The 230686-nt window shown below is 42.1% G+C and carries 204 protein-coding genes, 4 tRNA genes and 5 pseudogenes (1 of these 213 running past the window's edge); 132 read left to right on the top strand and 81 right to left on the bottom strand.

Annotated features, from left to right (window positions below):
- The 14 genes from mutL to rplI form a co-directional block, all read left to right on the top strand.
- Nucleotides 1-1086 carry the 3' portion of a DNA mismatch repair endonuclease MutL gene (gene mutL / locus PROVRUST_RS09425; protein ID WP_006814564.1) on the top strand. Its footprint begins 870 nt before the window's first position, so the window shows 1086 of its 1956 coding nt (coding positions 871-1956); its start codon lies off the left edge, out of view; the stop codon is at nucleotides 1084-1086.
- Entirely contained in the window at nucleotides 1079-2020 is a 942-nt protein-coding gene (miaA, locus tag PROVRUST_RS09420) for a tRNA (adenosine(37)-N6)-dimethylallyltransferase MiaA (protein ID WP_006814563.1), read from the top strand. Before mutL ends, miaA begins: the two co-directional genes overlap by 8 nt.
- A gap of 105 nt (nucleotides 2021-2125) precedes the next feature.
- Nucleotides 2126-2422, top strand: a complete 297-nt coding sequence (hfq, locus tag PROVRUST_RS09415; RefSeq protein WP_006814562.1) for an RNA chaperone Hfq — start codon at nucleotides 2126-2128, stop codon at nucleotides 2420-2422.
- A gap of 91 nt (nucleotides 2423-2513) precedes the next feature.
- Nucleotides 2514-3794: a ribosome rescue GTPase HflX gene (gene hflX / locus PROVRUST_RS09410; RefSeq protein WP_006814561.1), complete on the top strand. Its 1281-nt coding sequence runs from the start codon at nucleotides 2514-2516 to the stop codon at nucleotides 3792-3794.
- A gap of 171 nt (nucleotides 3795-3965) precedes the next feature.
- On the top strand, nucleotides 3966-5174 hold the full coding sequence (gene hflK, locus PROVRUST_RS09405) for an FtsH protease activity modulator HflK (protein WP_006814559.1): 1209 nt from the start codon (nucleotides 3966-3968) through the stop codon (nucleotides 5172-5174).
- A 2-nt stretch (nucleotides 5175-5176) separates the two neighbouring features.
- On the top strand, nucleotides 5177-6178 hold the full coding sequence (gene hflC / locus PROVRUST_RS09400) for a protease modulator HflC (RefSeq protein ID WP_006814558.1): 1002 nt from the start codon (nucleotides 5177-5179) through the stop codon (nucleotides 6176-6178).
- Nucleotides 6179-6463: 285 nt separating this feature from the next.
- Nucleotides 6464-7765: an adenylosuccinate synthase gene (locus PROVRUST_RS09395; RefSeq protein ID WP_006814556.1), complete on the top strand. Its 1302-nt coding sequence runs from the start codon at nucleotides 6464-6466 to the stop codon at nucleotides 7763-7765.
- A gap of 299 nt (nucleotides 7766-8064) precedes the next feature.
- Nucleotides 8065-8487, top strand: a complete 423-nt coding sequence (nsrR, locus tag PROVRUST_RS09390) for a nitric oxide-sensing transcriptional repressor NsrR (RefSeq protein ID WP_039854879.1) — start codon at nucleotides 8065-8067, stop codon at nucleotides 8485-8487.
- A 41-nt stretch (nucleotides 8488-8528) separates the two neighbouring features.
- Nucleotides 8529-11006 carry a ribonuclease R gene (gene rnr / locus PROVRUST_RS09385; RefSeq protein WP_039854878.1) on the top strand — a complete coding sequence of 826 codons (2478 nt, stop codon included), beginning with the start codon at nucleotides 8529-8531 and terminating at the stop codon, nucleotides 11004-11006.
- A 65-nt stretch (nucleotides 11007-11071) separates the two neighbouring features.
- Nucleotides 11072-11809, top strand: a complete 738-nt coding sequence (gene rlmB / locus PROVRUST_RS09380; RefSeq protein WP_006814553.1) for a 23S rRNA (guanosine(2251)-2'-O)-methyltransferase RlmB — start codon at nucleotides 11072-11074, stop codon at nucleotides 11807-11809.
- Between the two features lie 165 nt (nucleotides 11810-11974).
- On the top strand, nucleotides 11975-12370 hold the full coding sequence (gene rpsF, locus PROVRUST_RS09375; protein ID WP_006814552.1) for a 30S ribosomal protein S6: 396 nt from the start codon (nucleotides 11975-11977) through the stop codon (nucleotides 12368-12370).
- An 8-nt stretch (nucleotides 12371-12378) separates the two neighbouring features.
- Nucleotides 12379-12696: a primosomal replication protein N gene (gene priB, locus PROVRUST_RS09370; RefSeq protein ID WP_039854876.1), complete on the top strand. Its 318-nt coding sequence runs from the start codon at nucleotides 12379-12381 to the stop codon at nucleotides 12694-12696.
- 4 nt (nucleotides 12697-12700) lie between these two features.
- Nucleotides 12701-12928 (top strand): 30S ribosomal protein S18, encoded by a 228-nt coding sequence (rpsR, locus tag PROVRUST_RS09365; RefSeq protein WP_000135199.1) that lies wholly within the window; start codon nucleotides 12701-12703, stop codon nucleotides 12926-12928.
- A 38-nt stretch (nucleotides 12929-12966) separates the two neighbouring features.
- On the top strand, nucleotides 12967-13416 hold the full coding sequence (gene rplI, locus PROVRUST_RS09360; protein WP_006814550.1) for a 50S ribosomal protein L9: 450 nt from the start codon (nucleotides 12967-12969) through the stop codon (nucleotides 13414-13416).
- Nucleotides 13417-13510: 94 nt separating this feature from the next.
- On the opposite strand, the gene PROVRUST_RS09355 is transcribed toward rplI, so the two are convergent.
- Nucleotides 13511-14287, bottom strand: coding sequence for a CDP-diacylglycerol diphosphatase (locus PROVRUST_RS09355; RefSeq protein ID WP_006814549.1), 777 nt, complete (start codon nucleotides 14285-14287; stop codon nucleotides 13511-13513).
- A gap of 156 nt (nucleotides 14288-14443) precedes the next feature.
- Nucleotides 14444-15055 carry a LysM-like peptidoglycan-binding domain-containing protein gene (locus PROVRUST_RS09350; protein WP_039854870.1) on the bottom strand — a complete coding sequence of 204 codons (612 nt, stop codon included), beginning with the start codon at nucleotides 15053-15055 and terminating at the stop codon, nucleotides 14444-14446.
- Between the two features lie 206 nt (nucleotides 15056-15261).
- Between PROVRUST_RS09350 and PROVRUST_RS09345 the strand changes: the two genes are divergently transcribed.
- On the top strand, nucleotides 15262-15882 hold the full coding sequence (locus PROVRUST_RS09345) for a BamJ family beta-barrel-assembly machinery protein (protein WP_039854993.1): 621 nt from the start codon (nucleotides 15262-15264) through the stop codon (nucleotides 15880-15882).
- Between the two features lie 124 nt (nucleotides 15883-16006).
- Nucleotides 16007-16759, top strand: coding sequence for a 3'(2'),5'-bisphosphate nucleotidase CysQ (cysQ, locus tag PROVRUST_RS09340; protein ID WP_039854867.1), 753 nt, complete (start codon nucleotides 16007-16009; stop codon nucleotides 16757-16759).
- A 29-nt stretch (nucleotides 16760-16788) separates the two neighbouring features.
- Here the strand turns inward: cysQ and mqo are convergent, their stop codons facing one another.
- The 4 genes from mqo to PROVRUST_RS09320 all read right to left on the bottom strand — a co-directional run bounded on the left by mqo (nucleotide 16789) and on the right by PROVRUST_RS09320 (nucleotide 20288).
- Nucleotides 16789-18282 (bottom strand): malate dehydrogenase (quinone), encoded by a 1494-nt coding sequence (gene mqo, locus PROVRUST_RS09335; protein ID WP_006814545.1) that lies wholly within the window; start codon nucleotides 18280-18282, stop codon nucleotides 16789-16791.
- A gap of 9 nt (nucleotides 18283-18291) precedes the next feature.
- Nucleotides 18292-18681: a cupin domain-containing protein gene (locus PROVRUST_RS09330; RefSeq protein ID WP_172459973.1), complete on the bottom strand. Its 390-nt coding sequence runs from the start codon at nucleotides 18679-18681 to the stop codon at nucleotides 18292-18294.
- Nucleotides 18682-19149: 468 nt separating this feature from the next.
- On the bottom strand, nucleotides 19150-19740 hold the full coding sequence (locus tag PROVRUST_RS09325) for an NUDIX hydrolase (RefSeq protein WP_006814543.1): 591 nt from the start codon (nucleotides 19738-19740) through the stop codon (nucleotides 19150-19152).
- Between the two features lie 137 nt (nucleotides 19741-19877).
- Nucleotides 19878-20288, bottom strand: a complete 411-nt coding sequence (locus tag PROVRUST_RS09320; RefSeq protein ID WP_006814542.1) for a YgiW/YdeI family stress tolerance OB fold protein — start codon at nucleotides 20286-20288, stop codon at nucleotides 19878-19880.
- Nucleotides 20289-20465: 177 nt separating this feature from the next.
- Here PROVRUST_RS09320 and qseB point away from each other — a divergent pair, with 177 nt between their 5' ends.
- Together qseB and qseC are read left to right on the top strand one after the other, a co-directional pair.
- A complete protein-coding gene (gene qseB, locus PROVRUST_RS09315; protein WP_006814541.1) occupies nucleotides 20466-21125 on the top strand; it encodes a quorum sensing response regulator transcription factor QseB in 660 nt (219 codons plus the stop codon).
- Nucleotides 21125-22477, top strand: coding sequence for a quorum sensing histidine kinase QseC (gene qseC / locus PROVRUST_RS09310; protein WP_006814540.1), 1353 nt, complete (start codon nucleotides 21125-21127; stop codon nucleotides 22475-22477). Before qseB ends, qseC begins: the two co-directional genes overlap by 1 nt.
- 193 nt (nucleotides 22478-22670) lie before the next feature.
- Here qseC and PROVRUST_RS09305 read toward each other — a convergent pair whose 3' ends face one another.
- Nucleotides 22671-23234, bottom strand: a complete 564-nt coding sequence (locus tag PROVRUST_RS09305; RefSeq protein WP_006814539.1) for a YtfJ family protein — start codon at nucleotides 23232-23234, stop codon at nucleotides 22671-22673.
- A gap of 290 nt (nucleotides 23235-23524) precedes the next feature.
- On the opposite strand from PROVRUST_RS09305, the gene PROVRUST_RS09300 reads away from it, so the two are divergent.
- Complete coding sequence (locus PROVRUST_RS09300) at nucleotides 23525-23731, top strand: DUF1107 domain-containing protein (RefSeq protein WP_039854865.1); 207 nt, start codon at nucleotides 23525-23527, stop codon at nucleotides 23729-23731.
- A 90-nt stretch (nucleotides 23732-23821) separates the two neighbouring features.
- Here PROVRUST_RS09300 and paeA read toward each other — a convergent pair whose 3' ends face one another.
- The gene (gene paeA / locus PROVRUST_RS09295) at nucleotides 23822-25180 is read right to left on the bottom strand and encodes a polyamine export protein PaeA (RefSeq protein ID WP_039854864.1); all 1359 of its coding nucleotides are present in this window, start codon (nucleotides 25178-25180) and stop codon (nucleotides 23822-23824) included.
- A gap of 199 nt (nucleotides 25181-25379) precedes the next feature.
- Nucleotides 25380-26012 carry a peptide-methionine (S)-S-oxide reductase MsrA gene (gene msrA, locus PROVRUST_RS09290; RefSeq protein WP_006814535.1) on the bottom strand — a complete coding sequence of 211 codons (633 nt, stop codon included), beginning with the start codon at nucleotides 26010-26012 and terminating at the stop codon, nucleotides 25380-25382.
- Nucleotides 26013-26145: 133 nt separating this feature from the next.
- Between msrA and tamA the strand changes: the two genes are divergently transcribed.
- Genes tamA through PROVRUST_RS09275 form a run of 3 tightly spaced genes read left to right on the top strand, consistent with a single transcriptional unit; the run spans nucleotide 26146 to nucleotide 32015 of the window.
- Entirely contained in the window at nucleotides 26146-27888 is a 1743-nt protein-coding gene (tamA, locus tag PROVRUST_RS09285; RefSeq protein WP_039854862.1) for an autotransporter assembly complex protein TamA, read from the top strand.
- Nucleotides 27885-31664 carry an autotransporter assembly complex protein TamB gene (tamB, locus tag PROVRUST_RS09280; RefSeq protein WP_006814533.1) on the top strand — a complete coding sequence of 1260 codons (3780 nt, stop codon included), beginning with the start codon at nucleotides 27885-27887 and terminating at the stop codon, nucleotides 31662-31664. The genes tamA and tamB overlap by 4 nt, the downstream gene beginning before the upstream one ends.
- Nucleotides 31665-31667: 3 nt before the next feature.
- Entirely contained in the window at nucleotides 31668-32015 is a 348-nt protein-coding gene (locus tag PROVRUST_RS09275) for a gamma-glutamylcyclotransferase family protein (protein ID WP_006814532.1), read from the top strand.
- A gap of 62 nt (nucleotides 32016-32077) precedes the next feature.
- Here PROVRUST_RS09275 and PROVRUST_RS09270 read toward each other — a convergent pair whose 3' ends face one another.
- From PROVRUST_RS09270 to fbp, 3 genes are all read right to left on the bottom strand, one after another.
- Nucleotides 32078-33787 (bottom strand): pyridoxal phosphate-dependent decarboxylase family protein, encoded by a 1710-nt coding sequence (locus tag PROVRUST_RS09270; protein ID WP_039854861.1) that lies wholly within the window; start codon nucleotides 33785-33787, stop codon nucleotides 32078-32080.
- Between the two features lie 455 nt (nucleotides 33788-34242).
- On the bottom strand, nucleotides 34243-34773 hold the full coding sequence (gene ppa, locus PROVRUST_RS09265) for an inorganic diphosphatase (protein WP_006814529.1): 531 nt from the start codon (nucleotides 34771-34773) through the stop codon (nucleotides 34243-34245).
- 138 nt (nucleotides 34774-34911) lie between these two features.
- Nucleotides 34912-35919 carry a class 1 fructose-bisphosphatase gene (fbp, locus tag PROVRUST_RS09260; protein ID WP_006814528.1) on the bottom strand — a complete coding sequence of 336 codons (1008 nt, stop codon included), beginning with the start codon at nucleotides 35917-35919 and terminating at the stop codon, nucleotides 34912-34914.
- Nucleotides 35920-36081: 162 nt separating this feature from the next.
- Between fbp and mpl the strand changes: the two genes are divergently transcribed.
- Nucleotides 36082-37461: a UDP-N-acetylmuramate:L-alanyl-gamma-D-glutamyl-meso-diaminopimelate ligase gene (mpl, locus tag PROVRUST_RS09255; RefSeq protein ID WP_039854859.1), complete on the top strand. Its 1380-nt coding sequence runs from the start codon at nucleotides 36082-36084 to the stop codon at nucleotides 37459-37461.
- A 40-nt stretch (nucleotides 37462-37501) separates the two neighbouring features.
- Here mpl and PROVRUST_RS09250 read toward each other — a convergent pair whose 3' ends face one another.
- Together PROVRUST_RS09250 and argR are read right to left on the bottom strand one after the other, a co-directional pair.
- Nucleotides 37502-37912, bottom strand: coding sequence for a DUF6122 family protein (locus PROVRUST_RS09250; RefSeq protein ID WP_006814526.1), 411 nt, complete (start codon nucleotides 37910-37912; stop codon nucleotides 37502-37504).
- 41 nt (nucleotides 37913-37953) lie between these two features.
- Nucleotides 37954-38424: a transcriptional regulator ArgR gene (gene argR / locus PROVRUST_RS09245; RefSeq protein WP_039854857.1), complete on the bottom strand. Its 471-nt coding sequence runs from the start codon at nucleotides 38422-38424 to the stop codon at nucleotides 37954-37956.
- Between the two features lie 468 nt (nucleotides 38425-38892).
- On the opposite strand from argR, the gene mdh reads away from it, so the two are divergent.
- Nucleotides 38893-39831 (top strand): malate dehydrogenase, encoded by a 939-nt coding sequence (gene mdh / locus PROVRUST_RS09240; RefSeq protein WP_006814524.1) that lies wholly within the window; start codon nucleotides 38893-38895, stop codon nucleotides 39829-39831.
- A 216-nt stretch (nucleotides 39832-40047) separates the two neighbouring features.
- Here the strand turns inward: mdh and PROVRUST_RS09235 are convergent, their stop codons facing one another.
- Nucleotides 40048-40329 carry a helix-turn-helix domain-containing protein gene (locus PROVRUST_RS09235; RefSeq protein WP_006814523.1) on the bottom strand — a complete coding sequence of 94 codons (282 nt, stop codon included), beginning with the start codon at nucleotides 40327-40329 and terminating at the stop codon, nucleotides 40048-40050.
- Nucleotides 40330-40821: 492 nt separating this feature from the next.
- Between PROVRUST_RS09235 and PROVRUST_RS09230 the strand changes: the two genes are divergently transcribed.
- Nucleotides 40822-41169 (top strand): DNA-binding protein, encoded by a 348-nt coding sequence (locus PROVRUST_RS09230; RefSeq protein WP_039854992.1) that lies wholly within the window; start codon nucleotides 40822-40824, stop codon nucleotides 41167-41169.
- A gap of 111 nt (nucleotides 41170-41280) precedes the next feature.
- Nucleotides 41281-41646 carry a DNA-binding protein gene (locus PROVRUST_RS09225; RefSeq protein WP_006814521.1) on the top strand — a complete coding sequence of 122 codons (366 nt, stop codon included), beginning with the start codon at nucleotides 41281-41283 and terminating at the stop codon, nucleotides 41644-41646.
- 62 nt (nucleotides 41647-41708) lie between these two features.
- Here PROVRUST_RS09225 and ispB read toward each other — a convergent pair whose 3' ends face one another.
- Complete coding sequence (gene ispB, locus PROVRUST_RS09220; RefSeq protein ID WP_006814520.1) at nucleotides 41709-42680, bottom strand: octaprenyl diphosphate synthase; 972 nt, start codon at nucleotides 42678-42680, stop codon at nucleotides 41709-41711.
- Nucleotides 42681-43012: 332 nt separating this feature from the next.
- On the opposite strand from ispB, the gene rplU reads away from it, so the two are divergent.
- From rplU to cgtA, 3 genes are all read left to right on the top strand, one after another.
- Nucleotides 43013-43321, top strand: a complete 309-nt coding sequence (gene rplU / locus PROVRUST_RS09215; RefSeq protein WP_008913976.1) for a 50S ribosomal protein L21 — start codon at nucleotides 43013-43015, stop codon at nucleotides 43319-43321.
- Nucleotides 43322-43340: 19 nt separating this feature from the next.
- Nucleotides 43341-43598 (top strand): 50S ribosomal protein L27, encoded by a 258-nt coding sequence (rpmA, locus tag PROVRUST_RS09210; protein WP_004905922.1) that lies wholly within the window; start codon nucleotides 43341-43343, stop codon nucleotides 43596-43598.
- A 132-nt stretch (nucleotides 43599-43730) separates the two neighbouring features.
- On the top strand, nucleotides 43731-44906 hold the full coding sequence (gene cgtA, locus PROVRUST_RS09205) for an Obg family GTPase CgtA (RefSeq protein ID WP_006814518.1): 1176 nt from the start codon (nucleotides 43731-43733) through the stop codon (nucleotides 44904-44906).
- An 87-nt stretch (nucleotides 44907-44993) separates the two neighbouring features.
- Here the strand turns inward: cgtA and dacB are convergent, their stop codons facing one another.
- Nucleotides 44994-46442 (bottom strand): serine-type D-Ala-D-Ala carboxypeptidase, encoded by a 1449-nt coding sequence (dacB, locus tag PROVRUST_RS09200; protein WP_006814517.1) that lies wholly within the window; start codon nucleotides 46440-46442, stop codon nucleotides 44994-44996.
- 259 nt (nucleotides 46443-46701) lie between these two features.
- On the opposite strand from dacB, the gene greA reads away from it, so the two are divergent.
- On the top strand, nucleotides 46702-47178 hold the full coding sequence (gene greA, locus PROVRUST_RS09195; protein WP_006814516.1) for a transcription elongation factor GreA: 477 nt from the start codon (nucleotides 46702-46704) through the stop codon (nucleotides 47176-47178).
- A gap of 118 nt (nucleotides 47179-47296) precedes the next feature.
- Here the strand turns inward: greA and yhbY are convergent, their stop codons facing one another.
- Complete coding sequence (gene yhbY / locus PROVRUST_RS09190) at nucleotides 47297-47590, bottom strand: ribosome assembly RNA-binding protein YhbY (RefSeq protein WP_006814515.1); 294 nt, start codon at nucleotides 47588-47590, stop codon at nucleotides 47297-47299.
- A gap of 256 nt (nucleotides 47591-47846) precedes the next feature.
- Between yhbY and rlmE the strand changes: the two genes are divergently transcribed.
- The 16 genes from rlmE to PROVRUST_RS09110 all read left to right on the top strand — a co-directional run bounded on the left by rlmE (nucleotide 47847) and on the right by PROVRUST_RS09110 (nucleotide 66013).
- Nucleotides 47847-48476 (top strand): 23S rRNA (uridine(2552)-2'-O)-methyltransferase RlmE, encoded by a 630-nt coding sequence (rlmE, locus tag PROVRUST_RS09185; RefSeq protein WP_006814514.1) that lies wholly within the window; start codon nucleotides 47847-47849, stop codon nucleotides 48474-48476.
- A gap of 57 nt (nucleotides 48477-48533) precedes the next feature.
- The gene (gene ftsH / locus PROVRUST_RS09180; protein ID WP_006814513.1) at nucleotides 48534-50501 is read left to right on the top strand and encodes an ATP-dependent zinc metalloprotease FtsH; all 1968 of its coding nucleotides are present in this window, start codon (nucleotides 48534-48536) and stop codon (nucleotides 50499-50501) included.
- Between the two features lie 70 nt (nucleotides 50502-50571).
- Nucleotides 50572-51420, top strand: coding sequence for a dihydropteroate synthase (gene folP, locus PROVRUST_RS09175; protein WP_006814512.1), 849 nt, complete (start codon nucleotides 50572-50574; stop codon nucleotides 51418-51420).
- Nucleotides 51413-52750, top strand: coding sequence for a phosphoglucosamine mutase (glmM, locus tag PROVRUST_RS09170; protein ID WP_006814510.1), 1338 nt, complete (start codon nucleotides 51413-51415; stop codon nucleotides 52748-52750). Before folP ends, glmM begins: the two co-directional genes overlap by 8 nt.
- A 268-nt stretch (nucleotides 52751-53018) precedes the next feature.
- Nucleotides 53019-53363: a preprotein translocase subunit SecG gene (gene secG / locus PROVRUST_RS09165; RefSeq protein ID WP_006814508.1), complete on the top strand. Its 345-nt coding sequence runs from the start codon at nucleotides 53019-53021 to the stop codon at nucleotides 53361-53363.
- A 105-nt stretch (nucleotides 53364-53468) separates the two neighbouring features.
- Nucleotides 53469-53558 (top strand) — tRNA-Leu (locus PROVRUST_RS09160).
- Nucleotides 53559-53615: 57 nt separating this feature from the next.
- Nucleotides 53616-53692, top strand: a tRNA-Met gene (locus tag PROVRUST_RS09155).
- Nucleotides 53693-53900: 208 nt separating this feature from the next.
- On the top strand, nucleotides 53901-54353 hold the full coding sequence (gene rimP, locus PROVRUST_RS09150; protein ID WP_039854991.1) for a ribosome maturation factor RimP: 453 nt from the start codon (nucleotides 53901-53903) through the stop codon (nucleotides 54351-54353).
- 23 nt (nucleotides 54354-54376) lie between these two features.
- Nucleotides 54377-55885 carry a transcription termination factor NusA gene (nusA, locus tag PROVRUST_RS09145; RefSeq protein WP_006814506.1) on the top strand — a complete coding sequence of 503 codons (1509 nt, stop codon included), beginning with the start codon at nucleotides 54377-54379 and terminating at the stop codon, nucleotides 55883-55885.
- A 23-nt stretch (nucleotides 55886-55908) separates the two neighbouring features.
- The gene (infB, locus tag PROVRUST_RS09140) at nucleotides 55909-58629 is read left to right on the top strand and encodes a translation initiation factor IF-2 (protein ID WP_006814505.1); all 2721 of its coding nucleotides are present in this window, start codon (nucleotides 55909-55911) and stop codon (nucleotides 58627-58629) included.
- A gap of 86 nt (nucleotides 58630-58715) precedes the next feature.
- Nucleotides 58716-59129 (top strand): 30S ribosome-binding factor RbfA, encoded by a 414-nt coding sequence (rbfA, locus tag PROVRUST_RS09135; protein WP_006814504.1) that lies wholly within the window; start codon nucleotides 58716-58718, stop codon nucleotides 59127-59129.
- Nucleotides 59129-60082 carry a tRNA pseudouridine(55) synthase TruB gene (gene truB, locus PROVRUST_RS09130; RefSeq protein WP_006814503.1) on the top strand — a complete coding sequence of 318 codons (954 nt, stop codon included), beginning with the start codon at nucleotides 59129-59131 and terminating at the stop codon, nucleotides 60080-60082. Before rbfA ends, truB begins: the two co-directional genes overlap by 1 nt.
- A gap of 112 nt (nucleotides 60083-60194) precedes the next feature.
- Nucleotides 60195-60464, top strand: coding sequence for a 30S ribosomal protein S15 (gene rpsO / locus PROVRUST_RS09125; protein ID WP_006814502.1), 270 nt, complete (start codon nucleotides 60195-60197; stop codon nucleotides 60462-60464).
- Between the two features lie 278 nt (nucleotides 60465-60742).
- The gene (gene pnp / locus PROVRUST_RS09120) at nucleotides 60743-62863 is read left to right on the top strand and encodes a polyribonucleotide nucleotidyltransferase (protein ID WP_039854852.1); all 2121 of its coding nucleotides are present in this window, start codon (nucleotides 60743-60745) and stop codon (nucleotides 62861-62863) included.
- An 81-nt stretch (nucleotides 62864-62944) separates the two neighbouring features.
- Complete coding sequence (gene nlpI / locus PROVRUST_RS09115; RefSeq protein ID WP_006814500.1) at nucleotides 62945-63862, top strand: lipoprotein NlpI; 918 nt, start codon at nucleotides 62945-62947, stop codon at nucleotides 63860-63862.
- 168 nt (nucleotides 63863-64030) lie between these two features.
- Nucleotides 64031-66013: a DEAD/DEAH family ATP-dependent RNA helicase gene (locus PROVRUST_RS09110; protein ID WP_006814498.1), complete on the top strand. Its 1983-nt coding sequence runs from the start codon at nucleotides 64031-64033 to the stop codon at nucleotides 66011-66013.
- Between the two features lie 73 nt (nucleotides 66014-66086).
- Here PROVRUST_RS09110 and btsR read toward each other — a convergent pair whose 3' ends face one another.
- Nucleotides 66087-66803, bottom strand: coding sequence for a two-component system response regulator BtsR (gene btsR / locus PROVRUST_RS09105; protein ID WP_006814497.1), 717 nt, complete (start codon nucleotides 66801-66803; stop codon nucleotides 66087-66089).
- 14 nt (nucleotides 66804-66817) lie between these two features.
- Nucleotides 66818-68503, bottom strand: coding sequence for a sensor histidine kinase (locus PROVRUST_RS09100; RefSeq protein ID WP_039854850.1), 1686 nt, complete (start codon nucleotides 68501-68503; stop codon nucleotides 66818-66820).
- Nucleotides 68504-69189: 686 nt separating this feature from the next.
- Here PROVRUST_RS09100 and PROVRUST_RS09095 point away from each other — a divergent pair.
- The 3 genes from PROVRUST_RS09095 to PROVRUST_RS09085 are packed head-to-tail and all read left to right on the top strand — an operon-like array spanning nucleotide 69190 to nucleotide 72478.
- Entirely contained in the window at nucleotides 69190-70161 is a 972-nt protein-coding gene (locus PROVRUST_RS09095) for an HlyD family secretion protein (protein ID WP_006814495.1), read from the top strand.
- An 11-nt stretch (nucleotides 70162-70172) separates the two neighbouring features.
- The gene (locus PROVRUST_RS09090) at nucleotides 70173-71318 is read left to right on the top strand and encodes an ABC transporter permease (protein ID WP_006814494.1); all 1146 of its coding nucleotides are present in this window, start codon (nucleotides 70173-70175) and stop codon (nucleotides 71316-71318) included.
- A complete protein-coding gene (locus tag PROVRUST_RS09085) occupies nucleotides 71318-72478 on the top strand; it encodes an ABC transporter permease (RefSeq protein ID WP_039854988.1) in 1161 nt (386 codons plus the stop codon). The genes PROVRUST_RS09090 and PROVRUST_RS09085 overlap by 1 nt, the downstream gene beginning before the upstream one ends.
- A gap of 66 nt (nucleotides 72479-72544) precedes the next feature.
- Here PROVRUST_RS09085 and PROVRUST_RS09080 read toward each other — a convergent pair whose 3' ends face one another.
- The 8 genes from PROVRUST_RS09080 to ubiU all read right to left on the bottom strand — a co-directional run bounded on the left by PROVRUST_RS09080 (nucleotide 72545) and on the right by ubiU (nucleotide 78144).
- The gene (locus tag PROVRUST_RS09080; RefSeq protein ID WP_119246392.1) at nucleotides 72545-73024 is read right to left on the bottom strand and encodes a hypothetical protein; all 480 of its coding nucleotides are present in this window, start codon (nucleotides 73022-73024) and stop codon (nucleotides 72545-72547) included.
- Nucleotides 73025-73307: 283 nt separating this feature from the next.
- Complete coding sequence (locus PROVRUST_RS09075) at nucleotides 73308-73982, bottom strand: Imm52 family immunity protein (RefSeq protein WP_006814491.1); 675 nt, start codon at nucleotides 73980-73982, stop codon at nucleotides 73308-73310.
- A gap of 16 nt (nucleotides 73983-73998) precedes the next feature.
- On the bottom strand, nucleotides 73999-74760 hold the full coding sequence (locus tag PROVRUST_RS09070) for a Tox-REase-5 domain-containing protein (RefSeq protein WP_006814490.1): 762 nt from the start codon (nucleotides 74758-74760) through the stop codon (nucleotides 73999-74001).
- Between the two features lies 1 nt (nucleotide 74761).
- Nucleotides 74762-75100 carry a hypothetical protein gene (locus PROVRUST_RS09065; protein ID WP_006814489.1) on the bottom strand — a complete coding sequence of 113 codons (339 nt, stop codon included), beginning with the start codon at nucleotides 75098-75100 and terminating at the stop codon, nucleotides 74762-74764.
- Nucleotides 75090-75590 (bottom strand): DUF4123 domain-containing protein, encoded by a 501-nt coding sequence (locus PROVRUST_RS09060; protein ID WP_006814488.1) that lies wholly within the window; start codon nucleotides 75588-75590, stop codon nucleotides 75090-75092. The genes PROVRUST_RS09065 and PROVRUST_RS09060 overlap by 11 nt, the downstream gene beginning before the upstream one ends.
- 6 nt (nucleotides 75591-75596) lie before the next feature.
- Nucleotides 75597-75995: a PAAR domain-containing protein gene (locus PROVRUST_RS09055; protein ID WP_039854846.1), complete on the bottom strand. Its 399-nt coding sequence runs from the start codon at nucleotides 75993-75995 to the stop codon at nucleotides 75597-75599.
- A gap of 261 nt (nucleotides 75996-76256) precedes the next feature.
- Nucleotides 76257-77132 carry a U32 family peptidase gene (locus PROVRUST_RS09050; RefSeq protein WP_006814486.1) on the bottom strand — a complete coding sequence of 292 codons (876 nt, stop codon included), beginning with the start codon at nucleotides 77130-77132 and terminating at the stop codon, nucleotides 76257-76259.
- A gap of 16 nt (nucleotides 77133-77148) precedes the next feature.
- A complete protein-coding gene (ubiU, locus tag PROVRUST_RS09045; protein WP_006814485.1) occupies nucleotides 77149-78144 on the bottom strand; it encodes a ubiquinone anaerobic biosynthesis protein UbiU in 996 nt (331 codons plus the stop codon).
- Between the two features lie 379 nt (nucleotides 78145-78523).
- Between ubiU and ubiT the strand changes: the two genes are divergently transcribed.
- Together ubiT and PROVRUST_RS09035 are read left to right on the top strand one after the other, a co-directional pair.
- Nucleotides 78524-79048, top strand: coding sequence for a ubiquinone anaerobic biosynthesis accessory factor UbiT (ubiT, locus tag PROVRUST_RS09040; RefSeq protein WP_006814484.1), 525 nt, complete (start codon nucleotides 78524-78526; stop codon nucleotides 79046-79048).
- Nucleotides 79042-79545, top strand: coding sequence for a GNAT family N-acetyltransferase (locus PROVRUST_RS09035; protein ID WP_006814483.1), 504 nt, complete (start codon nucleotides 79042-79044; stop codon nucleotides 79543-79545). Before ubiT ends, PROVRUST_RS09035 begins: the two co-directional genes overlap by 7 nt.
- Here PROVRUST_RS09035 and PROVRUST_RS09030 read toward each other — a convergent pair.
- Entirely contained in the window at nucleotides 79518-79826 is a 309-nt protein-coding gene (locus tag PROVRUST_RS09030) for a GIY-YIG nuclease family protein (RefSeq protein WP_006814482.1), read from the bottom strand. The two genes, PROVRUST_RS09035 and PROVRUST_RS09030, sit on opposite strands and share 28 nt — an antisense overlap.
- A 297-nt stretch (nucleotides 79827-80123) precedes the next feature.
- Between PROVRUST_RS09030 and PROVRUST_RS09025 the strand changes: the two genes are divergently transcribed.
- Both PROVRUST_RS09025 and PROVRUST_RS09020 read left to right on the top strand, forming a co-directional pair.
- Complete coding sequence (locus PROVRUST_RS09025) at nucleotides 80124-80375, top strand: YdgH/BhsA/McbA family protein (RefSeq protein WP_039854843.1); 252 nt, start codon at nucleotides 80124-80126, stop codon at nucleotides 80373-80375.
- A gap of 311 nt (nucleotides 80376-80686) precedes the next feature.
- Nucleotides 80687-81124 carry a YhbP family protein gene (locus tag PROVRUST_RS09020; RefSeq protein WP_039854841.1) on the top strand — a complete coding sequence of 146 codons (438 nt, stop codon included), beginning with the start codon at nucleotides 80687-80689 and terminating at the stop codon, nucleotides 81122-81124.
- Here the strand turns inward: PROVRUST_RS09020 and nrdG are convergent.
- The 8 genes from nrdG to argF all read right to left on the bottom strand — a co-directional run bounded on the left by nrdG (nucleotide 81121) and on the right by argF (nucleotide 91175).
- Complete coding sequence (nrdG, locus tag PROVRUST_RS09015; RefSeq protein ID WP_006814478.1) at nucleotides 81121-81585, bottom strand: anaerobic ribonucleoside-triphosphate reductase-activating protein; 465 nt, start codon at nucleotides 81583-81585, stop codon at nucleotides 81121-81123. The genes PROVRUST_RS09020 and nrdG overlap by 4 nt on opposite strands.
- Before the next feature lie 4 nt (nucleotides 81586-81589).
- Nucleotides 81590-83728 (bottom strand): anaerobic ribonucleoside-triphosphate reductase, encoded by a 2139-nt coding sequence (gene nrdD / locus PROVRUST_RS09010; RefSeq protein WP_039854840.1) that lies wholly within the window; start codon nucleotides 83726-83728, stop codon nucleotides 81590-81592.
- Between the two features lie 327 nt (nucleotides 83729-84055).
- Nucleotides 84056-84442 carry a 2-iminobutanoate/2-iminopropanoate deaminase gene (gene ridA / locus PROVRUST_RS09005; RefSeq protein ID WP_006814476.1) on the bottom strand — a complete coding sequence of 129 codons (387 nt, stop codon included), beginning with the start codon at nucleotides 84440-84442 and terminating at the stop codon, nucleotides 84056-84058.
- Nucleotides 84443-84536: 94 nt separating this feature from the next.
- Nucleotides 84537-85001, bottom strand: coding sequence for an aspartate carbamoyltransferase regulatory subunit (gene pyrI, locus PROVRUST_RS09000; protein WP_006814475.1), 465 nt, complete (start codon nucleotides 84999-85001; stop codon nucleotides 84537-84539).
- A gap of 10 nt (nucleotides 85002-85011) precedes the next feature.
- Nucleotides 85012-85947 (bottom strand): aspartate carbamoyltransferase, encoded by a 936-nt coding sequence (gene pyrB / locus PROVRUST_RS08995; RefSeq protein WP_006814474.1) that lies wholly within the window; start codon nucleotides 85945-85947, stop codon nucleotides 85012-85014.
- 251 nt (nucleotides 85948-86198) lie between these two features.
- Entirely contained in the window at nucleotides 86199-87227 is a 1029-nt protein-coding gene (locus PROVRUST_RS19000; protein WP_006814472.1) for a DUF6708 domain-containing protein, read from the bottom strand.
- Nucleotides 87227-89854: a T6SS effector BTH_I2691 family protein gene (locus PROVRUST_RS08980; RefSeq protein WP_039854837.1), complete on the bottom strand. Its 2628-nt coding sequence runs from the start codon at nucleotides 89852-89854 to the stop codon at nucleotides 87227-87229. Before PROVRUST_RS08980 ends, PROVRUST_RS19000 begins: the two co-directional genes overlap by 1 nt.
- Nucleotides 89855-90149: 295 nt before the next feature.
- The gene (argF, locus tag PROVRUST_RS08975) at nucleotides 90150-91175 is read right to left on the bottom strand and encodes an ornithine carbamoyltransferase (RefSeq protein ID WP_006814469.1); all 1026 of its coding nucleotides are present in this window, start codon (nucleotides 91173-91175) and stop codon (nucleotides 90150-90152) included.
- Between the two features lie 163 nt (nucleotides 91176-91338).
- Between argF and rraB the strand changes: the two genes are divergently transcribed.
- Nucleotides 91339-91773: a ribonuclease E inhibitor RraB gene (gene rraB / locus PROVRUST_RS08970; protein WP_039854835.1), complete on the top strand. Its 435-nt coding sequence runs from the start codon at nucleotides 91339-91341 to the stop codon at nucleotides 91771-91773.
- 62 nt (nucleotides 91774-91835) lie between these two features.
- Here the strand turns inward: rraB and PROVRUST_RS08965 are convergent, their stop codons facing one another.
- The 4 genes from PROVRUST_RS08965 to pepA all read right to left on the bottom strand — a co-directional run bounded on the left by PROVRUST_RS08965 (nucleotide 91836) and on the right by pepA (nucleotide 97733).
- Nucleotides 91836-92339 carry a GNAT family N-acetyltransferase gene (locus tag PROVRUST_RS08965; protein WP_006814467.1) on the bottom strand — a complete coding sequence of 168 codons (504 nt, stop codon included), beginning with the start codon at nucleotides 92337-92339 and terminating at the stop codon, nucleotides 91836-91838.
- 164 nt (nucleotides 92340-92503) lie between these two features.
- On the bottom strand, nucleotides 92504-95374 hold the full coding sequence (locus tag PROVRUST_RS08960) for a valine--tRNA ligase (protein ID WP_172459995.1): 2871 nt from the start codon (nucleotides 95372-95374) through the stop codon (nucleotides 92504-92506).
- 37 nt (nucleotides 95375-95411) lie between these two features.
- Nucleotides 95412-95861, bottom strand: coding sequence for a DNA polymerase III subunit chi (locus PROVRUST_RS08955; RefSeq protein WP_039854984.1), 450 nt, complete (start codon nucleotides 95859-95861; stop codon nucleotides 95412-95414).
- A gap of 360 nt (nucleotides 95862-96221) precedes the next feature.
- Nucleotides 96222-97733: a leucyl aminopeptidase gene (gene pepA, locus PROVRUST_RS08950; protein WP_006814462.1), complete on the bottom strand. Its 1512-nt coding sequence runs from the start codon at nucleotides 97731-97733 to the stop codon at nucleotides 96222-96224.
- A 275-nt stretch (nucleotides 97734-98008) separates the two neighbouring features.
- Between pepA and lptF the strand changes: the two genes are divergently transcribed.
- Nucleotides 98009-99106: an LPS export ABC transporter permease LptF gene (gene lptF, locus PROVRUST_RS08945; RefSeq protein WP_006814461.1), complete on the top strand. Its 1098-nt coding sequence runs from the start codon at nucleotides 98009-98011 to the stop codon at nucleotides 99104-99106.
- A complete protein-coding gene (lptG, locus tag PROVRUST_RS08940) occupies nucleotides 99106-100182 on the top strand; it encodes an LPS export ABC transporter permease LptG (protein ID WP_006814459.1) in 1077 nt (358 codons plus the stop codon). Before lptF ends, lptG begins: the two co-directional genes overlap by 1 nt.
- Before the next feature lie 174 nt (nucleotides 100183-100356).
- On the opposite strand, the gene ampH is transcribed toward lptG, so the two are convergent.
- Nucleotides 100357-101583, bottom strand: coding sequence for a D-alanyl-D-alanine-carboxypeptidase/endopeptidase AmpH (ampH, locus tag PROVRUST_RS08935; RefSeq protein WP_039854982.1), 1227 nt, complete (start codon nucleotides 101581-101583; stop codon nucleotides 100357-100359).
- 432 nt (nucleotides 101584-102015) lie between these two features.
- On the opposite strand from ampH, the gene PROVRUST_RS08930 reads away from it, so the two are divergent.
- From PROVRUST_RS08930 to PROVRUST_RS08920, 3 genes are all read left to right on the top strand, one after another.
- Nucleotides 102016-102100 (top strand) — tRNA-Leu (locus PROVRUST_RS08930).
- Nucleotides 102101-102416: 316 nt separating this feature from the next.
- Nucleotides 102417-103664, top strand: a complete 1248-nt coding sequence (locus PROVRUST_RS08925) for a tyrosine-type recombinase/integrase (RefSeq protein ID WP_006814456.1) — start codon at nucleotides 102417-102419, stop codon at nucleotides 103662-103664.
- A 223-nt stretch (nucleotides 103665-103887) separates the two neighbouring features.
- Nucleotides 103888-104793 (top strand): DNA cytosine methyltransferase, encoded by a 906-nt coding sequence (locus PROVRUST_RS08920; protein WP_004246176.1) that lies wholly within the window; start codon nucleotides 103888-103890, stop codon nucleotides 104791-104793.
- Here the strand turns inward: PROVRUST_RS08920 and PROVRUST_RS08915 are convergent.
- Entirely contained in the window at nucleotides 104774-105745 is a 972-nt protein-coding gene (locus PROVRUST_RS08915; RefSeq protein ID WP_004246175.1) for a NotI family restriction endonuclease, read from the bottom strand. The genes PROVRUST_RS08920 and PROVRUST_RS08915 overlap by 20 nt on opposite strands.
- 782 nt (nucleotides 105746-106527) lie before the next feature.
- Between PROVRUST_RS08915 and PROVRUST_RS08910 the strand changes: the two genes are divergently transcribed.
- On the top strand, nucleotides 106528-108381 hold the full coding sequence (locus PROVRUST_RS08910; RefSeq protein ID WP_237612782.1) for an AIPR family protein: 1854 nt from the start codon (nucleotides 106528-106530) through the stop codon (nucleotides 108379-108381).
- Between the two features lie 612 nt (nucleotides 108382-108993).
- Here PROVRUST_RS08910 and PROVRUST_RS08905 read toward each other — a convergent pair.
- The 3 genes and pseudogenes from PROVRUST_RS08905 to PROVRUST_RS08895 all read right to left on the bottom strand — a co-directional run.
- Nucleotides 108994-109284: pseudogene (locus tag PROVRUST_RS08905) on the bottom strand (restriction endonuclease); the annotation flags it as partial.
- A 185-nt stretch (nucleotides 109285-109469) separates the two neighbouring features.
- Nucleotides 109470-109679, bottom strand: a complete 210-nt coding sequence (locus PROVRUST_RS08900; protein WP_006814453.1) for a helix-turn-helix transcriptional regulator — start codon at nucleotides 109677-109679, stop codon at nucleotides 109470-109472.
- Between the two features lie 105 nt (nucleotides 109680-109784).
- Complete coding sequence (locus PROVRUST_RS08895) at nucleotides 109785-110372, bottom strand: inovirus Gp2 family protein (protein ID WP_006814452.1); 588 nt, start codon at nucleotides 110370-110372, stop codon at nucleotides 109785-109787.
- A 435-nt stretch (nucleotides 110373-110807) separates the two neighbouring features.
- Here PROVRUST_RS08895 and PROVRUST_RS08890 point away from each other — a divergent pair, with 435 nt between their 5' ends.
- The 8 genes from PROVRUST_RS08890 (at nucleotide 110808) to PROVRUST_RS08855 (ending at nucleotide 116393) form a co-directional block, all read left to right on the top strand.
- Nucleotides 110808-111740 (top strand): hypothetical protein, encoded by a 933-nt coding sequence (locus tag PROVRUST_RS08890; RefSeq protein WP_006814450.1) that lies wholly within the window; start codon nucleotides 110808-110810, stop codon nucleotides 111738-111740.
- A 60-nt stretch (nucleotides 111741-111800) separates the two neighbouring features.
- Nucleotides 111801-112673, top strand: a complete 873-nt coding sequence (locus PROVRUST_RS08885) for a GTPase family protein (RefSeq protein ID WP_039854833.1) — start codon at nucleotides 111801-111803, stop codon at nucleotides 112671-112673.
- A gap of 91 nt (nucleotides 112674-112764) precedes the next feature.
- Nucleotides 112765-113190, top strand: a complete 426-nt coding sequence (locus PROVRUST_RS08880) for an antirestriction protein (protein ID WP_006814448.1) — start codon at nucleotides 112765-112767, stop codon at nucleotides 113188-113190.
- Nucleotides 113191-113203: 13 nt separating this feature from the next.
- A complete protein-coding gene (locus PROVRUST_RS08875; RefSeq protein WP_039854832.1) occupies nucleotides 113204-114040 on the top strand; it encodes a DUF932 domain-containing protein in 837 nt (278 codons plus the stop codon).
- A 211-nt stretch (nucleotides 114041-114251) separates the two neighbouring features.
- Nucleotides 114252-114959: a helix-turn-helix transcriptional regulator gene (locus PROVRUST_RS08870; RefSeq protein WP_006814446.1), complete on the top strand. Its 708-nt coding sequence runs from the start codon at nucleotides 114252-114254 to the stop codon at nucleotides 114957-114959.
- Nucleotides 114956-115162, top strand: a complete 207-nt coding sequence (locus PROVRUST_RS20520; RefSeq protein ID WP_006814445.1) for a hypothetical protein — start codon at nucleotides 114956-114958, stop codon at nucleotides 115160-115162. The genes PROVRUST_RS08870 and PROVRUST_RS20520 overlap by 4 nt, the downstream gene beginning before the upstream one ends.
- A gap of 104 nt (nucleotides 115163-115266) precedes the next feature.
- Entirely contained in the window at nucleotides 115267-115833 is a 567-nt protein-coding gene (locus PROVRUST_RS08860) for a hypothetical protein (RefSeq protein WP_006814444.1), read from the top strand.
- Nucleotides 115834-115943: 110 nt separating this feature from the next.
- Nucleotides 115944-116393 (top strand): IrmA family protein, encoded by a 450-nt coding sequence (locus PROVRUST_RS08855; RefSeq protein ID WP_039854830.1) that lies wholly within the window; start codon nucleotides 115944-115946, stop codon nucleotides 116391-116393.
- Nucleotides 116394-116733: 340 nt separating this feature from the next.
- On the opposite strand, the gene PROVRUST_RS08850 is transcribed toward PROVRUST_RS08855, so the two are convergent.
- Both PROVRUST_RS08850 and PROVRUST_RS18995 read right to left on the bottom strand, forming a co-directional pair.
- A complete protein-coding gene (locus PROVRUST_RS08850) occupies nucleotides 116734-117078 on the bottom strand; it encodes a cell envelope integrity TolA family protein (protein ID WP_112837397.1) in 345 nt (114 codons plus the stop codon).
- A gap of 669 nt (nucleotides 117079-117747) precedes the next feature.
- Nucleotides 117748-119022, bottom strand: coding sequence for a DUF4225 domain-containing protein (locus PROVRUST_RS18995; protein ID WP_006814440.1), 1275 nt, complete (start codon nucleotides 119020-119022; stop codon nucleotides 117748-117750).
- Between the two features lie 866 nt (nucleotides 119023-119888).
- On the opposite strand from PROVRUST_RS18995, the pseudogene PROVRUST_RS08835 reads away from it, so the two are divergent.
- Both PROVRUST_RS08835 and PROVRUST_RS08830 read left to right on the top strand, forming a co-directional pair.
- Nucleotides 119889-120812: pseudogene (locus tag PROVRUST_RS08835) on the top strand (YeeE/YedE family protein); the annotation flags it as partial.
- An 8-nt stretch (nucleotides 120813-120820) separates the two neighbouring features.
- Nucleotides 120821-122197 carry a rhodanese-like domain-containing protein gene (locus tag PROVRUST_RS08830; protein WP_039854828.1) on the top strand — a complete coding sequence of 459 codons (1377 nt, stop codon included), beginning with the start codon at nucleotides 120821-120823 and terminating at the stop codon, nucleotides 122195-122197.
- A gap of 442 nt (nucleotides 122198-122639) precedes the next feature.
- On the opposite strand, the gene PROVRUST_RS08825 is transcribed toward PROVRUST_RS08830, so the two are convergent.
- Nucleotides 122640-123161, bottom strand: coding sequence for a DUF6998 domain-containing protein (locus PROVRUST_RS08825; RefSeq protein ID WP_006814434.1), 522 nt, complete (start codon nucleotides 123159-123161; stop codon nucleotides 122640-122642).
- Between the two features lie 83 nt (nucleotides 123162-123244).
- Between PROVRUST_RS08825 and PROVRUST_RS08820 the strand changes: the two genes are divergently transcribed.
- From PROVRUST_RS08820 to can, 13 genes and pseudogenes are all read left to right on the top strand, one after another.
- The gene (locus PROVRUST_RS08820; protein WP_006814433.1) at nucleotides 123245-124276 is read left to right on the top strand and encodes an HNH endonuclease; all 1032 of its coding nucleotides are present in this window, start codon (nucleotides 123245-123247) and stop codon (nucleotides 124274-124276) included.
- A 249-nt stretch (nucleotides 124277-124525) separates the two neighbouring features.
- A complete protein-coding gene (locus PROVRUST_RS08815) occupies nucleotides 124526-125143 on the top strand; it encodes a 4Fe-4S dicluster domain-containing protein (RefSeq protein ID WP_039854826.1) in 618 nt (205 codons plus the stop codon).
- A 1-nt stretch (nucleotide 125144) separates the two neighbouring features.
- Complete coding sequence (gene hyfB, locus PROVRUST_RS08810) at nucleotides 125145-127160, top strand: hydrogenase 4 subunit B (RefSeq protein WP_006814431.1); 2016 nt, start codon at nucleotides 125145-125147, stop codon at nucleotides 127158-127160.
- Nucleotides 127161-127171: 11 nt separating this feature from the next.
- Nucleotides 127172-128122 (top strand): respiratory chain complex I subunit 1 family protein, encoded by a 951-nt coding sequence (locus tag PROVRUST_RS08805; RefSeq protein WP_006814430.1) that lies wholly within the window; start codon nucleotides 127172-127174, stop codon nucleotides 128120-128122.
- A gap of 13 nt (nucleotides 128123-128135) precedes the next feature.
- Nucleotides 128136-129578 (top strand): hydrogenase 4 subunit D, encoded by a 1443-nt coding sequence (locus PROVRUST_RS08800; protein WP_006814429.1) that lies wholly within the window; start codon nucleotides 128136-128138, stop codon nucleotides 129576-129578.
- Between the two features lie 12 nt (nucleotides 129579-129590).
- Nucleotides 129591-130241, top strand: coding sequence for a hydrogenase 4 membrane subunit (gene hyfE / locus PROVRUST_RS08795; protein ID WP_006814428.1), 651 nt, complete (start codon nucleotides 129591-129593; stop codon nucleotides 130239-130241).
- A 4-nt stretch (nucleotides 130242-130245) separates the two neighbouring features.
- The gene (locus tag PROVRUST_RS08790; RefSeq protein ID WP_006814427.1) at nucleotides 130246-131826 is read left to right on the top strand and encodes a hydrogenase 4 subunit F; all 1581 of its coding nucleotides are present in this window, start codon (nucleotides 130246-130248) and stop codon (nucleotides 131824-131826) included.
- 1 nt (nucleotide 131827) lies between these two features.
- Nucleotides 131828-133561, top strand: coding sequence for a hydrogenase large subunit (locus PROVRUST_RS08785; RefSeq protein ID WP_006814426.1), 1734 nt, complete (start codon nucleotides 131828-131830; stop codon nucleotides 133559-133561).
- Nucleotides 133562-133571: 10 nt separating this feature from the next.
- Entirely contained in the window at nucleotides 133572-134123 is a 552-nt protein-coding gene (gene hyfH, locus PROVRUST_RS08780; protein ID WP_006814425.1) for a hydrogenase 4 subunit H, read from the top strand.
- A complete protein-coding gene (locus PROVRUST_RS08775) occupies nucleotides 134120-134902 on the top strand; it encodes an NADH-quinone oxidoreductase subunit B family protein (protein WP_006814424.1) in 783 nt (260 codons plus the stop codon). Before hyfH ends, PROVRUST_RS08775 begins: the two co-directional genes overlap by 4 nt.
- Nucleotides 134895-135299: pseudogene (locus PROVRUST_RS20165) on the top strand (formate hydrogenlyase maturation HycH family protein); the annotation flags it as partial. The gene PROVRUST_RS08775 and the pseudogene PROVRUST_RS20165, both read left to right, overlap by 8 nt.
- A gap of 135 nt (nucleotides 135300-135434) precedes the next feature.
- On the top strand, nucleotides 135435-135887 hold the full coding sequence (gene hycI, locus PROVRUST_RS20160; protein WP_230083556.1) for a hydrogenase maturation peptidase HycI: 453 nt from the start codon (nucleotides 135435-135437) through the stop codon (nucleotides 135885-135887).
- 191 nt (nucleotides 135888-136078) lie between these two features.
- Entirely contained in the window at nucleotides 136079-136762 is a 684-nt protein-coding gene (gene can / locus PROVRUST_RS08765; RefSeq protein WP_006814422.1) for a carbonate dehydratase, read from the top strand.
- Between the two features lie 128 nt (nucleotides 136763-136890).
- Here the strand turns inward: can and hybG are convergent, their stop codons facing one another.
- From hybG to hydN, 3 genes are read right to left on the bottom strand one after another with little or no spacing between them, the layout of a single operon-like run.
- On the bottom strand, nucleotides 136891-137163 hold the full coding sequence (hybG, locus tag PROVRUST_RS08760) for a hydrogenase maturation factor HybG (protein WP_006814421.1): 273 nt from the start codon (nucleotides 137161-137163) through the stop codon (nucleotides 136891-136893).
- 18 nt (nucleotides 137164-137181) lie between these two features.
- The gene (gene hypA, locus PROVRUST_RS08755; protein ID WP_006814420.1) at nucleotides 137182-137523 is read right to left on the bottom strand and encodes a hydrogenase maturation nickel metallochaperone HypA; all 342 of its coding nucleotides are present in this window, start codon (nucleotides 137521-137523) and stop codon (nucleotides 137182-137184) included.
- A gap of 10 nt (nucleotides 137524-137533) precedes the next feature.
- Nucleotides 137534-138082, bottom strand: a complete 549-nt coding sequence (gene hydN / locus PROVRUST_RS08750) for an electron transport protein HydN (protein WP_039854822.1) — start codon at nucleotides 138080-138082, stop codon at nucleotides 137534-137536.
- A gap of 499 nt (nucleotides 138083-138581) precedes the next feature.
- Between hydN and PROVRUST_RS08745 the strand changes: the two genes are divergently transcribed.
- The gene (locus tag PROVRUST_RS08745; RefSeq protein ID WP_006814418.1) at nucleotides 138582-140177 is read left to right on the top strand and encodes a sigma 54-interacting transcriptional regulator; all 1596 of its coding nucleotides are present in this window, start codon (nucleotides 138582-138584) and stop codon (nucleotides 140175-140177) included.
- A gap of 352 nt (nucleotides 140178-140529) precedes the next feature.
- On the opposite strand, the gene fdhF is transcribed toward PROVRUST_RS08745, so the two are convergent.
- Nucleotides 140530-142677 (bottom strand): formate dehydrogenase subunit alpha, encoded by a 2148-nt coding sequence (gene fdhF, locus PROVRUST_RS08740; protein ID WP_084789700.1) that lies wholly within the window; start codon nucleotides 142675-142677, stop codon nucleotides 140530-140532.
- A 307-nt stretch (nucleotides 142678-142984) separates the two neighbouring features.
- Here fdhF and olsF point away from each other — a divergent pair, with 307 nt between their 5' ends.
- The 5 genes from olsF to PROVRUST_RS08710 all read left to right on the top strand — a co-directional run bounded on the left by olsF (nucleotide 142985) and on the right by PROVRUST_RS08710 (nucleotide 147093).
- On the top strand, nucleotides 142985-144709 hold the full coding sequence (gene olsF / locus PROVRUST_RS08730; RefSeq protein WP_006814416.1) for a bifunctional ornithine lipid synthase OlsF: 1725 nt from the start codon (nucleotides 142985-142987) through the stop codon (nucleotides 144707-144709).
- Between the two features lie 262 nt (nucleotides 144710-144971).
- Nucleotides 144972-145355, top strand: coding sequence for a VOC family protein (locus PROVRUST_RS08725; protein ID WP_006814415.1), 384 nt, complete (start codon nucleotides 144972-144974; stop codon nucleotides 145353-145355).
- Between the two features lie 94 nt (nucleotides 145356-145449).
- Nucleotides 145450-146013 (top strand): DUF6630 family protein, encoded by a 564-nt coding sequence (locus PROVRUST_RS08720; RefSeq protein WP_006814414.1) that lies wholly within the window; start codon nucleotides 145450-145452, stop codon nucleotides 146011-146013.
- 151 nt (nucleotides 146014-146164) lie between these two features.
- Entirely contained in the window at nucleotides 146165-146347 is a 183-nt protein-coding gene (locus tag PROVRUST_RS08715; protein WP_039854821.1) for a hypothetical protein, read from the top strand.
- A gap of 32 nt (nucleotides 146348-146379) precedes the next feature.
- Complete coding sequence (locus tag PROVRUST_RS08710) at nucleotides 146380-147093, top strand: hypothetical protein (protein ID WP_126437393.1); 714 nt, start codon at nucleotides 146380-146382, stop codon at nucleotides 147091-147093.
- 72 nt (nucleotides 147094-147165) lie between these two features.
- Here PROVRUST_RS08710 and glgP read toward each other — a convergent pair.
- The 6 genes and pseudogenes from glgP to PROVRUST_RS08680 all read right to left on the bottom strand — a co-directional run bounded on the left by glgP (nucleotide 147166) and on the right by PROVRUST_RS08680 (nucleotide 158297).
- A pseudogene (gene glgP, locus PROVRUST_RS08705) lies at nucleotides 147166-149598 on the bottom strand (glycogen/starch/alpha-glucan family phosphorylase).
- Between the two features lie 21 nt (nucleotides 149599-149619).
- Nucleotides 149620-151077, bottom strand: coding sequence for a glycogen synthase GlgA (gene glgA, locus PROVRUST_RS08700; protein ID WP_039854820.1), 1458 nt, complete (start codon nucleotides 151075-151077; stop codon nucleotides 149620-149622).
- Entirely contained in the window at nucleotides 151077-152399 is a 1323-nt protein-coding gene (gene glgC / locus PROVRUST_RS08695) for a glucose-1-phosphate adenylyltransferase (protein ID WP_006814409.1), read from the bottom strand. The genes glgA and glgC overlap by 1 nt, the downstream gene beginning before the upstream one ends.
- Nucleotides 152399-154354, bottom strand: a complete 1956-nt coding sequence (gene glgX / locus PROVRUST_RS08690; protein ID WP_006814408.1) for a glycogen debranching protein GlgX — start codon at nucleotides 154352-154354, stop codon at nucleotides 152399-152401. Before glgX ends, glgC begins: the two co-directional genes overlap by 1 nt.
- A pseudogene (gene glgB / locus PROVRUST_RS08685) lies at nucleotides 154354-156276 on the bottom strand (1,4-alpha-glucan branching protein GlgB); the annotation flags it as partial. The gene glgX and the pseudogene glgB, both read right to left, overlap by 1 nt.
- 359 nt (nucleotides 156277-156635) lie before the next feature.
- Nucleotides 156636-158297 carry an alpha-glucosidase gene (locus PROVRUST_RS08680; protein ID WP_006814406.1) on the bottom strand — a complete coding sequence of 554 codons (1662 nt, stop codon included), beginning with the start codon at nucleotides 158295-158297 and terminating at the stop codon, nucleotides 156636-156638.
- 202 nt (nucleotides 158298-158499) lie between these two features.
- On the opposite strand from PROVRUST_RS08680, the gene PROVRUST_RS08675 reads away from it, so the two are divergent.
- The 4 genes from PROVRUST_RS08675 to PROVRUST_RS08660 are packed head-to-tail and all read left to right on the top strand — an operon-like array spanning nucleotide 158500 to nucleotide 162191.
- Nucleotides 158500-159498: a siderophore ABC transporter substrate-binding protein gene (locus tag PROVRUST_RS08675; RefSeq protein WP_006814405.1), complete on the top strand. Its 999-nt coding sequence runs from the start codon at nucleotides 158500-158502 to the stop codon at nucleotides 159496-159498.
- Between the two features lie 3 nt (nucleotides 159499-159501).
- Nucleotides 159502-160464, top strand: a complete 963-nt coding sequence (locus PROVRUST_RS08670) for an ABC transporter permease (protein WP_006814404.1) — start codon at nucleotides 159502-159504, stop codon at nucleotides 160462-160464.
- Entirely contained in the window at nucleotides 160451-161434 is a 984-nt protein-coding gene (locus PROVRUST_RS08665) for an iron chelate uptake ABC transporter family permease subunit (RefSeq protein WP_006814403.1), read from the top strand. Before PROVRUST_RS08670 ends, PROVRUST_RS08665 begins: the two co-directional genes overlap by 14 nt.
- Nucleotide 161435: 1 nt before the next feature.
- The gene (locus tag PROVRUST_RS08660; protein ID WP_006814402.1) at nucleotides 161436-162191 is read left to right on the top strand and encodes an iron ABC transporter ATP-binding protein; all 756 of its coding nucleotides are present in this window, start codon (nucleotides 161436-161438) and stop codon (nucleotides 162189-162191) included.
- A gap of 24 nt (nucleotides 162192-162215) precedes the next feature.
- Here PROVRUST_RS08660 and PROVRUST_RS08655 read toward each other — a convergent pair whose 3' ends face one another.
- The 10 genes from PROVRUST_RS08655 to PROVRUST_RS08610 all read right to left on the bottom strand — a co-directional run bounded on the left by PROVRUST_RS08655 (nucleotide 162216) and on the right by PROVRUST_RS08610 (nucleotide 175058).
- Nucleotides 162216-163682, bottom strand: coding sequence for a hypothetical protein (locus PROVRUST_RS08655; RefSeq protein WP_006814401.1), 1467 nt, complete (start codon nucleotides 163680-163682; stop codon nucleotides 162216-162218).
- A gap of 239 nt (nucleotides 163683-163921) precedes the next feature.
- On the bottom strand, nucleotides 163922-164422 hold the full coding sequence (locus tag PROVRUST_RS08650; RefSeq protein WP_039854819.1) for a RidA family protein: 501 nt from the start codon (nucleotides 164420-164422) through the stop codon (nucleotides 163922-163924).
- Nucleotides 164423-164511: 89 nt separating this feature from the next.
- Nucleotides 164512-165930 carry an NAD(P)/FAD-dependent oxidoreductase gene (locus PROVRUST_RS08645; protein ID WP_006814399.1) on the bottom strand — a complete coding sequence of 473 codons (1419 nt, stop codon included), beginning with the start codon at nucleotides 165928-165930 and terminating at the stop codon, nucleotides 164512-164514.
- 996 nt (nucleotides 165931-166926) lie between these two features.
- Nucleotides 166927-168396 carry an FGGY-family carbohydrate kinase gene (locus PROVRUST_RS08640; RefSeq protein WP_039854817.1) on the bottom strand — a complete coding sequence of 490 codons (1470 nt, stop codon included), beginning with the start codon at nucleotides 168394-168396 and terminating at the stop codon, nucleotides 166927-166929.
- A gap of 10 nt (nucleotides 168397-168406) precedes the next feature.
- Nucleotides 168407-169279 carry an L-ribulose-5-phosphate 3-epimerase gene (locus PROVRUST_RS08635; protein ID WP_006814396.1) on the bottom strand — a complete coding sequence of 291 codons (873 nt, stop codon included), beginning with the start codon at nucleotides 169277-169279 and terminating at the stop codon, nucleotides 168407-168409.
- Nucleotides 169280-169297: 18 nt separating this feature from the next.
- Nucleotides 169298-170332 carry an ABC transporter permease gene (locus PROVRUST_RS08630; protein WP_006814395.1) on the bottom strand — a complete coding sequence of 345 codons (1035 nt, stop codon included), beginning with the start codon at nucleotides 170330-170332 and terminating at the stop codon, nucleotides 169298-169300.
- A 13-nt stretch (nucleotides 170333-170345) separates the two neighbouring features.
- Entirely contained in the window at nucleotides 170346-171335 is a 990-nt protein-coding gene (locus PROVRUST_RS08625) for an ABC transporter permease (protein WP_006814394.1), read from the bottom strand.
- Nucleotides 171328-172833: a sugar ABC transporter ATP-binding protein gene (locus PROVRUST_RS08620; protein WP_006814393.1), complete on the bottom strand. Its 1506-nt coding sequence runs from the start codon at nucleotides 172831-172833 to the stop codon at nucleotides 171328-171330. The genes PROVRUST_RS08625 and PROVRUST_RS08620 overlap by 8 nt, the downstream gene beginning before the upstream one ends.
- 187 nt (nucleotides 172834-173020) lie before the next feature.
- Nucleotides 173021-174013 carry a substrate-binding domain-containing protein gene (locus PROVRUST_RS08615; protein ID WP_039854971.1) on the bottom strand — a complete coding sequence of 331 codons (993 nt, stop codon included), beginning with the start codon at nucleotides 174011-174013 and terminating at the stop codon, nucleotides 173021-173023.
- Between the two features lie 232 nt (nucleotides 174014-174245).
- Entirely contained in the window at nucleotides 174246-175058 is an 813-nt protein-coding gene (locus tag PROVRUST_RS08610; protein WP_039854815.1) for a DeoR/GlpR family DNA-binding transcription regulator, read from the bottom strand.
- A 458-nt stretch (nucleotides 175059-175516) separates the two neighbouring features.
- Between PROVRUST_RS08610 and araD the strand changes: the two genes are divergently transcribed.
- Nucleotides 175517-176215: an L-ribulose-5-phosphate 4-epimerase gene (araD, locus tag PROVRUST_RS08605; RefSeq protein ID WP_006814390.1), complete on the top strand. Its 699-nt coding sequence runs from the start codon at nucleotides 175517-175519 to the stop codon at nucleotides 176213-176215.
- 233 nt (nucleotides 176216-176448) lie between these two features.
- Nucleotides 176449-177801 carry a polysaccharide deacetylase family protein gene (locus PROVRUST_RS08600; RefSeq protein ID WP_006814388.1) on the top strand — a complete coding sequence of 451 codons (1353 nt, stop codon included), beginning with the start codon at nucleotides 176449-176451 and terminating at the stop codon, nucleotides 177799-177801.
- A 69-nt stretch (nucleotides 177802-177870) separates the two neighbouring features.
- On the opposite strand, the gene PROVRUST_RS08595 is transcribed toward PROVRUST_RS08600, so the two are convergent.
- Nucleotides 177871-179517, bottom strand: a complete 1647-nt coding sequence (locus PROVRUST_RS08595; RefSeq protein WP_006814387.1) for a fumarate hydratase — start codon at nucleotides 179515-179517, stop codon at nucleotides 177871-177873.
- A gap of 801 nt (nucleotides 179518-180318) precedes the next feature.
- Here PROVRUST_RS08595 and potA point away from each other — a divergent pair.
- From potA to potD, 4 genes are all read left to right on the top strand, one after another.
- Nucleotides 180319-181428, top strand: coding sequence for a spermidine/putrescine ABC transporter ATP-binding protein PotA (gene potA / locus PROVRUST_RS08590; RefSeq protein WP_006814386.1), 1110 nt, complete (start codon nucleotides 180319-180321; stop codon nucleotides 181426-181428).
- Nucleotides 181415-182278 carry a spermidine/putrescine ABC transporter permease PotB gene (gene potB / locus PROVRUST_RS08585; protein ID WP_006814385.1) on the top strand — a complete coding sequence of 288 codons (864 nt, stop codon included), beginning with the start codon at nucleotides 181415-181417 and terminating at the stop codon, nucleotides 182276-182278. The genes potA and potB overlap by 14 nt, the downstream gene beginning before the upstream one ends.
- Complete coding sequence (gene potC, locus PROVRUST_RS08580) at nucleotides 182275-183078, top strand: spermidine/putrescine ABC transporter permease PotC (protein ID WP_006814384.1); 804 nt, start codon at nucleotides 182275-182277, stop codon at nucleotides 183076-183078. The genes potB and potC overlap by 4 nt, the downstream gene beginning before the upstream one ends.
- 117 nt (nucleotides 183079-183195) lie before the next feature.
- Nucleotides 183196-184245, top strand: a complete 1050-nt coding sequence (gene potD, locus PROVRUST_RS08575; protein ID WP_006814383.1) for a spermidine/putrescine ABC transporter substrate-binding protein PotD — start codon at nucleotides 183196-183198, stop codon at nucleotides 184243-184245.
- A 67-nt stretch (nucleotides 184246-184312) separates the two neighbouring features.
- On the opposite strand, the gene PROVRUST_RS08570 is transcribed toward potD, so the two are convergent.
- Nucleotides 184313-184870, bottom strand: coding sequence for an NADPH-dependent FMN reductase (locus PROVRUST_RS08570; RefSeq protein WP_006814382.1), 558 nt, complete (start codon nucleotides 184868-184870; stop codon nucleotides 184313-184315).
- Nucleotides 184871-185186: 316 nt separating this feature from the next.
- On the opposite strand from PROVRUST_RS08570, the gene PROVRUST_RS08565 reads away from it, so the two are divergent.
- From PROVRUST_RS08565 to PROVRUST_RS08480, 18 genes are all read left to right on the top strand, one after another.
- Nucleotides 185187-185771: a TetR/AcrR family transcriptional regulator gene (locus tag PROVRUST_RS08565; protein ID WP_006814381.1), complete on the top strand. Its 585-nt coding sequence runs from the start codon at nucleotides 185187-185189 to the stop codon at nucleotides 185769-185771.
- Between the two features lie 33 nt (nucleotides 185772-185804).
- Nucleotides 185805-186638, top strand: coding sequence for a transcriptional regulator (locus tag PROVRUST_RS08560; RefSeq protein WP_006814380.1), 834 nt, complete (start codon nucleotides 185805-185807; stop codon nucleotides 186636-186638).
- Nucleotides 186638-187156 carry a FidL-like protein gene (locus PROVRUST_RS08555; RefSeq protein ID WP_039854812.1) on the top strand — a complete coding sequence of 173 codons (519 nt, stop codon included), beginning with the start codon at nucleotides 186638-186640 and terminating at the stop codon, nucleotides 187154-187156. Before PROVRUST_RS08560 ends, PROVRUST_RS08555 begins: the two co-directional genes overlap by 1 nt.
- Before the next feature lie 614 nt (nucleotides 187157-187770).
- The gene (locus PROVRUST_RS08550) at nucleotides 187771-188049 is read left to right on the top strand and encodes a BMC domain-containing protein (protein ID WP_004249182.1); all 279 of its coding nucleotides are present in this window, start codon (nucleotides 187771-187773) and stop codon (nucleotides 188047-188049) included.
- 17 nt (nucleotides 188050-188066) lie between these two features.
- Nucleotides 188067-188351 carry a BMC domain-containing protein gene (locus tag PROVRUST_RS08545; RefSeq protein WP_006814377.1) on the top strand — a complete coding sequence of 95 codons (285 nt, stop codon included), beginning with the start codon at nucleotides 188067-188069 and terminating at the stop codon, nucleotides 188349-188351.
- Nucleotides 188352-188366: 15 nt separating this feature from the next.
- Complete coding sequence (locus PROVRUST_RS08540; protein WP_006658501.1) at nucleotides 188367-188645, top strand: BMC domain-containing protein; 279 nt, start codon at nucleotides 188367-188369, stop codon at nucleotides 188643-188645.
- A gap of 70 nt (nucleotides 188646-188715) precedes the next feature.
- Nucleotides 188716-190362: an acetaldehyde dehydrogenase (acetylating) gene (locus PROVRUST_RS08535; RefSeq protein ID WP_006814376.1), complete on the top strand. Its 1647-nt coding sequence runs from the start codon at nucleotides 188716-188718 to the stop codon at nucleotides 190360-190362.
- A 26-nt stretch (nucleotides 190363-190388) separates the two neighbouring features.
- Nucleotides 190389-190652: a EutN/CcmL family microcompartment protein gene (locus PROVRUST_RS08530; protein WP_006814375.1), complete on the top strand. Its 264-nt coding sequence runs from the start codon at nucleotides 190389-190391 to the stop codon at nucleotides 190650-190652.
- 7 nt (nucleotides 190653-190659) lie between these two features.
- Nucleotides 190660-191790: a 1-propanol dehydrogenase PduQ gene (locus PROVRUST_RS08525; RefSeq protein WP_006814374.1), complete on the top strand. Its 1131-nt coding sequence runs from the start codon at nucleotides 190660-190662 to the stop codon at nucleotides 191788-191790.
- Between the two features lie 59 nt (nucleotides 191791-191849).
- Complete coding sequence (cutC, locus tag PROVRUST_RS08520; protein WP_039854803.1) at nucleotides 191850-195281, top strand: choline trimethylamine-lyase; 3432 nt, start codon at nucleotides 191850-191852, stop codon at nucleotides 195279-195281.
- A gap of 82 nt (nucleotides 195282-195363) precedes the next feature.
- On the top strand, nucleotides 195364-196314 hold the full coding sequence (cutD, locus tag PROVRUST_RS08515; RefSeq protein ID WP_039854968.1) for a choline TMA-lyase-activating enzyme: 951 nt from the start codon (nucleotides 195364-195366) through the stop codon (nucleotides 196312-196314).
- A 13-nt stretch (nucleotides 196315-196327) separates the two neighbouring features.
- A complete protein-coding gene (locus PROVRUST_RS08510) occupies nucleotides 196328-196720 on the top strand; it encodes a BMC domain-containing protein (protein WP_006814371.1) in 393 nt (130 codons plus the stop codon).
- Nucleotides 196717-197361 (top strand): phosphate propanoyltransferase, encoded by a 645-nt coding sequence (locus PROVRUST_RS08505; protein ID WP_006814370.1) that lies wholly within the window; start codon nucleotides 196717-196719, stop codon nucleotides 197359-197361. The genes PROVRUST_RS08510 and PROVRUST_RS08505 overlap by 4 nt, the downstream gene beginning before the upstream one ends.
- A gap of 22 nt (nucleotides 197362-197383) precedes the next feature.
- The gene (locus PROVRUST_RS08500; protein ID WP_006814369.1) at nucleotides 197384-198067 is read left to right on the top strand and encodes a hypothetical protein; all 684 of its coding nucleotides are present in this window, start codon (nucleotides 197384-197386) and stop codon (nucleotides 198065-198067) included.
- Between the two features lie 52 nt (nucleotides 198068-198119).
- Entirely contained in the window at nucleotides 198120-198533 is a 414-nt protein-coding gene (locus PROVRUST_RS08495) for a DMT family transporter (RefSeq protein ID WP_006814368.1), read from the top strand.
- 20 nt (nucleotides 198534-198553) lie between these two features.
- Nucleotides 198554-198880, top strand: a complete 327-nt coding sequence (locus PROVRUST_RS08490; protein ID WP_006814367.1) for a DMT family transporter — start codon at nucleotides 198554-198556, stop codon at nucleotides 198878-198880.
- A 161-nt stretch (nucleotides 198881-199041) separates the two neighbouring features.
- The gene (locus PROVRUST_RS08485) at nucleotides 199042-199377 is read left to right on the top strand and encodes a tRNA-binding protein (protein ID WP_006814366.1); all 336 of its coding nucleotides are present in this window, start codon (nucleotides 199042-199044) and stop codon (nucleotides 199375-199377) included.
- A 70-nt stretch (nucleotides 199378-199447) separates the two neighbouring features.
- Nucleotides 199448-200149, top strand: coding sequence for an AraC family transcriptional regulator (locus PROVRUST_RS08480; protein WP_039854800.1), 702 nt, complete (start codon nucleotides 199448-199450; stop codon nucleotides 200147-200149).
- 2 nt (nucleotides 200150-200151) lie between these two features.
- On the opposite strand, the gene PROVRUST_RS08475 is transcribed toward PROVRUST_RS08480, so the two are convergent.
- Nucleotides 200152-200520, bottom strand: coding sequence for a DnaJ family domain-containing protein (locus PROVRUST_RS08475; protein WP_006814364.1), 369 nt, complete (start codon nucleotides 200518-200520; stop codon nucleotides 200152-200154).
- Between the two features lie 459 nt (nucleotides 200521-200979).
- Between PROVRUST_RS08475 and PROVRUST_RS08470 the strand changes: the two genes are divergently transcribed.
- From PROVRUST_RS08470 to PROVRUST_RS08440, 7 genes are all read left to right on the top strand, one after another.
- Nucleotides 200980-202551, top strand: a complete 1572-nt coding sequence (locus PROVRUST_RS08470; protein WP_006814363.1) for an AbgT family transporter — start codon at nucleotides 200980-200982, stop codon at nucleotides 202549-202551.
- A gap of 651 nt (nucleotides 202552-203202) precedes the next feature.
- Nucleotides 203203-204519 (top strand): sn-glycerol-3-phosphate ABC transporter substrate-binding protein UgpB, encoded by a 1317-nt coding sequence (gene ugpB / locus PROVRUST_RS08465; protein WP_006814362.1) that lies wholly within the window; start codon nucleotides 203203-203205, stop codon nucleotides 204517-204519.
- Between the two features lie 67 nt (nucleotides 204520-204586).
- Nucleotides 204587-205474 carry a sn-glycerol-3-phosphate ABC transporter permease UgpA gene (gene ugpA / locus PROVRUST_RS08460; protein ID WP_039854797.1) on the top strand — a complete coding sequence of 296 codons (888 nt, stop codon included), beginning with the start codon at nucleotides 204587-204589 and terminating at the stop codon, nucleotides 205472-205474.
- Nucleotides 205471-206316 carry a sn-glycerol-3-phosphate ABC transporter permease UgpE gene (gene ugpE, locus PROVRUST_RS08455; protein WP_006814360.1) on the top strand — a complete coding sequence of 282 codons (846 nt, stop codon included), beginning with the start codon at nucleotides 205471-205473 and terminating at the stop codon, nucleotides 206314-206316. Before ugpA ends, ugpE begins: the two co-directional genes overlap by 4 nt.
- Nucleotides 206317-206318: 2 nt before the next feature.
- Nucleotides 206319-207389, top strand: a complete 1071-nt coding sequence (locus tag PROVRUST_RS08450; RefSeq protein ID WP_006814359.1) for a sn-glycerol-3-phosphate import ATP-binding protein UgpC — start codon at nucleotides 206319-206321, stop codon at nucleotides 207387-207389.
- Nucleotides 207386-208129, top strand: a complete 744-nt coding sequence (gene ugpQ / locus PROVRUST_RS08445) for a glycerophosphodiester phosphodiesterase (protein ID WP_006814358.1) — start codon at nucleotides 207386-207388, stop codon at nucleotides 208127-208129. Before PROVRUST_RS08450 ends, ugpQ begins: the two co-directional genes overlap by 4 nt.
- A gap of 208 nt (nucleotides 208130-208337) precedes the next feature.
- The gene (locus PROVRUST_RS08440) at nucleotides 208338-209306 is read left to right on the top strand and encodes an Rpn family recombination-promoting nuclease/putative transposase (RefSeq protein WP_006814357.1); all 969 of its coding nucleotides are present in this window, start codon (nucleotides 208338-208340) and stop codon (nucleotides 209304-209306) included.
- Between the two features lie 71 nt (nucleotides 209307-209377).
- On the opposite strand, the gene pta is transcribed toward PROVRUST_RS08440, so the two are convergent.
- The 7 genes from pta to PROVRUST_RS08405 all read right to left on the bottom strand — a co-directional run bounded on the left by pta (nucleotide 209378) and on the right by PROVRUST_RS08405 (nucleotide 218573).
- Entirely contained in the window at nucleotides 209378-212611 is a 3234-nt protein-coding gene (gene pta, locus PROVRUST_RS08435; RefSeq protein ID WP_006814356.1) for an autotransporter Pta, read from the bottom strand.
- A 490-nt stretch (nucleotides 212612-213101) separates the two neighbouring features.
- The gene (locus tag PROVRUST_RS08430) at nucleotides 213102-214472 is read right to left on the bottom strand and encodes a class-II fumarase/aspartase family protein (RefSeq protein WP_039854793.1); all 1371 of its coding nucleotides are present in this window, start codon (nucleotides 214470-214472) and stop codon (nucleotides 213102-213104) included.
- A gap of 12 nt (nucleotides 214473-214484) precedes the next feature.
- The gene (locus PROVRUST_RS08425; protein ID WP_006814354.1) at nucleotides 214485-216041 is read right to left on the bottom strand and encodes a PTS transporter subunit EIIC; all 1557 of its coding nucleotides are present in this window, start codon (nucleotides 216039-216041) and stop codon (nucleotides 214485-214487) included.
- Between the two features lie 216 nt (nucleotides 216042-216257).
- On the bottom strand, nucleotides 216258-217010 hold the full coding sequence (locus PROVRUST_RS08420; RefSeq protein WP_006814353.1) for a MurR/RpiR family transcriptional regulator: 753 nt from the start codon (nucleotides 217008-217010) through the stop codon (nucleotides 216258-216260).
- A 277-nt stretch (nucleotides 217011-217287) separates the two neighbouring features.
- A tRNA-Phe gene (locus PROVRUST_RS08415) sits at nucleotides 217288-217363 on the bottom strand.
- 125 nt (nucleotides 217364-217488) lie between these two features.
- Nucleotides 217489-218061 carry a division control transcriptional repressor DicD gene (gene dicD / locus PROVRUST_RS08410; RefSeq protein WP_409264020.1) on the bottom strand — a complete coding sequence of 191 codons (573 nt, stop codon included), beginning with the start codon at nucleotides 218059-218061 and terminating at the stop codon, nucleotides 217489-217491.
- Nucleotides 218062-218279: 218 nt separating this feature from the next.
- Complete coding sequence (locus PROVRUST_RS08405) at nucleotides 218280-218573, bottom strand: helix-turn-helix domain-containing protein (protein ID WP_006814351.1); 294 nt, start codon at nucleotides 218571-218573, stop codon at nucleotides 218280-218282.
- Nucleotides 218574-219098: 525 nt separating this feature from the next.
- Here PROVRUST_RS08405 and PROVRUST_RS08400 point away from each other — a divergent pair.
- The 8 genes from PROVRUST_RS08400 to PROVRUST_RS08365 all read left to right on the top strand — a co-directional run bounded on the left by PROVRUST_RS08400 (nucleotide 219099) and on the right by PROVRUST_RS08365 (nucleotide 227318).
- The gene (locus PROVRUST_RS08400) at nucleotides 219099-220253 is read left to right on the top strand and encodes a glycerate kinase (RefSeq protein ID WP_006814350.1); all 1155 of its coding nucleotides are present in this window, start codon (nucleotides 219099-219101) and stop codon (nucleotides 220251-220253) included.
- A 160-nt stretch (nucleotides 220254-220413) separates the two neighbouring features.
- Nucleotides 220414-221412, top strand: a complete 999-nt coding sequence (locus PROVRUST_RS08395) for a 3-oxoacyl-[acyl-carrier-protein] synthase III C-terminal domain-containing protein (protein ID WP_006814349.1) — start codon at nucleotides 220414-220416, stop codon at nucleotides 221410-221412.
- Nucleotides 221409-222416, top strand: coding sequence for an NAD-dependent epimerase/dehydratase family protein (locus tag PROVRUST_RS08390; RefSeq protein ID WP_006814348.1), 1008 nt, complete (start codon nucleotides 221409-221411; stop codon nucleotides 222414-222416). Before PROVRUST_RS08395 ends, PROVRUST_RS08390 begins: the two co-directional genes overlap by 4 nt.
- Nucleotides 222413-223213, top strand: a complete 801-nt coding sequence (locus PROVRUST_RS08385; protein ID WP_006814347.1) for an MBL fold metallo-hydrolase — start codon at nucleotides 222413-222415, stop codon at nucleotides 223211-223213. The genes PROVRUST_RS08390 and PROVRUST_RS08385 overlap by 4 nt, the downstream gene beginning before the upstream one ends.
- Nucleotides 223210-224487, top strand: coding sequence for a F390 synthetase-related protein (locus PROVRUST_RS08380; RefSeq protein WP_006814346.1), 1278 nt, complete (start codon nucleotides 223210-223212; stop codon nucleotides 224485-224487). The genes PROVRUST_RS08385 and PROVRUST_RS08380 overlap by 4 nt, the downstream gene beginning before the upstream one ends.
- Nucleotides 224487-225101: a phosphatase PAP2 family protein gene (locus PROVRUST_RS08375; RefSeq protein WP_006814345.1), complete on the top strand. Its 615-nt coding sequence runs from the start codon at nucleotides 224487-224489 to the stop codon at nucleotides 225099-225101. The genes PROVRUST_RS08380 and PROVRUST_RS08375 overlap by 1 nt, the downstream gene beginning before the upstream one ends.
- A complete protein-coding gene (locus tag PROVRUST_RS08370; protein WP_006814344.1) occupies nucleotides 225098-226225 on the top strand; it encodes a sterol desaturase family protein in 1128 nt (375 codons plus the stop codon). Before PROVRUST_RS08375 ends, PROVRUST_RS08370 begins: the two co-directional genes overlap by 4 nt.
- Nucleotides 226209-227318, top strand: a complete 1110-nt coding sequence (locus tag PROVRUST_RS08365) for an acyl-CoA desaturase (RefSeq protein ID WP_006814343.1) — start codon at nucleotides 226209-226211, stop codon at nucleotides 227316-227318. The genes PROVRUST_RS08370 and PROVRUST_RS08365 overlap by 17 nt, the downstream gene beginning before the upstream one ends.
- Nucleotides 227319-227396: 78 nt before the next feature.
- Here the strand turns inward: PROVRUST_RS08365 and PROVRUST_RS08360 are convergent, their stop codons facing one another.
- Complete coding sequence (locus PROVRUST_RS08360; protein ID WP_006814342.1) at nucleotides 227397-228719, bottom strand: anaerobic C4-dicarboxylate transporter; 1323 nt, start codon at nucleotides 228717-228719, stop codon at nucleotides 227397-227399.
- A 139-nt stretch (nucleotides 228720-228858) separates the two neighbouring features.
- Nucleotides 228859-230283: an aspartate ammonia-lyase gene (gene aspA, locus PROVRUST_RS08355; protein ID WP_006814341.1), complete on the bottom strand. Its 1425-nt coding sequence runs from the start codon at nucleotides 230281-230283 to the stop codon at nucleotides 228859-228861.
- Nucleotides 230284-230686 lie beyond the last annotated feature (403 nt).

Raw genomic sequence — 230686 nt, 5'->3', positions numbered from 1 at the left:
TATTTGACGATCGACCCAAAGCAAGTGGATGTTAATGTTCATCCAGCGAAGCATGAAGTACGCTTTCATCAAGCTCGTTTAGTACATGATTTTATTTATCAAGCTGTTCGTACGGTACTGCTTAATACTACCGCTGTTGATCAGTTACCAGGAATTGAACCAATATCTTCAGAAATTGAAAATCGAGCTTCCGCTGGGGAAAACTATTTTGCCTCTCCGGTATCTGTGGGAAGCGTGGTAAAAAATCATGAACGCCATGATCATCAACCAGTGTATGCCCGAGAATCTCAGGCCTCATATAGCGAACCGAAAACAGCCTCTTCAGCCTCTAAAAGCCCCTATGTTCCGGTAGAAAATAATACAAACAAATACTCTGCACCGGATTATGACCGTAAAGCTGGGGAACTCTATCAAAGCTTGATGTCTATCCCTGTTGCTCCTGAGGACAAAAAAACATTATTTCCAGAAAGAAAACCATTAGGAACTCATTCAATATCGAGCCAATCTGTGGCAGAAAATGCGGATGGCTACCAATTTGGCAAAGTATTGACAATTTACGCAAAAAACTTTGCATTAATTGAGTCTTCATTGGGCATAATCCTGTTATCCTTAAATGAAGCGAATTATTTGTTGAAGTTAGCTCAGCTCTCTCCAGCAGAAGAATCTTTAAAGCCTCAGCCGTTGTTAATCCCGTTAAAATTGTCATTAAAAAATGACGAGGTAGAGGTTTTACAACGATATAAGGCACAATTAACATTATTTGGTATCGAAGCCACTATATTTCATGGAAAAGTGACTATTCATACGGTATCGTTACCATTAAGAACACAAAATTTATCTCAACTTTTTTCCGATTTAATTGCGTTTTTGTCGACAAAAGAAAGTGTTACTAATGAAAATATCGCGCAATGGTTAGCAAAAGCGATTTCACAGACAAAAATTGAGGAAAGTTGGAGTTTGGCACAGGCTGTTCAGTTACTCGCAGATGTTGAGCGGATCTGTCCGCAGTGGGTGAAAAATCCACCGCCAACATTATTACAATTAATTAATTTACAATCCGTGGTAGCTACACTAACAAATGAGTGATTTAGTAACTCAAAAAAAACCGGATGCAATATTCCTTATGGGCCCAACGGCCTCGGGTAAAACTGCTTTAGCGATTGAACTGCGCAAGCACTTACCAGTAGAAATAATCAGCGTTGATTCAGCGCTGATTTATCGAGGAATGGATATTGGTACCGCAAAGCCAAATGAAGAAGAACTCAGCCAAGCCCCCCATCGTTTGATTGATATTCTCGATCCGTCACAACCTTATTCAGCGGCTGATTTTCGTCGTGACGCATTAAATGCAATGGATGAAATTACATCTCAAGGTAAAATTCCATTGTTGGTTGGCGGGACTATGCTTTATTTTAAAGCCTTGTTGGAAGGGTTGTCTCCTTTGCCTTCCGCGTCACCAGAAATTCGCGAGACAATTGAGCAAATCGCTCATGAACAAGGTTGGGGTGAAATCCATCGTCGTTTAGCTGAAGTAGACCCTGTTGCAGCAGCGCGAATTCATCCTAATGATCCACAAAGATTATCCCGAGCTTTAGAGGTATATCTCATTTCGGGACAAACTTTGACTGAAATGACTCAAACAGCGGGCACAGAATTGCCTTATAATGTGTTTCAGTTTGCTATTGAGCCACAAGATCGTAAAATTTTACATGAGCGTATCGAGCGACGTTTTCATTTAATGCTAGAGGCAGGATTTGAGAATGAAGTTAGAGCGCTATACCAACGAGGAGATCTCCATGTCGACTTGCCGTCTATCCGTTGTGTAGGGTATCGACAAATGTGGTCATATCTCGATGGTGAAATAGATTATGATGAAATGGTTTATCGAGGGATCTGTGCGACACGTCAATTGGCGAAACGGCAGGTCACTTGGTTGAGAGGCTGGGATAATGTTCACCGGTTAGATAGTGAACAACCTCAGCTGGCGCTTGACACAGTTATACAGGTTGTTAGTGCATAGGGCTATTGTTTGTGTACAATTAAAACGTTAAGCGTAATTTTTGAGTAGTAATTTTTGGAATCGACAGATTCTCATTTAAAAACAACAAAATAAGGAAAACATAGAATGGCTAAGGGGCAATCTTTGCAAGATCCGTTCCTGAACGCATTACGTCGTGAAAGGGTTCCGGTCTCTATTTATCTCGTTAATGGTATTAAATTACAGGGTCAAATCGAATCTTTTGACCAATTTGTTATTTTGCTGAAAAACACAGTTAGCCAGATGGTTTATAAACACGCTATCTCTACTGTTGTTCCGGCACGCCCTGTTTCTCATCATAGCGGTACAGGTACTGCTGGCGCAGGCAATAGCAACTACCATTCAGGTGGTGCTGCTGGGCAAGATGGCGAATCAGCTGAATAAGACTGTACGCTAAAAACAAGGAAAGCATGGGTAGGGAGACTATACCTGTGTTTTTCCTTTGCAATTATTATTGAGCCTAAGAGGTTACACCTTGTTTGATAGGTATGAAGGCGGTGAACTGGCTGTACTTGTTCATGTTTTTTTTGACCAAGAAAAAGACGTTGATAATTTAGCAGAATTTGAGTCCCTAGTGACTTCTGCTGGGGTTAAACCCGTACAAATAGTAACTGGCAGCCGCAAGGCACCTCACCCAAAGTTTTTTGTTGGGGAAGGAAAAGCTGAAGAAATCGCTGAAGCAGTCGAGGCGAGTGGTGCAGATGTGGTGCTATTTAATCATACTCTTAGCCCTGCTCAAGAACGTAATCTTGAAAGGCTTTGCCAATGTAGGGTTATTGACCGTACAGGGGTGATTTTAGATATTTTTGCTCAACGTGCGCGTACGCATGAAGGTAAACTTCAAGTTGAATTAGCTCAACTACGGCATCTATCAACTCGCTTAGTGAGGGGATGGACGCACCTTGAGCGACAAAAAGGCGGGATTGGTTTACGCGGTCCCGGTGAAACTCAGCTTGAAACAGACCGTCGATTACTACGAGATAAAATCAAACAGATATTATCCCGCCTTGGACGAGTCGAAAAACAGCGTGAGCAGGGACGTCAATCAAGAAATAAAGCGGATATTCCGACAGTTTCTTTGGTTGGCTATACCAACGCCGGTAAATCCAGTTTATTTAACAGGATGACGTCGGCAGATGTTTATGCTGCGGATCAACTGTTTGCCACACTGGACCCGACATTACGTCGTATTGATGTTAATGATGTCGGCACTGTAGTTCTGGCAGATACGGTAGGTTTTATTCGCCATCTCCCCCACGACTTGGTTGCAGCATTTAAAGCAACCCTGCAAGAAACTCGTGAAGCAACTTTATTGCTCCATGTGATTGATGCAGCAGATAATCGTTTGGATGAAAATATTCAGGCGGTTGAAAGTGTGTTGGAAGAGATTGAAGCGAATGAAATACCGACACTTTTAGTGATGAACAAAGTTGATATGCTGGAAGATTTTGTCCCGCGTATCGACAGAGATGAGGATAACAAGCCTGCTCGTGTCTGGGTTTCAGCGCAAACAGGTGAAGGTATCCCTTTGTTGCTTCAAGCATTGACGGAACGCCTTTCAGGTGAAATCGCACATTTTGAATTGCGTTTACCACCCAATGAAGGCCGTTTGCGGAGCCGTTTTTATCAACTTCAATCCATAGAACGTGAGTGGCAAGAAGAGGACGGTACCATCGGTCTTGAGGTGCGTATGCCAATGGTGGATTGGCGACGTTTATGTAAGCAAGAGCAACAATTACCTGATTATGTTGTTTAAAGACGATGTTACTTCAGTTTTTATACTGGCGTAATCGCAACATAGTTAGGCAATGGAATTGATATTAAGAGCCAATATGCTCGACTTAATTCACGATCCCAAGTGGTTGACTGAAGAAAGCGAATTTTGCTCTTAGCCCTAAAAATCAATCATAAAGAATGGAGCTAAAACATGGCGTGGAATCAGCCCGGTAATGACGGACAAGACCGCGATCCGTGGGGAAGCGGCAATAAAGGCGGCAACTCTGGCGGGAATAAAGGCAGTCGGAAACCTGGGTCTTATGATCTCGACGATCTCTTTCGTAAAATAGGCAGCAAGCTCGGCGGTGGCGGTAAAAAGGGCGGTGGTGAAGGCGATACTAAACAACCATCTCAATTTAGCGGTCGCCTAGGAATGTTAGCCGTTGCTGCAATCGTTGTTGTATGGGCCGGATCTGGCTTCTATACCATTAAAGAAAGTGACCGTGGCGTAGTGTTACGTTTTGGTGAGTACAATGGTATTGTCGGACCTGGTTTGAACTGGAAGCCAACTTTTATTGATAACGTGGTTCCAGTCAACGTTGAAACAGTTCGCGAACAAGCAACTAATGGCATGATGTTAACGTCAGATGAAAACGTGATCCGCGTTGAAATGAACGTACAATATCGTGTTACAGACCCTGCTCAATATCTATTTAGCGTGACGAATCCGGATAATAGTTTACGTCAAGCTCTGGATAGCGCAGTGCGTGGTGTTATTGGTCAATCAGCCATGGAGCAAGTATTGACTACGAATCGAGCCTTTATCCGTGATGTTACACAGAAAGAGCTAGAAGCGACGATTGCACCATACAAAATGGGTATCACATTACTCGATGTCAACTTCCAAGCGGCTCGTCCGCCTGAAGATGTAAAAGCGGCATTTGATGACGTAATTTCGGCAAGGGAAGAAGAACAGAAAACTATTCGTCAAGCGCATGCTTATCGAAATGAAGTTCTGCCATTGGCGAAAGGTAATGCTCAGAAGATGATCGAAGAAGCTGAGGCTTATAAAGCGAGTGTGGTCTTCAAAGCAGAGGGTGAGGTCGCAAGTTTTGCGAAAATGTTACCTGAATACCGTGCTGCACCAGAGATTACTCGTGAGCGTCTGTACATTGAAACGATGGAGCGCGTGTTAGCAAATACACGTAAAGTTATTGCGAATGATAAGAGCAACAGCATGTTAGTGCTGCCACTTGATCAAATCATGCGTGGAACGAATGGCAACACAGCCACTGCTCCAAAAACAAATCAGTCAGCAAGAATGACGAACCCAACGGAAAGTACATCTTCTACGGGTACAGCACCCGCTCAGCCAGATAATGCTGTGCGCGGTGATGCAGTTAGAGTAGGGAGACAATAATCATGCGTAAGTCTTTAATCTTTATTGTTATTGCTGTTTTGGCAGTTGCCTACGCATCTATCTTTATTGTTCCTCAAACTGATCGCGGTATTGTTTTACGTTTTGGTAAGGTTTTGCGTGATTCTGAAAATAAACCGATCATTTATGAGCCGGGTCTACATTTTAAAGTTCCATTTATTGAAACAGTAAAAATGCTAGATGCACGTATTCAGACATTAGAAATTCAAGCTGACCGTTACCTGACTAGCGAAAACAAAGACTTAATGGTGGATTCATACCTGAAATGGCGTGTTACGGACTTCAGCCGCTACTATGTAGCGACAGGCGGCGGTAACCCATTCCAAGCAGAAACACTATTAAAGCGTAAGTTTAGTGACCGTTTACGTTCTGAGTTTGGTCGTTTAAGCGTGAAAGACATCATTACCGATTCTCGTGGTCGTTTAACGGTAGATGTTCGTGATGCACTGAACAAAGGTACGGCAACCGACGAAGCAACAAAAGATGCAGATGCTGCAATTGCAGATGCTGCGGCTCGGGTTGAGCAAGAAACAAACTTGAAGCCACTGGTTGTCAATGCGAACAGTATGGCGGCATTAGGTATCGAAGTGGTCGACGTACGTATTAAACGTATTGAATTACCAAACGAAGTTTCTGAGGCAATTTATGCGCGTATGCGTGCAGAGCGTGAAGCAGTTGCTCGTCAGCATCGTTCTCAAGGCCAAGAAGAAGCAACGAAAATTCGTGCGGTTGCAGATAAAACAGTAACGGAAACTTTAGCAGAATCTGAGCGTACTGCGCTGACTCTGCGAGGTGAAGGCGATGCAATGGCAACTAAATTGTTTGCTGATGCATTTAACCAAGATCCTGAGTTCTATGCCTTTATCCGTAGCTTACGTGCTTATGAGCAGAGCTTCAAAAGTGGTGACGACGTAATGGTACTTAGCCCAGACACTGACTTCTTCCGCTTTATGAAGGCACCAACTAAGTTGCGTGCACCAGATTAATCAACAGCCAACTTAAGTTACGTGCAACGAGCTTAAATTACTGTTAATCTAATAAAGAAAAGCCCGCTTCGGTGGGCTTTTTTTCGCCTGTCGTTTCAAGTGTCGGATTTTTCAGGGAAAATTGCAGCTGCTCAGGTTGATGAAATTCATTTTGAGTTTACGACAGAAATAAAACTACCATTTTACTTGCTTTCTAGAAAAAAATTTTTGCAATGCCAAAATATCACTGGAACAGTTCATTTTTGATGGTAGAATTCATTTTTAAGCAACCGAGTGTATTTCGAAATGGGTAAGAACGTTGTCGTACTGGGCACCCAATGGGGTGACGAAGGGAAGGGCAAGATCGTTGACTTGCTGACAGAACGAGCTAAATATGTAGTTCGTTATCAGGGCGGCCATAATGCTGGCCATACTCTTGTTGTAAACGGTGAAAAAACCGTTCTCCACTTAATTCCATCCGGTATTCTTCGTGAAAATGTCATCAGCATTATCGCTAATGGTGTAGTTCTTGCGCCTGATGCTTTAATGAAAGAGATGAAAGAATTGGAAGACCGTGGTGTTCCTGTTCGTGAACGCTTACGTATTTCTGAAGCATGCCCACTGATCCTGCCTTATCACATCGCATTAGATAATGCGCGTGAGAAAGCGCGTGGTGCGAAAGCTATCGGAACAACCGGTCGTGGTATTGGTCCTGCTTATGAAGATAAAGTTGCTCGTCGCGGTCTGCGTGTTGGTGACTTATTCGATAAAGCGACTTTTGCTGAAAAATTAAAAGAAATCATCGAATACCATAACTTCCAACTGGTTAACTATTACAAAGAACCTGCGGTTGATTACCAAAAAACCTTAGATTACGTGATGTCAGTTGCAGACCTTCTGACTAGCATGGTAATTGATGTTTCTGATTTGCTCTATAAAGCGCATCAGAAGAATGAATTAGTCATGTTTGAAGGTGCACAAGGCACATTATTAGATATCGACCACGGTACCTATCCGTATGTGACGTCTTCAAATACCACTGCGGGTGGCGTGGCAACAGGTTCTGGCTTAGGTCCTCGCTATGTAAATTACGTTCTGGGCATTATCAAAGCGTATTCTACACGTGTTGGCGCGGGTCCATTCCCAACTGAACTGTTTGACGAAATCGGCGAATTCCTGCGTGAGAAAGGTCAAGAGTTTGGCGCAACCACCGGTCGTAAACGTCGTACTGGCTGGTTAGATATTGTTGCGATTAATCGTGCAGTACAAATCAACTCCTTGTCAGGTTTTTGCTTAACTAAACTGGATGTTTTAGATGGTTTAGAAGAAGTTAAAATCTGTGTAGGTTACCGTCGCCCAGATGGCAAAGTATTAGAAACTACGCCATTAGCTGCTGATGAGTGGGTTGGTTTAGAGCCTGTTTACGAAAGCATGCCTGGTTGGAGTGAAACAACTTTCGGCGTTAAAGAAAGAGCACTGTTACCGCAAGCGGCTTTAGATTATATCCAACGTATCGAAGAGCTGACAGGTATTCCAGTTGATATTATTTCAACCGGTCCAGACCGTTCAGAAACCATGATCCTGCGTGATCCGTTTGACGTTGAGTAATCGCATTGACAGCGCTCATTAGGGCGCTGTTTTTTTATCACCCCTTTTTTCCTTCCATTGAATTCGTTTTTGATAAAAAGTCAAAACTTCCACATAATATCTTTAGTACACTGAACATTCCGTGCCATAGGATACATCTTTATAGGTAGGTATAGGCTAGACTGCAACTAAGGTTATATACTGTGAAAGTTATTCAAAATAATAGCTTTGTTGTTAGATACTCAAAACAAGAAAGATAACTAAGATGGTTAATAGGCATTTAACAACATACTGTAACGCCAAAAATATTTGAGGTGACTGTGCAGCTGACAAGTTTTACTGATTATGGGTTACGCGCCCTAATTTATCTCGCAGCCCTTGAAAAAGGGAAAATGACGAGTATCACAGAAGTTACTGACGTGTATGGTGTTTCTCGTAATCACATGGTTAAGATAATTAATCAGCTTAGTCACCTTGGCTATATTAAAGCCGTTCGCGGCAAAAATGGCGGCATATCGCTAGGTCAACCAGCAGAATCAATTCGGATAGGGGATGTCGTGAGAGCGTTAGAACCCTTGACCCTTGTTAATTGTAGTGGTGAATTTTGTCATATTACACCCGCTTGCCGCCTGAAAGGTGCGCTGAATAAAGCAATACAGCAGTTTTTACAAGAACTTGATCAATATACGCTGGCGGACATGGTAAAAGATAATAGCCCGCTGTATCAATTACTGCTCGATTAATGTCTCAGTAATTTATCACTCTGACGACAATGGAGGTAACAATGTCAAACGATCCTTTTCAGGAAAGAGAAGCAGAAAAATACGAGTCGCCAATCCCTAGTAGAGAATTTATTTTAGATCTCTTATCTAAACGCAGCGCTCCTGCTAATCGTGAAGAAATTGCTCAGTTATTAAATCTCTCTACTGAAGATGAATTAGAAGCATTGCGCCGTCGCTTACGTGCGATGGAACGTGATGGTCAATTAGTATTCACTCGCCGCAAATGTTATGCATTACCAGAGCGCCTTGATCTCCTCAAGGGTAAAGTAATCGGCCACCGTGATGGTTATGGTTTCTTACGCGTTGAAGGTAAAAAAGAAGATTATTACTTATCTCAAGATGAGATGAAGCGTGCTTTACACGGCGATATTATTCTCGCTCAGCCATACGGACAAGACCGCAAAGGCCGCACTGAAGTGCGTGTTGTTCGTGTATTAGAGCCTCGTAATAACCAAATTGTTGGTCGCTATTTTATCGAAGCCGGTATGGGATTTGTTGTCCCTGACGATAGTCGCCTGAGCTTTGATATTTTGATACCAAAAGACCAAACGTGTGGTGCCCGTATGGGTAACGTGGTGGTGGTTGAATTAGTGACTAGACCACAGCGTCGATCTCAAGCAGTCGGTAACGTTATTGAAGTGTTGGGCGAAACTATGGGCACGGGCATGGCGGTTGAAATCGCGCTACGCACCCATGAAATTCCTCACTCTTGGCCGCCACAAGTGACAAAGCAAGTTGCAGATTTAAGCGAACAAGTTCCAGAGTCAGCGAAAAAAGGACGAGTAGATTTACGTGACTTACCTTTAGTGACTATCGATGGCGAAGATGCTCGTGACTTTGATGATGCAGTATACTGCTCACCTAAAAAAGGTGGCGGTTGGCGTTTATGGGTTGCGATTGCGGACGTCAGCTACTATGTTCGTCCACAAACTGCGTTGGATACTGAAGCGCGTAGCCGTGGTAACTCCGTATACTTCCCATCCCAAGTGGTACCGATGCTACCGGAAGTGCTGTCTAACGGATTGTGTTCATTGAACCCAGGTGTTGACCGTCTGTGTATGGTTTGTGAAATGACGGTATCTGCAACAGGTAAGCTTTCATCGTATAAATTCTACGAAGCGGTGATGAGCTCCCATGCACGTCTGACTTACACCAAAGTGTGGAAAATCATCCAAGGTGATGAAGAGCTACGTGAACATTATAAAGAGCTTGTTCCGCACATCGAGCACTTGCACCAATTATACAAAGCATTAGATTCAGCCCGTATTGAACGCGGCGCGATTTCCTTTGAATCGGAAGAAGCTAAGTTTATTTTTAATGCGGAGCGTCGAATTGAACGTATTGAGCCCGTTGAGCGTAATGATGCACATAAATTGATTGAAGAGTGCATGATTTTAGCTAATATTGCGGCGGCTCGATTTGTGGAAAAAAATGAAGAGCCTGCGTTATATCGTGTGCATGATCGCCCTAAAGAAGAGAGCGTGATGAATTTGCGCTCGGTATTCAGCGAGTTAGGTTTAACTCTGCCGGGTGGTATGAAACCAGAGCCGAAAGATTATGCGCAAGTAATGAACGAAGTTGCTGAACGCCCAGATCATGAGTTACTCCAAACCATGATTTTACGTTCAATGAAGCAGGCAATTTACGATCCTGAAAACCGAGGTCACTTTGGTTTAGGACTGAAATCCTATGCACACTTTACGTCGCCAATTCGTCGTTACCCAGACTTATCCTTGCACCGCGGTATTAAGTACTTGTTAGCCAAAGAACATGGTCATGGGGATAAACGCTGGACGGAAACGGGTGGTTGGCATTCCGACATAGAGAGCATGCTTCAGTTAGGTGAACATTGTTCATTGACAGAGCGCCGTGCAGATGAAGCTACCCGTGACGTAGCAGATTGGTTAAAATGCGACTTTATGCAAGACCAAGTGGGGCAAGTGTTCACAGGCTTGATTACCAGCGTCACTGGATTTGGTTTCTTTGTCCGTCTGAATGATCTATTTATTGATGGTTTAGTGCATATCTCCACCCTTGATAATGACTATTATCGCTATGATGCTGTAGGCCAGCGCTTGATTGGTGAGTCATCTAGCACCACGTATCGCCTTGGTGACGAAGTGGAAATCCGTGTGGAAGCTGTACATATGGATGAACGCACCATTGATTTCGCGTTAATTTCGACAACACGTAAAGCGAAAAATCCGGGTAAAACTTCTCGCGACAAGATGAAGTCAGAAGTTAAAAATGCAACACGTCCAGCCCGTCGAAAAGGGGATGTGCGCAAAGAGAAAAACTTTGAGCCTGATTCTGCGTTCCGTCGTTCAGAGAAAAAAGGCAAAAAAGAGGCCCAATCTGATGCTAAGCCTGATGCAAAAGGGAAGAGCAAAAGTAAAAAGCCTTCAGACAAGACTCGAAAAATCAGTGCCAAATTAAAGGCAAAACGTGTTGCCAAAAAATCCCAAAATCAAGAGGGATAACCACGTTTTAATGAAATAAGGTGGTGAGTTATCACCACCTCTACACTCCAACATAAAAGATATTTATGAGCGAAATTATTTACGGCATTCACGCAGTGAAAGCCCTGCTTGAGAATTCACCTCAACGAATTAAAGAAGTTTACATTTTAAAAGGTCGTGAAGATCGTCGCCTAATGCCAATCGTTCATGAAATTGAAGCGCAGGGTATTGTGGTACAAGTGGCGAATCGCCAGTGGATGGATGCACAGACTGAAGGTGCAGTACACCAAGGTATTATTGCGAACGTCTTACCGGGCAAGCAATACCAAGAAGGTGACTTACCTGATTTATTGGAAAGTACCGAATCTCCGTTCTTACTCGTTTTGGATGGCGTCACCGACCCTCACAACTTAGGGGCATGTTTACGTAGCGCAGATGCTGCTGGCGTGCATGCGGTGATTGTACCGAAAGATAAATCTGCACAGTTAAATGCAACAGTGAAGAAAGTTGCTTGCGGGGCAGCGGAAAATATTCCTTTAATTCGCGTGACTAACTTGGCAAGAACATTACGCTTGCTGCAAGAATACAATGTGTGGATCGTGGGAACAGCAGGCGAAGCAGATCATACTCTGTATCAAAGCAAACTTTCCGGATCTATTGCGTTAGTGATGGGCGCTGAAGGGGAAGGTATGCGCCGTTTGACTCGTGAACACTGCGATGAACTGATCAGCATTCCAATGGCTGGCTCAGTTTCCTCCTTGAATGTCTCTGTTGCGACAGGTGTTTGCCTGTTCGAAGCCGTGCGCCAGCGTACCGCAAAATAAGCCCCAAAATAATTTTTGCTTAATTTGTCCCCATCCCTTGAGTTTTTTCTCTGGGATGGGTATAGTTACGCGTCAATTTTTTAGCCGCACTCAATAAGTTCCTTGCCTCCGCGGGCCGCGGTTAACCCAGACAGGAGGCTAATAATCCGTAAGGAGCAACTACTAATGCGTCATTACGAAATCGTTTTTATGGTCCATCCTGACCAAAGCGAACAGGTTCCGGGCATGATCGAGCGTTACAGTGCAGTTATCACTAATGCACAAGGTCAGATCCACCGTCTGGAAGACTGGGGCCGTCGTCAACTGGCTTACCCAATCAACAAACTGCACAAAGCTCACTATGTTCTGTTGAACGTAGAAGCTCCACAGGAAGCGATTGATGAGCTGGAAACTAACTTCCGCTTCAACGATGCCGTTATCCGCAGCATGGTTATGCGCTTAAAACACGCAGTAACAGAAGCTTCTCCAATGGTTAAAGCTAAAGACGAACGTCGCGGCCGTGACCTTTCTGATGATTATCAGGATGAAGAAGTAGAAGAAGCTGGGGATTCTGAAGAGTAATTACTCAGGTGACCGCTAATCGTTTGGTGCTGACAGGCACAGTCTGTAAAGCATTGACTCGAAAAGTGAGTCCGTCCGGCATTCCTCATTGCCAGTTTGTTTTGGAACATCGTTCCCAGCAACAGGAAGCAGGATTGTCAAGGCAAGCATGGTGCAGAATGCCCGTAATTGCTAGTGGACAAGCCTTAGAAACCCATACTCACAGTATAACGGTCGGCAGTCTGATTACTGTTACAGGCTTCATCAGTACCCATCAAGGGCGCAATGGAGTCAGTAAATTAGTCTTACATGCCGAGCAGATTGATTTGATAGATTCTGGAGACTAGCCATATGGCACGTTATTTCCGTCGTCGCAAGTTCTGCCGTTTCACAGCGGAAGGCGTTCAAGAGATCGACTATAAAGATATCGCAACGCTGAAAAACTATATCACTGAAAGTGGTAAAATTGTACCAAGCCGTATCACCGGTACTCGTGCAAAATATCAACGCCAGCTCGCTCGTGCTATCAAGCGCGCTCGCTACCTGTCTCTGTTACCATACACTGATCGTCATCAGTAATTGGTACAGTCCATTAACGACTAATAGAGGATAAGGTAATGCAAGTTATTCTGCTTGATAAAGTAGCTAACCTAGGTAGCCTGGGTGATCAGGTTAACGTTAAATCGGGCTACGCTCGTAACTTCTTAGTTCCACAGGGTAAAGCTGTTCCTGCAACTAAGAAAAACATCGAATTCTTTGAAGCTCGCCGCGCTGAATTGGAAGCTAAATTAGCTGACGTTCTGGCAGCAGCACAGGCTCGTGCAGCAGCTGTTACTGCTCTGGGTTCTGTTACTCTGGCTTCTAAAGCTGGTGACGAAGGTAAACTGTTCGGTTCAATCGGTACTCGTGACATCGCTGATGCAATTACTGCAGCTGGCGTTAAAGTTGCGAAAAGCGAAGTTCGCCTGCCAAATGGCGTTCTGCGTACTACTGGTGATCACGAAGTTCACTTCCAGTTACACAGTGATGTTTTCGCAGAGCTGAACGTTATCATCGTTGCTGAGTAATCAATAATGATGGTAGTTGCCACTGTTAATTCGGTGGCACAATAAAAAAACACCGACATGTTCGGTGTTTTTTTATATCTAACAATGTCCGAACTTAATGATTAGCCTGACATTGATAATCCAATAATTCCCCCGCACTGCCTAAATTGAATTGCCAGATATTGATCCGATTGGCGAGCAGAACCATGGAGCCATCCTGTAACTTGGCAACTGCGAGTCCATAATTTCCCATTTCATCGTCATGTTCTTTGACATACAAATTCAATTGCTTAAATGGATTTTCTTGTTGGAGATTTGATGTCCCCAATTTTTTAACCCAATATTCGTGCCCTTCCAACGGAGTAGGGAAAGCCGACCACTCTGAAGTAATAGCATTCATATGCTGATTGAGCTGTTGAATTACCTGTGGCTTCAAACACGAAATATGGATATGCAGCTGATCTTGAGAACGACCATATTGAGAATTGATTGCGAGTGCTAATTTATCATCACTTATTGGGGATTGACCCGTTGGGCTGACACTTTCTCTTTCATTCCATGCCAGTGCGAAATAGTCTGGGCTAGTTTCAGTGAGTAACAGTGGTGATTCAATGCCAGAAACTTTATCTGTGGGGATCACTAAATTATGTACTGGACCTTGTTTATCTTTAAAAAGTACATAGCGATTTTCTAAGTCGACTTTGGTGCAGGATGGATTTTGTTGTTCAGTTCCTTTTAGTGGAACACACTGCTGGCTAACAATATTCCAAAGTGTATCTGAATGGTATTTTATCCAAGATATATAGCCAATTGCGCCGAGTATGATGAGTAATAGACCGATTAAAATCAGTTTTACTATTTTGTTTTTGCAGGTTTTTTTATTGTTTTCCATAAGCTCTATGATTTCTCTTTATAGTGAATAACAGAATAATTATAGAGTTTTATTGTTTATTGCGAGGTATTAAATAGCGATTCGGACAAACTTTTGTCTGGAGATTAACGTTAAGGTGGTAGATGACCGCTCATAAACCACCTTAAATAGATAAAACTATGGGGTTCGATAGTAGGTTCCGTCACTTAATCGCGCAAAACTGTAGGTTTTACCGTTTTGTGTGGTGATTTCTAAGAGTTGTACTTCACCTTTTCCATTGGCTTTTAATCGAAGTTTTTGTCCTTGCTGCAAATTACTGAGTGGTTTTTCAGTACCTTCAACTCGCGCCATGATAAAAGCATCATTGGCTTGCAAATTATTATCACGAAATAGCTGTGCCAGCGTTTTACCTTTTTGTATCTGATAATTTTGCCATTCATTGGCTGATGGGCGAGCAGGTTTAGGTTCCGTTGGCTGTGCAGTTGGTGGTGGCGTCACTGAAGGTTGAACAACCGGCTGAGTTGGCTCTGCGGGTTGTTGAATAATATCTGGCACCACGGGCTGTGTTGGTGGCTGACCTTCAGGGATAGCTGGGATGGGTTGCTCCGGAGGCGTGATGATCGGCTCTGGAATGACTTGAGGTTCCATAGGCGGTGGAATAACAATTGGCTTGCTTTGCCCATTATTATTCGCAGGAGGTTTATCGCCTTCAGGCCAAAAGGCTGCGGCAATAATGATGAGCGCTAAAATAGCAATCCCATAGCGATGAAATGCGGATAGTCTAAACATTACTCCTCCTTGATGAGGAACGATTAAATGTACAGTCTTTGTACGCATACTAGCATTATTTATCACAATATTAATAAGCAGATAGCGATTTTCGGAGAACACTGAACAATTTAAGCGGTTTTATCTCAATGTTCTATGGTTTAGGTTTACCCATCTAAAAGGGGCTGCTATCCTTATTTTTTCTCAAAAATGATATGGGTATCCTCATGGCAAACCAAAACTTTGATTCAGTAGAAGCTCAAGCGAGCTATGGCATTGGTCTACAAATTGGGCAGCAGTTATTAGAATCAGGACTGGAAGGTTTAGTACCAGAAGCGATCTTAGCAGGTCTGACTGATTCTTTAGAAGGCAATATGCCATCTGTACCTGTTGAAGCGCTGCATAAAGCACTGCGTGAAATGCATGAGCGTGCAGACGTTGTACGCCAAGAAAACCAAAAAGTAATGGCTGCTGAAGGTCAAAAGTTCTTAGATGAAAACCAAAAGAAAGACGGTGTTTCTACCACTGAATCTGGTTTGCAATTCTCTGTAATTAACCAAGGTGAAGGCGCGATCCCAACTCGTTCTGATCGTGTTCGCGTTCATTATACTGGCCGCCTAATCGACGGTACTGTATTTGATAGCTCAGTACAGCGTGGACAACCCGCTGAGTTCCCTGTAAGTGGTGTGATCCCAGGTTGGATCGAAGCATTAACTCTGATGCCAGTTGGCTCTAAATGGGAATTATATATTCCTCATGAGCTAGCTTATGGTGAGCGCGGTGCAGGAGCATCAATTCCACCATTCAGCACCTTAGTTTTTGAAGTTGAGTTACTGGAAATTTTATAATTTCTCACTCGCTTGATCGCTGATTGACATGCCTCATTGGGAAAACGCCTAATGAGGCATTTTTTATGGCGTAAATATTCCGCCCTTGTTACTCTGGGTTAACTTGATAAAAAAGGGAAATGAGATGCTACAGAAGGTATGTAAGTTAGCCCGAGAAGCGGGCGACGCAATTATGGCTATCTACAATGGGCACGCACCATTACAGGTTGAACATAAATCGGATGATTCCCCCGTCACTGCAGCAGACATTGCAGCCCATAAGATCATCACAGCAGGTTTAAATCTTATCTCCCCTGATATCCCTCAACTTTCAGAAGAAGACCCGCCAGAATGGACGACAAGACAAAATTGGCAGCGTTATTGGTTGATTGACCCACTGGATGGCACCAAAGAATTTATTAATCGTAATGGGGATTTTACGGTCAATATTGCGTTGATCGAAAATGGTGTTCCGGTGATGGGCGTGGTTTATGCTCCCGCCAAGGGGCTTCTGTATTACGCACAAGGGGATCAAGCGTGGAAAGAAGAGAATGGACATCATCATGCTATTCATGTGAAATCAAAAAATCCACCGGTGGTCGTGATCAGCCGTTCACACCAAGATCCTGAACTGATGGCGTATTTATCGCAGATTAAACAACATAAAACTGCAGAAATTGGCTCATCGCTAAAATTCTGTTTAGTGGCTGAAGGAATGGCGCAGCTTTACCCTCGGTTTGGGCCAACTAACATTTGGGATACGGCGGCTGGGCATGCGGTAGCATTAGGCGCAGGAGCTAAAGTCGTAGATTGGAACGGAAAAACGTTGGATTACACTCCCCGTGAATCCTTCTTGAATCCCGGTTTTGTGTGCTCATTATGTGAAAATGTCGGGTAAATAAGATTACCCGACAAACAAATAGCTGATTAATTATCCAGCTGTAACACTTTTGCTGTTGCGGTACGAATATCTAAACAGGCTTTTGCGTCTTGTTTTAAATCGATTCCATAGGTTGGAATGATCTCTTTCAAGCGGGCTTTCCAACCATCAGATTCGAGTTGATCATCGAAGCAGGTTTTCAAGATATTCAACGCGATAAAGGCAGCTGTTGATGCACCAGGAGATGCGCCCATCAAGACAGTAAAGGATTTATCTGCACTGGTGATTAGCTCAGTACCAAATTCCAGAACGCCTTTCTTCACAGGGTCAGGTTTGATGATTTGTACTCGTTGACCTGCGACCACTTCTTTCCAATCTTCACGCTGGGCATCTGGGTAGAATTTTTGCAGCATAGAGAATTGATGAGCAGAAGTTTGCAGCACTTGCCCAACTAAATATTCCGCCAGAGACCAGTCATCTTTAGCGATTTCTAACATCGGCTCAATATTGTTCAGTCTGATGGAGTCAAACAGATCCAGATAAGAACCGTGTTTTAGAAACTTACTGGAAAAACCGGCATATGGGCCAAACAATAAGGAACGTTTTCCACCAATAATGCGGGTATCTAAGTGAGGGACAGACATGGGTGGAGAACCTTTATCTGCTTTGCCGTACACTTTTGCATGATGGCGTGCAGCAATTTGTTCATCATCGCAGCGCAACCAAATTCCACTGACTGGGAATCCACCGTAGCCTTTACCTTCAGGAATTTCGGATTTTTGCAGTAATTCAATCGCTCGACCACCAGCCCCGACAAACACAAATTTTGCGGATGTGATGGTTTTTTCGTGAGTCACGAGATTTTTAATTTCGATATTCCAACGCCCATCAGGAGTCTGCGTCACATCAATAACTTCATGTTTATAGTGAATTGAGAACCCACTTTGCTCACTGAGTTGCGCCATTAACAAGTGAGTTAATGCACCATAATCCACATCAGCACCTGTAACAACACGGGTTACTGCGATTTTTTCATCAGGATCACGACCTTCAACAACTAATGGTGCCCATTCATCAATCTGCTTCAGATCATCACTGTATTCCATATTGTGGTAGCAGTGATGGGCTGACATTTGACGGAAACGTTGCTGCAAAAATTTAATATTATCGGCACCAGAAACAAAACTCATGTGCGGGCAAGGGTGGATAAAATCCCGTGGATTTTTAATTTTTCCCTTAGTGACTAAGTATGACCATAATTGGCGAGATAGGTCGAACTCGGTATTAACTTCCAGCGCTTTACTAATATCTACCGTGCCATCTGGGTTTGGTGGGGTATAGTTCATTTCGCAGTTGGCAGCATGCCCTGTTCCTGCGTTATTCCACGGATGAGAGCTTTCTTGTGCGCAATCGTTAAGTCTTTCAAATACAGCAATATTTAAATTAGGTTCAAGTTCTTTTAGAAAGGTACCGAGTGTTGCACTCATGATCCCTGCCCCAATTAGGGCAACATCAATATTTTCTGCAATGGGTTTAGTCATGGAAAATACCTATTTTTTAGTCGGAGTGAAGCACAAGTCTGTGCCTTCTTGATACACCACATATGCACGGCGCCATGGATCATCACCAATCAATCGCCATTTATGTCCTGTGCCCGTGTTATCTTGTGCAAGTAAAATGTCGCCTGGATTAATAATAAATTTAGAACCGTCTTTGGTTTCAAATTCTAAAGTGCCGCTGAGGGTGATGACATAGCGAGGAACGGGATCTTTATGCCAATCCCAAGATCCACCCGAAACTGTTTCACGAAAGGTAAGTTCTTTAACACCAATGATAGGGCTTTGATCATCACCGCGAGCAACGCTATTGAGCTCGACGGTACCTTCTTCAAACAGAGAATTACCGTCTTCACCTGTCCACATACGAATACAACGTATCATCTTATTAACTCCTCAATTAAGAATAATATGGCTTAATCATTAAGATAATTTTCAATGCTTCGATTTCTGAAATACATAATTGAAATTATTAAAATCAGAGATAGAAAGATGCCTTTAAATCTAAAGTTTTTTATTCGGTAGGTCAAAATTATTATTTAAATTCGTCGCCAACAATTATTTATAAATAATTTATTTTGATAAATTATTCTTTACCGATGGCTTTATTTTGATGATGGATTACGCTTCATTCGCGTTGTAAATCAGTATATTGATAGATAGTACTTTATTTTTAGTTTAATCTTTATTTCATACTTTTGTTTATCTAGTTATGATGCTCGTTAATTGATAATGTAATAAATTGTAATTTGATAAAAATAAATTTTATAGGATATGAATAACAGTCCGAAAATTTCTTTTTATGATGATTTAATGTGGGCGAAATAAGATAATTTCACCCACTAAATGCAATTAGGGATTTATGTTTAAAATTCCACTAATAGCGAGATGTTGGATGAGCATAATGGTTTTTCCATCCACAATATCTCCGCTTTTTATGGCGTTGAAAGCATCAGGAAACGACCATTCCATGACTTCGATATCTTCACCTTCATCAGCGAGTCCACCACCTTCACTGTGACGGTCTTTATCACTGTATTCGGCGATATAAAAATGGAGTTTTTCAGTCACCGAACCGGGGCTCATAAACGCTTCGAATACCTTTTCAATATTATTAATTTGGTATCCAGTTTCCTCTTCGGCTTCAGCAATAATTCTGGCTTCGGGTGATGCTCCTTCCAATAAACCTGCAGCGGCTTCAACCAACAATTGTTGGTACCCAGCGACATACATTGGCATTCTAAATTGGCGAATAAGAATAATGCTATTTTTCACTTTGTTATATAACAAGATAACGGCACCATCGCCTCGGTCGTAAACCTCTCGAGATTGTTGCTGCCAGCTACCATCATGCCTTTGTAGCTCATAGGTATATTTTTTGAGAATGTACCAATTATCGGAAAGTAATTTCTCACTGATATTTCGAACTTGGGGCTGTTTCATGAATAAGTGTTATAGAAAGAGGAAAGGTGAAGCTAATTTAACACTATAAATGGAAAGGGAAAATAGTCAGAAAATGCGCAAAAAATAATAAAAGCCAGCAGGCTTTGAATTCTGCTGGCTTTTTGAGGTGACGATGATTATTTAATAATATTGATTTGTTTTACTTCAACTTTTTTAGAGTTCCAGTCTTTATCAATTTCACCACGAATTTCGACTTTATCTTTTGGCGTTACGTTCAAACCATTCCAACGTTTGTCACTGATTTCAATGGTCATAGTGCCAGTGCCATCGGTAAATTCATAATGCTTACGGTCTAATTGCTTAACAATATTACCGCGTAAGATTACCCAGCTGTCATCAGCCATATCAAGGGCTTTTGCGACGGTTGTTTCACTGACATTTGGACCTGAAAAACCACCCGCTTGAGTTTGTGTGGTTTGCGCTGTGTTATTTTTAATGTCACTTGGGCCTGAGAAACCACCAGTAGCAGCAAAAACAGGGGCGGTAGCGAGGGCAGCAACTAAAGTAATCAAAGGTAGCTTTTTCATATTTTATTTCTCCGTTAGGAACCTGATATTTGGTTTACGGGATGTATTTAACCAAGAAAATCTTAACAGAATCTTAAGAACTCAAATAAAAAATATATATTTTGTATTTACACGATCGTAGCTGGTCATGGCTCATTTTATAGGATAAATATAACAATATTCGAGGTGGAGGTAACAATGCGCATTCTTTTAGTGGAAGATGACCGATTAATTGGTGATGGTTTAAAGGTGGGATTAACACAACTTGGTTTCACGATGGATTGGTTTATGGATGGCAAGCAAGGGCAGCAAGCCTTATTTGATGCGCCTTATGATGCCGTTATTCTCGACCTTTCTCTCCCGAATATCGATGGAATGGATATTTTAAAATATTGGCGTAAAGAAGGTCGTGATGAGCCAGTATTGATTTTAACTGCTCGAGATGCACTGGATCAGCGAGTTCAAGGATTACAGCAAGGTGCGGATGATTATCTGTGTAAACCCTTTGCCTTAATGGAAGTTGCTGCTCGTTTGCAGGCGCTCATTCGTCGGCGCAGTGGGCAGTTATCTCCAACCTTAATTCATGGGGATGTGGAAATGGATCCACAGGCAATGACAGTGACTTGTCAAGGAAAGCCGGTACAACTCAAAGGGAAAGAGCTAGCTTTATTGTCACTGTTTTTACACAACCCTAAAAAGGTTTTATCCCGTAGTTTAATTGAAGAAAAGCTTTATAACTGGGATGAGGAAGTATCGAGTAACTCGGTTGAAGTTCATATCCATCATCTTAGACGTAAATTGGGCGCTAAATTTATTCAAACTGTTCATGGTGTTGGCTATAGGTTAGGGGATGCGTGATGAAAACATTTAGCTTGAGATTAAAACTCACGTTGATGTTGCTTCTTTTATCGTTAATGACATGGGGAATTGCCAGTTCCCTTGCGTGGTATCAAACCTATAAAACAATTAATGAATTGTTTGATACTCAGCAAATGGTGTTTGCAAAGCGTTTATCAGTTTTGCATTCAGATTTGGACTCCCCAGAAACTTCATTGAGTAAAACTAAAAAATTGCTACGCAAAAATCGCGGTAGCCAAGATGATGATGCATTAGCATTTGCGATTTTTAATCCTAGCGGAGAAATGCTGCTCAATGATGGGGACAATGGGCGAAAAATTGCTTTCCAATTTGAGCGAGAAGGTTTTGCTGAAGGCAATCTCAAGGGAAGTAATGACCGTTGGCGCTTTGTCTGGTTAAAGTCCGTTGATGGACAGCATATTATTGCAGTGGGACAAGAGTGGGAATATCGACAAGATATGGCAACCAGCATTATGGTGGCGCAGTTCGTACCTTGGATGATTGCTTTACCGATTATGTTGATTGTTTTTTTATGGCTATTAACCCGCGCATTGAAACCATTAAAAGATGTTGCCCGACAATTACGCTTACGTAAGCCGAATGAATTAGGTGCGGTGATGGTACCCGCTATACCCAATGAAGCGAAACCGATCCTTGACTCCTTAAATGGTTTATTCGAAAAAATAAACCAGATGTTTTTACGTGAGAGGCAATTTACATCCGATGCGGCACATGAATTACGTAGCCCTTTAGCGGCATTGAAAGTTCAAGCTGAAGTGGTACAAATCGCGGGTAATGATCCTGCCATTCGAGAGCATGCTGTGGCGAATCTTTCAGAAGGGATTGATCGTGCAACACGGCTGGTAGATCAATTACTCACACTGTCACGCTTAGAATCGTCCAATCAGTTAGAGGATCTCAGTGATGTTTCTTGGGGAGAGCTAATTGAAATTGCTGTGAGGGATATCGCTTCAGAGGCGCAAGCCAATCAGGTCACCATTGATATTACAATTACTGATGAGCCCCCCGTATTTAAAGGGCAGCAATTACTGTTATGCGTGCTTTTGAGGAATTTACTCCATAATGCGATTCGATATGGTAAACAACCCGGTCGAATTGAACTCAACTTACATCGCGATTATTTAGAAGTGAAGGATGATGGTTTTGGCGTGACTCCCGAGGTGTTAAGTCGTTTAGGGGAGCGCTTCTATCGCCCTCCAGGGCAAGAAAAAACAGGCAGCGGTTTAGGGTTATCGATCGCGAAACGAATTGCTCAATTGCATCATTTATCGTTGGCTTTTGAAAATGTTCAAGAGGGTGGCTTTAGGGTGTTAATTAGTTGGAGTGCATAAAAAAACCTGATTTATGCAAAATCTTGATTAAGGCGCTGGCAGCATAATTAGCTTAAATGTAATCGTAATAGGATATTATTTCTCTAAAGCATTCTCGATACTTACCGGTATATCTTAAGAAGCTTCTGTGCACCGACTCATTTTGTGCACAGAAGCATTTCAATATTAACGGAATGACTTCCCTCAAGCTTACCTATTGTTTTTCTAATTCAGCTACTAATACACTAATCGCTTTATTAATTTCTTGAGGTGTTAGAGCACCATCCTTATAAAACAGTACATTACCCTGTTTATTTAAAATAATAATTGCTGAGCTTTCTGGCGCTAAACCCCATGCATTTTTTACTAAGCCATCGGCATCGACAATAAACTGTGAGTATGGGAACTCTTTTTTACTGTCTTCAACGCTATTTTTGACAAATACACCGGTACCGAAAATGGCGTCGTCTGTGTTGATGATGCTGGTGGTTTGATATCTATCGTGGGGAAGTTTTGCTTGCTTAATGGCTTCAATGAGCGGGGCATTCAGCTCCTTAGCGGAAGAACGACCTGCAATATGTTGAATAGTACGAACTTTGCCTATCAACTGTTGGCTACGCCACGGTTGGTAGGCAAATTTTCCTGCATTATTGATAACTAATTCCCCTTTATCTGAGACAGAAACGGCGGGGACGGGTTGATTTAATTGAATATTAATTGCAAGTGCGGTTGAAGATAACCCAAGTAAACAGGCTAATAGAATAAATTTTCTTATCATAGGGATGCCTTTAGAGGTCGTTTTGTCATTATTGGTGTATGAGTGTTTTTTGCACGGATAGTTATAGCATAGCTCATCGGATGAGTTGCAAGCTAAAAATTAACATTTCTGTAAAATTCAGCATAAATATAATGTCTATTAATGATTATGCAGCGAGTTTACAGTGTCATCTTATGTCAGTCTTTTGAATAAATTTGCAATGTTAGAACCAAAACGAAATTTTCTAGTCTATGATTACTGAGCGATATGTCGCACTCAATATCGTCGGAACAAAATGGAGAGAAGTTCTAATGAAAATTTTTAAGCATTACAACCCATCGAAAATTGCTCTTTATGTGAAAACACTATTCAGCGGTAGGCTCTATATTAAGGATTTTGGCGCTTTCGAATTTAATAATGGGAAGATTTTGCCACCGAAAATCGGTGATAAGACTCACTATAGCGTAATGAATGAAGTCAATAAGCAAGTGGTATTATTGAGGACTGAGTTGGGATAAAAGGCAATTAGCGTGTTTTAGATATCGCTAATTACCTTAAAGAATAACAACGCCACACAAGGTGGCGTGTTCATAGAAACGGCTTCGCGATTAATGAGAGTTTTTAGTCTGTGATTTAGCGTCCGCCGTTTCATTACTTCCGGCTTGAACAACAACTGGCGATGGCGTTGCGGTAATTCGAGTGACTAACAGCTGGTCAATTTTGTAGTTATCAATATCGACCACTTCAAATTTATAACCTGCATATTTCACATAATCGGTGCGTTTTGGCATCTTTCGCAAGCGATACATCATAAAGCCAGCAATGGTTTCATAGTTACTAAAATCAGGAAACTCATCGATATCCAAAGTCCGTTGAACATCTTCAATAGGGGTTCCTCCATCAACCAGCCAAGAGTTTTCATCACGGGCAACAATTTGCTCTTCTTGCCCTGGGCCAATCAAGTCACCCATTAACGTTATCATGACGTCATTAATGGTAATAATCCCCATAACGAGCGCATATTCATTAAGAACTACGGCGAAATCTACCCCATTATTTTTAAAGGCTTCTAAGGTATCCGATAACGAAAGTGTATCTGGAACCATTAAGGTATTCTGAATATGTACACCTTCACGCAAGCTTAGGCTTTGCCCATTCAGTACGCGATTCAGGAGCTCTTTAGAATCGACATAGCCGATAATGTGGTCAATATCACCTGAGCAGACTAAGAATTTAGAATGTGGTTGGGTTGAAATTTTATGCTTAATGCTCTCTTCAGACTCGTCCCTATCAAAATAGATGATACTTTCACGTGCCGTCATTGCTGAGGGGACTGTACGTGATTCGAGTTCAAAGACATTTTCAATTAATTCGTGTTCTTGTTTACGTAAAACACCCGCGACAGCACCGGCTTCAACGACCGCAAAAATATCGTCAGACGTAATGTCTTCATTACGTGCGATAGGCAGCTTAAATATTTTAAAAATTAAGGTGGATAAGCCATTAAAGAACCAAACTAACGGGCTGAGGACGGCTAAGCAAAAACGCATTGGGTTCACAATACGAATGGCGATAGCTTCTGGCTTAACCATGCCAATACGTTTGGGTGTGAGGTCTGCGACTAAGATAAATAAGCTGGTCACAATGATAAATGACAAAATAGAGGCAAACTGCTGAGCCCAATAAGGGGATAAAAACTGGATGAAAAATTGTTGCAGTGCAGGAGAAAAAGCAGACTCACCCACAATACCCGCTAAAATAGCAACTGCGTTTAAGCCAATTTGTACCACAGTAAAGAACCTGCCCGGCATTTCTTGTAATTTTAGAACGCGAGCGGCGTTAATATTGCCTTCGTCGGCCATCAGTTTCAGTTTGATGCGACGAGATGCTGCCAATGAAATTTCTGACAACGAAAAAAATGCGCTAATTGCACATAATAAAAGTACGATTAATAAACTGTTTAGCATAAATTATCCAATCCTCTAGGGGGCGAATGTTGTATTCAGAATTTCCTAAAGGCAACGTAATGAATATTCCAATTTGATAAGTTTTGGTAGGTATCTTGTTTAGTATAGCACCAGCTTTGTTCATTCGTCACCATTCGAGCTATCGGTGCTTAGGGATAGCTCGAATTTATGAGAGATTGTATTTAGGGCGAAAACAGTGTCAAGCTGGGGGTAGACAAATACCAATACCACCTAACCCACAGTAACCATTGGGGTTTTTGTAGAGGTATTGTTGGTGATAGTCTTCAGCAAAATAAAACGTCTCGATAGGCTGAATTTCAGTAGTAATCAAACGATGATCGCCCTGTGCTGCCATCGCACGTTGATAAGCATCACGAGTTTCAACAGCAAGTTGGAACTGTTCGTCAGTCGTTGTGTAAATCCCCGAACGGTATTGTGTTCCCATATCGTTACCTTGACGCATGCCTTGGGCGGGGTCATGATTTTCCCAAAATAGCGCCAATAACTGGGATAAACTGATAACCGCCGGGTCGAATACCACTCGAACGGCTTCAGTATGGCCCGTTAACCCCGAACACACTTCTTCATACGTTGGGTTTGGCGTACTTCCAGCGCAATAGCCTGCTGAAGTGGAATATACCCCTGATTGCTGCCAGAATAGTCGCTCCACTCCCCAGAAACAGCCCATCGCAAAATAGAGGATTTCCATATTCTTAGGAGTAATCTCAATCGAATGATGGTTCACTGCATGGTAAGGTGACACCGCCATAGTCGATTGTCGACCGGGTAGGGTCTGTGGCGTATTAACGGACTGAAATTGATTAAAAGACATAGCGATTCCTAAATACAGTGAATATAGAAATAAAGTAAAAATTGGGATAAAAACTTGTATCAGTGATTCATTTTACTCAAAATAAGCCGTTATTCAGTAATAAGTCAAATTATCTATCACCCTAGGAGCAGGCGTGTCGAAATATCTAACCCTTTGTATGTTGTGCCTAACAGCGGCGGTACCTGCGGCATTTGCTGCAAATCTACGCCTTAATATTGAAGGGCTTGAAGGGCAGCTCAATCAGAACGTCCGTATTCAACTTTCTAATATTTCACAAGATGAAGTGGTTGCAAATGGGCGTTTTCGTGCTCGAGTAGAAAAAGCGATTCGCGAAGGATTAAAACCGCTGGGTTATTATGACCCGACGGTTGAATTTAGTTATGAAGAAAAGAAACCGCCTGCCCGCTCCATTTTGACTGCAAAAGTCATTCCCGGTGAGCCTATTCTTGTGCAGGGTGTCAACGTAGAGTTACAGGGCGGAGCCAAAACTGACCCTGACTACGCCAAAATGATCAAGAACAATACCCCTAAATATGGCACGGTCCAAAATGATGGTGAATACGAGGATTTTAAAGGTAAGTTCAGTAGCTTAGCTATTCGTAAAGGCTATTTTGATGCCGTGATGGAAAAAAGCCAATTAGGTATTTCCGTTGACCATCACGCCGCTTATTGGGATTTTGATTTTGATAGTGGGGAGCGTTACCGTTTTGGCAAACTGACTTTTGAGGGATCGCAGATTCGTGAGGATTACCTTGAAAACATGTCACCATTTAAAGAGGGCGAATACTACACTTCCGAACAGCTAGCTGAATATAACCAAAGATTAGCATCAACTGGCTGGTTTAACTCTTCGCTAGTCACACCCGATATTCGCAAAGCGCGTGCAGAGCATACTGATTTATTGCCAATGGTTGGGGTCATGAGCCCAAGAGCGCAAAACTTTATTGAGCTGGGTGGTGGTTATGCTACCGATGTGGGACCTAGACTGAAGACGACGTGGAATAAGCCGTGGATTAACTCTCGGGGGCAGAGTTTAACCTCTAGTATCAGTCTATCCCAGCCAGAACAATTAATCGATGCCAGCTATAAAATCCCACTGAAAGCTAATCCACTTGAACAATATTATGCGATTCAAGGGGGCTTTAAACGCACAGACTTAAACGATACTCAGTCGAATACCACGACATTGAACGTTTCTCGTAACTGGGATTACTCCAAGGGATGGCAATACGGCGTGAATATGCGCTGGATGCTGAGTAACTTTACCCAAGCCGACGTGACGAATACCACGATGCTGCTATATCCGGGGGCTAACGTGAGTCGGATCCGCCAAAAGGGCGGGGTTATGCCAACATGGGGTGATAGCCAGCGTTATTCGATTGATTACTCCAATAAGATTTGGGGCTCGAACGTTGATTTCATGGTATTGCAAGCCAAAAACGTGTGGATCCGTACCCCATGGGAAGGGCATCGCTTCGTTGTGCGTGGCAATATAGGTTGGATAGAAACCAATAATTTTGACAAAATTCCTCCAGACTTACGTTTCTTCGCGGGTGGGGATGGCAGTGTTCGTGGATATGGTTATCAGAAAATTTCTCCTGAAGATAATAAAGGTCAGTTAACTGGGGCATCCAAGCTCGCAGTAGGATCCGTGGAATACCAATATAACTTCACCGGTAACTGGTGGGGAGCGACGTTTATTGATAGTGGTGAAGCGGTTGATGACTTTAAAAATAGCGATTTTAAAACCGGTGCTGGTGTAGGGATCCGTTGGGTCTCTCCTGTTGGACCGATTAAGTTTGATTTAGCTAAGCCAATTGGTGATCCAGATAATAATAAAATTCAGTTTTACATCGGATTGGGGACAGAACTATGAAGTGGATGAAATGGTTAAAATGGATAGCAATAACCATTTTATTGCTATTAGTTCTGGTTGTTGGTGCGTTGTATTGGGTACTGGGTACCAAATCAGGTCTACATTTTGCCTTAAATACAGCAACTCGCTTAGTTCCTGAATTAACCATCGAGTCCATTGATGGGGGGATTGAGGATTTAACCCTGTCTGGCGTGAAATACCAAATGCCGGGTATCGATGTAGATGCGAAGAAAATTCATTTAGCATGGCGTTTAAAATGCCTGACCAGCCGTGAAGTATGTATTGATGATCTTTCGACAGATACGGTGACAGTCAATGTAGATACTAGCCAGTTTCCACCATCGGAAGAGGCTCCGCCGTCTGAGCCATTAACGGAACTGAACGCGCCTCTTACCATTCGCCTAAACCAATTAGCGTTAGTGAATACTCACGTCAATGTAGATGGTACTGTCATCGACCTCGATAAGTTTGCCACCGGGATCACTTGGCAGCAGAAAGCTATCAATATTATTCCAACCGACATTATCAATTTGGCGATAAGCTTACCGGTTAGCGAAGAACCTACAGTGGAAACTCCTGTACAGCCTGTGGTACCTCAAGCGCCGATTGAAGAACAAAAACCACTGGGTGAAGAACTCAAAGCGCTGTTTTCAAAACCCTTATTAGCCGAACTTCCCGAGATTATTCTTCCTGTCGATTTGAATGTCGAAGGAATTCATGCGTCTAATTTCCAATTAAAAGGTGCAACTGATCTCACGATTAATAGCCTGAATTTGAAATTAGAGAATAGTGGTCAAAGCGTATTATTAAAACAACTTAATGTCGATGCGCCTCAAGGAAAAGTCGCTATTTCAGGATCGATTTCCCTCGCAGAAAAATGGCCTGTTGCATTATCCGTTATTGGTGAAAGTCGGTTAGAAGATCTTAGTGGGCAAAAACTCGATTTATCCCTGAAGGGTGGCTTACTCGAAGAGCTTAAGCTGGCTTTAAACCTTAATGGCCCTGTGAATGCTAAATTAGATGCTCAAACGGATCTTTCTCAGGCTGACTTTCCTATTGAACTGACTCTTGAAAGCCAAAAATTAACGTGGCCATTGGTGGGGGAAAGCCAATATAAACTCGATGGAACACGTTTACGACTGAATGGTCGACCATCCAGTTATGATCTTTCATTACGTTCGGCTATTACAGGGCAAGACCTTCCACCCTCAAAATTATTACTAGATGCCAAAGGAAATGAAGAACATATCAATCTGACTCGCTTACGTTTATCGGCCCTACAGGGTAATGCCGATATTTCTGGTATTGCGGATTGGAGTAAAGCGATCAGCTGGAATATGGTTCTGACTTTGTCAGGCATTAATACAGCGAAACAGTATCCGGAATGGCCAGCCAAGGTCGATGGTAAAATTGCAACCCGAGGTAGTTTGTACGGGGGAAGCTGGCAGCTAGAGATTCCTGAAATTACCTTAAACGGTAATGTTAAACAGCACATATTGAAGGCTCGTGGGCAAGCTAAAGGTAACGCTGCGGGTCAATGGGACATTCCAAGCTTTAACTTAGCACTGGGTAAAAATACCGTTGATTTAAAAGGCTCCTTAGCTGAAAAATGGAATTTGGATGCAAAAATTAATGCGCCAGCACTGAATGGTTTAGTGCCTGGATTGGGCGGCATGATTATTGGGGATTTAAAACTACGTGGGGATTTGAAAGCCCCTCAAGCGCTTGCCGATATCACGGCTCGCGGTGTGAGATGGCAAGATTTGACGGTAGAAAATGCAACTATCAAAGGAAACGTTGCGACAGGTGACCAAATTAAAGGTGATTTGTCGGTGGTGGTTCGCCAATTACGTCAAGCCGATTTAGTGATAAGCAACCTAACCCTCGATGCAAAAGGCAGTGAAAAACAACATACCCTCAAGCTGAATGTCACAGGGCAGCCCGTTTCTGGTCAGCTAGCGCTAGCAGGGAGTTTTGATCGTCAAACTGAGATTTGGAAAGGTAACTTAAATAATACGTTATTTGATACCGAAGTGGGTGAATGGCGACTGAATCAAGCCATGTCCCTCAATTACAATAATCATACACAAGAAGTTGTGATTGGCTCCCATTGCTGGGTTAACCCGAATGCTCGGGTGTGTGTACCAAAACCGGTTAAAGCGGGTAAAAGCGGTAGTGCCGATATTGTGTTAGAGCGTTTTGACCTTGCGATGATTAAACCGTTTATGCCGAGTGATACTCGCGTTCATGGCGTTTTCACGGGTAAAGCGAATGCGGTTTGGAAAGCAGATGGTAGCCTGCCGCAAGTGAAAGTTGACCTAAACGGCAATGGCGTTAAAGTCGTGCAGTTTGTGGATGGAGCCCGCTTACCTATTGCTTTTGACACTCTAACGCTGAGTGCCGCATTAAAAAATGGCAAGGCAGATCTGCAATGGTTGTTGGGAATTGAAAAGAATGGACAATTCAAAGGTCATGTTCAGGTCACGGATATCGAAAAACGACGTATATTAGGCGGTAATATTGAAATTAATAATATTACTCTGGGCTTACTTAAGCCGTTGTTAGGGGAAAAAGAAGTCGCTAATGGCAACTTGAATGCAAATTTACGACTAGGTGGTTCAGCTCATAATCCATTGATGAACGGCAATGTCTCCTTATCCGGTTTAGAACTTAAATCTGCGATGATCCCGTTCGATATTCAAAATAGCCAGTTAGGTATTGATTTTAACGGAACCAGTTCGGTGATGACTGGGCAAATCAAGACGCCAGACGGCTTCCTGAATATTGATGGAAATGCAGATTGGCGCAATATCGATGCATGGCGTGCGACAGTGATGGCGAAGGGCACTAACTTGCGCGTCGCAATGCCACCGATGATTCAAATTGATGTTCAACCTGATTTGGTGTTAGAAGCCTCTCCGAATTTATTGACTCTCAATGGTAGCGTGACAATTCCATGGGCTCGAATTACGGTACAAGAATTACCAGAGTCTGCGGTCAGTGCATCGTCAGATGTGGTGATGCTGGATAAAGATTTAAAACCTATTAATCCGAAAGAGGCGTCAATTCCTATACAAACCAATTTAAATATCAAGATTGGTGATGATGTTCGCTTGGATGCTTTTGGGTTAAAAGCGCGTTTGACCGGTTTGCTGAAAGTTATTCAAGACAAGCAAGGGTTGAGTCTTAACGGGCAAGTGGATATTCCATCAGGACGTTTCCGCGCTTACGGGCAAGACTTGATCGTTCGTAAAGGTCAAATTCTGTTCTCCGGGCCTGCGGACCAGCCATTCTTAAATTTAGAAGCGATTCGTAATCCAGAAAATACGGCAGATGATGTAATTGCTGGTGTAAAAGTGACGGGATTAGCCGATAAACCTAAGGTGGAGATTTTCTCCGAGCCATCAAAAACCCAGCAAGAAGCTCTTTCCTATTTGTTAAGAGGGGAAGGATTGGATAGTGGTGACGCTAATGGTTCACAAATGACCTCTATGTTGATTGGCTTAGGGGTTGCCCAAAGTGGTCAGTTGGTCGGTAAGATTGGCGAAACATTTGGTGTGTCTGAGCTGGCGGTAGATACCCAAGGTGTTGGAGATAGTTCCCAAGTGGTTGTTAGTGGGAAAATTACGAACGACTTGCAAGTTAAGTATGGAGTTGGCATATTTGATTCACTAGCGACGCTCACTTTACGTTATAGGGTAATGCCAAAATTGTATTTGGAAGCAATTTCTGGCGTTAATCAGGCTTTAGATCTCCTTTACCAATTTGAGTTTTAATATATGCGTGTAATCGTTTATGGCAGTTTAAGGCAAAAGCAAGGCAATCATCACTGGATGACTTATGCTCAGCTGCTAGGTGAGCATAAGCTAGAAGGTTATGAGTTGTATGATCTCGGATATTATCCTGCGGTTGTTAAAGGCGGAGGGGCAATCGAGTGTGAAGTTTATCGAATCAACCCTTCAATCTTAACGGAGTTAGATGAACTAAAGAAAAACTCACAGGATTATGAACGTGAGTTAGTTCCTACACCTTATGGTAATGCGTGGATTTATCTCTACAAACACTCAGTGGAAGGTTTACGCCACATTAAAAGTGGCGATTGGCTTAAACGACATGAAGAAAATTAATTAAGTCATTAGCAATGTGAACGAACGCCGGCAGAGGGAAACCTTACCGGCGTTTTCTTTTGTTAAGCTTGGCTCATTTCCTTGAGCATCTGAATAAATGCATCAATGTGATGACGCTCTGTCGTCGGGTTCATAAATACGGCTTTTTCCCCAGGAATATAGGCAAATCGGTTATGTTCAGCGTAGGTTGAGCAAGCGATAGAATCTACCCAGTTAGTAAACAAGCCTGATTTCCCCCGAGTTAAGAACATATTACGGTGCCATTTACTGTTACGGATCATGGTTTCATATGCGGCTTTATCGCTAGCACAGCTTAGCTCATAGTCAAAAATAGCTTGGGGATCAGCCTGTAATTTAGGCGAATATAGCCGGAATCCTACACTCGGTCCCTGATTTTGAGGAACCATAACAGCTGCATTTTCCATTTCAATTAACTGGTTACGCATATAATTTGCGTTTTGTAGACAATGGGCAATGATTGTTTGGTAACCTTCGATACCGAGATAGTGTAGTCCTGCATAAGCTCCAAAGATTCCCACCCCACTTCGGCTACATTCGATTGTCGATTGTAAGTGAGTTTGGCCTTCAAGATCATGTTCAAAATAAGTGAAGTTTTCCGGTGAGTTCTCAAGCGCTTTAAAATCATCGCCATTACGTACCATGACTAGGCTAGAGGTATAAGGAACATAACCCCATTTGTGGAAATCGATAGTTATCGAGTCGGCATATTTTAGCTGCTTAAATTTTTCTACCGTATGGCGTAAACCAAATAAAGTGGCTTCGTTAATCGCTAATGGATTGTTATTAAAATCATAGTTAATAAAGAAAATAATTGGCCAGCCAACTGCGGCATCGACGTGAATATGGGGCTTATCGTTAATTTCAAATTCGTCGCATAAGCGATTTCTTAAGTCATAAACCTGCTTGATTTCATCGACACCAAAGGTGTCAGTGGTTCCCGCGGTCAATAAAATGACTGGGATTTTACAGTGAACGGTATAACAGGCGCGGATCTGTTGCTCTAAATCGTGTAGGTCGATAGTGTTGTCTGAGGCGACTTTAATCCGAATGGTTTTATTTTGAATATCTACGCCTAGCAAGGAAAGGTTGGTCATATTGGAATAGTGACCGCCTTGGGAGTTGATGATCCGATAATCTTGATCAACAGACATGCCCAGCTGTTTTGAATCTTTTAGCGTTTTGCGGATCCCAAATAGGTAGCCATATAAGTTACACATGGTACCGCCTTGGGTGAACAGACCCGAGGCTTGATTTTCATCATAGCCAATTAAGTTGGCCATTTTTTTGATGACGGTTTTTTCCATGGTATCTGCTACGCCAGAATATTCACAGTAAACCATGTTTGGGTTGCCTAAAAGTCCTAGCATAGAGCCATATAAAGCGGGATCAGATGGCATGGCGATGACATTTTCAACGGCGAGTGGGTTCTCCCAGTTTTTACACAGTGCAGAAGCAAAAGTTAACAAGTTATCTTGTTGAGCTCCTGGAAAATTCATATGTTGCTGAACGTGGGTTTGACTATTTAACTGACTCAGTAGATCAGCGCCATTAGGATAGTGATGGATCAGTTGGTTATCCGCTAAAACCGTTTTACGGAATTGGGTAATAGCCTGAACTTGGGGATCATTAAAAAGTGGCCATTTTTTAGGATCACGGCTAAAGAAATTCGCCACGATATTTTGATATTGGTGCTCAAACTCAGAGGTTAATTGATTCGCACTATGGCGAGCGATGAGTTCAGATTGGTCCATCATTGACTCCCATTTACATTTATGAATTTAATGATTTATGGGAATACTCTACACCTGATTATATTTATTTAAATGATCAACTAAGTAATCATTTTATAAAATTAATTGCTTAGTTGATTGATATTTATATAAATATATAAAATAAAAGATTGTTTTTTAAAATAAAATATATTTATATATTGCTAGGATTGTCACAGATTTTTAATCTATTAAAATTGTTTTTTTATTTGCTTATATTTTGCATTTTTAATTAAATATAATATATAAATTCAGTATTTAAATATCATTTGGCGTTTAGTTTCATTTGTCCGCGTTGCGTTCTGTTTTGAACGATATATATCACTAAAAGTAATGTTTTTGTGAACAGGAGCGCTTTAATAGGGTCATAAGCAAAAAAAAGTTCCGGCATTTGCCAGAACTTTTTATCATTCATCTATCTCGATGAAGAGAACTTATTATTTTTTAGCAGCGCGTTCGAAAGAAGCGATAATTTCAGCTTTAGCAGCTTCTGCATTCTCCCAACCATCAACTTTAACCCACTTACCTTTTTCTAAATCTTTGTAGTGTTCAAAGAAGTGAGTGATCTGTGCACGCAGCAGCTCAGGAATATCATTCACATCTTTGATGTGATCGTATTCTTTGCTTAATTTAGTGTGTGGGACAGCCACTAATTTCGCATCTTCACCAGACTCATCAGTCATTTTCAGAACGCCAACTGGACGGCAGCGAATGACAGAACCTGGCTGTAATGGGTATGGAGTTGGGACTAATACGTCAACTGGGTCACCATCTAAAGACAATGTGTTGTTGATGTAACCATAGTTGCATGGATAGAACATTGCAGTAGACATGAAACGGTCTACAAACAGTGCGCCAGAGTCTTTATCAACTTCATATTTGATAGGATCAGCGTTAGCAGGAATTTCGATAATAACGTAGATATCTTCTGGCAGTTCTTTACCTGCCGGTACATTGTTCAGGCCCATTAAAATGTATCCTTATGAGTGCTTAAAATAACGTGGAGGCTATTATAGCCGCAAAGAGAGGCAAAACTCACTAGTTGGAAAGAAATTACATCAAAAAAGGCGAGATAATCTCGCCTTCAGCTCAAACAGTCAGTTTGGTTATTCTGCGTCTGGGTACTCACTCATGAATGATTCTGCTTTTTCAACCATGGATTTTGTTCCGACAAAGAACGGTACACGTTGATGCAGTTTGCTTGGAATAATATCCAATATACGGTTAGTACCATCACTTGCTTTACCGCCAGCTTGCTCTGCTAAGAATGCAATTGGATTACATTCGTAAAGTAGGCGCAATTTCCCCGTTGGGTGGCTTGCAGTGCTAGGGTAAATATAGATACCGCCTTTCAATAAGTTGCGGTGGAAGTCTGCAACTAAAGAACCAATATAACGCGTAGTGTATGGGCGGTTTGTGGCTTCGTCTTGTTCTTGGCAGTATTTTATGTATTTTTTAACGCCCATAGGGAACTTGATATAGTTACCTTCGTTAATGGAATACATTTTTCCTTCTGCTGGGTACATTACTTTCTCGTGAGAAAGACAAAATACACCTAAGGATGGGTCGTAAGTAAACGCATGAACACCGCAACCTGTTGTATATACCAGCATGGTTGATGAGCCATAAACTACATAGCCAGCAGCAACTTGGCGGTGGCCAGGCTGTAGGAAATCTTCTTCAGTTACCGATTGACCAATTGGCGTAATACGGTGATAAATTGAGAAGATTGTACCAACGGAAACGTTTACATCGATATTCGAAGAACCATCTAATGGATCCATTAAAACGACATATTTCGCGTTTTCTGCACGGTCACCTTCGAAAATGACAATGTCATCTTCTTCTTCAGAGGCGATACCGGCGACTTCTCCGCGAGCTTTCAAAGCCGCTTTCAGTTTTTCGTTTGCATACAGGTCAAGCTTCATCTGAACTTCACCTTGTACATTCGAAACACCACTAGCGCCGAGAATGTCAACGAGTCCAGCTTTGTTAATATCGCGATGGATAATTTTAGCGCCCAGTTTGATCGCTGACAGTAATGCCGTCAGTTCACCTGTTGCATGAGAAAAATCTTGTTGCTTTTCGACGATGAATTCGCCTAATGTTTTCATGACGAAGGTCCTGAATAAAATTGACAGAGGTTTGCGGGGCGTATTGTACCCTTGGGCGAGGAGTTTATCTAAATAAAAAAAAGATTAATAGGCTAATACATTTATAAACCTGTGATTGATGAGTAGAATAGTGATAAACCTCATGCTATTGGATGAAAAATAATGCACATACATATTTTAGGCATATGCGGTACCTTTATGGGTAGTTTGGCAATTTTGGCTCGTTCTTTAGGACACAAAGTGACAGGCTCCGATGCGAACGTATACCCGCCAATGAGTACATTGCTTGAAAAGCAAGGCATTGAACTGATTCAAGGTTACGACCCTGCTCAGCTAGATCCTGCTCCGGATATGGTGGTGATTGGTAATGCAATGACGCGTGGCAATCCTTGTGTAGAAGCCGTCTTAGAAAGAGGTTTACCGTATACATCAGGACCACAATGGCTCCATGACCATGTGCTTCCAGAGCGTTGGGTATTAGCCGTTGCGGGAACTCATGGAAAAACAACGACTGCGGGAATGCTGGCTTGGATCCTCGAAGATTGTGGTTACGAACCAGGCTTTTTGATTGGTGGTGTTCCGGGTAATTTTGATGTTTCCTCAAAGATTGGTAATAGCCCATTCTTTGTTATTGAAGCCGATGAATATGATTGTGCATTCTTTGATAAGCGCTCAAAATTCGTTCATTACAGCCCGAAAACGTTGATCCTCAATAACCTTGAATTCGATCATGCGGATATCTTTGAAAATCTTGAGGCAATTCAAAAACAGTTCCATCATCTCGTTCGTCTTGTTCCTGCTAGCGGGAAAATTTTAATGCCTGACAGTGATAATAATCTCAAACAAGTCATGAATATGGGTTGTTGGAGTGAACAAGAACTGGTGGGTGAACACGGTGAATGGCAGGCCGTGAAACTGAACCACGATGGCAGCCGCTTTGAAGTACATTATCAGCAGCAAAAAGTCGGGGAAGTGAATTGGTCTCAAGTGGGTAATCACAATATTCAAAATGGTTTGATGGCAATTGCAGCGGCGCATCATGTGGGTGTGCCTGCAAAAGAAGCGTGTTTGGCATTGGATAAATTTATCAATGCTCGTCGCCGTCTTGAACTACGTGGTGTTGAAAATGATGTCAGTGTGTATGATGACTTTGCTCATCATCCAACTGCTATTTTAGCGACGTTAGAAGCATTACGTAGCAAGGTCGGCGGAACAGCACGGATTATCGCAGTACTTGAGCCACGTTCGAATACCATGAAAATGGGCATCAATAAGAATGATATCGCACCGGCATTAGGTCGTGCGGATGAAGTCTTCTTATTCCAACCAACGAATATTCCTTGGATGGTGACTGAGATTGCTGAGCATTGTGTGCAACCTGCGCATTGGCATGCCGATGTGGATACTCTGGCAAATATGGTGATCGAAACGGCTCAGCCGGGTGACCATATTTTAGTGATGAGTAATGGTGGTTTTGGTGGTATTCACGAAAAATTACTGGATGGTTTGAAAAAGAAAGCGCAAGCTGAACCTGAAGAGTAATCAGAATAAAAGCCCTAACACTCTGTTAGGGCTTCAATTTTTATCGCTGTGGTGGTAAATCAATATCTGCCAGATCGGGTAATCCTGAACAGCTTAGCACCGTTGTTTGCATCTCTTTCTTTATACTTCCCATATAGCAATCTACTGAATCGGTAAATAAGTGGAATAAACAGCCCACGGCAATCGCTTTTAATTTCCATGATGGGAAGAAAAATAACACCACATAGGCAATTGCAGCCCAAATAGTGTGCATTGGGTGGTAGCCAACACCACAGCGATCTGGATCAAAGATAGGGTCAGCTAGAAGATGATCTAAATCGATCGCCATAGTTGCGATCATCAATAATGCCGCTAACTGCCAATTTTTTCGCCAGAATAGATAACCAAACAGAAAAGGAACTAAAAAGTGAAAACCGTAATGAATTATATTTCTTAAAATTTCAAATAACACGGTTTTCCCTCTTTAGGTTTCGAGATAATCCCTCAAAAGGGCTAAAGTTCTTGTTCAAACAAGACTAGTATGGATTCGTACAGCTCACGAGTTGTGAAGTCATTGGTTGGTGTGGAGAAAATCGTATCATCTCCAGCAATGCTGCCTAAGATCCCTTCAGCTTTACCTAGAGAATCTAGCAGGCGTGCGATCAACTGTGCGGCACCAGGGCTTGTACGGATCACAACAACTGAGTGGTTGTAATCAACGTCCAGTACCAGATTTTTGAGTGGACTCGTCGCAGTTGGTACCCCAGGTTCGCTTGGTAAGCAATACACCATTTCCATTTTTGCGTTACGGGTTCGAACCGCACCAAACTTGGTTAGCATTCTGGAAATTTTAGATTGATTAATATTTTCGAAGCCTTGTTCTTGAAGAGCAACCACAATCTCAGCTTGTGAACTAAATTTCTCTTCTTTCAGGAGAGCTTTAAAAGCTTTTACCAAGTCTTCTTGTTTCGACACAGTGCGCATAATTAACCCATCTTTTGGTATTAAATTGAGTTGCATTATGCGTAAAACTGCATTTTTATGCAAGATAATTGGTTTTTGATGATTTAATGGCCGATTTAAAAGAGGAATTTACAGTCAGGTTTTTATCTCTATCTTAAATTAATGGCTCAAAATTTAACTTAAAAGCGCCTTAAGTTTCATCTTAAAATATGTTTCATTTTTGTTAAATCATATGATTAAGATGGAAAAAACAACACATAAAGTTGTGCTTAGGGTTAAAGACAATAGCAATAAAAACTATTTGTTAAAAAAGTGTCCGTTATCTCATTAACAGATAAGGAATTTGTTTAGAATGGTGTCATTCAGTCGGTAATTTATCTCGCGTTAACACTTCTCTCTAACTGTTAAAGAATTGTTTTTTATAAGTAATGTGTTTAGTGCGTAGTCAGATGAATTCATATTTTTAAAGTACAATTAAGGAGTTTTAGAATGAAAGTTGCAGTCCTAGGTGCAGCAGGTGGTATCGGTCAGGCTCTAGCCCTTCTTCTCAAAAACCAGCTCCCAGCAGGTTCAGAACTCTCCCTCTACGACATCGCACCAGTAACTCCAGGTGTTGCCGCAGATTTAAGCCACATCCCTACAGACGTTAAAGTTGTTGGTTTCGCAGGTGAAGATGCCACTCCAGCACTGAAAGGTGCGGATGTAGTATTAATTTCTGCGGGCGTTGCACGTAAACCGGGTATGGACCGTTCTGACCTATTCAACGTGAACGCAGGCATTGTACGTAATCTTATTCAACAAATCGCAGTAACTTGCCCGAAAGCGCTGATCGGTATTATCACTAACCCAGTGAATACGACAGTGGCTATCGCGGCTGAAGTTCTGAAAAAAGCAGGTGTTTACGATAAAAATCGTCTGTTCGGTGTAACAACACTTGATATCATTCGTTCAAATACTTTTGTTGCTGAACTGAAAGGCAAGAAAACAAGCGAAATCGAAGTGCCAGTTATTGGTGGGCACTCTGGCGTTACTATTCTGCCATTATTATCTCAAATTCCTGGTGTTAGCTTCACTGATGAAGAAGTTGCAGCTCTGACTAAGCGTATTCAAAACGCGGGTACTGAAGTTGTTGAAGCAAAAGCGGGTGGCGGATCAGCAACTCTGTCTATGGGCCAAGCAGCTGCACGTTTGGGCTTATCTCTTATCCGTGGTTTACAAGGCGAAAGCAACGTTGTTGAATGTGTTTACACTGAAGGTGACGGTGAACACGCTCGTTTCTTCGCTCAACCTGTATTATTAGGCAAAAATGGCATCGAAAAACATTTACCAATCGGTAAATTAAGTGCATTCGAAGAGAAAGCACTGAAAGAGATGTTAGAGGTATTGAAAGCGGATATCGAGCTTGGTGAAAAATTCATTAATGGCTAATGCTGTTTTAATGATTCATTCATAAATAAGGGTTGGGTTGCCTTGATGCAACTCAACCCTTTTATTTTATGCTAAGTGTATCCGTTTCAATATAATGAAAATTTCTTCTTAAAGTGATTTCATAACTAAAGATATATTAATAATGGTTTGGGTGAATTATTTAGTTTAATTAATTATTCGTACCAATGGATTTTTTTATAGAAACTTATGTTTCTGCTATATCGCGTTTTCTTCGTGCTCTATTTTCTCTCTCGCCTTTCTTTCTAATAAATCCCCAGTCATTGAGTCGTAATAGCGGCTAGGCCAAATTTCTGATGGGTGTATGCCTAAAAAATTTGCAATAATCCATTCTCCTTTAGGCCAAGGTCTGGACAGCGCATTTGCAAGAGTCGATGAACTAAGCCCTGCCTTCCTAGAAATAGCAGCAAGTGTTGTTCCCCGTTTTCGTAGGGCTGCGATGATATCTGCTGGGTGCCAATCCGATTTCCGTAACATCATTTTTTAATCCTTTTTTTACTCAGATTCATGAGAGTTAATGGTACATCTAACAGAGTATTGTGATACATTCAGTACAATTGCTCTGTTATTGGAAATAAAATAACAGAAATTTCCAATAATAATTTCTAATTTTTTCTAAATATTCATTTTTATGAAACTGTCGTTATTTTTCTGAAAATAATAGAAAGATGAGAATGATTATTGTGAATTAAGATAAGACTTTGAAAATAAAAATAACTAAATTTGGTTATTAAGAAAATCTCTGTGTTTATATGTATTTATTCTGTTTATCGTGAAGATTTATATTTCTCAATAATTGATAAAAACCATTTTCAATGTGTTGTTAATGCATTTTATATAAGAAACAAAATGTGAATAACATCTATCATTTATTTATGATTTCTTAATATTCACAATGATGGTGAAAGGCTATATAGAAATAGTTTTCGGTAACGATAAAGAGAGATACTCGTACGACAAGGAGAGTCGATGATGAATAAGGAATGGCTAACAGCTAAGGAGTTAGTGGGAATTCAGGGGTTACCTATGAGCACTCAAGGTATTAATGCGATGGCTAGACGAGAAAATTGGCTTAGTCGCAAACGGAGAGGAATTCAAGGTAAAGCATTGGAATACCATATTAGTTCCATCCCTTCCGATATTGCTGAACACGTTTTTATGTATGAAACTCCGGTGGTTTATCAGGCTAAACATGAGGAGCAATCGCATATCTGGCAGGCAGCATATAACCAGCTTTCTTATGATGAACGCGTAAAGGTTTTAGCGTTTATTGTACGAGAGGGAGCGTTGGCGTTGGTCAGTTTAATTAATAAAAAATAACTAAGCTATAAATTTATACTGTATTGAATCGAATGAATTTTTTAACAAAACAACTTTGGTATAGCGACAAAAGCAGATTACAAAATATAAGCTAAGCGTAAAAGTGAGAATATGAAAAAATTGTGGTTCACTGCGAAAGAATTAGCAGGCATAGATGGTCTTCCTACTTCACCTCAAGGTATCAATCTGATGGCTCGAAGAGAAGGCTGGAAAAATCGACGTAAAAGAGGTGTTCAGGGGAAGGCGGTAGAATATTACTTTGAAAGCTTACCTACAGACATTCAAGGGCAATTAAATGTCTACGAGCCATCAGTGCCTTATCAAGCACAGAGAATGGATGCATTCCAGATTTGGACTGAGGCATATTATCAGTTAACAGAAACTGAACGTAAAACAATCGTTAAGTATATTTTACGCTATGGCCTCTCGTCATTATTAGCCAAAATAGAACAAGAATCGCAGCAAGAGCAGGAATAAAATAATAAGGGGCGAAATTTCTTTCACCCCTGAGTTTAGCTATCGATATAACACCTGAAAAATTAGGAATGGCGTTGGATTGCTATGTGTGCCAAGCCAATTAATGCTTGCTTATAAGCACTGTCTTCAAGGATATCTAAAGCATCAATTGCTTTTTGAGCTTCTTCTTGGGCACGTTGGTAAGTGTAATCGAGTGAACCACAACGTTTCATAGTTGCTAGAACTGTGTCTAGTAAATGGCGTCCATTACCTTGCTCAATCGCTTGCCTAATCAGTGCGGACTCTTCTTCGTTACCATGGTTCATTGCATGTAACAGTGGTAGCGTCGGTTTTCCTTCATCCAGATCATCACCGGTATTTTTACCCAGTTGGGTATTATCAGCATCGTAATCCAGAAGATCATCTACTAACTGGAATGCGGTGCCAATATAACGGCCATAATCCTGTAATGCTTTTTCTTGAGCAGGTGTTGCATTCGCTAAAATGGCAGAGGCGTGAGACGCCGCTTCAAATAAGCGAGCTGTTTTGCTATAGATGACCTGCATGTAATTTTCTTCGGTAATGTTAGGATCGTTGCAGTTCATTAACTGCAAAACTTCACCTTCAGCAATGACATTAGTCGCTTCTGACATGAGCTTTAATACACGCATAGAATCAAGATCCGTCATCATTTGGAAGGATCGAGTGTAGATAAAGTCACCGACTAAAACGCTAGCAGCATTTCCAAAAACCGCATTTGCTGTCTGTTTTCCACGACGCATATCCGATTCATCAACAACGTCATCATGTAATAAAGTGGCCGTGTGGATGAACTCTATCAGTGCGGCGACTTGGGTATGTTTATGCCCAGAATAGCCGAGGGATCGTCCGGCAAGGATCGCGATCATTGGTCGGATCCTTTTACCGCCGCCACTGATAATGTAGTAACCTAATTGATTGATTAACGCTACATCCGAATTTAATTGACTGAGGATCACTTTGTTTACCGCTGACATGTCCTCATTTGTCAGTTCAATAATAGATTCTAAATTCATTGTAATTTATTCATATTATTAGTTTTTGGGTCCTCCCGAGAGTCAAAAGGGGGGGCCGAGATCACAGTAATTCTGTAAGCATAACATTATTAATAATAAGATTATCGGGTGAAGTGCAAAAAATGTTTAAATAAGTAACAATTCAATATATTCCAAAAAAATCAGCCGGAAAAAGCCACACAAGATAAAAAAGTCGTATTTTTTGTAATCTAACTGCATTATTGGCTTGTGTTCTGATGCTTTTTTGCGTAGAATTCGCGCCCTATTGTGAATATTTTATAGCGTGCTCAGGAATTGAAATATTTAGCGAGTACGCGGAAAGCGGAGTTAATATGTACGCGGTTTTCCAAAGTGGTGGTAAACAACACCGAGTTAGCGAAGGTCAAACTGTCCGCCTAGAAAAGCTGGACATCGCAACAGGTGAAACTGTTGAATTTGATCAAGTTCTGATGGTTGCTAATGGCGATGAGATCCAAATCGGCGCTCCTGTCGTTGAAGGCGTTAAAGTGAAAGCGGAAGTGGTTGCACACGGTCGTGGCGATAAAGTTAAAATCGTTAAGTTCCGTCGTCGTAAACATAGCCGTAAACAGCAAGGTCATCGTCAGTGGTTCACTGATGTTAAGATCACTGGCATCGCTTAAGATTTAGGAGAGCAGATTAATGGCACATAAAAAGGCTGGCGGTTCAACTCGTAACGGTCGCGACTCAGAAGCAAAACGTCTGGGTGTAAAACGTTTCGGTGGCGAAGCTGTATTAGCAGGTAGCATCATCGTACGTCAACGTGGTACTAAATTCCACGCAGGTAACAACGTAGGTTGTGGCCGTGACCACACTCTATTCGCCCTAGCGGACGGTAAAGTTAAATTTGAAGTTAAAGGTCCAAACAATCGTAAATTTATCAGCATCGAAGCTGAATAAGTTTTCTGACTTTTAATTTTAGAATTAAAGCCCTGCAAAAACCTTTTGCGGGGCTTTTTATATTCAAAATACGCCATCTCTGGGTAATACAGCCATCCAGCACTATAATGGCTAGCAGACGGAGAAAGAATTATGAAATTTGTAGATGAAGCCAAAATATTGGTCGTGGCGGGAGATGGTGGCAATGGTTGTGTCAGCTTCCGTCGTGAAAAATATATCCCGAAAGGGGGACCTGACGGTGGTGATGGTGGTGATGGTGGTGATGTCTATTTACAGGCAGATGAAAACCTCAACACCCTGATCGACTATCGTTTTGAAAAATCATTCCGGGCTGAACGTGGCCAAAATGGTCAAAGTCGTGAATGTACTGGTAAACGTGGTCAAGATATCACGGTTAAAGTTCCTGTAGGGACCCGTGTACGCGATTTAGGTACTAATGAAGTACTTTGTGACATGACTCGTCATGAACAACGCCACATGGTTGCTAAGGGCGGTTTCCATGGGCTGGGTAACACCCGTTTTAAATCTTCAGTTAACCGTGCTCCGCGTCAGCGTACCATGGGAACGAAAGGTGAAACTCGTGAGATCCTTTTAGAACTAATGCTGCTTGCTGATGTGGGTATGTTAGGTATGCCGAATGCCGGTAAATCAACATTTATTCGCTCAGTCTCTGCGGCTAAGCCAAAAGTCGCTGATTATCCATTTACGACCTTAGTACCAAGCCTTGGTGTGGTACGTATGGATAACGAGCAGAGCTTTGTGGTTGCTGACATTCCAGGGTTGATCGAAGGTGCTGCGGAAGGTGCGGGTTTAGGGATCCAATTCCTTAAACACTTAGAACGTTGCCGCGTATTGTTACATTTGATCGACATCTGTCCAGTTGACGAATCTGATCCTGTAGAAAATGCAAAGATCATTGTTGGTGAACTGGAGAAATACAGCGAGAAATTAGCACAAAAACCGCGCTGGTTAGTCTTCAACAAAGTCGATATTTTAGGTGCAGAAGAGTCAGCTAAACGTGCAGCTGAAATTGCCAAAGGTATGGGCTGGGAAGATAAATACTATATGATTTCCGCAGTGAATCACGAAGGCGTGAAAGCACTGTGCTGGGATATCATGGAGTTTATGAATACCCAACCACGCAATATGTCCGTTGAAGATGAAACTAAACAGCCAGAGAAAGTTGAATTTATGTGGGATGATTACCATAAAGAGCAACTGTCTGAAGCTGAAGAACTTGATGACGATTGGGATGATGATTGGGATGAAGATGACGACGAAGGTGTCGAATTCATTTACCAAAAATAATTAATCGTTAGGTATATAAAAAGGCGCAAATTTTGATAATTGCGCCTTTTTTATACCTTAAGATCCTGAAAAGGATCTCTGTGAGGATCAGTTTTTCTGGTACAGATCTTTATATAAACGGCTCTCAAAACGCACTAATGGTACGCGACGACTACGCTGTTGGCTTTGAGGAACGGCATAGGCTGAAATAAATTGGACGAATGCAACTCGCTGCCCACTTGCTGTGGTAATAAAGCCGGCGAGGTTATAAACTCCTTGCAATGCGCCTGTTTTAGCTGAAACCTTACCGTTTACACCCGCTTCATCTAAACCGCCACGGTAGCGCAGTGTTCCATCATGGCCTGCTAGCGGGAGCATTGAGATATAATCAAGCTGCTGATCGTTTTTAGCGATAAACTGCAAAACTTCCATCATAGTTGCTGGTGTAATCAGGTTATGTCGTGATAACCCAGAGCCATCCACCATCACAGTATTACCTAAATCGATACCTGCTTTTTGCTTCAATACTTGTCTTACTGCATCAGAGCCTGAACGCCATGTACCTGGTACCCCATAGTAATCACGCCCAATGGTTCTAAATACCGTATCAGCGATCATATTATCTGATTTTTTCAACATAACTTTCAGCAGGTCATGCAAAGGTTTCGATTCTGTTTTGACGAGAACTTGGGATTGAGGAACGGGAAGTGTTCTTTTCTTTATGCTTCCTGTCAGTTCAATACCCGCATTGATCAACTCATTCTTAACAATTGCACCCGAATAGCTTGCGCCATTTTGTACTGCGAAAGCTAGAGGTAGGGGCTCACTGCGTTGAGTTAAGCAGCCTGTTAAGGTATATCGATTGAGCTCTCCTGGAACCACATCCAATTCACAGTAACGGGATTCTGGCGAACCTTTTGCAAGGGTTTTAACCTCACTAAACATATTCACCGGATAAAAATTAGCTGTTTTGATAAATGCCATATCGCCCGGTTTATCTGCGGGATAGAGGGAAACTGAGAAGCAGTTTCTATCAATAATCGCGGCGGCAGGTGGTGCACTAAAGCATTGGGTCATATCGTTCCATACCCAGCCCGGTGCTTTGTCATGGCTTGCAAATGCTGAAATATCGACAATAAGATCGCCATCAACTTTATGAATACCGATTTGCTTTAATGCGTTGACCATATTACGAATTTGTTGGCGAGTCAGTGTTGGATCGCCACTGAAGCGGATGACTAAATCACCCGTCAGCGTGTTGTTATTTAATTTTGCATCGGTTTCAAAATTGGTTACGAAACGATAGTCTGGGCCTAATTGCAATAAAGCAGCCAATGCAGTGACGACTTTTTGGGTACTGGCCGGTAGCGCCATTTGTTGAGCGTTATAATCAATGAGCGGAGTATTACTTCCTACTTTCTGCGCAACCAGAGCAAGGTTAGTGCCGTCGGGGAGATACTGTTTAAAATCATCAACAGGAATGGATAAAGCTTGTGAACTTACGAAGGTAAGTCCTAAAGTGATGATTAATTTTCTGGTTGAAGTTAATAACGACATATATTTCACATATCAGGGTAGACATACTGCACATACTAAAGTGTAATGCCCAATAAAGTAAACGATGATCCGCTATTAACTCTCAGTTAAAATAGCGAACAGTATGATAAGATAAGTGGCTAAATTAGTCTGATTGAGTTATTTACACCCCAAGTAATTTGAACACCCCCCTACACACAGTGGTGTTCGGTGTACTGCTGTTACAAAATCAGGAAGATACTTATTTTTTATATAGGATTGAATCAGAGGTATTTATCAAATGAAACAGATTCCAATGACAGTATTTGGTGCAAACAAGCTCAGAGAAGAGCTCGAGTACTTGAAATCTGTCCGTCGCCCTGAAATTATTGCGGCAATTGCAGATGCTCGTGAGCATGGTGATTTAAAAGAAAATGCTGAATATCATGCTGCGCGTGAACAACAGGGGTTTTGTGAAGGTCGTATTCAAGAAATTGAATCTAAACTTTCCCACTCTCAAGTGATTGATATAACGAAAATGGTTAACAATGGACGTGTTATTTTCGGAGCAACAGTCACTGTACTTAACCTAGATACAGATGAAGAGCTAACTTACCGTATTGTCGGTGATGATGAAGCAGATATTAAAGTGAATTTAATCTCTGTCAATTCGCCAATTGCTCGTGGATTAGTGGGCAAAGAAGTTGATGATGTCGTCACAATTAAGACGCCGGGCGGGGATGTTGAGTTCGAAATTCTTAAAGTTGAGTATATCTGATTCCTATTTCCCTGAATTGGTTATATTATTTCACTGATTTAGAGAGAAAGGCCGCAGGCGGCCTTTTTCGTCATATAAAACATGCTTTCGATGGCATTTTTATATAAATGAAGAGTTATTATTTAGGTAAAATGATTTTGCGCTCAGCTGAAGGACGGTAGAGAACAAGAATTTTACCGATAACTTGGACATTTGCTGCACCAGTTTCGCGAACAATCGCATCAGCGATCAAATTTTTAGTATCACGATCTTCGCCTGCGATTTTGACTTTGATAAGCTCGTGATGTGTTAATGAGAGTTCTATCTCAGCCAAAACACCTTCGGTTAAGCCATTGTTGCCAATCATAACAACAGGGTTTAAGTGGTGAGCGAGACTTTTTAGGTGCTGGATTTGTTTTTTATTAAGATTCATCGATTTTTTGCTTGGTTAGTATTGAAAATGGCATATTCTACCGCCATCTGATCACTATCACCATCAATTATATCTTATTTGATGGTAAAGAAGCAGCTAATGATTACCCGAAGTCCATCGGGTTACTAGTAGGCGGCAACGTAAACTATCCTGAAATACATAGTAAATTATGTAGCTTGGGGAAAAATGAAGCTAATCCCTTGTAACTTGAAGAATGTCGGGAAATGTATTTCTATTAGTATAGTTGGAAAGTGCAATGGCCAATAAAAAACGTTCGGCAAGCTCCAGTCGTTGGTTGCAAGAACATTTTAGTGATAAATATGTTCAGCAAGCACAAAAAAAAGGGCTCCGCTCACGTGCATGGTTTAAACTGGATGAAATCCAGCAAGGTGATAAGATTTTTAAACCAGGTATGACCGTTGTTGATTTAGGGGCCGCCCCAGGTGGTTGGTCGCAGTATGTTGTCAGCCAAATAGGTCATCATGGTCGTGTTATTGCTTGTGACCTGTTACCAATGGATCCCATCGTCGGTGTTGATTTCCTCCAAGGAGATTTTCGCGATGAAGCCGTACTTGCTGCTTTGTTAGAGCGAGTAGGGGATAAAAAAGTACAAGTGGTTATGTCTGACATGGCTCCAAATATGAGCGGAACACCTGAAGTAGATATTCCTCGCTCTATGTATCTGGTTGAATTAGCATTGGATATGTGCCGTGCGGTATTGGCTCCTGGGGGAAGTTTTATTGTTAAAGTATTTCAGGGAGAAGGCTTTGATGAATACCTCAGGGATATCCGCTCCCTATTTACGAAAGTTAAAGTTCGTAAACCCGAATCTTCGCGGGCACGATCGCGTGAAGTATACATTGTAGCGACAGGACTAAAACTATAGTACCCTGAGCGTTATTTGTTAACACAGTTGTAAGGTGAGGTTAATCCCTTGAGTGACATGGCGAAAAACCTAATTCTCTGGTTAGTCATCGCAGTTGTTCTGATGTCCTTGTTCCAGAGTTTTGGCCCAAGCGATTCGAATAGTCGCAGAGTTGATTATTCAACGTTTATCAATGAGTTAGCCCAGGATCAGGTACGTGAAGTTCGTATCACAGGTCGTGAATTGAACGTCAGAAAAGCGGATAATAGCCGCTATACAACTTATCTTCCTATGCAGGATGAGAAGTTGTTAGACACCTTGTTAAACAAGAATGTAACTGTCGTCGGTGAACCACCAGAAGAACCTAGCTTACTGACATCTATTTTCATTTCCTGGTTCCCAATGCTTCTGTTGATTGGTGTCTGGATTTTCTTTATGCGCCAAATGCAAGGTGGCGGCGGCAAAGGGGCTATGTCATTCGGCAAAAGTAAAGCCCGTATGCTGACAGAAGATCAGATCAAAACAACATTTGCAGACGTTGCTGGTTGTGATGAAGCTAAAGAAGAAGTGGGTGAAATCGTAGAATTCTTACGTGAACCAGCTCGTTTCCAAAAACTCGGTGGTAAGATTCCTAAAGGCGTCCTGATGGTAGGACCTCCGGGTACAGGTAAAACATTACTGGCAAAAGCGATTGCTGGTGAAGCTAAAGTTCCTTTCTTTACTATTTCCGGTTCTGATTTCGTGGAAATGTTTGTCGGGGTTGGTGCTTCGCGTGTTCGTGACATGTTCGAACAAGCAAAGAAAGCTGCGCCTTGTATCATTTTTATTGATGAAATCGATGCTGTTGGTCGCCAACGTGGCGCTGGTTTAGGTGGTGGTCACGATGAACGTGAACAGACACTGAACCAAATGCTGGTTGAGATGGATGGTTTCGAAGGTAATGAAGGCATCATTGTTATTGCTGCAACTAACCGTGCTGACGTACTTGACCCAGCATTATTACGTCCAGGTCGTTTTGACCGTCAGGTTGTTGTTGGTCTACCGGATGTCCGTGGCCGTGAACAGATTCTGAAAGTTCATATGCGTCGTGTTCCAATTGACCCAGGTGTTGATACCTCTATCCTTGCTCGTGCAACCCCAGGTTTTTCTGGTGCGGAGTTAGCAAACTTAGTTAACGAAGCAGCATTGTTTGCGGCACGTGAAAATAAGCGTGTTGTCTCCATGGCTGAATTCGAAAGAGCGCGAGATAAAGTTTGGCTGGGTGCTGAACACCGTTCTTTAATGATGACGGAAGAGCAGAAAGAATCGACTGCTTATCATGAAGCTGGACATGCGATTGTGGGCTACTTGATGCCAGAGCATGACCCTGTTCATAAAGTGACTATTATTCCTCGTGGTCGTGCATTGGGTGTGACGTTCTACTTACCTGAAGGTGACCAAATTAGTGCGAGCCGTCAGAAGTTAGAAGGTAATATTGCAAGCACCTATGGTGGTCGTATTGCTGAAGAACTGATTTACGGTTATGACAAAATTTCTACCGGTGCATCAGGCGATATCCAGCAAGCCACCAACACAGCTAGAAAAATGGTGACTCAGTGGGGCTTCTCTGACAAGTTAGGTCCAGTGTTATATTCTGAAGAAGAAGGCCCAGCATTCTTAGGTCGTTCAGGACATAGCTCGACTTATTCAGATGAAACTGCACGCATTATTGATGAAGAGATCAAAGCAATTATCGACCGTGGTTATAAGGTTGCACATAAAACCTTAACCGACAATATGGATATTCTGCATGCAATGAAAGATGCATTATTGAAATATGAAACGATAGATATGCCAATGATTGATGACCTGATGAACCGCCGTCCAGTACGTGCGCCAGCAGGTTGGGATGAGGATAAAAAAGTTAACAATGTGACCGGCTCATTTGGTGCAGCAACAAGCGCATCAAAACCTGAAACAGCGGCGACAGAACCTCAGCCTGAACAACCAACTGATAAGTCAGATGAAAATAATTCATCCGATAATAACGATAGCAAGCCACAATAAGCTATCGTCACAAGTTGATTAATTGAAAACCCCAGATTACTGGGGTTTTTTACGTTAAGGAAAAATAATCATGCACATTAAAGCTCGAGGTCATCTCCTTGACTTATCTACTCCTCAGGTGATGGGGATTCTGAATGTTACTCCTGATTCATTTTCAGATGGTGGCACCCATAATCGTTATCACGATGCACTCGATCATGTTGCTAAAATGGTTCAAGAAGGCGCAACGATTATTGATATCGGCGGTGAATCGACACGTCCAGGTGCGGCTGAAGTTTCTGTAAGCGAAGAATTAGACCGAGTTATTCCAATTGTAGAGGCCATTGCTAAACGTTTTGATGTGTGGATTTCTGTTGATACCTCAAAAGCTCAAGTCATGAATGAAGCCGCTAAAGCAGGAATGCACATTATCAATGATATTCGTTCATTGCATGAAGATGGTGCGCTTGAGGTTGCAGCCAATACAGGGTTACCCGTATGTATTATGCACATGAAAGGCCAGCCAAGAACGATGCAGAATGCACCTGACTATGCGAATGTCGTCAAGGAAGTCAAAGACTACTTAGCCATTGAAATTAAACGCTGTGTAGATGCTGGAATTGATAAACAGCAAATAATTATCGATCCAGGCTTTGGTTTTGGTAAGAACCTGTCGCATAATTACCAATTATTAGCATATTTAGATCAGTTTCATGATTTCGGACTACCGCTATTGGCAGGTCTGTCACGCAAATCTATGATTGGACAATTATTGAATGTTCCACCTCAAGAACGTCTTGCGGGCAGTTTAGCTTGTGCAACTATTGCTGCAATGCAGGGAGCACAGATTATTCGTGTTCATGATGTGAAAGAAACTGTGCAGGCAATGCAAGTGGTTCAGATGACTCTGTCAGAAAAGGAAAAGTTAGCGTATGAGTAACCGTAAATATTTTGGTACTGATGGTATTCGTGGCAAAGTGGGCGACAGTCCGATCACGCCTGATTTCGTTTTAAAATTAGGCTGGGCTGCGGGTAAAGTCCTCGCACGTCATGGCTCACGAAAAATTATTATCGGCAAAGATACGCGTATTTCTGGCTATATGTTGGAGTCTTCTTTAGAAGCTGGCTTAGCGGCTGCTGGATTATCTGCATCGTTTACTGGTCCAATGCCAACGCCTGCGGTTGCATATCTCACTCGTACTTTCCGTGCCGAAGCGGGGATCGTTATTTCTGCCTCTCATAACCCATATTATGATAATGGGATCAAATTCTTCTCTATTGATGGAACTAAGTTGCCAGATGAAGTTGAAGAAGCTATCGAAGCTGAGATGGAAAAACCGATTACTTGTGTTGAATCTGCTGAATTAGGTCGTGCAAACCGTATCGTCGACGCGGCAGGACGTTATATCGAATTCTGTAAAGGCACATTTCCAAATGAGCAGAGCCTGAACAGTCTTAAAGTTGTTCTAGACTGTGCAAATGGCGCAACGTACCACATTGCTCCCAATGTATTTAGCGAATTAGGTGCAGAAGTTATCGCCATTGGTTGCGATCCTAATGGTATCAATATTAATGAAGAGTGTGGCGCAACAGATGTTCGTATGCTGCAAGAGCGCGTCATTGCAGAGAAAGCGGATGTAGGCTTAGCTTTTGATGGTGATGGCGACAGAATCATCATGGTTGACCACGAAGGTAACAAAGTCGACGGTGACCAAATCCTATATATCATTGCACGTGAAGCATTACGCCAAGGCCAGTTAAAAGGTGGCGTTATTGGCACCTTGATGAGTAACATGGGTTTGGAGATTGCACTGAAACAACTGGGTATTCCTTTTGAGCGAGCTAAAGTCGGTGACCGGTATGTACTGGAAAAACTGCAAGAAAAAGGCTGGCGCATGGGAGCGGAAAACTCAGGGCACGTTATTTTATTAGATAAAACCACTACGGGTGACGGCATTGTAGCTGGGCTGCAAGTACTTAGTGCAATGGTTCGTAACCAAATGAGTTTACATGACCTCTGCAGTGGGATGAAATTATTGCCACAAGTGTTGGTTAACGTACGTTTCAAAGGCAAGCATGATCCTCTACAAAGTGATGCGGTCATTGCAGCAAATGAACAAGTAGAAAAAGAGTTAGCTGGGAAAGGTCGCGTATTACTCAGAAAATCGGGTACCGAACCACTTATCCGTGTGATGGTCGAAGGTGAAGATGAAGAGACTGTGACTAAAATGGCTAACCATATTGCTGATGCAGTAAAAGCAGCGGGTTAATTAAGTTTATTCATTGAAATGGGTTTTCTTAATGCTTATAAAAATAAACGTTAAGACGACATAATTAGATGGCTGAGTATTATTTCGATAATTTGTTGATTTTTTCTTCAAATGGTCGCGTGAAAGCAAAATAGACTTGCTTGTCAGCTCAGCTTTGGTTAGTATTCGCACCTGCTCAATCCTGCAATTATATTTTTCAGTATTGGGTAGGTGTGCAGTATAAGGGTCATAGCATAGGCTATGCGCCGTAACTGAATAGGTAACTCAAATGTATATAGCTCTCTTAATTATCTTTTTGCTAGTGGCTATCAGCCTGATTGGTCTGGTGATGTTACAGCAAGGTAAAGGTGCTGACATGGGTGCATCATTCGGTGCGGGCGCTTCTGCAACACTGTTTGGTTCATCGGGCTCAGGTAACTTCATGACCCGTATGACTGGAATCTTGGCTGCTGTGTTTTTCATTATCAGTTTAGTGCTTGGCAATATGACTGCCAACAAATATGGCACTGGTACAGGTAGTAAGTGGGAAAACATTAGTGAACCGGCAAAAGTCGAGCAACCAACAGACGTTCCGGCAGCACCAGCAACACCAACGAGCGATATCCCTCGTTAAGTGTTTAAGATTCCGGATGAAGGCATTTAGTCCTCATCAGTAGTAAAGCAGTAGAAGTTAAAAATTTGAGGTTATTGATGAGTAAATTAGTAACCTCACCTCAGTGCCGAGGTGGTGAAATTGGTATACACGCTACCTTGAGGTGGTAGTGCCTACAAAACGGGCGTACGGGTTCAAGTCCCGTCCTCGGCACCATTATTTTAGACGACTTGTATACAACAAATAGTCAGTGTAAAATAGTCACGTTTCGAACGCGGGATGGAGCAGCTTGGTAGCTCGTCGGGCTCATAACCCGAAGGTCGTTGGTTCAAATCCAGCTCCCGCAACCATTTCCTTATTCACATATCTTGCAGTCCATTATTAGATATCGTTAACGTAATTTCTCATCGATTTATCTAGATTTTCAAGGTATACTAGGATTATGGTAAACCCATGCGTTATGGGTCCAGTTACAAAAGCCCCGATATCGGGGTTTTTTGTTATTTGATAATCGAATTAACTGGGCTATATGCCCTTTTTTTATGTCTGGGGGTGGGCTTGTCCACATTAGAGCAAAAATTAACAGAGATGGTTTCGGCACCAGTAGAAGCGCTAGGCTTTGAGTTTGTTGGCTTAGAATTCGTTCGTGGGCGCACGTCGACACTACGTATTTTCATTGATAGTGAAGAAGGCATCACTGTTGATGATTGTGCTGATGTCAGCCATCAGGTAAGTGCAGTATTGGATGTCGAAGATCCGATTTCTGTAATCTATAACCTTGAAGTTTCGTCACCGGGAATGGAGCGTCCATTATTCACGATCGCTCATTACGAGCGTTTTATGGGTGAAGAGGTGGCTCTGACATTACGTATAGCTATGCAGAACCGCCGTAGATGGCAAGGTATTATTAAAGCCGTTGATGGTGAAATGATTACGGTTACTGTAGATGGTAAGGATGAGGTGTTCGCCCTCGGCAACATCCAAAAAGCTAACTTGGTACCCCACTTTTAATAAAGTTCAATGAGGCAACTAGGATGAACAAAGAAATTCTGGCTGTTGTTGAAGCGGTTTCTAACGAAAAATCCCTCCCTCGTGAAAAAATCTTCGAGGCTCTGGAAACTGCACTAGCGACAGCAACCAAAAAGAAATACGAGCAAGAAATTGAGGTACGTGTTGAGATCGACCGTAAATCAGGTGATTTTGACACTTTCCGCCGTTGGTTAATTGTTGATGAAGTGACAATGCCAACACGTGAAATCACTCTTGATGCAGCTCAGTTCGAAGATCCTGAACTGCAATTGGGTGGATATGTTGAAGACCAGATTGAGTCTGTTGTTTTTGACCGTATTACAACGCAAACTGCTAAACAAGTTATCGTACAGAAAGTTCGTGAAGCCGAACGTGCGATGGTAGTTGATCAATTCCGTGAGCAACAAGGTGAAATCATCACTGCTCAAGTGAAGAAAGTTAACCGTGAAAATATCACCTTAGATTTAGGTAATAATGCAGAAGCGGTTATCTTGCGTGAAGATATGTTACCTCGCGAAAATTTCCGTCCAGGTGACCGAATTCGCGGAGTACTGTATGATGTTCGACCTGAAGCTCGCGGTGCACAGCTTTTTGTCACTCGTTCTCGCCCAGAGATGCTGATTGAATTATTCCGCATTGAAGTGCCAGAAATTGGTGAAGAAATCATTGAGATCAAAGCTGCAGCTCGTGATCCAGGCTCGCGCGCTAAAATCGCAGTAAAAACTAACGACAAACGTATCGACCCAGTTGGTGCTTGCGTTGGTATGCGTGGTGCAAGGGTTCAAGCCGTTTCTAGTGAACTAGGCGGTGAAAGAATTGACATCGTGTTATGGGATGATAACCCTGCTCAATTCGTTATTAATGCTATGGCTCCGGCTGATGTGGCATCTATCGTTGTTGATGAAGACAACTGTACAATGGATGTTGCCGTTGAAAGCAGCAACTTAGCCCAAGCGATTGGTCGTAATGGTCAAAACGTTCGCTTAGCAGCTCAGTTACTGAAAATACATCGTGGTGATGACAAGTGGGAACTGAATGTCATGACTGCGGAAGAGCTGAATGCAAAACATCAGGCAGAAGCACATGCTTCTATTGAAACATTCACCAAGCATCTTGATATTGACGAAGAGTTTGCCACAACATTGGTTGAAGAAGGCTTCTCTACGTTAGAAGAACTGGCTTACGTGCCAATTAAAGAGCTTCTGGAAATTGACGGTCTTGATGAAGAAACCGTTGAAGTTCTACGTGAAAGAGCAAAAGCGGCCCTCACCACAATCGAATTGGCTCAAAAAGAGAGCCTAGGTGATAATCAGCCAGCAGAAGATTTGTTGAATCTTGACGGTATGGATCGTACTCTTGCCTATAATTTGGCTACTCGTGGAATCTGTACACTGGAAGATCTTGCTGAGCAGGGCATCGACGACCTCATTGATATTGAAGGTCTGAATAATGAGAAAGCAGGCGAACTCATTATGGCCGCACGTAATATTTGCTGGTTCGGTAACGATGCGTAAACACTGTAGCAGGAAGGAACGGCATGACAGAAACTGTAAAATCATTGGCAACGGAAATTCAAACCACAGTTGATCGCCTGGTACAGCAATTTGCTGAAGCAGGGATCACTAAAGGTGAGAATGACTCTGTTAACCAGTCTGAAAAAGAAGCTTTACTGAACCACTTAAACCGTGAACAAGGCGGAGTAGCGGGTCAGCCAAGTAAATTAACATTGCAGCGTAAAACTCGTAGTACGCTGAGTGTTCCAGTCACCGGTGGCAAAAGCAAATCGGTAAATGTTGAAGTCCGCAAAAAACGCACTTATGTGAACCGTGACGCTGAAGAAGCGAAATCGGAAGAGCAGGCGCAGCGTGAAGCGGAAGAGCAGGCACAGCGCGAAGCTGAGGAACTGGCAAAACGTGCAGCAGAAGACGCTGCCAAACGTGAAGCGGAAGCAAACGCTAAACGTGAAGCCGAAGAGAAAGCAAAACGTGAAGCAGCTGATAAAGCTACGCGCGAAGCAGCGGAAAGAGAAAAAGTGAAACAAAGCGAAAATCATCAAAAACCAGGCAAGACTAACGAAAGTAATGCCGAAAAACAGCGTCGTGAAGCTGAAGCAGCTGAGCTGAAACGTAAAGCCGAAGAAGAAACTCAACGTAAAGTTGAAGCGGAAGCTCGCCGTGTTGCTGAAGAAGCCCGTAAAATGGCTGAAGAGAACGGTGAGAAATGGACGGCTGAAACTAAAACTGAAGAAGACAGCGACTATCACACTACAACGTCTACTCATGCTCGTGCAGCAGAAGACGAAAGTGATGAGAAAGAAGAAGGCCGTCGTTCACGTAACCGTACAGCGAAAGCTCCACGTCAGAAAAAAGGCAATAAACTGTCTGAGAAAGCTGATCGTGAAGAAGAGCGTGCTGCGGGTCGTTCAGGTCGTTCTAAAGGTAAGCAGCGTAAAGGTAGTTCTTTACAGCAAAGCTTCACCAAACCTGCTGTTGCGGTAAACCGTGACGTAGTGATTGGCGAAACCATTACCGTTGGCGAACTGGCTAACAAAATGGCGGTTAAAGGCTCACAAGTCATCAAAACGATGATGAAAATGGGTGCGATGGCAACCATTAACCAAGTGATTGACCAAGAAACTGCACAGTTAGTAGCAGAAGAAATGGGACACAAAGTTATTCTGCGTCGCGAAAACGAGTTAGAAGAAGCGGTGATGAATGACCGTGACACTGGCTCAGCGGTGAAAGAACCTCGTGCTCCTGTTGTAACCATCATGGGTCACGTTGACCACGGTAAAACCTCTTTACTGGACTACATTCGTTCAACGAAAGTAGCATCAGGCGAAGCAGGTGGTATTACTCAGCACATCGGTGCATACCACGTCCAAACTGACAAGGGTATGATCACCTTCTTAGACACCCCAGGTCACGCCGCGTTTACTTCGATGCGTGCACGTGGTGCTCAGGCAACGGATATCGTTGTTCTGGTTGTTGCTGCTGATGATGGTGTAATGCCACAAACAATTGAAGCGATCCAACATGCGAAAGCTGCGGGTGTACCAGTTGTTGTTGCTGTGAACAAAATGGATAAACCAGAAGCTGACCCAGATCGCGTTAGAAATGAGCTGTCTCAGTACGGTATTATTTCTGAAGAGTGGGGCGGTGAAACGCAGTTTATCGGTGTATCTGCAAAAGTGGGTACCGGTATCGATGAACTGTTAGATGCTATCTTGCTGCAAGCTGAAGTTTTAGAACTGAAAGCGGTATATGCAGGTATGGCAAGCGGTGTTGTTGTTGAATCTTATCTGGACAAAGGTCGTGGCCCAGTTGCGACAATCTTAGTTCAAGAAGGTACCTTGAATAAAGGCGACATCGTTCTGTGTGGATTTGAATATGGCCGTATTCGTGCAATGCGTAACGAATTAGGTAAAGAAGTTCAATCTGCAGGTCCTTCAATTCCAGTTGAAATTTTAGGGCTTTCAAGCGTTCCTTCTGCCGGTGATGAAGCGACAGTTGTTCGTGACGAGAAAAAAGCACGTGAAGTTGCTCTCTATCGTCAAGGCAAATTCCGTGATGTGAAATTAGCTCGTCAGCAGAAATCTAAACTGGAAAACATGTTTGCTAACATGGAAGAAGGTAAAGTTTCTGAACTGAATATCGTTCTGAAAACTGACGTTCAGGGTACTTGTGAAGCTATCACTGAGTCTCTGATGAAACTGTCAACTGATGAAGTTAAAGTTAAAATCATCGGTTCAGGCGTGGGTGGTATCACTGAAACTGATGCAACTCTGGCTGCGGCATCGAATGCTATCATTCTTGGCTTTAACGTTCGTGCTGATGCATCTGCACGTCGCGTTATTGAAAGTGAAAGCGTCGATTTACGTTACTACTCAGTAATCTATAGCCTGATTGATGAAATCAAACAAGCAATGAGTGGTATGTTGGCACCTGAATACAAACAGCAAATCATTGGTCTTGCAGAAGTTCGTGATGTATTTAAATCACCGAAATTTGGTGCTGTTGCTGGTTGTATGGTTACTGAAGGTACCATTAAACGTAATAACCCAATCCGCGTCTTACGTGATAACGTGGTTATTTACGAAGGTGAGTTGGAGTCACTGCGTCGCTTCAAAGATGACGTGAGCGAAGTTCGTAACGGTATGGAATGTGGTATCGGTGTTAAGAACTACAACGATGTCCGTGTCGGCGATATGATCGAAGTCTTTGAAATCATCGAAGTTAAGCGTTCAATCGACGGTTAATTTTGTGAGTACCCACGAGACATCGTGGTTATAAAAAAGTATTTGTGAGGGGGCAATAGCCCCCTTTATTGTCAGGAGATATAACGATGGCAAAAGAATTCAGTCGTTCTCAACGCGTAGCTCAAGAAATGCAAAAAGAAATTGCGATTATTTTGCAGCGTGAGATTAAAGATCCTCGTATTGGCATGGCAACCGTGTCTGGTGTCGAGCTTTCACGGGATCTGGCATACGGTAAAGTTTTCGTCACCTTTTTCAACATCGCCAATGATGATAAGAGCGAAGCTGAAATGGTAGCTGAAGGTATTAAAGCATTAAACGAAGCATCTGGTTTTATTCGTTCATTACTCGGAAAAGCAATGCGTTTACGCATTATTCCTGAGCTGACTTTTGAATATGATAGCTCGCTAGTTGATGGTATGCGTATGTCTAACCTAGTATCGAATGTGATTCGTAATGACGAAGAACGTCGTTCTGGTACAGATGATAAAGAGGAAAAATAATGGGTCGTCGTCGTAGCGGGCGTGATATAGATGGCGTATTGCTGCTGGATAAACCTACTGATATTTCTTCAAATGATGCGCTGCAAAAAGTGCGGCGCTTCTTTAACGCGAACAAAGCAGGGCATACTGGTGCATTAGACCCGTTAGCGACGGGGATGCTGCCAATCTGTCTTGGTGAAGCAACAAAGTTTTCACAGTTTTTACTCGACTCAGATAAACGTTATCGAGTGATTGCACGCCTTGGGCAGCGTACGGATACTTCCGACTCCCATGGTGAAATTATCTGTGAGCGTGAAGTTAAGTTTACAGCAAAGCAACTTGATGGTGCTTTAGAGCATTTTCGTGGTGATACTCTACAAATTCCTTCCATGTATTCGGCACTCAAACACCAAGGGCGGCCACTTTATGAATACGCAAGAAAAGGGATCACAATAGAGCGAGAAGCCCGTCCTATCACTGTGTATGAGCTTCAGTTTATTCGTTGGGATAACAACGAATTAGAGCTGGAAATTCATTGTTCGAAAGGTACGTATATTCGAACCATCATTGATGATTTAGGTGAAATGTTAGGATGTGGTGCTCACGTCACTTATCTGCGTCGTGTACAAGTGGCTAATTATCCTTATGACCGAATGGTCTCTTTGGAACAATTAGCGGCTTTACGGGCAAAAGTGGATGCCGGTGAAGGGTCTTTTGAAGCACTCTTGGATTCACTGTTATTGCCAATGGATACCGCAGTTGTTCATTTTCCTGCTGTGAATATCACAGAAGACACTGCCGCATATTTTAAACAGGGTCAACCTGTATGTGGTAATGTACAAGGCCTTGCGCAAGGCGAAATGATCCGAGTCACTAGTGGTACAGAGCAGCGGTTTATTGGTATTGCTCTGGTGAGTGAAGATGGACGTATCGCACCAAAGCGTTTGGTTGTAGAAAATGAGCAGCCCGCATAATGGCGCTTATTGCTTTGCTGCTTTAAGCAGCGTAGAATAGCGGCGCTTAATCTTGAGATGCTAAATTAGAGATTGGCTCTCATCACTTATATTAATTCATTTGGAGTTTACTATGTCTCTAAGTACTGAAGCGAAAGCGAAGATCGTTGCTGAATTCGGCCGCGGTGAAAATGACACGGGTTCAAGCGAAGTTCAAATCGCTCTGCTGACAGCTCAAATCAACCACCTGCAAGGTCACTTCTCAGAGCACAAAAAAGATCACCACAGCCGTCGTGGTCTGCTGCGTATGGTTGCTCAGCGTCGTCGTTTACAGGCTTACTTGAAAGGTAAAGATATCGCACGTTACACAGCGCTGATCGAGCGTCTGGGTCTGCGTCGTTAATCTTGTCAGTTTCAGTGGAAAGGGGCCTAATGGCCCCTTTTCTGCTAAAAGTTATTTCGAAAGTTGAAGTAATACTCGAATTATACTTAACTTAAATGTTAAGCTATTATCGATAATTGATTGTTTTAGCTAAAACCTCTTAAAACTACATCCGATTCGCGCGACTAATGAGAACATTGATGACAAGAATATCAATTTTCTCATTAGTCGCGAGGCTGTAGTAGAAAATAACCATGCTACTCGAGAATCTCTGGTAGCCTTACAAAAAGGGTAATATTTTGTTGAATCCTATTGTTCGTAAATTCCAGTATGGCCAGCATACCGTGACATTAGAAACCGGCATGATCGCACGTCAAGCAACTGCGGCTGTGATGGTTAATATGGATGACACTGCAGTATTCGTTACTGCTGTAGCACAGAAAAAAGTGAAAGAAGGTCAAGATTTCTTTCCTTTAACTGTTAACTATCAAGAGCGTACTTACGCAGCGGGTCGTATCCCAGGCAGTTTCTTCCGTCGTGAAGGCCGTCCTGGTGAAGGCGAAACTTTAGTTGCACGCTTAATTGACCGTCCTCTACGTCCGCTGTTCCCAGAAGGTTTCCTGAACGAAATCCAAATCATTGCAACCGTTGTTTCAGTTAACCCACAAGTTAACCCTGATATCGTTGCGATGATCGGTGCTTCAGCTGCACTGGCTCTGTCAGGCGTTCCATTCAATGGTCCTATCGGTGCTGCACGTGTTGGTTATATCAATGACCAATATGTTCTGAACCCAACTGCAGACGAATTAAAATCAAGCCGTCTGGATTTAGTAGTTGCAGGTACCGACAGCGCAGTTTTAATGGTTGAATCTGAAGCTGAATTATTAAGTGAAGAGCAAATGCTGGGTGCGGTAGTGTTTGGTCACGACCAACAGCAAGTTGTTATTCAAAACATTAATGATTTAGTGAAAGAAGCCGGTAAAGAAAAATGGGATTGGCAGCCAGAGCCAGTTAACCAAGCACTGAAAGATCGTATTGCTGCATTGGCTGAAAGCCGTATGGGCGACGCTTACCGCATCACTGAAAAACAAGAGCGTTATGCTCAAGTTAACCTGATCAAAGAAGAAGTGACAGCAGCTCTGCTTGCTGAAGATGAAAACGTTGATCTGTCAGAAGTTTCAGACATTCTTGCTCACTTAGAAAAACAAGTTGTTCGTAGCCGTGTTATCCGTGGTGAGCCACGTATCGATGGTCGTGAGAAAGACATGGTTCGTGCGTTAGACGTGCGTACTGGTGTTCTGCCACGCACCCACGGTTCTGCGTTGTTCACTCGTGGTGAAACACAGGCGCTGGTAACAGCAACGTTAGGTACTGAGCGTGATGCACAAGTTATCGACCAATTAATGGGCGAATATACTGACCGCTTCTTATTCCACTACAACTTCCCTCCATACTCTGTTGGTGAAACTGGCATGGTGGGTTCACCTAAACGTCGTGAAATCGGTCACGGTCGCTTAGCTAAGCGTGGCGTATTAGCAGTAATGCCTTCACACGCAGATTTCCCATACACTATTCGTGTAGTGTCTGAGATCACTGAATCTAATGGTTCATCATCAATGGCGTCTGTCTGTGGTGCGTCACTAGCTCTAATGGATGCTGGTGTACCTATCAAAGCGGCTGTTGCTGGTATCGCGATGGGTCTGGTGAAAGAAGGTAACGATTTCGTTGTTCTGTCTGATATCTTAGGTGATGAAGATCACTTAGGTGACATGGACTTTAAAGTTGCTGGTAGCCGTGAAGGTATCAGTGCTTTACAAATGGATATCAAAATCGAAGGTATCACTCGTGAAATCATGCAGGTTGCTCTGAACCAAGCTAAAGGTGCGCGTCTGCACATCCTAGGCACAATGGAACAAGCAATTAATGGTCCACGTGAAGAAATCTCTGAATTTGCTCCACGTATCTATACCATCCGCATTAGCCCAGACAAAATCAAAGATGTCATTGGTAAAGGCGGCTCGGTTATCCGTGCATTAACGGAAGAAACGGGTACAACTATCGAAATCGAAGATGACGGTACCGTGAAGATTGCTGCAACAGATGGTCTGAAAGCGAAAGAAGCGATTCGTCGCATTGAAGATATCACAGCAGAAGTCGAAGTTGGTCGTATCTACCCAGGTAAAGTCACTCGTATCGTTGACTTCGGCGCATTTGTTGCCATCGGTGGTGGTAAAGAAGGTCTGGTTCATATTTCTCAAATCGCTGATAAGCGTGTAGAGAAAGTGACAGATTATCTGCAAATGGGTCAAGAAGTTCCTGTTAAGGTGTTAGAAATCGACCGTCAAGGCCGTATTCGCCTAAGCATGAAAGAAGCAGTTGTGAGCGAAGAAGCTCCAGCTCAGCAAGACTCAGCGGAATAAGCTGACCTAAAGTGTAGCGCCTGATAATATTAGGCGCTATCAGCCTAAATTTGCTGAACAGTGGTAATGTAAGGGCGTTGTATGCAGAACTGTATAAGTTTTCGTTTTTTCGATAGTCGCACCTTAGTTCGTGTGCTATCTGCGCTTATCTTTTTTATTATTATTGGATGTAGTAATAAAGATTGGCGTAAAAACGAGGTTTTTGCAGTACCTTTGCAGCCTTCATTACAACAAGAAGTGATATTGGCTCGTATGGAACAAATCCTTGCGAGCCGATCTTTAACCGATGATGAGTACGCGCAGCTTTTATATGAGCGCGGAGTACTGTATGATAGTCTCGGTTTAAGGGCGTTGGCGCGGAATGATTTTTCAACTGCGTTGTCCATACGTCCTGATATTCCTGAAATTTTTAACTTTTTAGGGATATACTTTACGCAGGCTGGCAACTATGATGCCGCCTATGAAGCGTTTGATTCTGTTTTAGAGCTTGATCCAACTTACAATTTCGCGCGGATGAATCGTGGCATCTCTTTATATTACGGTGGACGATACAAACTAGCGCAGGATGATCTGCTGGCGTATTATCAGATAGATCCAAATGATCCCTTTCGAACTCTGTGGCTTTATCTCGTCGAGAAAGACATAGACCCGCGTATGGCGCAAGATAATCTTGCAGCCCGTTACGACCAAGCGGAGAAAGGGCAATGGGGCTGGAATATCGTAGAATTCTATCTTGGCAACATCAATGAAACGACATTGATGGAGCGCTTGAAAGAGACATCTACGGATAACACTTCGCTCGCTGAGCATCTCAGTGAAACTAACTTCTATTTAGGTAAACATTACCTAAGTCTGGGGGATAAGGATAGCGCAACAGCGTTATTCAAACTGACGGTGGCAAACAACGCCCACAGCTTTGTTGAACACCGCTATGCATTGTTGGAATTGGCGCTGTTAGGCCAAGAACAAGACGACCTATTAGAATCGGGCCAGCAATAGCTGACGAACATTTCTCTATTAATTCTTGAGCCTTCATCCTGATGGATGACGGCCTATTTGTTCGTTTAATAACACAATTTGAGCCAGTTCACATTTTAATGAAAATGACGGAAATGATTTTCTCACCGTTATGTAAACTGGCCGCCATTAAGTATGAGGCACCTTTACATGACGACTGAGACTGAAATGTCTTTTGCTGATCTAGGTTTATCAGCATCTATTTTGAACGCACTAAGCGACCTGGGATATGAAAAACCATCACCAATTCAGCAACAATGTATCCCATTGTTACTGAATGGTAATGATGTATTAGGTATGGCACAAACTGGTAGTGGTAAAACCGCTGCATTTGGTTTGCCATTACTGCATAACATCGATCCAGATTTAAAAGCGCCACAAATTTTAGTACTGGCACCGACACGCGAGTTAGCGGTGCAAGTTGCTGAAGCATTGAGCGATTTCTCTAAACACATGAACCGTGTCAACGTGGTTGCCTTATACGGCGGTCAGCGTTATGACGTTCAACTTCGTGCATTACGCCAAGGTCCACAAGTTGTTGTGGGTACACCGGGTCGTCTTCTTGACCACCTGAAGCGCGGTACTTTAGATCTTTCTAAATTGAAAGGCTTAGTATTAGACGAAGCTGATGAAATGCTGCGTATGGGCTTCATTGATGATGTTGAAAACATCATGAGCCAGATTCCAGCACAACACCAAACTGCTCTGTTCTCGGCAACAATGCCAGAACCAATCCGCCGTATTACTCGTCGCTTTATGAAAGATCCTAAAGAGATCCGCATTCAGTCGAGCATTACTACACGTCCAGATATCGCTCAAAGCTACTGGACTGTTAGCGGAATGCGCAAAAATGAAGCGTTAGTTCGTTTCTTAGAGTCAGAAGATTTTGATGCGGCGATTATTTTCGTACGTACTAAAAACGCAACTTTAGAAGTTGCTGAAGCACTTGAGCGTAGTGGCTATAACAGTGCTGCATTAAACGGTGATATGAACCAAGCACTGCGTGAGCAAACATTAGAGCGCTTAAAAAATGGTCGTTTAGACATTTTAATCGCTACTGACGTTGCTGCTCGTGGTTTGGACGTTGAGCGTATTAGCTTAGTTGTTAACTACGATATCCCAATGGATGCAGAATCTTATGTTCACCGTATCGGTCGTACTGGTCGTGCGGGTCGTGCGGGTCGTGCTTTACTGTTCGTTGAGAACCGTGAGCGTCGTTTACTGCGCAACGTTGAACGTACGATGAAACTGACTATCCCTGAAGTTGACCTGCCAAATGCGGAGCTGTTAAGCCAGCGTCGTCAGGCTCAATTTGCTGCGAAAGTTCAGCAACAATTAGAAAGTAGCGATTTAGATCTATACCGTTCACTGTTGGCGAAAGTATCTCCATCTGAAGATGTTGATATGGAAACTTTAGCAGCGGCACTGTTGAAAATGGCACAGGGTGAACGCGCTCTGATCCTGCCACCAGATGCACCTCGCCGTCCTCGTCGTGAATTCAACGACCGTGATGACCGTCGTGACGATCGTCGTGGTGATGACCGTCGCCGTGACCGTAATAGCAGCAATGGTTTTGACCGCGCTGAGCGTGGTGAAAGCTCTGCTCGCCGTGAACGTCGTGATGTTGGTGATATGGAAACATACCGTATCGAAGTGGGTCGCGATGATGGTGTTGAAGTTCGTCACATCGTTGGTGCGATTGCTAACGAAGCGGATATCAGCAGCCGTTATATTGGTAATATCAAGTTGTTTGGTTCTCACTCAACGATTGAATTACCAAAAGGCATGCCAAGCGAAGTGTTAACTCACTTAAGCCGTGCGCGTGTACTGAACAAACCAATGCAAATGCAACTGATCGGTGATGCTCAACCATTTGAGCGTCGTGGCGGTGGCGAACGTCGTGGTGGCCCACGTCGTGAAGGCGGTAGCGAAGGTGGTTTCGGTGCAGGTCGTCGTAATGATCGTGGCGGTGAGCGTGATGGTCGTCGTGGCGGTGGAGACCGTCGTGGTTCTTCAAACCGTGATGGTGGCGCTAACCGTGATGGTGCAAATCGTGACCGTACTGGTTCAGCACCTCGTCAAGATGGCAACAACGCAGCACCTCGTCGTCGTAGCAGCAGCCACAACGCATAATTACTTTTAATTAAGTATTAAATCTAATAAAAACCACCGCTTAGGTGGTTTTTTTATATCTATGGATTGAACATTAAATCAAGCCTAGCTCTTCTTTCAATGGCTTCAAATAGCGACGGCTGACTGGAATATGGTCCCCTGAACCCAGCACAAGCTCTGCTTGCCCACTATCACCAAATAAAATCTCACTGAGCTGGGTCATATTCACTAGGTATTGTCGGTGGCAGCGAACTAACGGCGTGCGCATTTCTAATGTGCGTAATGTTAATTCCGTGAAGCTCTCTTGCCCTTGGATGCTCTTTACATAGACGCCGCTCATTCGCGAAGTCACATACTGAACCTCATCCAATTTCATGAGATAAATGCGGCTGTGTCCGGTGCAAGGAATAAATTTCAATGGCTCGTGATTATCGAGCAGCTCAAGATTTTGTTTCTGTGCGCCTTGGCGTAGACGGTTTAACGTTTTATTGAAACGTTCTGATTCTAATGGTTTGAGTAAATAGTCAAAAGCGTGTTCTTCGAAAGCTTGAACTGCAAATTCATTAAATGCGGTCAGAAAAACAATATGCGGGCGTATTTCAGGATCTAACATACGCACCATTTCTAGCCCAGTAAGTCGTGGCATTTGAATATCCAGAAATACCACATCAGGCTTTTTTTTGTGGATAAGCCCGATCGCCTCGATAGCATTGGCGCATTCGCCAATAATTTCGATATCGTCATGTTCCTCAAGTAAGCAGCGCACATTTTCACGCGCTAGGGGTTCATCATCAACGATTAATACATTCATAGAATTAAAGCCATTTATTCTGCCGTGGTGTAAGGTAAACGTAATTTCACTCGGGTGAACTTCTCTGGTTCACACTCCACACTGATACCATATTTTTCGCCATATTTAAGACGTAAACGTCTATCAACTAGCCCCATGCCTAAGCCATCAGATTGTGCTCTGGGCTGATAGAGACCGGCATTATCTTCGATTTCAATATAGACATGCTCGCAGCGTATATAGCTACGGATTGTAATATATCCGGTACTTAATAACTGTGAGGTACCGTGTTTTATTGCGTTTTCGACTATCGGTTGTAGACTGAATGCGGGTAATTCCACATGCCTGACTTCATCTGGAATATCCAAATGAATTTGTAAATTCTCTTGGAAACGGGCTTTCTCAATTTGCAAATAGGCATTGATGTGCTCAATTTCTTCTCCCAGTGTGGCATTTTGCTCTGGCCGTTTTAGGTTATTGCGGAAGAAAGTTGAAATATATTGCACCAATTGTCCCGCCTGTTGGCTATCTTTGCGGATTACGGCTTGGAGAGTATTGAGCACATTAAACAGAAAGTGAGGATTCACTTGTGCATGAAGTAATTTTACTTCCGATTGTAGTAAGGATTGCTTATTACGTTCATATTGCCCAGCAAGGATCTGCGCTGAAAATAAGCTAGCAATTCCTTCTCCAAGAGTGCGGTTTATCGAGCTAAATAAGCTGTTTTTGGCTTGATAAAGTTTGATGGTACCGATCACTTGTTGGTTTTCGCCTTGGAGCGGGATCACCAGAGCAGAACCGAGTTTACAAGACGCACTGAGGGTACATTTGTACGGGGTTTCATTACCATCAGCATACACGACTTCATTATTATCAATCGCCCGCCGTGATTGTTCGGAGGATATAGGTGTGCCCGGTATATGGTGATCCGCACCTAAGCCAATAAAGGCGAGTATTTTCTCTCTATCAGTGATTGCTACAGCTCCAATTTCCAACTCTTGGTAGATAATTTTTGCCACTTTCATACTGTTATCTACATTGAAACCTTTACGTAGAATTCCGTCAGTACAAAGGGCAATCTTTAAGGCTTGAGCAGAGAAAGCCGTAGTGTATTTCTCAACGATGGCGCGTCTATCCAGCAATATTCGAATAAACATCGCGGCCCCAATGGTATTGGCGATAATCATTGGAGCAGCAATATTTTTGACTAATTCATAAGCTTCGTCGAAAGGGCGGGCGATTAATAGAATAATCAGCATCTGAATAATTTCAGCGACAAAGGTGACGCAGCTAGCGGTCACGGGGTTAAAAATTTTATTAATTTCCCCACGTTTCATATAGTAACGATGAACTAATCCACCAATGAGTCCCTCGGCAATCGTTGAAACCATGCAACTGGTGGCAGTCATTCCGCCCAATGAATAACGATGCAATCCCCCAGTAAATCCAACAGCAACCCCGACAGCAGGTCCACCTAATAAGCCCCCAAGTACAGAGCCAATGGCACGAGTATTGGCAATAGAATCATTGATATGCAGACCAAAGTACGTCCCCATAATGCAGAATACGGAGAAAATCAGATAACACATGACTTTATGGGGAAGGCGGATCGTCACTTTTAGTAAGGGGATGACCAGCGGGGTTTTACTCAGTGCCCATGCGATCACGAGGTATACGCACATTTGTTGTAGGAGTAATAAGATTAAATCAAATTCGTACATCTTAATGTCCGTCATACTTCGAGTTGTAGGGGTGTTGACTGCGCTCAGCTGCTCTAGTCACATACTTTTGTATGCTCCTAGAGACATCTTCTCTTGCCGCCTACCTACAATTCGAATTATTTAGGACATTGGTGCAATGAATGCACAATGTTGCAAGTTTCGAGTTGTAGGGGTGTTGGCTGCGCTCAACTGCTTTAGTCACATACTTTTGTATGCTCCTAGAGATATCTTCTCTTGTCGCTTACCCATAATGCGAACTATTTAGAGCATGGCTCATGATATTTTGCATTATGGGAGTGTTGGCTGCGCTCAGCTGCTCTAGTCACATACTTTTGTATGCTCCTAGAGACATCTTCTCTTGCCGCCTACCTACAATTCGAATTATTTAGGACATTGGTGCGATGAATGCACAATGTTGCAAGTTTCGAGTTGTAGGGGTGTTGGCTACGTTCAGTGGATTTAGCCATATACTTTTGGGGGATATTGTATCTTATTGGGCTGGTTAAGTAATCGTCATTTAATAATAAGCAAATCATCATTATTTGACATGAAACATAAATAGACGCAGTATAAAAAAATGACCTCAGCTCCGTGATCTTACGCACGAATTTCTTAACGCTCGTTTCTATTTATTGTCATAATAAAAAAGTAGTTTCCCCCGTTATTACTCAAGGCTCACATATATAATGAAAAAAAGAACCATAATATTGATCTTGCTGATGCTGATCTTAATCGCTGCTGCGGCACTTTTTCATTCCCATAACCAATTTTTATTATTGCAAGGGGAAGTGGATGCACCAGAAGTGATTGTGACATCAAAAGCGAAAGGGCGCGTGATTGAACGTCATATTGAACGGGGCGATGACGTTAAAAAAGGGCAGTTGCTGTTAACGTTGGAAAGCCCAGAATTACAAGCGCAATATGCGGCATTAAAAGCCGCCAAAGACCAAGCGCAAGCGCAACTGGACCAATCCTTACATGGAACGCGTGAAGAAACCCTGCGTGACTTACAAGCTTCCCTCGCTCAAGCCAATTCACAATATCAAAATGCCTCCCGGGAGTTTACCCGTCTAAACAATTTATTGGGCAAAGGCTATGTTTCAATAAATGAACTCGATAATGCCCGTAAAGCCAAAGAGGTCGCATTCCAGCAAGTACAAAGTGCAAAAGCGCGTTTGGAAGAGGGAAAAAATGGGGATCGTATCGAGCTGCGCCAACAATATGAAGCGGCGGTGAATCAAGCTCAACAAAAATTAGCTGAGATTCAAGTACAGATTGATGACCTACAGGTTAAAGCTCCTGTGGATGGTGAAGTCGGCCCAATCCCCGCCGAAATTGGTGAACTATTTAATGCTGGTAGTCCATTACTTTCATTGATTAGCCTTCCTCAATCTTACTTTGTTTATAACTTGCGTGAAGACATTCTTGTTGGTGTGAAAAAAGGGAATAAAGTCCAGCTAGTTATCCCTGCATTAGGGGATAAAACGGTTGAAGCAGAGGTGCGCTATATTGCCCCTAAAGGGGATTATGCAACTAAACGTGCCACGCGAGCGACTGGAGATTTTGACTTAAAAACCTTTGAAGTACGTTTGTACCCACTTGAACCTATCGATGGATTACGACCGGGAATGAGTGTTTTATGGCGTTGGGATAAATAACAGGGGCTGCCATGAAACTTAAATTCGCTTGGCACGGCTTTGAACATGCCTTTAGCCGCGAAACCCAAATGGCAATTCGTAGCCCAGTATTTCACTGGCTGAGTTGGTTATTCCCTTTGATGCTATTCACGTTAGTCAGTGCTAACTTTTCAGAGGGAACGTTGATGGATGTGCCAGTTTCCGTGGTAGATAACAACCATAGCCCCATCTCTCGGCAAATTATTCGTGATCTTGATGCGGGTCCTCATGCGGAAGTTAAAGCCATAGATGGGAACTTGGCAACATCAATTAAGCAGCTGGGTAGTGCTAAGGATTATGCATTGCTGTATATCCCTCATAATTTTGAAGAGGATATATTACGTGGGCGTCAGCCAGAATTACGGATGTACTATAATGCGCTGTTTTATGCATCAGGCAGCTATGCGATCCAAGACTTTAGCGGGATGGTGGCTGAACTGAATGCCAAATATCGTCAAGACATGGCAAAATCCATGGGGCATACTTTACCGCCTTTGGCGCAAGTCACGTTATCCTACGACAGCTTATTTAACCCAAGTGGTAGCTATATTTATTACCAACAATTCGCTGCGACGATCCATATGTTGCAATTGTTTGTGGTGACAGCCACGATTTATACCATGTCTCGTGGGACAATCTTACAGAGCGTGAAACCGTTTTCTATGGCATTGCTCGGGAAAATGGCGCCTTATACCTTATTTTTTACCACACTATTAATTGTTGAGTTGGCCGCATTGGTGACGCTTTTTGACGCGAAAGTGGTGGGGAATCCTATATACATGGTGCTGGTGGGCTTTTTCTATGTCATAGCGGCTCAGAGTATTGGCTTATTGCTGTTTAGTTTTACCTCGAGCGCCATCATGGCATACAGCTTGATAGGTATGCTGGTCAGTATCGCCTTAGCATTTTCTGGGATGGCAGTACCTGAATTATCGATGATTTTACCCGCACGGATTATTTCGAACATTGAGCCACTCACTCATACCTTAAACGCGATGTTTGACATCTTCCTACGTGAAATCTCATTTGAGCGGATCGTAGAAGTCTGTCTGTTCTTATTGATTTACCCAATCATCACGGCAGTTCTGATCCGTAAGCGGTTAGTTAAACGCATTGAGATCCAAGGGAGTATCGTATGATGGCTGTCTATTTTGCGACCTTCAAAAAGGTACTACTGGGCATGCTGGAGAAACCGATGTGGCTATTGCTGCTCGTTTCCCTGTGTATTATGAGTTTGGTGTATGCCCGCCCAGTTCTGTGGGATCTACCCGTTGCAGTTATCGATATGGATCATTCAGCGGCAAGCCGTGAGTTAATTCGTGATTTGGATGCGACACCAAAAGTCCAGCTTCATAGCTACGACAATTTAGCTCAAGCGCGTCAGGATATGATCGCGAGGCAGCTATTTGCAATTGTGATCATTCCAATGGATTTTCAGAAGCATTTACTTAGTGGGAAAAATATTACCGTACCCGTCTATGGGGATGCGACAAACCGACTTGCCAGTGGACAAATTCAGCAAGAGCTTTCCAAAGCTTATCAAACTTTATTGAATGCCTATAATACACAGCTATTGGAAAAATCAGGTTTTAGTGCGGAACAGGCCAAAGTCATTATTGCACCTGTCCGCAGTGAAACTGAGCCACTTTATAACCCCGGAATTAGCTTCGCTGCGATTATTTTTCCTGGTTTATTAGTGATGCTTTTACAGCACTCCTTATTGATTGCCTGCGTGCGAGTCAGTATTGCTATCCGTTCAACACCGAAAGGTAAGCCCCCGTTAGCGGTATATTTAGGCGCATTATCGGCGCTGATCCCTATTTGGTTATTTTTATCCACGGTATTTTTTGCGCTATGGCCATGGATACTGGGCTATCGCCAAGAAGCGCCTTTGTACCAAATTTGGATGCTGACATTTCCTTTCCTGCTGGCGGTGATTGGGCTAGGAAAATTAGTGACAGAATGTTTGCGTAGTGTCGAAATGATCTACTTAACGTTAGCGTTCATTACGACTCCGGTGTTCTATATGTCCGGTACCATTTGGCCGTTACAAGCGATGCCTGATTGGGTTCGAATGATTGCTTCGTCGTTACCATCAACATGGGCGACTAATGCGATGGCAGGGATCAACCAGATGGGCCTGCCTTTTAATGATATCCTGATGGATATTGTGATGATGCTGATCCTTGGGGTGATTTATTCATTTATTGGGGTATTTATCGGCATGTTACGGGATGGAGAGTTGCGTAAAATCAGCCATGCACTCCATCGCTGGCGGAAGCATTTTCATCAATCATAAATGATAAAGAGGTTGGCATTGCCAGCCTCTTTGAACGCTAATATTGCTGTTGCAGTTCACTCTGCATTACTCTGGAATACCGAGGCTTAATGTACATTCAGCTTGCGTTGAAACAGAAAAAGTTCGGCCATTAGCATTGGTTATCCCAGGGTACACCTCGTCATTACAATCATTAAATATCAGATAGTTAATGGAAGAAATGGGTAAGTTATTTTCATCAGTGACCAGAAAGCTGAGGTTGTAATCGTGGCCGCCGACTTGAGAATTAATATTGCCATTCAATTTTGTTGCCAGCCCCGCCACGACAATCTCGCCAGTTTTATTATCGGCATTTAATTTCCCAACAACATTATTGTCAGTGTCCGGAACAAGATGCGCATTTTCGGGTACAGAAATCACTTTTTTATCTTTAAATACCAGTCGATAGTAGCCCGAATCGGAGTAGCCTACATCGGGATTATTTTCGAGATCGGCTTTGGTGTACTCAAGAGATGTTGAACATCCGGCTAACAATAACGTCATAAGGGTCAGAGAGCGTTTTATCACGGATATTTCCTTATTGATTTTAAGAGGATGCCTCTAATCTACAGGAAATAATTCACTCTCAAATTGGCTAACTCAGCCTCCGTTTATAGGGTATTCAGGTTATAGGGTGAAATTTGAGCGGGTGATAACAAGAAGGATGAGATAAAGATATTGAATTAATTAAGCTGCCGCTCATTGAGCAGCAGCATTTTTCAAATACTGAACACCGTCAACTTTCCAGCGTCAATCCCGCAATATTACGCCAGTAGCCATTACAGCTTTGGTCGGGGAGCTTGTCCACATTCTAACTGTATATTTCCCGTATCAACGGTAATAACCCCAATGCGGTTAATTGGATTTCGATTTCATTGGCTTTTTTGATGTCGTCTTTATTTGAACCATCAAACACATGGTCGGTACTGATAATTAACGTGCCTTTATTTTTGTCATTATCAATATGAATAAGCTGAGCTGCCATAGGGACTTGTTCTTGCGTTATTTTTTTATTTAAATAAAGCATCCAACCAACGGGGAGTCTGTCAGGGAAGACTTGTTTCTTATGATATGAGTAATTATTTATATCCATCCTCAAGGCTAAAATATTAAAAATGGATAAAATTTCATTTATTGATTTTAGTGTGTTTTTAAGGTCTAAATGATCAATCTTTCGGAGATTAAATCTTAGTATATATTGATTAATATTTGCAGCATGTTGTATTGTTAAAGAATTATCCCCTGCCCATATTGATTCAATGATATCTATACTTTTTTTGTCTTCTAAAATGGAAGATGGCTTACCATTTTCGAAGGCTGGTTTGTTCATGGAATCTTCTAAGCTATCTCCAGAAAAAAACCATTTTTCACTATCAGTGGACGTAATACTTTTTACAAAACTCATCATAGTGACTAAAATATTTATAAATTTTTCATTCGTAAGCTGGTCATTCAGTTTAATATCAATTTCTAATTTGAGTTTCATTTATAAATACCCTGTTTTATGGAGTTAAATGTGTTCGAATTTGAGGATAGGAGTCCAATATAATTGAACAAAATCTGTACATATTTTCTTGCGAAAAATGCCAGTCAATATATGAGCGTCCCTTGAATTGATGTTGGCATAGCCAATCCTGATCAAATGCTTGTTTAGGAATATTACCTCCTTTTTCCCAAAAAGCTTTAACTTCACCATCTTTGTCGAAAAAATTATCATAATTATCTTTAGTTTCAATAAAGTTGCATTCATCAGGTTTCCAGCCATCAAACTCCACTAAAGGATTTTTTGTTCGGGTTGGCACAGGAATTGTGCATTTCCACTCATCAATATATTTAAGTTGCCCTGTGGGGGTATCGACTGTTCTGATTTGTGTATTACAAATTCTTGCTTGATAAGCATAAGCATTGGGAGTGCGTGTATTGGTAATATCATTTTTATGAGGAACAATGTAAGGCATAGCAGGGCAATCTTCACACCCTTTATTTGCTTCAATTGCAGCAACACCAACGGATGCCCCGGCTGTAGCGCCTACCGAGGCACCTTGATTATTGCCTCGTTTCTTTTCTTCATCACCAAGCTCGCCCCCTATCGCTATACTTTCATACTCACGAATTTTATCACCGTAACTTGTGTTATCTCCCCACTCATCATCTCCACTACCTGACGAAGCGGGAAATCCGATTTTTGAGGCTTCATGGGTCACTGCGGCTAATCCACCCAGTGTCATTAATCCCGCCCCTGCAACTATTAATGGAATTGGCATATTAAGTTCTCCATTCAATCAATTTCATGGCTATCCGTAAAAAGTCTTGATACTGCTGCTCAGGATTTCGATCTTTTTCCTCGAGCATGGCTCTTATTTCTGGTTTTAAATAAAAATACGGTTCGCAAGCTTCATAAAGCAGAAAAGAACGAATCAAAGGTTCACTGGTAAAACTAAGAGATAACACATACTGAAAAGCCGATTTTAATCGACTGTTTAATGTATCAACGGATTGTAATTTGTCGGGATAATGTTGATAAAAATCAGCACTCACTTGAGTCACGTAATCACTCTGTTCAATATTTTGAATTTTGGTTAATTGTTCTTCGCTAAACTGCATTTAATCGCCCTCCTTGTAATGCATAAAATTGCCCTTCAAAGCGGTAATACCATGCAATAAGAGGCATCGTTATCTCATTAAATTGTTCAAGAGTGAGAACTTGGGGCATATTGTGGGTTACGCGGGGATCATAAAACCGAAATAAGGCGGTTTTGCCATCAGGCAAACTGACATTAAGCCGCTCAGAGAAATGGATAGCTAGTTTATCAATCGGAGAATCACTGACTAGCCATGACAAGGAGGGTGATTTGGCTTCCAACTGTATTAAATCTGCCAGTAAATGATGTCGTTGGGTCACATCAATCAACCACGGCCCAGCCCATGCTATTTCTGTATTTGAAGGTTGCTTAAACAGTGGGCTTGCTGTTCCATAATTATTTTGAAGCGCTTCATCAAAGTAGCGTTCATACTGTAGTCCGCAAATCAGACAATAATGTTTGGCATCAGGGTAACGCTCAAAATAGTTAAAAATAGGATGCTGATTATTCATTGAGCATTATCCTTCTCTCACGACTAACATTTGCCCAGACTCAGCCGCTTTCATTAAGCAACTAATACAAATTTTATTGGTGATAGCCGGAGGGGAAATTGATGTAGATTCCATGCTAGCTGAGCGGCTTTCATCGCTATAGCAATCTTGAATTGAATGAATAAACCTGGCATGACAAGGGCATGAACTTATACTTTCGAGTGTGCCCGCTACTTTTCGTCCGTCATCCCAAACGCTGTTACAGCCCCCAATAATATAAAATCGTCCAGAGTGCTCGCCGCAACTGACCATATCGCCTTCACGAGCACCAGCAACACCATACCATTGCATGGTATTGTCTCCCGTTAATATTTGTCCTCCGCAGGTTGTTTTATCACCCACTCGTAAAAAATATCCAACAGCCATTATTTTTCTCCCATCCATGAGTAAACTTCGTCACCATTCTTTTACACTTAAGTTAAATTTACAATTAAAAATTTATATTTAACTTAATTAATAGGACTAATCACAAATAATTACGTAAAACTAGGTTAGTTAAATATTGGGAGAGCGTTGCGAGGTGAATAAAATCGTGGTTTTTAGATAAGGTGATGTAGTGACCAATATAGGGAGCTATATTGAAAATTTAACGATAAAGGCTCTATTCAGAACCTTTATTGATAACCCTTAATTTTCCAGCGTCAATCCCGCAATATTACGCCAGTAGCCATTACAGCTTTGGTCGGGGATATGCAGGGGAGCTTGTCCTAGCTCATTGGCTTTAAATTGGGAAATCACATCGAGGGAGTCGAGGCTTTCTGGGGAAATACGCACGATATCCACTAAGTCTTGCATTGAAGACAAATCATTCCCTAGGTTATAGCAGTAGCCACTCAGCGTTTGAATACCATTCAGCGTGAAGACTTGCTGATGTTCTTGAGAAAGCACTTTGCGCCCTTGAGGATAATTAATGCAGCAGGTTTCACACTCATCTTTTTGGCGGTTTTCAGAACGGGCGGTAAAACAGCGCGCGGAATAAGCAAGAGGCAGATGACCGTAACTGAATACTTCCACTTCAAATTTCTCACGGATACCGAGCTCATCACACTGATTCAACAGATTGGCCAGCCAATCACGGGATAACTCAACGGGCATACACCAGCGGATCATACCTTGGCGCAACAAAATATTCAGGGATGGTGCGTTATAGCAGTTTAGCCCGTGTCCTGCCACAAAGGGGAGCTTACGCTCAACTAACATATTGATTACCCCAAAATCGTGGGCTTCAATTAAAAAATCCCCGTTGTCGACTAATTTACTGATCTCTTTCAGTTCAGAGGGCGCTTGTAAAAGTGCCAGCGTGCTGAGAACGATCTGTTTTCCACTTCCGGCTAATTGGCGAGCTGCATCAATCCAATCGTTGGGCTTCATTTCTCGGCGCTTACTGCACACGGTTTCTCCGAGATAGATTATATCGGCTTGGCTACTAGCGGCACGTTGATAAAAATCTTGTAAGCTCTCCGTGTCCCAGTAATAGAGCACGGAGCCTAATGCATATTTCATAATAGTTAACCTTAAATTACTGCCACTTGCGATGATATGCGCCGAGGGTGGTCTGGCTGCCTTCGGATAAATCGCCAAGTGCTTTTAGCCATCGAGGGTCGGTCACAAAGCCTTCTGGATTTGCCTTATAACGGTTAATAGCTTGTCGCCAAATTTTGGTCACTTGAGTGACATAGGCAGGGCTACGTTGGCGACCTTCAATTTTTACTGAGGCAATATTCGCACTCATTAACTCCGGCAGTAATTCAATTGTATTGAGGCTGGTGGGCTCTTCAAGGACATGGTATTTCTGTTCATCCACCAAATAGCGCCCTTTACATAATGTCGGATATCCTGCATTTTCATTCTTTTTATAGGTATCAATTAGGACATCATTCAGGCGGGATTCCATACCATTTTCAGTGTGTTGCCAACGTACAAAACGAGCTGGAGAACAAGCGCCTACGGTATTTGGTGACTCTCCCGTTAAGTACGATGACAGATAACATCGTCCTTCAGCCATAATGCACAAGCTACCAAAAGCGAAGACCTCCAATGGAACAGGGCTGGTTTTCGCGAGCTGTTTAACTTGATGAATTGACAATACACGGGGCAAAACCACGCGATGTACTTGAAAGTTACGTTCATAAAAACGAATAGCTTCGGTATTGGTGGCAGAAGCTTGCACAGAAACATGCCTTTCAATGTGAGGGTATTTATTGGCGGCATACTCTAACATCGCAATATCGGCGAGGATCAGTGCATCAGCCCCTAAATCTGCCGCTAGATCGACGGAATTTTGCCAACGTTGAAAACCATTTGGATGCGCAAATGTATTAATTGCAATATGCAATTTGCGTTTACGCTGATGGATATACCGCTCAGCTTCATGCAGATTTTTTTCCGTGAAATTCAATCCTGCAAAATGACGTGCGTTAGTGTCATTTTTGAGACCGATATACACCGCATCGGCGCCGTTATCCACCGCAGCCTTTAACGCAGGTAAATTCCCCGCAGGGCAGAGTAATTCCATTAACGTTATCTCTGTATAAAATTTAACAGTTGGTCATTCTAGACAACGTCGTTAGGGGGTGTTTTGATTTAGCGCAGAGTAAGCAGGTTTTGGGGGACGCGAGATGACTATTTCGTGACTATTATTAAAGTGTGACAATTATTGGAAATAAAGATTAGCGTGTTGGATAAAAATTGATATAGGATCAGTCCAATCGAACTATTTTTTGGCAATATACGTCCATATATTCAATAATCGAGATATATCTCTGTATATCTTTGGATCGATACATCAATACTACCCATCGTAATTCAAATAATGGGTATGAAACTTGCCCCGAGCCGCTACTTAACGGGTAGCTACGCGAAACGGACAGATAATTGATACGGGAGTCAGCACAGTGTTTGGTAAAATTCGTTCTCAGCTTATCACTCAAGGCCCTTCATTACTGAAGTTTCCTTTGAAAGTGACCCCATTTGTCGTACAGCGTCAAGTACTCGAACAGCTATTAAGCTGGCAGTTTCGTGAATCAGTCAAAGAGGGTGAACTCGACTTTCTAGAATCAAAATGGTTAAAAGTTGAAATCAACGATCTTGAGCTCGTTTGGTTTATCAGCTTACAAGAAGGTCAGCTGGTGGTACAAAAACATGCTGAGCCGGATGTGAGCGTCAGCGCTAATGCGAATGACTTAATTTTGATTGCGGCCCGCAAAGAAGACCCAGATACGTTGTTCTTCCAACGTCGGTTAGTGATCGAAGGGGACACTGAATTAGGTCTCTATGTGAAAAACCTAATGGATGCGTTTGAATTAGAAAATATGCCAGCGCCTCTTCGTTTTGCCTTGATGCAATTGGCTGAGGTAATTAAAAACGTCCAAGACAATGAGGACGCAGAACACAAAACGTCTGCGTTAACATCATGCTAATACGCGTTGAAATTCCAGTCGATGCCATGGGGATCGACCGACTATTACGTGAAACTTTCCCGACTGAAGGGGAAGCGGATTTAGTGCAGCATCTACGTGAAGATGGTTTATTAACGCTGGGTGTTGTCGCCACTAACGATGACGGCGAAGTGATCGGCTATGTTGGGTTTACGCCGGTGGATGTTAACGGTGAAGATGTCCAATGGGTGGGTCTAGCGCCATTAGCAGTTAAAAAAGAGTACCAAAGCCAAGGTATTGCCGAAAAATTAGTTTATGAAGGTTTAGATAGCCTGAATGAATTTGGTTATGGCGCTGTTGTTGTATTAGGTGATGAAGGCTATTACAGCCGTTTTGGTTTTGAACCTGCTACAAATCATGGTTTAAGTTGCCAGTGGCCGACGTTACAAAAGCATTTTTTAGTCTGTGGATTAGAAAATGGCGCGATCAACGAGCATAAAGGTGAAGTGGCTTATTCATCGCATTTTGATAACGTATAAGTTTCTAAGTACTTAAATAGTTCACTAGGCTGGTCAATGACCAGCCTTTCTTTTGCCTTTTTATTCAGCTGTTTAACTCGATACTCTAGCTTGGATGCTTCTGAGCGAGTTCCTATCAAACAGTGAAAAACTAACTCCAAAGGTCCTTTTCCTTTCAATGATTTTGCACCTTTCCCCTGTTCATGCTCTAAAAATCGGCGTTGAACATCCGTAGAAATTCCGCAATACAATGCATTATTGCTTTGTCGAATCAAATAAAGATACCAATTGTGCTGTTCCATCGTTTTTTCTTAGGGATAAATTTGTCTTTCTGTGCTGATTTGTAAGGAAAAATATTTTATAGCAACGAATATTCTCGTGGATAAGAAAGTTTATAACACATTAAATTATAAATAAAAATTGATATAAAACAGTCACAAATTTGTAACCTCAACCTATCTTATTGTTCAAATAAATTGAATGACTATAGCAAAATTAGCTAATTTTCATCTGAGATTAAAGCGCATAGTATGACCCACATCACAGGGAAACATGAAAAACCCCTGTTAATGTTTAAACATACAATGAGGAAGTTAACCATGAATAAATCAACATTATTTGCTGCTGTTTTAGCTTTAAGTGCCGTTTCATTTGGAACAATGGCTGCTGAAGAAGTTAAACAAGCTGATGGTCAAGCTGCGGGTTATGTGACTGTAAATGGTGCTGCTGGTGTGAGTGACTTGACTGCACAATTAGCCAAAAAAGCTGATGAAGCTGGCGCGAAATCTTTCCGCGTAATCGCCGCGAGTGGTGAGAATGAGATGCAAGGTACAGCAGCCATCTATAAATAATTTTACTCGTCATACTTCGAGCCGCAGCGTTGTTGGCTGCGTTCACTCCCACTAGTCACATACTAGTGTATGCTCCTAGTGACTCGTTCGCTTGCCGCCTAGCTGCAACTCGAATTATTTAGAGTAAAAAATCACAATGATTAGAGTAAAAGCCTTGAATTTATGAGATTAAAAATCTAATTATTCAGGGAAATGCTAGAAAGATTTAGCGTATAGTAGTGCGAACTAAGTACAGATAACGTTCAGAACAGCTTAAGCACGCTCAGCCATCTTGATGAGCGTGTTCTGAACGGTCTAACAGGACATTCGCGATGACATCAGAAAATACGCTACAACATATTCGGCGCTATATTGCTCGCCAACACGTTTTTTCCCTTTTTACCTCCCATCAAAACGATATGTGGTCTGCCAGCTGTTACTATGCTTTTGATCGCCCAAATATGCGTTTGATCTTGATGACCTCCCCAGACTCTCAACATGGTCAGCTAATGCTGGCAAATCCTCACGTTGCAGGGACTATCACTGCGCAAACTAAGCAAGTCAGTAAGATTCAAGGTATTCAATTTATCGGTGAAATTAGTCAGCTTGAAGGGAGCGAAGATTCTGCGATGAGGGCGTTTTATTGCCAACGTTTTCCTGTGGCATCAGAGGCGAAGCTGCCAATGTGGCAGCTCCAGTTACAGACAATCAAAATGGTGGATAATACATTAGGTTTTGGTTCCAAATTACATTGGTCTCGGAAAGCCTAGCGCAGTTTGTGGATCACCTGATTCGAACTCCCACGCCATAACAGCGCAGGGTCATACAGGTCTTGCTCAAATTTTCCATCAATCAGGGTATTAATCAAACTGACCACTTTTTGTTGTTCCAGAGAAAGTTCATTGAAGGTATAGCCAGTCCACAGCCAGATATCCTTATCTGGGCAGACCGCTTTCACTCGCTTCACTAACTTTAATATCGCTGGCAGATTCGCGGGATGGAGTGGATCACCGCCAGAGAGCGAAAGCCCTTGGCGACGAATACGCGTATCCTGCAAATCTTGGATAATTTTATCTTCCATCTCTTGGGTAAACGGAACCCCTGAATCCACTCGCCACGTACTTTGGTTATAGCATCCGCGGCATTGGTGGACACAGCCCGCAACAAACAGTGTGCAGCGAGTACCGGGTCCATTCACCACATCTACAGGATAATATTGATGATAATTCATAGTATTAGCCTAGTTGACCATTACCCAAGTGCTTAACTCGTCGCTTCACTTCTTCTTGCTTTCCGGCATTAAACGGTCGAGCATCTGGGCTACCTAAATAGCCACAAACCCGGCGGATCACTGAAACGCGGTTGGTATCGTGATTACCACAAGCTGGGCAAGTAAAGCCTTTACTGGTACAGGAAAATTCCCCTGAGAATCCACAGTCATAACACTCATCAATCGGAGTATTGGTGCCATAATAGGGCACATGTTGATAGCTATAATCCCAAACATCTTCGAGCGCTTTGATATTATGCTGTAAGTTTGGATACTCTCCGTAGCAGATAAAGCCACCGCTAGCGATAGCGGGGTATGGCTGCTCAAAATCAATTTTATCGTAAGGATTGACCTGTTTTTCCACATCTAAATGGAAGCTATTGGTGTAATAACCTTTATCGGTTACCCCTTCGATAACACCGAATTCCGCAGTATCTAAACGACAAAAACGGTCACAGAGATTTTCACTTGGCGTACTGTAGAGGCTGAAACCGTAACCGGTTTGTGCTTTCCACTCATCGGTGGCTTGGCGCAGACGATTCACAATGGCGACGGCTTTTTCGCGTAGCTGCTCATTATCATAAACATGAGTTTCTGTGCCAAACAGAGCATTAATGGTTTCATGTAACCCAATGTAACCTAAAGAGATTGAAGCTCGGCCATTTTTGAAAATCTCCGCCACACTGTCATCTGCTTTTAAGCGAACGCCACAGGCGCCTTCCATATACAGAATGGGGGCAACGCGTGCTTTAACGTTTTCTAAGCGGGCAATTCGCGTCATTAAGGCTTTTTTCGCGATAGCTAAACGTTCATCGAGTAGGGCCCAGAATGCGTCTTCATTACCTTGAGCTTCAATGGCAATACGCGGCAAGTTCAGGCTGATAACCCCAAGGTTGTTACGACCATCGTGGATCTGTTTGCCATCTTCTTCATAAACGCCCAAGAAACTGCGGCAGCCCATTGGGGTTTTAAATGAACCGGTGACATCAACCACACGATCATAGTTAAGGATATCAGGATACATGCGTTTGCTGGCGCACTCTAAAGCTAACTGTTTGATATCGTAATTAGGATCTGTAGGCTTATGATTTAATCCATCTTTGATAGCGAAAACCAGTTTAGGGAAAACGGCAGTTTTGCGATTTTTACCCAAGCCTGCAATACGATTTTTTAAAATGGATTCTTGGATCATACGCGCTTCTTTCGAGGTACCTAGACCGAATCCAAAGGTGACAAATGGGGTTTGCCCATTGGCGGTATGCAGCGTATTGACCTCATACTCTAGGGATTGGAATGCATCGTAGCACTCTTTTTCCGTGCGATTTTTCGCATAAGCTTCAGCATCAGAAATTCCCCACTCTTTAGCGACTTTTAGGTGTTTTTCATAGCTGATAGCAACATAAGGTGCCAAAATTTCATCAATACGGTTGATGGTGGTACCGCCATAAATATGGCTCGCCACTTGTGCGATAATTTGTGCGGTGACAGCCGTTGCGGTAGAAATTGATTTTGGACGTTCAATTTCTGCATTTCCCATTTTAAAGCCATTGGTTAACATGCCATCAAGATCAATCAGCATACAGTTAAACATTGGGAAAAATGGCGCATAGTCGAGATCATGATAGTGAATTTCACCACGTTCATGGGCAAGTACCACATCACGCGGCAAAATATGCTGTTTAGCATAATGCTTGGCAACGATCCCAGCGAGTAAGTCACGCTGAGTTGGGATCACTTTGCTGTCTTTATTGGCATTTTCATTGAGTAGGGATAGATTACTTTGCTCAATGAGACCACGGATATCATGGGTGAGCTTACTGCGTTTTTCACGCTCACTGTCTCTATCATGGCGGTATTCAATGTAAGCCCGAGCGAGATCTTTATACGGACCTGACATGAGCTGATCTTCGACAGCATCTTGAATTTCGGCGATATCGACGGTTTCACGACAACAAAGTTGCTCGGCGACGGTCGTGGCAACGTGATGACAATAATCATCATCTTTAACATCTACAGCTGCCGCAGCGCGTCGTACAGCTTCTTGAATGCGCGGGAGATCAAAGTTGACCTGGCAACCATCTCTTTTTATAACCACCGTTTTCACTGTCTTACTCCTTGTTAAATCCCTCACAGGACCGAGGATAATATCCATTATCGTTATTCAGTATGGGGCAAACCTGTGAAGGAAATGTGAATTTTTACTATATATAGTGCCTAACGATGTAATTAAAGCACAATATGTAGGATATTGCCTTTTTTTAGCTGACGATAGTTTGATTTAAAACAAGGAAAAAAATAATTTGTATGAATTTCAAATGGGCAGAGAAGAAAGAAAAAATAGGCGGAGAAAATGAGAGAAAATAAAAAAACTCCCCTTTGATCTGATAGGCATCAGAGGGGAGTTATTTAAGAGATGATAAAAAGGCGATAACTATTTACGTACCGCAATAGCTTCGATTTCAATTTTTACATCTTTTGGTAGGCGAGCGACTTCAACACAAGAACGCGCTGGGAATGGTGCATTGTGTTGCTTGAAGAACTCTTCATAAGTTGCGTTGACGGTAGCGAAGTCATTTAAATCTTTCACAAAAACGGTCGTTTTTACGATATTAGCAACGCCCAGACCTGCTTTTTCTAAAATCGCTTTTACGTTTGCCAGTGACTGACGAGTCTGTGCCGCGATATCTTCTGGCACATTCCCAGTTTTTGGATCAACAGGAATTTGACCAGAGGTCATCACCATGCTGCCTAAATCGACGCCTTGAACATAAGGACCAATAGCTGCTGGTGCATTTTCGGTGTTGATTTCGTATGACATAATTTCTCCGTTTATCACGTAAAAAAGGTGGATTAGACGCTATTATAGACTCGGAACGACATCCATATAAAGACGCAGTCTACGCTTAAATAGTCTACTGATTATTGATCACGGCGTCTCTATCGAACTCTTTCTCACAGAATTTACAGGCTAATGCCACATTATTTTCACGTTTTTTTATACGAAAGCTGCTGGCAACGGGCTCATTATGACTGATGCAGTTGCTGTTTGGGCACACCAGCACATTATCAATTTGTTCAGGCAGTTTGAGGTCTAATTTTTCCACCACTTGATAATTTTCAATACGATTAACGGTTGCTTCTGGGGCATACATCGCTAGCTGGTTAGCTTGTTCAGGGGTTAAAAAGGTATTTTCAATTTTGATAATGTCTTTCTTGCCCATGTTGCTAGATGGCAGGTTTAACCCAATAGTAATGCGCTCATCGGTTTTTGTTAGTTTAAAGAGTTTCAGCAGTTTGAATCCAACCTGAGCAGGGATATGGTCGATGACAGTGCCGCAACGAATGGCTTCAACTTGTAGTTTATGATCGTGTGTCATGGTGTTCTCCTCAGATTGCTAATTCTTTATTTAAGACCAGAGACAGCAGCGCTTGGCGCGCGTAAATCCCGTTACCTGCTTGCTGGAAATAGTAAGCGTATGGCGTGCTATCCACATCAACAGTGATTTCATCGATACGTGGCAGCGGGTGCAGAACCTTTAAGTTATCTTTCGCACTGTGTAAATCTTGGGCGCGTAAAATAAATTGGGCTTTGACGTTGGCGTACTCGGATGGGTCAAGGCGCTCTTTTTGGACGCGAGTCATATATAGGATGTCGACTTCAGGAATGACATCGTCAACATTGCTATGGGTACTGTATGTCACGCCTTTTTCTTCTAGGATATTCAGGATATGCGCCGGCATCGACAGAACTTCAGGCGAGATAAAGTAGAAGTGATTTCCTTCAAACTTGGACAATGCTTGAGTCAGCGAGTGAACAGTTCTGCCATATTTCAGGTCACCGACCATGGCAATTTTCAGATTTTCTAAGCGGCCTTGGGTTTCTTGGATGGTGAAAAGATCGAGTAGAGTTTGCGTTGGATGCTGATTCGAGCCATCGCCAGCATTGATAATTGGTACCGAACCTGAGAACTGGCTGGCTAAACGAGCGGCGCCTTCTTGTGGGTGGCGCATCACAATCGCATCCACATATTGGCTGATAACCGAAATGGTATCTGCGAGGGTTTCCCCTTTTTTGCCCAGCGAGGTATTGGCACTATCTGAAAAACCCACCACCGAAGCGCCTAAACGATGAATGGCAGTTTCGAAAGAGAGGCGCGTACGGGTTGATGCCTCAAAGAAACAGCTGGCGATAACTTTATGTTTGAGAAACTCAGGCTGTGGCTGCTTTTTTAATGAAGCAGCGACGTTAAGGACTAACTCAAGATCGGTGCGGTCTAAATCGTTAATTGAGATTATGTCGCGGTGATATAAAGGATTCGGCATCGTGGTTCTCCTGTGTCAGCAAGACTTGCTAGTTGGTAGGCCAAAAAAAAGCCCCTCAATGAGGGGCTTTCTTAAGAATAGGGAGGGAAAAAACAGGCTGTCCAGACCACCAGAAGGCAGTGCAGTGGAGGTGTTCTCTGTCAAAAATAGAGCAGCAGCGTTCATGGTTTCTCCCGGCAAATTGTGGCGCATTATACGCGTGTTACGCTATGACGCAAGCGTTTGCTATAAGGAAAATGAAAATTTTTGATTTAGTCTATTTTATGCTTTTCTAATTTAAGCTTAATACGCTGGTTCGCCGATTGTTGTTTATCATAGCGGGCTTGATAAACCTCTAAAGGATCATTGGCGAAGATATAGCGCCATAAATGTGGTGGATTAATTCTAGCATCCACCTGTATGGGGTCATTTGGGCTAACAATGCAATCATCTAGCACCTCTTGTGACCATTGAGGAATTTTACTGGTTTGCATGGCAATAAATCGAGCAAGGCTTTCCATAAAATAGATAGGCAACATAAAAAGGAAAAATATCCACGATAGGCGGGACTCCATTTTTATGATGTACTGTAAGCCAAAAATATAGCTCTCTTTTTTATCCGCAATAGGCGGGCATAGCGTCACCGTATCCGCGAGCTCTTCAAGACAATCCTCTTCCATATAACAGCGAATAAACTCCCAATAGTGGTCCAGTTCTACTTTATCTCCCCAGTAGCCAAACCCAAACGTATTCAGTACGGTTTCGCCATCCTTATCGAGTATATGCCCCACTAAATTGACATTATTTCGCCACTCATAGGTGGTGAAATAGATATCTTTCCATGGAAGGGTGAGGATTTGATTGTTGGTTTGATAGACATGAACCAACTGTTTCTGACGGTTAAAGCGCACGGGATAATGGGTTTTACGAAACCACTCGAGTAGAATAACTTTGCTAAGAAAAATTAATATAGGTATGAATATGATACTAACGACAAAAAACGGTACTAATAATTCATAGTCACTAACAGCAGCTATTATTCCAGCTGTCAGAAAAGTTATAATCATAATAACAAATACCATTAACAAAGATGAGGCTTGCCCGATTTTTTCATAATCATTATCCACCACTTCCAGATAAGTTGAATTCATGGTGATGACGGTATCGAAATTCAGTACAGCAGCCTCGCCGCCGTGTTTTTTGACTCGCCCTTGGTGATAATGATGTTGCTTTTCCCGTCGATTTAAAGGTCGGTTAATCGTAAATGGGCTTAATACACCTACGCGATTTTTTTTTGCCATTACGCATCATCCTCGGTGTAGCCAATAATCTTACTTAATTCACTCATTTCCATCTGCCGATCCATCCAGATAACCGGGTTTTTTCCTTGGTTTCGTACATCATCAGGAATTTTTCGCCAAAGACACGATGATAACCATTTTTGAATATCATCTTTACTATAGGCAGCAATAAAAACTGCTGCCCCAAATACTAAGATAATCGCAAGAAGTAAACCAATCGGTCCCAAAAAAGCTAAGACTGCGGGCGACAAGGAGGCTGCAAACAATGCGCCTCCTCCAATCACTGATAATGTATAAGCGGCACCAAGCATATAATTATTTTTATTAAATATTTCATCATATGCATGATAAAAATCCCACGCAATGGCGACTGCACCAAACCAGGCACAGAACCGTATTGCGCTTTTAAGAGAATTCTTTATGTTGTTTAGCCGAACCGCCCCATAATTAAATCGTATCCGAGCACTGATTCGTAATGTTCGAAATTTAAAAATAACTCTCTCAGCTGCATCTAACAGCGCGCCTCCAGCTGAAATAATATTCGCAATAAATTTAGTCACCGCCTCAGTATTGTTCACTTGCCCTTTCATTGCATCTTGCGTGGTTGTCCATAACACGTGAACTTGTAGCGTCACAGAAAACATGCATCCCGCAAAAGGAAGTGATTGAGCCGTATCATTAGCTAACTTATTGATTGTTTTTCCTTTTGCTAGCGCTAACTTTGTTCTCCATTCTTTGGGAAATGCAATATTTTTGACGTTTTCTGCGGAGCGAAATGCCTTGACCGCAACCTGAGGGCGCTCAAGAGGCGGTGTACTTTTTGATAGCTCGGCTTCTTTAATATCAATGGCTGCGAAAAAACGACCTTCTTGTTTTCCTTCAAATTGTAATCCGGTGATTCGTTCGCGGCGCTCTTCAATTTCTAAATAATGCCGGAGGCGTGAATGAGAGGCTTTATTATCTAAGTCAGTCATGGATGCCATTTGTTCTACTGCATTTGTGAGGAAATGCTTGCGCTCACCAATATAATTGATAGGAACGAGTTTTTTGCCATTCATTGCCGATATTGCAATTAATATTGGCAGGGGAGCCTTATTTACTGCTTTATTCAAAACAGAAAGTAATTGGCTGCTTAATGCATTGAAGAATTTTTCTGAAACTAGTTGGATCTGGAATAGATAATGGTTACTGATATCTTTAAATCCATCCCAAACTTTATCCCATGGGAGGTCATCATAAGCACGCCCAGAAGATGCAGCATCATAAACGCACTTAATCCAACTCTGTTGGTTGAAAAGTGCCGCTCGTAAGAGCAAATTTTGTTCGGATATTTTTGAATCGATGAATTGCTCTTGAAAAGTACGTTTAACTGCTATTTTATCTTGCATTCCTTCAATGCAATCTAAAATAGATTGTGTAAATAACATTCCACTCTGGATATTTTGCTGATCAAAATTATGGTCGAAATAATCAAGTAAGCTTTGACCCGTAAAGTAAGTCAAATATAGGGTTACCATAGGGGTAAGGACAGCTTGGTCGTATGTTGATAGCGCTTTATTGTAATCTTCTAAAAAGGCAGCTTGTTTTTCTCTATCAATATATTTTTCATACTTAGCCCAATACTGTTCAACTTGGGTTTTTAGTGATTGGTTGACAACATTATGTATCGTATCTGCTTGAGTCGCTGCCAATGATGGCAACATTACGCCATTCTTAACGGCAAGTCCTTCTCTAGCTTCTTTTTCAAATCGAATGCCTTCACTGACTCTATTCCGCTCATATTGGCTACACATTGCATCTTTCATCATCGATAAAGAGGCTGAAAGTGCTAATCCACGTTCATATTTTGGATGTCTTTCGAAATTGTGCTCAAGGCGGTAATTCATTAGCGCCGCTAAATCTTGTACCACTGCGGGGGGATCATACAATGCGACAATAGCTCCTTTTCCTGCCATTAAATGGTTTGCGGCTTGCTTTAAGGATAATCCCTTTATCGCGTGCATGCTTTCCCATAGTGCAGGCGACCAGTCTTTAATCGCATTACTGTGTGCTTGATAGCTGTATTCCGCTACGGTGTCCTGAAGTAAATCAATGGATAACGATTGTTTTTCCTGTCCGTTCATTAGCCATTTATCTAAATCGAAACACTGCATATACCGTTCACGATAGGCTTTATCTTCATGTTTCTTGCGCACTGCTTCAGTCCATTCAACTTCAGACCAAGAGAACCAAAACAATCCATTTTTCATTGGTGGGGGAAATACGGGTAATGTCACTAATGAAGCTCGAGCTAATTCTAGTGGCTCAGTGATACAAGGCTTGATTGTCCCATTTTGTATCATTTCCGGTACTTCGCCATTTTCTGGTAAGGGATAATAAAATCCATTCTCGGTGACAAAATAGTTAATCCATGAATTTCCCCTTTCATCCCAAATATTGAGATACCCTGAGCGTAATAACCTTAATGTGTAAGCGGTTTCACCTTGAGCAAGAGCGGGTGTCTGAATATGCTTGGGCATAACAGGGAGAACATCTTGTTGCGACATAATGGCAGGTCGGACAGGTAAGATTGGTAATCCTCGACGCTGACAAAAACTGCATCCTTCGGATTTAGAGGGCTGATCCATGCGATTTCTACTCCATAAAATAATTAACTAATACTAAATTCATAAATTTTAGTTAAGCTAACATTTATTGAGTGTTGCCGCATGCTTTTTGTCAGCGTTATGCTGAATTATATGAAATTAACGATTTGATTCTCATATCCACTAAGAGAAAATTACTCCTATTTTATTTTTTATCATCCGACTGTAAATCTTGATTGGTTCTTGGTGCCTCGGGGCACTGTTTATTAAGAAAAATAGCATGATGGCGACGAGGACATGTCAGGACGAAGCCATCAGCAATATTTTCATCGTCTGTTTAAAAGTTACCCACCGGCAATTCAGGGGCTAATGTCGCCACCATCACGGCTTTTATCGTATGCAGGCGGTTTTCGGCTTGGTCAAAAACGATGCTGTAAGGGGATTCAAAAACCTCTTCCGTCACTTCCAAACCGCCATATAAATTAAACTCTTTCGCTAACTGTGCGCCTAATGTGGTGTCTTCATTATGAAATGCCGGTAAGCAATGTAAGAATTTTACATCGGGATTACCCGTCAATTTGATGACATCCATATTCACTTGATAAGGTTTCAGTAATTCAATCCGTTGTGCCCAAACCTCTTTTGGCTCCCCCATCGACACCCACACATCGGTATAGATAAAGTCAGCATCTTTAACACCCTCAGCCACATCTTCCGTTAGCGTAATTTTTCCACCGATACTTTGCGCTAACTTTTGGCATTGTTCGACTAACTCCGCTTCAGGCCAACAGCTTTTAGGTGCCACTAAGCGTAAATCCATTCCCGTTAATGCAGCAGCTTCCAACATGGAATTGCCCATGTTATTGCGAGCATCCCCTAAATAGGCGAATTTGATTTGGGATAGCGGGGTATTCGGCTTGTGTTCTTTAATGGTAAGCAAGTCGGCTAATAACTGTGTGGGATGGAATTCGTTGGTTAATCCATTCCAGACAGGCACTCCCGCATGCTCGGCTAAAGTTTCTACGGTACTTTGCGCATATCCCCGATACTGCACGCCATCGTACATCCGTCCTAGCACTCTGGCGGTGTCTTTCATGGTTTCTTTGTGCCCAATCTGGCTACCAGAAGGACCGAGATAAGTGACTTTCGCACCTTGGTCGAATGCGCCAACTTCAAAAGCACAGCGTGTCCGTGTGGAATCTTTCTCAAAAATCAGTGCAAAATTCTTTCCAGCAAGCAAAGGTGGCTCAATGCCGGATTTTTTGGCGGCTTTCAACCAAGCGGAGAGTTTTAATAATGAATGAATTTCGTTAGAGCTGAAATCGAGTAGTCTTAAAAAATGCTTACCATGTAGGGGGTTCATGAATAATAGCCTTTTATGATTGAATTAATATTCAATTTATATTCATAAAAATTCAAAATCAACCCCTTTGGCAAAAGAAATTATTTCGTTAGGTATGGTTTCACTTGCAACCCTATGGGAGAATGGCACACAGATTAGAGACCGTGGAATAAGGGGTGTGGAGATGGTAGATAAAGCTGAAGTTGATGCGCAGTATGAAGAGACTCGCCTGATTATTGAAGAATTACTGGAAGATGGTAGTGATCCTGATGCACTGTATGCGATTGAACATCACTTCTCTGCAGAAAAATTTGAGCTGTTAGAAAAAGCAGCGGTTGAAGCATTTAAGCTGGGCTATGAAGTCACTGATGCAGAAGAGCTGGAAATTGAAACTGGTGAAACTCTGCTGTGTTGTGACGTTATCAGTGAAAGCGCATTAAATGCTGAGCTGATTGATGCACAAGTTGAACAGCTGATGAAGCTGGCTGAAAAAATGGGTGTGAACTACGATGGTTGGGGCACCTATTTTGAAGATCCAGATGCGCAAGACGATGAGTATGGTGATGATGAAGGCGATGACGAAGACGGAGATGATGAGTCTGAGAAACGCGTTCACTAATTGATGTGTATGCATCAAACGAAAAAAGGATAGCCAAGGCTATCCTTTTTGCTTTTTGGGAATTAAAGTATTTTCAGCATGCGTATTTCGCAATCGCTATGGCCCGTATTACCCAATGGCTCATCGATAAATTCAAAGCCTAATTTTTCATATAGCTTAATTGCCGCTTGTAGCTCTTTGGTGGTTTCTAGATAGCAGCGGGTATAGCCTTGCTGTTTAGCAAATTCCAGCGACATCAATACGATTTTTTTTGCCAGCCCTTTGCCGCGTAATACGGACGAAAGATACATTTTCTGGAGCTCAGCCGTTTGGTTATCGCCACCTGCAAGTTGTGAGATACCGCCGCCGCCAACGATTTTACCTTCCATTTCCACGACCCAATACGCGCTGCGGGGTTGGTTATAAACCTCAAACAACGTATCTAAAATCGGGTCGGCAACTGCGTAGCCTTTATCTGCGGTCAGACCGTGTTCGGCGGAAACTTCGCGGATCACCGCGGCAATTCCTGAATTATCTTTGGCTTCAATAGGGCGAACTTGAACAGGTGGTGTTGTGTTTGTTGTCATAGAGACATCTCTTTTTTATTTATATTCATTATGTTTCGTATCGCAATATTGTTAGCTGCAATGATTATGATATTGAGTACTGTTTGAAAGTTTTCAATGTCCGAATACAAAAAAGCCCTAACGCATCAATAATACGCTAGGGCTCGAGAGATAAAACTGACTAATTACAGAGAAGCAATGGTGACTTTTTGCGCTTCAATTTTGGCTTTCGCTTCAATATTTTCCGCTAAACGCTCACGTTCTTTCTCAACCACGGCAGCAGGAGCACGGCTGACAAAGCCTTCGTTTGCTAATTTGCTTTCGATGGTATCAATCTCTTTTATCACTTTTTCCAGCTCTTTATCTAAACGAGCTAGCTCAGCATCTTTATCAACCAGACCCGCCATTGGGATCAGCACTTCAGCACCAGCAACCAATTTGGTCACAGAGACAGGCGCTTCTTCACCTTCAGCCAGAACGCGGATACTCGCTAAACGTGCCATAGAACGGATAAAGTTTTCGTTTTCTGCCACGCGACGAGCCGCATCGGCAGACGCGCCACGCAGCATCACATCCAGCGGTTTACCCGGTGCGATATTCATTTCTGCACGAATATTACGTACTGCGATGATGGTTTCTTTGATCCACTCTAAATCGCTCAGTGCCAGCTCATCGACTTTCGCTGCATCAAACTCTGGGAATGGTTGCAGCATAATAGTGTCCGCATCAATCCCTTTCACCACTTTCACACGCTGCCAGATGGTCTCGGTGATAAATGGAATGATTGGATGAGCCAAACGCAGTAAGCCTTCCAGCACTTCAATCAGGGTGAAACGTGCCGCACGAACTTGGGCTTCGTTACCTTTATGAACTGCAGGTTTTGACAGCTCTAAATACCAGTCACAGAATTCATTCCAAGTGAAATCATACAGAATACCAGCAGCGATATCGTAACGATGGGAGTCCAATGCTTCACGGTACACTTTTACGGTATGGTTGAATTGTGCCATGATCCAGCGATCAGCCAGAGAGAAGCTCATTTCGCCGCCATTTTGACCGCAATCTTGACCTTCGGTGTTCATCAGAACAAAGCGGCTCGCATTCCATAATTTATTACAGAAATTGCGGTAGCCGGACAGACGTTTCATATCCCAGTTAATGTCACGACCGGTTGAGGCCAGCGCGGCTAAAGTAAAGCGCAGGGCGTCAGTACCGTGTGCTTCGATACCGTCTGGATACTCTTTACGAGTACGTTTAGCAATTTTCTCAGCCAGTTGTGGCTGCATCATGTTACCAGTACGTTTTTCCAGTAAGGCTTCTAAAGAGATACCGTCAATCATATCCAATGGGTCGATAACGTTCCCTTTGGATTTAGACATTTTCTGGCCTTCTTCATCGCGGATAAGGCCGGTCATATACACGGTTTTAAACGGAACTTGTGGCTCGCCGTTTTCATCTTTGATGAAATGCATGGTCATCATGATCATACGGGCAATCCAGAAGAAAATGATATCGAACCCGCTGACTAATACATCCGTTGGATGGAAAGTTTTCAGGGCTTCGGTATTGTCTGGCCAGCCTAAGGTTGAAAATGTCCATAGACCGGAAGAGAACCATGTATCGAGAACGTCGTCATCTTGGCGCAGAGCAACATCCGCGCTCAGGTTATTTTCGCGGCGAACTTCGTCTTCATCACGACCAACGTAAACATTGCCTTTTTCGTCATACCAAGCTGGGATGCGGTGACCCCACCATAATTGACGAGAAATACACCAGTCTTGGATATCACGCATCCAAGAGAAATACATGTTTTCGTATTGGCGTGGAACAAATTGGATACGGCCATCTTCAACGGCTTTGATAGCGTCTTTCGCTAAAGGTGCGGTACGCACGTACCACTGGTCAGTTAGCATTGGCTCGATAACCACGCCACCACGATCACCGTAAGGCACGGTTAAATCATGAGGTTTGACTTCGACCAGTAAGCCTAATTGCTCAAATTCAGCAACGATGGCTTTACGTGCAGCAAAGCGCTCCATACCACGATAGGCTTCAGGGATTTCACAGCTGTATGCGGTGCACGGATTGCCGTTAGTGTCGAAAACTTCCGCTTCATTACGTACATTACCGTCCAGATCCATCATGTTGATCATGGTCAGTTGGTGACGTTTACCCACTTCATAGTCGTTGAAATCGTGCGCAGGTGTGATTTTTACACAACCGGTGCCTTTTTCCATGTCAGCGTGCTCGTCGCCCACAATTGGGATGCGGCGGTTGACGATTGGCAGAATAATTTCTTTACCAATTAAATCTTTATAGCGTGGATCTTCAGGGTTAACAGCAACACCGGTATCGCCCAACATGGTTTCTGGACGAGTCGTCGCGACCACTAAATAATCTTTGCCTTCAGCGGTTTTTGCGCCATCAGCCAGTGGGTAGCGCAGGTGCCACATGGAACCTTTAACTTCTCGGTTTTCAACTTCCAGATCGGAAATTGCGGTGTGAAGTTTAGGATCCCAGTTAACTAGACGCTTACCACGATAAATTAAGTTTTCTTTGTACATGCGAACGAACGCTTCTTTTACCGCTTTAGACAGACCTTCGTCCATCGTAAAACGCTCGCGCTCCCAATCAACGGAATCGCCTAAACGGCGCATTTGTTGAGAGATAGTACCGCCAGATTCGGCTTTCCATTCCCAGATTTTGTCGATGAACGCATCACGGCCATAGTCATGGCGATTTTTGCCTTCTTCCGCAGCAATTTTACGCTCAACTACCATTTGTGTTGCGATACCCGCATGGTCGGTACCGGTTTGCCACAGGGTATTTTTCCCTTGCATACGCTGGTAACGGATCATGGTATCCATAATGGTTTGTTGGAATGCGTGACCCATGTGCAGGCTACCGGTGACGTTCGGTGGTGGGATCACGACGCAGAAACTCTCTTTTGAGGTATCACCGTTTGGGCGGAAATAGCCACTTTTTTCCCAATGGGTATACAGGGACTGTTCGATTTCCGCTGGGTTATAAGTTTTGTCGAGGGATGGCTCGATCATTGCGTTCTCTGGTTTCTTTTCCATTTTATCTTTGTATTCAGTAAGCTGGCGGCGTCGCCATAGTCAAATTGAAGCCGACGCTACGGTAAATTTTATACCGCTCACGCGCCAACTGTTTTAAAGTTTCATCGATAGGCACGAAGTCTACCACTTCATGGAAAGCTGTTGCAAAATCTGCGAACTGGCTTTGTAAATTAATTAGGATATCTCGAGGCGTATTGCCTCTTTTATTCGGCCAACAAATTTCAATCGGCGCCCCATAACGGGGACCTTCCCCCGCCAAATTGTGGGGTACAAATTGATGAGGATCCCGCTGCCAAAGCGCCTCATCAATTTTTTCAGCTTGTTGCTGAGTTTCGCACGCAATTAAAACTCGCTTCCCATTACGCCACATTTGTGCCGCAAGCTCACAAGCCAGCCATTCGTGGGCTTCATATTCAGCTTGTGGGGAGGGCTGTTGTAGTTGGTAAAATGTACCTTTTTTCATATACCCGTCATACTTCAATTTGTAGGGGTGTTGGCTACGCTCTTTCGCCTCGGTCACATACTTATGTATGCTCCCAAGGTCTCAATTACTTGCCGCCTACCTACAAACTGAATTACCTAAGGTATAGCGCGAGTTGCTACCCATCAATTTGCAGGGGTGTTGGTTGTGTTCTTTCGCTGGCCTAAAGCAACATTAAATCTGCGCTGAATTATACTCGTTTTTACCACAGCCTCAAAATGGAGTGGTGAGTGATACCTAACTGCTTGTTGCTTAAAAACAATATCCCGAATCGCAGAGTGTGCTCATCGGGATATTATAATAACAACTTACGCAATAGCGATTATTCAATCGTAATCGAAATTACTCGTCGCCATTTAAACCAGCACGGTTCAATAAGAACTGCGCTAGCATAGAAACTGGACGGCCTGTTGCACCTTTTGCTGCGCCAGAACGCCAAGCTGTTCCTGCGATATCAAGGTGTGCCCAGTTATATTTTGTCGCAAAGCGAGAAAGGAAGCAGCCTGCGGTAATTGCACCCGCTGGGCGGCCGCCTGTATTGGCTAAATCAGCAAAATTAGGCGTGATTTGGTCAAAATACTCATCAGCCAGTGGTAAACGCCATGCGCGGTCACCCGCTTGCTCAGAAGCATTTAATAACTCATGGGCCAATGGGTTATGGTTTGACATCAACCCAGTGTAATGACTACCTAATGCAATCACACATGCGCCTGTTAAGGTGGCAATGTCAATGACCAGCTCTGGTTCAAAACGCTCCACATAAGTTAGCGCATCACACAGAACTAAACGACCTTCCGCATCAGTATTAAGTACTTCAACGGTTTGTCCTGACATGGTAGTGAGGATATCACCAGGGCGATAAGCGTGCCCACCCGGCATGTTTTCACAGCCAGCTAATACACCCACCACATTAATTGGCAGCTGTAATTCAGTGATAAAACGCATCACACCATACACGGTTGCCGCGCCACACATGTCATATTTCATCTCATCCATGCCATCAGCAGGTTTGATTGAAATACCACCGGAATCGAAAGTTAACCCTTTCCCGACCAGCACAATTGGCTTGGATTCTGGATCTGGGTTGCCTTTGTATTCCATGATAGACATCAGAGATTCGTTTTGAGAACCTTGACCAACCGCTAAGTAAGCGTTCATTCCCAGCTCTTTCATTTGCTCTTCACCAATGACACGGGTGGTGAGTCGGCTATCTGGGAAATCGGCTAATTGGCGAGCTTGGGACGCTAAATAGCCTGCATTACAGATATTAGGTGGCATATTACCCAAATCTTTAGCCGCTTTTACGCCAGAAGCAATAGCGAGACCGTGGGCAATCGCACGCTCACCGCTAGTCAGTTCACGGCGTGTTGGTACATTAAAGACCAATTTACGCAGTGGGCGACGGTGTTCGGTTTTGTTACTTTTCAGTTGGTCAAAGACATATAAAGATTCTTTTGCTGTCTCAACAGCTTGACGAACTTTCCAGTAGTTATTGCGACCTTTAACATGCAGCTCAGTCAAGAAACAAACGGCTTCCATTGAGCCAGTTTCATTCAGAGTACTGATGGTTTTCTGAATGATTTGTTTAAATTGACGCTCATCCAGCTCACGTTCTTTACCGCAGCCGATGAGTAAGATGCGTTCAGAAAGAACATTCGGTACATGATGGAGTAGCAGGGACTGTCCTACTTTACCTTCAAGTTCTCCGCGGCGCAGCAGGGCGCTGATATATCCGTCACTGATTTTGTCCAACTGTTCAGCAATTGGGGACAGACGGCGTGGTTCAAAGACTCCGACAACAATGCATGCACTGCGTTGTTTTTCCGGGCTACCACTTTTTACACTAAACTCCATGCGTTCTCCTGAATCTTAAAGACAAAGGTCGATGCTCCGGCTAAAATTAGCTTTTCGCATGATCTGGCTCATAGAGAATGAACTCTTTGTGTTAAACTGAGCGAATATCTAGTTCGCTTATATTAAGCATGTTCTGATATTGTAATCAGTATAGATAATGCTTTTATATCATTCTAGCCAAACAATAAACCAGAGTATATGTTAGTAAATGGCTGTCATAGAACGAACTTAGCCATTTTCTTCCCAAAAGACAAGTTTTCACAGGCGTAATAAGCGTGATCATTATTCGATATTTGGTACGGGAAACCCTGAAAAGTCAGTTAGCGATACTTTTTGTCCTATTGCTGATCTTTTTTAGTCAGATGTCCATCGACATTTTAGGTGCTGCTGTTCAGGGAAATATTCCTTCAAATTTAGTCCTCCCTTTGTTGGGATTGGGTGTGCCTGAAATGGCGCAGCTCATCCTGCCGTTGAGCCTATTTCTTGGGCTACTGATGACTTACAGCAAGCTGTACACTGAAAGTGAAATTACCGTGATGCATGCTTGTGGTCTCGGCAAAAATGTCCTCGTCAAAGCGGCATTGGTACTCGCTGTATTAACCGCATTGGTTGCTATCGCCAACATTACGTGGATGTTACCGTGGTCGTCCCAATACAAAGAGCAAGTATTAGGTGATGCGAAAGCCAATCCAGGATTGGCTGCGATGGTGGAAGGGCAATTTAAAACCACCAAAGATAACAACTTTGTGTTGTATATCGGCGAAGTGAAAGGCAACGATTTTAAAAATGTATTTTTGGCTCAGTTACGCACAGCGAATGAGCAGCGTCCATCGGTAGTGGTCGCCGATAGTGGTTACATGAAAGAAGATGCCAATGGTCGCCAAGTTGTCGTTCTAGATCAGGGAACACGTTATGAAGGCACTGCGCTGTTGCGGGACTTCCGTATTACTGATTTCATGAATTACCAAGCCGTCGTCGATCATCGAACCACGGAAGTACGTACAGATAAAGTGGAACAAAAAACCATGATGCAGCTCTGGAATGGTAATGACCCAGAGATAAACGCAGAATTCCATTGGCGTTTAACGATTGTGTTCTCAGTTGTGGTGATGGCGTTGATGGTGGTTCCTCTTAGTGAAGTGAACCCGCGTCAAGGTCGTGTATTGAGCATGATCCCAGCCATGTTGCTATATCTCATTTTCTTCTTATTACAAAGTACGTTACGAAATAGTGCCGATAAGGGTGATATCGACCCTAAATATGCTATGTGGGCGGTCAACCTCGGCTATTTGGCACTAGCCATTGTGCTGAATATCTGGGACACAGTACCCATGCGTCGAGTGCGAGCTAAATTGACGAGAGGGATTGCCTAATGTTTGGTGTTTTAGACAGGTATATTGGTCGAACTATCCTCAATTCGATTTTAATGGCGCTATTTTTGCTGGTTTCTTTGTCAGGGATCATCAAGTTTGTTGAGCAGCTTCGCAAGGTCGGGGATGGTGACTACACTGCAATGAGTGCGGGAGTTTTCACCTTACTAACAGTGCCAAAGGATATTGATATCTTTTTCCCAATGGCGGCATTACTTGGCTCTTTGTTGGGGCTAGGAGCGCTCGCATCCCGTAGTGAACTGGTGGTAATGCAAGCTTCAGGATTTACCCGTTTGCAGATTGCCATGTCTGTGATGAAAACGGCAATTCCGTTAGTGATTGTTGCGATGCTTATCGGTGAATGGGTTGCACCAGCCGGCGACCAATGGGCGCGAAATTACCGCGCTGAAAAAATTGTGGGTAACTCGTTAGTTGCGACTGATTCCGGTATGTGGGCGAAAGATGCACATGATTTTATCTACATTCAGAGCATTAAAGACGCGAACAATATTCAAGATGTTTCAATCTACCGCTTTGATGATCAACGTAAATTAAAATCAGTTATGTTTGCTGCTCGGGGTACCTATGATGCGAACAAAAAGCTGTGGGTGTTATCCCAAGTTGACGAATCGATTTTAAGTAGTCAGCAAAAAATTACCGGTTCTCAGCGTTTAACTTATGAGTGGCAAACTAATCTGACGCCAGAGAAACTCGGTATTGTTTCATTGCATGCAGATTCACTGTCTATTCGTGGGCTTTATCAATACATTACGTATTTGAAAGAGAGCGGACAGCTGGCCTCCGTATACCAACTGAGTATGTGGCAAAAAATCTTGGCACCACTGTCTGCGGCAGTCATGATGCTGATGGCGGTTTCCTTTATCTTTGGCCCATTGCGCACAGTACCTATGGGGGTTCGTGTGGTTTCTGGGATTGTAGGCGGATTCTTGTTCTATATCCTAAACCAAGGGTTTGGTAATTGGAGTTTAGTGTATTCCATCCCGCCAGTCATTGCAGCCGCATTGCCGAGCGTATTATTCCTTGGTGTGAGTATCTTCTTGCTGGTTAAGCGCAAATAAAAGTTTAATCTCAGGAATAAAGAAAGCCATTGTGTGAAAGCACAATGGCTTTTTTGTTTGTATACGTTCAGCTTAAGCTGAAACGGTCACAAACAGCGTTACTAAGTGTATGAATCCTGTTTTTATTGTCGGAGTATAGTTCGCCAGTGCGTTAATCGCGTCGGCGGTACCCTTTCAATTTTTTCCATACGCATGATTAGAGGATAACGAAGCGACCATATCATTAACACCGGCAGTTAACTTACTAAATTTACTGCTTTCTTTACGAGTCATCACCACAAACACCGCGATATTTTGTTGTGGGATCATCGCCATATAGGTATTAAATCCGCCGCCGCCACCGGTTTTTTGGTAGATCCCCGGAATGCCATTTTTCGGTTTCATATACACCCAGCCAAGTCCGATTCCATCGGCATAGCCAGCCACATCCATCCCTTTGACGTCTAACAATTTTTCACGTGGGAAAAAGATCCCTTGCTCACGGGCAGCGGTAGCTTTGCGCAGATTATTATCCGTAGATAAAAATTGTTGCATCCATTTTTGCATATCCGCTGGTGTGGAATAGACGCCGCCACTTCCTGCGGCTGCAAGAGTATTATGGCATGGGCTTGGTTTAGTGCCTTCCATCAAGCGAGCACATTGGGCTTTACTCGGTGTGTAGGTGGTCTCGGTCATTTTAGCCGGAGACGTGACATACTTGCTGAACAACTGGGGATATGACTGCCCCGTGGCTTTCACCATCGCATCAGCCAGTAGGTCGTAAGCTAAGTTAGAGTAAGCGGCTTCAGTACCTGGAGTCGCATCCAGCTTGCCGGTTTTCAGCCATGCCCAGCGGTTGTCTTGGGTTGGCCAAATAAAGACGGGGCGCCCCCATTTTCCTCCCGGTTGTTCGCGAGGTAACCCACTGGTATGACTCGCTAAATGATATAGGCGGATAGCTTGACCACTATTATTATCGGGGACTTTAACGCCATTATAGCTATATTGCTGAAGTGTATCGGTGATGGCTAATTTCTTATCTTGTTCCAACTTAATCAAGATTTCGCTCGTCATTAATTTGCTCACCGATGCGATACGAATTAACGAGTTCGGCCCCGGTTTTTGGCCATTACCCGGCGCGGTTTCCCCATAGTAACGGGATAAGGTTTGGTTATTATCGATAACAATAATGGCCATTCCCCGTGCATCACTTTCTTTATAAATTCGATTGGCATACATATCGACAATTTTTGCGACGCGTTCATAAGTCCTTTTATCACCTTCAAAGATTTGCCACTCGGAGTTGCTAGCTAGCATTCCACTTTGTGAGTTTTGAGGTTGTCTATCTGTCGTTGACGAACATGCCATTAAAGCCGCGGAAAGTGCGGTTACCGACAAAATTTTTAAAAACGATTTCTTCATATTAGAAGCCAGCCGATATGGTTGTTTATAAAGGGCTTTCCAGCCAAAAATTATTTTTTCTTTGAGAATATTTTCATAATGACACCAATTAAGATGCCAATAACCACACCTGTGGCGATCCATCCGACAAAACCCATATTTAGTGCCTTTTTAATTTCAGATAAGAAAGCGGATAAACTAACAAAAATAACCGCGAGCCGCCAGTCACCCAAGGGGGAAGGCGATTAAAATAGTTATAGGAAAATTAGCATAGATATGCAAAGGCTGCTGAACATAACAGGGGATTTTGTATTTTATTGAGAAAATAGTGGCAGCGATGATTGTGGATATGCTTTTTTTTTAATCGAACGCTCTGATTCTTCAAGATAACTGTTGCTAGTCGTCATCAGGCAAGTATAATGACAGCGTTTTCCAAAAAACACATCACTTCGTGCCGGAGTGGCGGAATTGGTAGACGCAGTTGATTCAAAATCAACCGCCTTCGGGTGTGCCGGTTCGAGTCCGGCCTTCGGCACCATAAGAACATCAAAAGACGTCAACCGACGTCTTTTTTTGTATCTAAAATCCAGTGTTTGCAAGGCTTTCCCCGCGTTTTCAGTCAATGCATGTCAACTTAACTCAACCCACATCAACCTCCGAGTGAGTATACATCTGAGTATATCTTCGCTTCGATAATGTTTGTATACTCATTGTATCTCGAATTACCGATGCTAAAGCAATGCAGGCGCAGCCTGTGGCGTAGACACTTAGTTGGCTATGTAACTTGAAATCATCAACAGTAATCTGAGATATCTCGTTTATATACTCACTCTGGGGTGAAGAGGACAAAGAATATGGCATTAACCGATACGAAAGTTCGTGCAGCTAAACCAGACGAGAAAGCTTATACACTGACAGATAGTGATGGCTTGTTTCTTTATATTCACCCCAATGGCTCTAAATATTGGCGTTTCCGTTTTCGCTTTGGCGGTAAACAACATTTGATGGCTTTCGGTGTATACCCTGAAATCTCCTTAGCGGATGCAAGAGAAAGAAGGGACGCTGCCAGAAAGCAAGTTGCTTTAGGTATCGATCCTCGTGAGCTCAAGAAAGAATTAAAGGAAGAACAGCAAAAGGAATTTAATACCTTTGAGAAGGTAGCTCGCGATTGGCACGCAACCAATAAAAAGTGGTCAGAAGTCCATAGTCATCGAGTCCTCAAAAGCCTTGAAGACAATATCTTTGCTGCTATTGGTAAACGTAATATTGCCGAACTAAAAACTCGTGATCTACTCGAACCTATTAAAGCGGTAGAGATGTCTGGACGTCTTGAGGTCGCTGCACGTTTACAGCAACGTGTGACAGCTATTATGCGTTATGCCGTACAAAGCGGTTTAATTGACTATAACCCAGCACAGGATATGGCTGGTGCAGTTGCGACAGGTAAACGAGTCCACAGAGCCGCTTTAGAGCTTAAACGTCTACCCGAGTTCTTACAACGTATCGATGATTATAAGGGAAGACCTTTAACTAAACTTGCCGTTAAACTTACTCTATTAGTTTTTATTCGTTCTAGTGAGCTACGTTTCGCCCGTTGGGATGAAATTGATTTTGATAATGCAATGTGGACGATCCCTGCTGAACGCGAAGCGATAGAAGGCGTTAAACACTCCCATCGCGGATCAAAGATGCGAACTCCTCACTTAGTTCCTTTAAGCCGACAAGCTATTGAGATCTTAAAACAGATCTATCAATTCAGCGGTAATCATGAGCTGATCTTTATCGGTGACCATAACCCTAGAAAACCCATGAGTGAAAACACGGTAAACAACGCATTACGTGTGATGGGCTACGACACTAAGACGGAAGTGTGTGGGCATGGTTTTAGAACGATGGCGTGTAGCTCGTTGATTGAGTCAGGGCTATGGTCGAAAGATGCAGTAGAAAGGCAGATGAGCCACCAAGAACGTAACTCAGTGCGCGCGGCTTATATCCATAAGGCAGAGCATATTGAGGAACGGCGGCTGATGGTGCAATGGTGGGCTGATTATCTGGATGCGAATAGGGAAGGACATGTGGGGGCGTTTGGGTTTGGTCGATGACTTTATATTGTTACTAAGTTTCTGACTAAAGTGAAACTAAAACGTTAGCTAGTCTACCTAGTTGAAGCACTTGCAATCAATATTTGCACTGTGTTTAAATACAGTACTTTGATGACTGCCATGTATCAATTGTAAATTTGTTGACCACTAAAAAAGAAAAGTGTGGCCATACGCTTCATTTTACGCTAGGATCTTTTAAATAATTTAAAATGAACAAACTAATATGAATATGAAACCACTAAAGGAATATAAAGTTTCCTCTTTTTTTGCGGGAATAGGTGGATTCGATTTAGGACTTGAAAGATCTGGAATGAATGTTGTTTTTCAATGTGAAATCAATAAATTCTGTCAATCAGTACTGAATAAAAATTGGCCTGATATTCCATTGTATACCGATATTACTAATTTAAAAGCGAATGACATTCCTGATAGTAATGTATGGTGTGGCGGATTTCCTTGTCAGGATGTCTCTTCTGCAAATCAAGGAAAAAGAAAAGGATTGGAGGGAGCCAGAAGTGGCTTATTTTATACTTATGCAAAACTCATCGAAGAAAGAAAACCTGAGTGGCTTATTATTGAAAATGTTCCCGGACTCCTTAATAGCCACAATGGACAAGACTTCAGAATTGTCATCGATACATTGGTCGAACTCGGGTATGGCATTTCGTGGAGAGTATTGGACGCAAAATACTTTGGAACACCACAGCGAAGAAGACGAGTGTATATTATCGGAAGTCTTGGAGACATGCGCTCCTCTAGAGTCCTTTTTGAGCAAGGAACAACTAGAATCGTTGATAAACAGGGCCAAGGAGAGAGGACAAATCCTGCCCGAGCCATTGTTACAAGCGTATCAAAAGCAGATTGCTATTCTATCCAGCATGCAAGTATCGGAAGGAAAGCAACAGCCGGGCCACAAGCTAAAGGATTTAGAAATGATGGAGAAACGTACACCCTTGACTCAAGAGGAAGCTCTGACGCTGTATGTACGCCGCATGCTCCCTTCAGAATACGAGACTCTTCAAGGTTTTCCAAGGAATTGGACTCTAATAGATTCAGAGCAATAGGGAACGCGGTAGCGGTCCCTATCGTAGAATGGATTGGAAAAAGGATTATTCTTGTAGATCAGTAAGTTCTAAATTGGGGTCAACTGTGATTGTGTTATTATCCAAACACAAAAACTCTCCCTCAAATAGCTCAGGGCGAGGGGCTCCTTGATCTGTTAAAAAACGAACAAATGTTGAGTAATTAGTAAATAAAGTTTTAGTTTTATCAATGGTTAATGGGATAGGACCAGGTTTAGGGGCTTGGTCTGTATCCTCTTTAAAAGCTAATATACATAGTGTCCAGTTATGAGCTTTAAGGTCTCTTAAGTTAGCATTTTTGAATCGTTTATGTAGATAGTCGTATAATAGAGTACCTACAGCAAAAACGATTTTTCCTCCAGTTTGATCAACAACATTTCCTTTTACAAGAAACTGTTCTTGTTGACGTCTCCATGCATTAGTTTCTATAGGGTTTGCAGCAACACGCTGCCTTAGAAATTCATTTGTTGGAGTTTCTAAAGCGGACCAAGCTGTAATATGTCGAGTTATGGCCCCGGTACTACTCGTTTCCCCCCCACCTTGCATTTCTAAGAGTACTTCATCTACCTTCCCTCTCCCTGAGAAATTTCTCATTACATAGTCTGCGTGATAGCTATTTCCTGAATCAGGTAGAGGAATATTAACTTCTCTTTTTACACCAATTTCAGAATCACGCAGTTTTGGATCTTGGTATATTAGTTTTGCAACTTTGCGTAAAATATCTATTTGATGTTCAACTAAAATGTTGTCTACTTTTTGTATTCGTCCTTCTATACTTATATCTTTTTTTTGACGAGTAGAGCAAAGCCTATGTTCGCAGACTATCCAAATTGTATTATCAGGTTTACGAACACTACATACAGGATGGTTTTTCTTACTAACTTTATCGCACGTACGATCCATAAAAGGGCACTGTGCTTCAGTATCTTTAGCTATGGGTATGATAGATTCCTTAACATCGGTTCTTTGTCCCAAATATTCAGCAATACTAACAGCCATCATGGCTCCTTTTATGAATGTTTATGTCTCTAGGTAATCGTGAGATAAAACCTATTCGCGAAATTTATGGTAATTGTTATCGGATTAGATAAAAAATTCAAGCATATCAAGGTAAATTTGAGATACCAATGTTTAGTATGATGTAGTGAAGTATTTGTATGAATCAGGATACTACTAATCGAAAAATACTATTATGATTCTTAGTATATATTTTTTAACTAGTCAATTGTTAAAAAGGTAATCTTCGTTATTGCAGTATTTCTATGTCATTAAGTATAAATTATCAAATGACTAACTGTTGGTTGAATGGAGTTTAGTTTAAAAAAGTGCACGATAGATAGGTGGGCAGATGAATGATGTAGTGCGATGTAGACTATATGGATGAATTTAGGGAGGTGATTATTTTTAGATACGAAGAATAGGCGATATTAATTTCTCAAGTGGCCTATTGTGATTTTTCATTTGTCGTCTTACCTGTTATTTTTTCAGTAGGCATAAAAATTGTAGATTATATCATTGATAAGGTGATTATAAATCCGTGTTTAAAATAATTAATTTAATTCAAAATCCGAGTGACAATATTTGATTAAACACCCTATCATGACCATTCTAGTTTATTATTCTGATGATATAAATTTTTCGAGATATTGTATCTTATTTGATGGTTATTTTTCTAAATAAGATGGTTAATATTATTCTAGATAGCATCTGTAAAAATAAGTGTGGATATACTTATTTAGCTATATAATACAGAGTTAAATTATTTAATGAAAGGTTACTTTATGTCTAATATAACAAAAATAAATCATCCTATTATTAGTTCCTATGTATATGAATTTATAAGAGAAAATGAGATCGAGGAACCGTACTCTTTTGATCAACACTTAGTTTTTGAAATGTTTTTAAATTCTTTAGTTCTTGAAATATATACAAATGATACAACAGCATCTTATCAAGATATGGAAACGGGAACTGCTATTGGTATTGATGGTGTTGCTATTTTTGTAGCAGATAAACTTGTTACTAGTATAGAAGACGTTGATTTGATAATTTCCGATCTAAAGCGTTTTGATGTTAATTTTTATTTTACTCAGGCTAAAACTACAGAGTCATTTATACGACAAGATATGAATGATTTTTTTAATGCAGTAATTAAGTTTTTTAGTTTTGATAGGGATAGCTGTTTAATTCCCGAGTTATCAGAATTTTGGGAGATAGCAAAGCATATATATAAGCAAGGAAATAAATTTAAAAGCACTCCAAAATTAAACTTAATATATGCTTCTTTAGCACCATCAGAGCCTAAATTTGAAGAGGATATTCATTTAAAAGCAGATTTGGATTTATCCAAGTCCAACATTAAAAATCTAAACTTATTTAATGAAGAAATATCTATTGATTTTTTTGGTATAAAACAGATTATGGAGCTTGAAAAAAAATCAAGTTCACAAAGAGAAATAGTGATTAATATTTCAAAAACACCAGTATCTTATCCTAAACATCCTGAAAATAAAATACAGAATGCATACTTTGGACTAATTAAAATAGAACAATTAATAGAAATGATATCTGACGATATAGGAGGAAATAAAAGAGTAATTAAAAAAGGTATATTTGATGATAATATAAGGTATTATCTAGGTGCTAATGATAAAAATAATGTAAACTTAGGAATGAAAGAGCAACTTGAAGGTTGCAACTATCATCTTTTTGGTTTATTGAATAATGGAATTACAGTTATTTGCGATGAGGCTAAATTAAACTCAGAAGAATTAACTCTTGTTAATTATCAAATTGTTAATGGATGCCAGACAAGTAATGTTATATTTGAGCTGATTGATAACTTAGGCGATAGAAAAAATATCTTTATACCTGTCCGGTTTATAGCTACAGAAGATGAGGAGACTAAAAACTCTATAATCAAAGGAACAAACAGCCAAACTTCATTAACACAAGCTCAGTTAATGGCTTTATCAAATTTTCAAAAAGCTATAGAGAGATATTATTCTATTAAACAGGAGTCAAATCGTTTTTCTATATATTACGAAAGAAGAACAGAGCAATATAGGGGAGATGATATTCCTAAAACAAAGATAATAAATATACCAATTCAAATAAAATGTGTTTCAGCATTATTTTTTAACTTACCACATGAAGTATCAGGTCAATATGGGAAAGTTGAAAAAAGTACAAGTGGTCTGTTATTTGAAAATGAAAAGCACTTATCATTTCTAAATGTATACTATGTAAGTGGATTATGTTGGTATAAAGTTGAACGTTTTGTTCAGAATCATGAAGAAGGGAGAAAATTTAGACGAGCTAGATGGCATATTATGATGCTTTTTAAACTTAGAAATTGTGATGTCAAGGATCTTGATAAACTCGGATTCAATAAAATTCCAATTGATAAAAAAATGAATAAGGCCAGTGAGCAAATAGAGAAAATTTTGTTAAAAAATGATGATTTTCTTCATGTTGAATTTATAAGAATTTTAAATTTTATAAAAGAAACATTAGTTAGTCATTACGCTAAAGAACCAGAAGAGTTATTTAATGACCGAAAATTATTTGAAAGAAAAGAAACGACAACTACATTAATTAATGCGAATAAAGAACTTAGAAAAATAAAAAAATAATATTTTTGAAATCACCATAAATAAATGGTGATTTCAAAATTGATTTTTATCTTTAATCTAGAGTAATAAAGGTGTTTATAATTATATTTATCTAGAATATTACCTATCAATCATGTTATCGAACGAAGTCTTGGTGTTTTACCCTGTATTATCTTATCAAGAGATAGGAGCTGTCGGTTGTATAATTTTTTTTCAGTCTACCTTTGTGGGTTGCTTTTGGGACCTTAAAAGATGTATTACTCTGAGTAATAATCTTCTCCAAATATGATATCGTCTAGATATCAACTATTTCGAAATAGTGTCATTAGTTCTTTTAGTATGTTTTATATACATAGATATTAGAATATGAATTCTAACATTATATATTTATTGTTATCTGTATCTGTATCTGTATCTGTATCTGTATCTGTATCTGTATCTGTATCTATATTTAGATTTTAACTTATCTCCGACTTTACAAAATTCTTTAGCCCAATTCATTTCGAAATATCTGTTCGTTGTTGTTTATGAAATTTTCAAATACCTAATAAATGGCGGTAAGATATCCACATCATAAAAATCTATAGTCAAGTAGAATTAATAACGTGGAGTTATGATGATAAAGATAGATGATTAGTCAAAATAATCTATATCCAGCTTCGGTAACTTAATGGCTTGTGAGTTTACGCCTATCTCGTTATCCATCATTAAATTGACTAAGCGGTTACCATCAATAAGTATCAGCCCTTCAACAGACTTAGCAAAATCAATTGCGTGAGCCCTAAAAATACCTCGCTTGGCTTTCTGTCCCGCAAGAGCGCCATAGAACGCTTGTAAATCAGGGCGACCGACTGCGCCTTGCCAGCGTTTCGCTTGTGCATAAATTCGCTCTAATCCGAGCTTATCTAACGAAATGTCCACTCCCCATTAATTGAGACATACCAAATTAGAGTTTTCTATCCTCGTTTGTGTGAACATTCGTCAGCGTATTTTAGTAACGTTTTTCTAAAGAGTGTTTAATGGTGTTAGGTGCAATGTAACGTAGTAAGATGACAAATTAGGTAGGCTGCGCTAAGTGAGCTTAGTGGCTTAACATATTGGGGCGAGGCCTATCCTCTAGACTGTTCAATACGTGCGCTTAGCCATGACTCCACTTCGCTCTTCAGCCAACGTGAGCTACGGCCTAGTTTGATAGGCTTAGGAAACTCACCATCTTGGATCAGCTTATAAAACCACTTATCCGTTAACCCCGTTAAACGGGTAATAAATTTCATATCAACAAATTGGTCATCCAATAAGGGGATTGCTTGTGTGTTCATTATTGAACTCCTGTCTTTAAAATTAAAAGGCAGAAGGGATATCGATGAATGTTTAGGGATATCTCTCTTCCAAAAGATATCCCCCTCATGTTTTTTATTGGTAGATTAGCGGCTACATCCAAATGAACGATCGCCATCACCATAATATTTCGTATGCTCTTTGGCTAAGTAACGACAGCGCTGGTTTAATTCGAACATCGTACTTGCATTGTTGGCATTATTGTTATCTAGCCAAGTAATTGCATTATCTGGGATATGAACTAAATAACGCTCCGCAGGGTAGTTAACACCAATAGCACTACACCATGCTTGCTGTATTAATACATAGAGTGTTCCTTCAGTTTTAACAAAATCTCCCAACCCCCAATAAACATCTTTATTTAACAGCAAAAGAACATGGTAATGTTTTTTGTTGTTTATCTCACCAAACTCCCTGACCCACACATAAAACAAGGGGCATGAATGGTTGCGTTTCCATGCTTTATTTTTACGTTTTAGATCTGCATCTATTTTGGCTTTTAAGGATTCAAAGAATCGTGTGATAACTCTAGAATCGCTAATATGAAATATATTTTCTGATGGGAAGCGTAAGTCAACTCGGATAGCTGTAATACGATTACAGGTTAATAGTGATTTACGGATAGTGCGGTCTATCTTGCGAGTATAGTCTTCATTGTAGGTATAGCTAGACATGATTTAGTCCTTTAGTGATTTTATTTCATATCTAGAATGGGTGTTGTTAAAAATAGGCATTCATCATTTACCCAAGATGATGAATATATGGATAGGTGAATCAGTGACAGGGTAATATTCCATCTTTTAGGTATAGTTATGATGAAAATTGTCGTTATTAAAATAATACTATACCAACACGGCAAAGCTTTTCTCTATCTCATCAACAATGCCCGTGACAGCGCGTTTTTGAACAACGATGAGCGGCTTCTTTTTGAGGGGAATCAACTCTGATATTAACTTATCTAAAGATTAGTCTTCATTCTAATAATAATTTGTACAGTTATCGTGAGTTTTAACACATAAAGTCGGGTTTTCATGTAGTAAAGTAACACTTAAAATACTACGTAAAATACAACGTAGATATATGCAAAAAATACTACGTGGAGAGAGTGAATGATAAGTATAGATGTAAATGATAATTATTTGGAGTGTAGGCAATATTATGCAGTCCTATTCTGTATGCTTTCAGAAAAAACACTGTCACTTAATGAGCTTTATAAAATGACATCCGAAGCAAAGAATAAGAATGTGAATGTATTATTTAGTGAGTTAAATCAGCATGTCGGGCATGTATTTAAAAATGTTGATTATTATTTAAGAAAGATAGAGCAAAAGATTATTCCAATAGAACAATTGTCTTTTTTAACGAATGATAGAATATCCTTTGTTATCTTGAACTTTCTCATGAAGTCGTATAATAAACACCTTATAGAAAATGATTACAAATCAATTATGACTGGGGTGTATAATTACTCACCATTGAATTTGATTCCTGTAATGGGTAGGGATATCCCTTTTCATTATATTGTTTGTTTTTTGGACTTTGTGGTTTTATTTGTAAATCCTAAAGATTTTAATAAGGTGGTTTTTTTTATGAGAGATGAGGCTTTATCTGTTTTTAAAGAATACCCAGAGCCTTTTTCATTTTTACCAAGAAGGACTGAAGCATTAAAATGGATCGCTGAGAGAATGATCCGTGAAAATATTTCTTCTGATGATGATGTTAATTTACTTATTGAAAATCAGAAATGGAAAACAATTTATTCATGTTTTGATTATTGGGCTATTATTTCAAGTGTAGAAAAAGTCAAACTTTTTTTATCTCAAACAAGGAAGGCGTGGAGCCAAAAGAAGTATCGTGATGGAGTTAAAGATAAAACTGTACTGAATACGTATATTTCAAAATCATCAATGTTGAAACTAAAAAAAATAGCTAAAAAGCATAATAAAAATATTAACGAAATTATTGAGGCTATGATTAACCAAATTGATTTGCCTTTAGAGCCATTAGAAGAGTTTGTTCTTCTTACCAAAAAAGAGAGTTAAATAAATCTCAGATATATATTATTAACTTGAATAGTAACAATGATTTTTCAAGGAAGTAATATGAACCAATATCCTGAATTAGGAAGGGTTATTTCAGCCTTTCCTGCTTCATTTAAAAACCGATTTTTCAACCAACTCAACCACCTAATCAACTACTCCCCCACCATCGGTCTGATGGGTAAAACTGGAGCCGGAAAATCCAGTCTTATCAACGCACTATTCCAATCCTCACTATCACCTGTGAATGATGTTTCAGGCTGCACACGCCAAGCCCAACGCTTCAGTATGACGATGAACAACCATACACTCACCTTTGTTGATTTACCCGGCGTAGGGGAAAGCCTTGAGCGAGATAGAGAATACCACCAGCTCTATCATAACTTATTACCAGAACTGGATTTAATCATTTGGGTACTCAAGGCGGATGATAGAGCATGGTCTTCTGATGAACAGTGTTATCGCTTTCTCACTGAGCAATGTGGTTATCAACCAAGCCGCTTTCTATTTGTGCTGAACCAAGCCGACAAAATAGAGCCGTGTCGCCAGTGGGATGAACACAACAACCAGCCATCCCTTGAACAAGTGGCTAACTTAGAATTGAAGCAGCAAGCCGTGATAACAGCATTCAAGCCGCATCATCCGGTGATGACGGTTTCTGCTGTCGAAAACTATCAACTCACTGAGTTAGCTGAGCAATTAATACAGGCGTTACCGGCGCAAGCCAGTAGCGGGGTAGCTAGGCAACTGAACAGCGCTTACCGAACGCAATCTTTGGAAAATTCTGCACGTAACGATTTTGGGCAATGTGTCAGTGATATCATCGATACCATAGTCGATATCATTCCATTACCCCCATTGATAAAACATACGATCAGCACCGTCAAAAACAGCATCGTCTCCGTCGCTAAATCCCTGTGGAGCCTGTTCTTTTAACTTCTTAAATTAACACAACATTGATGACATCAAGCGCCGCTCCTTAACGGGGTTGGCGCTTTTTTATTTCTTTTTATTGGAGTATCAACTTATGAGTAACACAATTGAATCTGCTATCACAATGACACTCGTTCCCGATGAACAACGCCTTGATTTTTGGTTCAATCATTTTGGTGCAGTAAAAGGCTGGGCCACCTTTGAAGTAGTGATCTTCACCACGATGGGCCAATTCTGCGATGAGTATCATGGCGGTTACTGGGAATATTGCACGCTATCCAATGGTGGAGCCTTTATCTATCCGGATATTTCAGAAGACCCACTAACTTTATTCAACATGCATAACGGCAATGAAGCCACCGTGAGCCAAGAAGCGGCAGGGATTGCCGTATGCCTTATCTTGTACAGCATCTGGTCATTCCAAACTGAAAGCGAAGTCATGTGCGACCGCTTTTATCAGCTGCGTGACTACGCTTCACAACATCCCGAATCAGCTGCCATTTTCCACTTAATTGATTAATCTGGAGTCTACCATGAGTTTATTAGCTTCGCGTTTTGGTTCAGCAAATAGTATCCGTCGTGAACGTCCACTGACCATCGAAGAATTATTCCGTACTGTGCCGAGTGTATTTTCTGAAGGAAAACACGATTCTCGCAGTGAACGTTATACTTACATTCCCACCATTACCTTGTTAGACAGCCTGCAAAAAGAAGGCTTCTATCCGTTCTTTGCCTGCCAGACTCGGGTGCGTGATATCAGCCGCCGAGAGCATACAAAGCACATGTTACGACTTCGGAGACATGACCAAATCACGGGCGTACAAGTCCCTGAAATTATTTTGCTCAATAGCCATGACGGTTCGAGCAGCTACCAAATGTTGCCGGGACTCTTTAGAGCTGTGTGTTCTAACGGTTTGGTGTGTGGTGATGTATTAGGTGAAGTGCGTGTACCTCATAAAGGGGATGTCGTGGGGAAAGTGATTGAAGGGGCGTATGAGGTACTCGATACGTTTGAGCACGTGGCTGAAAAACGCGAAAGTATGCAGTCGTTATTGTTATCTTCACCCGTCCAGCACGCCTTTGCGGAAGCGGCATTGACCTACCGCTTTGGTGAAGAGTTCCAGCCCGTCACACGAGAGCAAGTTCTACAGCCTCGACGCTTTGAAGACAAAAAAGAAGACCTCTGGACGGTGTACCAACGTCTACAAGAAAACCTGATTAAAGGGGGATTATCAGGCAGAACTGTAAAAGGTAAACGCGCTCGTACTCGTTCGGTGAATGGGATTGATGGTGATATCAAACTCAATAAAGCCCTGTGGGTGATGGCGGATACCTTATTTAACCAACTCGCCCCCCGCCAGCCCAACTAATTTTCCCGCCCTGACAGGTTGTGTCGTTACGCGTTGCTTTCTTATCGTTTAAATAAACAGCATAACTTTATTTATCAATAAATTACTTATAGTGGTTTTTCATTAAAAAGCCCAATGAGAATTTTTACCAACAGACATAACCTGTCAATCCCCTAAGTTAAACTTCCTCACTTCTTCATTTCCTAACGTCTGTTATTGAGAGCAATCCGTTATGTTTCAGACCAACCGAAAATATGACCGCATGGCTGTACGACTCTCTGCGCTGATTGCCCGCTTAATGGCAGGAGAAAGCCTTGTGCTCTCGCATTTAGCCCAAGAGTTCAATGTTTCTGAACGCACGTTACAACGGGATTTACGTGAACGCTTGGCTTATCTGGGTGTAGAAGGTCGGCAAGGTTGTTATCGCTTACCCATCAATACGCTAAAAGCTTACCGAGACAAAGATGTTCTTACCTTTGTGAAACAGATTGGAATGACTCGGCTGTTTCCGGGGTTAGATAGTCGCTTGTTAGGATTGCTGTTAACCCAGCAGCCCCATGCACCTTGTTTGATTTGGCATCATGCCCATACGATTTCGGCTTTGCATGCCGACCATTTCTATCAATTGGTGTATGCCATTACCAGTAAGCAATCTATTAGCTTACTTACGCCTGAGCGTCGCTTCAATCCACTACAACCTTATCAACTGATTTACCGTGAAGGCCAGTGGTATTTATTGGCGGAATACCACCAGCAAGTGCATGTCTTGTTGTTAGAGGATATCCAGCAAGTTCAACCGCTCAATACCCCCTTCACACCTAAACACGCAGTAACGCAACTGTCACAACAAAACAGTTTTATTGCAGCCTTACCGCATTTTCGATTGATATCACAAGTACTTACCTCTCTTCCATCACACAAAGAAAGGAGCCGACTATGACGTTATTACCCCCATTAGCATCGCAACCAACACATTGCCCTCACTGTTCTTCTGAACAAGACATCATTGCATGGGGAGAGGGTTGGATGTGCCGCGATTGTAATTTTGAATGGGTAACACCGATTCAAAATCAAAAGAATACCTCCAGTGAGATTAAGGAGAGACTGCAATTTCACGGTAAAGAAACATTCAGTCATTCATGAACTGACCACTTAATACGCCACACCAGAGAAAACTGAGCACCCATTAAGGCGTGCTTATCTTGCGTCAATATTGACGTATCTAATAATATTGAAAGGAATTTTCAATGAAAAAATATTTAGCCCTTATTACCTCTGCATCATTATGTCTTATCGCTTCACAAGCCTTTGCTGCCAGCAAACCACCTAAAGATACGATTTGGGAATACAAAGGTGACGGCGGTAAAACGTTGTGGCAAGTGTGTGGCAGCCAAAACAGCACCTGCAAAATAGTGGGTTCAACCAAACATTATGTTGCTGTGCTGAACCGTAAATCCGCTTCGGGTTGTGCGTTCGGTGATTTTTATATCGTGGCAAGAACTGACGGTTTTTGGCAGCAGCGAGATACCGGCACATGTAGCCCTAACGCTTACATCCAAAAAGGAACCATTAATAATGGTCAATACTCTACCGTCGATATTGGTGTTGGTGGAACTATCGTGGCACAGTACCCTATCGGTTATTGGAGCCAGAAGAAAGAACTTTCGGGTAAAAATCGCCCGCGTTGGAAAGAGAAGGATAGAACGCAAGGCGGTTTACAGTTTAACATGAAAGCTTATGAGGATATTCAAAAATATGGACGTATTCAAAAAGAGACATTAGAAGAAATGAAGCGAGAGAAACAAAATCGATAAATGTGGATATATGTTCATTGTCTTCATTCTTTCATCGTCAAGCTTAGACCACTTCCGAAGGGAGTGGTCTTTTAATTCAACTAAATGAATTTGTTCATGAGGAATATATGATGAAAAAGATAAATATCCTATTCGTTCTGAGTATGTTGGTGTTGGGTTCATTTGCATATGCAAATGAACAACGCTACGCAAGTATTACACATACAAGCTCAAATTTTATTAACAGAGGTTATTGTGGTTACTCGTTTACTCTCGATAACGGCGGTAGCCATATGGTTTTAGACCATGCTGAATTTGGTGCGCTTGAGATAACCTTGAGAATGAAGGATGGGCAAGGAAAGGTATTAGGGGATACGATACTGGAAGTTGAACCTTTTGGCGATTCTAGCGCAACGCGTGCCACGTTTGCAGGATTGGAAATTCCGTGTGAAGATGTTGCTGAATTTGAAGTGGTTAAAGCGGTGGAAGATCAGAATGGACGCAAAGTCGAATTACCGCTATCGATCTTTCTGGCCAATAATCCAGAGTTGGCGAAGATGTCGGTTGCAGGGAAGAAATAATTTATGTAACTTCAGATTTGATCTGAAGTTACTAGATGTTAGTTGCTTATCAAATTTTCAAACCTCAAACCACTGAGTATACATTTAAGTATACAAAAAATTATCTTTAAATTTATATCAAACAAAAACAATGTATTGCATATTAAAAGCGAGTCCGGCCTTCGCACCAAAAATCAGACGCATAGGGCGTCTTTTTTTATGTTTGGAATTCCTGAATTGTCGATTTTTTCATTATTTTTGATTTGCGAAAACCTAAGTAATTATTAATGATGATAGATGAGCGGATATTTTGACAGTAGTTAAGGTCGTGCTACCAATATCCTACTCAACCTCATAATTTTTATAGTCGAAGGAGAATAAAAAACACATTTTTATTCGACGTTAAGTTATCTTCTGGGGTAGGCAGAAATTGAGTGTTTTCAATTAGCTCTATACCTCGGATACAAAGTTTTTTGTCATTGTTACTCTTTTTATCATGGACAATAGCTGAAATTAATTTTCCATCGTCATCGAGAGTGACCTTAATTTTGCATTTTTTTCCTTTGTATAGGTCAATATCATAGAATCGGCTTTGAATAGATTTTTGGACACTCGAAGCATAAATATCCATTGGATGCTTACTAGTTGGGGCTGCGTTTAAGTGCCCAGTAAAAAGAATGCTAAAAAATAAAAAATATTTCTTCATGAAAAACGACCTCGGGTTTGTATCTCTAATTTTTCTCTGGGATTGAAATTTAGTCATAAATAACTGAAAGCAATGTACTTTCAGTTATTTATGCTTCTGTATTGCTTCAAATCGCCAGATAAAGAAAACAAATAAAAACATCATAAATATTGATATAAAATGAAATATAGTATTTTCAGTACTTAATGTTTTTTCTACGGTTAGATTGATGCCGCTGTATATCGCAATGAAGTAAAAGAATAAAATAGCAGATGTTCTTTTTACATTATAAAATCTATCTGAAGATGATTGTTTTTTTAGGTTTCTCCCTATGAATAAGGTACAAAAACCAAAAAATACAGCTACGTAGTATGTTAACATAATCATAATAAATTTTTATCTCTTTGGTGTTTCTAATGTAGAGATAAAATAAAAGTATATTAATAATAAAACTAATGAAGATATTAGGACACTCCAATCTTTAATGTCATCATTTTTTCCAATACTCATGAGGTATAAGCTAAATGTTCCCATGCAGTAAAAGCTAATGATAGATATTACTCTAATATAGTTTAATTTTTTATTATTTCTATAATCACACAATCTTTTTCTTTTCAATGATCTATATAAAATAATGCTGATTATGCTCAGGCTGTAGTATATCAAGTAAATCATGTTCTAATCCTAGTTTTAATCTAATGGAGTGCCATCTAAATCAGCATAATACGATTTACCATCTTTATCTGAGCATACGAGAATTTTTGATGGGGAATCATCGGTGCCATTACCAGCAATTAGCATTGCAGTATAACAGTTATCAACAATCTCTTTAACATTTGATATTTTTTCAGGTTCATTGATAACAAGGCTAATATGGTTATTTTCTTTATCAAGAACAATCATATTTTTAATGTCATCTTTTATATTCAGTAATGAAAAACTATCACTGACAATTTCAACCATAAGTAATCTATTACTCAATTGTTTATAAGCATATTCGAGATCTTTTCTCACATATTCTTTAAAAAATAAATTTTTATTTGGATTACCATACTCATTTAGCTTTGGAATGAGTTTTAGTTTACCTGAAATGGAGATACCTAAATCAATGAGGTCATAGGCTAGATTTCCTACCGATTCATTAAAACCTAATAATTTTGCCGTGGCTTTGTAACCCTCACGCAAAGGGCCTTGAATATTGCTATCTCCTTGATAAATTCCCACTCCTCCTTCATAAATCCCATTAACTCCGTGGGCTATTAATGGTGCTCCAATTAAACAGCCTAGACCAGTAGAGCATAATCCAATACCTACGCCAGTCATAGCAATGCCCCTAAGGATGGATAATCCATTAGAAATAAGATCAAATGCTTGTTCCCTTAAGCTTTTTTCTTCTTGTTTTAACTCAGCAGAACCTTGTTCGTAGCTTTTTTGACCAGACTCAACCTGATCAACAATTTGATAAGCAAAATTTTCAACATCGCTTTTAAATTCACTTTTTACTTCAGGATAATAGAGATGTTTTTCACAAAGCTCATCAGCACAATCAATTAGGTGTTGCGCATCAATTCTAATTTTATTGTCATTGGCAATAATAGGAGGAGCGTAATGATTACTTGGTTGGCTAATTGGTTGCTGAATAGGAGTCTCGGTAGTTACAGGGCTGTATGAGCGAGATATCAGCTCATCTTCTTTACTGTAGCAATCTTGTATTGAATTAATTATTCTCGATTTACATGGACAGGAGCTAAAGCTATCTAATGTTCCAGCATGTTTTCTATCTTCAAGCCACATGCTGCTAATACCGCCGATAATATAATATTTTCCAGAATGCTTACCGCAAGAGACTAGATCACCTTCACGAGCACCAGCAACACCATACCATTGCATTGTGTTGTCACCGGTGAGAATCTGACCGCCACATGTTGTCTTATCGCCAACTCGTAAAAAATATCCTATAGCCATGCCTGTCCCTAAACGTCATTGAACCTAAGTTAAATGTTATTGTTGACTAGCGATAGGTGATTGACAAGTTATTTTTAACAATGACTAAGGATTACAATAGATAAGAGTAGAGAGTTAGTATTTTAATCATGTCCAACAAAAAACAATATATTGTCTATAAAATTCGAGTCCAGCCTTTCCAAAATTAGACGCTAAAAGCGTCTAATTTATGCTTCAATTTTCTATTTTATCAACTATATAAAATACAGTTAACATTATATATCTATCGTACTATTGGTATTATCACATGAAAATATTACTATTATTTCATTATGATTACCCTTGCCAATTAAGTAATAAATAACCTTTGCTGGATTTATACTTATTAATTAAATGCAAATAAGCAATCGCATTGTTGTATTATTTTAAAAATTAGATTATCTGGTTTAAATTAACTTAGTGATTTTAATAAGAAGAATAATTGAATCATTATTTTGAGAAACTCAGTTGAAACTCTACCTCGAAAGAAACGATAGATGAAAATTAAGGTGAATAATATTTTACAAGTAAAGCTGGTAGCACTTAGTTTCTTGATTGAAATATCATCGATCTGTGTTTTTTTCTCTCTAAAATTGATGCAAAACAAATTAATAATCTTCAACCATATTCATTAAGCGCTATCATAGGAAAATCTGTGAAGTATTAAAATGTCGCGCTAAAGCTACTCTCTAACGCTCGTTATTGATTCTTCTGATTTCTTTAGAATAACTATTGAGAAATATCTATGCAGTTTATTACGTTACTACAGGAGCCAGCTCATGATTAGCGGCTTATTTATTGGCATACTTTTTGGTGCGCTGCTGCAATCAGGGTAGTTTTGTTTTGTTTCCGGCTTCAGAAATATTGTTTATCAGAAAAATACGCGTTTTCTCACTGCGTTGTTGATTGCTATTTCAATTCAAGCGATTGGATTTTTTGCTCTGCAATCAATGGGATTGATAACTATCCCAGAAGGGACGTTGCCCGTGACTGCCACAATTATTGGTGGTTTTTTATTTGGTATAGGCATGGTATTAGCGGGCTGCTGCGGTAGCGGAGCTTGGTTTCGTTCTGGTGAAGGGTTAACTGGCACATGGCTCGCATTATTTGCTTTTATTGTCACGATGGCCTCCGCTTGGAAAGGGAGTTTAAAACATTGGACTGACCCATTATTAGCCCACCCAGCACAGATTGATACCATCGATAAAACATTGAATATATCTCCATGGTATCTGGTAGCGATATTAATTATTGTGACCATTGGATTGCTGATTTATCAGCATCGTCATCCTCGCTACTCGCCGCCACCATTAGGAAAATTTAAGCAATTGCCCCTTAACTTAACTGCGGTACTTATTGGGCTTCTCGGGATTATTGCTTGGTATTTGAGTGCAGAAAATGGACGTAACTTTGGTTTTGGTATCTCTGTGCCTTCTGCCAATGTGGTTCAGTATTTAGTTACAGGCCAACAGCGCTACCTTAATTGGGGAACCCTATTTGTTATTGGTATTTTGGTCGGCTCCATGATCAGCGCCAAAATCCGAGGCGAGTTTGCATTAACATTACCCCCTGACGGAAAAACCGTCGTGAAACGCCTAATGGGTGGGGTAGTGATGGGAATAGGGGCAACACTGGCGGGGGGATGTACCGTCACTAACTCATTGGTGGCAACCGCATATTTCTCTTGGCAGGGATGGATCTCAACATTTATGGTGATGGCAGGCGTCTGGCTCACAAGTTATTTCATCAGACCGACACAGTGCAAAATATAGGAAAAAAAATGAAGGCAAAATTCGCCATTTTATTATTATCGGTTTGGTTGTCGGGCTGTGATCAGACCGTAGTAAAAGATATCAGTATTGATGAATTATCGAAGAATTTAAATAATCCGGATTATCTTATTATCGACACCCGACCGGATAGCTTATTTTTTGGTTTTAAAGATAAAGATGCTGCGCGTGGTGGTCATATACAAGGCGCCATGCAATTTACGACGGGCTGGCTGGACTTTATTGATGAAAATAAGTTTACTCACTTCGTGGAAGAAAAAGGAATTACCAAAGAAAAAACATTGGTTTTCTATGACAGCAATCTGGATGACTTAGAACGTGTCACCGCAGAATTTGCGGCTAAGGGCTATAACGTACTCGCATTTAAAGAATTCATTAAATATGCGAATGCAGATTATCCGATGGATAAATATCTCAATTACTGGATGAGTGTTTCGCCAAGCTGGGTCAATGCGGCACTGAATGGCGAAAAACCAGAAAGCTATACTAGCGAACAAAAACCTGTCATTTTTGAAGTCTCTTGGGGGGATGCGGAACAGTCAAAATCCTATTCAACCCACATTAAAGGTGCCTATCATTTTAATACTGATTGGATTGAAAATGCGCCTGTATGGAATCTATCCGAACCGGATGTGATTAAACATAATTTATTGAAAAATGGCATCCATAAGGATACGCCAGTGGTGGTTTATTCTGAAAACCAGATGGCGGCATTACGGGTATTATGGGCACTAAAATGGGCGGGTGTAGAAGATGTCCGTTTTCTTAATGGTGGTTTAAATGTCTGGGTTGATGCGGAATTGCCAACAGAAACGGTGGTGAATATACCTGTTCCGATTGCAGATTTTGGTACATCCATTCCGGCAAACCCTCAGGTCACTATCGCGATGCCAGCGGAAGCGATACAAGCACAACAGGCGGGACTAAAGCTGATCAGTAATCGTACTTGGGATGAATATACTGGGAAAATTACGGGGTATGATTATATTCCACGTAAAGGCGAACCTGCTGGGGCTATCTGGGGATTCGGCGGTAAAAACGCTAACGATATGTCCGATTATTATGATCCTGACGGCACGTTACGTAACCCAGAAGAGATATTTGCGCTCTGGAAAACGCAAGGCATTGAGCCATCAGACCACGTTGCTTTTTATTGTGGTACTGGGTGGAGAGCCAGTGTTTCATGGTTTATGACTCAAATGGCGGGCTGGGAAAATAGTCAGATATATGATGGTGGCTGGAATGCGTGGCAAATGGATCCTGAATTACCGGTGCTAAATAATGTGCAGAGTAAAATCACCAAACCAAGTGCATTGAATGACTTTGGCGAAATCGTGAAAAAGCCGGGGCAATCTTGCAAAAGCTAATCAGGCCTCTGGTTGCACGCTAAAGTGGGGAAACATCATGGTAGCGCAATAACTACCATGATATGACTTCAGATTAACCTAGTGTGACTGGTTATTATCTTCTTTTGATTTATCTTGTTCTAAGATTTAATGATACCAGCATAGTCGATGATTTGTGTGGCATTGCGAATTTGGGTAATTTTCATAAAAACTGCCTTATTAAGTGAGTTATAAGCTCGTGGCTCAATAAGGCGATTATGATGTTTTTGGGCAAAATCACCGTAATCATTAGGACAATTAGCGATGAGATTGGGTCAGGTTATTTGAAGCATGTATACAATGATTAATTTAGCTATGAAAATTGGTTATATCATTCAATTTTAAAAGAAACTGAATTTTTTAATGCAGTTTTATTTTGTCTTAATTAATAGCCAAAAGTGGAAAAGTTTCAGTTTGATAAAGGCTATTGGCTATGTAAGCTCTTGGTGATTAATATTATTTTCTCTTTAATATCAAGAACTCTCTCATCTAAAAGAATATCCCCCTTTAACGTGATGAGATGGGCATTCGTATGCTTGCTAAATTTAGCATAATCCCCAATGACGATATGAGGAATTTTATATGCCTCTATGACGTTATAGTGCGTATCAAATATGACCGCAATGAGGTAATCAAATTCAATTGCATCATAATTTCGCAAAGCACTTAATTGTTTAGAAGGGCTATCTGGCGTGATTCTTCGAGCTTTAATTTGAACTTTTTGGTCATCAACATCTATTGCATCAACTCCAGGATAGGAATTATTCAGTAACTTCATTCCGAATGCTTGAGAAACTAACCATTCAGCATAGTCACCTACTGGGTTATTTTTGGTACGTAAAATGTTTCTTGAGCATAATTCAAGCAAAATGTCTGCATGTATTGAAAGTAATTGAGTATTATCTAGCGTCGGTAGAAGTTTTTTTATTAACTCATTATTGTTCATTTTAATTTTCCATTTTACTGTTATTCATTAATTCTACACAAAGCAAGAATATATAATATTTAGATTATTAATGGGGCAAATATATGATTTTAAGTAAAGATGGCTATCCCAAAGGTCCTCGGATAAGAGCTGTGTGGGACAACTGTTTTGAGCTATATAATCAATTAGGTAGAGCACCAGCTAGGCGAGAGTTGATTGCGGCAATGAATAAGTCTGCCCAAAGTATAATGAGCACAAACAGCCTTTCACGCCACTGGAAGAATTGGATGAGACATCACGATCTGAAAAATGATCATTTCGATAACTATATTCCTCCGGAATATTCAAATGGGCATCGAAACCAAATGATATACGTTGTCAGCTTGTTAGGAGCACCAACGGAAATTGAAATACGAAATTGGCTAGATGATAGTAATCAACCAATGAAACATGCTGAGGTTAGACAACTATTACAGCAGCTAACCGTCAATCATCAATACCGAGCTAGGTATTGTGAGAATAGGAAATTGACTCGCAGTGACAGTGGACACCCAAACGATGCTTTATTTCAAATAGAGAAAACATTTCAACTTTACCAACCTGAAGTACATGGCATCTGGGATTTGGAAGATAAAAAGCCAGTATTGGTGGAACTTAAAAGTAATATAAGTTCACTACTCGAAAAAATGAGAGATGAGCTTGATACGTCAGATGTGAGTATAAATGATCAAGGCGATTGCCGCTCGCGAGCATTACAGCATGTTGTAATTCGTGAAGGTCAGCAAGCGCTTAGAGTAAAATTATTAATGGCATATTCGAGTAAATGTGCTGTAACTGGTAGCAAAATTATCGAGTTACTTGAGGCCGCACACATACGTCCTTATCAAGGCCGTTGGCATTGTCATGCGAGTCATGGCCTATTATTAAAAGCAGATATTCATACGTTATTTGATAAGGGCTTACTTTGGATTAATGATGATTATACAGTGCAATTAGCAGATTCTCTTTTGGACAGTGAATATGCTGAATATCATGGAAAATCTCTTTTACTTCCAAAAAATAAATCCGATATGCCTTCCGTTACAGATCTAGCGTTACATAGAGATTTCTTCGGAAGAACAAGCCCCCGTATTTAAGCCGTAATTGTTACATAAAAGGGAGACTTGAATATTTTTCAAAGACCCTTTTTTTTGAACTTTTAAGCTTTAGTCATTGCTTTAAATTCTATTTTTTCTTTTATCACCCCCCCTTCGTCATTACTGTCGAACTCCCAATCTTAAAACCCCAACCAACTGATAATCAACAATATTATTTCTGGCACAAAAAATGCTTAGGTGTCTGCAACAAACTTAAGATCCGACTGATTTTATTGGAGGGGAAAGCGAATGAATCGCTTTGTAATTGCAGACCCACAACTGTGTATCGGATGTAATACTTGCATGGTGGCGTGCTCAGAAATGCATAAAGCCCAAGGTTTACAGACATATCCGAGACTGACGGTGGTAAAAGTTGGCGAGCTAACCGCACCGATGCTCTGTCGTCAATGTGACGATGCCCCGTGCGCTCGTGTGTGTCCGGTCAATGCCATCACTCACGAAAATGACATGATTGTCTTGAACGAAAGCTTATGTATTGGCTGCAAGCTATGTGGACTGGTATGCCCGTTTGGGGCAATCACACCATCAGGCAGCAAACCAGTGGATATGCCTGATTTCTTTGAACAATATGTTCCGAAAGAGATGCTGTTAGATGTGCCTGATAGCCTCCCAACCATGAACCCTTTCTTGGCGTGGAACGCGGGAATTCGCAACATTGCCGTGAAATGCGACCTTTGTGACTTTAGTGACGAAGGACCAGCTTGCGTCAAAGTCTGCCCGACCGATGCCCTCCATCTGGTAGAAGAGAGCCAACTCGAAAACGAAAGTGCCAAACGCCGCAGCGCATCCGTCGATGCCATGCCGCCAGAGTTCGACATTTTTGTTGCTAAACGGGAGAACTCATAACATGACAGCACTTCAGTTACTCTTGTGGTCCGTGATCTTTTACACCGTCGGTGGCTTCGTTTCTCTGCTATTTAAACGCCAAGAAAAAATCGCCATTTATGTTGCCGGGATTGCTGCCATTATCGGTGGCGTGCTGGGATTATTCAGCGCCATTCCGGTCTTAATGAGTGGGGAAGTCCTGACCTATATGTCACAGGGACCATTCCCCTTCGCCAATTTTGTCGTTCGTCTCGATAGCCTCGCCGCCTTTATGGTGATGGTGATTTCCCTGCTGGTGACCGTCAGCGCACTGTATTCTCTGAATTATGTTCAGGAATATTGCGGTCGCGGCGCATGGAGCATGGGCTTTTTCCTCAACGTATTTATCGCTTCCATGGTTGGCTTGGTGGTGATGGATAATGCATTTTACTTCATTATTCTATTTGAAATGATGTCGCTAGCATCTTGGTTCTTAGTGATTGCCGACCAAGATGAAAAATCTATCCGTGCGGGTCTGCTGTACTTTTTTATTGCTCACGCCGGCTCGATTTTAATTATGATCGCCTTCTTCTTAATGTGGCGTCAAAGCGGCAGCTTAGATTTTGACTCATTCCGCCAGCTCTCACTTTCACCAGCGATGGCGTCGGTGGTATTCTTATTGGGATTTTTTGGCTTTGGTGCCAAAGCAGGGATGCTCCCACTTCACAGCTGGTTACCACAAGCTCACCCCGCAGCACCGTCCCATGCTTCGGCATTAATGTCCGGCGTGATGGTGAAAATCGGTATCTTCGGGATCATCAAAGTGGGTATCGACTTACTCGGTGCTACCCAAGGCTGGTGGGGGATCGTGGTGCTGGCATTCGGCGCAGTTTCCTCGGTTCTTGGGGTGATGTATGCGTTGGCTGAGCACGATATCAAACGTTTACTGGCATGGCACACCGTCGAAAATATCGGGATTATCTTGATGGGTGTTGGTGTGGCAATGGTGGGTATGGCAAACGATATGCCTGTGTTGGCGACCATTGGTTTGCTCGGTGCGATTTACCACTTACTCAACCACGCGGTTTTCAAAGGCTTATTATTCCTTGGCGCCGGTGCAGTCATTTACCGTGTGCATACCCGCGATATGGAAAAAATGGGCGGATTGGCAAAATTGATGCCACTCACTGCCACCGCGTTTTTAATCGGTTGTATGGCGATTTCAGCACTTCCTCCACTCAATGGTTTTGTCAGTGAGTGGTACACCTACCAATCGTTGTTCTCCATGAGCCACGAAGGCACTTTTATTATGCGCATTAGCGGCCCAATCGCCATTGTGATGTTGGCTATTACTGGGGCATTGGCGGCGATGTGTTTTGTGAAAGTGTACGGCGTCAGCTTTTGTGGTGGCGCTCGCAGCGAACAAGCCACCCATGCTCGTGAAGTGCCATGGACAATGACTGCGGCGATGTTAATTCTCGCCGCTATCTGTGTGATTTTAGGGGTTGGAGCAACGTATATCGCACCAGTTTTGGCAAAAGTGGCGATGTCATTGACTCATGCTACGGATATCACCGTCGCACAAGGCGCTATGCTGGTACCAAATAGCGCGTCTCAAGCGATGATCTCCCCAGCCATGACCCTGATTTTATTACTGGCTCTGCCAATCATTCCGCTGATTATCTACATGGTATTTAAAGGCAAACAGCTCGACGCTCGTCGTAAAGGGGATGCATGGGCGTGTGGTTATGCGTGGGAAAAAGAGATGTCCGTGTCAGCGGGGGGATTTACTCAGCCGCTGCGTTCTATGTTCGCGCCACTGTATCGCCTGCGTACTCAACTCGACCCATCAGCGCGTTTAGCACAAACCTTAGAAATAACGAAAGAGGGCGCAGGGAAGGTTGAACCGTTCTGGGATGAGAAAATTATCTATCCACTGGTTCGCGTGATTAACCGAATAGCAAAACGAATGCAATGTCTGCAAGGTGGGGATTTTAGACTCTACTGCCTGTATGTGGTCGCAGCATTGGTCGTCTTGCTTGTTGTGATTGCGGCGTAAGGAGAGAAACCATGTCGATTCAAGAAACTCCAACATTGATGAGCGGGATCTTCGCCCTTATTCAAGCCGTGACCCTATTGCTGCTAACGCCGCTATTTACGGGGATATCTCGCCAAATTCACGCCAAAATGCACTCTCGCCAAGGCCCTGGGATCTGGCAAGATTATCGCGACATCATCAAATTGATGACTCGCCAATCTGTTGCACCGCGTGACTCAGGCATTATTTTTCGCATCATGCCGTATGTGCTGCTGGGAAGTATGTTACTGCTGGCGATGGCATTGCCCGTTGTCACCAACACCTCACTGTTTAGTGGCGCAGCCGACATTATTATCGTGTTGTACATCTTTGCGTTATTCCGCTTCTTCTTTTCACTTTCTGGTCTCGATACGGGCAGTCCATTTGCCGGTATCGGTGCTAGCCGTGAATTGACCCTCGGGGTACTTGTAGAACCCACATTATTCCTCGGCTTATTGGTGGTGGCGTTGATCGCCGGTTCCACCAACATTGGTACTATCAGCGCGACGATGAGTGAGGGATGGATTTCTCCGACAGCCACCTTATTAGCACTGCTAGCTTGCGGATTTGCCACGTTTATTGAGATGGGCAAAATCCCATTTGATGTGGCAGAAGCTGAACAAGAGTTACAAGAAGGTCCGTTAACTGAATATTCCGGCTCAGGGCTGGCGCTGGTGAAATGGGGAATTGGTCTGAAACAAGTGGTGGTTGCCATCCTGTTTCTGTCGATTTTTTTCCCGTTCGGCAATGCCAGTGATTTTACCGTCGGTAGCCTGCTGTTAGCGATGGGATTACTGCTAGTGAAATTACTGGTGATTTTCGTACTGGCATCGATAGTCGAAAACAGTCTGGCTCGTGGTCGTTTCTTATTAACGCACCATGTGACTTGGTTAGGATTCGGTGTTGCGGCACTCGGATTCGTCTTCTACCTCACCGGTCTATAAGGAGCGACGAAGCATGTTAGAAAATATTGCACTAGCGACCCTGATGATCCCCTTTATTGGGGCATTGCTGGTCAGTGTGCTGCCAACTCGACTCGCACCGTGGCTAAGTACTTTAGTCGCGCTGCTAGCGTCACTGGGCACTGCGGCACTGGGATGGCTCTATTTAGATGGTGGCAAGGTTGCTACTACAGTCGAATTAATCCAATCAGGGAACGTGGCGCTATTTGGTTTTACTGTCGATGGCGTCAGTACCTTAATTGCCTTTGCCGTAGTGTTCCTCGGCTTCTTGATTTGTCTCTATTCCACGGGCTACCTCACTGAAGGAAACCGCGAGCACGCTCACGGACCCACTCGTCGTTACTATGCATTCTTGTTGATTTTTATTGGTGCGATGGCAGGCGTGGTGCTTTCCTCAACCATTCTAGGGCAGTTGGTGTTCTTCGAAATCACCGGGGGATGCTCTTGGGCGCTGATCGGTTATTACCAAACTGAAAAATCCCAACGTTCGGCGATGAAAGCATTGCTGATCACCCATGTGGGCTCATTAGGCTTATACATGGCGGCGGCAACCTTATTTATTAGTACCGGAACGTTCGCGTTAAGCGCTATCGAGCAACTGAATGAAACCCAAAGCCTGATGGTATTTGGTGGCATTCTGTTTGCCGCATGGGGCAAGTCTGCTCAGTTACCACTGCAAGCGTGGTTACCTGATGCCATGGAAGCGCCTACCCCAGTTAGTGCTTACTTACACGCCGCTTCTATGGTGAAAGTGGGCGTTTACATATTTGCTCGCGGCTTGATGTCTTCGACCCATGTGCCGGAAATCATCGGCTGGGTGGGCGTCGTGATGGCGGTGATTACCTTGGTGTATGGTTTTATGATGTACCTGCCGCAGAAAGATATGAAACGTCTGCTGGCATGGTCAACCATCACCCAACTGGCGTATATCTTCCTTGCTTTATCCCTATCCGTTTTCGGTTCTAAAGAAGCCTTCGATGGCGGTATCGCGTATATCTTCAACCACGCATTCGCCAAAAGTCTGTTCTTCTTAGTGGCGGGCGCACTGAGCTACAGCTGTGGAACGCGTATGCTTCCGCGCTTGCGTGGTCTGGCAAAACGTTATCCATTATTGGGCGTCGGTTTCTGTGTTGCGGCTCTGGCAATCGCCGGTGTGCCACCACTCAACGGTTTCTTCAGTAAATTCCCAATCTTCGCCGCCGGTTTTGCGTTATCAGAGAAGTTCTGGATCTTAACGCCAATTATGGTGCTGGTGTTGATTGAGTCAGTGGCCAGTTTTGCGTGGTTACTGTACTGGTTCGGCAAAGTGGTTCCCGGCGAACCTAGTGAAGAAGTGGCAAACGGCAGTGCAGTTCCATGGGCGATGCAGTGGGTTATCGGCTTACTGATCGTGATGTCCTTCTGCTCTAGTGTGATTGCCGTCATCTGGCTCGGTTAAGGGAGAGAAAGCATGACAGGTTCAATGATTGTGAATAATTTGGCAGGACTGATGATGATCACGTCACTGCTGGTTATCGGCGCGAAAAAGCCGGTGGCTTCTTGCTGGTTCTATGCCTTGCAGTCGCTGGTATTAGTGGCGATTTTTGGCACGCTATCGTACACCCTCAATGCCCCAGAATTGGCCATGTGGGCAGTTAGTGCGTTTGCCACCAAAGTAGTTTTAGTCCCGCTGATTATGGGGTATGCGTTTCGCAAACTGTCTGATCCAACCGCTAACGGCGGAGTGATCAGCCCCGCGTGGTTGATGCTGGCGGCGGCGGTGATTGTGGTGCTGTGCTGGTTTGTGGTGGAGCCCATCAAATTACCGATGGCGACGGATTTAAAACCCGCATTAGCCGTTTCATTGGGTCACTTTATGTTGGGGCTGCTGTGCATCGTGACTCAGCGCAATATCCTGAAGCAGGCATTTGGTTACTGCTTAATGGAAAACGGTTCCCACCTAACCTTAGCGTTACTGGCGTATAAAGCGCCGGAGCTAGTGGAAATTGGTATCGCGACGGACGCTATTTTTGCTGTGATCATCATGGCGGTATTGGCGCGTAAAATTTATCGCACGCTCAACACACTGAACGTGGATCAACTGACCGCGCTGAAGGGGTGATGAGATGAGTCAAACTATGTTATTGACGTTATTAATGGCAACACCGCTAGTGATTTCGCTACTGGCTTTTGCTTGCCGCTTGCTGGGTAATGGCGCAAAAATTCCCGTCACCTTGATTCATACAGTGGGAATTACCGTATTACTGGTTTTATCGTTATGGATGGTCGGCACCATTGATCAGGTTGGTGATTTGCTGATGGCAGGTCGCTGGATCCACCTCGATAGCCTTGCGGGTTTATTCCTCGCCATTCTCGGGATTGTTGGCTTCCTGACAGGGTTGTACTCCATCGGTTATATGAACCATGAAGTGCATGATGGCGAAATCAGCGTAGGAACGTTATGTAATTACTACGGTTTCTTCCATTTATTCCTGTTCACCATGTTGTTGGTGATCACCAGTAATAACCTGATCCTGATGTGGGCTGCGGTAGAAGCCACTACATTAAGCTCGGCATTTTTGGTGGGCATTTATGGGCAACGTTCTTCGCTGGAAGCCGCATGGAAATACATCATTATCTGTAGCGTCGGCGTGGCGTTTGGTCTATTCGGTACCATTTTAGTGTATGCCAACGCGGTGAACGTGATGCCGGATCCTGAAATGGCGATTTTCTGGACGGAGGTCCTGAAATACACCGATTTACTGGATCCAACTCTGATGCACCTTGCCTTTGTGTTTGTGTTAATCGGTTTTGGTACCAAAACCGGTCTGTTCCCAATGCACGCATGGTTACCGGATGCGCACAGTGAAGCACCAAGCCCAACATCGGCATTATTGTCGGCGGTACTACTGAACTGCGCGCTACTGATTATCATCCGTTACTACATCATCGTCACTTCATCGATTGGCGGCGAATTTACTCAAACTTTATTACTGGTGTTCGGGTTAATGTCTGTGGCGGTAGCGGCGTTCTTTATCTTGGTTCAAAAAGATATGAAGCGTCTGCTGGCTTATTCCAGTGTGGAAAATATGGGGCTGATTGCGGTGGCATTAGGCATTGGCGGACCATTAGGTGTGCTGGCGGCACTGCTACATACCTTAAACCACAGCTTGGGCAAAACCTTGCTGTTCTGTGGTTCGGGTAACGTTCTACTCAAATATGGTACCCGTGATATCACAGTGGTCAAAGGGCTATTACGTACTATGCCATTTACCGCGGTAATGTTTGCGGGTGGCGCATTAGCATTAGGCGGAATGCCACCTTTCAACGTGTTCTTAAGTGAATTTATGATCGTCGTGGCGGGTATTGCCATGGATCATTTCTGGTTAACTCTGTTGGTATTAATCCTGATTACTGTCGTGCTGGGCGGTCTTATCCGCATGATCTCCAAAACATTATTTGGCGAGCAACCTGAATGTGTCTCTCGTGGGGAACTGGGTATTTTAACCACCTTGCCGATGGCAATTTTGATTGTGCTGATGCTGGTGATGGGAACGCATATTCCTCAGCCAGTGAGCCGTTTACTCGAAAATGCGGCAACCATTGTCTTAAAAGACAGCGCCACTGCTACAGAGCAATTGACCACTTTAAATTACCCATGGCCGTGGGGTGTAAGCACCTCCGAACCTTCATCGCAGGAGAAATAACGTGAGCTATCAGAATTATGCAGATACCCTTCAGGGCGTTCGTAAAGGCGCTGGCTATCTGGCAAAAGTGCGCGAGAAATTTCCTCATGCCATGTTGGAAGAGGAGTGGCAAACTGCCAACCAAGTCACCATCACCGTCAAAACTGACATGCTGCCAGAGGTCGTCGAGTTTCTTTATTACGGCTGTGGCGGCTGGTTACCGGTACTGTGGGGCAACGATGAACGTCCACTTAACGGTCAGTTTGCGGTGTATTATGCGCTGTCGATGGAAGAGGGAGAAAAATGCTGGGTAACGGTGAAAGCCTATGTCAGCCCAATCACTCAAGAATTTCCATCGGTGACCCCGCGTGTACCAGCAGCCGTATGGGGCGAACGTGAAATCCGTGATATGTACGGTTTACGCCCAGTGGGCTTACCGGATGAACGCCGTTTAGTGCTGCCGGATGATTGGCCTGAAGACCTGTATCCGCTGCGCAAAGACACCATGGATTACCGTCAACGTCCAGAGCCAACTACAGATACCGAAACTTACGAGTTTATCAACGACAGCAAAACCCAAAGCCGCGTCGTACCTATTGGTCCGCTGCATATCACTTCCGATGAACCGGGACACTTCCGTTTATTCGTTGATGGCGAGCGGATTGTCGATGCGGATTACCGGATGTTCTATGTTCACCGTGGTATGGAAAAACTGGCTGAAACCCGCATGGGTTACAACGAAGTCACTTTCTTATCTGACCGTGTCTGCGGAATTTGCGGTTTTACCCACAGCGTGGCGTACACCTCTTCCGTTGAAAATGCGCTCGGTATTTACGTGCCACCGCGTGCTCACACTATTCGCAGCGTACTGTTAGAAGTTGAGCGCTTACATAGCCACTTACTTAATATTGGTTTAGCCAGCCACTTTACGGGCTTTGATACCGGTTTTATGCAGTTTTTCCGTGTGCGTGAAAAATCCATGACCATGGCGGAATTACTCACTGGGGCGCGTAAAACGTATGGTACCAACTTAATTGGTGGTGTACGCCGTGACTTCTTAAAAGAGCAGCGAGTCAAAACCATCCAACTGGTCAAAGAGATGCGCCAAGATGTGACCCAGCTGGTGGATATGCTGTTGAGTACCCCAAATATGGAGCAGCGTACCGTTGGGGTGGGTCGCTTAGACCCGAAAGTGGCTCGTGATTATAGCCCAGTAGGGCCGATGATCCGTGCCAGCGGCTTTAAACGTGACGTGCGTTTCGACCATCCATTTGCTGACTATGGCAACTTACCAAAAACCTTATTCACCTTAGATGGCTGCGATGTCTATTCTCGCGTCATGGTGCGTATCAAAGAGACACTCGATTCCCTGTCGATGATTGAATATGCCCTCGACAATATGCCAGATGGCCCAATCCTCACTGAAGGTTTCACCTATCAGCCGCATAAATTCGCACTGGGTTACACCGAAGCGCCACGGGGTGAGGATGTTCACTGGAGCATGCTAGGGGATAACCAAAAACTGTACCGCTGGCGTTGCCGTGCAGCGACTTACGCCAACTGGCCAGTGCTGCGCTATATGTTGCAAGGCAATACGGTTTCTGATGCACCATTGATTATCGGTAGTCTCGATCCTTGTTATTCCTGTACTGACCGCGTGACGCTGGTGGATGTGAAAAAACGTAAAGCGAAAACCGTGGCATATAAAGAGCTTGAGCAATACAGCATCGAGCGCAAACAATCCATTATGAAATAAGGGGAATAAAATGTTTAAGCTATTTAAAACCCTTCGTAATGCGGGAACAGCAACGGTGAAATATCCGTTTAAACCATTGGAAGTGGCACACGGTTTTCGGGGTAAACCTGAATACGATCCACAACAATGTATCGCGTGTGGTGCCTGTATTTCTGCGTGTCCTGCCAATGCATTAACCATGGAAACGGATTTAGAAAGCGGGGAACGTCGCTGGCAGTTATTTTTAGGGCGCTGCATTTATTGCGCTCGCTGCGAAGAGGTTTGCCCGACCCGCGCTATCCATCTGACGGAAGAGTTTGAAACTGCGGTAATGAATAAAGCGGACTTGTACATGAAAGGGACATTCCGCTTACAACATTGTCGCCAGTGTGGCGAAGCATTTGCACCGAAAAAATCGGTGGAATATGCCATGGCTCTAATGGTGGCTTCAGGTGTTGAAGCGAGCGGCATCGAAGCCCTGCGTCCTATGTATGAAACGTGCCCATCCTGTAAGCAAAAAAATAATTTATCCAATAATGATCGCCAGAACTTCCGTTTGCATATTCAGGGAGATAAATCATGAGTCTGCCAAATATCCCCGTCAATCACCATGTTAGCCAGCCTATTGTTCTCGACGAGCAGGTGGCAAAACTCAAAAGTACGCTACTGAAAGATATCAAACGTTCGGCGTATGTTTACCGTGTTGACTGTGGCGGTTGTAACGGATGTGAAATCGAAATTTTCTCGGCGATCACTCCAGTATTTGATGCGGAACGTTTTGGGATCAAAGTGGTAGCTTCTCCGCGGCATGCGGATATTTTGCTGTTCACGGGAGCGGTAACTCGTGCAATGCGCATGCCTGCACTGCGGGCTTATGAGTCTGCACCGGATCCAAAAATCTGTATCTCATACGGGGCGTGTGGCTGTGGCGGCGGGATCTTCCATGATTTGTACTGTGTATGGGGCGGTAGCGAACATATTGTACCGATCGATGTGTGGATCCCCGGTTGCCCTCCAACTCCAGCAGCTACTATCTATGGTTTTGCCGTGGCATTAGGGTTACTGCAACAGAAATTAGTCGGGCAAGATCACCGTGAAGCGGATGATGAGCGGGTTGAGTTATTACTGCCCTCGATTCCATTAGCAACCCGAGTAATGATTGAGCGGGAAGCGCGTCGCCAAGCGGGCTATTTCCAAGGTCGAGAAATCAGCGACCAATTTTTGTCTCTGCTCGATGGTGCAACACCAAGCCAAGTACAAAGTCGCATGCAGCAATGGATGGATCAAGAGCAAGATCCGCGCTTGCGTGACATTGTAAACCGCTTGGTGACCGTATTGCAGCAAGGGGGCATCAATGAGTAAGTCATCCACAGAAACCGGTAAAGTGATTTTCTGGTCACTGCGCCAAAAATTTGTCGACAGCGATGATGATATTCCCGAAGAAGCCCAGCAAGTGATGTATTACTCGCTGGCAATTGGTCACCATGTTGGGATGATTGACTGCTTAAAAACGGAATTAGAATGTCCACTGGATGGCTACCAAGCATGGGTGAATGCGCTTCCTGAAGGGGAGGCGCGCCGCAAATTACAGGGACTCATTACATTTGGTGAAATTAATATCGACGCCACGCACACCAATATGCTGGCGTTGGCGTTAGATGGTTTTGCTAAAGACAGTGATTCTCCGTATCAAGCCTGGAGCGCCACACTGATTCGATTGCTCGGGGAAATTGAGCGCGAACCGGCAATTTATTTGATCGTGAAAAGACAGCCTATGGGGGATGCGGCCAGACAAACGCAACCTTCTTTTTCAATGGAGTCTGAGTACTCAGCTGAAAACTCGCCGTCAGAAAAATTATTATCTTCAGAAAACCAAGCGCCAGTACAAAATCTGATGCTGGCGGTGGGTAATAGCATGATGGGGGATGATGGTGCAGGCCCCATGCTGTTTGACTTGATGCAGCAAAATCCGATCGATGGTTGGATGGCAATTAATGGGGGAAGCAGCCCTGAGAGTGTTTCTCACCAAGTTCGCGCCTTAAAGCCCCAAAGGTTATTGATTGTTGATGCCGCAGATATCGGTTTAGCTCCAGGTGAAATTCGCATTATCGACCCTGATGATATCGCCGAAATGTTCATTATGAGTACCCATAATCTGCCGTTGAACTTTCTGATCGATCAGCTCAAAGAAGATGTCGGGGAGATTATTTTCTTAGGTATTCAGCCCGATTTAGTCGGTTTTTATATGCCAATGAATGACAAAGTGATCGCCGCCGTCGAGCAAGTTTATCAAGCCTTACCAGCGTGGAATGGGCTAGGTGGGTTTAAGCTATTTGATGGTGAATAACCGTTTAATTTAAGGAAAGTTATTCAAGGGAATGAAGTGTGCCGCGCTATAGGGATTGTAGCGCGGTTTTTTTCTTTTTGAATCAAAATATTGAGAATAATCTACTGGTATTAAAGCCTATTACACTGATTAAATTAAGATGGTCTGTATAATGAACTTCAAAATGTCATATCTGTAAGTGAGCGTACCAAATGGCGATGGATAGAATTAAAGAATTATTTGTAAATAATAGGGAATGGGCGACTTCAATTAAAGAGCAAGACCCTGATTTCTTTAAGGCTTTATCGAAAGATCAACAACCTAAATTTTTATGGATTGGGTGTTCTGACAGCCGAGTACCTTCTGAAAAATTAATGAAAGTGGGTCCAGGAGAGCTTTTCGTACATCGCAATATTGCTAATTTGGTTATTCATACCGATTTAAACTGCTTGTCTGCGATTCAATATGCCATTGATGTTCTAAAAGTTGAGCACATTATTATCTGTGGCCATTATGGTTGTGGCGGCATTGAGGCGGCTATTGAAAATGATGAGCTAGGCTTAATTGATAATTGGCTGCTGCATATCCGCGATATTTGGTTTAAACATAGCCGGATGCTAGGGGAGCTTAAACCAACAGAACGTATTAATCGCTTATGCGAATTAAATGTTGTTGAGCAAGTTTATAATTTAGGGCATTCCACTGTTCTGCAATCTGCATGGAAACGTGGACAAGATATTATGGTTCATGGTTGGATTTACGGGATCACCGATGGGTATTTAATTGATCTCGATATTACAGCCGATAGTCGTGCAAAACTTGAACTGTGTTATCGTGAAGCTATTGCTGCACTCACCACAAAAACGCCGTTCAAAACGGGTTGTTCAGCGGAATAATTGCAATTACCGTTTTGATAGATAGCCTATAATAACTGGTGGCTACTGATATGGGTACATCGCTCCTCCTGATAAGAGTTATGTACCCAGAATATATTCTAAGTTACTAATTTAAAAATATATTGTCATCACGCATTTCCCCTTAAAAAATACCCCACATCTTCCTCGACTTCTTCCATCGCCATTAACGCTTCTAGGGTATCACGGGCTTCTTCTTCGTCGAGGATACTCATGGCAAAACCAACATGGACTAGCACCCATTTGCCCACCATGCTTTCAGTATCTCCCTCACAAACAAGGGCTATATTTACATCCCGCTTTACGCCACAAACATCAACTTGGGCATTGTCCATTGGGGTTTTACCAACGGTAATTACTTTGCCGGGAATACCTAAACACATAGTTGACTCCTGAATAAATTATTCAATTTCAATTTGCTTCACTTGCATGGTGCTGCTGCTATCCACAATTAAATTTTGACTGCCACAATGCGGGCAACCAGCACCAAACTGAGTTATTTTTACCTGATGTTGGCAATCCCGACATTGCGCTTGTGCAGGGGCAATAAGAATATGCAATGCAGCACCTTGGGCGAGGGTATCGCGGCAAATGATATCGAAACAAAAATGTACCGCGGACTCTTCCACACAAGAAACAGCACTGAGCTCTAGCCATACGCCAGTGACTCGCCGAGCACGGTTGCGTTTAGCGTGCTGTTCAATGATCTCAAATGCGTTTTGGCATAAGGCAACTTCATGCATGGGCTATCCCTTAAGACAAAATATCAGCAGGCATTTCAAAGGCGGCGCGACGACGACGCTCTTTGATGATTTCATCCATTTTATTTCTGTCGACAACAATTAAGGCTTCTGTTGGGCACACTTCCACACAAGCAGGGCCTCCTTCGCGGGTATGGCAAAGGTCGCATTTATGGGCCTCTGCTCGGTATTGTGGAATAGTATTAAGTGCTGTCACTTGCTGTTCAACAGGGCGGCTGATCACTTCCATGGTGCCGTAAGGGCAAGCAATGACACAGGTTTTACAACCAATACATTTAGCTTGATCAACATACACAAAGTCATCTTTGCGGCTGATGGCACCATTTGGGCACACATTGGCACATGGGGCATCTTCACACTGGCGGCAAATTACAGCGGTGCTGACGGTATAGCCTTTTAATACATGAATACGTGGGAAAAACTCATCTTTTACTACGGTGGCAATACCCGTTTCCTGCTCTTGGTGGGAAACCACGCAGGCGACTTCACAGGTGTGACAGCCGATGCACTTCTTTGGGTCTGCAATGATGAAACGGTTCATCAACTTCTCCTGAATGATCCATGACGGGCATCCTATCCGGTATTTTCCGGCCGCCTCGCCTTCTGCTGACAATACTTATCTATAAGCATGGATCGTGCCAAATTGGCGAAATAAAATAACTCAGTAAAATCAAAATATTAATTATTATTAAGGGATGATAATTCGCAAAATTTTAATATTCGACACGTTTATCGACATTATTGTCGAACTGTTTTTAAGTATCTTTTGGTATATAGATGAATTAATGAATTATCCAAAATAGGTGGATGGATCAAATTTAAATCAGACTGAGATATTAATTTTTCTAATTCCGATTACAATATTAGCATTAAATAAAAAATAGCAATCGCACTAATCACAGTATAAAACCTTTTTATTTCTCTCTTATTTATAGATAAGAAGTTTATTAAATGAAAATTTTAAACTCTAACTAATTCTCATTATTGTTAGCCTATTTTGACTTAACAATGCAGCGAATTAGGATGAGATTGGAGATTTTGTGAGTAAACCCGAAACCACCGAACACATTCGCCATGAACGTGACCAGTTTAGGATCCTTGTGGATATTACTAATTCTGTACTTTCTCACTTAGAGATGGATGGATTAGTCGCTGAAGTTTCCAGAGAGATCTACCGATTTTTTGGCATTAGCCAAATCAGTGTTGCGCTGTGTGACAATTACAGCTCCGCAGTTTATCTCTGTTATTCAAGTCACTATCAGCGTTCAAAGCCCGTTAAGAAAAGCCAATATCACCTGAATGAGCTGCATTCTGATTTAGCCACTGTGCTAGATGATAATAAACCACTGCGGTTGACTCTCGACCCCAAAACCCAAGATCCGCTGTATCAACATTTATGTGCTGAAGGAATGGCTGAAACGCTGTTATTACCATTGGCATTTAACCATAAGCCTTTGGGGGTATTGGTATTATCCCATGAAGATGATCATATTTTTACCGAGGATAATTGTAACTTACTCAAGCAAATTGCCGCGCGTTTTGCAATCGCAGTGGATAATGCCGCAGCTTACGGTGAAATTACGCGCCTTAAAGACAGCCTAAAAAATGAAAATTTATGGCTGAATGAGCAGATCCAAAGCACCAACAGTTTTAGCGAAATTATCTTCCAAAGCCAAGCCATGCGTGAAGTTTTGGAGCAAGTGGATTTGGTGGCTCGCAGTGACAGTACGGTATTAATTTTAGGGGAAACGGGAACGGGGAAAGAGCTTATTGCCCGTGCGGTTCACCAGCTCAGTGAACGGCATCAGCATACCCTGATTAAAATGAATTGTGCGGCAATTCCCTCAGGATTATTAGAAAGCGATTTATTCGGCCACGATAAAGGGGCATTTACCGGCGCGACAACCACCCATATTGGCCGTTTTGAAATGGCGAATAAAAGCACGTTATTTTTGGATGAAATCGGTGATATGCCATTGGATCTACAGCCAAAACTATTGCGCGTATTGCAAGAGCGTGAAATTGAGCGCATTGGTGGCAATAAAGTGATTCCAGTGGATGTTCGTTTAGTTGCGGCAACTAATCGAAATCTCAAAGAAATGACGGAAGATAGGGAGTTTCGTGAAGATCTTTATTACCGTTTGAATGTGTTCCCGATTGTGATCCCGCCATTACGTGACAGACCTGAAGATATCCCGCTGTTAGCGACTTACTTTACTAAAAAAATGGCACAGCGGATGAACCGCAAAATTGATTGTATTCCCCGGGATGTGTTAGCGCAGTTGTCGCTGTATCCGTGGCCGGGAAATGTGCGTGAGTTAGAAAATGTGATTGAGCGAGCGGTGATTTTAACTCGTGGAAACACACTGAATATTCAGTTGCATGAGCTGAATATTCCCAAACCATCACGCATAAAAGAAGCCTTAAAAAAGCCAAGCTCTCTGGAGAGGAAAATGCAAACCGATGCCCCAGAGAGTGACGATGAAGAGCGGAATCGGATCATTGAAGCGCTGAAAGCCACTAATGGAGTGGTTGCGGGAGCGAGAGGGGCTGCCATGAGGCTGGGGTTAAAGAGAACAACGCTATTGTCGAGGATGCAGAGACTTGGCATTAGTGTTCAAGATTTATTCCAGTAATCTCGTCATACTTCACGCCGTGGCGTTGTTGGCCCTTACTAACCCTAGTCACATACTTATGTATGCTCCTAGGGATTAGCTGCGTCTGCCGCCTAGCCACAACGCGAATTATTTAGAGATTGGTAGAAGCTGGAAAAAGAAAAAGAAAAAGGAAAAGGAAAAATAATAACTAAGAATAAAGGATGTTGATTATTTTGAGGGAAGGTTATTTTTATATTAAATAGTTTTTAACTGAGATTAATATTTTATTTACCTAATTTTATTGGATGATGGATTTTATTATTTTTGAATAGTTTTCAATATAAATTGCACTGTAGGTTGCTAGCCCCTACAGTGCAAAGAATGAAGGAAATTAAACTCCTTCAGCAGCCTCACGTAAGCGGCGCTTAATCGCTGTGTATTCCTGAACTACATAATGCTCAGCTTTGGGTTGATCCGCGATTGGCTCAACACGTACTGCACAATATTTATACTCAGGTGTTTTGGTTATCGGACTTAAGTTTTCCGCAACCAACTCATTACAAGCTCCAATCCACCACTGATACGTCATATACACGGCACCCTTATTTGGGCGATCGCTAATATTGGCACGCGTGATGACTTTACCTTGGCGTGAGCAAACCCAGACCAATTCCTGATCTTTGATACCGAGTGCTTTCGCATCCGCAGTATTGATTTGCACAAATCCCGGCTCATCGGCAAGCGCAGCAAGCGCTTTACAGTTACCCGTCATAGAGCGGCAAGAGTAATGGCCGACTTCACGCACGGTAGCCAGTACCATTGGATACTCTTCACTGACTTGGTCGATTGGCGGGCGCCAGTCGCAAGTAAAGAACTGACCACGACCGTTTGGCGTATCGAAATTACCACCGTCATACAGATACTCAGTACCTTCGCTTTCTAATGTACGGCATGGCCATTGAATATATGCCAATCCCGCCATTTTTTCGTAAGTTGCTCCAAAATAAATCGGGCACAGCTCACGCAGCTCATCCCAAATTTCTTTGGTGTTGGTGTAGTGCATTGGATAGCCCATCGCCGTGGACATCAGACTGATAATTTCCCAGTCTGTTTTCACATCACCGACAGGTTCAACCGCTTTATAAAAACGCTGGAAACCACGGTCTGCGGCAGTGTACACACCTTCATGTTCCCCCCACGAAGTGGCTGGGAAAATCACGTCAGCAATCGACGCGGTTTTAGTCATAAAGATATCTTGGACAATCAACAGCTCCAATTTATCGAAGGTACGGCGAATGGTTGCTAAGTCAGGCTCAGTTTGTAGCGGATCTTCACCCATCACATAGTGAGCTTTCAGCACGCCTTCATCGATAAAGTGAGGGACTTCGCTCAGTGGAATACCATTTTCATCAGGCATTTTCTCAATGCCCCAGAATTTAGCAAATTTCTCCAGAGCTGCATTATCCGAAACATATTGATAGCCCGGTAGCGTGTTCGGCAGCGCACCCATATCACACGCGCCTTGTACGTTGTTTTGACCACGTACAGGACCGACGCCCACATGAGCTTTACCGAGGTTACCCGTCAACAATGCCAAACTGGTGAGTGACTGAACGGTCTCAACCCCTTGATAAAATTGAGTAACACCCATACCCCATAGAATGGTTGCGGTTTCAGCTTTGGCATACATACGCGCAGTTTTACGAATATCTGCCGCTTTTATGCCAGTAATTTCTTCAACAGATTCAGGTGTATAAGGTGCGACTAATCCACGATATTCATCGAATTTGTCGGTATGTGCCTCGATAAAGGCCTGATCATACAGATTCTCTTCAATAATAACGTGGGCGAACGCGTTCAATAACGCGATGTTAGAACCGTTTTTCAATGGTAAGTGAATATCTGCAATACGCGCGGTTTCAATATAACGCGGGTCGCAGACAATAATTTGTGCCCCTTTTTCTTTCGCTTTTAAAATACGGCGAGCGACAATAGGGTGTGAGTCTGCGGCATTGTAGCCGAAGACAAAAATACATTGGGTATCCTCAATTTCAACAATTGAGTTGCTCATTGCGCCATTACCGACCGAACGCTGCAGACCTGCAACCGAAGGGCCGTGTCAGACACGAGCGCAGCAGTCGATATTATTGCTACCGACCGCTGCACGAACAAATTTTTGCATCACAAAGTTGGCTTCATTACCTGGCCCACGGGAAGAACCGGTGGTCATAATGGCTTTTGGACCATATTTTTCTTTGATAGCCAACAAGCGGGAGCTCGCGAATTCAATCGCTTCTTCCCAAGAAACCACTTCTAACTTGCCACCACGTTGACGGCGGATCATCGGGTTTTTTAAACGCGGGGTTAAAATTTTAGTGTCATGAATGAAGTCCCAGCCATAATAGCCTTTCAGGCAGAGCTCTCCTTCATTGGTGTGACCATTTGCGCCTTCCGCGCCTATGATCTTCCCGTTCTCCACCTTCAGGTTAATTTTACAGCCTGAGGCGCAATACGGGCAGACGGTGATGACTTTTTCCATCAACATTGCTCCTATATTTTCATGTAGCGGTTTCCCGCCCTTTCATCAGAGCTAATGCAGGGTTTATGCCAATTTTTTGTAGGGGGAGTGCAATTTCTAATTTGTTGAATAATCAATAAATATTATTTTTATAAATATTCAACAGAAACTAAATCAAGAGTGATTCGTCAAAAGTGTCGAACGTTTTTCAGATAATGTCGTCTATATTTCAAACAGTGTATTTCATAAATTTGTCATCAAATGGATATTTTTTAGTCATGATTTTGACTTAAATTCGCCAATGACGCATATGTGAGAGGACTCCATTATGTTTAGTGTTGATGCTTTACTGGAACATGCTTTTCCCCAGCAAACACTGCCTGCTTGGAAACGGAATTTACTAAAACGTTTATTACACGAAAAAGATTTTCAACAACTTGCCAAAGACTATCCGCACTTAAAAGGTTTGGATTTGATCGAGCAAGTTTTCAATGATTTAAATGTACGCTGTGAACTAGCCGATGGGGATCTAGAAAATATTCCCAGCCATGGTCCCCTCATTTTAGTGGCGAATCATCCCATTGGTTCCCTTGATGGGCTGGCAATTTTACGCGCCGTTGCAACGGTGAGACCCGATGTTAAGATCGTGGCAAATCAAATGCTCAGCTATCTTGAACCCCTGCAAAGTTTATTTATTCCTGTCGATAATGTTGGTAATCGAACCAATCGCCAGCAAGTCGTTGGTATGCAATCACATCTGGATAATCAAGGGGCATTGATCGTTTTCCCTGCGGGAGAAGTTTCTCGTTGGGGAGCGAAAGGCATTCGTGATGGTCACTGGCGCACGGGTTTTTTACGTTTGGCGGCGAAATCTCGTGCTTCGATTGTCCCTATTCATGTTCAAGCACGTAATAGCCTGCTGTTTTATATCTCATCAATAGTCTATAAGCCGTTATCCGCATTATTGCTGGTGAATGAGATGTTTAAGCAGCGCAATAAGCGGATAACATTGCATATTGGTGGGCGTATTCCATTTTCTCATTGGTATGATGGGCGAACCAATGATCATGAGCTGGCAGAGCGTTTTCGGCGCCATGTCTATTTATTGGGGAAAGGAAAAACCGGGCTATTTACCAGTGAAGCACCCATTGCGTTACCGGAAGATAGATTGGAACTGAAAAAAGCGTTAGTCGGCTGTGAAAAACTAGGTGTGACGCCTGATGGCAAAACTATTTTTCTGTATCAGCGTCAGCAAGAAGTTAGGTCACCGATTTTGCGAGAGTTAGGAAGGCTACGGGAAATTGCGTTTCGTGCAGTTGGGGAGGGGTCAGGTAAACGCCGTGACCTCGACAGCTATGATGATGATTATTACCACTTAATTTTATGGGATGAAGACGACTTAGAAATTGTCGGTGCTTACCGTTTTATTCCAACAGAACAGCAAATTGCTAAAAAAGGGTTAGATGGGATCTACAGCAATAGCCTGTTCCACTATAACCAAGATATGATGCCGATTTTAGCCCAAGGAATTGAATTGGGGCGCAGTTTTATCCAGCCAGCCTATTGGGGAAAACGGGGTCTCGAATATTTATGGCAAGGCATTGGTGCTTACGTTGCTAAATATCCTCAATATCGTTACTTATTTGGTCCTGTATCTATTTCTGGAAGTATGCCCGTTGCTGCTCGAGATTTATTGATTGCGTTCTACCGTCTTTATTTTTCTTCTGAGCTTTCGATGGCGCGTTCTCGTCAACCATATCCAGCGTCATTACCACAAGTTTTAGCTCAGTTTGATGGCGATAATTATCAAGAAGATTTAGTGAAGTTGAAAAGCCTGCTGAGTAATATTGGTTGCTCCATCCCAACATTGTATAAACAGTATACCGAGCTCTGTGAACCTGGTGGCGTACAGTTTATCGACTTTGGTACTGATCCCGCGTTTAATGATTGTATCGATGGGTTGGTACTGGTGGATATGAGCCGTTTAAAACCCCATCGTTATCAGCGCTATATTGCTGCACATTTGGAAAATAATCATCAAGATAACCAGTAAGATATTTAATAAGTGAATTCAGCCCACGATATTCATGCGTGGGTTTTATCATTGAGATAAAACCTAACTCAAGTGATTGAAGCCACAGATTTGGGATGTGACCTTTAGGTGAAGTGTAAAGCCGCTGTTCAACTCACGGAAAATAGATTATTAACGGGAATACGTGAAGAGAAATACAAAGTGATCCATAAATGGCTCGAGGGTGTTGCTAAGTAGCTTGACCCACAAGGCTGCTATTTTTTGTCGAACGAATGGGGAAACAATGAAATTTAAATACGCGATATTGTACGTCAATGATGTTGCTAAAACCCTCGACTTTTACCATCAAGCGTTTGGTATGAAATGTGCTTTTCTACATGAAAGCGGGGATTACGGCGAGTTAGATACTGGTAGCACCACGATTTCATTTTCCTCTTTAGCATTGATGAATCAGCTGGGTAAAGGCGCTATTTCACCAAACCCGCAAGCCCCTGTTTTTGAGCTAGCATTCGAAACTGATGAGGTTGAAAAGGCCCTGAATCAAGCCGTATTAGCGGGCGCAAAGCTGGTACAGTCAGCGGAAATAATGCCATGGGGACAAACCACTGCTTATGTGCATGATATTAACGGTTTCCTGATTGAGATCTGTAGCCCAGTATCCGCTTAACATACGGATAATCTAGGATTTATTTCATATACAACTCATTTTAACTTCAGCAAAATAGTGGCGATGACATCGATAATAAATTTAAGGATTTTCCATGCAGGGTATGAAGCCAGAAACCGCAGAACTTTATAATGAAATAATGCCTGCCATCACTGAATTGGCGAAGTTACTAAACCCGAATTCTCAAGAAAATATCGCCACGGATATCGCTTCTTTTGAGGAAGAGTTAAAAGAACTGATTGATGAGGATGAAGAGGGTTTTGTTGATAGCGTCGAGAATGAGGATCTGGGGTTTATCATGGCGGATTTGGTCGTGAGATCAAATATGGGAAATAGTTTCTGGATCGACTGGAAAGATAGTGAATCCGCGATTGGCTTTCTGAAAAATGCACTGGATATTGCAGACATTGATATTCAGTTAGATTTTGGTGTTGATAATCCTCAAAATAGCTTAAGACCTGATCAAATTTTTGTGCGTGCCAATCAGCAGCTACAAGCTTTAAGCTATTACCTATTAGGTTTAGATTCTGGTAATGATGCTTACCATGAAATTCTTATTCCTGCCGATATTTTCGAACCATTTATGTCAATTATGGAACAATTCAATGTGATGGTTGATTTGAATGATGAAGAAGTGGATTACAGTGAATATGAATAGCATAATTTGATGTGGGTTTTAACTGAAGAATATCCTTTTTAGGGTACTATTCAGAGAATATTTGATAGTTTACTCAATGACTCTTTATAGTGTGAATGGTAGACTCTCTTCTAGATTTTTATCATTATTTTGGGCAATTAAGGAGGGAGTTATGAGTAAATACGAGATACGACCACTCTCTGAAAGCCGTAAAGCTGATATTGTTCGTACTGTTCTATCTACACCCGCGAAGACACAAGGAGCTTCAATAAGTAGCTTCTCTGAAAAATCATCATCGGGTGAAACGGTTAATGGAATGCTTAATCGGGCATTTCGAGCTGCAACGAAGCGTTAATAATTATATGTTCTTTTAAATACGCCACAAATGTGGCGATTTTTTATATGGATAATTTAAGGATGAGTAAACGCTGGGTATACAGGGAGTTGGTCAAAGGGCAAGATGATACTCAGGGATTTTTAGCTTATTCATTATATAAGTTTGAGAAAAATGAATTTGCAGAAGGGCTCAGAGTTAATGGTATGGACGAAGAATCTATCGTTACGGAGTTGGATACATTTCACCGGCAAACGGTAAATACACCAGCTCGGATAGAAGGGTATCGTGAAAAAGCTAAAATAATCATCGCTAATATTTTTGATCAGTTAGAAGTACAAATTCGATATGGTTATGAAGTTCAATTGGATGGGGCAAATGAGCAAGCCAATAAAATTGAACGCCTCACTAATGAGATTGATCAACTTAAGTCAGCTCATGAGCAAGAGCTAATTGAAGCGCGTGAAGCTGCAATTCTACATTTTTATCGCACAGTAGCCATACAATACGGGAATAAACAAAATCGTTTTTTACGAGTGATGCAATGGCTATGGAATGGTTTTGCTGGCGTTTTTGCTGCGATACTATTTGCAGTGCTTATCTATGGGTTATGTACATTATTCTTACCGAAGCAAGCTCGTGATGATGTTGTTAATGGTGCAATCAATAATATTAAAAATACACTCTTTCAACAGCCAAATGTGATACTAAATGATGGAATAGACCATATTAAGCACATAAATCCACCTGATTTACATGGAAAATAAAAAATATTAGTTAGGATTAAACCGGAAGCTAATTAATAAGTTCCGGTTGCTTACTAAATTATATCTATACGGCTAGATCCCCCATATTTTCTCCATATATTCCCCAATCGTTCTATCGGATGAGAAATACCCCATATTGGCAATATTACACAGTGCTTTCTGAGCCCATAAATTGGGATCTTGATACAACTTATCGACGGCATCTTGGGCTTGCACATAAGCGTGATAGTCTGCGAGTAGTTGATAATAATCGCCGAAATTTATCAGTGAATCATATAACGGATAATAACGATTGGGATCGTCGGGGCTGAAAACGCCGGAGACTAACGAATTAAGCACTTGATGAAGATCTTCATGCTCCTCATAAATTTTACGCGGATCATAGCCTTTGGAGCGCAAAGCCTCCACTTCCTCGGCAGTGTGACCAAATATAAACATATTTTCTTTACCAACATGCTCACGAATCTCAATATTTGCGCCATCCAATGTGCCGATAGTCAACGCACCATTTAAGGCGAATTTCATATTCCCAGTGCCGGATGCCTCAGTTCCAGCCAAAGAAATCTGTTCAGAAAGATCCGTCGCGGGGATGATCAATTGCGCCAAACTGACGCTGTAGTTAGGAATAAAAATCACTTTGAGACGATTTTTAAGGCGCGCATCGTGGTTAATTACCTGCGCGACATCGTTAATTAAACGGATAATCATCTTGGCATTCACATAGGACGATGCTGCCTTACCGGAAAAAATCACCACGCGGGAAACCCAGTTTTTTTCTGGATATTGCAGCATTAGGTTATAGCGACCAATCACTTGTAAAATATTGAGTAACTGGCGCTTATATTCGTGGATACGTTTGATTTGCACATCAAATAACGCATGGGGATTGACAATCATATTCAGGTTTTGCGCAATATAATCGGCGAGAGCCACTTTATTTTCGAGTTTGCAGGTTTTTAGTCTCTCGATAAATAAGGGGAAATCCGTGCGCTGTTGCAACTGAGAAAGCCGGGTGAGATCTTCGCGCCAACCCGTACCAATAGTTTCGTCGATCAAACTAGCCAAAGGTTTATTGCACAGAGCTAGCCAGCGGCGTGGTGTGATCCCATTGGTTATATTACAAAAACGCTCTGGCAGCACTTTCGCAAAATCGGCAAAAATTTCTTGGATCATTAGCTCGGAGTGGAGTTGAGAAACACCATTCACTTTGTAGCTTCCTACCACCGCCAGCCATGCCATACGGACGTATCGACCATGAGATTCATCGATCAAGGAAAGCCGGGTGAGCAGCTCAGAATTATTGGGATAACGCTGTTTGATTTGGTTAAGGAAATGCTCGTTGATTTCAAAAATAATTTGCAGATGCCGAGGAAGCAATCTGCCGAGTAAGTCTACTGACCAGCGTTCTAATGCCTCGCTCATCAGCGTATGGTTGGTGTAAGAAAAAATTTTCCCGCACAGTTGCCAGGCAGCTTCCCATGCATATTCATGCTCATCAATCAGTAAACGCATTAATTCGGGAATAGCCAAAACGGGGTGAGTATCGTTGAGGTGGATAGCCACTTTTTCAGCGAGATTCGTGAGAGTGCCATGAACGCGACTATGCACATCTAAAATATTTTGTAGTGTGGCAGAAACCAAAAAATATTCCTGACCTAAACGGAGGATCTTGCCAGATTCTGTGGAGTCATTGGGGTACAGTACGCGAGAAACATTCTCTGAAAAATTTTTATCCTCAACAGCCGCGGAATATTCCCCTTGGTTAAATTTATTGATATTCATTTCGTTGGTTGCATGTGCAGACCACAGCCTCAAGGTGTTTGTCGCATCGCAGCCGTAGCCCATGATAATTTAGTCATAGGCGCGAGCTAGTACCTCTTCGGTTTCTATCCAACGAACAATTTTTCCCTCTTGTTGGATGCGTCCTGCAAAGCGCACCTTGTAACTCAGGTTATAACGCGGAAACTCCCATGCATTGCCGTACTGTAGCCAACGATCGGTAGATTCAACCTGTTGACCATCAATAATATTTTGCTGAAACATGCCATATTCATAGCGGATACCGAACCCGACGGAAGGAATTTTTAATGTCGCGAGCGAGTCTAAAAAGCAGGCGGCAAGTCGACCTAATCCCCCATTTCCCAAGCCGGGATCGTCCTCTTCCTGCACCACATCATCCAAGCTGAATCCCATTTTTTCCAATGCAGCGGAGACATCTTCGTACATGCCTAAATTAAGTAACGTATTCGACAGGGTGCGCCCGATCAGATACTCCATCGAAAGATACGCAATAGCACGATCCGATTGAGAAAGGGATCGACGGATCCCTCGTAACCAGCGATCCACTGTTAAGTCACGGATCGCATACGAAATGGCATTCAACCAATCATGGGAGGTCGCAATAATCGGATCTTTGCCAACCATAAACTTCAGTTTAGTTTGGATGGCATCCACTAAATTATCGATGCGCTGCTCTTGGCTTTGTATATGAAATGGGGGATTCATGATCGGCTCCAATATGGGTGGTTAGAGAAGGTTTTGGTACAGATCGAGGTATTTTTTAGCGGATATTTGCCAGCTAAAATCCATTTTCATTCCTTGGCGACGAACCCGTTTCCAGCGGGTGGGTTCGTTCCACAATGCAAATACTCGGCGTACCGCATCATTGAGTTCAGTGGTTTTTCCATGTTGGGAGCGATAGCCATGGTAGTCATGGAACACGAAACCGGTGGCAGAGCGATCAGCAAGATTTTCGAGGGAACAATCACATACAGTATCGGCTAAACCACCGGTATGACGAACTAGCGGGAGCGCACCATATTTTAAGCCGTAAAGCTGTGTCAAACCGCAAGGTTCATAACGGCTAGGCACCACAATCACATCGGCGGCTGCAATGAGTTTATGGGCATGAGGTTCATCGTAACCAATCACTACAGAGACTTGCTTCGGATGATGCAAAGCTAACAGCTCAAAGGCGGCTTGTAAGTCATGATCTCCGCTGCCAAGTACTGAAAGTTGTCCCCCTTGGCGTAATAATTCGGGAACCACTTCCAGTAGCAAATCTAGCCCTTTTTGGGTACTCAAGCGGCTAATAACCACAAAGAGCGGGACTTTGTCCGTGACACTTAATCCGCTCTCACGCTGGTGGGTCATTTTGCAGATCCCTTTGCCCAGCATATTTTGCCGAGCATAGTTGTGGGGGATCAGGGGGTCAATTTGTGGCTCCCAAATTTGATAATCTACGCCATTGAGGATCCCGACAAGTCTATGTTGGGATTGCCGCTGTTTCAGTAGGTCAGCAAGCCCATTGCCATATTCAGGGGTTGTCACTTCTTTCGCGTAGGTTGGACTGACAAAGGTAATTTTGTTGGCGTAAAACAGCCCCGCTTTGAGGTAAGAAATTTGCCCATAAAACTCTAAGCCTTCGGGGGAGAAAAAGGCTCGAGGCAACTGTAATACTGAAAAATGTTTAGGCGAAAATAACCCTTGATAAGCGAGATTATGCACAGTGAAAACGCAAGGTGCGGGATAACCACGTGCAGCAAGATAAGCTGCTGTTAACCCCGCATGCCAATCGTGGGCATGCACAATTTCAGCCCGCCACTGAGGATCTAATCCACACGCTAGTTCGCAGGCAATCCACCCGAGTAATGCAAAACGCAGGTAATTATCCGCATAATCGTGAAGCTCATCATTATGATAGGGGCTGCCCGCTCTTTGATAGAGGTGTGGTGCATCAATAAGATAAATTCCGACACCATCGCAGGTACCAAAACGCAAAGCAACTTGCCCTGCAAATGTATCGAAGACTTGCCCGACTAATGTATGTTGGATCGCGTCTAATAGAGCAGGAAAACCGGGGAGCACTAAACGGACATCAGCTCCTTCAGCAATTTGTGCTTGAGGAAGTGCTCCAAGCACATCCGCCAAACCGCCAGTTTTTAAGAGAGGGAACAGTTCTGAACAGGCGTGCAAGATTCGCATTATTCTCTCCATTGAGGGTCAAGACGCGTAAGCATTTCTTGGGTAATGAGGACCACGCCACCTTCTGAGCGATAAAAACGCTGAGCATCGAATTGGGGATCTTCTCCAACAATGAGTCCATTCGGTAAATTACAGCCATTATCCACAATACAGCGCCTTAAACGGCAGGATAATCCCACAGAGACTTCAGGTAATAGAACGCAAGAATCAATATGGCTATGGGCATTGACACGAACATCATGAAAAATCACAGAATGGGTGACCATGGCATCTTCAATAATTGAACCGGCATTAATCAGGGAATTAATTATCATGGGAGGATGCTGGTGCTCCCCTTGAATAAAACGCGCTGGGGCAAAGGGGGCGTGAGTCGTACGAATCGACCAGTTGGGATCATACATATCCAATTCAGGTTTGGCGGAAACCAGATCAATATTGGCACTCCAATAAGCATCGATAGTGCCGACATCTCGCCAGTAGGGGGCTGATCCTGCATTAAAATGGGAAAATACACATGATCGGCTAAATGGGTGCGCCCATGCCGTTCCTTGTTTGACGGCTTTGGGGATCAAATTTTTACCGAAATCATGTTGGGTTTCTGGTAATTGATTCTCTTCAGCTAAGAGTTGGTACAGGTATTGGGCATTAAACACATAGATCCCCATGCTGGCTAATGAAACCATCGGATTCCCCGGGATCGTGGGAGGCTTCGCCGGTTTTTCAATAAAATTAATAATCTGCTCATTTTCATTGATCGCCATAATGCCAAACTCGGAGGCGCTAGAATAGGGAACTTCAATACAGGCGATGGTGCATTGGCTGCCTTTTTCCACATGGTCGACGAGCATGCGGGAGTAATCCATTTTATAGATATGATCCCCGGCTAACACAATGATGTATTGGGCTTGGTAGCGACGGATAATATCGAGATTTTGAAAAATGGCATCCGCAGTACCCAAGTACCAACCATCGGTATTTTGTTTCTGTTGTGCCGGTAAAATTTCAATAAATTCGTTATTTTTTCCATTGAGAAACGACCAACTGTGTTGAATATGCTGGATCAAGGAATGGGAATAATATTGGGTTAATACTCCGACCCGATAAATGCCTGAATTGACGCAGTTGGATAAGGTGAAATCGATAATGCGAAATTTACCGCCAAAAAATAGGGATGGTTTGGGTTGTTTCTGAGTCAGTGCTTTTAAGCGGCTTCCTTTTCCTCCAGCTAGAACCAGTGCCACAGTCTTATTCGGTAACATTTTGGCAAGCATCTGCCGCTGTAGGATATCCGAATGAGGCGCAAAGGACGGATTCTCAGACATTATAATCTCCTTGATAATGCAGGGTCAGAAAGGGGGATGTTCTGTAGCAGATTGATTGTTTTTGGATGAAGAGTTTGTATGGCGGTATTGCAAGCATGATGAATAACAGGGGCGACAGGATGCCAATTTCCATCAGGATAAATGATTGAATATGGCTGCTCCGTTAAATTAATTTGTAGTAGCCATTGACCAGAAAGAATAATTTGTAGGGGAATAAATTGATGCCACTGGTCAATTGTGAGTGGCTCACCTTGTGCGTCTAGCCATTCCACATCGTTGATTGGCGGTTGGGATACCCACCATTTCTCAGAATTTAGGGCTAAAATCTGTTTTCTCAGTGAGATTAATTGTGCAGTAAAGTGAGATAAATTTTTGTCCTGTTTTCGCCAGTTAAGCCAGCTAATGGCTGAATCTTGGCAATAGGCATTATTATTACCTTGCTGGCTATGCCCTAACTCATCTCCTGCCAGCAGCATTGGCGTACCTAACGACAATAATAAAAGAGTCAATAAATTTCGCTGGCTTTGCTGACGACATTGCTGAATTTTATCCGGCGCATCAAGCCCTTCATAGCCGTGGTTATGGCTGTAGTTTTGATTATTACCATCGCGATTATCTTCCCCATTGGCATGGTTATGTTTGTGATTGAAACTGACCAAATCTCGTAAGGTAAAGCCATCGTGGGCGGTGATTTTATTGATTGAAACATAGCTTTGGTGGTGGGGCTGGGGAAAGAGATCTCTTGAGCCAGCAAAGCGGTTGGCAAAAATCCCGATTGGGATTGTACCGTGTAAGGCAAATTGGCGAATATCATCACGAAATCGATCGTTCCATTCGGCAAACGGGGCTGGAAATTGACCAAGTTGGTATCCGCCGTTACCGAGATCCCAAGGTTCGGCAATTAACTTGAGTTCACTCAGAATCGGGTCGTGAATAATGGCGGTTAATAGTGGAGACCGAGGGGTAAATGTCGGTTTTCTACCCAGTACGGTGGCAAGATCAAAACGAAAGCCATCAACATGGCACTCTAATGCCCAAAAATGGAGACAATCAAGAACCCATTGGATGGTGGGTGGCTGGGACAGGTTTAATGTATTGCCGCAACCCGTCCAATTTTGGTTTTCGCCTGTCTCGGTTAGCCAATAGTAGGTGGGGTTATCTAACCCGCGAAAACAAAGCGTCGGCGCTGCATTATCTAATTCGGCACTGTGGTTAAATACGATGTCTAAAATAACTTCAATTCCTGCACGGTGTAGGGCTTTGACCATATCGCGAAATTCACTTAGCGGGGTAGTGCCAGCTTGCCCTGACCAATAATCAGGTTCGATGGCAAAGGGGGCTAGGGGGTTATAGCCCCAATAATTGGTCAGTTGGCGTTGGATTAAGTTGGGCTCATCCAAATGGAGTTGAACAGGGAGTAGCTCAAGCGCCGTGATGCCTAAATCAGTGAGATGGTGAATGATTGCGGGGTGAGCAATGGCGGCGTAGCTGCCTCGGATTTTTGAGGGAATATTGGGATGTAACTGAGTTAACCCTCGAACATGAGCTTCATACATAATCGTTTCTGCCCATGGAGTCTTTGGTGCAAGGTCATCTTGCCAGTCGTAGGATTCATTCATCACGATGGAGCGAGGATTTTGTTTGTCACTAATTGCCCGGCAGTAGGGGTCAATCAGCAGATTATTAGGATCAAAACGTAAACCTTGGGTCGGGTCCCACTCACCATAGGCGCGATAACCATAATGTAAGCCAGAGTGAGCACCCACTAAATAACCATGCCAAATATGGTTTTTTCCTCGGTATAGTGAATAACAGGTTTCTATATCTTGGGCATTGAACAGACATAATTCTATTTTTTTAGCATGCTCGCTGTAGAGGGCAAAGTTAGTGCCAAGACTGTCAGAATGGCTACCTAGTGGCTGTGGCTTTCCTTTGAGTAGTTCAAATTTTTTCATTATTTGGACTCTCGTTTTAGATATAACGTGGCTAAAGGAGGGAGTACTAAACAGAGAGAATGGTTTTTGCCATGAGCCTGAATGGGGTCACTTTCAATGACGCCCAGATTTCCGGTATTACTGCCACGATAATAGTGGGAGTCAGTATTGATGAGTTCTTGATACCGCCCTTGCTGGTGGATACCGATGCGGTAAGAGTGACGAATTTCCGGTGTGAAATTCGCGACCACAAGAATTTCATTTCCTTCATTGTCACGGCGTAAAAAGGCAAAAACAGAGTTTTTATGGTCATCCACAACCAGCCATTCAAAGCCATTAGTCGTATTATCGTGTTGGTATAGTGGCAAATTTTGTCGGTAACAGTGGTTAAGATCCCGCACAAGGTTTTGTACGCCAGAGTGCCAACCATCAAACTGTGGATCGAGAAGGTGCCAATCGAGGCTACGATCGTGATCCCATTCGCGCCCCTGTGCAAATTCGCCCCCCATAAATAGCAGTTTTTTACCTGGATGCCCCCACATAAACCCATAATAAGCGCGTAAGTTAGCGAACTTTTGCCATGTATCCCCGGGCATTTTTCCAAGAAGTGAACCTTTCCCATGCACCACTTCATCATGGGAAAGTGGCAAAATATAACGCTCACTGTGAGCGTAAAACATGCCAAAGGTCATTTGATGATGATGATATTGGCGATAGATAGGGTCGAGGGACATGTAGCTGAGTGTGTCGTTCATCCAGCCTAAATTCCATTTAAAATCAAAGCCTAATCCATGATTTTGGATACTGTCAGTGACCCGAGGAAATGCGGTGGATTCTTCAGCAATCATGATGGAATTGGGGCAGTTTTCTTTAATTATTTGGTTGGTATAACGCAGAAAGTCGAGAGCTTCGAGATTCTCTTTTCCGCCAAATTTATTGGGTAGCCATTCCCCCTCATTACGGCTGTAATCTCGATAAATCATCGAGCTAACGGCATCAACTCGTAGGCCATCAACACCAAAACGTTCTAGCCAATAGAGGGCATTGCCAGCGAGGAAATTGGCCACTTCGTAGCGGCTATAGTTATAAATCAGCGTATTCCAATTTTGATGAAAACCTTCGCGAGGGTCTGCATACTCATACAGTGCAGTACCATCAAATTGCACTAATCCATATTCATCACTGGGAAAGTGCGCAGGAACCCAATCAAGGATCACGTTGATATGGTGCTGGTGGGCGGTTTCAATCAGGTAAATAAAATCGTCGAGGCTACCAAAGCGACTCGTAGGGGAATAGAGCCCAATGGGTTGATAACCCCATGACCCATCGAAAGGATGTTCGGTAATGGGTAATAATTCAATATGCGTAAATCCCATATCGACAACATAGGGGATCAATTGTTCCGCGAGCTGCCGATAACTGAGCCAGCCATTATTATGGGTGTGGCGACGCCATGATCCTAAGTGAACTTCATAGATTGATATCGGTGCTTGAGAATGCTCGCATTGAGCTGTCTGTGATGTTTGAGCTCGTTTGGCAGGCAGTTCAGTGATTATCGATTCCACATGGGGAAATAAACGACTTTTGAGTGCATAGGGATCCGCTTTAACGCGCAGGTGCCCTTGGTTATCTATCAATTCATATTTATAGGCTTGTCCAACGGTTACTCTAGGAATAAAACGCTCCCAAATGCCCGTTTCTTGGCGTAGTACCATCGGATGGTAACGACCATCCCACTGATTAAACTCACCAATCACAGAAACTTTTTGCGCATTCGGCGCCCATAAAGAAAAAATCACCCCGTCAACACCGTCGCAGTTGACGGGGTGGGCACCAAGACATTCATAGGGACGTAAGTGGGTGCCTTCTGCCAAGAGCCAGCCATCAACATCTCGAATGAGAGTGCCTACGCTAAAAAAGCCAATATGGATTTGTTGAGTGTCTGAATGTGAATTGGATATAGACAAACACTCTGAAGTTATTTTTTGAATAACGTTCGGATTAATATTTTGCAAATAAATAACCTCAAAGATTTAATGCGCTATTTAGACTTTACTTAAGTTATTTAATTTATATTTGATGAACTTCACAAATTCAAGTGAATTTGAAAATAAAAACCTTAAATAACAATATGTTATTTTGTTTTTAAATAATATTATTAGGTTATCAATTAAAAGAATTTGATGTAAATAAAGCGCTTATTAAGATGAAATAAGCGGCTTATTATTAAAGTGATATTATTTATTACTGCCAATTTCTTTATTACGCTTATTTTGAGTATTAAATTGTATTTTAAACTATTTTAGATTTCAAAAATTATTGATTGATAAGGTTGTAAGATAATTTTTGAGGATTGAATGAAGACATCCTGCATATTATTGAAATAAACATGGGAATAGGTTTGGTTAATACGCTGAGGCTGTTGACTAAAGTTACAATAAATATCAATAGACCGTTTCTGTAGTCTTCGGCGATAAGCAATAACCGATTCTGGCGCTTCAATTTCTTGAAACTCCCCCTCAATAAGAATATCGCTGATAGCTGAATGGCGGCGTAGGGTAATTAATTGCTGGTAAAAGGTGAATAAGGAGCCAGCGTGTTGCTGTTGAGATTCGGCATTGATATCAAGATAGTTAGGATTGACTTTTAGCCATGGTCTCCCATTTGTGAATCCAGCATTTATCTGGCTATTCCATTGGAACGGAGTGCGAGCATTATCGCGGCTGCGCTTAGCAAAATAATCCATCATTTGGGATTCGGTATAGCCTTGCTGAGCTCCCCATTGATACAGCTTGAACAAGTGAAGATCATCATGCTCTTCGAGTGTCATGGGGCAGTTGATCATGCCAATCTCTTGTCCTTGATAAATAAATGGTGTTCCCCGCTGAGTTAATAAAAATGTGGCGAGCATTTTTGCGGCGGCGAGTGTGGGGGCATTTTCAGGTAAAAATTTACTCAGGGAACGAGGCTGATCATGGTTTTCTAAATAGGGCGCTCCCCAGCCGACTTGTTGAGTTGTGAGCTGGCTATTAATAAAGAGAGGTTTGAGTCGCTCTCCAGTGATCGGTGAAATCGTAAATGGTGGCTGGTTGGTGATATCAAGGTTGGCAATACTGAAATCGAATACCATCGAAAATACGCCATTTTCCCCTACATAGGCGGCAAGATCTTGCGGTGGTACATCGATTTCAGCAACGGTCATGACATTGGCGGGGCGAAATGTTTGGTCGGCAAGTTCGTTAAGCCAGTCAAGAATTCCCGGTTGATTGACCACCCAAGGTACTAAGGATGCAGAGCCATCTTCACGATCGGCAGGAAATCGATGTACAGAAAGTGCTTCTGGTGATTTTTTAATATTCCCAATGGCATCAATGCGAAAACCGGCAACACCTTTGGCTATCCAGCGGTTAATCATCTGGATAATTTCTTGGCGCAATTGTGGGTTTTCCCAATTAATATCGGGTTGTTCAGGCCCAAAAGAGTTGAAATACCAGCGAGAACTATTGGGGATGCGAGTCCAGACTGGGCAATCAAAATAAGTCCGTAAATTATTGGGGGGGGCTGGGTAATCCCATTCGATAAATTGATAATAATCGGCGTAGGGACTATGGGGATCTGCAATAGCGGCTTGGAACCACGGATGCTGATTTGAAGTGTGGTTGAGTACTAAGTCGAGAACAATTTTAATCCCGCGTTGGGCAGCTTGTTCGATTAAGGTATCTAAATCTTCATTTGTACCAAAAATGGGGTCGATACGGTCATAGTCTGCAATATCATAACCATTGTCTTGCATTGGGGATTGGAAAATAGGGCACAGCCAGATGACATTGACACCTAACGAGTGAATATAATCGAGCTTTGCAGTGATCCCTGCTAAGTCTCCAATACCATCGTCATTATAGTCATAAAAGCTTTTGGGATAAATTTGGTAAACGACAGCGGATTTCCACCATTCTTGCTTCATAGAGACCTCTCTAACATAAAAAGATGCTTTCTTCTCTATTAACTATAGCGAATTGATGTTTTTGTGCTTTGTGTCATTTTTTAACGAAATGCAAATGCAAACTAATATCATTAGCGCTATGTTTCATGTAAGATAACCGCCATCTTCGGGTCGTTAATTTCATGACTAACGATAAACATATTGAAAGATGGGAGAGCTTTAAATGTTCGCTAAATCATTAGTTTCAGGTATTGCATTGTTGTCCGTAGTCGCTTTAGCAGGTTGTGATAACGCTAAAGAAACACAAAGCACAGCCCCAGTCGCAGAAAAACAAGCAGCTGAGAATAAAACAGCAGAAAGCCAAACGGTTGTGGTTGAGCATGCTCAAGGCAAAACTGAAATTCCTAGCCATCCTCAACGTGTGTTTGTGATGAACATGGAAACCCTTGACATCATTGATGCGTTAGGTGTTCCAATTATTGGTGTTCCACAAACTAATGCCCATTTCCCTAAGTTTTTAGAAAAATATAGCACTTCAGAATATATCAATGGCGGTAGCTTATTTGAGCCTGCGTATGAAACCATCAGCAGCGCTAAGCCAGATGTGATTTTAGGCGGAAGCCGTGCACGTGATGCTTACGATAAATTAAGTGGCGTTGCTCCAACGATTTCTTTAGATATCGATAACAAACGTTTTATTGATAGCTTGATGGAACGTACAACTTTACTGGGTAACTTATTCGGTAAACAAGCAGAAGCAGATAAATTAGTTTCTGATTTCAAAGGCAAAATTGATGGCATTAAAGCTAAAGCACCAACCGCAGGTAAAGCGATGGTCATTTTAGTGAGTGGTGGCAAAATTTCTGCTTATGGTCCAGGTTCTCGCTTTGGATTTATCTTTGACGTATTAGGTTTCGAACCTGCGTATGTATTTACTGAAGATACAGGTCGTCACGGTAATATCGTCAGTTCAGAATTATTGCTGAAACTTAACCCAGACTGGTTATTTGTTATCGACCGCGATAATGCGATCGGTGCTAAAGATGCTCAACCTGCCGCAGATGTGCTAGATAATGCATTAGTGAGAAAAACCTCTGCATGGGAAAAAGGTCAAGTGACTTATTTAGATTCATCAGCGGTGTATATTGCGGGTGGTATCCAAACTTATTCCAAGTTAATGGATGAAGTTAATGCAGCTTTAGAGAAGAAAAAAACGAATTAATCAATGAAAACGCTTTATCTCTTTTTTGGCATCATCGCGTTATTGATTTTGGCGGTAATAAGCTTGTTTATTGGAGCGGGTGACGTGTCACCCGTTTCGCTTTTCACTGACCCCGAGATGCAAGATATCTTTTTTATCAGCCGAATTCCTCGTACTGCCGCTCTGATCCTTGCGGGTAGCGCCATGAGTGTCGCTGGGCTGATCATGCAATTACTTACCCAAAACCGCTTTGTTGAACCGTCATTGGCGGGAACCACTCAATCTGCAAGCCTCGGTTTATTGTTTGTGATGATAGTGTATCCAAGTGCTAGCATCATGACCAAAATGGTGGTGGCGAGTGGATTTGCGTTATTAGGTACCATGTTATTTATGGTGCTCCTACGCCGCATTATTTTAAAATCGGCCCTGATTGTTCCACTGGTTGGGATTATGTTAGGCGCAGTGATTAGCGCATTAACTATCTTCACGGCTTATTATTTTGATTTACTCCAATCCCTCGGGGCTTGGATGAGCGGTGATTTCTCCAGTATTCTTCAAGGTCGCTATGAACTGCTGTGGTTGGTGGGCTTACTCACATTAGCTGCCTGCTTAATTGCGGATAGCTTCACCGTGGCGGGAATGGGACGTGAATTCTCGATTAACGTAGGCTTGAATTACCAAAAAGTCATGACAATAGGTTTGAGCATTATTGCTCTGATTAGTGGTGTTGTGGTCGTGGTGGTTGGTGCATTACCGTTCCTTGGGCTCATTGTCCCGAACCTTGTGAGTTTAGTGATGGGGGATAATATTCGTAAAACTATCCCGTGGATCTGCATTGCTGGCGGTGGCTTGGTACTGTTATGCGACATTATTGGTCGCGTGATCCGTTACCCATTTGAAATTCCTGCGAGTGTGATTCTAGGTGTTGTGGGTGCCGTTATTTTCCTTTATCTCTTGTTAAAGCATCAGCGTTATGGAAAAAGTTAATTCAATCAGTCTGCCCGTTAAGAGGACAATAACGCCAATACAGCGCATTGGTATTTTGGCTGCGCTGTCAGTGTTGTCTGTGATCTTGTATATGACCATTAATCTTGGCAGCAACCTAGCCTATATCTTGCCGCACCGTGGCTATATCGTGCTGACTATGATTATTGTCGCTTTCGGTTCTGGGGTCTCGACGGTTTTATTTCAGACCATTGCGAACAACAAGATTCTGACTCCTTCTATCATGGGGTTAGAAGCACTGTTTGTTCTGCTGCAAACTATCTTTATTTTTTATACCGATAGCTTTCCTGCATCATGGTTGCTGAATATCGGCAAGTTCTTGCTGGAATCATCACTGTTAGTTGTCTTCTCCGTGCTGCTATATCGTTGGCTATTTGTCTCCGTCAAAATGAACATCAATTTGGTGTTGATGGTCGGGATTATCCTCGGCACATTATTTCGCAGTGTCGCTACGTTATTGCAGCGCTTGATGGATCCCAATGAGTTCTCGATTTTACAAAGCCGTATGTTTGCCACCTTTACTAAAGGGACGCCAGAGCTCATCCTATTTACGCTGGTCATTACGGTTATCGTCGGAATACTACTATGGCGGATGCGCTACTGCTTCGATGTGTTAGCCCTTGGGCAAGCGAACGCGGTGAATTTAGGGATTAACTATCGTCAGCAAGTTACAGTGATCCTATTACTGATTTCTATCTTAGTGGCAATTTCTACCGCCCTCGTGGGTCCTTTAACTTTCCTAGGGTTAATGGTCGCAAACCTTGCTTATTTTATTGCGGGAAGTAGCCAGCATCGTTACGTTTTGCCAGTTTCCTTCTTATTAGGCGTTATTGCCTTAGTTGGCGGACAATTGCTCCTAGAATATGGACTCAATAAAGCAGGAACCCTGTCTGTTGTACTTGAATTCGTTGGCGGAATATTCTTTATTTATATGGTGTTAAGAAGGTTTTAGTATGATTGAAATTCATCAGATATCGAAAAGTTATCAGGATACTAAGGTCTTAGATAACATCACCACCAGTATTAAAAATAGCGGTGTGACTTCAATCATCGGTCCTAATGGGGCAGGTAAATCGACGTTATTATCGATTATTGGTCGCTTGTTAATGGCAGATCATGGCTATGTGAAGGTCAATGATTTGGATGTTTCAACGACACCCAGTGACCAGCTCGCGACGTGTTTATCTGTTTTACGCCAAGAGAATCAATTTGCTAGCCGTTTAACGGTAGAAGAATTGGTTGGTTTTGGGCGTTATCCGTATACCAAGGGACGTTTAACTCTTGATGATAAAAAGAAAATTGATGAGTCTCTGGATTTTTTAAATTTATCAGAGTTTCGTCATCGCTATCTTGATGAGTTATCTGGTGGGCAGCGTCAGCGTGCGTATGTGGCCATGGTTTTGTGCCAAGATACAGAATATGTACTGCTTGATGAGCCACTAAATAACTTGGATATGAAGCATGCAGTGATCATGATGAAATTACTGCGTCGTGCAGCAGATGAGCTAGGCAAAACGATTATTCTTGTGATCCACGATATTAACTTTGCTTCGGTATATTCAGATTATATTGTGGCGCTCAGAAATGGTCGTCTATCTTATCATGGCGCACCAGAAGAGATTATGAAGGCAGAAATTCTTGAGGATATCTTTGATACGCCTTTAGAAGTGAAAGAGCTAGACGGGCGACATATCGCTCTGTATTACTAGCTCAAATAACTCCCCAGTAATGGATTATTGGGGAGGGATCGTAATATCTTCATTGGTATTGAGTACTTCAAGAGGTTGTAGAATTTCAAGGCGCTTAATGCCATCCGCATTGACCACCAAACGTGCCAGTTCATTGTAAGTTTTCTTATTCATGGTCACTCGACGGCACAGATAAATGTGGTAAACCTTCTCGCCAATAATCACAGGCTCATCATCATTGACCATCAGCTCTTCATAGCTAATATCGATATACTTCAAAAAATCTGCAATATTAAAGCGCGTAATATCCACGATTGAAGATTGTGTCTGTTCAAAAGCGGCCGAATGGTTATGCAGCGTGACATCTTTACGGTAATAAAGAATATCTTCAACGCGCTGCACATTGATTAAATTGACCCAGTGCGATTTCTGGCGCATTTCTCGAATATCGGGAGAAAGGGTATTTTCTTTCAAAAAGCGAAATGATTCTTTACAGACCCCAACTGGGTTTTTGACGCCTTCCCGATAAATACGCAGTTGGCGATCGGGGATCCAACGCTGAAATAGCCGATACAGCTGCTCTCGTCCGATCTCTTTTAGGCGATCTTTGAAGATATAGCCGACAACCATTGCCAAAAATAAATTAGCGCTTAATGCGCCATATTTTCCTTGCCACATAAAAGCAATAAAAGTGGCGAAAACCATCGAAATTGCCGCCGCAATACCATAAATAGAATGTAAAAGTAGGGGAAGCCCGCGCTTATGGCGGATCTCTAAATAGAGATAGCGATTAATATATTTCTTCAGCAAATTGCGGCGATAAGTCACCATTTCCGCATCATTTTCATCATGGGGAAAGCTATCGGGTGACAGCTTTTTCAAATAACGCATTTCTTGGTACCAATGATGGCGAATTTCATCCCTCAAAGGCAGCTGTTTCTCTTTGAGTAAATCTTGCAGGTATAGCATGGTGTAGTGAGACATAAATTCGTCGCAATAAGCAAATGCATTGGACTGAATCTCGCTCTCGACTGGGGCGGTATAGGTCACTAATTCACGGTAGCGAGTGAGACATTTTTCGATATCGTTCAATAGAGCCTGTAAATATTCCTCAGTTTGACGTTGTGGATTTTGAATCACCATCTTGACCGTTAAGCGCACGGTGCGTTTATAGGTGAGAGCGTAACGTTTTAAGCGGTTTTCATACTCATCTAAGCTTGGCGGTAATTGCGGGTCTAGCTGTTTTAACCACCAGCTTAAATCATCTAAGATGCCATTTTCTGCTGGAATAGAAGAGAGCTTAACGGTTGGGGCTCGGAGGCGAATATAGTTCTTTAGGCTACGCTGAAAATTAGACGCAGTGTAAAGATCTGGATTCACTTGCAATGAGGATGGCAAAAAGAAAAAGGTTTCAACCTGATAGCGGATCTCTTTAGATTTACGTGGAAAAAAAACTTTTTGTTTGATTTCAAACTGTTTTCTTCCGTGGATCTTCAGGGATTCTTTAATCATATTTTGCCTATAGAGTATTTAATTTACCGACGATTTTATGATGCTTTTTTACAAAGTAAGCGTTTATAAATTGGGATTGTCGGTACGGAAAATTCAATCTGACGATTGATAAAAGAAGAATAACAGCAATAGGGATGGGAACCAAAGGGAAGAAAAACAAAAACGGTCGCTAGATTTTACTTCCAAGCCAAAGCGGAAATAAATAGTCGACCGTTTTAGGAACAGTTAGCGGTTAAAAATTACTTTTTAGCTGGGCGAACTGCTGTCACTTCGATTTCAACTCTCCAAGCTGGGTTAGCCAGTTTAGCGACTTGGAAAGTAGAACGAGCTGGTAGGTTAGTCACTTTCTCAGATTCATAGAACTTACTGTAACCAGCCATGAAGCCAGCGAAGTCCATAGTACCTTTAGTCTCATCACCACCAACTAAGAATACTTGCATTTTAACAACGTCATTCATAGTCAGACCCATTTCACCCAGAGTCGCTTGAATTTGTTTCAGAACGTTGATGGTTTGCGCTTCGGTATTACCGTAAGACTCTAAAACGCCTTCTGGAGCATCTTTAGAGATTTTAGATGGCACTTTTCCGCTCAGGAAAATAATGCTGTTGTTAGCGCCGATTTCTACTGATTCAGCGATAGGGAAACCTTTAACAGGAACACGTTTCACATCGTCAGCTGCGTTTGCCGTTGCTACACCCAGAACTAAAGGTAAGGAAAGCAGTAAACTTTTATAGCGCATAATAAACTCCATATATTATATAGTTAAGTAAGAACCTATTAAGACTTTATTGTATTTAATAGGTTCCATTTAATTGTGTTTCGTTTTAATTAACTAAAACGAGACAGCTTGTATGGCGTCGGATCGATAAATGTTTTTTCGTCCATTAACAACTCAGCAGTTAATCGACCAGCCGCCGGGCTTTCAGTCATACCCCAACCTGTCGCGGTATTGATAACCAGACCTGGGTATTGTTCGACTTTAGAAATAATAGGAATCTCGTCATCAGTTGGTGACACAGTGCCGCCCCAACGTTCAACAACTTTTGATTCTTTAAATACTGGGAATTCTTTTCTCAGACGCTCAAGAACGCCATCTAAGTGCTCATTGTTTGGCGTATTGGTCGCTGTACGGAACTCTTCGAATGGTGTTTTCTCGTTTAACTTCCAAGATGTTGCCATTGTGAATGAGTTGAACAGGTCTTTACCAAGAGAGAATTCTAATGGTAATTCACCGCCACCTAATACATGCAGGAATCTTGGGCCTAACAAGAAGCTGTCTTTCACGATTGAACTGGTGAAAATACGTGGAGCAACGGCGTAAGTTCCATCTGCTTGTTCACGGAAGTGGATACCGTTTGGCAGGTGAACGTTACCTTTCGGTGCGCCAGGAACGCCAGTAATACGTTGTTGAGACAGGTAAACGTTCAGTGTAGGAACGTCAACACCTAAGTTGCCCATAAACAGACGTGACCAGATACCACCCGTTAGAACGACGTTAGAAGTTTTGATTGAACCTTTTTCAGTCACGACGTCGGAAATTTTTCCGCCCGCAGTTTCTAAACCTCGGACCGCACAGTTTAAATAGATTGGAATACCAATCGATTTAGCATAGTTAGCCATTGCTGGGGTAACTGTTTCTGGGTCAAGGCTACCAGAGTCTTCTTCAAAACCACCAATTTTCCACGGAGTTTGTGCATCAACCAGACGATTAGCCAGTTCTTGGCCTTCAATCATACGGGTTCTCAGTGGAGTGTCGAAACCTGGGTTTTCAGATGCGCTTTTGATCCACGCTCTGGAAACTTCTAAATCTTCTTCGCTTGAAGGAACTTCAACACGGCCCTGAACGCGGTAGCTAGTATCAGCACCGATTTTTTCGTTCATACCAAGCCATTGAATTTTTCCATAGTGGTGTAATGGGAAAATTGCTGGAGATGTTTTGTAGCTGATGATTTGGCTATATGCACGACCAGACTGCTCGCCGCCCACAACACCTTTTTCACAGATAATGACGTTTAAACCGCGTTCTTTCAAATTAATCGCAGTCATAATCCCTTGTAGTCCGGCACCAATAACGACTGCATCAGCAGACGCAGGTAATGCACCTTCGGTACCTGCTACAGCAGGTACGCGAGACTTAGTAGATTCAAAACTACCTTCTCTGCGGATCATTGGGACAACAGCAGCTCCCCCAGCTAATACGCCAACAGCACCAACCCCTAATAATAGCTTTCTTCTCGAGATTTTCATCTATAACCTCAATAACAATCTTGTTTTTTATATAGTAAATAATTTCAAATTGAGATAATGATCTTATCATATATTTTGAAATTGTTAAGCTGCGGTAGCACTTGTTAATAAATTTGAGTGAAATGTTTTCTTCGATGGCGTGATCTGGTCAGTGCTGTTGGGGGTTTGTCACTATTTTGGTTATTTGAAATAAACTCAAAATGAGTGATTTTAATTGTTAATGTCATTAAAAGTGTACAGGTGTAAATAGATTAATTTAGGATAAGTTAATTATTCGAGTAATAGAGTTGAGCTGAAGATGAATAATTAATCTCAGAAGAATATTCTAAATTTTAATTAAGTCATGCTGGATGCTTTTAGTAATTAACTGAAATTTTTTAGTTATTTTATAAACAAAAAGACCAGAAATTAATCATGGTATTTAATTTAATTAAAACAACTGAAACTGTAGGTGTTTAAATTAACCACTTATTTTTTTATGTGATAATATTTTGCATTATATCAATAAATACATTGAGTTATGAGTTGTTTACTTTCGTGATAACACGATGGATTAATTATGTGGTCAATAAATACAAATTCTAATTTAAATAACAATATGTAATTGGTACTCTCAGTGAGGGTATTTGATGGCTAATTCGCCAAGAATGATGAAATAAAATTAATATCAAATAGAAAATTGCGTTCCTTATGCTAAATAATCGGCTATTTACGCTTTCAATTAAGTAGAACTAGCTAATTAATTATCCAGTTAGTATTTTTGCAAAAAAATATTTAAATATAATAAAGTGATGAATATCACAAATTACTTAATTTTTTGGATTTTATAAATAGGGGGGTGGTTAATAAAATGTGAAAATAGTAAAGATTCAACTTAATAGAAAAAGTTAATTACATTCAGCTTCATTATTTGAGGTGAATTTGAGCTTTGATTGAGATGAAAAACCCTGTCCTTTTTTCATAAGGGATAGAACAGGATTTTATTAAGAAAGGTGATTAACTCAATGCATCCGCAACGGCTTTAAAACGGGCAAATTTATCTCTGAGTTGCTGGTGAGCAATTTCATTGGGTTGGTATTCGGTAATTTTCGGCGTGCTAGAGGCAATCGCAGTGTCGAATCCAGAATAGTATCCCGTACCGACAGCAGCACACAATGCAGCAGCTTGGCAGCCAGATTGTTTCACATCCACCACTTCAACTGGCAAATTACTGGCATCACAAAACATTTGCATCCACAGCGCTGACTGGGTTGGCCCTCCCGTAAATCGGATGGCTTCAGTTAGGTTATCGATACCCACAATCCGGTCTTGATGTAATAAATGAGAAAATACGATACCTTGGTAAATCGCGTAAGCGATATCTGCCTCAGTATGGTGAGAACTTAACCCCAGCAATCCACCGTGCAAGTTGCTGTGATAATTAGAGCCATATAGCCATGGGAAAAACAGAATATCATTTTTCCGTGTAGCTCCCTCTGCAACACATTCATTTAAGACTTTGTAATCCTGTAAGCGCTGATTGAAAAAGTGCCGGGTAAACCAGGCTAAATTACTGGCGGAAGTGGGACTGCCTTCATGAACAAAATAGGTTCCCGGAATGCAGTATTTTCCCCAGACATAAGGGTAATCAGCAGGCATGATTTTATCAAAGACACGCGTGGATATTGTCCAAGTTCCTGCGACAGCACTGAGTTTATCTTGCTGGCTAACACCAGATGCTAATGCGGCGCCTACAACATCGAAAAATCCGCCAAATACAGGGGTTCCTTCGACTAAGCCGCATGCTTTGGCAGCTTGGTGGGTGACACAGCCTGCTAACTCCGCAGAATTAATGACAGGAGCGAGTTTTTCACTCACTTCATCAATACCAAACAGTTGGCACAGTTTTGGATCATAGTTTGAGGTTGTGGGGTTATATAACTGACTTCCTGAAATATTGGTTTCTTCACAGGTAATTTGGTCAGTAAGTCGGTAGCGAATATAGTCGTGAACCATCAAAACATAGCGCCCATCGCGGTAGTTATCTGGCTCATGTTGCTTTAGCCAGCATAATAAGGAAACCGGATGAGATGCCCAAAGTTGCTGTAAACTTAACGGATAAGCGTGCTTTGCCGTACCATTTTGATGCCATTCATCGACAATATTTTGAGCACGGGAATCGGAAGAAACAATTCCATTGCGTACAGGTTTTCCATTTTTATCCAGCAAATACAAACCTTTGCCATGAGATGAAAAGCTAACGCCAGCAATTTGGGTTGGGTTTAGTCGGCTATTATGAATAGCGTCACGAATGACGCCACAGGTTGCCTGCCATAACATATCCATATTACGCTCACTGAAACCTGCTTGAGGGCTTTCAGTAGGAAAAGGACATTCAGCGACCACAAGCTCTTGACCTTCAGGGCTGTAAATTCCCGCTTTAATGACGGTTCCACCCAGATCAACACCCATAAAAAATGTGTTCATCTTTTGCTCCTTATGCGTTATTCCAGCCTGCTTGTCGCATCTTATCTTCAATCCAATGGCGTGCATTGATAATTTCGACGAGGGGCTCATCGGCTTTTTCGGTCCACATTTCAATTAAGAACGTACCGCGATAATTTAACCGTTTAAGAAGTTTGAATAACTCGACAAAATCCACGCATCCTTCACCGAATGGGACATCACGGAACTGACCTTTACAAGTTTCAGTCACGGCGTAAGTGTCTTTGAGGTGTATAGCGACAATATTTTCGATGCCTTTGGTCAGCTCGTTTTCAACATCATTGCCCCATGCAGTTAAATTGCCGACATCGGGATACACTTGGAACCACGGAGAGCGAATTTTATCGGCGAGGGCTTGCCACTTAGTGATCGAATTCATAAATGGCGTATCCATGATTTCAACCGCGCACATCACTTGGGATGCGGCAGCAATCTCAGAAACCCATTTCATTCCCTCTTCAAAACGGGCGATAGTTTGAGCATCTTGTTCTTCATAATAGACGTCATAACCCGCCAGCTGAATAGTTCTAATCCCTAAATCTTGTGCCAATTTAATGGCTTTGAGCATTAATTCACGAGCCATTTGACGTGTTTTTTCATCATGGCTGCCAAACGGAAAACGGCGGTGCCCTGATAAACACATTGTAGGAATACGCACGCCAGTTTTCTGAATGGCGGCAACGATTTCGAGGCGTTGTTCCATCGTCCAATCTAAGCGAGCGAGACGTTCATCAGTTTCATCCACAGACATCTCAACAAAATCAAATCCAGCAGCTTTCGCAATGGCTAATTTTTCTAGCCAGCTACTTTGTTTAGGCAGGGCTTTTTCGTAGATACCGATTGGGTTCTTGCGTGAAGTATTCATCTTTATTTCCCCTGTTAATTAATTTTGTGCGGAAGCTTTATTGAGACGCTGATTGCGGTTCATCGCACGTTTAGCGCTCCATTTTTCTTTGAAGAATTTAAAGGCTAAGGCGAGGATCAACGTAATACCCCAAACCGCCAGATTGAAGTGCAGACTAACGCCCAGCAGACTCAAGCCAGTAGCAATCACTTGCAGTACCAGAAGCGCGCAGAACACGCGGCTCACTTTACCGACACCACCGAATGGGTTGGTGCCGCCGAGAACAATTGCCAGAATAGTGAGCAGTAAATAAGAATCGCCGTAGCCCATACGTGCAGAGTTAAAGCGCGCCATCATGATCAATCCTGCTAAGACACACAGCAAACTTGAAATGGTATAGATGGCTATCATCACGCGGTCGGTACGTACACCACTAAACCAAGTGGCGTTAATGTTGCTGCCACTCATATAGATATTTTTACCTAGACGTGTGCGGCCTAAAAACAGGGCTAACAAAATGGCGGTGACAATGAAAATAATCATGGCAATCGGCATGCCCAAGAATGTATCGGAACCAATCGCTCTAACGACAGGTGGCATTCCGCTGAGAGCAGCCCCTTTGGTAAGATAAACACCGATGCCGCTGATAATAGTCATGGTGCCTAATGTTACTAAGATCGGGTGAGCCCCAATATGGGAGATCATCAGCCCCGTTAAGCAACCAATAATCACCGCAATGACGGTAGCGCCAATTAGAGCAAAGCCTAGCCACATCAACTGTGTAGCCGTACTGGCGTCCACGGGTAAATAGTTGATGAAGACCCAAGCCATAAATAGCCCAGTCAGGTTTGCCGTACTAATAATGGCAAGGTTTAATCCACCGCTAAGCATAGGAACAAACATAGCAAAGGTTAATAAGCCAAGTTCTGGTAGCTGGAAGGTAATACTCAAAAAGGTATTTTGAGTAAAAAAATGCCCCGGCATGGCGATACTGAATGCGGCAATCGCGGCGAAAAAGATTGAAAGCAGTCCGATAACAGAGCCATCAATTTTAAAAAAATCTTGTTTTTTCATGGTGATATTCCTGTTAAACAAAACCTACGTCCGTCTCTTTGCGTTTTTTGTAGTGAGTGATACAAATTGCAATGAGGATAACCATACCGATAACGATATTGACGAAGTAGTTCGAGACACCGATGAGGTTCAGACCATTTTTCAAAATACCGATCAGGAAAACCCCCATTAATGTGCCAATGACGCTCCCACGACCGCCCGATAAACTGGCGCCACCAAGGACGGCGGCGGCTAAAACATCTAGCTCACCCCCAACTAAGGCACTGGGAACAACTTCACTCATTCGATAGGTTTGTAACATTCCGCCGATCGCCGCCATGGCACCGAGGTAACCATAAGCGAACAGGTAAATGACAGAGACACGAATACCAATTCGGGATGCCGATTCTTGGCTACCGCCGACCGCATACAGTTGGCGCCCAATATGGGTTTTATTCATCAGAACCCACGTTAGAAAAGCGATACCCAGCATAACGATAAGTGGTAAGCCAATTTGGTAGTATTCGCCATCGACTTCAAAAGGCAGGATGGTGACTGGATCGACCCACCAGTCAGGGAGATCGTAGATACTGTGCCCATTAGTCAGCCACATCAACATACCGAATAGTAAAGATTGCATGCTGATGGTGATAATGATCGACACCACATTGAGGGAGTAAATCAAAATCGCATTAATCAGACCAAAGGCAATACCAATGATAATGGCGAGCATAATGCTGAGCGTGGGACTTTCGAGAAGACCTTGCAGCAAAAAGGTGGCGATAACGTATTGCACAACGGAGGCAACCGCAGCGAACGAGATATCAATCCCGCCCGTGACCAGCACCACGAATAATCCCAGAGCAAAAATTCCCGTCACGGCATAGCTTTCACTGAGGTCGAGCAAGTTTTGGATGGTTAAGAATTGTGGGCTCATCAAGGTAAAAAATGCCACCATAATGAGGATCACCCAAGTCAGCCAGCCTTCAACAGACTGTGGACGTAGTTTTTGCCAATTAGCCATTGATGATTTCCTCCAATTGTTGCTCCGTCATGGAATCTGTCACAATTTCTTTGACGATAGATCCTTGCTTCATATGTAAAATTCGATCGCAGTTGTAAAAAGCTTCGGAGGCTTCATCGGTGATCAGTAAGATTGAGATCCCGACACCAGACAGTCGATGGATCAGCTTATAAATACTGTCTTTTGCGCCGATATCTACCCCCACGGTTGGAGCATCGAGGATCAGCACTTTGGGGCGAGTCAGGATCCATTTAGCCAGCACCACTTTTTGCTGATTACCGCCGGATAAGGTGGATAGCGGGTTATTGGGGTCGGTGACTTTAATGTCTAAATCGGCGATCCACTCCTGCACAATTTGTTGGCATTTTTGCTCATCAATTAAATGCAGAGGGGTTTTTAAACGATCTAAAATCGACAGCACCATGTTATCAGCGATAGATTGTTGCAAAATTGCGCCGAGAGTCAGGCGATCTTCTGACACGTAGCCAATGCCGTGTTTGATGGCTTGGGCATTGTTTTTGAAGATAATCGGTTTATCTTCAACAATCATTTCACCGCTATCTGGGCGAGTGATACCAAACAGCGATAGCGCGAGTTCAGTTCGCCCTGAACCGAGCAATCCGCACAAACCGAGCACTTCACCACGTTTTAGGGACAAAGAAATATTCTGATATTGTCCTGCACGGCTTAGGTTTTTTAGCTCTAATACGGTATGGGTTTCTTCTGCGTTATTCGGTACTTTACGTTCATGAACAATATCTAAGCCCGTCATCAGTTCGGTAATTTTTCGGGTTGTTAGCCCTTCAGCGGGCCATGTTCCAATTTTTTGCCCATCGCGGATCACGGTAATACGATCTGAAATTTCTTTGACTTCTTCCAGTCGATGGCTGACGAAAACGACGGTAATACCTTTGTCTTTTAAGTAATTCACTGTCGAGAGTAATTGGTTTACTTCGGTGCGAGTCAGGGATGCAGTTGGTTCATCCATAATGACAAGGCGTGCATCGGCAACCAGAGCGCGACAGATAGCCACTTGTTGGCGTTGAGCGATAGGTAGGAACTGAACAGGGGTATCTGGGTCGATAGTGAAAGATAACTCATCAAGGATCTGTAACGCTTTTTCCCGCAGTTTTCCACGATTGAACCAACCAAAATAGCCGTTTAAATTGAGTTCAAAGGCAATATTTTCGGCAACGGTTAGGTTAGGAAATAGTGATAAATCTTGGTAGATAACTTGCACCCCAAGATCACGGGCTTTATCCGGGGTTAGCCGAGAATAGCGTTTTCCATCGATTTCAATTTCGCTACCTTCATCGGGCGCATAAACACCACTGATGGTTTTGATTAAGGTACTTTTTCCGCAGCCATTGGTGCCAGCCAAACAGTGAACTTCACCTTTGTTCAGAGTTAAATCGATATTGCGTAATGCACGATGGCCGCCAAAGCTTTTGGAAAGATCCCGAAGTGTAATAAGTGGGGTTGATTTTTCGGCTGTCATAGTGGAGTCCTGGTGTTGACTTTTTCATCATGAATTGAGCTGCCGCATTATTATTTTTACTTGCTAACCCCCAGTTACGCACAAGGTACGCTTCTAGGGATTAGCATATTGACTGCTCGCGGTAACTCAAATTACGTTAAACAAAAATAAAATTGTTAGCGTATTTTTTATTATTTACTGCGTTGGATTACAGACCGACTTCCACCAATTTTTTGGTATTTTCGATATTTAAGTTCACCGGCTTGTCGCTCAGAATCGTGTTGCCACTGACTTTAATTTCACCCATATCACCGATAGACACGCCGTCTTTGATCTCTTGTCCATTCATCATTGCGGTAGCCACTTGAACAAAGACCTGACCTGCGACTTTCGGGTTAGAGATGTAGCCACCATCAATGGCGCCTTTTTCTAGTAATTTGATACCTTGACCCGGAGTGAATGTACCAAATACACAGGTTTCAGCATTTTTACGGCGTTTATCGATAGCACGACCAGCACCGATTGGACCTTGAGAACCAAATGACATAATGCCTTTTAAGTCTTTATGTTTTGATAGCAGGTCATTCGCGGTGCGCATTGAATCATCAACGGACTCGGCAACGCCAAAGCGGTCATCAACCATCTGCATTTTTGGATAGTGAGCTTTTTGATAAGCAATTGCGGCATCAGCCCATTCATTAACTAATGGTACTGTCAGGCTGCCCACAAACATGGCATATTTACCTTCTTCGCCCATGCACGCCGCCATATCTTTCATATGGTTGGCACCCATGCTTTGGGTATCGAGTAATTCAAAATCCCAATCTGCATTTTTCTGATTTGGCGATTCGTGAGTAATCACTTTGATGCCCGCTTCTTGGGCGCGTTTCAGGACAGGTTCAAGAACTTTGGCATCATTAGGAACGACACCGATAACATCCACTTTCTTGGCAATTAAATCTTCAATCGCACGAACTTGTTCTGCGGGATCCGCGGTTGTTGGTCCGACTTGGAATGCGTTCACGCCTAATTTTTGACCTTCTTCTGTGATCCCTTGCTCCATAACATTAAACCAAGGAATACCACCGACTTTTACTACAACGCCCATGGTAAATGGCTTTTGTGCTTTTTGTGATTCAGCCATGGCAATATTGGAAAACAGTGCTGCGCCCATTAAGCAAGGTAAAACTAACTTTTTCATATTCATAGTTATATTCCTTCGAGATGATGAACGTAAATAAGAGCACGCCATCAACATAGGGTTAATGTTATGTCTAATCGGATTTATATAAGCAACATCGATTAATCTTTAAATTAATTAATAAATGTTGTAGTGCCTGGTGTCATTCTTATTAATATTTCAGTTTTAACATCAATTAATTTATAGGGTTTTAATACGTTAATTAAAATTAATATTTTTAGTTATATAAATATTATTTATCACATTCAATAATATTTAAATTAGGGAATCGCTGATTAAATCTCTTATCATTAAGCTTATTGGTGATTAATACATTAATATCATTTAAGGTACAAACTTGACTAAACGCATATTTATCTAATTTACTATTGTCAGCCAATAGCACGCGGTTTTCAGATACCTGAACCATAATATTTTTGAGCTTGGAGTTTATTTCGCTACCATCGCGAATACCATTTTCGATATTAAATCCTTGGCACGATAAAAATAAGGTTTTGATTTGAAAGCTACGAATAATACTTTCTGAAATCGGGCCATGGAAATCGTCGTGGCGCTCCGAATACTCTCCGCCAATACCAATTACTCTGACACGATCACGGCAAGCGAGAGCTTGAATTATCTTTACTGAGTTAGTAACTACCGTGATATCAATATCCGGTATTTGTCGGGCTAAAAACCAACACGTACTGCTGTTATCCATCATGATGCAATCACCAGGCTGAATAAACTTCAGTGCGGCTTTAGCGATTTTCATTTTGGCCTCGGGGTGTTCTTCCGTTCTTTTACGGAAAGACTCCGCACCATCGACCATTTGACCGAGTTTGACTGAAGATGGTAACCCATTCAGTACTGGACTTTCGTCCTGTTCAATTGAAACTGCGCCACCAAAGCTACGAATAATTCTATTTTTTCGCTCAAGGGTGGTTAAGTCTCGGCGAATAGTCTCTTGTGAAACTTGACATAATTGAGCTAAATCACGCACTAACGCCGATCCATGCTGAGAAACATGAGAACAAATTATTTTATGGCGTTCAGCTTGTAGCATCTCAAAACTCCTATTCTTTCCATGGTATGCATTGTGCCTGTGTTGATTTTTATTTGTCGTGATTCGACTCATGTAATCCCAGTCAGAAATAAATAAAGAATTTTATGGTTAACCTGATCACTAAATAAATGAAATAAATAAATTCAATTGCATTAATAATGTGATCTGAATTACTGAATTGAGTGATTTACAGCCTTATTTTGGCATGGCGATAAAAATAAAAGCTCAAATTCGGGCATTGCTTTGTGGGGAATTTATTTCCGTTTAAGCCTGATGATGACCGAGTATGACTGATATTGGGCTATTTGTTAATTAAATGTAAAGATGCAAGCTTTTTAAATTATCCAAATCTGTTTACCTTAATACCAACGCAGAAATTATTTATCGACAGAAAAGAGAATATAAAATTCCCATCTGTTTGATATTGATATTAAACATTCGCACCTGGGGAGGTAACGATGCTGGAAAAATTAAAACAGCAAGTATTCAACGCGAATTTGGAATTACCCAAACATAACCTCGTGACGTTTACTTGGGGGAATGTCAGTGGGGTTGACCGTGATGCAGGGCTGATGGTGATCAAACCTTCTGGCGTGGATTATGAAACCATGCAAGCGGAAGATATGGTTGTGGTTTCATTGACCACTGGTGAAGTTATTGAAGGTAAATATAAACCGTCTTCTGATACTGATACGCACTTAGCGTTATACCAAGCATTTCCTGAGATCGGTGGAATTGTTCACACTCATTCACGGCATGCCACTATTTGGGCGCAAGCGGGTTTACCTCTTAGTGCATTAGGCACCACCCATGCTGATTACTTTTATGGTGAGATCCCTTGCACCCGTCAAATGACAGAAAGTGAAATTGCGGGTGAATATGAAAGAGAAACTGGCAATGTGATTATTGAAACATTTAAGCAATTAGGAATTTCTGCAAAGGATATTCCAGCGGTACTGGTTCATAGCCATGGACCTTTTGCTTGGGGTAAAGATGCTGATAATGCAGTACACAATGCGGTGGTATTGGAAGAAATTGCCTACATGAACTTATTTACTCGTCAACTGACGCCTAAAATAGGGGATATGCAACAAGAGTTGTTGGATAAACATTATTTACGTAAGCATGGAAAAAATGCTTATTACGGACAAAAATAAATCTCATTTGTTTTATGACTAAACAATTTTGAGTTAATTATCTTTTATTGTTAATGAATTATTAAATTGTTTTCATTTGTTTGAAAGCGTTTTTCTTATTTGTTTATATTCAAAACCACGAAATTTATTTTTGTGGTTTTTTCGTATAAAAATATTTTTAACAGGGTATAGGGTTAAATAGAAAGTCGGTTTAAACTTGGCGAGCATATTTGCTAACCCAGAGTAGAAAGGCAATGTCTAATCGATTACTAACGCTATTTTTTTTCCTATTATTAGGTCCGCTTTCTATTTCTTACGCGGAAGATACCAATGATAACAATGTTGTCATCATTGGCTCAAAAGCGATTAATATTGATAATTGGGAGGTCGTTGACCTACCGCCTAAATTGATTCAGACAAAACAACCTGAGGTTATCTTCGCCCCTATTGCTGGAAAAATGCGCGTCGTTGGAGAGCTTAATCCAGACCATGGCTTTTATGCCTATAATCCCAATGGGAGCTACAATGCATTGCAGTTTGGCAATGATTACGCTTACATAAAAACAGCTCAACTTTCTAATAAAAAACCCCGTAATCTACCTAGTGATGACCGATTAAATGATCTTCAAAACCCAGTTTATGATTACCTCATCACAACACAAAAAACCCCTGTGTATGCGGGAATGAAAGAGAATAGTCCTCAAATTGCTTCTTTATGGGAAGACCTACGTTACCCTGTATTGGCACGGATGATTAATACCGATAATGATGGGGAAAAAACTGCGTGGCTAACCATTCGATTAGGGGATCGCTTGGGCTATATTCGCTTAGATGATGTCTCGATTGATAAAGGCATTCCAATTCTAACCTATCACCATATTCTTGAAGACAGCGAGAATAAAAACTTCCGCCATACTTCAACGACGACATCTGTGGCCGCTTTCCGTGAACAAATGGATTATCTGAAAGAGCAGGGATACCAGACTATTTCTTTAGATGATGTTGAAGGTTATTTGGAGAAAAAAGCGAATTTGCCGGGTAAAGCCGTCGCATTGACCTTTGATGACGGACTGAAGTCGGTTTACCGTTATGCATTGCCAATATTAAGAAATAATCAGCAGCAAGCGACGTTATTTGTGATCTCTTCAAGAGTCAAAACGAAACCGCAACAATGGAACCCAGATTCCCTGCAATTTATGTGCAAGCAGGAGATCAAAGATAGCCAAGATGTTTTTAATATCCAATCGCATACCCACTTTTTGCATCGCTTAGATAATCGCAATAACCCGATTATTTTTAGCCGTAAAGAGCATACGATAATGTTGGATTTTAAACGTTCAATGAAAGAGTTAGCTAAATTTGAACCAAATCAACGAGCCCTTGCTTATCCATTTGGCGCTTATAATCAAACAGCAATTCAGGCAGGAAAAGAGGCAGGTTTGCGTCTTGCAGTGACAACAATTCAAGGTAAAGTTCGCCTTGGGGATAATCCTTTTGCCTTAAAACGTTTGTATGCTTATAGCACCGACCCGATCAGTAAATTTGCTCTGATGGTTGGGAATGGGGAAGAAACTGTCGTGAATAAAAACGTGGTGGTTGATAAATAAGTATTAAAAACCTTGAGCCCTAAAATAACGGGCTCAAGGCTGAGTTGTTGAATGTATAGCTGGGAATAACTACTTAACGCATTTATTACAGGCTTCTTTCTGGACAATATCAAAGAAGTTATTGCCTTTGTCATCGACAAGAATAAAGGCAGGTAACCCTTCTACTTCCATTTTCCATACTGCTTCCATACCTAATTCTGGATACTCTAAGCAGTTTAAACTTTTCACAAATTCTTGTGCCAAAATAGCCGCGGAACCGCCGATACTACCTAAATAAAAGCCACCGTGTTTTTTACAGGCATCTGTTACGGCTTGAGTACGATTTCCTTTTGCTAACATCAGCATACTGCCGCCATGAGATTGGAACAGATCCACATAAGGATCCATACGGTTACCGGTTGTTGGACCTAATGAACCTGAAACCATCTCTTCGGGTTTTTTGGCAGGACCCGCGTAATAGACCATATGATCTTTAAAATATTGCGGTAACTCTTCGCCATTATCTAAACGTTCTTTCCATTTTGCGTGAGCAATATCGCGACCAATAATCAGGGGACCACTGAGAGAAACACGCGTAGAAACTGGGTGCTTACTTAATTCAGCCAGAATGTCTTTCATTGGACGATTTAAATCGATATGGACGACAGTCCCTTCGGTACTATGGCGCATTGACTCTGGGATATATTGGGCTGGATTGTGTTCCATTTTCTCAATCCAAATCCCATCTTGGTTAATTTTTGCTTTGATATTGCGGTCTGAAGAACAGGAGATTGCCAGCCCAATAGGGCAAGAGCCACCATGGCGAGGTAAGCGAATGACACGTACATCGTGAGCAAAATATTTGCCACCAAATTGAGCACCAAAACCAAAATGACGAGTTGCTTCGAGTAACTCATTTTCCAGTTCGATATCGCGGAAGGCTTGACCGTATTCATTACCGTGAGTCGGTAAATTATCATAATACTTAGTGGATGCCAGTTTGGTGGCTTTGAGTGTTGCTTCTGCCGAGGTTCCACCGATGACAAAGGCAATATGGTATGGCGGACAAGCTGTCGTGCCTAGATTTTTCATTTTTTCGATTAAAAAGGCTTTCAATCGAGCAGGCTCTAAAATGGTTTTAGTTTCTTGAAATAGTGCCGATTTATTGGCTGAACCCGCACCTTTATTGACCAGTAAGAAATGATATTCATCACCCTCAGTGGCAAAAATATCGATTTGTGCCGGTAAGTTTGTTCCTGTATTCACTTCGGTATACATATCTAAAGCGGCATTTTGCGAGAAACGCAGGTTTTCTTGTTGGAATGCGTTATAGATACCGCGAGATAACATCTCTTCATCATTGCAGTCAGTCCATACCTGCTGACCTTTTTTCGCCACAATGGTAGTGGTTCCCGTATCTTGGCAGTTTGGTAAAACTCCTTTTGCGGAAATCTCAGCGTTACGTAGCAACTGTAGAGCAACATATTTGTCATTTTCACTGGCTTCAGGATCATGCAAAATTGCAGCGACTTGTTTTTGATGAGCCGCTCTTAAAAAGAATTGGGAGTCACAAACTGCTTGTTGGGCTAACACGGTTAAGGCTTCTGGCTCAATTTTTAGGATGTTTTTTCCTGCAAACTGTTCAACAGAAACATATTTATCGGTTAATTGATAATATTCAGTTTTATCCTCAGATAATGGATAAGGTTGTTGATAGAAAAACTCTTTATTAGCCATATCACTCACTCACATTTTAATTTTAGCGGAAAATATAAAAAATAATCTCTTTCTAGATTTTTTATTCTGGATAACCCACTTTAAAGGGGTATGAATAATCATTTATATTCGTAATAATCAAAAATTCATAAGAATAATTTAACCATTATATTCAAAGGGATGTGAAAATTAATATGACTTTGGTTAAGGTTTAAGAAGATATAAAAATTCCAATGAAAAGCTTGAAGTTAATCACATAAATAAATTCAAAAATTAGGTTTAACCATTTGTTATTAATGTTATTTACGAAGCCTTAAATTAGTCATTATTCATTGAATTTATCTAAAAGTATTATTGTCGGTTATCAGCGATATTATTCTTTAATTGAGTTTTAGCATTTGGGATATAATTCATGGTAGATTTCGCGAAGTATAAAAAGATTTAAATAATTGCTTAGTAAAATATCAAAGTGGAAATAATAAAAATCTCATAACCCACTGAATTAAATATTATTTAATTGCTATTTATTGATTGAGTTATAATGAAGTTTGATAGATTGGCACGTCATCATGATAAAAGGGTCTACGGGACTTATTTTTATTATAAATCGCGTTTATTTGTTGTAAATTCATAATGAAAGGCTAACAAAGTGTTGAAAATGGCTTTCAATTTTCATTAACAGTGTTTATCATGCTGAGCTTAATGTTTTTCTAAAATGGCGCTACTGGTTTTGGGCTTCGCTGGGAATTATCCTGGGGGCTTAACAGTCTTTAACGGTGGCGGTTCTATCTGCATTATTCCTAGGGATAGAGTGAAATATAAATGACTGAGACAACCTCTCTCACACCACTCGTAGAATTAAAATCTTTAAATAAAGGTTTTGATGGCAAACAAATTATTTCTGAGCTTGACCTAACTATCCAGAATGGGGAGTTTTTAACTATTCTTGGGCCTTCTGGTTGCGGCAAAACGACAGTTTTACGTCTCATTGCTGGATTAGAAGATGTTGATGATGGCCAAATTATTCTTGATGGTCAGGATATTACAGATATTCCTGCGGAACATCGTTTCGTGAATACTGTATTCCAAAGCTATGCATTATTTCCACATATGACCGTATTTGAAAATGTGGCGTTTGGTTTGCGTATGCAAAAAACGCCAAAAGATGAAATTCAAAAACGGGTGGAGCAAGCCTTGCAGATGGTGCAATTGGCTGATTTTGCAGAGCGTATGCCGAATCAACTTTCGGGTGGTCAGCAGCAGCGCGTGGCAATTGCACGTGCGGTGGTGAATCGTCCAAAAGTCCTGTTATTGGATGAATCTTTGTCTGCGCTGGATTATAAACTGCGTAAACAGATGCAAAATGAGCTGAAAGCCTTACAGCGCAAGTTGGGGATCACGTTTATTTTTGTCACCCATGATCAAGAAGAAGCACTGGCAATGTCCGATCGCATTATCGTCATGCGTGACGGAAAAATTGAGCAAGATGGGACGCCTCGTGAAATTTATGAAGAGCCTAAAAACCTGTTTGTAGCTCAATTTATCGGTGAAATTAATATTTTTGATGCAAAAGTATTATATCGCATTGATGAACAACGCATTCGAGCCAATGTTGAAGGCCATGAATGTGATATTTTCACTGATCTTCCTGTGACTGAAGGGCAGCATTTAAACGTGCTATTGCGCCCTGAAGATTTGCGTGTTGAAGAAGTGAATGATGCGGACAATCATCCTGGGCTTATTGGTTATGTGCGTGAACGTAACTATAAAGGGATGACTTTAGACTCCGTGGTTGAGATGGAAGATGGCAAAATTATTATGGTCAGCGAATTCTTCAATGAAGATGATCCTGATGTCGACCACTCCCTTAACCAAAAAGTTGCTGTGACTTGGGTTGAAAGCTGGGAGGTAGTTCTGGATGATCATTCGTAAGCATAAAATTTTACAGAATGTGATTATCACCAGCGTGGTTGCATGGTTGCTGCTATTTGTATTTCTGCCAAATATCATGATTATTGGCACCAGTTTCCTGACTCGCAGTGATAACAATCTAGTCGATTTGATTTTTACTTGGGACAACTATATCCGTTTATCGGATCCGATGTATGCCCAAGTGATGCTACATTCGTTGAATATGGCGCTGATCGCCACATTCTTCTGTTTGGTTATTGGCTACCCCTTCGCCTATATCTTGGCGAAATTACCTAAACGCATCCAACCTTTAATGCTGTTTTTGTTGATCGTACCATTTTGGACAAACTCTCTGATCCGCATTTATGGGTTAAAGGTTTTTTTAAGTACCAAAGGGTATTTAAACGACTTTCTATTGTGGATTGGCATTATTGATAAGCCGATTAAATTAATGTACACCCCTGAAGCGGTGGTGCTCGGCTTAATTTATATCCTGCTACCATTCATGGTCATGCCGCTCTATTCCAGCATAGAGAAACTCGATAAATCCTATTTGGAGGCTGCAAGGGACTTAGGTGCCAGTAAATTGCAAACCTTCGTGAAAATTATCATTCCACTGACGATGCCGGGAATTATTGCAGGTTGCCTGCTCGTGCTGTTACCCGCTATGGGACTGTTCTATGTGGCAGACCTAATGGGAGGAGCGAAAAATCTTCTCATTGGTAACGTAATAAAGAGCCAGTTCTTAAATATTCGTGATTGGCCATTCGGGGCGGCAACCAGTATTTTCCTCACCGTGATGATGGGGCTATTGCTGTATGTGTATTACCGAGCTGCTAAGCTTCTGAATAAAAAGGCGTATGAAGAATGATCGGTCGCATATTCCGTGGTGGTTTTATGACCATTATTTACGCGTATCTTTATATTCCAATCATTATTCTGATTGTGAACTCCTTTAACGAATCGCGTTTTGGTATTCAATGGCAGGGCTTTTCCACCAAATGGTATGAGTTACTCAGTAATAATGACAGTTTATTAGAAGCAGCGGGGCACTCCTTAACAATGGCGGTGCTTTCGGCGACATTCGCGACAGTTATCGGCACATTAACCGCCGTTGCATTATTTCGTTACCGTTTTAGAGGGAAACCTTTTGTGGGCGGTATGTTATTTGTGGTGATGATGTCTCCAGATATCGTGATGGCGATATCGTTGCTGGTGCTGTTTATGATCCTCGGTGTTTCCTTAGGGTTTTGGTCACTGCTATTTTCCCATATTACGTTCTGTCTGCCGTTTGTGGTGGTGACCGTATACGCCAGATTGAAAGATTTTGATGTAAAAATGTTGGAAGCGGCGCGGGATCTTGGTGCGGGTGAATTTACTATTTTACGTAAAATTATTTTGCCTTTAGCGCTGCCTGCCATTGTTGCGGGTTGGCTCTTAAGTTTCACGTTATCCATGGATGACGTGGTGGTCTCCTCCTTTGTGACGGGACCAAGCTATGAAATCTTACCATTGAAAATTTACTCAATGGTTAAAGTGGGGGTTTCCCCTGAAGTGAATGCATTGGCGACAGTCTTGTTGCTGATGTCATTGGTCTTGGTTTGTTTAAGTCAGTGGGTCATGCGTGATAAACACGGCAAAAATGCCGCGGCTAAATCATCCAAGCATTAGTTTATAAAATCGAGGGTGTCATTGTGGCACCCAATCTTTTAATGCCATCAGGCAAGAGGGTGGGCTCCAATTGAGCCTATTAGATAGATAAAAGCACTTTGTTGAGGGAAATCAGTGATGAAAAAATGGTCCTATCTGTTAGCCGCAGGGTTAATGGCTGCAAGCATTGGCACGGCAACTGCCGCTGACGATAACAAAGATGTACTGTATTTCTATAACTGGACAGAATATGTTCCCCCCGGTTTATTAGAGCAATTTACTAAGGAAACTGGGATCAAGGTGATTTACTCCACCTACGAATCGAATGAAAGCATGTACACTAAATTGAAGACCTATAAAGAAGGGGCTTATGATTTAGTGGTGCCATCCACGTATTTCATTGCAAAAATGAGCAAGGAAGGCATGCTGCAAAAGATCGATAAACAAAAGCTCACTAATTTTAAAAACCTCGACCCCAATCTAATCCATAAAGAATTTGACCCAAATAATGACTATTCTGTGCCATATATTTGGGGTGCAACAGGAATTGGAATTAATGGGGATGCGGTTGATCCTAGCACGGTGACTTCATGGGCTGACTTCTGGAAACCAGAATATAAAAATAGTTTGCTCATGATGGATGACGGGCGCGAAGTGTTCCAAGTGGCATTAGCGAAGCTAGGTTATTCTGGTAACACCACAGATCCAAAACAGATTGAAGAAGCATACAACGAGCTACAAAAATTACGTCCTAATATTCTTGCATTTAATTCTGATAACCCTGCAACACCATTTATTGAAGGTGAAGTGGATGTTGGTATGTTATGGAATGGCTCCGCTTTTGTGGCGAGACAAGCAGGCTTACCTATTGAGGTTGTTTGGCCGAAAGAGGGCGGTATTTTCTGGATGGACAGCTTAGCTATTCCTGCGAATGCTAAGAATGTCGAGGGAGCACATAAGCTGATTAACTTCCTATTACGTCCGGAAATAGCGGCACAAGTTGCTGAGTCGATTGGTTATCCAACTCCAAACTTAGCTGCAAAAAAACTGCTGCCAGCGGAAATAGCCAATGACCCATCACTGTACCCAAGTGAAGAGGTGTTGAAAAAAGGTGAATGGCAAAGTGATGTTGGGAATGCCAATGTTCTGTATGAAGAATATTTCCAAAAATTAAAAGCTGGGCGTTAATTCGTATTCAGTTTGTATGAAATTTAAGAGGCATCACTTCATGTGATGCCTTTTTTTATGTCTATGATTAATTTACTGAATTGTGGTTCACAAATTTGACGAAGCTATCGACCCAAGGTTGTAAGAAATCTTTACTTTTTGGGGATATATTACCTTGCTCATCAACCATACCCTCATACCATTTTAAATAACATTCTGGTTGATTCATCGTTGGCATATTTAAGAATGCGAGGCTATTACGTAAATGTTGTTGTGCAATAGCGGTACTTATATTACCAATCGAAACCCCGAGAATTCCCGCAGGAATACTATCCCAGGAATTATCACCCCAAGGACGAGAACCTTGGTCAATCGCATTTTTCAAAACACCGGGCATGGAGCGGTTATATTCAGGCGTTGCGAAAATAATCCCATCTGAGGCTTTAATTTGTGCTTTAAAATCAGCCACTACGGCAGGCACATTCTGGTCTGCTTCTTGGTTATAGAGAGGTAGATCTGCAATTTTTATAAATTTAAAAGTGAAATTGGATGGGAATAATTTGGTGATGGCTTTAGCGACTTTTAAGTTATAAGAGTCGGCACGTAAACTACCAATAATCACACCGATATTATACTGATTGGACATAATCAAAACCTCTTTTCATGTTATGTAAATACACACAGTTCAGATGCTTTCTTTGAAAATAGATATTTCTCACATAATTAAACAGTATAACCTTCGGTGCAACAAGACTAAGTTAAATTTAGTTATCAAGAGTAAAAAAATAGGAGGTATTTCATTGTTATATTTTTTTATATTTTAAAAATAATATTATATTTCTTAGTTTTTAGGCAGGGATACTGTGAAGTAAATTACACTATTCGCATTTAATTCACCTCAATATTGTGTTCATTGATACGAGTCAAAATAGAACATACCGACTGGTCGGTATCATCCGTGCATGAATATACTTACGCCCCAAAGAAAAAAAGATCCCATAAAAAGGCAAGAAGAGCTGTTAAAGGCGGCTCGAGTGATTGCTGGTCGGGAAGGCATTGCCGCACTTTCACTTAATGCGGTCGCAAAAGAAGCGGGTGTCAGTAAGGGTGGGCTATTACATCATTTCCCGAGCAAGCAAGAGCTGATACATGCGCTGTTCATTGAGTTACTCGATATTATGGACACCCGTATCGCGGTGATTATGACGAGTGATATCAATACAAATGGCCGTTTTTCTCGTGCTTATCTGCATTATATCGGAGAACTAAAAGAGTCTGATGAGAGCTTCCAACTTGCATTTCTATCATTAGCGATGCCGATGGAACCCGTCTTACGTAAATGTTGGCGTGACTGGATGCTACAGCATTTAGAAGACGGTGATGAGTTTGATAATAGCTATTTAGGGGCTTTAGTCCGTTATGCGGCAGACGGTTTATGGTTATCCGCCTTAACAGAAGGACCCACACTATCTGAGCAAGAACGAGATGCGATTATCCACCGGCTGACGCAAATCTCTTTTGAAGAAATACCTTTTGTTTCCAAATAGCAATATTACGTCTAGTAATAGAATGAGGCGATAATGAAATATAAGATCAATGCCTTCATTATTTATGATGCTGTTGATGGCACTTTATCTTTAAAAGAAGATGAGGTTGATACTCAATTGTCCATTACAGCCAATGCATTATTGTTTTATTTGATTAAAAGAAAAGGCGTTGTTTCACGTGATGAAGTGCTTAAAGCTGTTTGGGATGATAATGGCCTAGTTTCATCAAATAGTAATTTAAATCAGTATCTCAGTTTATTGAGAAAAACATTTCGTCAATATGGTATTGAAAACATTATAGTGACTGTTGCCCGAGGCCGTTTAGAATTTAATTCTGAGATATTATTGGAATTAATTGATGAAGAAACATTAAATACAACCCATCTTTTAAATAGCTTAAGTGAGATACAAACGGCTGAAGTTATTCTTACCCCAGCAACAGATCCTATCGAATTAATACCTCAAGAATTACCTAAATCTATTCATCCTCAAAAAAGAGAGATTTGTTGGTATCTTGCGAGTGCCGTATTGTTAGGTTGTTCAATCCTACTTGCCACTATGAATTATTTTTCATCTCAGCCTTCCGCACCTATTAGTTTACCCACATTGGAGCATGCCAGTTGTGATGCATTATCTACAGAGAAAATGATTAATGGTGTCGTTGCCGAGAATTATGAGCAAAACTTTGACAAGGTGCGAAATAACTTAAATCTTGACTGCAAAGATAAGGAACGATTTGTTTTCTTTTATGGCGATAAATTGCAAAAGAACGGCCTAGGGCGCGTATTTTTGGCGCACTGCGCTGCAAATGAGTCTAATCCATTTAGTTATTGTGATAATTATTTCTATTATTCTTGGAAACCATGATGAAAATATCAGGAAAATTATTATGCTTCTTGAGTGCAGCCATTTTTGTGGTCGTGGTTATTTATACACAATCTATCGTGTTATCAAATAAAAATTCAGGCCTTATGGCATGCTCCACTAAAGGGATTATGCGCTTCGAAAATATGAAAGATGAAAATGTGAATGGCAATATTCATTTTAATTTTGGGGCAAATGGTCAGGGATCTATTGTTGTGGAAGGCTATACAACCTCGAAAGCGGGATGGCTTTATTTACAGCGTTACGTCAAATTTAAGTATACAAGTAAACGTATTTCACCAACGGAGCGTCACTATAATATTAGTCAATGGGAAGCCAGTGCATCTTCCATCGATGAATCTCCCAACGTTATTTTCGACTATTTTATGCGAGAAATGTCAGATAGCCACGATGGCTTGTTTATCAATGTCCAGAAGCTAAATGATAAAGCACTACTGCTCAGTTCAATTAATTCACCGTTATTTATTTGCACACCTCAATTGGGGAGTAAGTTTGATTGAATATCTGGGATAACCAGATATAGCTCCAACGTGATGCGTTAGCCACTCATCTGCTCACCTCTCCGGCTTTCTTATCTACCTATCAATAACCAACGAATGGCGCCATTCTCTGAGTGACCATTATCCATATTTATCCGTGTTGCATTTCATCTAATTAGCATGCTTTACGTATATTCCAGCAACGTAGCGACGGGATGGGTAGTGAGCAACGCCACACTTATTATTGACCAAATTACCTTCTAGCATCAGCCCAATCATATCTTATTAACAATTAACCCTATAAATCATCAGTGTATTTTTCTTTCTTTTTTTTATGCCATATAGATACGTGAATTTTTTATTTTTTTAGCATGATTAAATAAATCAAAGGCTAAATATCGATAAATTTAAGTTTTATGTTCTAAGTATCTTCATTTTGCGGATTTATATTTTGTTTTATTTTTTGAGGGATATAGTGATTTTGACGCCAAAAAGCTGCGTTCAATTAATCACCGCGCAGACTCAATTGGCACAAATGTTTACCCACATTTAAGGGACATAAACCTTTTTAAATATGGCTCTTGATTTTTGAGGGTAGAGAAAAATGTAACAACGTCTTCCTGGAGGAAACAACAATGGGTGATGCATTAGGACTTATTGAAACTAAAGGTTTGGTGGCTTGTATCGAAGCAGCTGATGCAATGTGTAAAGCCGCTAACGTTGAACTCATCGGTTATGAAAATGTGGGTTCAGGCCTCGTGACTGCGATGGTGAAAGGTGATGTTGGCGCAGTAAAAGCGGCAGTAGATTCTGGTGTTGAATCGGCACAGCGTGTTGGTGAAGTGGTGACTTCGTTAGTCATCGCCCGTCCACATAACGATATCAACAAAATCGTGATTAAGCATAAAGCATAGCTTTTTCGGGGGAATAGATGGGTGATGCATTAGGTCTTATCGAAACACAAGGGTTAGTCGCTTGTATTGAAGCTGCCGATTCAATGTGTAAAGCCGCCAATGTGGTGCTGATTGGCTATGAAAATGTGGGATCCGGTTTAGTGACTGCGATGGTGAAAGGGGATGTTGGCGCGGTTAAAGCCGCCGTGGATTCAGGTGTTGAATCTGCCTCTCGGATTGGCACCGTCGTGACATCTTTGGTGATTGCTCGCCCTCATAGCGACATCCAGAAAATCGTATCTCAATATAAAGTTTCAGAATAAACAGGAAATATTCTTATGAAAGAAGCACTTGGACTAATCGAAACGAAAGGATTGGTAGCGTGTATTGAAGCTGCTGATGCGATGTGCAAAGCCGCGAATGTTGAGTTAATTGGCTATGAAAATGTGGGGTCGGGATTGGTGACCGCCATGGTGAAAGGTGATGTAGGGGCCGTCAATGCAGCAGTTGAATCCGGTGTTGAAGCGGCTAAACGTGTTGGCACAGTAGTGACTTCACGCGTGATTGCAAGACCACACAATGATATTGGCAAAATTGCACAGCAGCATAAAGCCTAATCATTGATAAATTAAATATAAAACAACAAGTTAATAAGTTTAATCTTTTGACTCCGGTACGGGGGAAGACATGGTTGCATTAGATAAAGATCTGCAATCCAGACAACTGGCTAGAGAGCTGGTTAGAAATGCGAAACAAGCACAAAAAATCTTTGCGACTTTTTCGCAGGAAAAAATCGACAGTATTGTTCAACACATTGCGACAGAATCTGCACGTCATGCAGAGGAGTTGGCAAAAATGGCACATGAAGAAACGGGTTTCGGGAAGTGGCAAGATAAAGTCCTGAAAAATACCTTCGCTTCTGTGCGTGTGTATGAACATATTAAAGATTTGAAAACCATTGGCATCATCAATGATGACAAGATCAAAAAAGTCATGGATGTGGGTGTTCCGTTAGGCGTGATCACGGCATTAGTGCCTTCCACTAACCCAACCTCAACCATTATCTATAAAACATTGATTGCCCTGAAAGCGGGTAATGCGATTGTCTTCTCCCCTCATCCAAATGCAAAGGCCTGTAGTTTTAGAGCGCTCGATATCGTTAAAAAAGCTGCACTTGAAGCAGGTGCGCCAGCGGGCATTGTCGATGGCGTCACTATGCTCACATTGGAAGCAACCAAAGAGTTAATGCATAGCAAAGATGTTTCTTTGATTCTGGCAACCGGAGGAGAAGGCATGGTACGCGCAGCTTATGCATCCGGAACACCGACTATCAGCGGCGGTCCTGGCAATGGTCCTGCTTTTATTGAACGTAGTGCAGATATCAAAAAAGCCGTCAGTGACATTATTACCAGCAAGACGTTTGATAACGGTGTGATTTGTGCTTCTGAGCAGTCCATTATTGTTGAACGCTGTATTTATAACGATGTTCACCGTGAATTGCTGGCTCAGGGTGCTTACTTCATGAATGAAGAAGAAGCGAAGCGCATGGCATCAATGTTACTCAGAGCGAATGGCACCATTAACCCTGAAATCGTGGGTAAAGATGCGATTACATTGAGTCAGCGAGCTGGATTTAGCGTACCCGCGAATACGCGCGTATTGATTGCACTGCAAGATACCGTTTCACCTAAAAACCCCTATTCTCGTGAAAAATTGTGCCCAATCTTAGGGATGTATATCGAAGAAGATTGGCGTTCAGCATGCCATCGTGTGGTCGACCTACTGACCAACGAAGGTTTAGGACATACTTTGGTGATCCACACGCAAAATGAAGATGTTATTCGTCAATTTGCCCTCGAAAAACCGGTTAACCGCATCTTAATTAATACCCCAGCAGCCTTAGGGGGGATTGGTGCAACCACCAACATTACACCTGCACTGACATTAGGTTGTGGCGCGGTGGGTGGCGGCTCTAGCTCAGATAACGTCGGTCCAATGAATTTACTCAATATCCGTAAAGTCGGTTATGGGGTGCGTTCAATTGAAGATTTAAGACAACCGTCATCGACGAATCCCCCATGTTACACAGCACAACCCGTGGTAGCTGCGCATTCTAGCCCGACTCAAGTGAGTATTCTGGATGATGAACGTTTCCGTCAACCGCAGGCTGCGGGCATTCAACAGGGTTCTATCAGCAATAATCCTGCGGATGATCGATTCGGTAATACCGGAAGCCACGCGGCTGTTGCTGAAACGGTTGCGGCGCAAGGGGATATCACGGAAGAGAATGTTGAGCAGATTATTAAGGCCGTTCTCGGGCGCCTGAATAAGTAATTCATTGAGATAAGGCGGGATAAATCATGATTTTGGCAAAGGTAATCGGGCATGTTGTCGCAACGCAGAAATGCCAAGAACTGAGCGGCAGTAATTTATTGATGGTCACGGCGCTTGGGGATGACCTGAATCCGTTGAAGGACAGAACGTATGTGGCAGTGGACAGTGTTGGTGCGGGCATCAATGACATTGTTCTTGTCGAAGAATACCTTGCTTTGAATAAAGACAAATACAAAGCCATGTCCGTGGTTGCCATTGTTGAAAAAGTGTATCGAGACGGTAGGGAGTAAATAACGCATGAACCAGTTTTTGATTAAACCAAAAGTGCAATTCGGTACGAATGCTTTGGATTATTTATCACAAATCAACGCACATCATGCCTTTATCGTGACCGATAAAGCGATGGTGAAATTTGGGTTAGCCGACGAGGTGACTCGTCGATTATCCCAACAGGGAATCTCATTTTCTCTGTATGACGATGTGGTGCCCGATCCAGAAATTTCATCCATCGTAAAGGGCATGAAAATCATGGATAGCCAATATCCTGATTTAGTGATTGCGCTGGGTGGTGGTTCGGTGATTGATGCTGCAAAAGCGGTTATTTACTCCCTATGGCATACCCGCCAAGACAGTCATAGAGCTAAACCTCATTTTGTGGCTATTCCGACAACTAGCGGAACAGGCTCTGAAGTCACGTCTTTTTCAGTGATTAAATCACACTCAGAAAAACTGGTATTAGTTGACGAATTCATGCTGCCGGATGTGGCGATTTTAGATCCGATATTAGTGAAATCAGTACCAGCAGCAATTACCGCCGATACAGGAATGGATGTGCTATGCCATGCCCTTGAAGCTTATGTTTCACGCAGTGCGTCCGATTTTTCTGATGCATTGGCAGAAAAAGCGGTTCAGCTGGTTTTTGCCCATCTGATTGAGTGTTACCGAGATGGCAATCATTTAGTTGCTCGCGAAAAAATGCATAACGCATCCTGTATTGCGGGAATGGCATTTACCAATGCTTCACTTGGGATCACCCATAGTTTAGCTCATGCATTAGGCGGTGTTTTCCATATTCCACACGGTCGCGCAAATGCTTTATTAATGGCTCAAGTCGTTGCTTTTAACTCAGATTTAGACGGTTGTTGTGACACGGATGCGGCGAAGCGTTACGCCTCACTGGCAAAAAAATTAAATTTACCCGCATCAACAGTTCGAGAAGGTGTTGAAAGCTTAATTGTCGCGATCAACGTACTCAAAGATGAAATGAATATACCGAAAGGTATCCATGCTACAGGCATCAATGAAACTGAGTTTAATACCCGTTTAAGAGAAATGGTTGGACAAGCATTGCGTGATAGTTGCACTCCAACGAATCCACGGGACGTCAATGAAAAGCAGCTAGAAGTACTGTACAGACAGTCTTTTTAATAGTTAACGCTGTTTATGTGAAAAATAACGAACTAGAAAGAACATCAGGAGAGGCTAACATGGCCAAATATGCTTTGACCCCACGTGTAAAAACACTGGCTGAACGTTTAAGTACTCGTAATTGCTCAATTATTACCGAACGTGCGAATATCCTTGAAACGGTAAGAAACCAATTAACTGGCGCCCCGCAATCCATCAAACCTGCTCAGCGTTTTTATGAGTTTATTCGCAGTTTTCCCGCTTTTATTGCTCAAGATGAATTGATTATTGGTAGCCAATCTTCAACACCTCGCGGAGCTATTTTTCATACTGAAGATGAAGTGCATAGCCAGAGTATCTATGAGTTTCTAGCGGGTGATAGTGCCATTGCTGCACCGGATTATTTAGTGGTACTGAATGTAGGTTTTGCGGAAATTAAAAACCAGCTCGAAAATCGTGTCAGAAACATTGGTAGCGCCGTGAGCCGCAACAGTATCGATGAAGCAAACAACTGTAGAGCTGCGATTTATGCTTGTGATGCGGCTATCCATTTTGCTCAATCATTAGCACTCAGAGCTGAAAACTTAGCGGCAGCTGAAGCGAATCCGTATCGCCGCGCAGAGCTACAAGAGAGTGCCGACATTTTACGTAATGTGCCCGCTAAGCCAGCTCAAACTTTCAAAGAAGCCTGCCAAGCTTTCTACCTATTGCAACTGATTTTACATCTGGAAAATGGTAGCTATGCGGTGAATCCAATGGGCTTCGATAAAGCGGTTTATCCATTCTACCAGCGTGATATTGAGCAAGGCCGTTTAACACCAACTCAGGCGTATGAAATTGTTGAAAGTTTATGGCTAAAATTGGCCGAGCTTTCTGAAGTTCGTGCGACTCGTGCCATTGATGGTTATCCGATGTTCGATGCATTAAAAGGCGGTATTTATCTTAATGATCCGCAAGTGTGTATCAATGAACTTTCAGCAATGCTGCTGTCCGCCCATGAAAATATCAGTGGAATTAACGGTGGATTAAAAGTGCGTTTATATTGTGGGCAAGCTAGCGCTCAGCCTCAATATTCTTCACCATCTGCTAACTATGTTGCTCCGTCTGCTCAGCAGGAGACGGAATTTAAAGTCATGGAAGGGTTAACACCTCGCTTACAGCGGTTGCGTAATCATTATTTACAAGCGCGTCCAAGTGTCTCCATTTATCGCGCACTGGCATTCACTGAGGTGGTGAAAAATAACCCTGGCTTACCACCGATTTTATTGCGAGCGAAAGCATTCCGCCGCGCTTGTGAAACTGCGCCGATCCTTATCCAGCCTGAAGAGTTGATCGTGGGGCATCCATGCGGGAAAGCACGTGCTGGCGCATTCTCGCCAGATATCGCATGGCGTTGGGTGGTGGATGAGTTAGATACCATGAGTACCCGCCCTCAAGATCCATTTGTGATCTCTGAAGAAGATAAAAAAGTCATTCGTGAAGAAATCGCGCCATTCTGGGAAGGCCGTTCTCTGGATGAAATCTGTGAAGCGCAATACCGTGAAGCCGGTGTTTGGGAATTCAGTGGTGAAACCTTTGTCAGTGACTTGTCTTATCACCAAATCAATGGTGGCGGGGATACCTGTCCGGGCTATGACGTTTTACTGTTCACCAAAGGGATGAACGGAATTAAAGCCGATGCTCAAGCGAAACTCGCTGAATTAGATATGCAAAATCCTGATGACATTGACCGTATTTATTTCTACAAGGCTTCAATCGAAACCTGTGAAGGGGTCGTAGCTTATGCTCATCGCATCGCTGAACATGCTCGCGAACTGGCTTCTCAAGAGAAAGACCCTAAACGTCGTGAAGAGTTACTGACCATCGCGCAAGTCAATGAAAATGTGCCAGCGAACCCACCGAAAACATTACAAGAAGCGCTGCAAAGTGTCTGGACTGTGGAATCGTTGTTTGAAATTGAAGAGAACCAAACAGGATTGTCACTGGGGCGCTTAGACCAATATTGCTTCCCGATGTATGAGAACGATATCAAATCAGGCAATTTAACTCAGGATCAAGCATTAGAGCTGCTTCAGGCATTTATCATCAAATGTGCTGAATTGATGTGGATGTCCAGCGAGTTAGGCGCAAAATATTTCGCAGGTTACCAGCCGTTTATCAACTTAACCGTCGGTGGTCAAAAACGCTCTGGTGGCGATGCTTGTAACGATTTAACGTACTTGATTATGGACGCTGTACGTTTTGTTAAAGTTTATCAACCTTCATTAGCATGCCGTATTCATAACCAATCGCCTCAGAAATACATGGAAAAAATCGTCGATGTAGTGAAAGCCGGTATGGGATTCCCTGCGTGCCACTTCGATGATTCCCATATCAAAATGATGCTGCGTAAAGGTTTTGATTTTGAAGATGCGCGCGACTATTGCTTAATGGGCTGTGTGGAACCACAAAAATCAGGTCGTATTTATCAGTGGACATCAACGGGTTACACCCAGTGGCCTATTGCGATTGAGTTTGTTCTGAATCGGGGGCGGATGGTGCTATTCGATAGCCACCAAGGTTTGGATACGGGTGATTTACGTAACTTAAAAACATTCGAAGATTTCGATAATGCCGTGAAAGCACAGATAGCACACATTATTCGTCTTTCTGCGATTGGTACCGTAATTAGCCAGCGAGTTCACCGTGATGTTGCACCAAAACCCTTGATGTCTTTGTTGGTGGAAGGCTGTATGGATAAAGGGAAAGATGTCGCCGCTGGTGGCGCGATGGTTAACCATGGTCCAGGGCTGATTTTCTCTGGTCTAGCGACCTACGTTGACTCCATGGCAGCGATCCGCAAATTGGTTTATGAAGAGGGGCGCTATACCTTAGAGCAAGTGCGTGATGGTTTATTGGCAAACTTTGAGGGTTACGAAGAGTTACGCCGTGATTGCCTAAATGCGCCGAAATTCGGTAACGATGACAATTATGTTGACCAATATGCACTGGATATTACGGAGTGGACTGAGCGCGAATGCCGCAAGTACGACATGCTGTATTCCACATTGAGTCACGGAACGTTATCCATATCCAACAATACCCCAATTGGCGAATTGACGGCGGCAACGGCAAATGGTCGTTTAGCATGGATGCCTCTGTCGGATGGGATCAGCCCAACGCAAGGTGCTGATAAACAAGGTCCAACCGCAATCATTAAATCCATCAGTAAGATGAACGTCGAAACCATGAACATCGGTATGGTGCATAACTTTAAGTTCTTGAAAGGCTTATTGGATACGCCTGAAGGTCGCAATGGGTTAATTACCCTATTGAGAACCGCATCCATTTTGGGTAATGGTCAAATGCAATTTAGTTATGTTGATAACGAAATGCTGAAAAAAGCCCAGCAAGAACCAGAGAAATATCGCGACTTAATCGTTCGCGTTGCGGGATACAGCGCTTACTTCGTTGAATTATGTAAAGAGGTTCAGGACGAAATCATCAGCCGTACAGTGATTGAAAAATTCTAAGCCTAATATTGGCAGGTATAGTGTTATACCTGCCAATACATAATAAAAACAACAAGTTTAAGATTGTTTTGGAGATGCAATGATGAATGCAGCGACAGAAATAAAGGGGCGGATATTTAATATCCAGAAATACTCGATTTATGACGGTGATGGTATCCGCACGCTGATTTTCCTCAAAGGATGCAATATTCGTTGCCCTTGGTGTGCGAACCCTGAGGGGTTAAGTAGCCAGTTTCAAGTGATGTTTTCCCACGATAAGTGTGTAGGTTGTGGTAAGTGTGTGGATGTCTGTCCTGCGGGGATCCATTACATGACAACCAACGAACAGGGAGAAAAAATTCATCGAGTTAATCGTAGCATCGACTGTATTGGCTGCCGCAAATGCGAAGAAGTGTGTATCTCTGATGCGTTAGACATTATGGGAAAAGATGTCACTGTCTCGGAAATGATGGAAATCATTATGCAAGATTATGATTTTTATATTTCTTCTGGTGGTGGTGTCACGATTGGCGGTGGCGAGATGAGTTTACAAACCGACTTTGCTGTCGAGCTATTGCGTGAATGCAAAAAAATGATGATCAACACGGCGGTGGAAACTCAAGGCACCACATCTGTCGAAAATTATGAAAAATTAGCGGAAGTTGTCGATTTATTTCTGTTTGATTTGAAGCACATCGACACAGTACAACATAAAAATTTATTCGGTATTGGTAATGAAAATGTGCGTCGTAATTTCGAACGGTTAATGGAATTAGGGGCCAATGTGGTGATGCGTATGCCGTTGGTTCGTGGATGTAACGATTCTTTTGATGCCATTACTGGGGCGATTGAATATGCCATGGAATTGTCAAAACGCGGTAATTTAAATCGCATCGATATCTTACCTTATCACCAGCTTGGTCGCGGAAAATACGACAAGCTCGACATGATTTATCCCATCAAGAAAGACCCTACCTACAGTACCGAAGAGTTAGACCAATTAGAGGCTTTCTTTAAAAAATTCGATTTTGATATTCGATTGATTCGTCACTAAGTAGGAGAGAAAGATGAAAAGTTTAGGTGTGATTGAAACGTATGGACTGACGTCTGCAATACAGGCCGCAGATGCAGCATGTAAGGCGGCGAGTGTAGAGATTGCGGGTTATCGAAAAATTGGTTCTGGGCTGGTTTCTGTCTATTTTCAAGGGGAAATTAGTGCAGTAAGAACCGCGGTTGACCATGGTGCATCGGTTATTAGCCATCAAGACTTATTAAAAGGCACATTAGTGATTGCTCGCCCTGATGAGAGTGTTATTGCCAAATTATTATCAGTAACCCATGAATCGAGCGAATCTGCGCAACGTATCGAAAAAACGGAGATTGTTACGCCGATTGTTGCTCAGGCGGAAAGTGTGATGACTGAGGAAAAAGTGGAGCAGCGCAAAGGTAAAAAATCATGATAAACCAGCAATTGATGGGGAAAATACTATCGCGTTTGTCTGTGCCAAATGCGGTTCCAATGATGGATAGTCCCATTGCAATTCCTGTTGGCGTTTCTAATCGTCACGTTCACCTATCAGATGAAGATGTCGAGGTTTTATTTGGCAAAGGTTATCAACTCACACCATTCAAAGAATTAAAACAGCCGGGACAATTTGCGGCTAAAGAGTGTGTGATGGTGGTGGGACCTAAAGGTTCCATTAGTAAGGTGCGTGTATTAGGACCCACTCGTCCTAAAAGTCAGCTCGAAGTCTCAAAAGCAGATTGTTTCACATTGGGAATAAAAGCACCCGTGCGTGAGTCGGGCGATTTAAATACATCGGGAAGCGCTTTATTAATTGGGCCAGCAGGTCACGTTAATTTATTGGAACAGGTGATTTGTGCACAGCGCCATATTCATATGAACGTCATGGATGCTAGAACACTAAATGTCTCCAATGGGCAGCGAGTGTGTGTGCGTACTGAAGGTGAGCGCAGCCTAGTATTTGATGAAGTTGTTGTTCGAGTAGATGCAAGGTTTTCTCTGGAATTTCATATTGATACAGATGAGGCTAATGCAGCAGGGCTACGCAATAATGACAGCGTATTTATTGTCAGTTAAGCGATAAACGAGTGGTGGCAATATGAATGAAAAATTAATTGAGCAGATCGTATTACGGGTACTGCAGCAGATGAAACGGCGGGTGTTGGTTTTATTGTCTCCGAGCCAAGGGTATCAACAGGCGGTCTACCAGCGTTTAGTCCAATTACCGGCAGTTTCTTTTTCTTTCTATGCCACCAAGGAGATGTTAACGAAATCGAATATCGAACAATGGCAGGAACTTGGGCAATTATTGGATTTAACAAGTTTTAACGCTGAGAAAATCACTGAGTATCACTGTGTTTTTTTACCTTTCATCGAAACTAAGACATTAAATGAAGTGGTAAATGGCTTATCAGTGAGTGAAGAAAGTCAGTTTGTTTTACACGCTCTATCACAGAATATTCCAATAATGGCATTGAAATACCATTGTTGCCCTGATAGTGAGTTAAACCAAATATTAGGCCTAAATAAAAATGAACAATATGGAAATTTAATAAAAGAGAATATTAATAAAGCAATTTCATTAGGTATTCAATTCGATACATTTAATAATATTGAAAATAAAATACTCATTAAAAATGATGAGATATCGAATGAAAATAAAATAGACCAGAATCGCTATATTACTTTGAGAGAAGTAATGAATGACCCAAAGGAATATTCCCTAAATAAAAATAAATTGACAGACTCGGCAATGGATTATTTAAAGTCTCTAAAAAAATAAATTTCATTTCAATTTAATATTTTAAACGTCTATCTATGTAGGAGTATTATCTATGTCCTCTAAAGCAAAAGCGTGGCTTTGGATGCTGGCGGTTATTATTTCTGAAACCTCAGCAACATCCACATTAAAAATGTTCGATAATAGTGAAGGAACAACCAAATCATTATTATTAGGTTTAATCGTCGTTCTTTATGTCATTTGTTATTACTCTCTTTCTCGCGCAGTAAAATATATTCCCGTTGGGTTAGCTTATGCGACTTGGTCAGGTACCGGTATTTTAATGGTTTCTACATTAGGCATGATTTTTTATGGGCAGCACCCTGATATGGCAGCAATGATTGGTATGGGCGTGATTGCTTCAGGTATCGTGATTATGAATCTGTTTTCTAAAATGGGCGCCGATGAGGAAGAGCCAGCTGAAAATTCAGAGGCATCAATATCTTCAACGAATAAAGTCGCTCATTAATAAGTAAAGAGGAAAAGAGAATGTTTACTGGATTTTTATGGCTGGCGCTGTCGATTGGTTCAGAAATCACTGGCACATCAATGATCAAAAAAACCAATAGCTTTAGTAAATTAGGCCCATCAATACTCGTGATTATTGCCTATTGCTTATGTTATTTCGCGTTAACCCGTGCGATGGGTTATATCCCAGTGGGTGTGGCATATTCATTATGGTGTGGTTTTGGGATTGTCGGTGTCACATTAGTTTCTATGATTTTATATAAACAAAAACCCGATGTTCCAGCGGTGTTTGCGATGGGGTTAATTATCTCTGGTGGTATTATTATGAACACCTTCTCAAATATGTAGTGAGCAGCACAATACTCATATAGGCATTGATTATTACTTGTCTAATCCGGTAATAATCAATGCGTGTTTTACGATATAAAATGAATGTTTGGCGCTAAAAGAAATTTTCTTTCCTATGATAATTTAACTGCCTATTGGTGGTTTTATTTAGGAATTAAGTGATGCAAGTTATTGAGTGGGATGATTTCACGAAAGTTGAATTACGCGTTGGTACTATTATTCGCGCTGAAATAAACAATAAAGCTAGAAACCCAGCTTATGTTATGGATGTCGATTTAGGGGAATTGGGGATTAAACGTTCAAGCGCTCAAATCACCGTGCATTACACCCCAGAAGATTTAATTGGTAAACGTATCCTATGTGTGTGTAATTTCGAGATTAAACGTATTGCAGGCATAAAATCTGAAGTGCTAATTACCGGTGCTCCTGATGAAACGGGGGCGATTGTATTGGCCGAATTTAATTTACCTGTCCCTAATGGTTCCCGCTTAGCCTAATCAGTGATACTGCATTTTATTGATTAAAGCAGCTATACTCCTATTGTATTTTTCTCAGTAGGAGCTTCCTTTGTTGTTACCTGAATTGCATTTTCGCCAATATTCTGACGAAGTTATTTCTCATCAACATGATGGGCAGTGGCAGGTGGTATTTGCGTTATCAGGCTCCATGGAAATTAATATGCACCGCCAACACTGGCTATTGAATGCAGGGCAAGGTGTCGTGATCCCGCCAAGTGTCAGTCATGCTTTTAGTGGGGAAATCGGTAATCAAAACTATGTGTTAGAAATGCCCGCGACAGCGCAATGGGCATTGAATGAGAAAATGACGCACTTTTCGCTCACCCCTGCTGCGATAGGATTGCTTAATTGGCTGCAAAATTTCCCACAAGCTCCTGAGCAAAATTTTTCTGTCGCACGTTTATTATTGGCTCAATTAAAGTCTGAGAATCGTTGGATTGATCAGTTCAGTCAGTGGATTGAATTGAGATTACATTTACCGCTTAGCTGTGAGGATATTGCTTCAGCATTTTTTATGTCTATCAGTACGTTGCAGCGCAAGATAAAAGTCGAAGTAGGAATGACTGTGATGCAATTTTTATTGCAAAAAAGAATGGAAGCAGCGGGTAGTCTCTTGTTGACCCAGCAGGCGATTGAGCAAATTGCAGCATTAGTGGGGTATGATTCGCACTCCGCATTTGGTCAAGCATTCCGACGATTTTATGGCAAAACGCCCCAAGAATATCGATCCCAAGCATTAACCTATCGCTAAATTTATTTAGATATTAAATGGTGGGATAGTCTTGTTGAATATTCACCATATAAAAAATCAGTATTGATATTGGCTTGCTTTAATTTTAATTCGAGCAAAGCTAATTGTTGACTTATTGCCATATATTTAGGGTTATCAGGTGAAAGTTGCTGCAATATATGCAGTAAATTTAAGGCTTCTTTTTTCTGTTGTAGTTCAGGAGGTAGATACCCTGAGTTTTTCAGTATGCGATATCCTGCCCTAAGTTCTTCCGGCACTTGGCTATCATCATCGAGTTGGAGTGGCTTACCTTCCCCATTCAGATTTGATAACTCCCCTTTATTTAATGCTTCTTGAATATGGCGCTCAGCCCAAAGATCAATGACAGACATGATACTCAGCTTAACTGTGAATGAGCTCTATATTATAGCGTTCATTTTAGTCGTTTTAAAATGAACTTTAATGATAGTAACTTCATTTATAATTTCTTTGTAAATCAATGTGCAAATTTTAAATTTCAAAAATAGCGGCTAGGTATATTAAATAAAATAAAACAGGTAAAAACTGATATATAGGTAGTAATAAATAAGGGAAAATAGCTTATTAATATGATGAAATTGTTAGCTTAAGCACATTTTTCATAATTAATTATATTTTATTTTCATAGTTAATTTTATTGGCATTAATGAAATTTTAAAAAACTAATATCGTATTTTGTTGGTCTTAATGGTGATTGTTAGCAAATGCGTTCGATTTGTATCAGATTTGTTGATTTTAAATTGTGCTTTTGTAATTAGGAGAAGAGAAAAACATTGTGTAATGTTCGTTTTTCTTGTTTATAAGGAGAAAATATGGAACAAAAAAAGCAAGAAGGAAGCCGTTTTTTACGAACGGTTGAGTGGTTAGGCAATGCACTGCCACATCCTGTTATCTTATTTATTATTTTAATTGCTATTTTATTGATTTCCTCAGCAATAGGTCAGTATTTTGGTGTTAGTGTTCCAGACCCTCGACCAGAAGGCGCAAAAGGTCGTGCAGAAGATGGCATTATCCATATTGTTAGCCTATTAGATGCCGAAGGTATTCGTAAGATTCTGTCTAATGTCGTCACAAACTTTACCGGATTTGCGCCTTTAGGCACGGTATTAGTGGCGCTATTAGGTGTGGGAATTGCAGAACGAGCAGGTCTACTATCCGCAGCAATGCGTCTAATTGTTATTAAAGCGCCTCGCAAGCTAACGACTGTAGCAGTTGTCTTTGCTGGGATTATGTCTAATACCGCAGCAGAACTGGGTTATGTTGTTTTAATTCCGTTAGCAGCAATTATTTTCCACTCATTAGGTCGTCATCCATTGGCTGGACTTGCTGCTGCATTTGCTGGTGTTTCTGGTGGTTACTCTGCAAACCTATTATTAGGCACTGTAGATCCTCTGTTATCTGGGATCACGCAACAGGCCGCACGTATTATTGATCCAACCTATGTGGTAGGGGCTGAAGCCAACTGGTATTTTATGTTTGCGAGTACTTTTCTGATCACTATTTTGGGTTACTTCATCACTGAAAAAATTGTTGAGCCACAGTTGGGGCCTTATGAGGGGGGTGGCGTTGACGAAGATGAAGATAAACTCCGAGCATCTGCTGAAGTTACTCCTTTGGAGAAGAAAGCGTTATTCTGGGCATCGGTGACATTTTGGGGATTAGCTGCGATTTTGGCAATGATGGTTGTTCCAGAAAATGGCATCCTACGTAACCAAGAGACGGGACTTGTCAGTAACTCACCATTTTTAAAAGCCATTGTTGTCTTTATTTTTATTTTCTTTGCTGTACCTGGAATTGTGTACGGCTATATTGCGAAAACCCTGCGTAGTGATAAAGATGTGGTTGATGCAATGGCCGGCGCGATGAGCACACTAGGCCTCTATTTAGTGATTATTTTCTTTGCGGCTCAGTTCGTTGCCTTTTTTGGTTGGACAAATATAGGGCAAGTTATTGCGGTTAAAGGGGCGAGTTTCTTGAATAGTATCGACCTGCATGGTGGAGTGCTATTCATTGGGTTTATTCTGATTTGTGCATTCATTAACTTAATGATTGGTTCTGCTTCTGCTCAATGGGCGGTCACTGCACCGATATTTGTTCCTATGCTGATGTTAGCGGGATATTCGCCTGAAACTATTCAAGCGGCATACCGTATTGGTGATTCAGTGACAAATATTATTACGCCGATGATGAGCTACTTTGGGTTGATCATGGCGATTGTGGTGAAATATAAGAAAGATGCTGGAATTGGTACCTTGGTTTCGATGATGTTACCGTATTCAATTATCTTTTTCATTGGTTGGTCACTATTCTTTATTATTTGGGTTTTCGTATTAGGTATCCCTGTTGGCCCAGGCTCTCCTATTTATTTCAATCAAGGAAGTTAGTGAAATAAACTAATTTATTTTATAGAAAGGGTGGATACATCATTATTCGCCCTTTTTACTAATTAATCTCCTATATCGATTATCATATTAATTAAAAAAAATAAAAATAAAATTTTATTGTTCAGTATATAAGGATGAATATTTAACTTCACGCAGATTCCGATTTGTTAGATAAGTCTTTTTATTCTAAAATTATATTGTGTAATGGATTTTAACTCTCAATATCTATGAGTTTATTGCTTTTAACGTTATGTAATTAAAGCTATTTATCTTTCTGTGTCAGTTGAGTCATAATAAAGGTAATCAATATGGATAGAATGACGCTATCAGCTAAATTATTTTTAGCTTCGATTTTTACTGGTTTATTTATGTTCCCAATTTTTTGTTATATGCTCATTTTTAGCTAATATTAAAATGACACATAGATAAAGTCATCAATTTATATAATAGGAAATATTGAAAATATTCCCTATTTGTCATGGTATTGTCATTTACTAGCGATGTGTTTGTCATGGTTCCGTCATGTCATCGCTATATTTCTGTCATTTCTCGGTGATAAATTCTCTCTCGAACATACACTGCGTGAATTCGCACATTTTTGTGTAAATTTCGGCGGTGTAAATCTCAGTAATCATAAAGAGAGAAAATGGCATGGCATCGATAAAACATTCTGCTCTAGCAATGATGTTAGGTTTTGCTTTCACCAGTCAGGGAATGGCCGTTACAACGATTCCTTTTTGGCACTCAATGGAAGGTCAACTCGGTGAGGAAGTGAATTCCCTTGTGACTCGCTTTAATGACACTCATCCAGATTACAAAATTGTTCCAACCTATAAAGGGAACTACGAGCAGAGCCTTGCAGCAGGGATTGCTGCATTTCGTTCTGGAAACGCACCCGCTATTTTGCAGGTTTATGAAGTAGGTACGGCGACAATGATGTCATCGAAAGCCATTAAACCGGTGTATGAGGTTTTCCAAGATGCAGGAATCAGCTTCGACGAATCCCAATTTGTTCCGACAGTATCCGGTTATTACAGTGATGCTAAAACGGGGCATTTACTCTCCCAGCCATTCAACAGTTCCACGCCAGTGCTGTATTACAACAAAGAAGCGTTTAAAAAAGCCGGATTAAACCCAGATGAGCCTCCTAAAACATGGCAGGACTTGGCGCAATACACCGCTAAATTACGTGATTCAGGAATGAAATGTGGCTATGCCAGTGGGTGGCAAGGTTGGATCCAAATCGAAAACTTCAGCGCTTGGAATGGGCTACCAGTCGCCTCAAAAAATAACGGTTTTGATGGCGCTGATGCGGTGCTGGAATTTAATACCCCAGCTCATGTTAAGCATATCGCCCGTTTACAAGAGATGAATAAAAATGGCACTTTCAGCTATTTAGGACGTAAAGACGAGCCAACCGAAAAATTCTATAACGGTGACTGTGCGATCATCACAGGTTCTTCTGGTTCCCTCGCAAATATCCGTAAACATGCCAAATTTGATTTCGGTGTTGGCATGATGCCATACGATGCAGAAATTCCAACGGCACCACAAAATGCAATTATTGGTGGCGCTAGTTTATGGGTGATGAATGGTAAAGATCCTGCCACCTATAAAGGTGTTGCACAATTTATGCAATTTCTTGCAGAGCCAGAGAATGCGGCTAAATGGCATCAAAATACCGGCTATTTACCTATTACGACGGCGGCTTATGAGCTGACTCAGAAATCCGGTTTTTATGATAAGAATCCTGGCGCTGATATCGCCACGCGCCAAATGTTAAACAAAGCACCACTGCCTTACACCAAAGGCTTACGCTTAGGCAATATGCCACAAATCCGTACTATTGTTGACGAGGAACTTGAATCAGTTTGGTCAGGTAAGAAAACGCCACAACAAGCGATGGATGCTTCTGTTGAACGTGGTAACCAATTACTGCGTCGTTTCGAAAAATCCACTCAGCAGTAAATTCTCAAGCCCCTCTTGGGAATAAGGGGGGCTTGGTATCACTGAATCAGAGTTTATTGGGTTATTTATGTCATCATCTCGTCCCGTTTTTCGTTCCCGCTGGTTACCTTATGCTTTAGTTTTTCCTCAACTCATTATCACGGTGATTTTCTTTATTTTGCCGGCAGGACAAGCCCTTTGGTACTCACTGCAAAATATCGATCCCTTTGGGTTATCAAGTGAATTTGTTGGATTGGAAAATTTCACTCAGCTATTTAGTGATAGCTATTACTTAGATTCTTTTTATACCACGATGATTTTTAGCGCATGGGTGGCGGGAAGTGGTCTACTGATTTCCCTTTTTTTGGCTGCGTTAGTCGACTATGTGATTCGAGGAAGCCGTTTTTATCAAACCCTCATATTGCTACCTTATGCAGTTGCCCCTGCGGTTGCCGCAGTATTGTGGATGTTTTTATTCAGTCCCGGGAGAGGGTTGATCACCTATGGATTAGAATCTTTAGGGTATTCGTGGAATCACGCTCAGCATAGTGGTCAAGCCATGTTTTTGGTGGTGTTAGCCTCAGTTTGGAAGCAAATCAGCTATAACTTTTTATTTTTCTTTGCGGCATTACAGTCAATTCCGCGCTCTTTGATGGAAGCGGCGGCGATTGACGGTGCAGGTCCTATTCGACGCTTTTTTAAAATCTCATTACCGCTCATTACGCCCGTGAGCTTTTTCTTGCTGGTGGTGAATCTGGTCTATGCCTTTTTTGATACTTTCCCTGTGATTGATGCCGCCACAGGAGGCGGTCCTGTACAGGCGACGACGACGCTGATTTATAAAATCTATCGTGAAGGTTTCTCGGGATTAGATCTCTCTTCATCCGCAGCGCAATCCGTGATCTTAATGTTTTTAGTGATCATCTTAACTATCGTTCAATTTCGTTTTATCGAACGTAAGGTACGTTACCAATGATTGAAAAAAATCGTGGGCTCGCTATTTTCAGTCACAGTATGCTGACGTTAGGTATCTTGATTATTTTGTTCCCTCTGTATGTGGCATTCGTTGCCGCAATGTTGGATGACAAAGCGGTATTCGATACACCAATCACGCTGATCCCTGGCTCTCATTTATTGGAAAATATCAGCAACATATGGAATAACGGTGTGGCGGCTAACAGTGCCCCATTCTGGTTAATGTTAGTAAACAGTACCATTATGGCGCTGGTCATCGCCTTTGGAAAAATCACTATTTCAATGTTATCGGCATTTGCCATAGTTTGGTTCCGCTTCCCGTGCCGTAGCTTATTTTTTTGGATGATTTTCATCACATTAATGCTGCCAGTGGAAGTGCGTATTTTTCCAACGGTCGAGGTCATTTCCAACTTAAACATGGTGGACAGCTATGCGGGACTCACGTTGCCACTTATCGCGTCTGCGACAGCAACGTTTTTATTTCGTCAATTTTTTATGACTTTACCCGATGAATTAATTGAAGCGGCACGTATTGATGGCGCTTCTCCGATGCGTTTTTTCTTCGATATTGTTTTGCCATTATCCAAAACCAATTTAGCGGCGCTTTTTGTGATCACTTTTATCTACGGTTGGAATCAATATTTATGGCCAATCCTGATCGTCGCTGATCCGAGTCTAGGAACCGCTGTTGCAGGGATCAAAGGCATGATCGCTTCTGGAGAAGGAACCACTCAATGGAATCAGGTGATGGCGGCAATGCTGTTAACCTTAATTCCTCCTGTTGTTGTTGTATTAGCGATGCAGCGTGCCTTTGTGCGTGGCTTGGTCGATAGTGAGAAATAACCATGGCAGAATTAAAACTACAGGCTGTTAGTAAAAGTTGGGATGGCAAAACCCAAGTGATTAAACCCTTAACGGTGGATGTTGCTGACGGTGAATTTATTGTGATGGTGGGACCATCCGGTTGTGGGAAATCCACGTTATTGCGTATGGTCGCGGGGCTGGAGCAAGTCACCAGTGGGGATATTTGGATTGATAGAAAACGTGTTACCGATCTTGAACCAAAAGAGCGCGGTATCGCGATGGTATTCCAAAACTATGCACTTTATCCCCATATGAGTGTGGAAGACAATATGGCGTGGGGGTTGAAAATTCGCGGTATGGGGAAAGAAATTATTCGCCAAAAGGTGGCTGAAGCAGCGCGTATTTTAGAACTTGATGGCCTGCTTAAACGTCAACCTCGTGAGCTATCAGGCGGACAGCGTCAGCGGGTAGCGATGGGGCGTGCAATTGTCCGTGACCCTGCGGTTTTTCTATTCGATGAACCGCTTTCTAACCTAGATGCCAAACTACGCGTGCAAATGCGTCTTGAACTGCAACAACTTCATCGCCGTTTAAAAACCACCAGTTTATATGTGACTCATGACCAAGTTGAAGCCATGACACTTGCACAGCGCGTGATGGTGATGAACAAAGGTATTGCCGAGCAAATTGGTTCTCCAGTGGAGGTCTATGAGTGTCCTGCGAGTCGCTTTGTTGCCAGCTTTATTGGCTCTCCTGCAATGAATTTATTGGAAGGTACTTTGAATTCTGATGGGACTCGTTTTGAGCTAGTGGGTGGAATATCTCTTCCGCTGGGTAAGTCATATTTACAGTGGGTAGGGCATGGGTTAACGTTAGGAATTCGACCTGAACATTTACAGCTTAGCTCCGCGTCTAAAGGGGGCATTCCATTGATTGTAGAAACGCTGGAGATGCTTGGTGCTGATAACTTAGTGCATGGTCAATGGGGCGGACAAAAAGTGATTGTTCGTCTTGGTCATGAACAGCGACCGCAAGTCGGTACTACGCTGTGGCTTGATATTCCTCAAGCCCATCAGCATTTTTTTGATACTCAATATGGACACCGTTTATGAGTCATTGGCCTTATCCAAAAATTGTCGCCCACCGAGGCGGTGGAAAATTAGCACCGGAAAATACGCTTGCCGCCATTGATGTGGGGGCGAGCTTCGGGCATACCATGATTGAATTTGATGCTAAATTATCTCGTGATGGCCAAATTTTTTTACTCCATGACGACACTCTTGAGCGCACCAGTAGCGGAGCTGGAATTGCGGGAGAGCTTGATTGGGAACAATTAGTTAAAATTGATGCGGGTAGCTGGTATAGCCCAGAGTTTGCTCACGAGCCTCTGCCATTATTATCGCAAGTTGCTGAGCGTTGCCAACAGCACGGCATGATGGCGAACATTGAAATCAAACCAACTACGGGTTTAGAAACCCAGACTGGCACCGTGGTTGCTCTGGCGGCTCGTCAATTATGGCAAGGTCAAACAGCACCGTTACTTTCTTCATTTTCCGTTGAGTCTCTTGAAGCGGCTCAAGCCGCAGCACCTGAATTGCCACGCGGTTTATTGCTGGAGGAGTGGCGCGAGGATTGGCGTGAACTGACAACACGTTTAGGCTGTGTCTCTATCCATTTAGATTATTTGTTATTAGATGAAGATAGAGTTCGTCAATTAAAAGCCGCAGGACTGCATATTCTCGTGTATACGGTGAATGACCCTGCACGAGCGAAATTATTATTAGATTGGGGCGTGGACGCTATTTGTACTGATCGTATTGATTTAATCGGTCCAAATTTTCCCGCAGAGTAAATTAAAAAATCTTTTTATTTTGAATTACACCTCAATGAGCAATACGCAGATTGGGGTATTTTTTTATGGATGAAATAAGTAAATAATTCGATTAAAAACAATGCATTAAATTGTTAACTAATTCTCGGTAATTAGGACTAACTTTTTCTCACTCTCCTGAAGATATTGGTTAGTATCTCGTCATCTTCCGAACCAAGATGAGGCCGAGATGGCGACCCAATCAATTGTAGCTCCTCATGATTCAACCTTTAAAGGCTTTATGAGCAAAGTGGATAATGCGCGGGATTTTTTTGAAGTCCATCTTCCTAATCGCATTAAACACCTTTGCAATTTTGATACGTTGAAATTAGCCAGTGCTTCATTTGTGGATAAAACGCTGCGCTCTCGCTTTTCGGATATGCTCTATTCCGTGCAAACGCTCAAGGGTAAGGGGTATTTTTACTTCTTGGTTGAGCACCAATCTTCTCCCGATAAGCTGATGGGATGGCGGCTGATGCATTACGCATTTTGCGCGATGAACCAGCATCTTCAGCAAGGGCACCAATCTTTGCCGTTGGTGGTTCCCATCTTGTTTTATCATGGAAACCAATCCCCTTATCCCTATTCCCAATCATGGACGGATTGCTTTCAGTGGTCTGATTTAGCTCATGATTTGTATTGCAATCCACTGCCGTTAGTGGATGTCACGGTGGCATGTGATGATGAACTTATGAATCACCGAAAAGTCGCTGCGATGGAGTTAGTTTTTAAGCATGCATCTCTACGGGGTGACGTATTCGGATTATCGGAACGCTTAGCTCAGGTACTTAATAATAATCAGAATCATCAAGATGATGTTATTTTGATCATTAATTACCTCTTTAGCGTTATGGACACTCCTGCTTATACTCATATAGTAAAAACATTGGTTGACCAAACAGAAAAGCATCAGGAAACCGTGATGAATATTGCACAGCGATTGAGAAATGAAGGAATGGAAAAAGGCATGGAAAAAGGAAGGAAAGAGGAACGAATGATTAGCCAACAAAAATTAGCGAATGAACGTCAACATTATCAGCAACAAATGGCACTAAATCTACAACAACAAGCGATAATGAGCTTAAAGTTAGGTTTGAGTGTCGATATTATTAGCCAAATTACTGGGTTATCTCCCTCTGATATTCATGCGCTTCGTTAATCAGTATGAAAATAGTAAAAGTTGGGCTCCGTAAAGACAGAGCCCAACATTTTTACAGACTCAAAGTGTGATTAGAAATTCACTTTCAGTGTTGCATTAATACCACTTGAACTCACATCACTATTGTACTGACCTTGGTAAGAAACTCCGAAGGTAGTTGATTTATTCAACTGAGCATCAACACCTAAGCCTACACCGAATAGGTTATCCAGTTTTCCACCACGTAAAGTCGCTTCACCGGAATTAGATAAATACAGTTGAGCTTCCGGACGGTTATCACCAAACAGGTGGCTTGCAGAGACATCGCCTTTCAGAGCCATGTTGATGCTGCCTGCAGTGAATGGATAACCACCACGTAAACCAATGGTACCCACTTGGATATCTTGATTGTCAGTTTTAGTACTGAACTGCATATTGCCCACTTGCTCATTGATACTGTCTGTTGAAACATGTAGCCAGTTAAATCCAGCATACGGTTCAATAGAGTATTTATCATTATTCAACTGGGTATAAGCACCTTCCAAGAAGAACTGAGTGATTTTTGCATCATAGCTGGTGGAGTTATAACCTGAAGTTTGTCCGACCCATAATGTGCGTTTAGCATCACGATCTTGGTTAGTGTGAGTAATACCATAGTTTACTGCGGCTACATCTTTGATGTTGGAAACACCATACAGACCGACATGGAGGTCATTACTGTCAATTTTTCCGTATTCGTGAGCTTTATAATGGGTTGAACCAGCCCCGAAGAACAGACCTGCTTTGGTATTTTCAGTGACATCAATTTCTGCACCGACTAAGCCTGCGTAGAAATCCACGTCCATATTGCTATAACCGTAGTCCAGATTGCCCCATTGACCTACACCAGTCATCCACATACGAGCATTACTGTTTTCGAGGTTAGCATAGCGACCATGACCGACACCAATAGCCTGATCTTTCACGGTACGGGTTAAGCCTAATACGTTCACTACACTTGCTGTGTTCGCATTCAGTAGCATGTCGTTGCCCAATGATTGATAGGTGCTACTCAGGTCATTTGCGCTCATTGGTAATACAGCATCAAACAGCTGGCCTTTTGCATTACTGTCTAATGTATTCGCAATAGCACGGCCATTTTCATTGTTTGCAAAGGTCGCTAAAGTTGTATCGCCTTTTTTGCTAATTGAGCCTGTAATCGTATTATTTTTTACAGAAACATCTTTTTGGAATAATGCGTAATCATCCGATATCGTATTATTTGGCGTTGCTGCTAAGGCTTTAGCTTTTGCACGGCTATCCACTAGATTATCTGCATTCACCGTACCTTGAACGGTATTGCCATTCAGATAAACATCTTTTAATTGGCCGACATCACTTGCGGCTACATCGAGTTGAGCACCTTGATTTAACGTCAGATTACCGACATTTGCATTGTGACCCACAGCAACCAAATAGGTGCCTTTATCATTGATATTGATGTTGGCTTTATGACTTTGATTAGAAGTCAGCTGACCTTTTTGAGTGAACGTGTCGTTATAACGGTCGATCACGCTGATTGTACCGCCGTTTACATTCACATCCGCAGTACCGAAAGATTCAGTGAAGCCATACAGTGTGCCTTGTTCAACGGTAGTACCGCCACGATAAGTGTTGTCGCCAGTCATGACCAAAGCGCCTTGACCTTTTTTCACTAATGCACCGTCATATAAACCCGCATCGATTTTGGCTTGAATAGCTTCGGCACGTTTTTGGTAATACTCTTGACGCCATTTTTTAGCATCATTGATATCGACAATGTGGGACGCAGGGTCTGGATTACCATCGTTAACAACGAAGTTATCACCTAATTCGTAATTTCCTCCCGCATCGATACCGTTATTTTTATAGTCGGTTAACCATGCAAGATCTTCGACTTCACGCTGATCGAGCGCTGCTTGGGAGATATCGTTAGTCCAAACATCAAGTGGGGTGGAATCTAAGTTATATTCGAATTTACCTAGGAATTGACCCGGACCGTACATGCCTTTTTCTAAATCTGGTGTACCCCAGCCGTAGCGCTCATCGGGTACGCCATCTGCGGAAGTCCAATTTTTATACAGAGAGCCGTCAGGATTGTAACGATTGGCAGTGGTAAACATCACATCGCGAACTTGCAGGGCATTCATGGATTGATAACGAGACATCAACACACCCATAGCGCCGGTAACATGTGGGGCTGCCATAGATGTTCCGCTAAAGGTATCCCAACCTGGATTACCCTCTTCATCAACAACAGTCGAGTAGATAGCACGGCTTGGTGCAACGACAGTCCACCATTTCGCATTGCCCGCTTCGTTGAACATACCTTCTAGTTCATAGCCAGTTTTAGCCGCATTTTGTTTCATGCCTGCAACTGCAATCCAATGTTTTTCAGCTTGTGGATTAAAGTAAGGGTAGAGAGGACGATAGTATGGGTTAGCAAAATCACGGTTACCGGTGGTAAAGACTTGAACCACATTGGTGCCTTTCACCGCATCATAGGCTGCATCGACAAAAGAAGGTTTGTCGCCATACACTTTTTTGAAATAGAAATATTCGTATTCAGTTTGCTGAGTGGTATCAGCAGGTAAATGAACGGTGGTATTACCTCCGTCAGGGCCGGTTGTTTTTACTGTATTTATAATCCGTGTATTGGTACCCCAGCTGTTATTAATCACCTGAGCACCGTCATCGACCATTGCTTTCCAGCCAGTATAGAAATATTGATAGTCTTGATAAGGACCATAGTTATTGCTATCTGTTGCGCCAGTATTACCGACATAGACATCAGAACCCCAAGCAACACCGTGCATACCATTTCCATCACGATTTGCCCCAACAGTACCAGTAACATGGGTTCCGTGGGTATCATTGACGCCTTTTATCCAATTTCCATCGACATCAAATGGCTGGTCTTTTTGATAGTTTCCACCCATTTCTTGTGGGTAGCGCATGCCTGTTGAGCCATACTCACCTTTGGCTTTTACCGCATGGAAGCGGGAGCCGCTGAGTTCTTCGTGAGTTAACAGTGCACCAGAATCCATTACGCCAATTTTAGCGCCTTGCCCATGATAACCAAGGGCATAAGCACTGGAGGCATTCATTGCCGCCAGTCCCCAGTCATTTTTATATTCTTGGCTTTCCCAACTCTGTTTGTCACCAATTTGTCCCGCTTCTGAATATGCGAGGGTATAACCGGAAAATAGCAGTGCAGAAGTAATAACTGAAAGCTGAAAAAGCTTTTTATTTACGGAAACTTTATTTTTATGATGAGTATATGGTATTGACACATGTGCTTTGTTCATTCTGATACCTTTGTTATAAATAAATTAATAACGATAATTAAGAATCAAAAAATAGAATCGCAGCGATGATGTGTGTTTTATAAAAATAAATGTTTGAACGGCATCTCAAAAACTTCCTTTTTATCTAAAAAGTAGATTTATTGACTGGTTAATCACATATAAAACAGGCTAATAGCACGGGTTTAGAACAAATAGCATGATAATTAAATGAGTAAAATTAAAAGGTTTATTGTTTTTAAATATAATTATTAATTTTTGAATAGATTTATTTAGAATAGAATAGAAGTGATAACAATAGCATTAGATTATGTAACAAATTTAAATATAATAGGTAGTGTATTTTACTTAGGTATTAATTTTTTGATGAAAAATAAAGAAATAAAAAACTATTGATAATTTTATTGAAGAGGAAATTGTTGATTTATTGCCAATTAAAAAAGAGTACCCCATAATTTTAAATAGGGTACTCTATTTATTAGTAGACTCGCATTTATTTATACAGTTGGTTAATTTCTTTCACCGTTGCTAAACCACGCTTCGCTTCTTTTTCTGCAATCTCAACAGACAAGCCAATATAAGAACGAGGGTCGAGCATTGCTTTGATTTCATCATTACTAAAAGCTGCGGTAATTGTTTCGTTTTTGATTAAATTGGTATAGAAGTCCTCACCGTCAGCGGCAGTCTTAATTGCCTCTTCATAGAGTAGTGAGTGGGCTTTATCTTTGCCGAGTTTTTCCGCCATTTTCATCATTACGTATTCAGTATTATCGAGCCCTTTATTTCTGAGTACGTTATGCAACATTCTATCTTCGTGAGGAACGAGGGTTCTTGATAGTTCCTCGGTTCGTAAGAGGATTTCAGTTGTCAGCTCTAAAGCCTCTTCAATTAGCCCATCAAAGAGCATGTATGAGCTGCTATCACCTTCATACGGTCTAACTGCTGAGTACATCCCAACACTCGGTAAAGAGTATAATTTTTGGGAGTTCGCAATGATCCCTTTGGCTAATTTAGGGTTAATTTTGTGTGGCATAGTGCTGCTGCCAACCGTGCCTTTGGTAAACCCTTCAGAGACTTCAGCAATTTCTTCAAGTGTTGTGCTATAAACTTCTTCACCAATTTTATGGCAGATATTCGCCATCAGGGCTAAGTTCGCCATGTACTCTAATTTATGGGTACTTAGATTTCTGGATGGAACCTCCATTGCATGCATACCGGTTAACTCAGCTACCCGTTTTTGCACTTCTAAACCAATGCCCGGCATTGAGTTAAAGGCTCCAACAGCGCCCCCCATCATGATGGTAAATACGCGTTTCTCACATTCACGCATGCGTTGGTAGCAATCAATAAAATCGCTGATCCACACAGACACTTTATACCCATAAGTAATTGGAATTGCATGGCGTCCGTGAGTTCTACCCGCCATGACCATGTGTTTGGTTTTTTCTGCCAGCCCTGATAAGTTTTCGATGATCTCACCTAACAGCAGCATAAATTTATTATGCACCGTCTTCATCATGTACAGCTGTGAACTTTGCTGAATATTCTGAGTGGTAATCCCATAATGGATATATTTTCCACTTTCCTCAGAACAGGCGTTCACTAACACTTTTAAGAAAGGCACGAATCCATGGCCGATTTTTTGATAAATCCGGTTCATTTCTTCGAAATCAATATTCTCAATCACTGCCTTTTCTTTGATTTCATCGGCAGCAGACTGGGGAATGAACCCCAGTTCAGCTTGTGCTTGAGCTAACATGGATTCAAACATCAACCAAGTATTGTATTTGGCTTCATTCGATAGCAGCGCTTTTATGCCACGGTCATCGATAGTTTTACTTTTAGAATCATATAAGGCTCTCATCATATATCCTTTTTATTTCTTCATTGCTTCATCAACAGCGTTGCGAACAAATTCAACTTTCGGTCCATAAACGACGTGGACGTGGTTTGCCGATGGAAAGAAGAATGCGGTACATCCTGATTCCAACATTAACTCTTTATCGATCTGGTTAACTTCACCAACATCAATACGCATACGGGTAATACAGTTATCAACGTTACGAATATTTTGTTTGCCACCTAGGGCTTGAATCAGAATTTCAGCAATTTCCCCATAACGTTTTTCTTTAATTAAAGTATTTTTCAAGTTACTAGATTCTTCACGACCTGGTGTTTTGATATCAAATTTCACTATCGCCCAGTAGAAAATAAAGTACGTTACGACGGCTAAACAGCCACCAATAATCACTAAGAATATCCAGTTGGTATGTTCGTACAGTAATCCGAAAATAGTGAAGTCAAATACTGTGCCTCGAATATAACCAATAGCGACACCGGCGAAGGAGAGCAGCACCGCCCCAATTCCCACTATGATGGCGTAAATTAAATACAGCAGCGGTGCGATAAATACGAAGGTAAATTCGAGAGGTTCCGTCACGTTACCGAGCATGGCGGTCAATACCATGGTTACCAGCATCGATTTGACTTCAGCGCGGTTCTCTTTCTTAGACGTTTTATAAATGGCTAACGCAATGGCAGGGAACAGGAACAGCGTCACCAGCATTTGCTGTTGTGCCATAAAGCGCGTCAGGCTTGGCATCATCGCCCAGTATTCACTGTCAGGACCTTGCTTAAATAGGACTTCAGTCAGTGCAGGAACAACGCCAACAAATGTTTGCCCATCAATAACATAAGTACCACCGGCTTCTGTAAATCTAAATAGCACGTTCCAAACGTGGTGTAAGCCAAATGGAATAAACAGGCGTTCGCCACCCGCAGTAAAGAATGGTCCTACAGGGCTGAGGAACACAGCCGAGAGTTTCATTAAGCCTTGAACGAGTACTTCCCAGATAAACGGTAAGGTTGCGCCCACCATGATCATCAACCCGATCATGATGATGGAGACGGATTTTTTACCAGAGAAGAAAGCAAAGGCTGTTGGGAGTTCAAGATTATAGTATTTATCCGTTGCCCATGCGGCGATTAAGCCCGTGATAATCCCCCCCGCAGCACTGATATTCAGGGTTTGTATCCCGAGAACCTTGATTTGCCCAACTTGTCCCATGATAGCTGGGTCAGCGAGTTTACCTGTGAGCACCAGCCAGATGTTCATAGTGATAATCAAGGCGAGATAGCCGACAACGGAGGCAAAGACGGCAATTCCTTTATCGCGTTGGCTCATCCCATAAGCGACACCCATTGCGAATAGCAATGGAATATTATCGAAGATGACGCCAGCAATAGAGCGGATACTGATTAATAATGCGTTAACAGTTTCATTGCCGAGGAATGGGAATCGCGCAATCATATAGGTTTGAACTAATGCACCACTGATCCCCAGTATCATACCTATTGGAGCCAACACGCCAATGGGGAGGAGTAGGGTCCTACCAAAGCGTTGGATTGACTCACCAAACTTTCTTTTAGCCATATTTTTTCCTTATGACGAAGAATATTGAAATTAGGGAAATACTAGCACTGGGTTTTTTAAAAGAAATGATATTGCGGTTTTAAATATTATCTCAGGTCATTATTTATGACCTAGGTCATTTTGGTTGGGTAAATAACGAGAAAAAGAATAGGTAGATATTAATAAAGTAATATCGTTAAATAGAATTTAATTTTAATAAAAAATAAAAAGGTAGTTTTAATTCGAACTTAACAACATATTTTCCAGTTCATTAATCAATAGGTCGACAAGGATAAAGAATCCCGTTCTCGATTTTGAATCATCGCGCTTAGTATCATAACTATCAGCAAAACAAAATAAGCTATTGGTGGAGTAGGCGGTGAGTTCATTGGTATGGAATGCGGTCATGCTAATAATATTGGCATCTTTGAGTTGCACGATTTTTGCAGTTTCAATGATCTTTTTAGTGCCCCCCGAAAGGGAGATGAAAATGACGGTGTCATCCTTGTTGACTAGGCGTGTAAAAGAGTCAGATAGATTGTAATCATTGATAAAAAAGCAGTGTAACCCAAGAGAGAAGAGTAGGTGCTCTAGGTAGTAGCCAACAGCTTTACTCGTTCCTCGCGCAACAATAAAGATATTGCGTGAATGGCGTAAGGTTTTTGCACAATCATGAATTTGCTCTTCATTAATCAGTGTAAAAGTTTTATGGATATTATTTTCTAACTGTTTTTTATAAGAAGCAGGATTTTTTTTCTCTGCTTTATTTTGAGATAATATATGGTTATTAATCTGGAATTTAAGTTCTTTAAATCCACTAAATCCTAATTTTTGGGATAAATTAATTATCACCGTTTTAGACACAAAGGTTTTAGCAACTAATTCATTAATATTTAAATAGGGAATATCCGCGATATTATCAGTAAGATATTTTAATACTTTTTTTTCACTGACAGTTAGGTTGTCATAGTTTTTTAGAAAATCCAGCATATCCCACCCGATCAATTTAGTTTCAAAATCCCATCAAAGTACAAGGGGCTAAATAGTATTTATGATGACGTTGACACTGTGTGAAGTGAGCAAAGGCCCAAGAGATTGGATTATACGTTAAAGCCATATTTTATGCAGGTTTTCAGCTAGGATTTTTCGAGACAATGGGATGATTAGAGAAATACGGGATTGTTTAGATAGCTAGGATGAGGGGGAGAGATGAATTATCAATGTTTATATAAGCAAAAACCCGCAATTAAGCGGGTTCTTTAAATAGTGGTGCCCGGACTCGGAATCGAACCAAGGACACGGGGATTTTCAATCCCCTGCTCTACCGACTGAGCTATCCGGGCAACGGGGCGCATTAAACCGTATTAGGCTGTTCTCGTCAATGCATTTTTGATAAAAAAAACCTTTTTGTGATCGAGTGTTTTCTTTTTCGACAAAAACAGCCTGTTTAACGCGCGAATGGTTTTTTTTAGCTTAAAGCGCCTTTTTTACGGCACAATGCGATGCTTAAAATATCTTCAGAAAGTTGCTGAGCAATTTCGACATCATTAATATCTCGATTGACCAACAGACGATTTAAACAGCCTTCAAGGACTAACTCCATTTGATTGGCGACCAATTCGGCATCTTCAATATCAAGTTCATCTAACAATTGCTTAGTGAAGTTAAATGAGTTGGCTTTTTGCAGGCGGCTAAGCTGATGAATTGGATGCTCAGCATCCGGATAGTAATTACAGGCGGAAATAAATAAGCAGCCGGGGAAACGTCCTTCACGGACTTTCTCTGATAATTGTTGGTAGCGAGCCATTAATTTCTGTTGTGGGCTGAGTTGTTCATTTAATAATGTTTGACGCTGCCAAATTTCAATTTGTTGTCCATGATAACGCAGAGCGTCATAAACCAGTGCTTCATCGTCAGGCCAGAATTGGCGGAGCGTGGTAAAATCGGATTCGACTTCAGTCAGTAAGTTTTCGGTGGATGCAGATAAACCCTGTTTTTCTAGTTGGTTTAGTGCATGACTCAGGATCGTGTCTCGCTGGATACTCATTATTATCTCCATCACCAGATTTGCAGATTTTTTCTCATCATAGCAATGATCAAAACCGATTTATAGGGATTTACTTTGTTATAAGTTCAACGGTATTTGAGGAGGAAGGATGGGGGGAAGGGATTAAATTGACAAAAATAGAGTGGCAAAAGAGATAGAGAGGTAAGTTCCTCTCCATGACTAATTATTTGTTTTTATTAAAAATAAATTGTCTAATTCAATAATTTATTTTCCATATCAATATCGATATAGTAAAAATGGAAAATATTTTGTAGGAAATCATCAATATCATGCTTCTTTAACTCTAAAGCATGCAGAATTCCTAAAAGACTTTGGATCGTAATCGCATTAACACCGCGCTCATAGCGAGAAATCTGCTGTTGGCTAATGCTTAAGCGTGAGGCGAGTTCAGCCCCCGTTAATCCAGCCCCCTTTCGACGACGTTTTAGAAATGTCCCGATATACGTCGAGACTTCGATACTATCGAATTGTTGATCAGTGAGCATGATACCTCCATGCGAGGATTATTAAGATAATCGCATCAATAATTAAAAAATATTATCTTTAGTGAGTCGAAGTTGTCTAATTTTGATTGTTACAATCATGGTGTGTATTTAACAAGGAAGCCCCCATTATTACCAATTTTTATCGCGGATTGATTGACTCATTTCGATAGACTAGAACTATTGTACTCACTCCATTCATGGATAGTAACTTTGAATAATGGGTTATATATTTTGTAAATTCACCTTATTTAGAAATATAATATTAAATTAACCGATTTTTTTATTTTAATTTGGTTTTAAATTCGTATCTATATAATCGTAAATTTAATCAAAAAATAATAATAGAATATGAATAAAGCAATGGATTGTTACACTTATATATATATTATTAATACAAGTGTTTCGTAAGAAATATTCATATTTAATTAGTAATAAATAAATCGTTTTTTAGTGTTTTTGATGATTAGATTAAATAGGTTATTTTATATTTGAGTGCATCTTAGAGATATAAAGGACAGCTAACTGATGAAAATTATCGTCGCCCCAGATTCATTCAAAGAAAGTCTAAGTGCTAATGTTGCTGCGCAGTCGATTATTCGTGGTTTTCGTCACGTATTTCCGGCAGCAGAATATGTGGCATTGCCTGTTGCTGATGGTGGGGAAGGGACATTAGACACACTGATTGCTGCTCTGCAAGGGGATAAAGTTACGTTGACCGTTCGCGATCCTCTAGGGGCCCCGATTACTGCATATTATGGCTTGTTGCCAGAAAAACAGACGGCGGTAATTGAAATGGCGCAAGCAAGCGGTTTAATGCTGGTGGCACCTGAACAACGTAATCCAATGCTCACTAACAGCTATGGGACGGGACAATTAATCCTCGATGCTTTATCCCGAGGAGCAAAACGCATTATTTTAGGGATTGGTGGTAGTGCAACTATCGATGGTGGTGTCGGTGCACTTCAAGCATTAGGCGTCAAATTTTATGATGAAAATCAGAAGCTTCTTGGTATTGAAGGCAATATATTAAGCCAAATCGACCAGATTGATATTTCCTGTTTAGACTCCCGCTTACAAGACTGCATTATTGATGTCGCCTGTGATGTAACTAACCCATTGGTGGGACAACAAGGTTCCGCAGCTATTTTTGGCCCTCAGAAAGGGGCGACTTCAGAAATGGTGATAATGTTAGATCACGCGCTGAATCATTATGCAGAGCTTATTTTACAGTTGACTGGACACGATTACCGCCACCTACAAGGCGGCGGTGCCGCTGGTGGTATTGCCGTTGCGGTTGCCGCATTTTTAAATGGGCAATTAAAATCGGGTATTGATCTCGTCATGGAAGCGCTGAATTTAGAGCAGCATCTGATGGATGCAGATTTAGTGATCGTTGGTGAGGGGAGCATGGACGGGCAAACTGCCGGAGGCAAAGCCCCGATTGGCGTAGCAAAATTAGCGGCTAAACATCAAGTTCCGGTGATTGCATTGAGTGGTGTACTCGGTGACGGCGCAAGTTCTTTGCATACGCAAGGCATAAGTGCGTTATTTAGTATTTTACCTCGCTTAGACACCTTAGAAAAAGTATTGGGCGAGGGGGAGCACAACTTAGAAGTTGCTGCATCTAATGTGGCTAGAGTGATTAAAATTGGTCAATCACTTTCATCAGAAATTAGATGAGGATAGCGTGAAGTGATCTCAAAAAGGTTGGGTAGGATTTTTAGGTAAGTTTTATCTCTGTTTTGACGCTATTTATTTTATATGCGCTTTTTCCTATACCATGACGTTACGTAATTTGATAAATGGTAGGATTAATAAAAAATAATAGGTAAATAAACAGATGCTCAACTCGACTTCGCTGGTTCCTCTCAAAATAGTGGCATCCGGTGTTGCATTACCTTCACAGCAAGTTTTATCAACAGAGCTTGATAAACGACTCAATAAATCCAACGGCTATGTTGAAAAACGCTCAGGTATTCGCTGGCGCTATCATGCTTCAAATACCGATAGCCAAGCCGAACTTGCCGCGGCAGCGATTCAAGATGCATTGATCCGCCAAAATATTGCCCCATCCTCGATTGATGCATTGATTTGCGCCTCGGCTATCCCTGTTCAAGCACTACCTTGTAGCGCGGCACATATTTTATCTTGCTCATCACTACTTTCTGGAATTGCCTGCTTTGATATCAATGCTAGCTGTGTGAGTTATTTATCCGCTTTGCAAGTCTCTGCTGGGTTATTGGCGACGAATCAATATCAGCGAATTGCCATTGTTTCCGCGGATATTGCTTCCCGAGGAATTGATTGGGAGCATGAAGAGTCATCATTAATTTTTGGTGATGGTGCAGCTTGTACGATTGTGGAACGGGGCGATGGTCATAGTGGCATATTGTCATTTCGTCTGGAAACGTATCCAGAGGGCTTAGACCTGTGTGAAATTCGGGCCGGTGGTACGCGATGTAATCCACGTTCAGGCATGCAAGAAAGTGACTTTTTATTCCATATGAAAGGCAAACCGCTGTTTAAGATGGCGTCTGCGATGGTGGAAGATTTTATGCAGCGCATTTTATCCGAGGCGGGAGTGAGTTTGTCACAAATTGATACGGTGGTACCTCACCAAGCGAGCCATTTATCCCTAGAGCATATGCGAAAACGACTGGGTGTCACTCCAGCGCAATTGGTGGATATTTACGCCACAAGAGGTAATCAAGTGGCGGCATCGATTCCTTCAGCATTACATGAAGCTATTATTACTGACCGCTTTTATGGAAAATCGTTAGTCATGCTGGTGGGAACGGCTGCGGGTCTAGCTTTATCTGCGATGGTGATAGTGCCATGAGAATTCTCGTCACGGGAGCGACAAGTGGGTTAGGGCGTAATGCGACGGAAAAGTTGCTGCGAGACGGTCACGAAGTGGTCGCCTGTGGACGTGATTTGGCGGTAGGTCAGTTATTGATGGAAGCCGGTGCGAGTTTTCGTCCCATTGATCTGGGGACGTTAACACGAGAAGCGGCTCACGAACTGATGGCAGATTGTCAGGGAATTTGGCACTGCGCGGCATTATCGGCACCTTGGGGAGACAGACAAGAATTTGAAGCAGTGAATTGGCTAGCCACACGGACATTAGCTCAAGCCGCCGCAGACCAAGGTATCGAAAGATTTGTTCATATTTCCACGCCAGCAATCTATTTTAATTTTACCCATCAACAAGATATCCCTGAGTCGACAACAAACCGCCAATTTGCCAACGATTATGCTCGAACCAAATTTCTGGCAGAGCAGGAAATTGCCAGCATGGTGCCTTGTTATCCGGCAACCACATTTGTGATTTTGCGCCCTCGAGGGCTATTTGGCCCTTATGACCGAGTGCTGTTACCACGGTTAATGGCTCAAGTTCGTGCTCGTCATGGAAAACTTATTTTACCCGGTGGTGGGCAGAATGCCTTTGATTTGACCTACGTCGAAAACGTAGTGGATGCGATGATATTGGCAACCCAAAAACCGCTGCAAAGCGGCTCGGTATTTAATATTACCAATCAAGATCCACAGCCATTGATTACCACGCTTCGAGCGCTATTTTCACAAACAGAAACCCAGTGTCAGGTGAAATCTGCACCTTATCCATTGTTATATGGACTGGCATTTTGTTTGGAGAAAATGGCGGTTTTACAGCGCAAAGAGCCATTATTAACCCGTTATAGCTTGGGTGCCGCCTATTTCACAATGACGTTGAATAATGAGAAAGCTCAGAATGAGCTAGGCTACTATCCGCGTTATTCAATGGCTGAAGGGATCGCTCGTACCGCTCAGTGGCTTAATCAACATCAAAAGGGTGAGAAATGATGAATATTCGGGTATTTGAAGTGGGGTATTGTACTCATCCCGGCTGTGTTGCTCTCAAAGGCGCCAGTATGAAAGCCTGTAAATTCCCTGCGCGAGCGTGGTTGATTGAAGGAAATGATCAACGTTGGCTATTTGATACCGGCTATGCCGACCATTTTTATGATCATACTCGTCATGGCATTATTCGTTTTTATCGCGCAGTCACGCCAGTCTATTTTGACGCCAAAGATGCGTTAGTGTCACAACTCAACGCTGATGGAATCACGCCATCGGATATTACTGGCGTGATTATTTCTCATTTCCATGGTGATCATATTGCTGGGCTGCGTGATTTTCCTAATGTGCCATTCATATGCTCTGGGGAAGGCTGGGAAAAAACACGAGATTTAACCGGATTCTCGGCGCTACGTAAGGCATTTGTTCGAGGGTTAATCCCCGAAGATTTTGAGGTGAGAGCGCAGTTCTATGAAGGTTTTGAGAAGATAGATTTACCCGCTGAGCTAGCCGAATTGGGATATGGCTTTGCCATCAATGCAGAGAAAACGTTAATTGCAGTGCCGTTACCGGGGCATGCGGCGGGGCATACCGGGCTGTGTGTCGCAACGGATAATGGATGGATTTTATTAGCTGTGGATGCAGCATGGTCGCCGACTAATTACCGAGAAATGCGTGGTCCCATGGCGATTGCCAATTTAATTATGGATGACAGCCAAGCTTATTACGAAACTCTAAATAAACTGCATCATATTGATAAACGGCATATACCAATCCAATTATGCCATGAGGGCGATTTGTGAAGCTGCTGAAAATTTTGTGGTATTACTGGCGAGCGCGCAGATTGAAATTTAAAGACAGTGAGGCTTTAGAGCGATACCAGCAAGGTAAACTTTCAAAATTTATTCAGCGCGATTTGTGCCATAGCCCCTATTTTGCAGATTATTGTGAGCAACCACTAACTCAATGGCCTTTGATGAATAAGGTATTGATGATGAAGCACTTTGATAGCATGAATACCCAAGGACTCAAGGTTGAGGAACTGCTAGCTTGTGCAAAACGCAGTGAATCCTCACGGGATTTTTCACCCACGGTTGGGAAATTCAGTGTGGGATTATCATCAGGTACCTCGGGGCGTCGAGGTGTTTTTGCCGTCAGCCAGAATGAGCAAGCACAGTGGTCAGGAATTATGTTAGCTAAAATGTTGCCTGAAGGACTGTTTGCGGGTGAGCGAGTCGCATTATTTCTTAGGGCTAACAATAATTTATATGAAAGCGTGAGTAACCGCTGGCTGTCATTTCAATTCTACGACCTATTAGGGGATTTTGACGAAAATTTGTCATCTTTAGCTCAATGGAAGCCAACTATTATTGTTGCACCTGCTCAGGTGCTGGTTGAAATTGCTCGGCGTCAGCAGCTTGGTGAGTGCTCGCTAACCCCAAAGAAAGTGATTTCAGTGGCAGAGGTGCTTGAGAAAGAAGATAAAGAGAAACTTCAACGGGTTTTTTCTGCGGTGGGAGAAGTGTATCAGGCAACAGAAGGGTTTCTTGGCTGCACCTGTTCCCATGGAACTTTACATCTTAATGAAGCATTTCTCCATATTGAGAAACATTGGCTGGATGAACGCCGATTTTCCCCGATTATTACGGATTTTACGCGCAAAACTCAGCCTATTGTTCGCTATCAACTGGATGATGTGCTGGTGATACGGGAAGCACCATGCCCTTGCGGTGATGTGCAAACCGCCATTGAGCGTATTGAGGGGCGCTGCGACGACCAATTAATATTAAAAAATTCGCAAGGGGAACCGATTCGCTTATTTGCGGACGCGTGCAACCGCGTTATTTGCAATACATTGCCCACTGAAACCGATTTTCGACTGCATCAAAAAGGACTTCAATTTACCTTATCGGCGCAATGCGATGATGCTGAGTTACAGAAATGTCAGCAAGCACTAACTTACTATTTTGCGCAGCAAGGTGCGGAAACCTCCAATGTGCAGTGGACACTGAGGCATCATTTGCCAGTGTGCTCGATGGCGGTGAAGCGACGCCGTATCACGCGGGAGGCGGAGTGATGAAATCCTTTTCATTAGTGTTACGAGGCAGTTATTTATTACTTGGCTGGGGAACAGTAGGCATTATTTATTCTTTTACTGGGCATTTTCACGATGCTGCGCACCTTATTTCCCCGAGTATTATTGATAATTATATTGCCTATTCCCCAAGTGCTATTTGGCTGTATCTATCATTTTTCCTGTTTATTCCTTGTGGCTATCTGTTGTCTGAGTCAGTAAAAGTGAAACCGCTAATGTGGCAAATGATACTGTGTGCTGTGCTATCGGGGATGGTTTATTTACTCTATCCAACTACTGCGATTTTTCCTCAAGAGCTCGGTAATGGATTGACGCAACAAGCCTTAGTCGGATTACTGCAAGTGGATACACCACAAAATATGCTGCCATCTTTGCATGTCTCTTTAACCTTAATTTCGTTGGTTGCGTTATGGCGACAAGGAAAACCCATTCAAAACTTACTGTGGCTAGTGTGGGCGTTAGTGATTATTTTTTCTGTCTTGCAGCTTAAGCGGCATCTGTTTATTGATGTCGCTGGTGGTGTCGTGTGTGCATTAATCGCTATTTTAGTGATTCAGTGTTTCAGGGAGATAAGGTGTAGAGGAGGCAACAAATGAATGAATTAACGTTCCCCGTTATTTTTATGTTGCTGATTGTCATGGCTGAAGCCGTGATTATCGCGCGGCAGAAACGCGCTTCATTTAGTTGGCGGGATGTGGTTTTTAACCTTAATTCCGGGCACATCATGCTGTGGTTGTTTCGTGGATTAGAGCTATTTTGCTATGGGTTTGTGGTCACTCATTTTTCATTGGGAATTGTTGATCACTGGCCGATCTGGCTGGTGTGGTTATTTACCTTAGTGGCTTGGGACTTCGGCTTCTATTGGTTACATCGTTTGCACCATCGCTACCGGTTATTGTGGGCGGTACATGTTGTTCATCACCAAGGGGAACATTTTAACCTGTCCCTTGGGGTACGTAACTCGTGGTATTCCTCCTTGACCTCGATTCCATTCTTTTTACTGCTTGCTTTAATGGGCGTGCCATTGGCGGTATTTATGGCAATTTCTATTTTGCACTACACCATCCAATTCTTTAATCACAGTGGTGTGATCCCCCGTTTCCGATGGCTAGAAAAATTGATGGTGACACCGCACCACCATCGAGTTCATCATATTAAATCGGGTGGATATGCCAATCGTAACTTTGGTGGCAGCTTTATTATTTGGGATAAACTATTTGGTTCATTTTCTGAACCTCCTGAAACCCCTCATCAATACGGTATTGGGGGAGAATCTGCGACCCAAAATCCATTTGTTGACAGTAACCGTCCTTTTCTCCGTATTTTGGGTATGAAAAATGGGCTGAAACAGCCGCGTGAAACCCATTATCAGATTAAGGAAATCTTCTTGGTAAGCGGTACATTGTTGCTATTCACATTGGTGATTGGCTACATTTATTTGTATGGCTACGGTTTTAATGGCACCACTGGCGTGCAAGTTGGGCTCTTTATCTTGTTAGCCTTAGGAACCGTAGCATTGTCGGGGTTATCAAGCGGTTATCTATGGGGTAAATGGAGCTGGTTTTTGGTGGCGACGATGATTGCGGCGTGGGTGTTAAGTGCAGGTTGGTTAATGCCATTTTGGTTGGTTGTGAGTGGCGTATTGTGGCTGCACAGTTTATTGGTGCTGGTAGGATTCGGAGTGACTAAGGTGGATAAAACCGATGCGCAAACCGAGTGATTTACCACCACTTTCTTTTCGTCATAAAGATGACTTGGCGTTTCATCGCGCATTACAGCAAGCCGCAAACGGGTACCTGCAAGAAAAGGGTGACCACCGTTTTGCGAATGCCAAGGTATACCTGAAAAATACGCTATTAATTCTGGCTTGTTTTAGCTGTTATTTCTTAATGATGACCTCTCAGGGGGGAATCACTTTTTTTATTGGCTATCCACTGTTTATATTTTTTGCTTTATTACTGGCGATCAATGTGGTGCATGATGCCTCCCATAACGCAGTATTTCGGCATGGCTGGGCAAATCGGTGGCTGAATTTTTGGGTGACTATTCCCCTTGGATTAGACCCAGATTGCTGGCGGGTTCGGCATATTCTCTTTCATCATACCCATACGAATATTCGTCATTATGATTTGGATATAGAAGAAAACTTTTTACTGCGGCAAACGCCTTATCAACGCTGGTATCCATTTATGCGTTGGCAGCATTTATATTGGCCGTTGATTGCGGCGATGACGTTTCCCGCGCTGATTTGGGGATATGATTGGTTTGACCGCTTTCATTTCACACGTGTCGCGCCGAAAATGCGCCATCAGGGAGCTAAAGGTATTTGCTTGTTTTTGCTGAGTAAAGTACTGCATCTTTGTTTGGCTCTGTTATTACCGTATGGGTTTTTATCCCCTTATGGTATCGGTATCGGCACATTATTGACGGTTTATCTGTTTAGCCAGATGCTCGCCTCGCTAATTTTTGTGGTGCTGATCCTCGGTACACACTGGGCAAAAGCTACCTTTTATACCGCACCAGAATCAGGGCGTATGGCGCAGGGTTTTTATACCCATACTTTTTCAACCACCTACGATTGGCAAACCACGCCCAAATGGCTGACGTATTGGTTAGGTGGGTTGAATTTACACCTAACGCACCATATTTTTCCCAACTGGCATCATCGACATTATCCGGCTCTCGCCAATATTATTCAGCAAACCGCCGCACAATTTGATATGGATTATCATTGTGTTGATGCCAAAACCCTGTGGCGTTATCAGCAATTGTTTTTGAAGCGAATGGGAACGGGGGAAGGGGTTATATCGTGATGGTATTTCGAGAATAAAAAAACCGTGGTTTTAATGCCACGGCTTTTATCATTCGATAATTAACTTAACGAATATTGACTACAACATCATACCGCCGAACAGGAAGCCGAAGGTAACGGCAAATGCGACAGCGATAGTACCCGGAATAAAGAATGGGTGGTTGAAGACAAACTTACCAATGCGAGTTGTACCGGTGTCATCCATTTGTACCGCCGCAACCAGCGTTGGGTAAGTAGGCAGAATGAACAGACCAGATACCGCAGAGAAAGATGCGATTGCAGTCAGTGGGCTAACGTTCAGAGCCAGTGCCATTGGCATCAGCGCTTTAGCGGTAGCTGCTTGAGAATACAGTAGAGCAGAACAGAAGAAGAAGATAACCGCTAACATCCATGAATGTTCATGAATCAGGTCACCCGCAGTTGCTTTGATCCAGTCTAAGTTGTGCTGTACGAAAGTATCACCTAACCAAGCAACACCTAAGATACAGATACAGGCGCTCATACCAGCTTTAAAGGTACTTGAGTTCAGGATTGCATCAGTGTTAACACGGCACAGGATAGTGATTAATGTCGCAACAGTCAGCATGATAATCAGGATAGCGTTAGTGGTATTCATCAATGGTTTTTCAACCAGACCCACGCTTGGGCTATTGATGATTGCATAACAAACTACGCCGACAACGCCGAGTAAGAACAGCAGAACAGAAGATTTTGCACCTGGTTTGATTTCTTTGACTTGGCTACCGCGCAGTTCAACTAAACCTTCAGCTAAACGTTTTTGATAGATTGGGTCATCGGACAGTTTAGAGTTAAATGTCCAAGAAACAATAAATGACATTAAAATAATGGCAAGGAATGTCGATGGTAATAAAACACCTAACAGCGTGATATAGCTAACTGTGTTACCTGCACCAACCATTGCTGGGTTTTCCATGACTGACGCCATGTAAACAACCGCTGCAGAAATTGGGGAAGCAGTAATACCAATCTGAGCTGCCACTACCGCAGTAGACAGTGGACGACATGGTTTCACACCTTGCTCTTTCGCAACTTCTGCAATAACTGGCAGAGTTGCTAATGAGATATTACCGGTACCTGCGAACAGGGTCAGGAAATAAGTCACGATTGGGGCAAGAATAGTGATGTATTTTGGATTGCGGCGCAGTAATTTTTCTGTTTGAGCAACCAAGTAATCAAGACCACCTGCAATTTGCATTGCAGAGATAGCGGCAATAACAGCCATGATGATAGAGATTACGTCAAATGGAATGGTACCCGGTTTCACGCCAATAGCAGCGAGTACCAGAACACCAAGGCCACCGGCAAAGCCGATACCTATCCCACCAAGACGGGCCCCTAAAAAAATGGCCAGCAGAACAATGACAAATTCTACGGCTAACATAGTGTTTACTCCTCGACAAAATGAAAATTATGAAACTATTATGTTAATTATTTGTGTGTGCGTTCATGAAAAAAGGCACGCTATCCGGTGGAAAGTCGTGCCCTTATTCTTAAGAATTATCTATGAAACTCATAAATAATTAGTCATCAAATCTTTTTGCTTTATATGCTGGATGCTTTAGGTTCTCTACAGAGAAGATATCATCCAATTCTGCTTCGGTCAGAAGTCCACGTTCTAGGACAACTTCACGTACGCTCTTACCAGTTTCAGCACAGATTTTACCAACGATATCGCCGTTATGGTGACCAATGAATGGGTTCAGGTAAGTCACGATACCGATAGAGTTGAATACGAACGCTTCACAGATTTCTTTGTTTACTGTGATACCGTTGACGCATTTCTCTACTAAGTTACGACATGCATTGCTCATCAGTGAAATTGATTCAAACATTGCTTGACCGATTGCTGGTTCCATTACGTTTAACTGTAATTGACCTGCTTCAGCAGCCATGGTGACACAGATGTCATTACCCATAACTTTAAAGCATGCTTGGTTAACAACTTCAGGGATTACTGGGTTAACTTTTGCTGGCATGATAGAAGAACCTGCTTGTAATTCTGGCAGATTGATTTCTTTCAGCGCCGCACGAGGACCAGAGGAAAGTAAACGTAAGTCGTTACAGATTTTAGACAGTTTAACGGCTAAACGTTTCAGGCTAGCGTGAACAGTGATGTATGCACCACAGTCAGAAGTTGCTTCAATCAAATCTTCTGATGGTACACATGCTAAGCCTGTTACTTCAGCTAATTTCTTAACGGCTAATTCTTGGTAACCAGGCGCTGTATTTAAGCCAGTACCGATAGCTGTTGCACCTAAGTTAACTTCGAGCAGTAAATCGATGCTACGTTTTAAGTTTTTCTCTTCTTCTTTTAAAAGAGTCGCGAAAGCATGGAATTCCTGACCAACAGTCATTGGTACTGCGTCTTGTAACTGAGTACGACCCATTTTCAGGATGTCTTTGTACTCTTCAGCTTTTCTTTCAAAGCCTTCTTTCAGGTAAACAACAGAGTCGATTAATTTCAGAACAGAGTTGTAAACTGCGATACGGAAACCGGTAGGGTATGCATCGTTGGTTGATTGGCTTTTATTTAGGTGGTCATTTGGGTTTAAAAACTCATACTCACCTTTTTTATGGCCCATCAGTTCAAGACCGATGTTTGCCAGAACTTCGTTGGTATTCATGTTCAGTGATGTGCCCGCACCACCTTGGAATACGTCAACTGGGAACTGATCCATGCATTTGCCTTCGTTCAAAACAATATCACATGCTTTGATGATGGTATCTGCGATATTACGAGGAATCGTGTGCAGTTCTTTGTTAGCAAGCGCGGCTGCTTTTTTTACCATTACCATGCCACGAATAAATTCTGGGACATCGTTAATAGTGCGGTCGCTGATATAAAAGTTTTCAATCGCACGCAGAGTATGAACACCATAATAGGCATCAGCTGGAACTTCTTTTTTACCTAACAGGTCTTCTTCGATACGAGTATTGTTTGACATGAGAACCTTCTTAATTAGATTACAGTTACTGTCCGTTTATGCGCTTTAAAAATATATCCTAAAACTAAACTTATAGGTGTTTACCACCTACTACTCCGTTATCAGCATTATGTTCTACTGACTTATGGGTAGATCATATGCCTTTTATCACTCCATACCTTGAACCTAGATCATTTTATGGATTGATTAGTGAAACAGAATTCATATTGTGTGATTTAAATCACGGATAAGCATAATTAATGATATTTCTTCGTGAGTTGAAAATCGTTATAAGCGACCCAATTATTATGGCTATACTAATGAAAAAAGCGAATACTGATGATAGTCTCTTAGAGATAGTTCACAAAGGTTTTCTTTTAACCTCGAAAAACGCAGTAGCTTATTGATATAAAGGAGTACTTGT

The sequence above is a fragment of the Providencia rustigianii DSM 4541 genome (assembly GCF_000156395.1).
Lineage (GTDB): Bacteria > Pseudomonadota > Gammaproteobacteria > Enterobacterales > Enterobacteriaceae > Providencia > Providencia rustigianii.
The sequence above is the reverse complement of the archived record's forward strand: the minus strand, read 5'-3'. Positions and strand labels throughout refer to the sequence as shown.

Excerpts from the sequence above, each read along its gene's own strand:
- miaA (WP_006814563.1), top strand. The coding sequence starts at position 1,079 with ATGAGTGATTTAGTAACTCAAAAAAAACCGGATGCAATATTCCTTATG.
- hfq (WP_006814562.1), top strand. The coding sequence starts at position 2,126 with ATGGCTAAGGGGCAATCTTTGCAAGATCCGTTCCTGAACGCATTACGT.
- hflK (WP_006814559.1), top strand. The coding sequence starts at position 3,966 with ATGGCGTGGAATCAGCCCGGTAATGACGGACAAGACCGCGATCCGTGG.
- hflC (WP_006814558.1), top strand. The coding sequence starts at position 5,177 with ATGCGTAAGTCTTTAATCTTTATTGTTATTGCTGTTTTGGCAGTTGCC.
- PROVRUST_RS09395 (WP_006814556.1), top strand. The coding sequence starts at position 6,464 with ATGGGTAAGAACGTTGTCGTACTGGGCACCCAATGGGGTGACGAAGGG.
- rnr (WP_039854878.1), top strand. The coding sequence starts at position 8,529 with ATGTCAAACGATCCTTTTCAGGAAAGAGAAGCAGAAAAATACGAGTCG.
- rlmB (WP_006814553.1), top strand. The coding sequence starts at position 11,072 with ATGAGCGAAATTATTTACGGCATTCACGCAGTGAAAGCCCTGCTTGAG.
- rpsF (WP_006814552.1), top strand. The coding sequence starts at position 11,975 with ATGCGTCATTACGAAATCGTTTTTATGGTCCATCCTGACCAAAGCGAA.
- rpsR (WP_000135199.1), top strand. The coding sequence starts at position 12,701 with ATGGCACGTTATTTCCGTCGTCGCAAGTTCTGCCGTTTCACAGCGGAA.
- rplI (WP_006814550.1), top strand. The coding sequence starts at position 12,967 with ATGCAAGTTATTCTGCTTGATAAAGTAGCTAACCTAGGTAGCCTGGGT.
- PROVRUST_RS09355 (WP_006814549.1), bottom strand. The coding sequence starts at position 14,287 with ATGGAAAACAATAAAAAAACCTGCAAAAACAAAATAGTAAAACTGATT.
- PROVRUST_RS09350 (WP_039854870.1), bottom strand. The coding sequence starts at position 15,055 with ATGTTTAGACTATCCGCATTTCATCGCTATGGGATTGCTATTTTAGCG.
- PROVRUST_RS09345 (WP_039854993.1), top strand. The coding sequence starts at position 15,262 with ATGGCAAACCAAAACTTTGATTCAGTAGAAGCTCAAGCGAGCTATGGC.
- cysQ (WP_039854867.1), top strand. The coding sequence starts at position 16,007 with ATGCTACAGAAGGTATGTAAGTTAGCCCGAGAAGCGGGCGACGCAATT.
- mqo (WP_006814545.1), bottom strand. The coding sequence starts at position 18,282 with ATGACTAAACCCATTGCAGAAAATATTGATGTTGCCCTAATTGGGGCA.
- PROVRUST_RS09330 (WP_172459973.1), bottom strand. The coding sequence starts at position 18,681 with ATGATACGTTGTATTCGTATGTGGACAGGTGAAGACGGTAATTCTCTG.
- PROVRUST_RS09325 (WP_006814543.1), bottom strand. The coding sequence starts at position 19,740 with ATGAAACAGCCCCAAGTTCGAAATATCAGTGAGAAATTACTTTCCGAT.
- PROVRUST_RS09320 (WP_006814542.1), bottom strand. The coding sequence starts at position 20,288 with ATGAAAAAGCTACCTTTGATTACTTTAGTTGCTGCCCTCGCTACCGCC.
- qseB (WP_006814541.1), top strand. The coding sequence starts at position 20,466 with ATGCGCATTCTTTTAGTGGAAGATGACCGATTAATTGGTGATGGTTTA.
- qseC (WP_006814540.1), top strand. The coding sequence starts at position 21,125 with ATGAAAACATTTAGCTTGAGATTAAAACTCACGTTGATGTTGCTTCTT.
- PROVRUST_RS09305 (WP_006814539.1), bottom strand. The coding sequence starts at position 23,234 with ATGATAAGAAAATTTATTCTATTAGCCTGTTTACTTGGGTTATCTTCA.
- PROVRUST_RS09300 (WP_039854865.1), top strand. The coding sequence starts at position 23,525 with ATGAAAATTTTTAAGCATTACAACCCATCGAAAATTGCTCTTTATGTG.
- paeA (WP_039854864.1), bottom strand. The coding sequence starts at position 25,180 with ATGCTAAACAGTTTATTAATCGTACTTTTATTATGTGCAATTAGCGCA.
- msrA (WP_006814535.1), bottom strand. The coding sequence starts at position 26,012 with ATGTCTTTTAATCAATTTCAGTCCGTTAATACGCCACAGACCCTACCC.
- tamB (WP_006814533.1), top strand. The coding sequence starts at position 27,885 with ATGAAGTGGATGAAATGGTTAAAATGGATAGCAATAACCATTTTATTG.
- PROVRUST_RS09275 (WP_006814532.1), top strand. The coding sequence starts at position 31,668 with ATGCGTGTAATCGTTTATGGCAGTTTAAGGCAAAAGCAAGGCAATCAT.
- PROVRUST_RS09270 (WP_039854861.1), bottom strand. The coding sequence starts at position 33,787 with ATGGACCAATCTGAACTCATCGCTCGCCATAGTGCGAATCAATTAACC.
- ppa (WP_006814529.1), bottom strand. The coding sequence starts at position 34,773 with ATGGGCCTGAACAATGTACCGGCAGGTAAAGAACTGCCAGAAGATATC.
- fbp (WP_006814528.1), bottom strand. The coding sequence starts at position 35,919 with ATGAAAACATTAGGCGAATTCATCGTCGAAAAGCAACAAGATTTTTCT.
- mpl (WP_039854859.1), top strand. The coding sequence starts at position 36,082 with ATGCACATACATATTTTAGGCATATGCGGTACCTTTATGGGTAGTTTG.
- argR (WP_039854857.1), bottom strand. The coding sequence starts at position 38,424 with ATGCGCACTGTGTCGAAACAAGAAGACTTGGTAAAAGCTTTTAAAGCT.
- mdh (WP_006814524.1), top strand. The coding sequence starts at position 38,893 with ATGAAAGTTGCAGTCCTAGGTGCAGCAGGTGGTATCGGTCAGGCTCTA.
- PROVRUST_RS09235 (WP_006814523.1), bottom strand. The coding sequence starts at position 40,329 with ATGATGTTACGGAAATCGGATTGGCACCCAGCAGATATCATCGCAGCC.
- PROVRUST_RS09230 (WP_039854992.1), top strand. The coding sequence starts at position 40,822 with ATGAATAAGGAATGGCTAACAGCTAAGGAGTTAGTGGGAATTCAGGGG.
- PROVRUST_RS09225 (WP_006814521.1), top strand. The coding sequence starts at position 41,281 with ATGAAAAAATTGTGGTTCACTGCGAAAGAATTAGCAGGCATAGATGGT.
- ispB (WP_006814520.1), bottom strand. The coding sequence starts at position 42,680 with ATGAATTTAGAATCTATTATTGAACTGACAAATGAGGACATGTCAGCG.
- rplU (WP_008913976.1), top strand. The coding sequence starts at position 43,013 with ATGTACGCGGTTTTCCAAAGTGGTGGTAAACAACACCGAGTTAGCGAA.
- rpmA (WP_004905922.1), top strand. The coding sequence starts at position 43,341 with ATGGCACATAAAAAGGCTGGCGGTTCAACTCGTAACGGTCGCGACTCA.
- cgtA (WP_006814518.1), top strand. The coding sequence starts at position 43,731 with ATGAAATTTGTAGATGAAGCCAAAATATTGGTCGTGGCGGGAGATGGT.
- dacB (WP_006814517.1), bottom strand. The coding sequence starts at position 46,442 with ATGTCGTTATTAACTTCAACCAGAAAATTAATCATCACTTTAGGACTT.
- greA (WP_006814516.1), top strand. The coding sequence starts at position 46,702 with ATGAAACAGATTCCAATGACAGTATTTGGTGCAAACAAGCTCAGAGAA.
- yhbY (WP_006814515.1), bottom strand. The coding sequence starts at position 47,590 with ATGAATCTTAATAAAAAACAAATCCAGCACCTAAAAAGTCTCGCTCAC.
- rlmE (WP_006814514.1), top strand. The coding sequence starts at position 47,847 with ATGGCCAATAAAAAACGTTCGGCAAGCTCCAGTCGTTGGTTGCAAGAA.
- ftsH (WP_006814513.1), top strand. The coding sequence starts at position 48,534 with ATGGCGAAAAACCTAATTCTCTGGTTAGTCATCGCAGTTGTTCTGATG.
- folP (WP_006814512.1), top strand. The coding sequence starts at position 50,572 with ATGCACATTAAAGCTCGAGGTCATCTCCTTGACTTATCTACTCCTCAG.
- glmM (WP_006814510.1), top strand. The coding sequence starts at position 51,413 with ATGAGTAACCGTAAATATTTTGGTACTGATGGTATTCGTGGCAAAGTG.
- secG (WP_006814508.1), top strand. The coding sequence starts at position 53,019 with ATGTATATAGCTCTCTTAATTATCTTTTTGCTAGTGGCTATCAGCCTG.
- nusA (WP_006814506.1), top strand. The coding sequence starts at position 54,377 with ATGAACAAAGAAATTCTGGCTGTTGTTGAAGCGGTTTCTAACGAAAAA.
- infB (WP_006814505.1), top strand. The coding sequence starts at position 55,909 with ATGACAGAAACTGTAAAATCATTGGCAACGGAAATTCAAACCACAGTT.
- rbfA (WP_006814504.1), top strand. The coding sequence starts at position 58,716 with ATGGCAAAAGAATTCAGTCGTTCTCAACGCGTAGCTCAAGAAATGCAA.
- truB (WP_006814503.1), top strand. The coding sequence starts at position 59,129 with ATGGGTCGTCGTCGTAGCGGGCGTGATATAGATGGCGTATTGCTGCTG.
- rpsO (WP_006814502.1), top strand. The coding sequence starts at position 60,195 with ATGTCTCTAAGTACTGAAGCGAAAGCGAAGATCGTTGCTGAATTCGGC.
- nlpI (WP_006814500.1), top strand. The coding sequence starts at position 62,945 with ATGCAGAACTGTATAAGTTTTCGTTTTTTCGATAGTCGCACCTTAGTT.
- PROVRUST_RS09110 (WP_006814498.1), top strand. The coding sequence starts at position 64,031 with ATGACGACTGAGACTGAAATGTCTTTTGCTGATCTAGGTTTATCAGCA.
- btsR (WP_006814497.1), bottom strand. The coding sequence starts at position 66,803 with ATGAATGTATTAATCGTTGATGATGAACCCCTAGCGCGTGAAAATGTG.
- PROVRUST_RS09100 (WP_039854850.1), bottom strand. The coding sequence starts at position 68,503 with ATGTACGAATTTGATTTAATCTTATTACTCCTACAACAAATGTGCGTA.
- PROVRUST_RS09095 (WP_006814495.1), top strand. The coding sequence starts at position 69,190 with ATGAAAAAAAGAACCATAATATTGATCTTGCTGATGCTGATCTTAATC.
- PROVRUST_RS09090 (WP_006814494.1), top strand. The coding sequence starts at position 70,173 with ATGAAACTTAAATTCGCTTGGCACGGCTTTGAACATGCCTTTAGCCGC.
- PROVRUST_RS09085 (WP_039854988.1), top strand. The coding sequence starts at position 71,318 with ATGGCTGTCTATTTTGCGACCTTCAAAAAGGTACTACTGGGCATGCTG.
- PROVRUST_RS09075 (WP_006814491.1), bottom strand. The coding sequence starts at position 73,982 with ATGAAACTCAAATTAGAAATTGATATTAAACTGAATGACCAGCTTACG.
- PROVRUST_RS09070 (WP_006814490.1), bottom strand. The coding sequence starts at position 74,760 with ATGCCAATTCCATTAATAGTTGCAGGGGCGGGATTAATGACACTGGGT.
- PROVRUST_RS09065 (WP_006814489.1), bottom strand. The coding sequence starts at position 75,100 with ATGCAGTTTAGCGAAGAACAATTAACCAAAATTCAAAATATTGAACAG.
- PROVRUST_RS09060 (WP_006814488.1), bottom strand. The coding sequence starts at position 75,590 with ATGAATAATCAGCATCCTATTTTTAACTATTTTGAGCGTTACCCTGAT.
- PROVRUST_RS09055 (WP_039854846.1), bottom strand. The coding sequence starts at position 75,995 with ATGGCTGTTGGATATTTTTTACGAGTGGGTGATAAAACAACCTGCGGA.
- PROVRUST_RS09050 (WP_006814486.1), bottom strand. The coding sequence starts at position 77,132 with ATGAAATATGCATTAGGCTCCGTGCTCTATTACTGGGACACGGAGAGC.
- ubiU (WP_006814485.1), bottom strand. The coding sequence starts at position 78,144 with ATGGAATTACTCTGCCCTGCGGGGAATTTACCTGCGTTAAAGGCTGCG.
- PROVRUST_RS09035 (WP_006814483.1), top strand. The coding sequence starts at position 79,042 with ATGCTAATACGCGTTGAAATTCCAGTCGATGCCATGGGGATCGACCGA.
- PROVRUST_RS09030 (WP_006814482.1), bottom strand. The coding sequence starts at position 79,826 with ATGGAACAGCACAATTGGTATCTTTATTTGATTCGACAAAGCAATAAT.
- PROVRUST_RS09025 (WP_039854843.1), top strand. The coding sequence starts at position 80,124 with ATGAATAAATCAACATTATTTGCTGCTGTTTTAGCTTTAAGTGCCGTT.
- PROVRUST_RS09020 (WP_039854841.1), top strand. The coding sequence starts at position 80,687 with ATGACATCAGAAAATACGCTACAACATATTCGGCGCTATATTGCTCGC.
- nrdG (WP_006814478.1), bottom strand. The coding sequence starts at position 81,585 with ATGAATTATCATCAATATTATCCTGTAGATGTGGTGAATGGACCCGGT.
- ridA (WP_006814476.1), bottom strand. The coding sequence starts at position 84,442 with ATGTCATACGAAATCAACACCGAAAATGCACCAGCAGCTATTGGTCCT.
- pyrI (WP_006814475.1), bottom strand. The coding sequence starts at position 85,001 with ATGACACACGATCATAAACTACAAGTTGAAGCCATTCGTTGCGGCACT.
- pyrB (WP_006814474.1), bottom strand. The coding sequence starts at position 85,947 with ATGCCGAATCCTTTATATCACCGCGACATAATCTCAATTAACGATTTA.
- PROVRUST_RS19000 (WP_006814472.1), bottom strand. The coding sequence starts at position 87,227 with ATGGCAAAAAAAAATCGCGTAGGTGTATTAAGCCCATTTACGATTAAC.
- PROVRUST_RS08980 (WP_039854837.1), bottom strand. The coding sequence starts at position 89,854 with ATGGATCAGCCCTCTAAATCCGAAGGATGCAGTTTTTGTCAGCGTCGA.
- argF (WP_006814469.1), bottom strand. The coding sequence starts at position 91,175 with ATGAACCCCCTACATGGTAAGCATTTTTTAAGACTACTCGATTTCAGC.
- rraB (WP_039854835.1), top strand. The coding sequence starts at position 91,339 with ATGGTAGATAAAGCTGAAGTTGATGCGCAGTATGAAGAGACTCGCCTG.
- PROVRUST_RS08965 (WP_006814467.1), bottom strand. The coding sequence starts at position 92,339 with ATGACAACAAACACAACACCACCTGTTCAAGTTCGCCCTATTGAAGCC.
- PROVRUST_RS08960 (WP_172459995.1), bottom strand. The coding sequence starts at position 95,374 with ATGATCGAGCCATCCCTCGACAAAACTTATAACCCAGCGGAAATCGAA.
- PROVRUST_RS08955 (WP_039854984.1), bottom strand. The coding sequence starts at position 95,861 with ATGAAAAAAGGTACATTTTACCAACTACAACAGCCCTCCCCACAAGCT.
- pepA (WP_006814462.1), bottom strand. The coding sequence starts at position 97,733 with ATGGAGTTTAGTGTAAAAAGTGGTAGCCCGGAAAAACAACGCAGTGCA.
- lptG (WP_006814459.1), top strand. The coding sequence starts at position 99,106 with ATGTTTGGTGTTTTAGACAGGTATATTGGTCGAACTATCCTCAATTCG.
- ampH (WP_039854982.1), bottom strand. The coding sequence starts at position 101,583 with ATGAAGAAATCGTTTTTAAAAATTTTGTCGGTAACCGCACTTTCCGCG.
- PROVRUST_RS08925 (WP_006814456.1), top strand. The coding sequence starts at position 102,417 with ATGGCATTAACCGATACGAAAGTTCGTGCAGCTAAACCAGACGAGAAA.
- PROVRUST_RS08920 (WP_004246176.1), top strand. The coding sequence starts at position 103,888 with ATGAATATGAAACCACTAAAGGAATATAAAGTTTCCTCTTTTTTTGCG.
- PROVRUST_RS08915 (WP_004246175.1), bottom strand. The coding sequence starts at position 105,745 with ATGGCTGTTAGTATTGCTGAATATTTGGGACAAAGAACCGATGTTAAG.
- PROVRUST_RS08910 (WP_237612782.1), top strand. The coding sequence starts at position 106,528 with ATGTCTAATATAACAAAAATAAATCATCCTATTATTAGTTCCTATGTA.
- PROVRUST_RS08900 (WP_006814453.1), bottom strand. The coding sequence starts at position 109,679 with ATGAACACACAAGCAATCCCCTTATTGGATGACCAATTTGTTGATATG.
- PROVRUST_RS08895 (WP_006814452.1), bottom strand. The coding sequence starts at position 110,372 with ATGTCTAGCTATACCTACAATGAAGACTATACTCGCAAGATAGACCGC.
- PROVRUST_RS08890 (WP_006814450.1), top strand. The coding sequence starts at position 110,808 with ATGATAAGTATAGATGTAAATGATAATTATTTGGAGTGTAGGCAATAT.
- PROVRUST_RS08885 (WP_039854833.1), top strand. The coding sequence starts at position 111,801 with ATGAACCAATATCCTGAATTAGGAAGGGTTATTTCAGCCTTTCCTGCT.
- PROVRUST_RS08880 (WP_006814448.1), top strand. The coding sequence starts at position 112,765 with ATGAGTAACACAATTGAATCTGCTATCACAATGACACTCGTTCCCGAT.
- PROVRUST_RS08875 (WP_039854832.1), top strand. The coding sequence starts at position 113,204 with ATGAGTTTATTAGCTTCGCGTTTTGGTTCAGCAAATAGTATCCGTCGT.
- PROVRUST_RS08870 (WP_006814446.1), top strand. The coding sequence starts at position 114,252 with ATGTTTCAGACCAACCGAAAATATGACCGCATGGCTGTACGACTCTCT.
- PROVRUST_RS20520 (WP_006814445.1), top strand. The coding sequence starts at position 114,956 with ATGACGTTATTACCCCCATTAGCATCGCAACCAACACATTGCCCTCAC.
- PROVRUST_RS08860 (WP_006814444.1), top strand. The coding sequence starts at position 115,267 with ATGAAAAAATATTTAGCCCTTATTACCTCTGCATCATTATGTCTTATC.
- PROVRUST_RS08855 (WP_039854830.1), top strand. The coding sequence starts at position 115,944 with ATGAAAAAGATAAATATCCTATTCGTTCTGAGTATGTTGGTGTTGGGT.
- PROVRUST_RS08850 (WP_112837397.1), bottom strand. The coding sequence starts at position 117,078 with ATGAAGAAATATTTTTTATTTTTTAGCATTCTTTTTACTGGGCACTTA.
- PROVRUST_RS18995 (WP_006814440.1), bottom strand. The coding sequence starts at position 119,022 with ATGGCTATAGGATATTTTTTACGAGTTGGCGATAAGACAACATGTGGC.
- PROVRUST_RS08830 (WP_039854828.1), top strand. The coding sequence starts at position 120,821 with ATGAAGGCAAAATTCGCCATTTTATTATTATCGGTTTGGTTGTCGGGC.
- PROVRUST_RS08825 (WP_006814434.1), bottom strand. The coding sequence starts at position 123,161 with ATGAACAATAATGAGTTAATAAAAAAACTTCTACCGACGCTAGATAAT.
- PROVRUST_RS08820 (WP_006814433.1), top strand. The coding sequence starts at position 123,245 with ATGATTTTAAGTAAAGATGGCTATCCCAAAGGTCCTCGGATAAGAGCT.
- PROVRUST_RS08815 (WP_039854826.1), top strand. The coding sequence starts at position 124,526 with ATGAATCGCTTTGTAATTGCAGACCCACAACTGTGTATCGGATGTAAT.
- hyfB (WP_006814431.1), top strand. The coding sequence starts at position 125,145 with ATGACAGCACTTCAGTTACTCTTGTGGTCCGTGATCTTTTACACCGTC.
- PROVRUST_RS08805 (WP_006814430.1), top strand. The coding sequence starts at position 127,172 with ATGTCGATTCAAGAAACTCCAACATTGATGAGCGGGATCTTCGCCCTT.
- PROVRUST_RS08800 (WP_006814429.1), top strand. The coding sequence starts at position 128,136 with ATGTTAGAAAATATTGCACTAGCGACCCTGATGATCCCCTTTATTGGG.
- hyfE (WP_006814428.1), top strand. The coding sequence starts at position 129,591 with ATGACAGGTTCAATGATTGTGAATAATTTGGCAGGACTGATGATGATC.
- PROVRUST_RS08790 (WP_006814427.1), top strand. The coding sequence starts at position 130,246 with ATGAGTCAAACTATGTTATTGACGTTATTAATGGCAACACCGCTAGTG.
- hyfH (WP_006814425.1), top strand. The coding sequence starts at position 133,572 with ATGTTTAAGCTATTTAAAACCCTTCGTAATGCGGGAACAGCAACGGTG.
- PROVRUST_RS08775 (WP_006814424.1), top strand. The coding sequence starts at position 134,120 with ATGAGTCTGCCAAATATCCCCGTCAATCACCATGTTAGCCAGCCTATT.
- hycI (WP_230083556.1), top strand. The coding sequence starts at position 135,435 with ATGCTGGCGGTGGGTAATAGCATGATGGGGGATGATGGTGCAGGCCCC.
- can (WP_006814422.1), top strand. The coding sequence starts at position 136,079 with ATGGCGATGGATAGAATTAAAGAATTATTTGTAAATAATAGGGAATGG.
- hybG (WP_006814421.1), bottom strand. The coding sequence starts at position 137,163 with ATGTGTTTAGGTATTCCCGGCAAAGTAATTACCGTTGGTAAAACCCCA.
- hypA (WP_006814420.1), bottom strand. The coding sequence starts at position 137,523 with ATGCATGAAGTTGCCTTATGCCAAAACGCATTTGAGATCATTGAACAG.
- hydN (WP_039854822.1), bottom strand. The coding sequence starts at position 138,082 with ATGAACCGTTTCATCATTGCAGACCCAAAGAAGTGCATCGGCTGTCAC.
- olsF (WP_006814416.1), top strand. The coding sequence starts at position 142,985 with ATGTTTAGTGTTGATGCTTTACTGGAACATGCTTTTCCCCAGCAAACA.
- PROVRUST_RS08725 (WP_006814415.1), top strand. The coding sequence starts at position 144,972 with ATGAAATTTAAATACGCGATATTGTACGTCAATGATGTTGCTAAAACC.
- PROVRUST_RS08720 (WP_006814414.1), top strand. The coding sequence starts at position 145,450 with ATGCAGGGTATGAAGCCAGAAACCGCAGAACTTTATAATGAAATAATG.
- PROVRUST_RS08715 (WP_039854821.1), top strand. The coding sequence starts at position 146,165 with ATGAGTAAATACGAGATACGACCACTCTCTGAAAGCCGTAAAGCTGAT.
- glgA (WP_039854820.1), bottom strand. The coding sequence starts at position 151,077 with ATGCGAATCTTGCACGCCTGTTCAGAACTGTTCCCTCTCTTAAAAACT.
- glgC (WP_006814409.1), bottom strand. The coding sequence starts at position 152,399 with ATGTCTGAGAATCCGTCCTTTGCGCCTCATTCGGATATCCTACAGCGG.
- glgX (WP_006814408.1), bottom strand. The coding sequence starts at position 154,354 with ATGAAAAAATTTGAACTACTCAAAGGAAAGCCACAGCCACTAGGTAGC.
- PROVRUST_RS08680 (WP_006814406.1), bottom strand. The coding sequence starts at position 158,297 with ATGAAGCAAGAATGGTGGAAATCCGCTGTCGTTTACCAAATTTATCCC.
- PROVRUST_RS08675 (WP_006814405.1), top strand. The coding sequence starts at position 158,500 with ATGTTCGCTAAATCATTAGTTTCAGGTATTGCATTGTTGTCCGTAGTC.
- PROVRUST_RS08670 (WP_006814404.1), top strand. The coding sequence starts at position 159,502 with ATGAAAACGCTTTATCTCTTTTTTGGCATCATCGCGTTATTGATTTTG.
- PROVRUST_RS08665 (WP_006814403.1), top strand. The coding sequence starts at position 160,451 with ATGGAAAAAGTTAATTCAATCAGTCTGCCCGTTAAGAGGACAATAACG.
- PROVRUST_RS08660 (WP_006814402.1), top strand. The coding sequence starts at position 161,436 with ATGATTGAAATTCATCAGATATCGAAAAGTTATCAGGATACTAAGGTC.
- PROVRUST_RS08655 (WP_006814401.1), bottom strand. The coding sequence starts at position 163,682 with ATGATTAAAGAATCCCTGAAGATCCACGGAAGAAAACAGTTTGAAATC.
- PROVRUST_RS08650 (WP_039854819.1), bottom strand. The coding sequence starts at position 164,422 with ATGCGCTATAAAAGTTTACTGCTTTCCTTACCTTTAGTTCTGGGTGTA.
- PROVRUST_RS08645 (WP_006814399.1), bottom strand. The coding sequence starts at position 165,930 with ATGAAAATCTCGAGAAGAAAGCTATTATTAGGGGTTGGTGCTGTTGGC.
- PROVRUST_RS08640 (WP_039854817.1), bottom strand. The coding sequence starts at position 168,396 with ATGAACACATTTTTTATGGGTGTTGATCTGGGTGGAACCGTCATTAAA.
- PROVRUST_RS08635 (WP_006814396.1), bottom strand. The coding sequence starts at position 169,279 with ATGAATACTTCACGCAAGAACCCAATCGGTATCTACGAAAAAGCCCTG.
- PROVRUST_RS08630 (WP_006814395.1), bottom strand. The coding sequence starts at position 170,332 with ATGAAAAAACAAGATTTTTTTAAAATTGATGGCTCTGTTATCGGACTG.
- PROVRUST_RS08625 (WP_006814394.1), bottom strand. The coding sequence starts at position 171,335 with ATGGCTAATTGGCAAAAACTACGTCCACAGTCTGTTGAAGGCTGGCTG.
- PROVRUST_RS08620 (WP_006814393.1), bottom strand. The coding sequence starts at position 172,833 with ATGACAGCCGAAAAATCAACCCCACTTATTACACTTCGGGATCTTTCC.
- PROVRUST_RS08615 (WP_039854971.1), bottom strand. The coding sequence starts at position 174,013 with ATGAAAAAGTTAGTTTTACCTTGCTTAATGGGCGCAGCACTGTTTTCC.
- PROVRUST_RS08610 (WP_039854815.1), bottom strand. The coding sequence starts at position 175,058 with ATGCTACAAGCTGAACGCCATAAAATAATTTGTTCTCATGTTTCTCAG.
- araD (WP_006814390.1), top strand. The coding sequence starts at position 175,517 with ATGCTGGAAAAATTAAAACAGCAAGTATTCAACGCGAATTTGGAATTA.
- PROVRUST_RS08600 (WP_006814388.1), top strand. The coding sequence starts at position 176,449 with ATGTCTAATCGATTACTAACGCTATTTTTTTTCCTATTATTAGGTCCG.
- PROVRUST_RS08595 (WP_006814387.1), bottom strand. The coding sequence starts at position 179,517 with ATGGCTAATAAAGAGTTTTTCTATCAACAACCTTATCCATTATCTGAG.
- potA (WP_006814386.1), top strand. The coding sequence starts at position 180,319 with ATGACTGAGACAACCTCTCTCACACCACTCGTAGAATTAAAATCTTTA.
- potB (WP_006814385.1), top strand. The coding sequence starts at position 181,415 with ATGATCATTCGTAAGCATAAAATTTTACAGAATGTGATTATCACCAGC.
- potC (WP_006814384.1), top strand. The coding sequence starts at position 182,275 with ATGATCGGTCGCATATTCCGTGGTGGTTTTATGACCATTATTTACGCG.
- potD (WP_006814383.1), top strand. The coding sequence starts at position 183,196 with ATGAAAAAATGGTCCTATCTGTTAGCCGCAGGGTTAATGGCTGCAAGC.
- PROVRUST_RS08570 (WP_006814382.1), bottom strand. The coding sequence starts at position 184,870 with ATGTCCAATCAGTATAATATCGGTGTGATTATTGGTAGTTTACGTGCC.
- PROVRUST_RS08565 (WP_006814381.1), top strand. The coding sequence starts at position 185,187 with ATGAATATACTTACGCCCCAAAGAAAAAAAGATCCCATAAAAAGGCAA.
- PROVRUST_RS08560 (WP_006814380.1), top strand. The coding sequence starts at position 185,805 with ATGAAATATAAGATCAATGCCTTCATTATTTATGATGCTGTTGATGGC.
- PROVRUST_RS08555 (WP_039854812.1), top strand. The coding sequence starts at position 186,638 with ATGAAAATATCAGGAAAATTATTATGCTTCTTGAGTGCAGCCATTTTT.
- PROVRUST_RS08550 (WP_004249182.1), top strand. The coding sequence starts at position 187,771 with ATGGGTGATGCATTAGGACTTATTGAAACTAAAGGTTTGGTGGCTTGT.
- PROVRUST_RS08545 (WP_006814377.1), top strand. The coding sequence starts at position 188,067 with ATGGGTGATGCATTAGGTCTTATCGAAACACAAGGGTTAGTCGCTTGT.
- PROVRUST_RS08540 (WP_006658501.1), top strand. The coding sequence starts at position 188,367 with ATGAAAGAAGCACTTGGACTAATCGAAACGAAAGGATTGGTAGCGTGT.
- PROVRUST_RS08535 (WP_006814376.1), top strand. The coding sequence starts at position 188,716 with ATGGTTGCATTAGATAAAGATCTGCAATCCAGACAACTGGCTAGAGAG.
- PROVRUST_RS08530 (WP_006814375.1), top strand. The coding sequence starts at position 190,389 with ATGATTTTGGCAAAGGTAATCGGGCATGTTGTCGCAACGCAGAAATGC.
- PROVRUST_RS08525 (WP_006814374.1), top strand. The coding sequence starts at position 190,660 with ATGAACCAGTTTTTGATTAAACCAAAAGTGCAATTCGGTACGAATGCT.
- cutC (WP_039854803.1), top strand. The coding sequence starts at position 191,850 with ATGGCCAAATATGCTTTGACCCCACGTGTAAAAACACTGGCTGAACGT.
- cutD (WP_039854968.1), top strand. The coding sequence starts at position 195,364 with ATGAATGCAGCGACAGAAATAAAGGGGCGGATATTTAATATCCAGAAA.
- PROVRUST_RS08510 (WP_006814371.1), top strand. The coding sequence starts at position 196,328 with ATGAAAAGTTTAGGTGTGATTGAAACGTATGGACTGACGTCTGCAATA.
- PROVRUST_RS08505 (WP_006814370.1), top strand. The coding sequence starts at position 196,717 with ATGATAAACCAGCAATTGATGGGGAAAATACTATCGCGTTTGTCTGTG.
- PROVRUST_RS08500 (WP_006814369.1), top strand. The coding sequence starts at position 197,384 with ATGAATGAAAAATTAATTGAGCAGATCGTATTACGGGTACTGCAGCAG.
- PROVRUST_RS08495 (WP_006814368.1), top strand. The coding sequence starts at position 198,120 with ATGTCCTCTAAAGCAAAAGCGTGGCTTTGGATGCTGGCGGTTATTATT.
- PROVRUST_RS08490 (WP_006814367.1), top strand. The coding sequence starts at position 198,554 with ATGTTTACTGGATTTTTATGGCTGGCGCTGTCGATTGGTTCAGAAATC.
- PROVRUST_RS08485 (WP_006814366.1), top strand. The coding sequence starts at position 199,042 with ATGCAAGTTATTGAGTGGGATGATTTCACGAAAGTTGAATTACGCGTT.
- PROVRUST_RS08475 (WP_006814364.1), bottom strand. The coding sequence starts at position 200,520 with ATGTCTGTCATTGATCTTTGGGCTGAGCGCCATATTCAAGAAGCATTA.
- PROVRUST_RS08470 (WP_006814363.1), top strand. The coding sequence starts at position 200,980 with ATGGAACAAAAAAAGCAAGAAGGAAGCCGTTTTTTACGAACGGTTGAG.
- ugpB (WP_006814362.1), top strand. The coding sequence starts at position 203,203 with ATGGCATCGATAAAACATTCTGCTCTAGCAATGATGTTAGGTTTTGCT.
- ugpA (WP_039854797.1), top strand. The coding sequence starts at position 204,587 with ATGTCATCATCTCGTCCCGTTTTTCGTTCCCGCTGGTTACCTTATGCT.
- ugpE (WP_006814360.1), top strand. The coding sequence starts at position 205,471 with ATGATTGAAAAAAATCGTGGGCTCGCTATTTTCAGTCACAGTATGCTG.
- PROVRUST_RS08450 (WP_006814359.1), top strand. The coding sequence starts at position 206,319 with ATGGCAGAATTAAAACTACAGGCTGTTAGTAAAAGTTGGGATGGCAAA.
- ugpQ (WP_006814358.1), top strand. The coding sequence starts at position 207,386 with ATGAGTCATTGGCCTTATCCAAAAATTGTCGCCCACCGAGGCGGTGGA.
- PROVRUST_RS08440 (WP_006814357.1), top strand. The coding sequence starts at position 208,338 with ATGGCGACCCAATCAATTGTAGCTCCTCATGATTCAACCTTTAAAGGC.
- pta (WP_006814356.1), bottom strand. The coding sequence starts at position 212,611 with ATGAACAAAGCACATGTGTCAATACCATATACTCATCATAAAAATAAA.
- PROVRUST_RS08430 (WP_039854793.1), bottom strand. The coding sequence starts at position 214,472 with ATGAGAGCCTTATATGATTCTAAAAGTAAAACTATCGATGACCGTGGC.
- PROVRUST_RS08425 (WP_006814354.1), bottom strand. The coding sequence starts at position 216,041 with ATGGCTAAAAGAAAGTTTGGTGAGTCAATCCAACGCTTTGGTAGGACC.
- PROVRUST_RS08420 (WP_006814353.1), bottom strand. The coding sequence starts at position 217,010 with ATGCTGGATTTTCTAAAAAACTATGACAACCTAACTGTCAGTGAAAAA.
- PROVRUST_RS08405 (WP_006814351.1), bottom strand. The coding sequence starts at position 218,573 with ATGCTCACTGATCAACAATTCGATAGTATCGAAGTCTCGACGTATATC.
- PROVRUST_RS08400 (WP_006814350.1), top strand. The coding sequence starts at position 219,099 with ATGAAAATTATCGTCGCCCCAGATTCATTCAAAGAAAGTCTAAGTGCT.
- PROVRUST_RS08395 (WP_006814349.1), top strand. The coding sequence starts at position 220,414 with ATGCTCAACTCGACTTCGCTGGTTCCTCTCAAAATAGTGGCATCCGGT.
- PROVRUST_RS08390 (WP_006814348.1), top strand. The coding sequence starts at position 221,409 with ATGAGAATTCTCGTCACGGGAGCGACAAGTGGGTTAGGGCGTAATGCG.
- PROVRUST_RS08385 (WP_006814347.1), top strand. The coding sequence starts at position 222,413 with ATGATGAATATTCGGGTATTTGAAGTGGGGTATTGTACTCATCCCGGC.
- PROVRUST_RS08375 (WP_006814345.1), top strand. The coding sequence starts at position 224,487 with ATGAAATCCTTTTCATTAGTGTTACGAGGCAGTTATTTATTACTTGGC.
- PROVRUST_RS08370 (WP_006814344.1), top strand. The coding sequence starts at position 225,098 with ATGAATGAATTAACGTTCCCCGTTATTTTTATGTTGCTGATTGTCATG.
- PROVRUST_RS08365 (WP_006814343.1), top strand. The coding sequence starts at position 226,209 with ATGCGCAAACCGAGTGATTTACCACCACTTTCTTTTCGTCATAAAGAT.
- PROVRUST_RS08360 (WP_006814342.1), bottom strand. The coding sequence starts at position 228,719 with ATGTTAGCCGTAGAATTTGTCATTGTTCTGCTGGCCATTTTTTTAGGG.
- aspA (WP_006814341.1), bottom strand. The coding sequence starts at position 230,283 with ATGTCAAACAATACTCGTATCGAAGAAGACCTGTTAGGTAAAAAAGAA.